This is a genomic window from Desulfomonile tiedjei DSM 6799 (assembly GCF_000266945.1).
In the GTDB taxonomy this organism is placed as follows: domain Bacteria; phylum Desulfobacterota; class Desulfomonilia; order Desulfomonilales; family Desulfomonilaceae; genus Desulfomonile; species Desulfomonile tiedjei.
Window position 1 is genome coordinate 57,672 of sequence record NC_018025.1, and the last position, 230,686, is coordinate 288,357.

173 protein-coding genes and 1 riboswitch (1 of these 174 running past the window's edge) are annotated in these 230,686 nt (G+C 49.9%); of the genes, 83 read left to right on the forward strand and 90 right to left on the reverse strand.

The features are described from left to right. Positions 1 to 235: 235 nt before the first annotated feature. From DESTI_RS28170 to DESTI_RS00265, 5 genes are all read right to left on the reverse strand, one after another. Positions 236 to 1,681, reverse strand: a complete 1,446-nt coding sequence (locus DESTI_RS28170) for a sensor histidine kinase (RefSeq protein WP_014807957.1) — start codon at positions 1,679 to 1,681, stop codon at positions 236 to 238. Between the two features lie 129 nt (positions 1,682 to 1,810). Beyond that, on the reverse strand, positions 1,811 to 2,476 hold the full coding sequence (locus tag DESTI_RS00250; RefSeq protein ID WP_014807958.1) for a phosphatidylserine decarboxylase family protein: 666 nt from the start codon (positions 2,474 to 2,476) through the stop codon (positions 1,811 to 1,813). Further along, positions 2,473 to 2,988: an acetolactate synthase small subunit gene (gene ilvN / locus DESTI_RS00255; protein WP_014807959.1), complete on the reverse strand. Its 516-nt coding sequence runs from the start codon at positions 2,986 to 2,988 to the stop codon at positions 2,473 to 2,475. The genes DESTI_RS00250 and ilvN overlap by 4 nt, the downstream gene beginning before the upstream one ends. Next, on the reverse strand, positions 2,985 to 4,691 hold the full coding sequence (ilvB, locus tag DESTI_RS00260; protein WP_014807960.1) for a biosynthetic-type acetolactate synthase large subunit: 1,707 nt from the start codon (positions 4,689 to 4,691) through the stop codon (positions 2,985 to 2,987). Before ilvB ends, ilvN begins: the two co-directional genes overlap by 4 nt. 116 nt (positions 4,692 to 4,807) lie before the next feature. Then, on the reverse strand, positions 4,808 to 5,032 hold the full coding sequence (locus DESTI_RS00265; RefSeq protein ID WP_014807961.1) for a DUF465 domain-containing protein: 225 nt from the start codon (positions 5,030 to 5,032) through the stop codon (positions 4,808 to 4,810). Between the two features lie 133 nt (positions 5,033 to 5,165). On the opposite strand from DESTI_RS00265, the gene DESTI_RS00270 reads away from it, so the two are divergent. Next, on the forward strand, positions 5,166 to 5,417 hold the full coding sequence (locus DESTI_RS00270; protein WP_014807962.1) for a hypothetical protein: 252 nt from the start codon (positions 5,166 to 5,168) through the stop codon (positions 5,415 to 5,417). Positions 5,418 to 6,119: 702 nt separating this feature from the next. Here DESTI_RS00270 and secG read toward each other — a convergent pair. From secG to gap, 4 genes are all read right to left on the reverse strand, one after another. Further along, positions 6,120 to 6,569: a preprotein translocase subunit SecG gene (gene secG, locus DESTI_RS00275; protein WP_014807963.1), complete on the reverse strand. Its 450-nt coding sequence runs from the start codon at positions 6,567 to 6,569 to the stop codon at positions 6,120 to 6,122. Between the two features lie 21 nt (positions 6,570 to 6,590). After that, positions 6,591 to 7,355: a triose-phosphate isomerase gene (gene tpiA / locus DESTI_RS00280; RefSeq protein WP_014807964.1), complete on the reverse strand. Its 765-nt coding sequence runs from the start codon at positions 7,353 to 7,355 to the stop codon at positions 6,591 to 6,593. A gap of 82 nt (positions 7,356 to 7,437) precedes the next feature. Continuing rightward, a complete protein-coding gene (locus DESTI_RS00285; protein WP_014807965.1) occupies positions 7,438 to 8,610 on the reverse strand; it encodes a phosphoglycerate kinase in 1,173 nt (390 codons plus the stop codon). A 75-nt stretch (positions 8,611 to 8,685) separates the two neighbouring features. Further along, positions 8,686 to 9,696 (reverse strand): type I glyceraldehyde-3-phosphate dehydrogenase, encoded by a 1,011-nt coding sequence (gap, locus tag DESTI_RS00290; protein WP_014807966.1) that lies wholly within the window; start codon positions 9,694 to 9,696, stop codon positions 8,686 to 8,688. 258 nt (positions 9,697 to 9,954) lie between these two features. Here gap and DESTI_RS00295 point away from each other — a divergent pair, with 258 nt between their 5' ends. Continuing rightward, positions 9,955 to 10,371 (forward strand): hypothetical protein, encoded by a 417-nt coding sequence (locus DESTI_RS00295; protein WP_014807967.1) that lies wholly within the window; start codon positions 9,955 to 9,957, stop codon positions 10,369 to 10,371. A 380-nt stretch (positions 10,372 to 10,751) separates the two neighbouring features. On the opposite strand, the gene DESTI_RS00300 is transcribed toward DESTI_RS00295, so the two are convergent. Further along, positions 10,752 to 11,660, reverse strand: coding sequence for a PLP-dependent cysteine synthase family protein (locus tag DESTI_RS00300; RefSeq protein ID WP_014807968.1), 909 nt, complete (start codon positions 11,658 to 11,660; stop codon positions 10,752 to 10,754). A gap of 724 nt (positions 11,661 to 12,384) precedes the next feature. On the opposite strand from DESTI_RS00300, the gene DESTI_RS00310 reads away from it, so the two are divergent. Together DESTI_RS00310 and carB are read left to right on the forward strand one after the other, a co-directional pair. After that, positions 12,385 to 13,971 carry a class I adenylate-forming enzyme family protein gene (locus DESTI_RS00310; protein ID WP_014807969.1) on the forward strand — a complete coding sequence of 529 codons (1,587 nt, stop codon included), beginning with the start codon at positions 12,385 to 12,387 and terminating at the stop codon, positions 13,969 to 13,971. 766 nt (positions 13,972 to 14,737) lie between these two features. Then, positions 14,738 to 17,938, forward strand: a complete 3,201-nt coding sequence (gene carB, locus DESTI_RS00315) for a carbamoyl-phosphate synthase large subunit (RefSeq protein WP_014807970.1) — start codon at positions 14,738 to 14,740, stop codon at positions 17,936 to 17,938. Between the two features lie 188 nt (positions 17,939 to 18,126). On the opposite strand, the gene DESTI_RS00320 is transcribed toward carB, so the two are convergent. Further along, positions 18,127 to 18,570: a YgaP family membrane protein gene (locus DESTI_RS00320; protein WP_014807971.1), complete on the reverse strand. Its 444-nt coding sequence runs from the start codon at positions 18,568 to 18,570 to the stop codon at positions 18,127 to 18,129. Positions 18,571 to 18,718: 148 nt separating this feature from the next. After that, a complete protein-coding gene (locus tag DESTI_RS00325; protein WP_157212067.1) occupies positions 18,719 to 19,522 on the reverse strand; it encodes an amidohydrolase family protein in 804 nt (267 codons plus the stop codon). 411 nt (positions 19,523 to 19,933) lie between these two features. On the opposite strand from DESTI_RS00325, the gene DESTI_RS00330 reads away from it, so the two are divergent. From DESTI_RS00330 to DESTI_RS28175, 6 genes are all read left to right on the forward strand, one after another. Then, the gene (locus DESTI_RS00330; RefSeq protein ID WP_014807973.1) at positions 19,934 to 20,335 is read left to right on the forward strand and encodes an amphi-Trp domain-containing protein; all 402 of its coding nucleotides are present in this window, start codon (positions 19,934 to 19,936) and stop codon (positions 20,333 to 20,335) included. A gap of 378 nt (positions 20,336 to 20,713) precedes the next feature. Further along, positions 20,714 to 21,667: a substrate-binding domain-containing protein gene (locus DESTI_RS00335; RefSeq protein ID WP_014807974.1), complete on the forward strand. Its 954-nt coding sequence runs from the start codon at positions 20,714 to 20,716 to the stop codon at positions 21,665 to 21,667. After that, on the forward strand, positions 21,664 to 22,518 hold the full coding sequence (locus DESTI_RS00340) for an ABC transporter substrate-binding protein (protein ID WP_014807975.1): 855 nt from the start codon (positions 21,664 to 21,666) through the stop codon (positions 22,516 to 22,518). Before DESTI_RS00335 ends, DESTI_RS00340 begins: the two co-directional genes overlap by 4 nt. A 21-nt stretch (positions 22,519 to 22,539) precedes the next feature. After that, positions 22,540 to 23,349, forward strand: coding sequence for an ABC transporter substrate-binding protein (locus DESTI_RS00345; protein ID WP_014807976.1), 810 nt, complete (start codon positions 22,540 to 22,542; stop codon positions 23,347 to 23,349). 501 nt (positions 23,350 to 23,850) lie between these two features. Further along, complete coding sequence (locus tag DESTI_RS00350; protein WP_014807977.1) at positions 23,851 to 24,543, forward strand: ABC transporter permease; 693 nt, start codon at positions 23,851 to 23,853, stop codon at positions 24,541 to 24,543. Continuing rightward, positions 24,540 to 25,535 (forward strand): ABC transporter ATP-binding protein, encoded by a 996-nt coding sequence (locus DESTI_RS28175; protein ID WP_014807978.1) that lies wholly within the window; start codon positions 24,540 to 24,542, stop codon positions 25,533 to 25,535. Before DESTI_RS00350 ends, DESTI_RS28175 begins: the two co-directional genes overlap by 4 nt. A gap of 343 nt (positions 25,536 to 25,878) precedes the next feature. On the opposite strand, the gene DESTI_RS00365 is transcribed toward DESTI_RS28175, so the two are convergent. The 4 genes from DESTI_RS00365 to DESTI_RS00380 form a co-directional block, all read right to left on the reverse strand. Then, positions 25,879 to 26,208, reverse strand: coding sequence for a hypothetical protein (locus DESTI_RS00365; RefSeq protein ID WP_014807979.1), 330 nt, complete (start codon positions 26,206 to 26,208; stop codon positions 25,879 to 25,881). A 274-nt stretch (positions 26,209 to 26,482) separates the two neighbouring features. Next, positions 26,483 to 27,235 (reverse strand): enoyl-CoA hydratase/isomerase family protein, encoded by a 753-nt coding sequence (locus tag DESTI_RS00370; protein ID WP_014807981.1) that lies wholly within the window; start codon positions 27,233 to 27,235, stop codon positions 26,483 to 26,485. A gap of 64 nt (positions 27,236 to 27,299) precedes the next feature. Beyond that, positions 27,300 to 28,073 (reverse strand): MBL fold metallo-hydrolase, encoded by a 774-nt coding sequence (locus DESTI_RS00375; protein ID WP_014807982.1) that lies wholly within the window; start codon positions 28,071 to 28,073, stop codon positions 27,300 to 27,302. A gap of 175 nt (positions 28,074 to 28,248) precedes the next feature. Then, positions 28,249 to 28,764, reverse strand: coding sequence for a PH domain-containing protein (locus tag DESTI_RS00380; RefSeq protein WP_014807983.1), 516 nt, complete (start codon positions 28,762 to 28,764; stop codon positions 28,249 to 28,251). Between the two features lie 125 nt (positions 28,765 to 28,889). Between DESTI_RS00380 and DESTI_RS00385 the strand changes: the two genes are divergently transcribed. Continuing rightward, on the forward strand, positions 28,890 to 30,197 hold the full coding sequence (locus DESTI_RS00385) for a S41 family peptidase (RefSeq protein ID WP_014807984.1): 1,308 nt from the start codon (positions 28,890 to 28,892) through the stop codon (positions 30,195 to 30,197). Positions 30,198 to 30,573: 376 nt separating this feature from the next. Here DESTI_RS00385 and DESTI_RS00395 read toward each other — a convergent pair whose 3' ends face one another. Then, entirely contained in the window at positions 30,574 to 31,725 is a 1,152-nt protein-coding gene (locus DESTI_RS00395) for a radical SAM protein (protein ID WP_014807985.1), read from the reverse strand. Between the two features lie 124 nt (positions 31,726 to 31,849). Here DESTI_RS00395 and DESTI_RS00400 point away from each other — a divergent pair, with 124 nt between their 5' ends. From DESTI_RS00400 to DESTI_RS00415, 3 genes are all read left to right on the forward strand, one after another. Further along, positions 31,850 to 35,206 (forward strand): protein kinase domain-containing protein, encoded by a 3,357-nt coding sequence (locus tag DESTI_RS00400; protein ID WP_014807986.1) that lies wholly within the window; start codon positions 31,850 to 31,852, stop codon positions 35,204 to 35,206. Between the two features lie 555 nt (positions 35,207 to 35,761). Next, on the forward strand, positions 35,762 to 37,186 hold the full coding sequence (locus DESTI_RS28180; RefSeq protein WP_014807988.1) for a M23 family metallopeptidase: 1,425 nt from the start codon (positions 35,762 to 35,764) through the stop codon (positions 37,184 to 37,186). Positions 37,187 to 37,308: 122 nt separating this feature from the next. Beyond that, positions 37,309 to 37,788 carry a hypothetical protein gene (locus DESTI_RS00415; protein ID WP_014807989.1) on the forward strand — a complete coding sequence of 160 codons (480 nt, stop codon included), beginning with the start codon at positions 37,309 to 37,311 and terminating at the stop codon, positions 37,786 to 37,788. A gap of 344 nt (positions 37,789 to 38,132) precedes the next feature. On the opposite strand, the gene ybgF is transcribed toward DESTI_RS00415, so the two are convergent. From ybgF to tolQ, 6 genes are read right to left on the reverse strand one after another with little or no spacing between them, the layout of a single operon-like run. Continuing rightward, a complete protein-coding gene (gene ybgF, locus DESTI_RS28185) occupies positions 38,133 to 39,068 on the reverse strand; it encodes a tol-pal system protein YbgF (RefSeq protein WP_014807990.1) in 936 nt (311 codons plus the stop codon). Then, positions 39,065 to 39,562, reverse strand: a complete 498-nt coding sequence (locus DESTI_RS00425) for an OmpA family protein (protein ID WP_014807991.1) — start codon at positions 39,560 to 39,562, stop codon at positions 39,065 to 39,067. Before DESTI_RS00425 ends, ybgF begins: the two co-directional genes overlap by 4 nt. Before the next feature lie 37 nt (positions 39,563 to 39,599). After that, entirely contained in the window at positions 39,600 to 40,883 is a 1,284-nt protein-coding gene (gene tolB / locus DESTI_RS00430) for a Tol-Pal system beta propeller repeat protein TolB (RefSeq protein WP_014807992.1), read from the reverse strand. A 6-nt stretch (positions 40,884 to 40,889) separates the two neighbouring features. Beyond that, on the reverse strand, positions 40,890 to 41,744 hold the full coding sequence (gene tolA, locus DESTI_RS00435) for a cell envelope integrity protein TolA (RefSeq protein ID WP_014807993.1): 855 nt from the start codon (positions 41,742 to 41,744) through the stop codon (positions 40,890 to 40,892). After that, on the reverse strand, positions 41,741 to 42,175 hold the full coding sequence (locus DESTI_RS00440; RefSeq protein ID WP_014807994.1) for an ExbD/TolR family protein: 435 nt from the start codon (positions 42,173 to 42,175) through the stop codon (positions 41,741 to 41,743). The genes tolA and DESTI_RS00440 overlap by 4 nt, the downstream gene beginning before the upstream one ends. A 19-nt stretch (positions 42,176 to 42,194) precedes the next feature. Next, complete coding sequence (tolQ, locus tag DESTI_RS00445) at positions 42,195 to 42,938, reverse strand: protein TolQ (protein ID WP_014807995.1); 744 nt, start codon at positions 42,936 to 42,938, stop codon at positions 42,195 to 42,197. A gap of 403 nt (positions 42,939 to 43,341) precedes the next feature. Between tolQ and DESTI_RS28190 the strand changes: the two genes are divergently transcribed. Continuing rightward, entirely contained in the window at positions 43,342 to 47,349 is a 4,008-nt protein-coding gene (locus DESTI_RS28190; RefSeq protein WP_014807996.1) for a response regulator, read from the forward strand. A 443-nt stretch (positions 47,350 to 47,792) separates the two neighbouring features. On the opposite strand, the gene DESTI_RS00455 is transcribed toward DESTI_RS28190, so the two are convergent. Beyond that, positions 47,793 to 49,874 carry a DEAD/DEAH box helicase gene (locus tag DESTI_RS00455; protein ID WP_169316360.1) on the reverse strand — a complete coding sequence of 694 codons (2,082 nt, stop codon included), beginning with the start codon at positions 49,872 to 49,874 and terminating at the stop codon, positions 47,793 to 47,795. 771 nt (positions 49,875 to 50,645) lie between these two features. Here DESTI_RS00455 and DESTI_RS00465 point away from each other — a divergent pair. Next, positions 50,646 to 50,915: a hypothetical protein gene (locus tag DESTI_RS00465; RefSeq protein ID WP_014807998.1), complete on the forward strand. Its 270-nt coding sequence runs from the start codon at positions 50,646 to 50,648 to the stop codon at positions 50,913 to 50,915. Positions 50,916 to 50,948: 33 nt separating this feature from the next. Here DESTI_RS00465 and acpS read toward each other — a convergent pair whose 3' ends face one another. The 3 genes from acpS to ftsH all read right to left on the reverse strand — a co-directional run bounded on the left by acpS (position 50,949) and on the right by ftsH (position 54,297). Further along, positions 50,949 to 51,332 carry a holo-ACP synthase gene (gene acpS, locus DESTI_RS00470; RefSeq protein WP_014807999.1) on the reverse strand — a complete coding sequence of 128 codons (384 nt, stop codon included), beginning with the start codon at positions 51,330 to 51,332 and terminating at the stop codon, positions 50,949 to 50,951. Continuing rightward, the gene (gene folP / locus DESTI_RS00475; RefSeq protein ID WP_014808000.1) at positions 51,329 to 52,189 is read right to left on the reverse strand and encodes a dihydropteroate synthase; all 861 of its coding nucleotides are present in this window, start codon (positions 52,187 to 52,189) and stop codon (positions 51,329 to 51,331) included. The genes acpS and folP overlap by 4 nt, the downstream gene beginning before the upstream one ends. A gap of 188 nt (positions 52,190 to 52,377) precedes the next feature. Then, positions 52,378 to 54,297, reverse strand: a complete 1,920-nt coding sequence (gene ftsH, locus DESTI_RS00480) for an ATP-dependent zinc metalloprotease FtsH (RefSeq protein WP_014808001.1) — start codon at positions 54,295 to 54,297, stop codon at positions 52,378 to 52,380. A gap of 222 nt (positions 54,298 to 54,519) precedes the next feature. On the opposite strand from ftsH, the gene DESTI_RS00485 reads away from it, so the two are divergent. From DESTI_RS00485 to DESTI_RS00495, 3 genes are all read left to right on the forward strand, one after another. Then, positions 54,520 to 55,740, forward strand: a complete 1,221-nt coding sequence (locus tag DESTI_RS00485; protein WP_014808002.1) for a zinc-dependent alcohol dehydrogenase — start codon at positions 54,520 to 54,522, stop codon at positions 55,738 to 55,740. Between the two features lie 60 nt (positions 55,741 to 55,800). Next, positions 55,801 to 56,601 (forward strand): pseudouridine synthase, encoded by an 801-nt coding sequence (locus DESTI_RS00490; RefSeq protein ID WP_014808003.1) that lies wholly within the window; start codon positions 55,801 to 55,803, stop codon positions 56,599 to 56,601. Positions 56,602 to 56,663: 62 nt separating this feature from the next. Beyond that, positions 56,664 to 56,873: a dodecin family protein gene (locus tag DESTI_RS00495; RefSeq protein WP_014808004.1), complete on the forward strand. Its 210-nt coding sequence runs from the start codon at positions 56,664 to 56,666 to the stop codon at positions 56,871 to 56,873. A 54-nt stretch (positions 56,874 to 56,927) separates the two neighbouring features. On the opposite strand, the gene mnmL is transcribed toward DESTI_RS00495, so the two are convergent. Further along, positions 56,928 to 57,914, reverse strand: a complete 987-nt coding sequence (gene mnmL / locus DESTI_RS00500) for a tRNA modification radical SAM protein MnmL/YtqA (RefSeq protein ID WP_014808005.1) — start codon at positions 57,912 to 57,914, stop codon at positions 56,928 to 56,930. A 541-nt stretch (positions 57,915 to 58,455) separates the two neighbouring features. On the opposite strand from mnmL, the gene radA reads away from it, so the two are divergent. Further along, positions 58,456 to 59,823: a DNA repair protein RadA gene (radA, locus tag DESTI_RS00505; protein WP_014808006.1), complete on the forward strand. Its 1,368-nt coding sequence runs from the start codon at positions 58,456 to 58,458 to the stop codon at positions 59,821 to 59,823. Positions 59,824 to 60,372: 549 nt separating this feature from the next. On the opposite strand, the gene DESTI_RS00510 is transcribed toward radA, so the two are convergent. Further along, entirely contained in the window at positions 60,373 to 61,476 is a 1,104-nt protein-coding gene (locus DESTI_RS00510) for a DUF3141 domain-containing protein (RefSeq protein ID WP_014808008.1), read from the reverse strand. A gap of 620 nt (positions 61,477 to 62,096) precedes the next feature. Between DESTI_RS00510 and rnhB the strand changes: the two genes are divergently transcribed. Further along, on the forward strand, positions 62,097 to 62,762 hold the full coding sequence (rnhB, locus tag DESTI_RS00515; RefSeq protein WP_014808009.1) for a ribonuclease HII: 666 nt from the start codon (positions 62,097 to 62,099) through the stop codon (positions 62,760 to 62,762). Positions 62,763 to 62,830: 68 nt separating this feature from the next. On the opposite strand, the gene DESTI_RS00520 is transcribed toward rnhB, so the two are convergent. The 3 genes from DESTI_RS00520 to DESTI_RS00530 all read right to left on the reverse strand — a co-directional run bounded on the left by DESTI_RS00520 (position 62,831) and on the right by DESTI_RS00530 (position 67,961). Further along, a complete protein-coding gene (locus tag DESTI_RS00520) occupies positions 62,831 to 63,655 on the reverse strand; it encodes a hypothetical protein (RefSeq protein WP_014808010.1) in 825 nt (274 codons plus the stop codon). A gap of 330 nt (positions 63,656 to 63,985) precedes the next feature. Next, on the reverse strand, positions 63,986 to 64,594 hold the full coding sequence (locus tag DESTI_RS00525; RefSeq protein WP_014808011.1) for a hypothetical protein: 609 nt from the start codon (positions 64,592 to 64,594) through the stop codon (positions 63,986 to 63,988). Positions 64,595 to 64,826: 232 nt separating this feature from the next. Then, positions 64,827 to 67,961 carry an efflux RND transporter permease subunit gene (locus DESTI_RS00530; protein ID WP_014808012.1) on the reverse strand — a complete coding sequence of 1,045 codons (3,135 nt, stop codon included), beginning with the start codon at positions 67,959 to 67,961 and terminating at the stop codon, positions 64,827 to 64,829. A gap of 246 nt (positions 67,962 to 68,207) precedes the next feature. Between DESTI_RS00530 and DESTI_RS00535 the strand changes: the two genes are divergently transcribed. The 3 genes from DESTI_RS00535 (at position 68,208) to DESTI_RS28195 (ending at position 71,909) form a co-directional block, all read left to right on the forward strand. After that, a complete protein-coding gene (locus DESTI_RS00535) occupies positions 68,208 to 68,810 on the forward strand; it encodes a D-sedoheptulose-7-phosphate isomerase (RefSeq protein WP_211213731.1) in 603 nt (200 codons plus the stop codon). 334 nt (positions 68,811 to 69,144) lie between these two features. Further along, positions 69,145 to 70,641, forward strand: coding sequence for a hypothetical protein (locus DESTI_RS00540; protein ID WP_014808014.1), 1,497 nt, complete (start codon positions 69,145 to 69,147; stop codon positions 70,639 to 70,641). 761 nt (positions 70,642 to 71,402) lie between these two features. Then, positions 71,403 to 71,909, forward strand: coding sequence for a tetratricopeptide repeat protein (locus DESTI_RS28195; RefSeq protein ID WP_014808015.1), 507 nt, complete (start codon positions 71,403 to 71,405; stop codon positions 71,907 to 71,909). Between the two features lie 237 nt (positions 71,910 to 72,146). On the opposite strand, the gene DESTI_RS00550 is transcribed toward DESTI_RS28195, so the two are convergent. The 6 genes from DESTI_RS00550 to DESTI_RS29625 form a co-directional block, all read right to left on the reverse strand. After that, the gene (locus DESTI_RS00550) at positions 72,147 to 72,899 is read right to left on the reverse strand and encodes an ankyrin repeat domain-containing protein (RefSeq protein ID WP_014808016.1); all 753 of its coding nucleotides are present in this window, start codon (positions 72,897 to 72,899) and stop codon (positions 72,147 to 72,149) included. A gap of 23 nt (positions 72,900 to 72,922) precedes the next feature. Continuing rightward, positions 72,923 to 74,347 carry an ankyrin repeat domain-containing protein gene (locus DESTI_RS00555; RefSeq protein ID WP_014808017.1) on the reverse strand — a complete coding sequence of 475 codons (1,425 nt, stop codon included), beginning with the start codon at positions 74,345 to 74,347 and terminating at the stop codon, positions 72,923 to 72,925. A 483-nt stretch (positions 74,348 to 74,830) separates the two neighbouring features. Next, positions 74,831 to 75,508 carry an ankyrin repeat domain-containing protein gene (locus tag DESTI_RS00560; protein ID WP_014808018.1) on the reverse strand — a complete coding sequence of 226 codons (678 nt, stop codon included), beginning with the start codon at positions 75,506 to 75,508 and terminating at the stop codon, positions 74,831 to 74,833. Positions 75,509 to 75,849: 341 nt separating this feature from the next. Beyond that, the gene (locus DESTI_RS00565) at positions 75,850 to 77,100 is read right to left on the reverse strand and encodes an FAD-binding oxidoreductase (protein ID WP_041285849.1); all 1,251 of its coding nucleotides are present in this window, start codon (positions 77,098 to 77,100) and stop codon (positions 75,850 to 75,852) included. Between the two features lie 196 nt (positions 77,101 to 77,296). Beyond that, positions 77,297 to 78,736, reverse strand: coding sequence for an IS1182 family transposase (locus tag DESTI_RS00570; protein WP_014808019.1), 1,440 nt, complete (start codon positions 78,734 to 78,736; stop codon positions 77,297 to 77,299). After that, a complete protein-coding gene (locus DESTI_RS29625; RefSeq protein WP_083846572.1) occupies positions 78,663 to 79,139 on the reverse strand; it encodes an FAD-binding oxidoreductase in 477 nt (158 codons plus the stop codon). The genes DESTI_RS00570 and DESTI_RS29625 overlap by 74 nt, the downstream gene beginning before the upstream one ends. Positions 79,140 to 79,407: 268 nt before the next feature. Here DESTI_RS29625 and DESTI_RS00575 point away from each other — a divergent pair, with 268 nt between their 5' ends. Beyond that, the gene (locus tag DESTI_RS00575; RefSeq protein ID WP_014808020.1) at positions 79,408 to 80,349 is read left to right on the forward strand and encodes a sulfite exporter TauE/SafE family protein; all 942 of its coding nucleotides are present in this window, start codon (positions 79,408 to 79,410) and stop codon (positions 80,347 to 80,349) included. Between the two features lie 373 nt (positions 80,350 to 80,722). Here the strand turns inward: DESTI_RS00575 and DESTI_RS28200 are convergent, their stop codons facing one another. Beyond that, the gene (locus tag DESTI_RS28200; RefSeq protein ID WP_014808021.1) at positions 80,723 to 81,160 is read right to left on the reverse strand and encodes a response regulator; all 438 of its coding nucleotides are present in this window, start codon (positions 81,158 to 81,160) and stop codon (positions 80,723 to 80,725) included. A gap of 509 nt (positions 81,161 to 81,669) precedes the next feature. Between DESTI_RS28200 and DESTI_RS00590 the strand changes: the two genes are divergently transcribed. Then, positions 81,670 to 82,362 (forward strand): PilZ domain-containing protein, encoded by a 693-nt coding sequence (locus DESTI_RS00590; RefSeq protein ID WP_014808022.1) that lies wholly within the window; start codon positions 81,670 to 81,672, stop codon positions 82,360 to 82,362. A gap of 183 nt (positions 82,363 to 82,545) precedes the next feature. After that, positions 82,546 to 83,043, forward strand: a complete 498-nt coding sequence (locus DESTI_RS00595) for a hypothetical protein (protein WP_014808023.1) — start codon at positions 82,546 to 82,548, stop codon at positions 83,041 to 83,043. A 2-nt stretch (positions 83,044 to 83,045) separates the two neighbouring features. Here DESTI_RS00595 and DESTI_RS00600 read toward each other — a convergent pair whose 3' ends face one another. After that, on the reverse strand, positions 83,046 to 85,028 hold the full coding sequence (locus DESTI_RS00600; protein WP_014808024.1) for a methyl-accepting chemotaxis protein: 1,983 nt from the start codon (positions 85,026 to 85,028) through the stop codon (positions 83,046 to 83,048). A 793-nt stretch (positions 85,029 to 85,821) separates the two neighbouring features. Between DESTI_RS00600 and DESTI_RS00605 the strand changes: the two genes are divergently transcribed. From DESTI_RS00605 to DESTI_RS00625, 4 genes are all read left to right on the forward strand, one after another. Further along, positions 85,822 to 88,341, forward strand: a complete 2,520-nt coding sequence (locus tag DESTI_RS00605; RefSeq protein ID WP_169316361.1) for a sigma 54-interacting transcriptional regulator — start codon at positions 85,822 to 85,824, stop codon at positions 88,339 to 88,341. A gap of 337 nt (positions 88,342 to 88,678) precedes the next feature. Then, positions 88,679 to 88,900, forward strand: a complete 222-nt coding sequence (locus DESTI_RS00610) for a hypothetical protein (protein WP_041285851.1) — start codon at positions 88,679 to 88,681, stop codon at positions 88,898 to 88,900. A gap of 152 nt (positions 88,901 to 89,052) precedes the next feature. After that, positions 89,053 to 94,395 (forward strand): alpha-2-macroglobulin family protein, encoded by a 5,343-nt coding sequence (locus DESTI_RS00615; protein WP_014808028.1) that lies wholly within the window; start codon positions 89,053 to 89,055, stop codon positions 94,393 to 94,395. Positions 94,396 to 95,003: 608 nt separating this feature from the next. After that, positions 95,004 to 95,780, forward strand: a complete 777-nt coding sequence (locus tag DESTI_RS00625; RefSeq protein WP_014808030.1) for an ankyrin repeat domain-containing protein — start codon at positions 95,004 to 95,006, stop codon at positions 95,778 to 95,780. Between the two features lie 192 nt (positions 95,781 to 95,972). On the opposite strand, the gene DESTI_RS00630 is transcribed toward DESTI_RS00625, so the two are convergent. Together DESTI_RS00630 and DESTI_RS00635 are read right to left on the reverse strand one after the other, a co-directional pair. Continuing rightward, positions 95,973 to 96,545, reverse strand: coding sequence for a Panacea domain-containing protein (locus DESTI_RS00630; protein WP_014808031.1), 573 nt, complete (start codon positions 96,543 to 96,545; stop codon positions 95,973 to 95,975). A 2-nt stretch (positions 96,546 to 96,547) separates the two neighbouring features. Further along, positions 96,548 to 97,849: an HD domain-containing protein gene (locus DESTI_RS00635; RefSeq protein ID WP_014808032.1), complete on the reverse strand. Its 1,302-nt coding sequence runs from the start codon at positions 97,847 to 97,849 to the stop codon at positions 96,548 to 96,550. Positions 97,850 to 98,260: 411 nt separating this feature from the next. Here DESTI_RS00635 and prxU point away from each other — a divergent pair, with 411 nt between their 5' ends. Next, positions 98,261 to 98,911, forward strand: coding sequence for a thioredoxin-dependent peroxiredoxin (gene prxU / locus DESTI_RS29630; RefSeq protein ID WP_237671512.1), 651 nt, complete (start codon positions 98,261 to 98,263; stop codon positions 98,909 to 98,911). A gap of 132 nt (positions 98,912 to 99,043) precedes the next feature. Here prxU and DESTI_RS00650 read toward each other — a convergent pair whose 3' ends face one another. The 4 genes from DESTI_RS00650 to DESTI_RS00670 all read right to left on the reverse strand — a co-directional run bounded on the left by DESTI_RS00650 (position 99,044) and on the right by DESTI_RS00670 (position 103,875). Then, entirely contained in the window at positions 99,044 to 100,111 is a 1,068-nt protein-coding gene (locus tag DESTI_RS00650) for a GNAT family N-acetyltransferase (protein WP_014808034.1), read from the reverse strand. 2 nt (positions 100,112 to 100,113) lie between these two features. Next, positions 100,114 to 101,232: a transglutaminase-like domain-containing protein gene (locus DESTI_RS00655; RefSeq protein ID WP_157212068.1), complete on the reverse strand. Its 1,119-nt coding sequence runs from the start codon at positions 101,230 to 101,232 to the stop codon at positions 100,114 to 100,116. 545 nt (positions 101,233 to 101,777) lie between these two features. Continuing rightward, positions 101,778 to 103,028 carry a lytic transglycosylase domain-containing protein gene (locus DESTI_RS00665; protein WP_014808037.1) on the reverse strand — a complete coding sequence of 417 codons (1,251 nt, stop codon included), beginning with the start codon at positions 103,026 to 103,028 and terminating at the stop codon, positions 101,778 to 101,780. A gap of 127 nt (positions 103,029 to 103,155) precedes the next feature. Further along, on the reverse strand, positions 103,156 to 103,875 hold the full coding sequence (locus DESTI_RS00670) for a histidine kinase dimerization/phospho-acceptor domain-containing protein (RefSeq protein WP_041285854.1): 720 nt from the start codon (positions 103,873 to 103,875) through the stop codon (positions 103,156 to 103,158). Positions 103,876 to 104,185: 310 nt separating this feature from the next. Between DESTI_RS00670 and ligD (DESTI_RS00675) the strand changes: the two genes are divergently transcribed. Both ligD (DESTI_RS00675) and ligD (DESTI_RS00680) read left to right on the forward strand, forming a co-directional pair. Further along, entirely contained in the window at positions 104,186 to 105,796 is a 1,611-nt protein-coding gene (gene ligD / locus DESTI_RS00675) for a non-homologous end-joining DNA ligase (protein ID WP_014808038.1), read from the forward strand. After that, the gene (ligD, locus tag DESTI_RS00680) at positions 105,793 to 106,722 is read left to right on the forward strand and encodes a non-homologous end-joining DNA ligase (protein WP_014808039.1); all 930 of its coding nucleotides are present in this window, start codon (positions 105,793 to 105,795) and stop codon (positions 106,720 to 106,722) included. The genes ligD (DESTI_RS00675) and ligD (DESTI_RS00680) overlap by 4 nt, the downstream gene beginning before the upstream one ends. 101 nt (positions 106,723 to 106,823) lie before the next feature. Here the strand turns inward: ligD (DESTI_RS00680) and DESTI_RS00685 are convergent, their stop codons facing one another. Continuing rightward, entirely contained in the window at positions 106,824 to 107,174 is a 351-nt protein-coding gene (locus DESTI_RS00685) for a hypothetical protein (protein WP_014808040.1), read from the reverse strand. Between the two features lie 1,443 nt (positions 107,175 to 108,617). Here DESTI_RS00685 and priA point away from each other — a divergent pair. From priA to DESTI_RS00715, 5 genes are all read left to right on the forward strand, one after another. Continuing rightward, positions 108,618 to 110,831, forward strand: coding sequence for a replication restart helicase PriA (gene priA, locus DESTI_RS00690; protein WP_041286612.1), 2,214 nt, complete (start codon positions 108,618 to 108,620; stop codon positions 110,829 to 110,831). Between the two features lie 338 nt (positions 110,832 to 111,169). Continuing rightward, positions 111,170 to 111,610 (forward strand): thioredoxin family protein, encoded by a 441-nt coding sequence (locus tag DESTI_RS29640; RefSeq protein WP_014808044.1) that lies wholly within the window; start codon positions 111,170 to 111,172, stop codon positions 111,608 to 111,610. Between the two features lie 423 nt (positions 111,611 to 112,033). Further along, a complete protein-coding gene (gene glnD / locus DESTI_RS00705) occupies positions 112,034 to 114,703 on the forward strand; it encodes a [protein-PII] uridylyltransferase (protein WP_014808045.1) in 2,670 nt (889 codons plus the stop codon). Positions 114,704 to 115,215: 512 nt separating this feature from the next. Continuing rightward, the gene (locus DESTI_RS00710) at positions 115,216 to 115,698 is read left to right on the forward strand and encodes a Mut7-C RNAse domain-containing protein (protein ID WP_157212069.1); all 483 of its coding nucleotides are present in this window, start codon (positions 115,216 to 115,218) and stop codon (positions 115,696 to 115,698) included. Between the two features lie 15 nt (positions 115,699 to 115,713). Beyond that, a complete protein-coding gene (locus tag DESTI_RS00715) occupies positions 115,714 to 116,586 on the forward strand; it encodes a DMT family transporter (RefSeq protein WP_014808047.1) in 873 nt (290 codons plus the stop codon). 7 nt (positions 116,587 to 116,593) lie between these two features. Here DESTI_RS00715 and DESTI_RS28205 read toward each other — a convergent pair whose 3' ends face one another. From DESTI_RS28205 to DESTI_RS00750, 7 genes are all read right to left on the reverse strand, one after another. Then, positions 116,594 to 119,485 carry a PAS domain S-box protein gene (locus tag DESTI_RS28205; RefSeq protein WP_014808048.1) on the reverse strand — a complete coding sequence of 964 codons (2,892 nt, stop codon included), beginning with the start codon at positions 119,483 to 119,485 and terminating at the stop codon, positions 116,594 to 116,596. Between the two features lie 203 nt (positions 119,486 to 119,688). Beyond that, positions 119,689 to 120,714: an NAD-dependent epimerase/dehydratase family protein gene (locus tag DESTI_RS00725; RefSeq protein ID WP_014808049.1), complete on the reverse strand. Its 1,026-nt coding sequence runs from the start codon at positions 120,712 to 120,714 to the stop codon at positions 119,689 to 119,691. A gap of 328 nt (positions 120,715 to 121,042) precedes the next feature. Beyond that, the gene (locus tag DESTI_RS00730; protein WP_014808050.1) at positions 121,043 to 121,963 is read right to left on the reverse strand and encodes a sulfotransferase; all 921 of its coding nucleotides are present in this window, start codon (positions 121,961 to 121,963) and stop codon (positions 121,043 to 121,045) included. Further along, positions 121,963 to 123,156: a DUF4915 domain-containing protein gene (locus tag DESTI_RS28210; RefSeq protein WP_014808051.1), complete on the reverse strand. Its 1,194-nt coding sequence runs from the start codon at positions 123,154 to 123,156 to the stop codon at positions 121,963 to 121,965. Before DESTI_RS28210 ends, DESTI_RS00730 begins: the two co-directional genes overlap by 1 nt. Then, positions 123,153 to 123,869: a glycosyltransferase family 2 protein gene (locus DESTI_RS00740; RefSeq protein ID WP_014808052.1), complete on the reverse strand. Its 717-nt coding sequence runs from the start codon at positions 123,867 to 123,869 to the stop codon at positions 123,153 to 123,155. The genes DESTI_RS28210 and DESTI_RS00740 overlap by 4 nt, the downstream gene beginning before the upstream one ends. Beyond that, positions 123,862 to 124,791: a transketolase family protein gene (locus tag DESTI_RS00745; RefSeq protein WP_014808053.1), complete on the reverse strand. Its 930-nt coding sequence runs from the start codon at positions 124,789 to 124,791 to the stop codon at positions 123,862 to 123,864. Before DESTI_RS00745 ends, DESTI_RS00740 begins: the two co-directional genes overlap by 8 nt. Next, positions 124,788 to 125,627, reverse strand: a complete 840-nt coding sequence (locus DESTI_RS00750) for a transketolase (RefSeq protein ID WP_014808054.1) — start codon at positions 125,625 to 125,627, stop codon at positions 124,788 to 124,790. Before DESTI_RS00750 ends, DESTI_RS00745 begins: the two co-directional genes overlap by 4 nt. Positions 125,628 to 125,934: 307 nt before the next feature. On the opposite strand from DESTI_RS00750, the gene DESTI_RS00755 reads away from it, so the two are divergent. Further along, complete coding sequence (locus tag DESTI_RS00755) at positions 125,935 to 126,159, forward strand: hypothetical protein (protein WP_014808055.1); 225 nt, start codon at positions 125,935 to 125,937, stop codon at positions 126,157 to 126,159. A gap of 25 nt (positions 126,160 to 126,184) precedes the next feature. Here DESTI_RS00755 and cysC read toward each other — a convergent pair whose 3' ends face one another. Beyond that, positions 126,185 to 128,281: an adenylyl-sulfate kinase gene (gene cysC / locus DESTI_RS00760; RefSeq protein ID WP_272913389.1), complete on the reverse strand. Its 2,097-nt coding sequence runs from the start codon at positions 128,279 to 128,281 to the stop codon at positions 126,185 to 126,187. Between the two features lie 104 nt (positions 128,282 to 128,385). Between cysC and DESTI_RS00765 the strand changes: the two genes are divergently transcribed. The 3 genes from DESTI_RS00765 to DESTI_RS00775 all read left to right on the forward strand — a co-directional run bounded on the left by DESTI_RS00765 (position 128,386) and on the right by DESTI_RS00775 (position 132,822). Continuing rightward, complete coding sequence (locus tag DESTI_RS00765) at positions 128,386 to 129,141, forward strand: HAD family hydrolase (protein ID WP_014808057.1); 756 nt, start codon at positions 128,386 to 128,388, stop codon at positions 129,139 to 129,141. Between the two features lie 66 nt (positions 129,142 to 129,207). After that, the gene (locus DESTI_RS00770; protein ID WP_014808058.1) at positions 129,208 to 129,648 is read left to right on the forward strand and encodes a hypothetical protein; all 441 of its coding nucleotides are present in this window, start codon (positions 129,208 to 129,210) and stop codon (positions 129,646 to 129,648) included. Between the two features lie 588 nt (positions 129,649 to 130,236). Continuing rightward, on the forward strand, positions 130,237 to 132,822 hold the full coding sequence (locus tag DESTI_RS00775; RefSeq protein WP_014808060.1) for a DNA translocase FtsK: 2,586 nt from the start codon (positions 130,237 to 130,239) through the stop codon (positions 132,820 to 132,822). A gap of 237 nt (positions 132,823 to 133,059) precedes the next feature. On the opposite strand, the gene DESTI_RS00780 is transcribed toward DESTI_RS00775, so the two are convergent. From DESTI_RS00780 to DESTI_RS00800, 5 genes are all read right to left on the reverse strand, one after another. Beyond that, positions 133,060 to 134,070 (reverse strand): GHMP family kinase ATP-binding protein, encoded by a 1,011-nt coding sequence (locus tag DESTI_RS00780; RefSeq protein WP_014808061.1) that lies wholly within the window; start codon positions 134,068 to 134,070, stop codon positions 133,060 to 133,062. Beyond that, on the reverse strand, positions 134,071 to 134,712 hold the full coding sequence (locus DESTI_RS00785; RefSeq protein WP_014808062.1) for a lactate utilization protein: 642 nt from the start codon (positions 134,710 to 134,712) through the stop codon (positions 134,071 to 134,073). It abuts the gene before it with no gap. A gap of 81 nt (positions 134,713 to 134,793) precedes the next feature. Beyond that, a complete protein-coding gene (locus tag DESTI_RS00790; protein ID WP_014808063.1) occupies positions 134,794 to 136,923 on the reverse strand; it encodes a transglycosylase domain-containing protein in 2,130 nt (709 codons plus the stop codon). A gap of 131 nt (positions 136,924 to 137,054) precedes the next feature. Beyond that, positions 137,055 to 138,248: a vWA domain-containing protein gene (locus tag DESTI_RS00795; RefSeq protein ID WP_014808064.1), complete on the reverse strand. Its 1,194-nt coding sequence runs from the start codon at positions 138,246 to 138,248 to the stop codon at positions 137,055 to 137,057. A gap of 15 nt (positions 138,249 to 138,263) precedes the next feature. Beyond that, positions 138,264 to 139,115, reverse strand: a complete 852-nt coding sequence (locus DESTI_RS00800; RefSeq protein ID WP_014808065.1) for an AAA family ATPase — start codon at positions 139,113 to 139,115, stop codon at positions 138,264 to 138,266. 500 nt (positions 139,116 to 139,615) lie between these two features. On the opposite strand from DESTI_RS00800, the gene DESTI_RS00805 reads away from it, so the two are divergent. Both DESTI_RS00805 and DESTI_RS00810 read left to right on the forward strand, forming a co-directional pair. After that, positions 139,616 to 140,095, forward strand: a complete 480-nt coding sequence (locus DESTI_RS00805; protein ID WP_014808066.1) for a hypothetical protein — start codon at positions 139,616 to 139,618, stop codon at positions 140,093 to 140,095. 228 nt (positions 140,096 to 140,323) lie between these two features. Then, positions 140,324 to 140,719, forward strand: a complete 396-nt coding sequence (locus DESTI_RS00810; RefSeq protein ID WP_014808067.1) for a hypothetical protein — start codon at positions 140,324 to 140,326, stop codon at positions 140,717 to 140,719. A gap of 1,538 nt (positions 140,720 to 142,257) precedes the next feature. Here DESTI_RS00810 and DESTI_RS28215 read toward each other — a convergent pair. Next, on the reverse strand, positions 142,258 to 143,421 hold the full coding sequence (locus tag DESTI_RS28215) for a pentapeptide repeat-containing protein (protein WP_014808068.1): 1,164 nt from the start codon (positions 143,419 to 143,421) through the stop codon (positions 142,258 to 142,260). A gap of 195 nt (positions 143,422 to 143,616) precedes the next feature. On the opposite strand from DESTI_RS28215, the gene DESTI_RS00820 reads away from it, so the two are divergent. Beyond that, complete coding sequence (locus DESTI_RS00820) at positions 143,617 to 145,896, forward strand: ATP-binding protein (RefSeq protein ID WP_014808069.1); 2,280 nt, start codon at positions 143,617 to 143,619, stop codon at positions 145,894 to 145,896. Here the strand turns inward: DESTI_RS00820 and DESTI_RS00825 are convergent. From DESTI_RS00825 to DESTI_RS00840, 3 genes are all read right to left on the reverse strand, one after another. After that, positions 145,886 to 146,665 carry a histone deacetylase family protein gene (locus DESTI_RS00825; protein ID WP_014808070.1) on the reverse strand — a complete coding sequence of 260 codons (780 nt, stop codon included), beginning with the start codon at positions 146,663 to 146,665 and terminating at the stop codon, positions 145,886 to 145,888. The genes DESTI_RS00820 and DESTI_RS00825 overlap by 11 nt on opposite strands. A gap of 27 nt (positions 146,666 to 146,692) precedes the next feature. Continuing rightward, positions 146,693 to 147,931, reverse strand: coding sequence for a glycosyltransferase family protein (locus DESTI_RS00830; protein ID WP_014808071.1), 1,239 nt, complete (start codon positions 147,929 to 147,931; stop codon positions 146,693 to 146,695). 701 nt (positions 147,932 to 148,632) lie between these two features. Then, the gene (locus DESTI_RS00840; RefSeq protein ID WP_014808072.1) at positions 148,633 to 150,369 is read right to left on the reverse strand and encodes an aldehyde ferredoxin oxidoreductase family protein; all 1,737 of its coding nucleotides are present in this window, start codon (positions 150,367 to 150,369) and stop codon (positions 148,633 to 148,635) included. Positions 150,370 to 150,667: 298 nt separating this feature from the next. Here DESTI_RS00840 and DESTI_RS00845 point away from each other — a divergent pair, with 298 nt between their 5' ends. From DESTI_RS00845 to gcvH, 6 genes are all read left to right on the forward strand, one after another. Continuing rightward, complete coding sequence (locus DESTI_RS00845; RefSeq protein ID WP_014808073.1) at positions 150,668 to 151,345, forward strand: methylenetetrahydrofolate reductase C-terminal domain-containing protein; 678 nt, start codon at positions 150,668 to 150,670, stop codon at positions 151,343 to 151,345. A 114-nt stretch (positions 151,346 to 151,459) separates the two neighbouring features. Continuing rightward, the gene (locus DESTI_RS00850) at positions 151,460 to 152,503 is read left to right on the forward strand and encodes an FAD-dependent oxidoreductase (protein ID WP_014808074.1); all 1,044 of its coding nucleotides are present in this window, start codon (positions 151,460 to 151,462) and stop codon (positions 152,501 to 152,503) included. Next, entirely contained in the window at positions 152,500 to 154,062 is a 1,563-nt protein-coding gene (locus DESTI_RS00855; RefSeq protein WP_014808075.1) for a hydrogenase iron-sulfur subunit, read from the forward strand. Before DESTI_RS00850 ends, DESTI_RS00855 begins: the two co-directional genes overlap by 4 nt. Before the next feature lie 46 nt (positions 154,063 to 154,108). Then, positions 154,109 to 154,573, forward strand: coding sequence for a 4Fe-4S dicluster domain-containing protein (locus tag DESTI_RS00860; protein ID WP_014808076.1), 465 nt, complete (start codon positions 154,109 to 154,111; stop codon positions 154,571 to 154,573). A 53-nt stretch (positions 154,574 to 154,626) separates the two neighbouring features. Then, entirely contained in the window at positions 154,627 to 155,502 is an 876-nt protein-coding gene (locus tag DESTI_RS00865; RefSeq protein WP_014808077.1) for a CoB--CoM heterodisulfide reductase iron-sulfur subunit B family protein, read from the forward strand. Positions 155,503 to 155,534: 32 nt separating this feature from the next. Continuing rightward, a complete protein-coding gene (gene gcvH, locus DESTI_RS00870) occupies positions 155,535 to 155,966 on the forward strand; it encodes a glycine cleavage system protein GcvH (protein WP_014808078.1) in 432 nt (143 codons plus the stop codon). Between the two features lie 135 nt (positions 155,967 to 156,101). Here the strand turns inward: gcvH and cbpB are convergent, their stop codons facing one another. Together cbpB and cbpA are read right to left on the reverse strand one after the other, a co-directional pair. Continuing rightward, complete coding sequence (gene cbpB / locus DESTI_RS00875; RefSeq protein ID WP_014808079.1) at positions 156,102 to 157,517, reverse strand: peptide-modifying radical SAM enzyme CbpB; 1,416 nt, start codon at positions 157,515 to 157,517, stop codon at positions 156,102 to 156,104. 85 nt (positions 157,518 to 157,602) lie between these two features. After that, positions 157,603 to 157,692, reverse strand: coding sequence for a modified peptide precursor CbpA (gene cbpA, locus DESTI_RS29650; protein ID WP_211213732.1), 90 nt, complete (start codon positions 157,690 to 157,692; stop codon positions 157,603 to 157,605). Positions 157,693 to 157,775: 83 nt separating this feature from the next. Then, positions 157,776 to 157,980, reverse strand: a riboswitch (cobalamin riboswitch). Positions 157,981 to 158,093: 113 nt separating this feature from the next. Here cbpA and DESTI_RS00880 point away from each other — a divergent pair. The 10 genes from DESTI_RS00880 to DESTI_RS28220 all read left to right on the forward strand — a co-directional run bounded on the left by DESTI_RS00880 (position 158,094) and on the right by DESTI_RS28220 (position 165,244). Then, complete coding sequence (locus tag DESTI_RS00880; protein WP_014808080.1) at positions 158,094 to 158,561, forward strand: hypothetical protein; 468 nt, start codon at positions 158,094 to 158,096, stop codon at positions 158,559 to 158,561. Positions 158,562 to 158,688: 127 nt separating this feature from the next. Beyond that, positions 158,689 to 159,570 (forward strand): pyridoxal 5'-phosphate synthase lyase subunit PdxS, encoded by an 882-nt coding sequence (pdxS, locus tag DESTI_RS00885; protein ID WP_014808081.1) that lies wholly within the window; start codon positions 158,689 to 158,691, stop codon positions 159,568 to 159,570. A gap of 7 nt (positions 159,571 to 159,577) precedes the next feature. Continuing rightward, a complete protein-coding gene (gene pdxT / locus DESTI_RS00890; RefSeq protein WP_014808082.1) occupies positions 159,578 to 160,153 on the forward strand; it encodes a pyridoxal 5'-phosphate synthase glutaminase subunit PdxT in 576 nt (191 codons plus the stop codon). Positions 160,154 to 160,242: 89 nt separating this feature from the next. Beyond that, positions 160,243 to 160,983, forward strand: coding sequence for a tRNA pseudouridine(38-40) synthase TruA (gene truA / locus DESTI_RS00895; RefSeq protein WP_014808083.1), 741 nt, complete (start codon positions 160,243 to 160,245; stop codon positions 160,981 to 160,983). 188 nt (positions 160,984 to 161,171) lie between these two features. Then, positions 161,172 to 162,101 carry a radical SAM protein gene (locus DESTI_RS00900; RefSeq protein WP_014808084.1) on the forward strand — a complete coding sequence of 310 codons (930 nt, stop codon included), beginning with the start codon at positions 161,172 to 161,174 and terminating at the stop codon, positions 162,099 to 162,101. Positions 162,102 to 162,377: 276 nt separating this feature from the next. Further along, on the forward strand, positions 162,378 to 162,848 hold the full coding sequence (locus DESTI_RS00905; RefSeq protein ID WP_014808085.1) for a PaaI family thioesterase: 471 nt from the start codon (positions 162,378 to 162,380) through the stop codon (positions 162,846 to 162,848). A 158-nt stretch (positions 162,849 to 163,006) separates the two neighbouring features. After that, positions 163,007 to 163,774 (forward strand): amidohydrolase family protein, encoded by a 768-nt coding sequence (locus DESTI_RS00910; RefSeq protein WP_014808086.1) that lies wholly within the window; start codon positions 163,007 to 163,009, stop codon positions 163,772 to 163,774. Positions 163,775 to 163,823: 49 nt separating this feature from the next. After that, positions 163,824 to 163,949 (forward strand): hypothetical protein, encoded by a 126-nt coding sequence (locus DESTI_RS31535; protein WP_014808087.1) that lies wholly within the window; start codon positions 163,824 to 163,826, stop codon positions 163,947 to 163,949. Between the two features lie 18 nt (positions 163,950 to 163,967). Next, complete coding sequence (locus DESTI_RS00915) at positions 163,968 to 164,405, forward strand: ATP-binding protein (protein ID WP_014808088.1); 438 nt, start codon at positions 163,968 to 163,970, stop codon at positions 164,403 to 164,405. A 134-nt stretch (positions 164,406 to 164,539) separates the two neighbouring features. Beyond that, a complete protein-coding gene (locus DESTI_RS28220; protein ID WP_014808089.1) occupies positions 164,540 to 165,244 on the forward strand; it encodes a DUF1573 domain-containing protein in 705 nt (234 codons plus the stop codon). Between the two features lie 203 nt (positions 165,245 to 165,447). Here the strand turns inward: DESTI_RS28220 and DESTI_RS00925 are convergent, their stop codons facing one another. Continuing rightward, on the reverse strand, positions 165,448 to 166,431 hold the full coding sequence (locus tag DESTI_RS00925) for a hypothetical protein (protein ID WP_014808090.1): 984 nt from the start codon (positions 166,429 to 166,431) through the stop codon (positions 165,448 to 165,450). A gap of 619 nt (positions 166,432 to 167,050) precedes the next feature. On the opposite strand from DESTI_RS00925, the gene DESTI_RS00930 reads away from it, so the two are divergent. Then, entirely contained in the window at positions 167,051 to 168,118 is a 1,068-nt protein-coding gene (locus DESTI_RS00930) for a DUF362 domain-containing protein (RefSeq protein ID WP_014808091.1), read from the forward strand. 279 nt (positions 168,119 to 168,397) lie between these two features. On the opposite strand, the gene bfr is transcribed toward DESTI_RS00930, so the two are convergent. Further along, positions 168,398 to 168,865, reverse strand: coding sequence for a bacterioferritin (gene bfr, locus DESTI_RS00935; RefSeq protein ID WP_014808092.1), 468 nt, complete (start codon positions 168,863 to 168,865; stop codon positions 168,398 to 168,400). A gap of 437 nt (positions 168,866 to 169,302) precedes the next feature. Then, positions 169,303 to 170,010, reverse strand: coding sequence for a PilZ domain-containing protein (locus tag DESTI_RS00940; RefSeq protein ID WP_014808093.1), 708 nt, complete (start codon positions 170,008 to 170,010; stop codon positions 169,303 to 169,305). A gap of 1,457 nt (positions 170,011 to 171,467) precedes the next feature. On the opposite strand from DESTI_RS00940, the gene DESTI_RS00950 reads away from it, so the two are divergent. Next, positions 171,468 to 172,649 (forward strand): thiolase family protein, encoded by a 1,182-nt coding sequence (locus DESTI_RS00950; protein ID WP_014808095.1) that lies wholly within the window; start codon positions 171,468 to 171,470, stop codon positions 172,647 to 172,649. Between the two features lie 139 nt (positions 172,650 to 172,788). Here DESTI_RS00950 and chrA read toward each other — a convergent pair whose 3' ends face one another. Beyond that, complete coding sequence (gene chrA, locus DESTI_RS00955) at positions 172,789 to 174,150, reverse strand: chromate efflux transporter (protein ID WP_083846948.1); 1,362 nt, start codon at positions 174,148 to 174,150, stop codon at positions 172,789 to 172,791. A 178-nt stretch (positions 174,151 to 174,328) separates the two neighbouring features. Then, positions 174,329 to 174,649 (reverse strand): rhodanese-like domain-containing protein, encoded by a 321-nt coding sequence (locus DESTI_RS00960; protein ID WP_014808098.1) that lies wholly within the window; start codon positions 174,647 to 174,649, stop codon positions 174,329 to 174,331. Between the two features lie 111 nt (positions 174,650 to 174,760). Here DESTI_RS00960 and DESTI_RS00965 point away from each other — a divergent pair, with 111 nt between their 5' ends. Both DESTI_RS00965 and DESTI_RS00970 read left to right on the forward strand, forming a co-directional pair. After that, positions 174,761 to 175,744 (forward strand): chromate resistance protein ChrB domain-containing protein, encoded by a 984-nt coding sequence (locus DESTI_RS00965; RefSeq protein ID WP_014808099.1) that lies wholly within the window; start codon positions 174,761 to 174,763, stop codon positions 175,742 to 175,744. Beyond that, the gene (locus tag DESTI_RS00970) at positions 175,741 to 177,099 is read left to right on the forward strand and encodes an MFS transporter (protein ID WP_014808100.1); all 1,359 of its coding nucleotides are present in this window, start codon (positions 175,741 to 175,743) and stop codon (positions 177,097 to 177,099) included. Before DESTI_RS00965 ends, DESTI_RS00970 begins: the two co-directional genes overlap by 4 nt. 22 nt (positions 177,100 to 177,121) lie before the next feature. Here DESTI_RS00970 and DESTI_RS00975 read toward each other — a convergent pair whose 3' ends face one another. The 4 genes from DESTI_RS00975 to cynS form a co-directional block, all read right to left on the reverse strand. Next, a complete protein-coding gene (locus DESTI_RS00975) occupies positions 177,122 to 177,952 on the reverse strand; it encodes an ABC transporter ATP-binding protein (protein WP_014808101.1) in 831 nt (276 codons plus the stop codon). A 9-nt stretch (positions 177,953 to 177,961) separates the two neighbouring features. Further along, complete coding sequence (locus tag DESTI_RS00980) at positions 177,962 to 178,735, reverse strand: ABC transporter permease (RefSeq protein ID WP_014808102.1); 774 nt, start codon at positions 178,733 to 178,735, stop codon at positions 177,962 to 177,964. Positions 178,736 to 178,983: 248 nt separating this feature from the next. Next, positions 178,984 to 180,378 carry a CmpA/NrtA family ABC transporter substrate-binding protein gene (locus DESTI_RS00985; protein WP_014808103.1) on the reverse strand — a complete coding sequence of 465 codons (1,395 nt, stop codon included), beginning with the start codon at positions 180,376 to 180,378 and terminating at the stop codon, positions 178,984 to 178,986. Between the two features lie 55 nt (positions 180,379 to 180,433). Continuing rightward, a complete protein-coding gene (gene cynS, locus DESTI_RS00990; RefSeq protein ID WP_014808104.1) occupies positions 180,434 to 180,877 on the reverse strand; it encodes a cyanase in 444 nt (147 codons plus the stop codon). Between the two features lie 422 nt (positions 180,878 to 181,299). Here cynS and DESTI_RS00995 point away from each other — a divergent pair, with 422 nt between their 5' ends. Then, complete coding sequence (locus tag DESTI_RS00995) at positions 181,300 to 183,135, forward strand: PAS domain-containing sensor histidine kinase (RefSeq protein WP_014808105.1); 1,836 nt, start codon at positions 181,300 to 181,302, stop codon at positions 183,133 to 183,135. Positions 183,136 to 183,401: 266 nt separating this feature from the next. Then, positions 183,402 to 183,665, forward strand: coding sequence for a DUF5132 domain-containing protein (locus DESTI_RS01000; protein WP_014808106.1), 264 nt, complete (start codon positions 183,402 to 183,404; stop codon positions 183,663 to 183,665). Positions 183,666 to 183,934: 269 nt separating this feature from the next. On the opposite strand, the gene DESTI_RS01005 is transcribed toward DESTI_RS01000, so the two are convergent. Then, a complete protein-coding gene (locus DESTI_RS01005) occupies positions 183,935 to 184,306 on the reverse strand; it encodes an HMA2 domain-containing protein (protein WP_014808107.1) in 372 nt (123 codons plus the stop codon). A gap of 513 nt (positions 184,307 to 184,819) precedes the next feature. Here DESTI_RS01005 and DESTI_RS28225 point away from each other — a divergent pair. From DESTI_RS28225 to DESTI_RS01045, 7 genes are all read left to right on the forward strand, one after another. After that, positions 184,820 to 185,338 (forward strand): HMA2 domain-containing protein, encoded by a 519-nt coding sequence (locus DESTI_RS28225; protein WP_014808108.1) that lies wholly within the window; start codon positions 184,820 to 184,822, stop codon positions 185,336 to 185,338. A 56-nt stretch (positions 185,339 to 185,394) separates the two neighbouring features. Beyond that, positions 185,395 to 188,349 (forward strand): cation-translocating P-type ATPase, encoded by a 2,955-nt coding sequence (locus tag DESTI_RS01015; RefSeq protein ID WP_014808109.1) that lies wholly within the window; start codon positions 185,395 to 185,397, stop codon positions 188,347 to 188,349. 6 nt (positions 188,350 to 188,355) lie between these two features. Continuing rightward, complete coding sequence (metK, locus tag DESTI_RS01020; protein ID WP_014808110.1) at positions 188,356 to 189,540, forward strand: methionine adenosyltransferase; 1,185 nt, start codon at positions 188,356 to 188,358, stop codon at positions 189,538 to 189,540. Between the two features lie 565 nt (positions 189,541 to 190,105). Continuing rightward, entirely contained in the window at positions 190,106 to 193,426 is a 3,321-nt protein-coding gene (locus DESTI_RS28230; protein WP_014808111.1) for a PAS domain S-box protein, read from the forward strand. Continuing rightward, positions 193,423 to 193,863, forward strand: a complete 441-nt coding sequence (locus DESTI_RS01035) for a response regulator (protein WP_014808112.1) — start codon at positions 193,423 to 193,425, stop codon at positions 193,861 to 193,863. Before DESTI_RS28230 ends, DESTI_RS01035 begins: the two co-directional genes overlap by 4 nt. A 538-nt stretch (positions 193,864 to 194,401) precedes the next feature. Further along, positions 194,402 to 195,586, forward strand: coding sequence for an MFS transporter (locus DESTI_RS01040; RefSeq protein ID WP_014808113.1), 1,185 nt, complete (start codon positions 194,402 to 194,404; stop codon positions 195,584 to 195,586). Positions 195,587 to 195,631: 45 nt separating this feature from the next. After that, on the forward strand, positions 195,632 to 197,290 hold the full coding sequence (locus tag DESTI_RS01045; protein WP_014808114.1) for a spermidine synthase: 1,659 nt from the start codon (positions 195,632 to 195,634) through the stop codon (positions 197,288 to 197,290). Between the two features lie 690 nt (positions 197,291 to 197,980). On the opposite strand, the gene DESTI_RS01050 is transcribed toward DESTI_RS01045, so the two are convergent. Both DESTI_RS01050 and DESTI_RS28235 read right to left on the reverse strand, forming a co-directional pair. Further along, complete coding sequence (locus DESTI_RS01050) at positions 197,981 to 198,814, reverse strand: alpha/beta fold hydrolase (protein ID WP_014808115.1); 834 nt, start codon at positions 198,812 to 198,814, stop codon at positions 197,981 to 197,983. A 384-nt stretch (positions 198,815 to 199,198) separates the two neighbouring features. Continuing rightward, positions 199,199 to 202,528, reverse strand: coding sequence for a sigma 54-interacting transcriptional regulator (locus tag DESTI_RS28235; protein WP_052315975.1), 3,330 nt, complete (start codon positions 202,526 to 202,528; stop codon positions 199,199 to 199,201). Positions 202,529 to 203,700: 1,172 nt separating this feature from the next. On the opposite strand from DESTI_RS28235, the gene DESTI_RS01065 reads away from it, so the two are divergent. Continuing rightward, entirely contained in the window at positions 203,701 to 203,886 is a 186-nt protein-coding gene (locus DESTI_RS01065; protein ID WP_014808118.1) for a hypothetical protein, read from the forward strand. Between the two features lie 377 nt (positions 203,887 to 204,263). Next, positions 204,264 to 205,085 (forward strand): hypothetical protein, encoded by an 822-nt coding sequence (locus DESTI_RS01075; RefSeq protein ID WP_014808119.1) that lies wholly within the window; start codon positions 204,264 to 204,266, stop codon positions 205,083 to 205,085. Here DESTI_RS01075 and DESTI_RS01080 read toward each other — a convergent pair. After that, complete coding sequence (locus tag DESTI_RS01080) at positions 205,047 to 205,784, reverse strand: hypothetical protein (protein WP_041285861.1); 738 nt, start codon at positions 205,782 to 205,784, stop codon at positions 205,047 to 205,049. The two genes, DESTI_RS01075 and DESTI_RS01080, sit on opposite strands and share 39 nt — an antisense overlap. Before the next feature lie 823 nt (positions 205,785 to 206,607). Here DESTI_RS01080 and DESTI_RS01085 point away from each other — a divergent pair. Both DESTI_RS01085 and DESTI_RS01090 read left to right on the forward strand, forming a co-directional pair. Continuing rightward, complete coding sequence (locus DESTI_RS01085) at positions 206,608 to 206,883, forward strand: metal-sensitive transcriptional regulator (RefSeq protein WP_014808121.1); 276 nt, start codon at positions 206,608 to 206,610, stop codon at positions 206,881 to 206,883. A gap of 14 nt (positions 206,884 to 206,897) precedes the next feature. Continuing rightward, positions 206,898 to 208,790: a heavy metal translocating P-type ATPase gene (locus tag DESTI_RS01090; protein WP_014808122.1), complete on the forward strand. Its 1,893-nt coding sequence runs from the start codon at positions 206,898 to 206,900 to the stop codon at positions 208,788 to 208,790. A 91-nt stretch (positions 208,791 to 208,881) separates the two neighbouring features. Here DESTI_RS01090 and DESTI_RS01095 read toward each other — a convergent pair whose 3' ends face one another. The 6 genes from DESTI_RS01095 to tig form a co-directional block, all read right to left on the reverse strand. Further along, positions 208,882 to 209,880 carry a zinc-dependent alcohol dehydrogenase family protein gene (locus DESTI_RS01095; RefSeq protein ID WP_014808123.1) on the reverse strand — a complete coding sequence of 333 codons (999 nt, stop codon included), beginning with the start codon at positions 209,878 to 209,880 and terminating at the stop codon, positions 208,882 to 208,884. A 25-nt stretch (positions 209,881 to 209,905) separates the two neighbouring features. Continuing rightward, positions 209,906 to 211,546 (reverse strand): acyl-CoA synthetase, encoded by a 1,641-nt coding sequence (locus DESTI_RS01100; protein ID WP_014808124.1) that lies wholly within the window; start codon positions 211,544 to 211,546, stop codon positions 209,906 to 209,908. Between the two features lie 894 nt (positions 211,547 to 212,440). Beyond that, on the reverse strand, positions 212,441 to 214,849 hold the full coding sequence (gene lon, locus DESTI_RS01105; RefSeq protein WP_014808125.1) for an endopeptidase La: 2,409 nt from the start codon (positions 214,847 to 214,849) through the stop codon (positions 212,441 to 212,443). Between the two features lie 130 nt (positions 214,850 to 214,979). Continuing rightward, positions 214,980 to 216,233 (reverse strand): ATP-dependent Clp protease ATP-binding subunit ClpX, encoded by a 1,254-nt coding sequence (gene clpX, locus DESTI_RS01110; protein WP_014808126.1) that lies wholly within the window; start codon positions 216,231 to 216,233, stop codon positions 214,980 to 214,982. Between the two features lie 94 nt (positions 216,234 to 216,327). Further along, the gene (gene clpP, locus DESTI_RS01115) at positions 216,328 to 216,921 is read right to left on the reverse strand and encodes an ATP-dependent Clp endopeptidase proteolytic subunit ClpP (RefSeq protein ID WP_014808127.1); all 594 of its coding nucleotides are present in this window, start codon (positions 216,919 to 216,921) and stop codon (positions 216,328 to 216,330) included. A gap of 3 nt (positions 216,922 to 216,924) precedes the next feature. Then, positions 216,925 to 218,253: a trigger factor gene (tig, locus tag DESTI_RS01120; RefSeq protein WP_014808128.1), complete on the reverse strand. Its 1,329-nt coding sequence runs from the start codon at positions 218,251 to 218,253 to the stop codon at positions 216,925 to 216,927. Positions 218,254 to 218,599: 346 nt separating this feature from the next. Here tig and DESTI_RS01125 point away from each other — a divergent pair, with 346 nt between their 5' ends. From DESTI_RS01125 to lptG, 3 genes are all read left to right on the forward strand, one after another. Next, positions 218,600 to 219,610 (forward strand): glycosyltransferase family 2 protein, encoded by a 1,011-nt coding sequence (locus DESTI_RS01125; RefSeq protein WP_014808129.1) that lies wholly within the window; start codon positions 218,600 to 218,602, stop codon positions 219,608 to 219,610. Positions 219,611 to 219,682: 72 nt separating this feature from the next. Next, positions 219,683 to 220,645, forward strand: coding sequence for an NAD-dependent epimerase/dehydratase family protein (locus tag DESTI_RS01130; RefSeq protein ID WP_014808130.1), 963 nt, complete (start codon positions 219,683 to 219,685; stop codon positions 220,643 to 220,645). Positions 220,646 to 221,016: 371 nt separating this feature from the next. Then, positions 221,017 to 222,099: an LPS export ABC transporter permease LptG gene (lptG, locus tag DESTI_RS01135; protein ID WP_014808131.1), complete on the forward strand. Its 1,083-nt coding sequence runs from the start codon at positions 221,017 to 221,019 to the stop codon at positions 222,097 to 222,099. A 541-nt stretch (positions 222,100 to 222,640) separates the two neighbouring features. Here the strand turns inward: lptG and DESTI_RS01140 are convergent. After that, positions 222,641 to 223,114 (reverse strand): hypothetical protein, encoded by a 474-nt coding sequence (locus tag DESTI_RS01140; protein ID WP_014808132.1) that lies wholly within the window; start codon positions 223,112 to 223,114, stop codon positions 222,641 to 222,643. A 168-nt stretch (positions 223,115 to 223,282) separates the two neighbouring features. Here DESTI_RS01140 and DESTI_RS01145 point away from each other — a divergent pair, with 168 nt between their 5' ends. Beyond that, positions 223,283 to 224,725, forward strand: a complete 1,443-nt coding sequence (locus DESTI_RS01145) for a hypothetical protein (RefSeq protein ID WP_014808133.1) — start codon at positions 223,283 to 223,285, stop codon at positions 224,723 to 224,725. A gap of 481 nt (positions 224,726 to 225,206) precedes the next feature. On the opposite strand, the gene DESTI_RS01150 is transcribed toward DESTI_RS01145, so the two are convergent. From DESTI_RS01150 to cooS, 4 genes are all read right to left on the reverse strand, one after another. Then, the gene (locus DESTI_RS01150) at positions 225,207 to 226,097 is read right to left on the reverse strand and encodes a dihydropteroate synthase (protein ID WP_014808134.1); all 891 of its coding nucleotides are present in this window, start codon (positions 226,095 to 226,097) and stop codon (positions 225,207 to 225,209) included. A gap of 168 nt (positions 226,098 to 226,265) precedes the next feature. Continuing rightward, the gene (acsC, locus tag DESTI_RS01155) at positions 226,266 to 227,606 is read right to left on the reverse strand and encodes an acetyl-CoA decarbonylase/synthase complex subunit gamma (RefSeq protein WP_014808135.1); all 1,341 of its coding nucleotides are present in this window, start codon (positions 227,604 to 227,606) and stop codon (positions 226,266 to 226,268) included. A 119-nt stretch (positions 227,607 to 227,725) separates the two neighbouring features. Further along, positions 227,726 to 229,933, reverse strand: a complete 2,208-nt coding sequence (acsB, locus tag DESTI_RS01160) for an acetyl-CoA decarbonylase/synthase complex subunit alpha/beta (protein WP_014808136.1) — start codon at positions 229,931 to 229,933, stop codon at positions 227,726 to 227,728. A gap of 70 nt (positions 229,934 to 230,003) precedes the next feature. Further along, on the reverse strand, positions 230,004 to 230,686 hold the 3' portion of the coding sequence (gene cooS, locus DESTI_RS31540; protein WP_014808137.1) for an anaerobic carbon-monoxide dehydrogenase catalytic subunit. Its footprint extends 2,617 nt past the window's final position; only the last 683 of its 3,300 coding nucleotides appear in the window; its start codon lies off the right edge, out of view — the gene reads right to left on this strand; its stop codon occupies positions 230,004 to 230,006.

Sequence of the window (230,686 nt, forward strand, 5' to 3'; positions counted from 1 at the left end):
AGAGCGGACCTCAATTTTTTTTCGAAGTCCGATCTTAAGAGCTTCATATAAACAGTTGCGAAAATCAATGACTGATTGAGGATAGGAGTGTTGGTGGGTGCCGGCCTCCGTGCCGGCACATCTTCAATATGATCAATGATGTCGACAAAATGGTCCGGCAGGGAGGCCGATCCCCACCAATATCTTGTATTGGAGCGTGGGATAAAAGAAGTTTTAGCAATCGCTCTAATGCCCATCAAATGACTGATGGTTCTCGAATCGGTAACGAGACGAGCACTGTAGTTCCTGTGCCCACAACGGAGCTGATCTGAATCGACCCGTCAAGCGATTCCACAAGGGCCAAACAGACGGCAAGGCCGAGTCCGGTTCCTTTTCCAGGCTCTTTGGTCGTGAAGAAGGGATCGAATATCTTGCTGAGATCCGATTCCGGTATTCCACAGCCAGAATCCTCCACCTCGATGAGGACCCGATCCGGAGTCGCACTGGTGCGTAGAGAAATTGTGCCGCCAGAGTCCCCAATGGCATCGGCTGCATTGAAGAGGAGATTCACAAGCGTCTGTCGTAATTTTTCCGGTTCAGTCTCGAGCAAGGGAAGTTCTTCAGCCAGATCGATCTGGAACGTGATATTTCGAAAACCTTTTCGCCCCAGGATCAGCGCACTGCAGCTTTTGACCAGTTCATTGATATTACAGATTTCGATCTGTTTCCGTATCGGCCGTGCGAATTCCAGAAGGTGCCGGAGTATTTCATTGATTCGTTTGAGTTCCGCGCTCATGCGCGTAAGTATTTCGGCGCGAGACTCCACATGTGCATTTCTTTCAAGGAGCTCCGTGTATCCCATGAGAATCTGGAGCGGGTTGCCGATTTCGTGCGCCAGACCTGCCGCCAATCGACCTACGCCTGCGAGCTTTTCGGAACGAACCAGTCCCTGTTGGGCCTTTTCAAGGTCTTTGTTGGCGGTGCTCAATTGAACTATGAGAGCTTCCATTTTTTGCCGATCGTCGAGTATTTTCGCTATGATCACTCTGAGCCGAGATGCGATTTTCTGAATGTCGTCTCCGCGGCCTGCGGGATAGGAATCAGAAGGTAGATCGATGAAGCCGGCAGCTTTCCTGGCCAAGTCCGCTGCATCGGCAAGCGGCCCGATGACGGTACGATGAAAGAGAAGGTACCCGAGGAAAAAGAGGGCTCCTTGCGTCAGAACGAGATAAGCTCCAAAAAATTTCCAGGCAGGGGCAAAAACGGATGCGGGAATATGCATGATTCCACGAGCGGTCCTGATTCCTTCAGGGAAATCTCCGGTTGAATCTACAGTCACCACCATTCCATGAAACAGACCTGTCGGCCATTTCTCTGCTCTTACCGTTTTTCCTGTTTTTGTCTGATCCGGTTTGTCAGTGTTTGTGTCGAGACCGCAGCCGCCGATCAGTGTGCCGTGAGCATCGTACAACAAAAGACCGAAACCCATCTGTTCGCGACACAGATCTCTCACACGTTCCCACATGCGGTCTTTCCCGCGATCTGAAAGAATCTGCTTCTGAAGAGCTTCAAAGAGGACAGCGGCCTGATAGACTCGGGAATCTACTGCTGCTCGTTCCAATGAGGCGCAAAACGCGATGAAGAGCAGTACGCCGCTGACGAACAGTATGATCGCGAGATTGACGAGAATTCCCCAGCGCATTGACCTCCTCGGAATCTGAACGCAATAGTACATCGAGTGCATTGAATACAACAGAATATCAAACAAATAGCAATCGGAGAATTTGCTGATGATTGCCTTTGCGGCTTACCGTGAGGCTCTTGTACGAGATTATCGGTTGGATTTGTTCCTTCTGGCGATAATGCTTTCTCCTGCTCTGACGCGGTCGCCAGGGTAAACCTGGAAATCGAATTCCTGGGGAAGGTAAATATCCAGGCGAGAGCCGAACCGTATGAGTCCAAATCTGTCTCCTCGGCAGACCATGTCTCCTTCTTTCACCCAGCAGGCGATACGTCTTGCCAAGATGCCGGCAATTTGAACTACTGCGATCGTAACTCCTTCACCGGTCAGGACTATTGCATTGTGCTCGTTAACGTCAGATGCAGCGGGTTCTCGTGCATCGAGAAACCGGCCCGGAACATGACGGATCGACTGAACAATCCCGGAAATCGGCCATCGGTTCACATGTACATTCAGCACAGACATGAATACACTTATGCGCTTCAGAGGCACTCCGGGAAGATTTTCCGACTGCGCGTGTTCGACTACTTCTGCGACGGTTCCATCCGCGGGGGATAAGACCAGCCCAGCGCCTAAAGGAGGAACGCGATCGGGATTTCTGAAGAAGGCAGCAACAACAACGGATACCAGCAGGAACACAAATGATGTGAATGGATAATCGAGGAGCCAGCATAAGAATGAAATCACGAGAAAGGGAACAAAGAATACGAATCCTTCCCGTGCGATGGGTTCATAATGTCCGGCCTTGTTGATCATTCGGCAGCACTCGCGGCCTTGAGCGTCTTCTTGGCCCTTGGAATAGCGACCGTTCCCGTACGAATCAGCTCGGTGATGCCGGCGGGAGCGAGCAATTCCAGGAATGCATCGATCTTGCTTTGAGTACCGGAAGCCTCAACAGTCAACGTCTCATGGCTGACATCCACGACTTTGCCTCTGAAGATATCGGCTATTCTGAGAATGTCTCCACGGCTTGAGGCAGTTGCCTTTACGCGCACAAGAATCAACTCCCTGTCCACGTAATCTCCGGCAGTCAAATCCTGCACTTTGACCACATTGATCAGTTTTCGGAGTTGCTTGACGATTTGCTCGATTATCTGTTCGCTACCGTGTGTGACGATAGTCATGCGGGAATAGTTGCTATCGAAGGTTGGAGCAACCGTCAGAGAATGAATGTTGAAAGCTCGACCTGAAAACATACCCGCAACGCGAGCGAGCACGCCGGGCTTGTTTTCCACCAGGACCGAAATAACGTGTCTGTCGTCGTTCATATGAGTATCATGTTGGTCAGAGACGCTCCGGCGGGTACCATGGGGTACACGCCTTCTTCGCGTTCCACCACGAAATCGATTATTACAGGCCCATCGATCTCGAGGGCCTTTCTAATGGTTGGTTCAACTTCCGAGGTCGTCGTCGCCCGAAGACCTACCGCACCGTATGCTTCAGCAAGTTTCACGAAATCAGGGGCTACCATAATATCGGTATGTGCATAGACATTGTCGTAGAAGCGTTCCTGCCACTGACGAACCATTCCCAGATAGCCGTTGTTGAGTATGGCAATCTTCACGGGCAAATGGTACTGAGCCACAGTTGCAAGCTCTTGGATGTTCATCTGGATCGAGCCGTCACCGGCTATATCGATGACGATTTTGTCCGGAAATGCCACCTGAGCGCCGATTGCCGCGGGGAAGCCATAGCCCATGGTGCCGAGGCCTCCTGAGGTGAGGAACGTCCGGGGTCGATCGAAAAGATAATACTGAGCCGCCCACATCTGATTCTGTCCAACTTCAGTGGTGATTATGGCCCGGTCCGCAGTGAGTTCGTAAAGCTTTTCCACTACGTACTGCGGCTTAATGGTCTCGGTGGTACGATCGAAGCGCAATCTCTGCTCGTTTCTCCAGGCAGTGAGCTGAACGTGCCATTCCTTCAATGTGTCGCGCCTATCGTTTTTGGAATAACCTTTCTTTTTGAGCACTTCGATCAGTTTGGCAAGCGCATTCTTTGCATCCGCTACAATGGGAACATCGACTGCGAGATTCTTCTGGATCGAGGTCGGATCTATGTCGATATGGATAATTTTTGCTTGTGGTGCAAACTCTTCTATTTTGCCCGTGACTCGATCGTCAAATCTGGCTCCAACTGCGAGCAGCAAGTCAGAATTGCTGACAGCCATGTTTGCACGATACGTTCCGTGCATCCCAAGCATGCCGAGGGATAGAGGATGAGTTCCGGGAAAGCAACCCAATCCCATGAGCGTCATAGTAACGGGAAATCCCATCATCTCTGCCAATTCTGTAAGTTCCCGGTGTGCTTCCGCTGTTATGACGCCGCCACCCGCGTAGATGACAGGTTTCTTGGCCTCTGCCAGCATGGCCGCGGCACGTTTTATCGAAGGAATGTAAGGCTTAATTGTCGGTTTGTACGTCGGCAGGGAGACAGTTTTGGGATATTCAAACTCTGTCTTTGCCTGGACGATATCTTTTGGGAGGTCGACCAGAACGGGGCCGGGGCGGCCGGTACTTGCAATGACAAAGGCTTCTTTTATGGTCTGGGCGAGATCTTCCAACCTGCTAACGAGGTAGTTGTGCTTCGTACAGGGCCTGGTTATGCCCACAATATCGGCTTCCTGAAACGCGTCATTACCGATAAGGGGAGTGGGAACCTGTCCGGTAAAAACGATAACCGGAATGGAGTCCATGCACGCGGTTGCAAGTCCCGTCACAGTGTTAGTGCCCCCGGGTCCCGATGTGACGATACATATACCGGGTTTTCCCGTTGCCCTGGCATAGCCGTCGGCAGCGTGAACCGCAGCCTGTTCGTGACGAGTGAGTATGAATTTGAAATCCTCGGAGAATTCTCGGGCCATCGCATCGAAGATGTCGATAACGGCTCCTCCGGGATATCCGAAGATAGTGTCGACTCCTTCCTCTACCAACGAGCGAAGGAGAATCTGTGCGCCATTTAATTCGGACATAAGTTCACTTACCAAGGCCGGACGAATTACTGGGGGACTGTGACCAAAAAGTGTTTTGAGGGCCGGATGAGGCAGTCACAGTTACCTGACAATACTGTCGTCGTGTTCCGGTTTCCTTACTGTTGTCTGATCCTGCTCAGAATCCGTTCGATTTCGTCTCTGCCTTTGAGCTTCTTCTTCTGCAAGGTCTTCCGTTCCAATTCCTCACCGGCCGTGAGATAAACCCTTTTGTTGAACGCTTCCAGTTGTTCCTCGAATTCGAGATGCTCCTGCCACAACTTCTTCAATTCGGGATCTCTTTCCTTCCACTCCTGAATCAGTTCAAGGTCTCTTTTTTCCATAGGAAGCCCTTTTTGTTTTGCTTGCATATTTACAACTTGTTTTTAGCGGTCCGGAAACAATTTGTCAACTGACTGAAACACCTTAATAACACCAGCCTTTGCCGTGTAATTGCCTTTATCTGAGGGGTCTGCTATGACCGGTAATATTGATGAAGTGCGGAGTTCAAATGTGAATGAGGCAAGGGTCAGATTTTTGGGAGAGAATGGAACGAGTCTCGAATGCGTCTTCGGACCGGCATCGAAGAACGATGCACTGACACTCGCAGTATTAGCAAGGGATTACAACCCTGTGGTTCTGATGCCGGATGTAGCGTTTGCTAAAAGCCATGTTGGGACGTATCTTCATCCTCTTTGGGTGTCAGGCCTGGTCGAACGAGGAAACTGATTCCGAAGGGCGCAATTGTTGAGCTGACACTCAACTATTATCAACGATACGTCGGGAGCAAACCTTACGCCTCAAGGCACAGGCAACACAAAACGGTACTCTGGTAACAATTGCTATCTTCAATTGCCACGGGGGAAAAATCGCTGAAGCGCAGGCAAAATGCACAGGATTCGACAACCTTTCAGTAATGAGCGGGCACGTCCTGGAAGAGGCAGCCCGATAGTAGCTACGGGTATCAAGCTGTGGACAACGGCGAATCGTCAAAATTAATGTCCGATTGAGGATTAAGAATATTGGTGGGTGCCGGCCTCCGTGCCGGCATATGTTCAAAATGCTACATGATATCAATAGAATGGACCGGCAGAGACGCCGGTCCCACTAATACCGATTCGCTTTTCTTCTCATAATATGGGAGGCTGGAGGTATCCCTCGCTCCGGACGACGCCGAGCCGTCTAATCACTCCGCTCAGGACACCCCAGCCTTCGCTATCTTATGTGCACAACTGCGAAATGGTACAATATCTTTATATTCGAGCGCGAGATAAACGTCAGAATTTTGAGCAATTATGGGTGCAGGATTCTGAAGAAATTCCATGGAAAGACAAATGAAAACACCATCTCCCTGCGCTTGATACAGGGACGGCCCCAATGTTTCACGTGGAACATTGGGGCCGTATCTTCTCGTAATAAAAGAGAAAACATCTATTTTGCAGGTGGCGTTTCGCCGGACGGCTGAGGTGATGCAGGTGCAGGAGAGCCTCCGGAAGGAGCTTGCGGCATGGCAGGAGGTGCCGACTGCGGTGCTTCCGATTGTGTCGGGGGGGCTCCACTGCCAGGAGTCTCAGGAGTGCCCGTAGGCGGTACGGCAGAAGGTGCACCGGATTCTTCGCTAACAATCGATCGTTCCTGGATCAAGGTAGCTTTACCGGAAAAATAGGTGAGGAAAATCGATGTCACCATAAACACAACTGCTGCACCGATAGTAATTTTGCTCAGAAACGTCCCTGCGCCGGAGCTGCCGAAAACCGTCTGACTCGAACCGCCGCCGAATGTAGCTCCGATATCTGCACCCTTACCCGATTGCAGAAGTATGATCATGATGAGCGCTATGCACACAACCACGTGCACGATGAGAATGAACATAGTCAACATTACGCATGTACCTTTCCGGATCTAAATTGCTTCCTTGATAATACCCAAAAAATCCTGAACTGTCAGGGATGCTCCACCCACCAGCCCGCCGTCTATGTCTGGCTGGTTCAGGAGACTACGGGTATTATCAGGTTTTACGCTGCCACCATACAGAATCCTGGTCCGATCGCTGAAATCCTGTCCCAATATCTTGGCCGATTCAGTCCTGAGAAACTCATGGACCTCTTGCGCCTGCTGGGGAGTCGCGGTCTTTCCGGTACCGATGGCCCAAACGGGTTCATATGCTATCACAAAACGGTCGGGATCTGGGGATTCTATTTTTCCGATTCCTTCAATAAGTTGGCGTTTTACTACGTCAAAGGTTTTTCCAGCCTCCCTTTCCTCGAGGGTTTCTCCCAGACAAAAAATGGGAACGAGACCGCTACGCATTGCAGCCTGTATCTTTCGATTCACGGACTCGTCCGTTTCTCCGAAGTACTGACGACGCTCGGAATGCCCGATTATAACATGAGAACAACCGATCTCCTTCACCATCGGTCCGCTGACTTCACCGGTAAATGCACCTCTATCTTCCCAGTGAAGATTCTGCGCAGCTACCCGGATGCGCGTTCCATCTGTTTCCGCTACTGCAGTTGCAATCGAGGTGAATGGAGGGGCGACTACGATCTCACAATTCGGTTCAAAATCTGCGATAGCTGATTTCAATGCCTCAAGGAAGCTGCGAGTTTCGGAAGAAGTCTTATGCATCTTCCAATTTCCCGCAATAATCGATGTGCGATTGGCCATGTCAGAATATCCTTCCTCGTCCGCCATTTCTCATTATAAGAACGCTCCCGGGCTCCATCGAGAGCAGCGGGACAAAACTTTTTCACTGCTCCAGAGCAGCCACTCCAGGCAAGATCTTGCCCTCCATGAATTCCATGAATGCACCGCCGCCCGTAGAGATATACGAGATTTTATCGGCCACTCCCGCCTGTTGAATGGCCCGAATGGTATCACCACCACCTATTAGAGAAAACGCCGAGGCAGATGCAACTGCTTCTGCGATCTTCATGGTGCCGTTCTTGAACGCGTCTATCTCGAACACCCCCATGGGCCCGTTCCACACGATGGTTCCTGCGCGGCTGATTTCATCACTGAAGTCCTGAACGGTTTTGGGTCCTATATCGAGCGCCATCTGACCGGAAGGGATGAAATCCGATGTCACGGTCCTGGTGCTTGCTCCATCTTCCATTCGGTCCGCAACAACCACATCCACCGGCAGCAGAATCGTACATTTCTTATCCCGGAGAATCTCCGCGGCAGTATTCACCATCTCCTCTTCCGTTTTTGACGCGCCCACATCCGAGCCCTGCGCCTTCAGAAAAGTGTTCGCCATCCCACCGCCAATCAAAATAGTATCCATACGGTTTACAAGATTTTTCAACAGCTCTGTCTTGTCGGAGACCTTTGCGCCGCCGAATAACGCCACCACCGGCTTTTGAGGATTCTTCAGCGCTTTTTCGAGATTTTCCAATTCCTCTTTCATGAGGAATCCGGCAGCCTTTTCTTTGAGCAGATCCGGCACACCTACCGTGGAAGCATGGGCCCTGTGAGCGGTCCCGAAGGCATCGTTCACGTACACGTCCGCGAGGGACGCCAACTGTGAAGCAAAATCCGGGTCATTCTTTGTCTCACCGGGATGGAAACGCAGGTTTTCCAGGAGAACCGCATCGCCGTCCTTAAGGTTAGCCACGGCTGTCTCTGCCTGAGCACCGATGCAATCATCAGCAAAGCCGACGGCAGTCCCGAGCAATTCTTGGAGCCGGCCGGCAACGGGTGCAAGGCTCATTTCTGCTTTTCTCTCCCCCTTCGGACGGCCCAGATGAGAAGTGAAAATGCATTTTGCCCCGTGCTCCATGGCGTACTCGATCGTCGGCAGAGCTCTTCGTATCCGCGTATCGTCCTTGATAGCTCCCGATTGGTCCAGGGGGACATTAAAGTCGAATCGAAAGAACACTCGCTTCCCTTTTAGATCCAAATCTTTGATACTTTTAATCACGTTGTACCCCCTATCATCAGGATATGATTATCCACTTGCTCGCGACATCTCGAGATTACGTTCATTCACAATTTCTTAGGACAGCTTTTCGCCCATCAGTACTGCAAGATCCACCATTCTGGCTGAATAACCGGATTCATTGTCATACCATGAGAGTACTTTCACCATGTTGTCACCAACAACGAAAGTGGAGAGAGAATCGAACATGGACGAATGTGTATTGTTGATGAAATCGACACTCACAAGCGGTTTGTCGACATACTCCAGGATGCCTTTCATACGACCTTCAGAAGCACGTTTCATAGCCGCGTTCACTTCATCGGGGGTGGTCCCCTTCTTGACCAAGGCAGTAAAATCAACCAAAGACACATTCGGAGTGGTTACGCGGATCGCGAGCCCGTCCAGTTTTCCTGCCAACTCAGGGATTACCTGTCCTATGGCGGAGGCCGCTCCGGTTGTGGTGGGAATCATGTTGATGGCAGCAGCACGCGCTCTTCGATAATCCTTGTGAACGGTGTCCAGTAAACTTTGATCCATAGTGTACGAATGGACCGTCGTCATTACACCTTTCTCAATACCGAATTCGTCAAACAGGACTTTCGCAATGGGCGCAAGACAATTCGTTGTGCACGATGCATTCGACACCACATGATGTTTTGTCGGATCATATGTCTCTTCGTTCACTCCAATTACGAAAGTTGCATCGACTTTCTTACCGGGAGCGGAAACGATGACTTTCTTTGCGCCTGCTTCTATATGCTTACCGGCTTTTTCACGGTCCCTGAAAATGCCAGTACATTCCATCACAACATCGACCTTGAGGTCACGCCAGGGCAAATTCAGCAAATCGTCGGTTATGCGAAGTGCCCGGACTTCTTTTCCGCTCACATTGATCACGTCCGCGGAGGGTGTGACCTCCCCCGGAAATTGGCCGTGAACCGAATCATATTTCAGCAGGAAAGCCATGAGATCCGGGTCCATTCTGTCATTAACGGCCACGACCTCTATTTCGGGGTGTACCAGTGCGCTTCTCATAACAGTTCGCCCGATGCGTCCAAACCCATTGATTGCTATTCTGATTGCCATATTGTTTCTCCGTACGTGAAATACTCATCTACTTTCTTTTTAGTTGATGACCACCACTGCGTCAATCTTGAAATCGAGTAACCATAATACCTTACATAACTTAAATCGTGTTTGAATCCGGCAAGAACATTCTTTCCTTGTGTTCTTTAACAATTTTAGGTATATAGTACGTGTTTTTTGACCGCTTTCGGGCGGCGCGACGATAACCCACCCGAAAGTCGGTTCCAGGCCGGATGCAACTCCGGAAGGGTTTTCATTATGTTACGATCTACATTTCTATTAACTGCCCTCCTTGTTTGCATTGCAATAGTGAATAATCTCTCTCCGTCCGAAGCCCAAACTACCGGTACAGGGCAATGGAAAATCACGAGCATAAAGGTCTGTCGCAGTGTCGGCGGCACAATCAACCCTACTCTGCAGGTTATGGGACAATTCCCGGTCTACACATTTTTCATTCCCCGTCCGGTTTGGACAGTCAACGGTACCGTTGTCGATGCTCAACCCGTATACGAACGGGGCCGTCTGGTTGCATTCCAACTGTTGGGCAGCGCCTCCAGTCTGAACTCCGGAACGAGGAACAATGTGAAATTCTCCCTCCCGGATCAAAACAACTCCAAAGTTTTCTACTACGATCAAAACAAAGTCCCTGTCGGCGACTGCTACGAATTTTTCTAAACATCAGTTTATTCATTTAAGATGAGACTTGCCACTTATGCAAATGATCCGGAGCATTCGCTTTCTGATTCCCTCGTTCGATTCTCCTGTCGTTACTAATACCGGTTCGCTTTTCTTTTCATAATCTGGGAGACTGGGGACATCCTTCGATCCGAACGACGCAAAGCCGTCTAATCACTCCGATCAGGACACACCAGCTTTGCCTATCTTATGTGTAATGACTGCGAAATGGTAAAATTCGACGACAGCCGGAGAAACCCTTTTGGCAGGATGTGTTTCGCCGAGCTATTTCAAAGAAATGCTAATTTGACGAGCGTTAGGAGTTTTTTGGATTGGAGAACCTTTTTTGCAGAAAGGTTCCCCAAATTTCATTCTTCGATTTAGGGTGGGCATTTGGCACAGATAGATTTAAACAGAGTGGTGCTCAGGTAACGATCCCCCCGATCCGGAAGCAAGCACACCACCGTGCCGCTGGAGTATTCCTTTGAAATTTGCATTGCACCGTAGACGGCAGCACCTGAACTCATTCCCACGAAGATTCCCTGATTCAACGCAAGCCATCGCGCAGTATCATACGCTTGCTGATCGTTCACACGAAGGATACGGTCCAGTCTCTTGGGATCGTAAATTTTCGGTACGATTGCTTCAGACATGTTCTTCAAGCCCTGAATCGTATGTCCTTCTTCAGGCTCCACTCCTACAATCTGAATGCGAGGATTGTGCTCTTTCAGCCTTCTCGATATCCCCATGAGCGTGCCGGTGGTGCCCATACCGGCAACAAAAGCATCCACCTCGCCACCGGTCTGTCGAATGATTTCCAAACCGGTAGTCATATAGTGAGCTTCCGCGTTAAATTCATTCTCAAATTGGTTGGGGAAGAAATATTTTTCGGGATCTTCTTCGTAAATCCTATGTGCCCGTCTGATCGCTCCGTCGGTTGCTTCACTGGGAGGCGTAATTTCAAGTTCAGCTCCATATGCCCGCAGTGTGTTTCTTCTCTCGAGGCTGACACATTCCGGGAGAGTGAGCAGACAGCGATATCCTTTACACGCTGCTACCATGGACAGGCCGATTCCGGTATTTCCGGATGTGGGCTCGAGAATGATTTTGTCCTTGGTTAAAGAGCCGTTTTCCTCGGCCTTCGCGATCATATAATATGCGATACGGTCCTTTACGGAACCGCCGGGATTGTTACCTTCAAGTTTTCCGAGAATGCGGACCCCGCCCGAACCATTAGGATTTCCAATCCTAACCAGCGGCGTGTTTCCAATGAGATCGAGAATTGACATGTTCGTTTGCCTCTGATCGTTAAAACAATCTTATTTTTTACCATGTTGGTCGAAAAACCACAAGAAGTTTTCTGCACTGAAGGCCTGTTCGACAAGCCGAGATCGATGTTTCCAGACTCCCATGATCCGACGCAGCCGAATCGACCGATAGGTACTTCCCCTCTTATCTTATCGAGCTCCTTTTGGTTCATCTCTGTCAAAATCTGCGCTGCAACAGATCCGGGGCGACACACACAGCGAATTTTATCAGAAACTCCGCGATGGAAGAATTACGCGGTTATTACTTTCGGCATGATAGAAACTGTTGCCTTAAAAGCAGAATAATTGATTTGGCCCTCGGTTCCAAGAGATCCGATTGAAATCTAATACCGATTCGCTTTTCTTTTTATAATTTGGCAGGCTGGAGGTATCCTTCGCTCCGGACGACGCAAAGCCGTCTAATCACTCCGCTCAGGACCCCCCAGCCTTCGCTATCTTATTCCAAATCTTTCATAGTAAGGAATATTGAGAAACCTGTTATTTGCCGGTCCCGGATTTGCTAGACGTTACTTCTTTGAACGCACATTTGTATTATGTGCATAACCGAGAAAAGGTATAACGATCTACTCGGTCCTGAAGAATTGTTCTGTACGTCATGCTCCCCGTGCTACAATCCTCCGATTCGAACCGCGCGGTACAGCGCACTTGAGCTTAAAAGAATTTTTGTGAGGAAGTTAAAAGTCATATGTTGATTATGGAAATGCTGGCCCGAAACTCTCGGATGTATGGATCGGAAACAGCGCTTATCGAGCGTGAACCAGCCAAGAACAGGCGAACCGAAATCACCTGGACCGATTTCGACGCTCAGGCAAACAGAACCGCACATGTTCTCTTGAAAAAGGGCATAGAAAAAGGGGACCGAGTAGTCCAACTGATGATGAACTGCATCGATTGGCTGCCTGTGTATTTCGGGATCCTGCGGACCGGTGCTTGGGCGGTTCCTCTGAATTTCAGGTTCGATCACGCTACGATAAAACGCTGTACACAACTCGCAGAAGCGAAGGTTTTCGTTTTCGGCGAAGAGTTCATCGATCGCGTCAACGCCATAAAAGATGAACTGAAAACAGTCAAAACCTTTATTTTCGTCGGACCGGAAGAAGTACGGCCACCGTATGCGGAACCCTACTCTTCCTTGCTGTCGAGCGAAAGTGCCAACGATCCGAATATTCCCATATCGATCTTGGATTGTGCCGCTTTATACTTTACATCAGGAACAACAGGCACTCCAAAAGCAACACTTCTCACACACAGGAATCTCGAGTCTTCGTGTTATGTCGAGAATTGTCATCATCACCAGATTCATGCAGACAATTTTCTTTGTATCCCTCCTCTTTATCACACCGGTGCAAAAATGCACTGGTTCGGCAACTTTGTTGTAGGAGCGAAAGCAGTCATTCTCAAGGGCGTTAAGCCTCGATGGATTCTCGAGGCAATTTCGGAAGAAGACGTGACCATAGTCTGGCTGCTGGTCCCCTGGGCACTGGACATTCTCACAGCCCTGGAAAATGGAGAAATACGTCTTTCAGACTACAATTTGGAGCGATGGCGGCTCATGCACATAGGTGCACAGCCCGTGCCTCCAAGTCTCATACGTGACTGGAAACGGGTTTTTCCGCATCACCAGTACGATACCAATTACGGTCTGACCGAATGCACGGGACCGGGATGTGTTCACCTCGGAATGGAAAACCTTCACAAGGTGGGAGCTATTGGCATACCAGGACTGGACTACGAGACGCGGATTCTTGACGACCAGCAAAAGCTCGTTGCTCCCGGTCAAATTGGCGAGCTGGCTATCAAAGGACCCGGAGTAATGAAAGAATACTACCGGAATCCCGAGGCAAGCGAAAGTGTCCTGAAGGATGGCTGGCTCTTGACAGGCGACATGGCAAGGCAAGATGAAGATGGGTTTATTTGGCTCGTTGATCGCAAGAAAGACATCATCATTACCGGTGGAGAGAACATCTACCCGGTCGAAATAGAAGATTTTCTCCAGGCTCACCCCAAAATCCAGGATGTTGCGGTAATCGGAATGCCGGATACACGCCTGGGCGAAGTCACAGCAGCGGTGATACAGGTTAAGAGCGGCCACGAACTGACGAAAGAAGAAGTCTTAGCCTATTGCCAGGGCTTGCCGCGATTCAAGAGACCCAGAGAGATTATCTTTGGGATTATCCCCCGTAATCCTACCGGCAAAATAGAAAAGCCAAGGTTGAGAAAGCAATATTCAGGCGTTGAATCCAGCTTCAAAGCGGATCCGCTGTCCAAGTAAAAGAGATTTTATCGTTCCCAACTCAGGACTCTCAACCTCAGTACACGGGCTGATTTCCTGTTCTTCGGGAAGGCCAATCCATTCCGGGCTCGGCGGTCACGCCGGGCCCTCTGCGATTACGCGAGCGTGCCTCGCGTGCCGCCTGTGCACCAACTCATACCATTTCGCAATTATGCATATGTAGTCAGTGCCAAAAATTCTGTCGTTTATCCCTCGTTTGAATTACAGGATATTGGTAGGGACCGGCGTCCCTGCCGGTCCATTCTATCGATATCATTGATCATATTTATACCGATTCTCGAAAGTAATCACGGATTGTGAAGAGCAGTTCCCAGCAATTGGTAGCGCCGGCCTCCGTGCCGGCGAACAATTCACCAAACAAATCAATAAGTTCTCGCCGGCAGGGACGCCGGCGCTACTGATTCTTCTCATTGCAGGCATTGGATTCCGTCAAGACTTTCGATAACCGCTATAAGATGTGCCGGCACGGAGGCACGGCACCTACCAATCTTCCTAATCTTCACTCGGTCACTAATTTTGGCAACTGATATAAGATGGCGCAGGCTGAGGTGTTCTGAGCGGAGTGATTAGACGGCCTTGCGTCGCCCGGAGCGAAGGATACCTCCAGCCTGCCAGATTATAAAAAGAAAAGCGAATCGGTATCAGGGTGGCTGATCATTCCGATTTTAGGCTTGCGAGTCCTCCGTGTGTTTAGTATTAATTAACGGCTAAACCTGTTTTTCACTTGTACTATAAGGACACGCCCATGCCAAAACGCAGCGACATCAAGAAAGTTATGATTATAGGCTCAGGGCCGATCGTAATCGGCCAAGCATGCGAGTTCGATTACTCGGGAACCCAGGCATGCAAAGCGCTTCGCTCATTGGGATACGAGATAATACTCGTGAATTCGAATCCGGCTACGATTATGACTGATCCGGGAATGGCAGACATTACGTATATCGAACCGCTAAACCTCCAGACCATGACCAAGATTATCGAACTGGAAAGACCTGACGCGCTGCTTCCCAACTTAGGAGGACAATCGGGCTTGAATCTCTCTTCGGAATTATATCGCACAGGCGTTTTGGAGAAATACGGAGTAAAGATCATTGGAGTTCAGGCTGATGCCATAGAACGCGGAGAGGACCGAATCGCTTTCAAAGAGACTATGAATCGCCTCGGAATTGAGATGCCCCGGAGCGACCCGGCATTCAGCGTGGAGGAAGCAGAAAGAATAGCTGATGAGCTGGGTTACCCTGTGGTAATCAGGCCGGCATACACCATGGGCGGAACAGGAGGCGGCCTGGTTTACAATGTAGACGAGTTGCGCATTGTGGCGAGCCGCGGCATCGCTGCCAGCCTCGTTGGGCAAATTTTGGTAGAAGAATCGGTGTTGGGGTGGGAAGAATTGGAGCTGGAAGTCGTCCGTGATGCCAAAAACCAGATGATTACCGTCTGCTTTATCGAGAATGTGGATGCCATGGGTGTGCACACTGGAGATTCCTTCTGTACCGCTCCCATGCTCACCATCGATTCTAGCTTACAAGAGCGGCTCCAGAAGCACTCGTACGACATTGTTGAAGCAATCCAGGTAATCGGTGGAACGAATATTCAGTTCGCTCACGATCCCAAAACGGGCCGGGTCGTTGTCATCGAAATCAACCCACGAACATCGCGTTCTTCCGCACTGGCTTCGAAAGCGACCGGTTTTCCAATAGCTCTGATTTCCGCAATGCTCGCGGGTGGCCTGACCCTGGATGAAATCCCGTACTGGAGAGACGGCACTTTAGACAAGTACACCCCTTCAGGTGATTATGTCGTGGTGAAGTTCGCACGATGGGCCTTTGAAAAATTCTCCGGTGCTGTAGACAAGCTGGGAACGCAAATGCGTGCTGTAGGGGAGGTAATGAGCATTGGCAAAACCTACAAAGAAGCTTTCCATAAAGCTATTCGGTCTCTTGAGACCGGTCGATATGGATTCGGATTTGTCAAAGATTTTCATGAAAAATCGCTTGGTGAGCTTATGGCCCTGTTAAACGAACCTTCGAGTGAACGACAGTTCATCATGTACGAAGCTTTGCGAAAAGGAGCGGATGTAGAGATCCTGCACAAGAAAACCCATATCAAGTCCTGGTTCATACAACAAATGAAAGACCTGGTGGACCTTGAAGAACAGATTCTTCGGTTCAAAGGAAAGGACATTCCTGATGCACTTCTGGAACGGGCCAAGAAGGACGGCTTCTCCGACCGTTATCTGGCTAAACTCCTTGAAACCTCGGAAAAAGAGGTGAGGACCAAACGTGAAGCTCTCGGTATCGTAGAAGGATGGGAGCCTGTGCCGGTGAGTGGCGTTGAAAACGCTGCGTACTACTACTCTACGTACAATGCGCCGGACAGAGTTGAATCGAGTTCAAGACCTAAAATCATGGTTTTGGGAGGAGGTCCCAACCGAATAGGACAAGGAATAGAATTCGACTATTGTTGTGTTCATGCGGCATTCGCCATCAGGGATGCAGGTTACGAGTCCATTATGGTCAACTGCAATCCCGAGACCGTGTCCACAGATTACGATACGTCCGATAAGCTCTATTTCGAACCGCTGACTGTGGAAGACGTCCTCAGCATTTACAGAAAAGAAAAACCCGAGGGAGTCATTGTGCAATTCGGCGGACAGACTCCCTTGAATATCGCGAGTGAATTGGCTGAAGCCGGAGTCCGAATCATCGGGACATCCCCGGACATCATCGATCTTGCTGAAGACAGAGACCGTTTTCGAAATATGATGCGGAAACTGAGTATACCGCAGCCGGAATCAGGCATGGCAGGAAGTCTCGATGAAGCTCTGGCAGTAGCAAAAAGCATTGGCTATCCCTTGATGGTGAGACCGTCGTACGTCCTGGGCGGCCGCGCAATGCAGGTCATTCATGACGAGACAACCCTGACCCGATACATGGATGCCGCTGAGGAGGTTTCACGAGAAAGGCCCATTCTCATAGACAAATTCCTCGAAAAAGCTATTGAGGCAGAAGCGGACGCTGTGGCCGACGGAGTAGACGCATTCGTCCCGGCAGTAATGGAACACATAGAGCTGGCTGGTATCCATTCGGGTGATTCCGCGTGCGTGATTCCGCCGATCAGTATCCCACCCAAACACCTTGAGACGATTTACGAGTACACGCGGAAGATTGCAATGGAATTGGGTGTGGTGGGTTTGATGAACATTCAGTACGCGATAGCAAACGATACCGTGTATATCCTGGAAGCGAATCCAAGAGCCTCTCGTACTGTGCCGCTCGTTTCTAAAGTGTGCAATATTCCCATGGCACGGATTGCTACACAACTCATGCTTGGCAAGAAACTCGGGCAATTTTCCACGACTCGCAAGTTGATCAGCCATTACGGTGTGAAAGAAGCCGTTTTTCCGTTCAACATGTTTCCTGAAGTCGACCCGGTGCTAGGGCCTGAAATGCGATCGACAGGAGAGGTGCTCGGTCTTGCCGATTCCTTCGGACTTGCTTTCTACAAGGCGCAAGAAGCTACCCAAGTTCCCCTTCCTTCCCGGGGTGTGGTTCTCGTGTCCGTAACGGAGAATGAGCGACCGGCTCTTCTCGAAGTGGTACGACAATTCACGGAATTAGGATTTAAGATTAAGGCTACCGCCGGTACTCACCAGTATCTTCAGGAACACGGCGCCCAATCTGAATGCGCCCTCAAGCTGCATGAAGGCCGTCCCCATATCGTAGATCACATTACCAATAAAGAGATTCATCTCGTGATCAACACACCGGACGGTAAAATCAGCAAAGATGACGATTCATATATCCGCAAAGCAGCTATCAGAAACAAGATACCTCATATTACGACGATAGCTGCGGCATTCGCGGCTGCTCGAGGAATACGAGCGATAAACCGGACAAAAGCTGACGTAAAATCCATTCAGCGCTATCATGAAGAAATCAAATAAAAATGCCGGTCCCAACGGTTGGAATACGATGATCCAACAATTATGAGGTGCTCTCTCAATGAGAACACCTCTATAAGCACACAGTACCATGCCAATGTAAACTTATGTCACATTCAGATTAAGAGATTATCGGAGAACCTCCGCAAGAAGATCTTCGTCAATTTCCTCGCTTTTATCTGCATGTTGTACTATACCAAATTCTTAACAGTTTCCGGATCGGTACAATAAGCGGCATAATCCCCTCGAATGAATTTCAGGGCCGTTCTTTCTTTGTTGATTTCATCTGCGGTCCTGTATCCAAATCTTCTGATTAGCGGCAGTGGTGGACACCATCCCTGGAGAGCATGCTGGAGGAGAAAGAATCCGATCATTCCCGTGAGAGTCAACCAGTACATACTGTGCGACGCAGCCAATATGGTGCTTATCAGAACAATCGTTGAAGCATTTGCCTCGAGGAATCGTTCCGTATCCCATTCGTGATCGAGCTCCTCGAGTCGAGCATCGATACCTTCCGTGTGAAGCTTGTACTTGTCGATATCCTGGAGTGTCTTCAGTCTGATCTGCTCGTTTACCTCATCATTCGTGTGCAGGGGAACTCGTTCGTTGGTGGCAGGTATCAATTCTCGCAACATGAACAATTCTCCTTTCGTCTTTTCAATTGCAGCAATTGGGAAAAATTCTAGGCAATTATTATGTATTACAGACAAGCCGCGAGATCGTACTGTTCCAATCCCGAATCAACTCCATCTCAATAGTGGACGTAATAACAGCAGCATGCATCTATAATTCAAAACCGAACAGTCTCAGAGCGTTTCCCCCAAGTACCGAATCTTGTTCATCTTGCGAGTAGTCTGCTTTCCGCATGAGCCCACCGATTCTTACCCGTTCCGAAGTAGCATCGAACCAGGGCCAATCCGTTCCGAAGAGCACATGATGGGCTCCGAAAGATCTCAATAATTCGGTGAACTGATCCTCAGTCAATGTATGCGCAGCATTGGATGTATCGAGAAACAAGTTCGAAGCCGGAGCCAGGTCACGACGCATTCGATCGAAATCATGCATGAGACCGCCCATATGTGCAGCCAAGAAACGGAGTCCCGGATGGGACTGTACCAGAATGGACAGCTTTTTCGGTGAAGTAATATGTTCCGGGTCAGCTCCGAAAAATTCGACTCCTTTATCGAACGTGTCAAACACCAGGACAGGCGACGTTTTGCAGATGTTGCCGATCCGTTCCACTTTTTCCAACAGGAATGCAAATTCCGGAGAACAAATATCGAATTTCTGAGAAAAACTGGAAAATTTGAAACCGGGTACACCCGAATCCAAAACAAAACGGATCTCCTCCTCAGCGTTCGACATCAGGGGATGCAATGTCGCAAGGGTGCGCAAACGGGAATACTTTCGAGTGAAACCTATAAATCGTCTGTTTTCCTCTATCACCTTGTCAGACCTGGCAGTGGGGAGTAGCAGGCACAAGTCAATATCATGCTCTTCTGCATACTCATGAAGAACTCGGGGTTCCAATCTGTCGAACGCCCGATCGACATTCAACTTCAACTCATGGACGAGCTTCGGCCTCATTTTCATATCCCGGACAATGCGCTGGGTGAAAATATGGCAATGCGAATCTACATGTATCGGCATGTCAAACCTGCGTACAATTTTTGAAAAGAATTCGAGTTGTGCACAAAGACCCGACGGAAGAAGCATTATAGTCTGCGAACGGAGAATTGTGGATACTCCGCCCATTTTCCTTATCTCCACTTGCAATCAAGAGAAACGAGAATAAATGTACGAGCAGTTGTCTACCATTTCGCAGTTGTGCACATAAGATAGCGAAGGCTGGAGTGTCCCGAGCGGAGTGATTAGACAGCCTTGCGTCGTCCGGAGCAAAGGATACCTCCAGTCTCCCAGATTATGAAAAGAAAAGCGAATCGGTATCAGATAATTTGAGTGAACCTGCAGAATTACTGAGCGGAAAAGGAGATCTTCATGAAGAACAAAATCGAGGCAAAGGGGACCGTCGAATTCGAGCGTGCTCTCGAGTACTTTGAACGTGCCCTGGAACATTTGAAATCCGGAGATTTGGTGCTCGCTCAGGGGAGCAAATCGCTTACGTTCCGACCCGAAAAGGTTGTGGAAATAGAAATCGAGCTGGAAGAGGAAAACGGTGAACAGGAGTTTTCCTTTGAGATGAAATGGAAACCGAATATGAAGACGAAAGAGATGCCCGAGTTCACCTTGTCCTCCTCTTCCAAGCGGACCGAATCCGGGGAACACAGTCGGTACCCGGAAGCTGGACACGGTGTCTACGATACCTCAATTGCTAATCTTCACCTATGCCAACGTACCGAAGGGAGCACGGAATCACCGGAACCCTGCTCTGAAGCATGACGCGAGATTTGGGGGAGAGCCTTAGAGACTGTCTCTAAAGTCGAAATTTGTCCCGGATCGTGGCACGAATTTCTCGTCGTCTGCTAGCCTGATTGTAGGGGCGGGCCTAGTGTCCGCCCAAATAAGGGTAGGCACGAGGTCTACCCCCACAAAGATAGCGAATCGTGGCACGATTTGTAGTTCTGGATAATTTTGAGACAGTCTCTGACTTTTCCCCCAAGTGAGCCCTGCATCAACGCTCTTGCTGCGAAGTCTTTCTTGGTTTGTAATGGTATCTTTCAGTTAGTATGAGTACTCAAATCTGCCCTTCCTTGACAAATTATCACTATCCGTGCTACATAACAACGCTTCAATAATCAAGACATCTCAGGCATCCATATGGCTGAAAACCTGCTTTCCACCAAGGAAGTCGCCAAGCTTCTAAAAATTAACGAAAAAATGGTGTACGCCCTGATCTCCGAAAAGGGGTTACCAGCAACCAAAGTCACGGGCAAATGGTTGTTCCCGCAAGACCTTGTAGAGAACTGGATTCACAAGGAGACGGTAAATTTTCCTCATGAACCGGTTCCGCTTCCTGATTATCACGGCTTGCTTATTATTGCCGGAAGCAATGACATCCTGTTGGACCGCAGTCTATCTTTGTTCAACAAGAAGTATCCCGAACACGTGGCTATTTTCGGAAATCTCGGCAGCATGGGAGGTATTCGAGCACTCAGAAAACGACTGTGCCACGTCGCCACGAGTCATTTATTGGAAGAAGAAGGCCAAGAATACAATTTTGGCGCAGTGAGAGAAGCGCTGAACGAGATTCCAGCCATCGTGAATTTTTGCCGACGTGAACAAGGTATCCTCGTTGCCAAGGGAAATCCGAAACAGATCGCATCCGTGGCGGATTTTGCACGTCCCGATGTTTGTATCGTCAACCGCGCGCCGGGAACGGGAACCAGGCTGCTCGTTAATATGGAGTTGAAGCAGGCCGGCATCGATCCGGAAAATGTAAACGGCTATGGCAATGAGGTACATAGGCATCTCGATGTCGGGATCGAGGTTCTCTCGGGGAGAGCCGATGCAGGACCGGCCATTTCAGCCGTCGCCGGATTGCTCGACCTGGATTTTATACCCATCCGATGGGAACGTTTTGACCTGCTCATATCAAAGGATCGTTTTTTTGATGAAGGCATACAGCTTTTTCTTTCGCTGCTTCATGAACGCTCCTTTCGAGAGCTCGGAGAAGCATTGAGAGGCTACGAAATGAGTCTCAGTGGAAAAATGGTTTTTGCCCGGGCTGAAAAGGAACGCCAAGGGCAACTTTCAGAGAGGGAGACAGGATGATCAGACGTGCATGTGCAATAGGTTTTCTCGTGATGGCATTATTCATCGGGACCGTTTGGGCTGAAGAGAAATGCGACGGTCTCTATGGTGAAGGAGATCACACGTTTTCTTTGGCAACGGGCAGCCCGGGGGAATTAGGCATTCTCAAGGAATTGGCTGAAGCCTTCTCCAAAGAGACCAAGACAAAGCTGTGCTGGACCAAGGCAGGTTCGGGCCAATCGTTAAAACTGCTCCAGGACAAAAAAGTCGACATGATAATGGTTCACGCTCCGGCAGCCGAAAAGAAAGCCATTGCCGACGGCTGGGCCGCGAATAGAAAACTCATCGGTTCCAATGAATTCTATATCGTTGGACCCGCGAACGATCCTGCAAAGATCGGTGAAGCAAAGACTGCCGCAGACGCATATTCAAAGATCGCAGGAAGCCAGGCCAAATTCTTCTCCCGTGGAGATAGCAGCGGCACACACAAGAAAGAAATGGACATATGGAAAAAAGCCGCTATCGATCCTCAAGGCCCTTGGTATGTGGTCACAAAGGACTTCATGACAGCTACTCTCAAGCGGGCAAATCAGGAAAACGGGTACTTCATGACGGACAGCAGCACGTGGGCTGCGGAAAAACAGAATCTTCCAAACCTGAAGATTCTGTTCAGAGGCGATCCGTACCTCGTGAACACCTATCACACGCTGTCCCAGCCTGAAGGAGCGACTCCGGGACAAAAATGGGCTGTCCGGTTCATCGAGTTTGTCGCTTCCGATAAGGGTCAGAAGATTTTAAGCGATTTCGGAAAAGATAAGCACGGCGAAGGCTTGTACAACGATGCGAACTACGCAAAACAATACGACAAGTAAACCACATGTGGAGGTACTGAGATGAAAAAATGTTTTAGTCTGATCCTTGTGCTTAGTTTGGCGTTGCTTTACTCCGGTGCAGTATCCGCTGAAACCAGGCTTCGGATGAGCACAACCACGAGCACGGAAAATTCGGGGTTGCTTAAAGTGTTGCTGCCTCCGTTTGAAAAAGCCAATAACGTGAAAGTAGACGTTATATCAGTGGGCACGGGAAAGGCACTCAAACTTGGCGAAAACGGTGATGTAGATGTGGTGCTGGTTCATTCTCGACCTGCTGAGGACAAATTTGTTGCGGACGGCTTTGGAGTCGATCGCAAAGACGTCATGTACAACGATTATGTGATTGTCGGTCCCAAAGACGACCCGGCAAAGATCAAAGGAACAAAGAGCGCAGCGGATGCTTTCAAGCGTATTGCAGAAGCCAAAGCGCCTTTCATATCAAGGGCTGACGATTCGGGAACTGACAAGAAAGAGAAACAGATTTGGAAGCTAGTGGGGATCAAACCTGAAGGCGCCTGGTATGTAGAAGCGGGCCAGGGGATGGGCGCAGTCCTTCAGATGGCTTTTGACAAGAAAGGCTATACGCTGGCTGACCGTGGAACCTATGTTGCGTACCAGGGGAAGACAGATCTGGAAATAATGACAGAAGGTGACAAATCTCTGTTCAATCCGTACGGAGTAATCGCAGTAAACCCCAAGAAGCATCCGACCGTCAACTATGAACTTACAAAAAAGTTCATCGACTTTATGACCGGTCCTGAAGGTCAGAAGATCATCGCGGATTTCAAAGTGAACGATAAACAACTCTTCTTCCCGAGTGCAGGAAAGTAAGAGGAGATAATCTCAAGCAGGGGGAAATATCTTTCGCAATAACCCGCGCGAATCATGCAATAAGAATCTTTGCAAAACTTCTGGTGTTGGTCGGAATCCGGACTTTTCTGTCGGAAAACCCGAATTTGGACCAATATAAAGAGTTCTTTTGGAGCGTTCGGGAAATCTTATTTTCAAATGGATTATGTTCTTGGTAGCTGAGAATCAATGAGAAACCACGGTAAGGACTGTTCCTGGGCTGGCGGCTCGGGGCAAATGCAGATCTCGTAGGGGCATCCCTTGTGGGTGCCCGGTAGCGACCGGCCTCCGTGCCGGTCATCCGGGAAGGGCAGGCACGAGACCTGCCCCTACAGCAATTGAGCCGGCAATGCCAATGCCTTGTAATTACAGTTGATAAAATCGGTGCTTTCAACTCGGACCTCAGCTAACGGCATAGTCCATTTCCAAAAAGGTTCCCGGAATCCTTGCTGCTTCAAAGCGCATAGGCATCTCGGTACCAACATGGAATTTATTCTTGAAGGCTTTCTGAGCGCATTGCGCATGATATTCTCGTTGGATCGCGAGGTCTATTTCGTCGTATGGACCTCGCTTCAGGTTTCCATGATTGCGGTTTTTTTCTCAACCCTCGTGGGCGTTCCGCTGGGTTTGATTGCCGCCACCAGAACATTCCCGGGTAAACAGGCGCTCATACTTGCACTGAACACCAGTATGGCGCTTCCCACCGTTGTGGTGGGACTTCTTCTCTATGCTTTCATAAGTCGAAGAGGACCGCTGGGAGAACTGGGGCTTCTTTTTACTCCTGCAGGGGTGAGTCTGGGATTATTTATGCTTTCACTGCCGCTGGTCACGAATTTAACCCTGTCGGGGATACAGAGTTCAGACCCTCGTCTCTTCGTCACCTGCAAGCTCCTGGGTGCGACTCCTTTTCAGCAAGGAATTATGATTCTTAAAGAGGCACGCTTTGCAGTCATGGCAGGAATAGTCGTAGCCTTCGGTCGAGTCATATCCGAAGTTGGGATTGCCATGATGCTCGGTGGCAATATCAGGGGATATACACGGACCATGACGACTGCGATCGCCCTGGAAACGAGCAAAGGGGAATTTGAGTTGGGCATGGCTCTGGGAATCTTTCTTCTAGCGGTCGCGTTTCTCATCAACGGGCTGCTATTCATGCTCCAGCGGAGAAAAGCATGACCCCGGCGTACGAAATAGAAGGGCTCACTTTCACGTACGGGACCGTCCCGGTGATTTCATTGGATCGCCTGGAGATTCCCGCAGGGGAAATAGTCGGCCTGGTAGGTCCGAACGGATCGGGCAAGACAACTCTGCTGCACATGCTCGCCTTTATCGAGGAACCCGGCCAGGGTGATATTCGGTTCTTCGGTCAATCGTGCACTGAATCGAATCGCCTTGCATTGAGACGAAAGGTCGGGTTGCTGCTGCAAAACCCCTATCTGTTTCACAGCACGGTTCTGAGCAACCTCACCTGGGGACTTAAAATACGCGACGTTCCCCGGCACGTTGCAGCGGAGGCTGCCCTGAAGGCGCTCGCGTTGGTGGGCCTTGGCGGATTCGAGGGCCGGTATGCCAGGGCACTTTCCGGTGGAGAAACGCAGCGGGTCGCTCTGGCACGGGCATTGGTGCTCGATCCCGAGGTGCTCCTGCTGGATGAACCAGCGAACCACATGGATAAGGAAAGCATCGAACGCACAGAGAGTATCGTTTCCACCTTGAACCGGGAACATGGCAAAACCGTGATCCTCACGAGCCACAATGCATCCACCGTGCAGAATCTTGCACATCGGATCCTCTATGTCGAGCAAGGGAGAGTCGTGCCCGCGTCTCTGGACAATCTTTTTTCGGGCAATCTCGTCCAGGATGGGTCGGTTTTCCGGACCGAACGCATATCCGTAGACTTGCCGGATCGCATGAATTCGGGCTCGCGATTGGTGATCGATGCGCAACAGATACGGCTGTTGCTCGATACTCCCGAACCGGATCTCAAGAATGTGTTTTCTGGCCTACTGAGTGCGATGACTTTGGAGAACGGCAAGATCAAGGTCAAAGTCGATGCCGAAGAATCGTTCCAGATTGTTTTGGAGAAGTCCGACCCTCTTGTTTCCAATATCAGATTGGGACAGAGATGCTGGTTCCATCTCACCCCCTCTTCCATAAAGGTTTTCTAAGTTCGGAAAGTATCTGGCAGTCTGCGCAGGATGCCGGTGAGCGAAGCAAACCGCATCAATCGAGTCCTCACGGGATGCGTGAACGTGCGGTTCATCTCATCTACCGAACCCTGCGTGCTTGGCCTTTGTTGAATTCAGAAGAGGGCCGTTTTTGCAGCATTTATACCGATTCTCGAAAGTAATCACGGATTGTGAAGAGCAGTTCCCAGCAATTGGTAGCGCCGGCCTCCGTGCCGGCGAACAATTCACCAAACAAAGCAATAAGTTATCGCCGGCAGGGACGCCGGCGCTACTGATTCTTCCCATTGCAGGCATTGGATTCCGTCAAGACTTTCGATAACAGCTATAACAGAAGAGCAGCTCCTACAATCAAACTCGCCCATTTTGTCCATCTTGAAAAATGTGGCAAAGATCCGCCGTAAAGTGCGGAGATGCCAATCCACATTCCCACAATGCCGACCAATGCTTCTCTGGAGATACCAATCCATTTGGGAGCCATAAGTTCCATGTAATTGGACAAACCAAGCACCACATATGCAGCACCGAACAATAGCCACACAATTATGGTCAGAGTGTTCCTGCGTTCCCATTGAAACTGTGCTGCGGCCAAGATGCAGCATACTCCAAAAAGCAAATCGACCAAAACATCTGAATATTTTACCAATTCGTCCATTCCGGTCGCTCCTTATAGCCCGTTCCATAAAACTAATTGAGTGTAGATCGAAAGGCTGCATTAGAGCGATTGCAAAAAAATCTGACGTTTATCCCACGCTCTAATACAAGATATTAGTGGGGGCCGGCGTCCCTGCCGGTCCATTCTATAGATATCATTGATCATATTGAATATGTGCCGGCACGGAGGCCGACACCCACCAATACTTCTATCCTCAATCGGGCATTAATTCTTGATGCTATAAATACGATCATTGAGTTTTCGTTCGTCACTGTCATCCGTGAATCTTTATATTCTGCAATTGTTTCCATGTGCTTTCCGAGTACCAGATATCTACCATCTCATCACGGTACAGCTCATCCTTGCGCTTCATCTCTGCTGTGGTATCGGTGCGGAGAAGCTTCTTTATGCTTTCGAAAGCAGGCCCGTATCGATGAGCATATTCTTTGGCAATTTTGAGTGAGGTTGCCTCGAGTTCTTCCGGTGAGACCACCAAATCCACCAGTCCGAGCCCCTTGCCTTCTTCCGGGGAGAACATGGCTCCGGTGAATGCTACTGTTTCGGCGTTTCTCTGCCCTGTGCAGTACTTGAGCATTTCAGCGCTTCCTGGAAACAGAGACGAACCGAAGTTGATTTCGTTCAGGCTGATTTTGCCTTTACCCGAGGCCATAATGCGATAATCGCATGCTGTTGCGAGCATGCATCCACCCGCAACCGTGTGCCCATTGAGAGAGGCTATTACCGGTTTCGGATAGAGAAACACGTATGTGTACAGGTCCGCAAATTTCGTAACAAATCGAATGAAGTCTTGTCGCGAGTACCCGAGGAACTCGGGTATGTCGAGCCCAAAGGAAAAGAAGGAGCCCCTGCCTGTTATAATTACGGCCTTCACCTCAGGATTTGTCGCGAGCTCTTGAAAACAGGATTTTAGCTCCTCTGCAAAAGCCTCGTTTATGGGATTGACTTTACCGCGATTAAGGGTGATCGACGCTATGTTGTCCTGAACGGACTGGATGATGAATTCCATATGGACTCCTCTGATTTCTTATACCGGAATAATACTGATCAATTCTCAATGTGACCCGTGTAGGTCACCATTCAATGGTCGGCCCGACCTCGTTCTGGGTAGCGCAACATAAGGTGCCTCTATTTCGGAGAAAAGCCTTCAAAGAAGATGACGCACATTCCAGGGCCAGCTCCGGAGTATTGTTCGTTTCAGACATGTGCGCCAACACAACGGCTTGCAGCTCGTCAGACACGATACGCTGCAGCACTTTGGAGCTCTCGGTATTGGAAAGATGTCCCAATCTGCCCCGGACCCGTTGCTTGAGCTCCCAGGGATACGGGCCGTCTCTCAACATGTCCGGATCGTGATTACTCTCCAGAACGATTACGTGGAGATCTGTCATGAGATTCAGGACGAGTCCCGTGGTGGTACCCAGGTCAGTTGCGATACCCATGCGGGCCGATCCACATGAAATCCTGAATCCCACAGGGTCTACGCAGTCGTGGGGAACGGAAAACGGATGGATCCGGAAACACTGGTATTCGAATACCTTCCCGGTCTCAAAAAGCTGCACATCATGCACTTTGCCAAGAACCTGGTGAATCGCCTGCCATGTCCGGCGATTAGCCAGGACAGGAATGTGATACTTGCGAGAGAGCACCCCCGCGCCTTTCACATGATCCGAGTGGCCGTGTGAAATGAGTATGCCTTTGAGCGATCCGGGATCGACACCTGCACTGGCTAAGCGGGCCGTCAATTGTTTGGCGGATAACCCGGCGTCCACCAAAATGGCCGAACCGTTTCCTTCAACAAGAAATGAATTTCCGGAACTGCCGCTGGCCAGTGGGGTTAATCTCATTCGTACGACCTGCAGAGGATATGCTCTTATCGGGCCGGAAAATTATCTTTCTGTCAGCTAAGTGTCAAGCGTTTTCGCCGGTATGTCTCAATATGAATGCGCCTTCGCAGCAGTAAGACTGCGGAAGTTCTTGGAAAGGGTTTCTCCGGTCTTATTGCTCCGATCGGGTATCTGTTCAAGAACCGTATCCCGCGAGTCTACCTGCGAGAACTCCCGCAAGCACAACGCAGACAATCCAGGCCTGGACTACCGGCCCAAGTTTGGAAGGCGTCTGTTCAAGAATTTCTTTCGCCCCTCCGGAAACAATAGTCCCCGGCACATGTCTGAGGATTGCATCGGCAAGTTCTCTGAAACCATAAATGGTGTTAGTAATGATGATCGGACGGCTGGAAGATGTGGCGAGAATGAGGAACAGCTTATTCCCGGATCTGATCGCATCCAAAGATTCTATATGGAGCCATTCAACGCGTACGGTCCGCAAAAACTTCCGTATCGTCAAGCCCTCAGGGCCGACAGTAATATGTCTTGATAAGATTTCAGCTCCAAGATAGAAGAAAGGGATGAGAATTATGATGAGCAGGAAACCTCTTTGGGTCGGTCCTTCGAAAATTAACAGAGAAAAACCCGAAATCATCGCAAGTACAACAGGTGGTATCATCCTTGAATCCACTCGATAGTCCCTGTTTTCCATTTTTTTTTAGATCCTTCCTACAGGCTTCTTCACTTGTTACGTCTGACAGGCTATGATAACATGCAAAACTTACCGCATGGAGCTTTTTTGAAAAACTCAGCGAGACCCCTCAGGAGAAATCTCCCATGAAGATTACCACATCTTTCCGATCCGCCGTTTTGATACTCGTGACAGTCAGCTTTTTCGTGCTGCCTGTCCACGCGTTTAGCGCGGATGAGTCACCGGATTATAAAGAATTACGTCTTTTTCGTATGGTTATGCAGTTGGTTCAGAAGAATTATGTGAAGGATGTATCTGATAAGGATCTGATTCAGGGCGCTATTACGGGTATGCTTCAGTCGCTGGATCCCCATTCATCGTACATGACCGAAGAAATGTTCAAAGAGCTTCAGGTCGAGACCAAAGGCGAATTTGAAGGACTCGGAATAGAAATTACGCTGGAAAATGGCGTGCTTACGATTATCTCGCCTATCGAAGACACACCTGCATTCAAAGCAGGGCTGAAACCCGGTGACAAGATTATCAAAATAGACGGCGAGCCCACGAAGAATATCACGCTTGTCAAAGCAGTAAAGAAAATGCGCGGCCCGAAAGATAGCAAGGTAACTCTCACCATCATGCGCGAAGGTTTCAAGAAATTCAAAGATTTTGAGATCTCCCGAGCCAAAATTCATGTAAAGTCCGTCAAAAAGGAACTCATCGAACCGGGTTACCCGTATGTGCGGATTGCGAATTTCCAGGAGACTACAGAGACGGATCTCGCGGATGCAATCAAAGACTACGGTGAGGATGACAAGATCAAGGGTTTGGTTCTGGACCTCCGAAACAATCCGGGAGGATTGCTGGATCAGGCTTGGAAAGTCTCAAACCTCTTTGTGGATCGCAATGCTCTCATAGTATATACCGATGGTAGAGCCAAAGATCAGCGGATGGATTTTCGTGCAACCAAATCCGGGAAACATTACAAGTTCAAGATTGCGGTTCTTATTAACAAAGGAAGCGCAAGTGCTTCGGAAATTGTGGCCGGAGCACTCCAGGATTACGATCGTGCAGTCGTTTTCGGAACCAAGTCTTTCGGAAAAGCATCAGTGCAGACGATTATTCCTTTGGGGAACGGGTCAGGTTTGAGATTGACCACGGCATATTATTACACGCCAAAGGGACGTCACATCCAGAAAACCGGTATTCACCCGGATGTAGATCTCGAGCAGGAAGTGACGAAGCAAGAGGAAGCAGATCTGGAAGAAGAATCGAAACCTATCGATCAGAAGAAGAGAAAAGATCGTTACCTCAGAAGCAAGGCCGATCCCGAGCATGATCCGGTTTTGAAGAAGGCTCTGGAATGGCTCAAGTCGGATATTGCGGTAAAGCAGTATAAGCTGGACAACCAGAAACCGCCTATTCCCGAAACTGCAGCATTAAACGAAAAATAGTCTGTTCCCGGGAGGCGTCTTCTTCGAGGACGCCTCTCTTCGTTCTGACTTGCCTGTACAGTCCTTCGATAATATAGCAGATGACATAATTCCCGACCTTTTGAACACATTGTGCTTCAAAGGAACGGTAGAGGCCGGCGTCGCTGCCGGCCTGAACGGTTGATTTGTATTTGAAAAATGTGCCGGCACGGAGGCACGGCACCTACCAATTGCCGAGAAGTGCTTTTCGCAATTGGACACTGTTTTATACACTTACTATAGAATCATAGCTGCCAAAAAGATTTGCGGTAACCGATAGAAGATGCAACATTGGTGAGAAGCTCCCAAGTGCATTCCTTATTTGGGAATGAAGGGTCGCCCCATATTTTCGCGCGTCCTAGACAAATCTTCGCTTCACCGCCTCCATGTATTCGGGAATCCCCCCGGGTACTTCTCTTTCGATTTGTTTTCTTGCCTCTATCAAACTGCTCATGACCTCACGGTCTGCAAAATCGTCCAGACTCCGCAATGCCCCACCGCGTCGACCCAACTGGAATAACAGCCGGTCTTCGTCAGACATGCTCAAGTATCTGTCTATCGTGGCCAGCATACGGGGTTTGTCCTGGGGGAGAGTACCTTCTATCTCCTCGAGCAGGTTCAATATGTGATCGCTCACTATGGTCGTAGTAACCCCATCGAGAAGCTCGATGATAGTCCGAATTTCTCGGACCATCACATCTTCGGAAGGAGGAACGAATTGACCCTTCTGCACCATTTCAGCCAGAGCCGTACCCCGTCTGACATAAAGAGTTCTGAATCTCATGTGAGCGGGATTGATTGCGTTCACGACACGCGCTGTCTCCACAACGTGTTCGTGGGACAGGTCAACTCCCCCAATTCCGGGAATGACGTAGAGACACAGGGAAATACCTGCAGCAACGACTCGTCTTCCGCCTTCTATGAGATGCTCCGATCGAACGCCCTTTTGGATGAATTCAAGCACCTTATCCGAGCCTGATTCCATACCCACATGCAGACGCGTCAAACCTGCCTCTTTGAGACGGATGAGTTCGTCAACCGATTTGCCCTTCAGCGTGAGGCCCCTCGCGTACGAAGTGATCCTCTCCACTTGAGGGAATCGTTGTCTTACATAATGGAGAATCTCTGACAACATGTCGGTGGAAAGCATCAGCGAATTGGCGTCCTGAAGAAAAACCGTACGGCCGCCGGAAGCCATCCAGTACGCAACAGATCGAAAGGAATCGGGAAGTGAGGGATCGCGTAATATTTCCGATAACACTTGCCGCGTCAGTGCGCCCCCGCTGCCGGATGCGCGCGACATTTCAATGATGGAATCCCATACGTTTCGAGCTGCATCGACATCGCTCTTGATTTCCTCAAGACTTCTTCTGGAAAATTTTCTTCCACGATATGTGGAACAAAAGGCACATCTGTTCCACGGACAGTTTCTCGTGACGCGCAAGAGAAGGCTTCCAGCCTCACTTGGGGGCCGGATGGGCCCTTGCTCGAAATCCAACGATAAGTCCATAGTTTCTCCCATTAATTTCCGACAGCGATAGCGCTTTCGCTTTGCTGAATGACACTATTCGTGATAAGCTGAGTCAAGTTTCCGGTCAATAGTATAAACACTTCCGAATTATGAGGGAATCTCCTTGAAACTCGCATGCGCCAGAGGAACTCTCGTACAAGCGGCTGTTTGCCTCACATTGGTATTCCTTACCGTACAATTCGCCAGCGCAAAAGAAAACCTTCCTGAAGCGGTGCAGATTTCCGCGCCGGACGGACTGTCTACGAACATTTACAGCCACCCTGAGAAAAAATCCGATCTCCTCGGGATCGCACTTCAGGGAGACATTCTCGAGGTCCGCGGAGTTCAAGGCGAGTTTTACGAAATCCGACTGTCCGTGGACAAGAAGGTATCCGGTTTTGTGCTTCGCGATCACACAAGCCCCTATGAGGACACTGATAAGAAATCCGTTCTGACTCCCACTGTTATAGCTATAGGTGCCGTGATTGCCTTGATAGCCTTGGCAGCAGGATTTCTGGTGTTCAGAGCTCGAAAGACCCATGAAACCGCTCAGCAAGTAGCGTCAATCCCCGCTTCCATAAAAAGAGGCGAAGAGTTGTTCAGAGCCGGAGAATACGGCGAAGCTATCCGCGAATTCAGGAGCTATATTTCCCTTCAGGGTGGTGAGGTCCGGAATCCCGACGTGTACAGGCGCTTGACGGTATGCTATCAGAATACGAATGAAATCCGGGAGGCCGCTCTTGCATGGGAGAAAATGAGAAGTCTGGGAGGGCTGAAGAACCTGGACGACTACAGCCTTGGCGTGGAACTCATGAGCGCCCTGGGTCGCGAGGCTGAGGCAGCGAATATTTACGAGCAATTGCTACAGCACGAAAATGATGAAGACAAACGTTGTGAAATCCATAAGAAGCTTCTCGATATCTATCGACGCTTAAAAGACGGAAAAAAAGTCGTACAGCATGCAATGAAGCTGAGAACACTGGGGACCACGGATCCCAATATACTCCCGGATACAATCCATTATCTGATTGCTGAAGGTCAAACGGATGTTGCCATCGAGAGCAACAGTCGCGAGCTTGTTGTAGAGATTTGCACGGAATTCCTGGAGGATAAGGCCCAAACGCCCGAAGCCGGAAGGATATACCTTAAAGCTCTCGAATACGACAGGACGGATCAGCGCCTCCACCGCATGCTCGCCAACATATACAACGAGAGCGGTGATGTGAAAAGGGCCGTGAGTGAATTGACCATTCTGCATCAACTGGATAAGGATCAATCGGAGGTATACCTCGAAGAGGCTGCCAGAATTTATCTGGAGAAGAATAGAATCTCCACAGCCATTGCAGAAGGTAATCCCCTCATCATAAAGAAAATTGCTCAGCTCTATCTCGCTCGATCGGAAGTGAATCCCGAAGCCGTTGCAATTTACGAAAAAGTGCTGGAATTTCAGCCCAAGGCTGTAGGCATTAACAGAATGCTTAGTACTGTTTACCTCACCCGGGGAGAACTCGACAAATACATGAGCAAGCTACGGTTGCTGTATGAAATCGATGGTTCCAACCATGATTACCTGAGCGATCTGGCAAAATGCATTATCGATAACGATATGATTGACGAAACCCTGAAAGAAGGGAATCGCGATCTCAATGCCAAGATAGTCAAGCAATTGATTAAACAGGGCAAGGCGACAGATACGGCGGTGAGTCTTCTTGAGAAATTGATAAGAGTCGAACCTGACAACGTTACTGTTCGGGCGGCCTTAGCAAAAGCATACGAACGAAGATCGGAAAAGGAAAAGTGCTTCGATCATGTGCTTCACATACTTCGAATTCGACCCGATGATGAAGAATTTTCCGGAATGGCCGCTTCATTGGCCGCGGAGCTGAATCGATTGCACGATTTGCCGAAAAAAGGACACCCACGAGTTCTGGTTTCTGCAGCAGAAGAGATTATCACAAGAAATATGACCGATTCTTTTGCTCGGCAAATCCTGGAACTCGCATGCGAGCATGATCCCTCCGAATTTCGTTTCTCCAGCTATCTTGGAAATCTGAAATCCGCAACCGCTGTTCCTCTCCCTCAACTGGAAGCAGCCTCCGAACCAAAGAACGAAGACAAACCGGAAATCAGACCCGAAGTCAAGCCGGCAATCAAACCGGAACCAAGGAAAAAAGCCAGTCCGGAAATTTCATCCAAGAAGGTCGCTGACCGGAAAATCGAGCCTACTCCTCCGCCAAGACCGCCTGCAGCACGGCCGAAGCCCAAGCAGCCCCCTCAGAAGGTGAAATCTCCACAAAAAACTGAAGAAATCAGGATCGAGAAGATTCACGATGCAAAGGATGTCACTGCAAAGGTCAGGTCTGCAAAAACACCGGATAGGAAAGAACAGATCGGCCCTCCTGATGAAAAGCCTGTAATAAGAACAGAAACGCCTCGGAGCGCCCCCACAGTCGTCCCTGACCCATTGCAGAAGAAAGAAGAGAAACCTGCAGGACCTCCGCAACAGGCGATCCGCTTTACGGATGAAGTCCTGACGGAAGAGCGCGCTGTTACCACCTTTGTTTCAGGTCATGCCAGCGGGCGAACCGGAAATGAATTCGCGAGAGAGGAGCTGCTTCTTCCCACAGCCGGAGGGTTGGCGTACAAGGAGATGGAGGCGCTAGTACAGGACGGGTGGGGCAGCATTCATGTGGGTATGGAGGTGAATACCGGCCGTCCGGTGCTCATCCGTTTATTTCGGAAAGGTATCATGGAACCTCTCGCTATGAAGGAGTTCGTGGCACAGGTTTCCGAAACGTCCTACAATGCAGTGCATGACAACATCCTTCCCCTGGAGGAAGTCGTTCGTGGTCTCGGAGGGGCCCATGCCCTCGTGCACCCATTCTTCTCCCGCACCCTTGAGGGAGTGATGCGGGATAAGCGGCGTCCTGATCTCCCTATCAGGTTGGATATGATCCAAAAGGTGTTGAATGCGCTGGTATTCGCGCACAACTACACTGGTATGGACGGAACACCTAGAAAAACATATCACCTGCAACTCCAATCCAATCTCGTATTTGTCAGCAATGACTACAAGAGGCTGCAAATAGCAGGTTTTGGGCATTCCCAGATTTACAGGAATATTTTACGGCCAAAGCAACCCAGATGGCAGGATCCTGGAATGAATCCCCAGTTTATGCCGCCTGAGTTTTTCAGGTCAAAGGCGAACATCAAAGAAAAAGCAGCTGATATTTATTCATTAGGCATTCTAATCTACTACATGGCAACCGGTGAATATCCATTCGAAGGACCCGCATTCGATGATTACAAATTTCAACATATACGAATTTTCGCGGCTCCGCCGAGACTTATAGATCCCACCATCCCCGACTGGCTGGAACCGATTATCCTGGGCTGTCTCGAAAAAGATGCTGACAAACGTTGGGACAGCGTCAAGGAAATCGCAAATGCATTCGCCAAAGGATTGAGTCATCAAACCTAATCCAGGGCGATTCCAGCCTGTCGTCACCTGACCCCAGGGCAATGCTCTCAGACTGCCCACACCTCATACGTGTTTTCGTTCGTATTGTTGGTGTAATGATTCTCTTGTTCGTGTAACATAGTAATGTAGTTGGTAAGGATTTTACAACGTTCACATGGATTATAAGCGGATTCGTGCCGAGTGACTTTTCCCTTGGAGCGGGAGGACATTTGAATTTTCAAGTCCTTAATGTCGTTATACATACGCAAACAATGCCGGATGCTCCATTTCCCCTTAAAAACTCTGCACGTAACTGCATACTCCTTAAGCCAACTTTTTTCGTCGGTCTTCATCAGGAAGTTCCTCTCTATCGGGCGGACGACTGCTCCCGAAGCTGTGCTGCTTGATGAATGTCCGATTCACCCTTAACCCATGGGATGCTGTACCCGACACCGCGTTTGGAGAAATGTTCCTCATCAAAAAGACAAGTTCTGAAACATTTTTCTTTTCACTTGTACATGAGCCGAAATTTCGTTGACTTAGTGCCCTAGTACTGTTAGATTTTTGGCGGAGAGTATGGAACAAAGGGCTGTGAGAAGGCATCTTTATCATATTGTCGACGTAAAGCGGGAATTCCGCTTTGAAAATCGGAAACGCGGTCTCTCGGGAAGAGTGGGCGCAACCCTCGTGGTGATTTTGCTAACCTGCTCCGCTATCTGCCTCTTCTATCTCCCTGGTAATTCAAACCATTTTCCATCTTCCTGTAGTCTTCCCGCTGCTACGATGAACAAATTCGAGGAGAGCGCGTGCAAGGAATTGACGGATGCCGCAGCCGATTCTGAGAAGCCGTACTGCGAAGACCTTCAGGAAATTACCGAAGTCACCGGACAGGGAGAAACACTGCTTTCTCTCATGGGAGACAATATTCCGGATGAAGCCTCGGCCCAACGCGTCGCGACCATAATCGCCAATGAAATTCAGAGACACTCCGACCCCAAGCTGAACGCTCGAACCGCCCTCAAGCCAGGAACTCGATACACCATCAGTCTCAATAAAGATGACCAGTTTCTCAAAGCAACTATCGAGCTGGACCCGTCAAATGTCTACCATATAGTCTCTGAACCTACAGGACTGCGAACATGGAAAGAAGAAGTAGTCCTGGATTTCAAGACTGAGGTGCTTTGTTTTAAAATGCGCGGATCTCTCGCTGAATCGGTCTTGAGTGCTGGAGAAGGCGCAAAACTGGCATCGGAATTGGCAGCGGTATTCCGCTATGACATAGATTTTCAGTCTGAATCGATGAGGGGCGACACCTGTCGGGTCCTTTTCGAGAGAAGATACGCTGACGATAAGCCTTCAGGATACGGCCAGGTTTTGGCAGCCGTTTATGAGGGCAAGAAAACCGGTATCAAAACAGCCGTCTGGTTTAAGGATCAGTATTATGATGAAAAAGGAGTGGAACTCAAAAAGAGTTTTCTCCGATCGCCGCTGAGCGTCATTCGAATTACTTCACATTACGGAAACCGATTTCACCCTATCCTGAGAGTTTGGCGAAAACACAATGGTGTGGACTACGGAGCTGCTGCGGGAACTCCGGTAAAGAGCATTGCCAATGGCGTTGTCACTTTCGCAGGATGGCAGAACGGCTACGGAAAATACGTGATTATCCGGCATAACAATGGCTATGAGAGCCGGTACGGGCATCTTCAAAAATACTTCGTCCAAGCGGGTCAATCTATAAGACAAGGCGACAGGATAGGTTTGGTAGGCATGACCGGTCTCGCTACCGGACCGCACCTGGATTTTCAACTGCTCTCTCATAACAGGCACGTGAATCCTCTTAGCGTCATAAGAATAGAGACCCCCAAGACAGTTGTCGCTCCACTGAAACCTCGATTCCTTTTCGTGAAACAGGAATGCCTGGAACCCTTGCTGAATGCAAATCGTCAGGCTTTCACGAAAACGGACACCGGCAATCGGTTGGCGTTGAATAATCGCTGAATCGCTTCATCTGACTCAAATCCCAAAAAGAACTTACAATTTAATTTATTGACTGGTAATGATAGAAGCGTTATCATTGTTGCGACTAATCTGTTCAAATTATATCGAGGAAAGGCTATCTTATGAAAAAATTGACATATCTTGGGATTCTTGTGTGCTGCATGATGGCGGTGACTCCGGCGCACGCTTTTCTCGATTATTTTTTCTCAGGATCTGCCAGCAGGGACGCAATCGATAATTCGGCCGTCGGGGATCTAAGGGCATGGTGGACCGGTAATCCGGCGTACCAGTTCAATCCCTACTATTCGGGTAATGCGAACCCTCAGCAACAACAACAGCAGCAACAGCAACAAGTACCTCAATATCCTCAGCCTTCAATGCAGTTCTATCCGCCTCAGCAGGCTCCTCAGGCCGCAGGATATCCACAGCAGTTCCAGAATCCTCAGGGTGTTCCGCCGCAATACGTGCAGCAGCAGATGCCTCAGCAGCAGTATATGCCCCAGCCGCAGGGATACGGTCAGCAAATGTATCCTCCCCAGGGATATCAGCAGGTACCGCAACAATATCAGCAAATGGCGCCCCAAGGATATCAGGGGCAGTAGTGGGGACCGGAGTCCCGAGACTGTCTCTCTCACAAGTCGGATATGTGAAAAAGTCGTGGCACGAATTCCTCGTCATTTTCCCGGCGGCGTGATTGTAGGAGCGGGCCTTGTGTCCGCCCAAATAAGGGTAGGCACTAGGCCTACCCCTACGAAGATGCCGAATAGTGGCACGATTTACATGCATTCGAGAATTTTGAGACAGCTTCTTCCTGCTCCCTGCCGGTCCATTCTATCGATATCATCGATCATATTGAAGATGTGCCGGCACGGAGGCACGGCACCCACCAATATTCCTAAATCTTCAACTGGACACCAATTTTGGCAATTGCATAGACAGGGGAAGACTATTCGTCCTTCGGGAGCTGTTTTAGTCTGGTTCCGGCGAGGCGGCCTTGTGCCGTGTGGGGGTTGTCTGTAGTGAGCTGTTTGTAAATTACCCGTGCCGAACGAGGATCGCCCAGTTTCTCGAAAGCTTCTCCCTGCTTGAGAAGTGCATCAAGCTCCTTCAGAGATCCGGGATACTCCTTGACTACTCGATGGAAATTGAGCACTGCCTCGTCATAACGTCCCATTTTGAACTTGGCCTCTCCAATCGAGTAGACCGCGTCCGCGGCAAACTGACTCTTGGGATTTCTTTTCACGAGTTCTTCAAATTGCATCACGGCCTGATCGTAGTTTCCAGATCGCAAGAGCTGAAAAGCGTCTCTATAAGCCTTCTCGTCCGGCGCTATTGGCGTATTCCGGATGTCTACTTGAGGCTGCTGCACTTCAGGGTTTGTAGAGGTCTGCGGTCGAGTAAGCTGCACTCCCGGACCAGTCCCCGGCTGTTGCTGCGGGGCTCGAGAAGTTGGCGGTGCCTCCGGTCTCATCTGTTGAGGAGCCTGACGAGGTTCAGGATATGTCGGCTGAGAGGGGGATGCGGCTGGTGCACTTGCCTCACGGGGAGCTTCAAGCCCGAGATGCTTTTCAATAGAAGCAACTCGATCCTGCAATGTTTTCACCAATCGATCGTTTCCACCGGCCTGAGCACGTTCTATCATGTCCCTCAGGCGCCGTATCTCGTTCTCCATTTCTTCTACCCGGGCAGCGAGATGCACAGTCCCTGGATCGGTATGAGGCACTGATTGGGCCGGCTTCACATAGGGAAGCGTGGGGCCTGAGGTCCTGGTGAGGCACCCGGACAATGCGAGCGTCACCAGGATCAGTACCCATGACAGCCGGAAAACCGGCAGTCGGCCTTCTCGTTTCAGGACTGATGTTCCGTTGCCCGAGGTGTTCATCGAGACACTCGCAGGTAGACTCTTCGATTTTTGGACCAGGCCTCTTCATTGTGCGCTGTATCAACCGGTAATTCGGAACCGTACGAAACGGTGGAGAACTTGTTCGGTGGAATCCCCAGAGTTACCATGTACTCCACAACAGCTCTGGCACGTCGATCCCCGAGCGCCAAATTGTACTCGGCAGTACCACGTTCGTCACAATGACCTTCTGACACTGTTCCGAATTGCGGAGCGCGTTTCAGGATTTCCGCATTATACTGAGCCGCGGATTGGGCTTCGGGCGACAAGGTGAAGCTATCGTAGGCAAAGTATATCGGCTTCAAAGTAGTCTGAACTACTTGAAGATCTTGCTCAACGGGACCGCCTACCGTGGGAGCTCCCGGACCGCCGGGAATTGGACCGGGCTGTCTCACAATGGGCCTGGAACAACCAGACGCGAGAAAGAGGACAGCAAGCAGCAAAAATATTCCACGCTTCACATGACGAGAGGGCATGGATCTCAACTCCTTTCACCCCCAGGACCCTTGCTTGTCACCACGAATTCCTCGACCATGCCGGCGATTTTCCCGTTATTGGAGAAACGGGCGCCTGAATCCGGCCTCGGGAATCCATTATGTAGATAAGCCTCCGCCCATCCCGGTTCGATACAAATGCTATGAATCTGCCATCCGGCGACCATGCGGGATCCTGATTCGAACCTGCGCTCGTCAGTACTCGCAAATCGGTTCCATCCGGTTTCATAGTGCATATCTGAAATCGTCCCTCGACCCTGGCCGTGAAGGCAATCAGATCTCCTCGGGGGGACCAATCAGGATCGGTATTGTAATTGCTGTTAAAAGTTAGACGTTTCGGCTGGCCACCCTGGGAAGACATGACGTAAATCTGAGGAGTTCCCGCTTGATCTGACACATACGCCATGGCAGCGCCGTCCGGGGACCATGCGGGAGAGATATCATTTCCTCTGCCGTTCGTCAACACTTTTAGCATGTTTCCTTGCGCATTTATCACAATAATCTTAGGCAAGTTATTAACGTTTGCCGATAGCGCTACGTAATTACCATCAGGAGAATGTCGCGGCGATGCGTTCAGGCCCGGACGCGACGACAACGGCCGAAGCCCGAGCCCTGGAAAATCTACAGCCCACACGTCCGGGTTTCCCCTTATGTATGACGTAAAAATGATGCTTCTGCCGTCCGGAGACCAATCGGGAGACAGATTGATGCTATTCGTGCGAGTGAGAGGAGTGAGATTATGGCCGTCGAAGTCCATGACAAACAGTTCGCGTGACTGTGAGTCCCCCACGAATGCAATTTTGGTGGAAAAGCAGCCGGGCACGCCCGTGAGCTTCTCCATGACTCTGTCTGCGAACCGATGCATGATTCGTCGATAGTCTTTTATGTTCCCTGTGTATCGTTTGCCGACTTCCAACTTTTTGAGTGCGATGTTATAGAGCCGGACTTCTACGGTGAGTTCTTCACCTTTTGTGCTGAAATTCCCCAGAATAAGCGCTCCGACACGTGCCTCCATCCATTTCTCGAAATCAGGCTCTCCTGAGGCTGTAGGGGGTATGTTGAGCGTTACGTCGGGTGTTTTAAATAGTCCGGTGAAATACAAATCATCTTTGATTACATCTGCGAGTGCTTTTCCGCCGATGGGGGAGGGTTCGGCAGACACGAGGTCCGGAACCGCTACGAGGGTCAAGGTTGGATCGACATCAATAATCAGGGGCTCACTGTATCCCGGCACGCAGTACATAAGCGTCAAGAGCGCCATTACCACTGTAAAGAAGAAATGCTTCTTGAGCTGAAGAAACATGGGTGCCTACTGAATCCCTCTGGATGTAAACCTGAGCGCAAGCCCGCCGGCCTGCTTTATTCTCTCTTTGACTTCAGGCGAGGGGGGAGGATAGGGGGAGGCCTGTCGAACTGCCTGCATGGCCGATTGATCGAATTGCCGGTCTCCCGAGCTTGTGTGAATGGAAGCGTCTATGAGTGCTCCAGAATCGGAAATTTTGATTCCAATGACTGTCACTTGATTGAGATCGGGACGTTCTCCGATCACGGAAAAATAAGCCTGCGAGCGTTGTTTCACCAGAGCCAGCCAGCGGCTCAATTCCTCTTCACCGCGGCCTGCCTCAGCACTGTTCCCTTGATTTCCGGAAGCTTGTCGACTGCCCTGAGTGCCAAGATCGTTCTTTCTCTTTTCTACTTCTTTGCGGAGAGCAGCCATTCGTTTTTCCAGAAAAGCGGCCGGGTCCTCTTCTTTTTTCTTTGCTTCCGCTTTAGGAGGTTCCTTTGGCGGCTCTACTTTCAAAGGTTGCTTTTTTCTCTTCGCAAGAGTAATCGCCTCTTTTGGTGCTTTTCTGACTTCCGTATGGTCGATGGTCTCCCTCACCGATTCTATGGCCTTGAATCCGCTTTCCGGTTCAAGACTGTGTTCCAGAGGAGGAGGCTCGTCCAGTGCTTCAGGAGCGGAGCCGATTTTTTCTGTATCAGGCAGACCCGGCTCCTGGACAATTCGAACGGGCATGGATATTTCAACAGGTTTGTCAGGGGGAGCAAACGTCCGGTAAGACACCACGACAGCGAGGCTGATGAACAGCGCATGGAGCAGAAGCGATGCCGCTATCGTCCAGAATGATGCGGCATCCCTGGATGAGTCACGCAATGGCGTCATTTGCCCGAAGAGGACTCCTCTTGAGGTGTTGTGATAATGCCGAGATTGGACACGCCCGCTGATTTGAGCGCCCCCATGATCCGAACGAAGAATCCGTACGAGACACTTTTGTCAGCGCGAAGGTAAACGTCGCGACCCGCTTGATTCTTGGTTATTTCGAGAATGTACTCGGCAAGTTTGTCCTCACCGACAGCTTTTCCGTTCACTTCGATGCTTTCGGGTCCTTTGACCGAAATAACAACATCTTCAGCTTTTTGATCTTTTGTAATGGGCTCCCCCTTGGCCTGAGGGAGATCGAGCGATACTCCTTCTTGCATCATAGGGGCAGTTACCATGAATATGATGAGCAAAACCAACATCACGTCCACGAGTGGGGTGACGTTGATTTCCGACATAGCAGCCCTGCCTCGGGAACCGTTACTGAATGCCATGGTCTTCTCCTTCCCGAAGCTACTTTCGTTTCCAGTAGATCCGCTCGATAATATTGACTAATTCTGAAGAAAAATTGTCCATTTCATTTGAAATGACATTTATCCTGCTCAAGAAATAGTTGTAGAAGATAACTGCCGGGATTGCTGCAGCCAAACCGGCAGCGGTAGCAATAAGCGCTTCCGCAATACCTGGAGCGACAACAGCGAGGGAGGCGCTTTTCATCACGCCGATTCGCCGGAACGATTCCATAATTCCCCAGACAGTGCCGAAAAGTCCTATGAATGGAGCAGCAGACCCTGTGGTGGCAAGAAAATTTACTCCTCGTTCCAAACGGGTCCTCTCGGCGGTAACCGCTTGCTGAAGAGATCGTATGACGTTTTCCATTCCTGTCCGCTCGTACTCAGGTTCCTGTGCTGCTTCGGTAGAGGTCTGGTTTGCTTGCTGAATTCTGGAAATTCGATTCAATTCCGCGTATCCCGCTTTAAATACATGGGCCAGAGGACTATGAGTAAATTGTTTTGCCTCCGCGTAGAGCAAAGAAAATTTTCGGGATTCTCTAAAAGCGTCGAAAAAGAGTTGTGTGTGCTTTCTCGCACGTGAAAGCATAATGCTCTTGGTCAGAATAATGCCCCAACAAATAACCGAAAACAGGAGAAGGGTCAGCATGACAGACTTTACGACCCACCCGGCTCCCATGATGATGATCCAAAGGCTCTGATCGTGAACGTTTCCTTGTAATGCCGAGGCGACAGCTTCGGGCATGGATGGATTCTCCTTTCTTCAGATCGGGTTGTATCCTTAGTCCAATATCGGGACAAAGTCAAGTTTTAAGCTAGTTACAGAGACTTATCTACTTATCCTAAAGTGCTCCGCTTTTCAAGTCAAGGGACTGAGGGGACCTAAATGACCGGATTATCGAGACATGCTATGGTGGGCAATGGCAATTCCGGTAAATGCCGGTTGAAGTCTCGTACTGAAATAGGATATAATATATATACAGATTTTCGTTCTGTCTGGAAAGTAAGCTGACATTAAAGACATTTTTTTAGAGATATAGTTCCTCACTTGAATTCTCGGTGTTAAAAGTCTGCTGCGCAGGCTTGAAAATAGTTGACATTTGCGTTGATTTTGTTGTATTTTTTACCAAAAAATTTGCGAGGTCTCCATGCCTTATCGGATCGTCGTTGCCGACCAAGATCCTCGAAGCCTTGAGGCGGTAACTCGCTTTCTTGAGCAAGACAATGAATTCGTGAGTGTTTCCAGTTCCTCCGAACTCAAGCGAGCCATAAAGGAAGAAAAGCCTCATCTTATCATACTTTCTACAGTCCTCTCAGACTCACCCAATTGGAGCGCGGTCCAACGTGTTGTAAAGGGTATCAAGTCGTCCCGGGACTATTCGGATGTTCCTGTGATCTTGATGAGCGGCAGCGTCGGTGCTCCATCTCAGGATGAGGTCCAGGGATCGGGCGCAGACGGTTATCTGACGAAACCGATCGACAGAAACGTGTTGCGACAAACCGTCGAATCCCTACTGGGGATGGACGCGGGAAGCGGCAGCGAAGAAATCATGATTGATTTCGCTGACGACGATTCCGGAGACATGACGGAAGAATTGCTTGCAATGTCCAATATAGCAATGGACATGGACGAACCGTCGAGCGACGTTGGCGATACCGTCGAGATCGATACCGGTACGCTGGTTGCAGAACTCGATCATTCGGGTGAGATGGGTGGCGAGGACGCATACGAGGATACTGTTCGCCTCAATCTTGAAGATATGGGCCTCGAAGACGATTTAGAAGATGGTACTGCATTCGAGCCGACTATAGAATTGGTCTCTGATGTGCCGGGAGATTTCGGAGAACCGGAATCCACGGATGTGGAGAGTATAGACCTGGAAATGGGCGGCGGCGAGGCAATACCGGATTTTTCTTCCCTGTCCAAAGAGATGAAAGCTTCTGAGCCCCAGGGACGAGACTCCATCACCGTCGAAATGGATGTCGATGATATGGGCCTGGATCTCGAGGTGGACGACGACGGGACGGACGAGTTCAGCACATCCAAGGTGGAGGGAATAGACCTCGACGATACTGAAATCGGGGAAATCCTCGATGTTCAAGAACCCTCGAAAGTGCTGACTTCCGACGATCTGCTTATTGATGACGATTCCTTGATCAGGGAGGCCTCCCAGGACGTCGATATTATAGATCTCGAAGAAGACACTGAAATAAGGGATATAGATGAGGAAGAATTGGAGGCAGTTCAGGTCACGTCTGCCGAGTCTATCGGTCTGGATCTCGACGAAACAGTCCCTATAGAAAGTCTTGATTTCGTCGATCACAGTATGCCGGAAGATGCCGGGGAGATCGATCTCGACTCGGAAGAACCTATTGTCGGTGCGGAACTCGAACTGGAATCACCCCTTGAAGTGGCGGGGGAATTTGATTCTGACGAACTGACCCTCGAAGAAATGAGCGAAGAGGAGATTTCGACTCAGGAGTTTTTCGGAGAGGAACTCCCGACCGAAGAGTTTCCGACGGAAAAGTATCCGGAAGACAGGACCAGCGATCAAGCCGGTGAAATTACTCTTGATGAGTTCGGTATCGAGACTGCTGTAGTCGATCAGCCTTCGTCGGCGGAAGAGATTTCCCTGGAAGACGTGAGCATTGAAACCGCTCTGGGTGACGATATGGTATTCGAGCCGGCGCTTGAAGAAGAGCCCATGCTCGAAGTCACAGAAGATATTTCTTTTGACGAAATCACCTTGGAGGAGGAACCGGGTCTTCCTTTCGAGGAAGCTCCCGCAGGTGGAGAAATTCCTGCTCTCGAGACAGCAGCGGTATTGGCGGCTGGAGCAGTTGTAGGGGCTGCTGCTGCAAGTGCTGCCAAATCGTTTACTTCTCCGCCTGCGATGGTGCAGTCGGAGACCTCACCTCCCGTAGCCGATGTTGTTCCTCCGCAACCCGCTCCTGCAAAGCCGGAACCAGCCGTTCCGACTCCAGCTCCAGTTGCGGCTCAGACTCCGGCGTCTCCTCCTGTTGCTGCGCCTCCTTCTGACAGTCAGGTTCTTCAACAGCTAGATGCGGATGATATCAAGAAAATGTTCTCGGCATTTCTTGACGACAGGGTGCCGCTGAAATCGGATGTAGCCGCTTCCATGGATTCTGCGGTCAAAGGCGCGCTGCCTGCAAGCAGTGAGTTTGTAACGGTCTTCCGGGAAGCTATGCAGTCAATTCTGCCTACCAAGGATGAAGTGCTGCAGGGGCTCATTCAAAACCTTTCTGCCTCATTGCCGACTCGCGAAGAAATCAACACCCGTGTTGATGAGTTGATCGCTCAATCGTTGCCGACCAAAGAAGTGTTAACCTTGAAGGTCGAAGAATCACTTCAGAGTGTGTTGCCTGCTTCGGAAGCGATCACAGAGCGAGTGGACAGTGCATTCAAGTCCATTCCTGCTCCTGAAGAAATTACGAAACGGCTGGACGAACTCTTCGAGAAGCTTCCCGACTTCAGCGCATTTAGCGGGAAGTTTGAAGAGGCGCTCAAGGCCATTCCGTCTGAAGAGGATATTTCCAAACGATTGGACGAGAAGCTGCAAGGAATTCCTTCGCCGGAATCCATAGACGCTCGGATCGAAGCAGCATTCAAAGGAATTCCGTCCGGAGAAGAGATTCTGGAGAGAGTCGATGGAAAACTGAGCGCTCTCCCGTCGGACAAGGAAGTGTTCGAGCGTATTGATTCAGTGTTTGCCTGGCTTTCAAGAGAAGAGCTGGAAAAACGCATCAATGAGAAGCTTGCAATCATTCCTGAGCCGGAAATGATTCTGCGGCGCATTGATGATGCGCTTACGGTGCTTCCATCGCAGGAGGAAGTGCTGACACGTATAGACAATGCTCTTGGGGCCATTCCCACACGGGAACACATTGAACAGCGCATCGATAATGCGCTCCTGTCCATTCCTCCTCAAGAACAAATTATGGATCGAATCGATAGAGCGCTCTCGGCCATTCCCCCTCAAGAGCAGATACTTGGTCGAATTGACGAAGCCCTTCTTTCGATTCCTCCTCAAGAGAAGATTCTTGGTCGGATCGACAATGCCCTTTCGGCCATTCCTCCACAGGAGCAGATCATCGGTCGACTTGATGAGGCTCTATCGTCTATTCCTCCACAGGAAGAGATTATCGGCCGAATCGACGAGGCACTCTCTTCTATTCCTGCCAGAGCGCAGATCCTGGAAAAGATCGATGACGCACTTCGCGCCATTCCTTCAAATAACGAGATAACGACGAAATTCGATCAGGCTTTGACTGCTCTTCCTTCTCCGGAACATATAAATTCCATACTGAATTCGGTGTTGGAAGCCGTTCCCTCCAGAAACTTTGTAAAAGAGCAGATTGACACGCTTCTGTCCAGAGCCATTTCTCCGGAATTAGTTGCCGAACGGCTGGATCAAGCCCTCCGAGGTATGCCTTCGCAAGAATATATTCGGATACGACTTGATAATGCGTTCGCCGCTCTACCTTCCGCGGATATAGTACATGAGAGAATCAACAATTCCCTCCGTGTGATTCCCACGAAAGAAGCCATGGAAGCGAAACTCGATCAGGCACTATCCGGTATGCCGACTCCCGATATGGTAATGGGCCGCATCGATGCTGCCATGAGTGTGATTCCCAGCCAGGAAATACTTATGAGCAGACTGGAAGAAGCTCTCCAGCAATTGCCGACCACCGAAGCCGTTATGCAACAGGTAGCACAGAAGATCGATTCGTTGCTCCCTGCTCGGTACGAAGCAACCACATCGTTCCAGAACATTTTGAAAGACAGAATCAGCACCGTATTGCCTGAACCTGAAATAAAGAAGGCGTTTTCTCAACTCCTCCCCACTACCGATCAAATGCTGAAATCCGTAGTCACTGCTCTTCCGCAGAAGGAACGCCTCCAGGAGACCCTGACGCTCGGCATCACGGAAGCAATCCACAATGCTCTGCCGGAACGTATCTGGTTAGAGAGTGTGTCAAGAGGGCTGTTTGACGAGCATGCCAAAGGCCTGCTGCCCAAACGTGATGAAGTGGTTTCGATTATCCGTGAGGAAATACGGTCCAAACTGCTCACCATAGTGGAAAGAGTGATTCAAGAGCAGATTATGAAGATAACTTCAGAACTCTCCTGATAAGAGCGAATCCTCCGAACTTGCAGGGAAGGATTTTACAGAAAGTCCTCCCTGCTACCTCCCAAAAAGACTCTCCCAAGTGATAGCGTGATTCTCGAAAGTGACAGTGGTGGCATCCAGGCCTGCCTCTTAGGCCCGTTTCGTAAAGAGGGCTGGGGGTATTTGAATCAGACAAGACTTTTGGCAAGGATTATGGTAGGGGCCGGCGTCCCTGCCGGTCCATTCTATCGATATCATTGATCATATTGATGATGTGCCGGCACGGAAGCCGGCACCCACCAATAATCTTATCCTCAATCCGTCACTAATTATGAGAGTTGCTGTAGATGAACCCATCTATTGTGCCCGACAGCCACGCCGGGCAATACCAACAGTCTCTTTACAGGCATCGAATTACTTCAGAGCTTTTTGAGAAACACCATACAATTGCAGAAAAGACCCGGTCAGACGAGAGGAGCTCTCATCAGGGAACTCAAAGCCTTTGCTGCCGTCGCAGCCAATTTCGGCTCCTCTTTCTCCAGAGACAGGAGTTGTCTGAGATGGTCCGCGGTCCTCAAAATGAGCATTGCCAGATCGCCTTCATCTGCATCCACGTTTTCGATCAACTCGCCCCATTCTACTTCCTCCGCCCACAGGAACACTGCTGCAGCGGGCCAGAACATGATATTGGGCACATCGAATCCACGGTTTATCAATAACTCGGCGAGTGGTTTGAGCTTCTGAAGCATGCTGCGGAAACGTTTCCACAGGGGGTTCGTTCGTTGCCAAAGTTCCCGGCTGATAACGATTTCCTTATCTTTATCCATAACAAACGGCGCCATCAGTGCCGCTAACTGCTTGGAATTAAGGTCGCTGAATTCTCGTTCCCGAATCAACTGCGCGATCAAAAGGGGATGATCGAGCCTGAGTCTTGCAGCCCATCGACCGTCATGTGTGGGGACACCTTTTTCATCTATATAATTGAGCTCTTGTAGCAAGCTTAAGTGTTTCCTGAAATTCGTCTGAAGGAATCGTTTCACCTTTTCAGCTCTTTTGGGATTAACGTGAAAAGCGGAAAATGAGTATCCCAATAATTCCTGCACCCCGGCCGGATCATGAGAAAGCAACAGATTTAAAACCATAGAAAAGTTAACGCCGATTCTCGATTGCAGCGGCTCGGGTTCTGAAAGCAACAATTCTCTGACCAACGGGAGATCCATGTACCTACCGGGAATAATGAGTGTAAACCCGGCATTGTCCATGCCCCTTCGTCCCGCTCGGCCGGTCATCTGGTGAAGATCCGTTGAGGTCATGTCCACAAAAGTTCTGCCATTGAACCGATCGCTCTGCAACAGGACGACCGTTCGAGCCGGAAAATTCACTCCTGCGGCAACAGTGGATGTAGAAAATATGACTTCCAGGTGCCCCGCCACCATCATACGCTCGATGAGTAATCGCCAACCCGGCAGTTGGCCTGCGTGGTGGGACCCCGCTCTTCGTGTCAGGAGTTGGTCGAATTGTCTTTGAGCACTCAATTCAGGAAAATTCTTGGATTCGGACATTACTGCTTCACTGAATCCTCCTTCTTCCGGATCCAGAGGAGAAGGATTGAGCGATTCCAATGCCTTGTCACAATCGGCCCTTGATTTGAGAAAGATAATCGCGGGCAGCAGTTGAAATTCCCGTAAAACCGACATGATACGATTCATATCCGGAAATGGGCTTGCCCCGAAACGCCTGTGCCCCTTTTCGGTCTTAAGATAGCTCTGAACCTTTGGAAAAAGTCTGCTGCCCCTGAAAAAAGGCGTGAGAAGATTCTGCGGAGTCAAAAACATGACATGCAAGGGAACAGGTCTTTCGGTAGCTTGCACCACGGAACACGTGGTTTTGCGCACGTGCATGAGCCATCGGGACACATCTTCGGCGTTGGAGATGGTCGCCGAAAGGAGTAGTACGCGTACGCGCTCCGGCAGGTAAATCAGGACTTCTTCCCAGACAACACCTCGATCGATGTCGCCGAGATAATGCGCTTCATCAAGGATCACAATGTCTACAGCAAGGTCGCGGCCTGACTCCATTGCATCGTAGAGCTGGTTTCTCAGGATTTCCGTTGTACCCACTATAATGGGCGCATCAGGATTTTCCTTGCGGTCACCCGTGAGAATGCCTATTCGTTCTCTTCCGAATATTTCGCCGAATTCTTCATACTTCGCATTGGATAAGGCTTTGAGTGGAGTGGCGTACCAGATGCCGCAACCCCGTACAAGGTATTCTTTTGCAGCTTGAACTGCAATCCATGTCTTGCCGGATCCGGTCGGAGCACTGACAACCACGTCTTCCCTGAGAATTCTCTCCAGAGCTTCTATTTGAAAAGGATCGGGCACGAAGGGTGTCGGTTCGGGTTTTCCGATATGGGCCAGGAGCGGTAACACCGCATTATGAGCTCTTGGAATTGACTCTTCCTGAACAACAGGCTTCCATTTCTTTCGTTGATGCCATGTTTGTTTTTTCCGCTTCTCTGCGGAATCTATTATCTTTTTTCTCAATGCTTTCATTTCTTTACGCTATTCAGATCTCGACTCAAGATGAGCGAGAGACAGTGGCTGCATAAGGGTTGATAACCAGGCAATCGATCATGTCGACTGCCGGGCTGGATGGGTCTTGTTCAGCGGTAGCGATTACCTGGGCATGAGAATAATACTCGTGTTCAGCCGTATTTTCCACCATAGACAAGCGGACGTCAGGAGATTAAGATTTCATCGAAAGGCCTTACTTTCGTTCGAAATCAGCTATTTTTCTGAAAAAACAATCACTTATAAGACAATCACATTCGCTAATGGTTCCAGGTGCCGGATCGTTAAATCGAGTTTCATTTCAACCAAGTAAGAATTATGCAAAAAAAACCTGGAAAGACAAGAATTTCTCTTGCCGGTCGGCACGTCTCAGCCATATTAGCGCTCATAGCTGAGTTATAGTGTTGCCGAAAGTTTTGTCCGATTCAAATCCTCCCAGCCCCTTTTATAAAGGGGGGAGGGGGGATTTTCCCCACGTATAACTGAATGGATACCAGGCTGGAGGTATCCTTCGCTCCGGACGACGCAAAGCCGTCTAATCACTCCGCTCAGAACACCTCAGCCTGCGCTATCTTATATGCATAATTGCGAAATGGTATAACATCTGCACTTAGTCTCCGGTCATCTATTTTGGCAAAGACTATAAAGGCACAATCCAACTCCTTGAGTTCTACCACACTTCTCCAATTCCATGGCGACTCACCTCCTTCCACTGCTATAATGGGTACAAAAGGAGGCACTGACATGAACAAGAAGATTCTCTATGGAGTTGCCGCAGTAGTACTTTTGCTTGCTCAGACCTTTGTCATGACCGCATATGGCGAATCGGACAGCCCAGCATCCGAACGTGAACTGTGTTTACAGAATTGCCGTCAGTGGATCGGAGAAGATCGAAGCGGCGGAGGGCGCGGCCGAGGAATCTATGATTCTCAAATGAGATTGTATGCCCGGTGTGTTGAACGGTGCGAGCGGAAGTTCTGGAAAGAATTTGATAAACAGATTGAATCCGACTGAGAAAATGTTTCTTTCAACGAGCAGCGAAGATGCTCATACTGTCTCTACAACCACGAAAGCGGCTGCAGTTTCCTGTGTATGCGATAAAGAGACGTGAATCGACCTGATCTGCATGTCCTTTGCCAGCTCGCTTACACGGCCTGTAAGAATGATCTCAGGACGGGATGCCTCACTTCCCGCGACAAGAATATTCCCCGGACCTACTCCTCGGGTGAAGCCCGTTCCGAGCGCTTTTGCCATTGCCTCTTTGGCCGCGAATCGTGCTGCATAACTCTGAGCCGGATCAGGGGCACTCTTACAATGAACTATTTCTTCCGGCAGGAACACTCGTGATACAAATCGGTCGGCCCACCTGCTCCTGAGTACACGTTTCATACGTGCCACAGGAACCAGGTCGACACCGATGCCGAGAATCATGCGCTTATCCGTTCCCTTTTCACTGCATCGGCTACCTTGCACGCCTGAACTGCAGGCTTTACATCGTGAACCCGTACTATCGCCGCTCCCCTGAGTATGGCTGCGACAATTGCAGCGAGTGTTCCGGTATCGCGATTTCCGGGAACAGGCTCGTCAAGAATTTTCCCAAGGAACGCCTTTCTCGAGGGCCCCATAAGAATCGCTTTGCCCAGGGGCATGAAATAATCCACTCGGTTCAGCAGTAAAAGATTTTGATCGAAGGTTTTGCCGAACCCGACTCCAGGGTCCAGGATAATTTTCTCAGGAGATATTCCTGCTCCCTCGAGCACAGCAATGCGTTCCTCGAAAAACCCGTAAAGATCTCCAGGAAACGATTCATAGCGGATTTCCTGCTGCATGGTCTTGGGAGTACCCAGCATGTGCATGACAATGAGAGCTGCACCACTGTCTCGAGCAAATGGCACGAGATCGGGGTCATCTCTGAAGCCCGTAATATCGTTGATTATCTGTGCCCCGGCATTAAAGGCAGTCTCAGCTACGTTTTTTCGACGAGTATCGATCGAGATCACTGCATCGGGTCGTGAGCGGATGATTTCCTCGATCACCGGTATAGTTCTTCGCAGTTCTTCGGTCTCATCGACGTACGAAGATCCCGGCCGGGTACTTTCACCACCTATGTCCAGGATGTCTGCTCCGTCGTCGAGCATCTTGAGAGCGGATGCAACAGCGTCGCGCCTTTCATAGTGGACTCCGCCATCAGAGAAGGAATCCGGGGTGGTGTTGATCACACCCATAACGAGGGTACGATTTCGTGCATCAAGAATGGTTCGCGGCAAAGGAATGAAGAGAGGATCCATACGTCCACCCGGCATATTGGATATGAAAATCCCCGATGCGCCTGCATCGAGGATCTATTTTCGTGCCAATTTGCTTTCAAAGTCAGACGAAAATCCCCTCTAACCTCCCTTCATTAAAGGTGGAATGGGGGGATTTTGAACGCCAATTGGCATCAATCATCAGATCGTTTCAAAAGAAAGAAGCCGATCTATGCTTTTTCCGGCCCAGCGGCAGGGGTACCGCTGACTATGACTTTTCCGTCATCGAGAGATACCTGGACACGGCCCCTTTCCTCATCTTGCTTGGTTTCTTGAAGAGGCGGGGTCACATCGGGCAATTTCTTGCCTTGAATAAGGCTCTCGATCTCATTGGCATCGAGGGTCTCGCGTTCGAGCAGTGCCTCTGCTATTCGCTCCAGCACCTCTTTGTTCTCTTCAAGGATTTTTCGAGCAATTTTGTAATTTTCAGTGACGATGCGTCTAACTTCATCATCCACCTGAACAGCAGTATGCTCGGAATAGTCTCTGTGCCGGGCAAATTCTTTGCCGAGAAAGATCTGTTCTTCCTTTTGACCGAAGGTGAGGGGCCCCAATGCGTCGCTCATGCCCCATTCGCAGACCATTTTTCGTGCCAACTCCGTTGCACGTTGAATATCGTTTCCCGCGCCCGTGGTCATGTGTTCCAGGAAGATCTCCTCTGCAGCCCTACCCCCCATGAGAACCGCTATCTGGCTCAGGAGATAGTCTCTGTCATAGGTGTGCCGGTCATCCAACGGCAACTGCTGGGTAACGCCCAGTGCTCGGCCTCGAGGAATAATGGTTACCTTGTGAATCGGGTCGGTCCCCGGCATCATACGAGCCACATAGGCGTGACCCGCTTCATGGAATGCCGTATTCCGTCGCTCTTCCAGGCTTATCACGAGGCTCCTGCGTTCGCCGCCCATGAGCACTTTATCTTTTGCGAATTCAAAATCCGCCATTTCAATCTGGTTCTTGTTTCTGCGAGCAGCATTCAGAGCAGCCTCATTGACCAGATTGGCAAGATCTGCACCGGAAAATCCCGGAGTGCCTCTGCTGATGGTCTCCAATTCTACATCCGTTGCTATCGGAGTCTTTTTCGTATGCACTTTCAGGATAGCAGTGCGCCCACGCACGTCGGGCGGAGGAACCACAACCTGTCGGTCGAATCGTCCCGGTCTGAGCAGTGCCGGGTCCAGTACGTCGGGCCGGTTGGTCGCGCTGATTAGGATTACCCCTTCATTGGTTTCAAATCCGTCCATTTCCACCAGGAGCTGGTTGAGGGTTTGCTCACGTTCGTCGTGGCCGCCTCCGAGTCCTGCTCCACGATGACGTCCCACAGCGTCGATTTCATCTACGAAAATAATGCAGGGCGCGTGCTTCTTACCTTGTATGAAAAGGTCTCGCACCCGGGATGCACCCACACCGACAAACATTTCCACGAAATCCGATCCTGAAATGGAGAAAAACGGCACACTCGCCTCGCCGGCAACAGCTTTAGCCAGCAAGGTCTTTCCGGTGCCCGGTCCTCCCATGAGCAGCACGCCCTTGGGAATTTTTCCACCCAGTCTCGTGAACTTCTTGGGATCTCTCAGAAAATCGATAATTTCTTTGAGTTCCTCTTTTGCCTCTTCCACACCGGCTACATCCTGAAACGTTATCTTGTTTTGTGACTCCGAAATCAGGCGGGCTCTGCTTTTGCCGAAACTCATGGCTTTTCCGCCACCCGCTTGCATCTGGCGCATGAAGAAGACAAAAATCGCTATGAGAAATATCATAGGCAGCCATGAAATTATGGCTGTCAAATACCAGGGATTGTCATCCTCGGGCATAACCTGAACGTCAACCTTATGCTTCATCAAAGTAGGGATCAGATCGGGATCCGAAGGAGCAAGTGTTTTGAAATTGCCGCTCCCGTCAACATACATCCCTTTTATCCGGTTCCCCTGAAGAGTCACCGATTTGATAGCACCCTGATCGACATCCTGTCGAAACTGGCTGTACGTTATATCTTTGTGAGTAGACTTGGTCTGGTTAAACAGATGGAACAAAAAGATCATTACCAAAAATATAACCAGCCATAGGCCCAAGTTCTTGTATATGCCGTTCAAGAATATGCTCCGTTCACTTGTCTGAGATTACTAACCCAATATAACACGAAAATTTAGGTCGGGCAATCTGCCGGCCTCATTAATTAAGAATGTGCGAGGACACTTGTATTGTCAAGTTTCGCCGCCGCTTTAAAGCTCTATTTTCCCATTGCTCGTTCTTGACAAAACCTTCCCGGCACATTATCAACCAGAGCGGTTGGAATCATGGGGAGAGAGGCTATCATGAAAGCACTGGTCGCCAACGTAGGGGTCAAGAATGAAGCATGGTACAGAGTTAAGACCAAATTCTTGCGCAATATCGAGTCCCCCGCCGCAATTAGCCTTGAGTTGATTCAAACCGCCGAACCTGCCAATCCTGCGCCCCACTGGATCAAAATAAGATCCATTTATTCCGCTATATCGGATTTCGATGAAGCGCTTTTTATCCGCAATGACTGGCTGGCTCTGTCCGGTTTTCTCTCGTTTCCCTTTGTACCCGGGTGCGAGAATATAGGAATTATAACGGAAATCGGCCAACAGGTCCAGGGAGTCGAGTTGGGCGAACGGGTTGTGGTGAATCCGGTTATCGCATGCCAGGCACGAGGAATTACCCCACTGTGCGATCCGTGCAGCTCAGGCAACTATTCCATGTGCCGCAATTTCTGGGGTCCGTTTCCAGGACCGGGGATGATGATTGGAGCCTGCAAGAACACTTCCGGTGGATGGGCAGATTCATTCCTCGCACACGAATCTCAGGTCCGGACAATTTCTCGATCTGTGGAAACCGACCAAATGATCATGGTTCCGGAGTTTGCCCGTGCTCTGAGAGCGGTTTTGCAGCACCCACCTGCTCCGAATGATACAATTATCATGATAGGAGCCGGTTCTCTTGGACTTCTGACACTGATGGCTCTGAATGTGTTAGGATATCATAATCGTATTCTCGTCTTAGCCGAGCATTCTTTTGAAGAAGATCGCGCTCGAACAGCGCATCCGAATGTGCAGGTCGGTTTTACCCATGGGCGCGGCACTGCCTTCGAGTTTGCCGGTGACTTTCTGAAGAAGAAAGTTCATTATGTCAGCCCTCATCGTCCGACGATTGCAGGCGGCGCGGATCTGGTGTACGAAACCACGGGAATCAGGGATAATGTGGAAGACGCGCTGTATCTTGCCGGAGAAGAGAAGAAAGTTGTTGTCATGGGGATGAAAGGTTTTTCGAATATCAACATGACTGCAATTATGTTGAGAGGAATTCGCGTTTTCGGACCCTCTTTTTCCGGAACCGAGTCTCAGGGCAAAGAGACCTTTGATATTGCATTGGAAATGGCGTTGGGAAAAAGTCTTCCCATTACGGAACTTGTCACTCACCGTTTCATGATCGATCAGTACAGAGAGGCACTCACTGCATTGGAAAATCGGGCGGCGTCGAAGGCGATAAAGGCCGTTTTTCAGCATATTGTATGAAAGTCTCTTTTTTCACGAACGACATCGGATCGTAAACTTATATCTCGGAATTGTGTCCCCATGGCTGAGAAAAAAATACAGATGATTATTCGGGATTCGGGATTGGCATCTCGCAGGGGCGCAGAAGAGATGATCCTGGAAGGTCGAGTCACGCTCAACGGTCAGGTGATTGTGGATCCGACGGTAAAAGCGGACCCGGAAAAAGACCACATTAAGATTGATGGAAAGCTTCTCCAGCCCCCGGAGAAAGTGGAGTCCTACTATCTGTTCAATAAGCCCAGGCATGTGGTTTCCACCATGGACGACCCTGAGGGACGCCCATGTGTCGGTGACTTCGTGAAGAAGATGAAAAAACATCTTTTTCCGGTCGGGCGATTGGACTTCGATGCAGAAGGCCTCATGGTTTTGACCAATGACGGTCAACTGGCACAGAAACTGAGCCATCCCCGGAACAAGATTCCACGGACCTACCTTGTGAAGGTACGGGGAAATCCCGACGACCGCGCCCTGAGCGCAATAAAAAAAGGAATGAGCATTGGTGAAGGGGACCGCGTGGGAGTAGTCGATTACAGTGTAATTAAACGGCAAAAGACTACTACCTGGATCAGAATGACTCTCCATGAGGGAAAGAAAAACGAAATTAAACGTATTTTCTTTATAATCCGTTATCCGGTGAGAAAACTCAGACGCATAGCATTCGGCCCCTTCAAACTGGGCGATCTCGCCACCGGAGCAATGCGGCCCTTGAGTGAATCGGAAATTATGAAGCTGAAATCGCTTATGCAGGAGGAACTCGGGCCGGAAAAGAAGAGCTCGAGAACCAGAACAAAAAATAAAGCGGACAAAACCGAGAAAAGTTGACAACGGATGCGTGTTTTATCTACTCTGAACCTGTGAGGCAGCCGGGCAAGGGAGGGAAGACAATGGCAGAAGGAAGAGTAGCCCGAATTACCCAGGTTGTAGCCGGATCCCCCAATAGCTTCGATGATGCTGTTATGCTTGCATTCGAGCGAGCGAACAAGACACTTCGTAACATTACCGGCATGAAAATCACGGAATTCAGAGTAATGTGCGAAGGTGGTTCCATCCAAGAGTATCGTGTAACCGCGGAAGTAATTTTTGTTTTAGAGTAGTTGTTATCCTTTGATGTGATTCAATTCGAATCCGCGTTGCCTCACTTCTACACACTACCATTTGCGACTTTGATCGGCGGCATCGATAGTATGCAGTTGAAGCGGTGCAGTTTGTTCTTCGTCAACTAATGAAGCCCGCCCCCATGTTGTTCCCTGCCGAATATCCCGGGAACGCAGTGCCTGTTCCAATCTGGATCTCACACCCCGTTTGTCGAGCATCCACAGCGGAGCGACGAGCTCATCCCGATGCGGGTCCGAAGTCAGTCTATGCACCACAATTTCAGGAGACAGTGCCTGAATGACTGACAATGTCATATCTATGGCGTCCTCTTCAGTTAGAGGAGCATAGGTACCCTTTTGCAGCATGTTTTCCAGTTCCGTTCCCTTGATTATGTAGAGTGGATGCAATTTTACGCCATTTACTCCGGCAGCGGAAACCGCCCGTGCGGTGGTCACCATATCCTGAACGGATTCGCCCGGTAATCCGAGAATCAGGTGCGCGACTACCGGAATGTCCCGGCTGCGTGTCCGACGCACGGCATCGAAGAATGCTTCAGGATCGTGCCCGCGATTGATACGTGCAAGAGTCCATGCATGTGCAGATTGAAGGCCGTATTCTATCCAGACGAGTTTCTCTTTCCGAATCTCGACTATCATGTCCAGAACCGCATCGGGTACGCAATCCGGCCGAGTTCCTATGGAGAGTCCCACTATTCGCTGGTCGGCCAAAGCCTCCCTGTACAAGGACTCCAGCAGTTCCGGAGGGCCATAGGTATTCGTATATGATTGAAAGTACGCTATAAACTTCTGACATCCGTAGCGATGAGAAAGAAACTCTATTCCCCGGGCAACCTGTTCGGATACTGTCAACCCGTTCGCATGGGCACCAGTTCCGGACCCGCGAGGGTTGCAGTAGATGCAGCCAGGGGACGAAACACGGTTGGGACATCCTAATCCAACATCGATGCTGATTTTTCGGACCGGCTCTCCGAAGATTTGCTTTAGCCAGGAAGAAAGAGTGCGGTAATGCGCTTGAGTCATGGAAGAATTCTACCACGATTCGCTTTTACGCGCACACCCGTGTTCGAGGAATCCGGCAATTACCCAAATTAGTGTCTGATTGAAGATAGGATATTGGTGGGTGCCGTGCCTCCGTGCCGGCATATATCAATATGATCGATGATATCGCTAGAATGGACCGGCAGGGAGAGGGTGTCTCGAAATTCTCGAATACACAAAAATCGTGCCACGATTCATCATCTTTGTAAGGGCAGGTCTCGTGCCTGCCCTCCTGCAATGACCGGCACGGAGGCCGGTCACTACCGGGCACCCACGAGAGGCGCCCCTACAATCAGGCCGTGAAGACCATGAGAACTTCGTGCCACGATCTGGAACAAATTTTGATTTTTGAGACAGTTTCGGGACGCCGGGACGCCTGTCCCGACTAGTATCTTGTATTGGAGCATGGGATAAACGTCAGAGTTTTTGGCAATCACTATTAAAAGTCTGGTCAGGCATCTTGGTAGGGCACACCTGCGTGTGTGTCATTGACGGCTCAGACTTGAACCAACACAGGAGCAACGTGAAGAACGAAACTGTTTTCATATGTGCAGAGTGCGGCAAGCAACTCCTGAAATGGATGGGAAGATGCCCCGGATGCGGACAATGGAATACCATCGGGGAAAAGCAGGTCTCCGTCTCAAAGGGAGGTGGACCTGCTCGCGTGGTCTCCCCGGACGAACAGAACGATCTGATGTGCCTTTCAGAGGTCCAAAGCCTTCATGAACCCCGCCTAAACACAGGGATTCATGAGCTGGACAGAGTCCTCGGCGGTGGAGTGGTCCGGCGAAGCGTCATACTGGTGGGTGGCGATCCGGGTATCGGGAAGACAACGTTGCTCATGCAGGCGCTCGGGCTTTTGTCACGAAAAGGCGAAAAGGTTCTCTATGTTTCCGGAGAAGAATCCTTCGAACAGCTCAAATTGAGGGCCGACAGGTTGGGACTTGCCGGAAACGGTTTCCTGGTGCTGGTTGAAAACGAGCTGGAGACGATTCTGGATAAAGTGAGCCAGGCAGCTCCGTCAGTGATGGTTTTGGATTCCGTGCAATCCGTCTTTTCGAGAGCTTCCGATTCCCACCCGGGCAGTCCGATGCAGATTCGCGAGGTGGCAGGTCGATTGCTCCAGACGACAAAGCGCGGGTCAGCAGGGTGTTTCATCGTGGGCCACGTGACCAAAGACGGGGATCTTGCAGGTCCCAAACTGCTGGAACACATGGTTGATGCAGTGCTCTATTTCGAGGGAGAGAGAGGCCACCCCTATCGGATTCTTCGTGCTGTCAAGAATCGTTTCGGATCGGTAAGTGAAATCGGTGTATTCGAAATGACGGATGCAGGTCTGTCTGAAGTTGCCAATCCGTCAGAATTGTTTTTGTCGGAAAGACCGCGTGATGCATCCGGATCGGCTGTAACGGCTCTCGTGGAGGGAACCCGTCCTATTCTTGCCGAAGTGCAGGCGCTTGTCACCGGACCCGTACCGGGCCAGGGACGCCGCACATGCATTGGTATCGATGCTCAACGACTCGCACTCATTATTGCGGTGATGGAGAAAAAACTCGGGCTTGTTCTTGGAGATCAGAACATCTTTCTCAATGCGGTGGGTGGCATTCGAGCCATCGAACCGGCCACGGATCTTGCAATCGCAGCGGCAATGCTCTCATCGTTCCTCGACAAGAGCATACCTTCCGGAACTCTGGTGTTTGGAGAGATAGGTCTCGCCGGAGAGATTCGCAGTGTTTCCAGGGCATCAGCTCGGTTACACGAAGCCAGTCGACTTGGATACACTCGCATTGTGGGGCCTGTGTCTAATCTGGATCAATTCCCCAAAAGCAGAGAAGTAGTTGGAATTGGAATATCCCGGATCCGTGAACTGGGCGCGGCTCTTTTCGAGTAATGGATTATGCCCTTAGCGCGGCTCATTTCCTAGCTTTGCGTTCGGCCGAGCCACTGGGCTCAGCGCTCTCTGACAATTGCCAAAATGAATGTCCGATTGAAGAATAGAAATACTGGTGGGTGCCGTGCCTCCGTGCCGGCACATCTTCAATATGATCAATGATATCAGTAGAATGTGCTGCCAGGGAGAAACTGTCTCAAAATTTTCGAATGCGCAAAGATCGTGCCACGATTCATCATCCTCGTAGGGGCAGGTCTCGTGCCTGCCCTTCCCGGAATGACCGGCACTGAGGCCGGTCACTACCGGGCACCCACGAGGGGCGCCCCTACAATCAGGCCGTGAGGATGATGAGAACTTCGTGCCACGGTCTGGGATAAATTTCGATTTTTGAGACAGTCTCGGGACGCTGGGACGCCGGTCCCCCAATAGGATCTTGTATTGGAGCATGGGATAAACGTTAGAATTTTTGGCATTCGCCATAAAATCTCGAAGCACCTCTGCCCCAATGTGTCCTCCTTTTGACTGCGAACTCGTAGAAACCGAGATTCGCTACATTGCGACTGCAGTCTGTTCCTCCTGTTTTCCCAACACGTAATCCAGAGCGTGGGTCCAATAATTCTCCAGAGCGTCTTTTTTCATGAAAAGACCGATATGTCCGCATTTGCGAATCATAATCTTCCACACCGAACCTGAAACATGCTTTTCCATGTTGAACAGTTGTGGTTCGAGAGTAATGTCATCGTTCTCTCCTGCAATGAGGACCACTGGACAGGTAATTTCCTCAAGGCGAACATGTCTTCCCATGACCTTGAGTTTGCCTCTCACCAATCTGTTTCTTTTGAACAGTTCATACACTGCTTGCAGGTACCATGCTCCCGCCAGGTCCTGGGTGTACTCATACCAGGTTCGGAATTTTCGTGAGCGCTGAACTGCGACAGGATTATCGAGATTCGAGTAGAGTCTCACATAATCCCCGATATACCGATCATACGCGTTCATATTCTTGAACCCGTCCACGATGAACCTGCCCTTCATGACGCCGTTTCCCATTTGAACGAGCGAAGCATAAAAGGCAAGGGGAAGACTCTGGACCATTTCCTGGATTTTTCCTCCGCCCGCGGTGAAATCGATGGGAGCGCCCCCAAGTATGAGGGACAAAATGTCATCCGGGAAGAGAGCGGCGTAGATGCTCGCAAGCCATCCTGCTTGGCACAAGCCGATAACGTGAACATTGCATCCGATGAAACGGATGCAATGGCGGACCTGGTTCACCAGATCGTCTATGGTTTCGTGGCATCGGGAAATATCGGCACTCTTCCATTCAACAGCGTATATCGTGCTATCCGTGTGCCTCCCGCATAACGCGACCAGCGACTGGTCCGGCAAAGCATAATCCGCTATGCAGGAATGGTGACCTGCTTGTGGTGGCAGAATCAGCAAAGGAGGACCGGACCTCAGAGGCGTGAATTGTCTCAATTTGAAGGCATTCGTTTCGTACACAACGACATTCTCGGATTGCCATTCGGGCTTATCCGATAAAAGCAGCTCCCTGGTGAATCTGCAAAACCTCTCGGCGAAAAGATAATTCAAGTTCAATTTCCGGAAATCCATTTCGGAAACCGAATGCATGTAATGGTCAAAGCTTATTGTCATGATTCCCTTCCATTCAAAAACTTCTCCCTTTTACCGGAGTTAGTTCACCGCTTCTCCAAGACAAACTTCGAGACTGGTCGCAACTCACGGAGCAACGGGCAAAGCTGTAGCCATCAGCTTTGATATTCGATTGTGATCTTCAGTTTGCGGCGGGAGGTTTCAGAAGGCAGACGGGAGGAGAAACGGAAATCCGTCACGCCATGCAAAATCATGGTCGAGGCTTATCACGACAGCCCGCCCCAGAATAATTCAAATGCCTCGAAAAGAAGCTCATTTGAACTAAGAGTTCTGAGTGGTCGAACTTATAAGAGATTGTCCGGAATTCGTCAACCATTAATTGCAGAAGAACGGGTTTTTTTTCGCAATATCATCTACTAACCTCTCATGGGAAAAACCCCGGGTAAATGCCAGCCTCATACGCGCGAGCGTCAAGTTCTCTGAAAACAACCGTATCCAGGTAGCCTATTTTCCAGGAATTCACCACTGATATGATGTCGAATCGTCAAATCCTGCGCAAACCTGCCAACCAGATCGTTTAAATTGTAGTTTACAGATTCCTGCCATAAGCGTATTTTTGAGACTTCTTTTGGTTTGTCGAATGTTTTGCGGAGGGTAGATGGTTGCCTGGAGTCAAACTTACCGGGGAGTTTGTCGTGTCGTTCCGTTTCGAGGAAGAAGCGCTCTCACATGGAGCCCGCAGAATAGCCGGTGTCGACGAAGCCGGCAGAGGTCCGCTGGCCGGACCTGTGGTTGCCGCAGCAGTAATCATGCATGCGTCGGCTCCTATAACGGAAGTCAATGATTCCAAACTGCTGACTGCGCCCGTTCGGGAAGCTCTTTACACGCAAATCATGGAACGAGCCGCATCTGTCGGTATCGGCATCGTATCGTCCCGAATTATTGATGAAATCAACATTTATCAGGCGACGAAGCTCGCTATGAAACAGGCGATCGATGCAATCGAGCCGCCGCCGGACTATCTCCTCATAGACGGTAATATGAAATTGCCGGTCGAATTACCCCAAATGACCATCGTGAAGGGTGACAGGCTTTCATTCTCGGTTGCTGCTGCGGGAATCGTCGCAAAGGTCACAAGAGATCGGCTTATGATGCAATTTCACGACGAGTACCCCCAGTACGGTTTCGACAAGCACAAGGGATATGCTACCAAATCTCACCGGGAAGCCATTCTCCGGCATGGACCTTGCCCCATCCACAGGGCAGGATTCAAGGGAGTGAAACAACCTGAACTTCCTCTCTTTTCGTCATGTGATGAGGAAGAATAGCAATTACTGCCTGCCATGGCGTCGCAACAATTCACATTGGCATTCCTGCGACGGAAGCACAATTCCATTTACTGTCTGCTCTCTTCCGGAGGACAGTCATAATACGTGTGTACGCCGACCTGTAATTTGCCGAAAAGATTGCCTTCCTGTGCAAGCGACGACAGGTACAACGTGTACACTCCCGCGGATCTTCCCGGACAGGGCCACCACATAAAAAGATCCAATTTATCGTCCGAATCGATGTCTCCTGCCCAAAGCAGTGTCGGAAGTTCCATGTGTTTCGTTAAATCGTACTTAATGCCATGCTCCGTCAGATCAAGCACCGCTCTGGGAGCAGGATCCTGGATATCCGGTCGATTCCGGGTTTTGTAGTAGTCCAATACTTGAGTTTTCTCACCGTCAGTGAACTCTGCCTTATAGTTGCATACAAATGTTTTTGGGCCGGCCTTGATGACATTGCCAAAAACCCGAACGAATGGATGTGATTCCCGAGCATTGTCCGTGGATTCCCACGGGGTCATGAACAGAACGGATTCGCCGGGATAGATGAACCTGTCACCGAGAAATGCTGTCCTCACAGGGCCGGTTTTCAAATCCGGCAATCCTTTGATCAGGAAGAGCGGCTGTTCGGGAAAGCCAACCTCGGCACGTACGATCTTGTTGCGCTGATGATCGATGCCATAGGTTACGGTAATCTTCGCGGGTAAAATCAGAGGGCCGACGTTTGACGGAAAAAGGCCGAGCAGGATTTCATCGGATTTGATCTCTGAATTAGGAAACATGTTGATTTGTGGCACTATCAAGATTGGCTTGTCACGGGGGGTGTCTTGTGCTCCGGATACAGATGCACACAACAGGATGATTGCCGTGATTAAGAAGATCAATTGTCTCATTTTAAGCCCCCTCAGCAATTTTTACTCATGGAACGATAATAATGTTCCTTAAGCGATCGGCAATTGGCTAACTAACATACTTTAGCATACAATAAGGAACCTCTCAAGAACTTCAGATGAATCGCAGGCTTATGCGAGTGGCCGCTGACGCAAACGAAAGAATTGCCACGTAATTTCGGCTGAAGAAAAGGCTGTTATTGACAGGAAAATAGTGAACGATCCGGCTAAGGACTGATATGGAAAGTGATAGATTTTTTAGTGGGCCCGGGAACCTATCTTACAAGACAGGTTCCCTGTATTACTGCTTTGAAAACATATTGGTCTTAATAATTATTGACGACCCCACTGAAATTTCGATTTTTGATCGGATTGCTGCTCGGGAGCGGGCTGATCGGCTTTCTTCTGTGTGTCCACCTGGCCCCATCTCATCTTCTTACCTGACGGTTTATCGGCTTCTCCACCTGTGGCTTGAACAGGAGTGCCTCTCTTCTTTTCATCCTGGATCTGAGTCTTCGACTCTGCACTCGGTAGCAACGACTCGACTCCCGGGCTGGTTTCTGCCGGTTTCGGAGCAGTCCGGGCGGCCGGAGGTTGTGCCGGAGCAGCCGGACGTCGATCTGCCGGACGCTGTATAGTCAATGACCGCGGAGTTGTTTCCTGGCGAACTGCGGGACGGGGGGCAGGCTGAATCGGAGCTGCAGCCTGGGGTACATTTCCCTCTTCCGGCGAAGCCTCTATCTCCGGCGGGATGAAACTGTCGTAAATCTCTTGCTCTCCAAAAGATTTAGTTGAAGGAACCCGAAAATCCAGACTGTAATCATCTTCGGTGATCACCGGGTCTGCGGGAGGAAATCGGTCCCAGTAGATTTCTTCTTCCTCTGCATAAGCAGCGCTGCACGCGCATAAAAGAATAAGGCCGAGGCATAGGATCTTTCTCATTTCACACTCCTTGACTAATAATCCAGTCAATCCTCCCCAAAAAATTCAAAAACTTATGACCTAAATTTAGCATAAAGGATGATAATTAGTCAATAATTTAATCGAGCCGAAGGAACATTCGGTCATGCACAACTATATATTGGTGGGTGCCGTGCCTCCGTGCCGGCACATCTTTAAGATGATCTATATTAACGGATAGAATTGTGAACTCTCAATCCAGTACAGACAATTATCAAATTCGCGTGCTTCCGGGACCATCCGAAAGTGCGCTGTCGAAATCTATCGGTTTAACCCTCCAAATACGATTCTTGAGATCGTCCAAAACCGTATACACGATGGGTATAAAGATCAAAGTGAAGAGGGTCGCGACGGAGAGTCCCCCCACAACCGCCATAGCCAAACCGTTGTAGATTTCCGCTCCCGCACCGTGTTTCAATGCAAGCGGAAGCATTCCGAGCACCATGGAAATGGCTGTCATGAAGATAGGTCGCATTCTTCTCTGACTGGCTAGAATCAGGGCTTCATCACGTGCTATCCCGTGTTCTTCGATGAGTTGCACAGCATACGTGATGAGGAGAATCGCGTTTTTCACGACGAGTCCCACCATCATGATGTAACCCAGAATAGTAAACGAGTCGAAGGGAATATTCGTAGCTTTTACCAGCGCATTTGCGCCTATTATGGAAAGTGGAACGCTCAGGAGAATCGATAACGGCCGCACAAACGATTGGAACTGCATGACGAGCAAGAGATACACTACCACCACTGAAAGCGGAAATACAAACTTGACTGCGTCCGTAAGCTTCTTCAGTTCATTGACTGCACCAAAAGGAATGATCGAATAGCCAACCGGAAAAGCCACGGTGGAGTAAATTTTTGAGACGACTTCATTGAAGACGTCGCCGAGAGGACGATCTTGAATAGTAAATTGAACTCGCGCATTTCGCTTGGAGTTATAATGAGTTATCTGGAGTGGACCGAACGTGGTTTCCACGGAGGCTACACTGGTGAGCGGAATCTGCACTCCGGGTTTCTGAGGTGACGTAAGAATTATCCTCCCTACGTCGGAAACAGTTGAAAAATCTTCTTCCTGACCCTTGACCCGGATATAAAAATAACGTCCGTCAACATCGTACTGAGACGTTGCTTTTTGTCCACCCACCGCAGCTTCCACCGCATCGGCGACATCCCGTACTTCGAGCCCGAAATGAGCGGCACGCTGATGATCCACTCTGATTTCGATCTGGGGCTTTTTGAGTGCCAAATCCGTGTATCGGAAAATAATCCCTTTCGTGGTGTTGCCGATTTCCATGATCTGCTGCACGAGTTGTTCGATAACGAGATAGCTTTTGCCCATGATCCGTACGTCAACCACATTGGAGCGTGAATAGATGTTACCGAATAAGGGAAACTGAATCGGATTGATGTCTTTGACCGGAAGGTCTTTTGCCGCTCTTACCGCATCCTGTGCCACCTGAGTAATTGGTACGCCACTTTCTTCTTCGCGATCGCACACGAGATACACCATGTTCCGAAAGGAATTCCTATTGGGAATAGCGACAATATGCCGAACGCCCTTAATATTTTTCCACCGGTCTTCCATTATGGACATGACGCGGCTGTTTTCTTCCAGACTGGTGCCTTCATACGAGTCAACTTTCATCCGGACCAGATTTGTTCCCCCCGTGGGCAGATATCCCATACCAGGAAGAAGCCAATGGGAGATTCCGAACAGAATGATTATCCCCAGTATTAATGCCGTTTTTCGACCATAGCCATGCATGAAGAATTTCAACGACCACATGAAACCGTTTGCCACGAGGGTTCCCACGCGATCCAGATAGTTGAGAGGCATCAGAATTATCTTGAGCGCTCCCCTCGGCTCTTCTTCATTGCGCATCCAGCGGGAAGCGAGCATCGGCACAACGGTAAATGCATCGAACAGGGACATGAACACAGCGCAGGAGATAATAAATGCGACTGGAGCAAAAAGTGTCCCAACCTCGCCCTTGAGGAGGAGAATCGGCATAAACACCGCTGCTGTCGTAAGTGTAGCCATGAAAGCAGCCATGCCCACTTCTCTCGTACCATCCACGCACGCTCGGATGATGTTCTTCCCTTCCTCATAACGATGACGGTGAATATTTTCCAGCACCACAATGGCATCGTCCACCACGAGTCCGATGGACAAGGCAAGTCCCGCTAGAGACAGTACGTTGATCGAGTACCCGAATGCATACATCCCGATGAACGTTCCGATAATGGAAACAGGTATGGACGTTGCCACTATGAAGATGCTTCTCCATTTCTTGAGGAACAGGAAAAGCACCAATAAAACAAGAATGACAGCTTCAATGAGGCTATATGTGACTATTCGGACCGCGTCTCGAATATAGGTGCTCTGATCGTACAATTTTTCGAATTTGACTCCGAGAGGCCCATATTCCTTGTTCATCAGGGCTATTTCACGATTAACCAGATCGATGGTATTGACGATATTTGCGCCCACTTGATTAAAAACGCTGAAGCTGATTCCGGTTACTCCATTGATGCGGCAATAGGAATCCGGCCGCTCATAGAGATCTTCGATGATCGCAACATCCTGGAGATGAATGATAGGCTCGCCCGGTTTTGAAATGATGACTTTACGGAATTGCTCTGCCGTAAGCAGTTCGCCGACGGTACGAACCGTCCATTCACGTGTTCCTTCAATGAAGTAGCCGCCGCTCCTGTTCAGGTTGGTGCGATCGATAAAGTTCTTTATGTCCGATACAGTGAGTTGTCGGGCTTTCAACCGTTCGGCATCAAACGTGATGCGCATTTCGCGATTGCGGTTTCCGTCGAACTGACAGTCCCCTACGCCTTCAATTCGCTTGATACGCGGGGCAATCTCGCGGTCAGCCCACGTAGACATGGTTACGATGTCTACGTTCCCGGTGAGCGAAAACTGATAGACCGGCAGACTCACGCGTTCGGAAGCTTTGAAAATCTGAGGCTTCTGAACAGCAGACGGAAGGTCGGTTACCCGATCGAGATTCCGTTGCAACTCTGCTGCTGCAAGATCCAGATTTGTTCCCGGCTTGAAATTGAGAATAATGAATGATTGACCGTACGGAGAAAAGCTATGTGAATAAAGCAGATTGGAGACGCCACTTAGATTGTCCTCGAAACGAGTCGTTATTTCGCCTTCGATTTCTTCGGGAGCCGCTCCCGGGAATTTGGTCGCAACCACCAGAACCGGCTGTTCGGTATCGGGTTTTAGCTCGACAACCAAGAAGGTCAAGCATACGTACCCGAAAACCAAAACGAGCAGCACTCGAACGATAACGGTTATGGGAAACCTTACGGACGCTTCGGCAATATTCATGGGGAACCTCTCACGGGAACAATGATACCGCATTGACAGCTCTTGCAAAAGAGATTCAGCGGCTTGCCCGTTCGTGCTTTTGGCTGCTTTCCTGATGCTGAGTATTCATGATTTCTCGAATGCTTCTTGCCAGACCGGGAGCAAGATGATAATGAACCTTGAAACAGCAAGAACATGAGGGATTCCGGGCCACACATTGTGTAGTGCCCTATCGTGAAGAAGTGTAGGCAGATAATGGAAAAGAGTGTGTGTAAATCGAAAGAATGGGCCGCTCATGTACAAGCAGGTTCGGACCATGCCGAAAGATACATTGACCGGCTGATTTCGGTCTTGCAGAGCATCGACCGGGAAGCAATCGGACGCATCATAGAGTTATTTCTTCAGGCACGAGCTCGAGGTAGCACGATCTTCTTTCTCGGAAATGGCGGGAGCGCTGCCACAGCCGCACATTTTGCGAACGATCTTGGATTCGGCGCTTCTCCGGAAGGCAAGACTCCATTCCGTGCCCTTTGTCTTGCCTCCAATCCAGCGTTTCTTACCTGCCTCGCGAACGATATCGGATACGAAAATATCTTTTCATGGCAACTCCGTAATCTCATGCGGCCGGGAGATATCGTGGTCGGCATTTCCGCAAGCGGAAATTCACCCAACGTAGTGAATGCCCTCCTCTATGCTGCAGAAAACAATGGAATTCCTGTGGCTTTTACCGGATTCGACGGTGGTCGCATAAAGCATATTGCACATTATTGTGTTCATTTTGTAACGAACAAGGGTGAGTACGGCCCTGTAGAAGATGCTCACATGGTCCTGGATCACCTTATTGCAAGTTATCTGGCCCATGTGGACTAGCAGGAAAAGAATATCGGGGAGGAACTTCTTGTAATCCCGCCTTTGGCGGGACTCTCCGAACCTCCGGCGCTAACTTTGTTCCAATCTCTTACGTCCCTATGGGACGAAAGGAAATAGCCCGGTAATTCATTGCCGGGACTCCTGTGAATCAGCCGTCCCTCTGGGACTCACGAATCCTTATAATTGCTCAGGTAACCGGCGATGAATCGCCGGCCTATTATCAGATGTTCCTCCGGAACAAAAGATAAATGAGCTTAAGTTAACGCTTGTGCCCTGAACCCCTCCTCAAAAACTTTGGGCACTCGCCGGAACCCGAATCTCCTTCTGGTCAGAAATGTCATTCTCTGGAAATAGCATCACCAACTCTCTCCAAAATAGCCGTACAACTTTTCTGATCGTTTTCGGCTGCTGTATAGCCGTAATTATCCCTTTTGCGATTGTGGATTTCCCACCCATAACCGATCTGCCTCAACAATCTGCTCAGATTCGACTATTTCTCGAGACAATCCACGATGACGGTGGGGGACCGTATCGCATTCAGTGGTTCACTCCGTACAGCCTCTCATATTTGCTCCTTGGTGGAAGTTGGATGGTTTTCGGCCCACATGACGCAGGACGAGTGGGAATGGCCCTGATCGGCGTTCTCTGGATTCTTGCATTTTGGTGGGTTGCAAGGAAGAGAAACAGGCCGGAATCCTCGGCAATTTTAGCTGGGGTGTTCTTTTTCAATCATATTGTGTACTGGGGTTTTTATAGCTTTGCAGTTGGCTGGCCCATTTTTTTGCTCTGGTTTCAAGCTGTATCGGATTCGGACGATGAAAGACTTTCGTGGAAGTCGTTCGCAACGTTTTCCACGTTGGGATTGCTCCTTTACCTGAGCCATGTGCTCTGGCTCCTGGCTGGAGTCGCATGGTTTGTGCTCCATGGAGTATGCATCCGTCGTTCGATTCGAACACTGATACACGGAATCGCATACTTGGGCCCGCTCGTAATTGCGGTAATTCTCTGGTATCCACTCCTTGCAGGTTCCACAATGGCTACGCCTCCCTTGTGGGCCACAGATCCCTTATCCAGAATCAGTTTTTCATGGTTGGCAGATGCTGCGCTCGGGGGGTTGGAGGGAAATGCTGAGGCCATTATCCTCGTTTTCTGTCTCGTGTGGCTCGTTCTATCGGCCCGGCGCACCTGGTCCGAATTTGCTGCGGAAACAGACGCTGAAATGCTCCTATGTGCCGGAATGTTCCTGGTGTTCGCATTGATACTCCCAGACAAATTCATGAACACCATACGTTTCGGTCAACGGTGGGTTCCGCCTGCAACAATCCTGCTCCTGGGAGCCATGCCGGGCCCCCGATATAAGCCTGGTTACCTCAGAGCTGCAGCTCTCGCAGTGCTTGCAGGATTTGCCATATACGTCGCTTCAGCGTGGTTTGCATTCGAACGCACCGAATTGACGGGACTCAGAGCTGCACTGGAGAATCTTCCCCAGTCACCGAAAACCCTCGGCCTGAGCTTTCCCCAGAAGAGTGAAATCGTACGAGGATATCCTTTCATCCAGATGTTTGCTTATTCCCAGGTGCTGAAGGGAGGGTTGCTGAACTTTTCCTTTGCCGAGTTTTCGCCCTGCCTCGTTGTATACAAGACGCAATTTCAACGATCCTGGACAGGCGGACTGGAATGGTTTCCCGGCCGGTTGCGTGAATCAGATTTGGAATGGTTCGATCATATAATCGTGAATGGGCCCGATCGGGTACATTCTCTCCTGATGAGCAAGCTTCCGGTCCAGCCCGTAACGAAAGAAGGTACCTGGAGACTCTACCGGATCAATTGAGTTCCATTAGCAAGTGTCCGCAAACGTGCAATACCGTTTCGCAGTTGTGCACATAAAATAGCGAAGGCTGGAGTGTCCGGAGCGGAGTGATTATACCGATTCTCGAAAGTAATCACGGATTGTGAAGAGCAGTTCCCAGCAATTGGTAGCGCCGGCCTCCGTGCCGGCGAACAATTCACCAAACAAATCAATAAGTTCTCGCCGGCAGGGACGCCGGCGCTACTGATTCTTCTCATTGCAGGCATTGGATTTCGTCAAGACTTTCGATAACCGCTATAGACGGCTCTGCGTCGTCCGGAGCGAGGAAACTCCAGCCTCCCAGATTTTGGAAGAAAAGTGAATCGGTATAAGTGATGAAAATTCAGGGAACCTTCTCTTTGCGGTAAGGTTCCCTTATTTACAGCTATATATGAATCTTTTCTAAGGGGTGTATGGGCGATGTCCCTTAATTTGCCGGGTTACTTACAGGAGGAACAATCTTCTACCATCTGTCCGCCGGATATGGGACATTCCGATTCATCAGTCATTCGGTAACAAATACCGTTGATGCAACAGCATTTTTTGGACTTTTTCATGATGACCTCCGTCAGATAGTACACGTACATAAAATATGGTGAGCATCGAATCACGAGTCAAATCGAGGATAGCGGTTGACACTGAGGCGCACATGATCGATTTTTATTCCAACCTGATTCAGGCAACTATCTTTTCTATAAATTGTCCCAACCTGTGGACTCGAATATACATGTGTGAGGTAGACTATGAAAAAGAACGCTGGACAGCTCTACTCCTTATCGATACTTCGCTTGTTGTGTTCGGTCCTGTGCGCCCTAGGACTGCTGATTGCAATACCGAACTTGGGGTATTCCCAGACAAAACCAGCCGACAAACCGGAATCGGCCATCGATCAACTGAAAGATCTTGCAGAAAAAGGCAACGCAGAGGCCCAAACCAAACTCGCCGATCTCTACAGAGAAGGTGAGAAAGTCGCCAAGGATCTTCAGAAATCGGCAGAATATTACAAGAAGGCTGCGGACCAGGGATTTGCCGAGGCCCAGTACAAACTCGGCAAGCTGTACATGGAGGCAAAAGAGTTGGCGCAAAAACCCGATGAGGCTTTCGAGTGGATGAAGAAAGCCGCTGATCAGGGATTCACTGCTGCAAAACAGAAGATCGATGAACTCGCGGCGAAAACACGGGAATCTATGGAAGGAGTGGTTAAACCCACCAAACCGCCTGAACCGCCGGCCGATAAAAAAGGACAATAACAGATCTTCTCGATCCTCCAGGGCGAAAGGGGAGCATCGAGCTGTCAATACGGCTGCACATGGCGCGGCTAACGTATGGCATTTCGTATACACCAATTGTGAAAATTAGTGTCTGATTGAAGATTAGGGATATTGGTGGGTGCCGTGCCTCTGTGCCGGCACATATTTAATATAATCGATGATATCAATAGAATGGACCGGCAGGGAGACCGCCGGTCCCCTCTAGTATCTTGCCGGTTATTCGGCTCCATATGTTTTGAGGATCTTGACCACTTCCACATTTCCTGCCGACGAAGCCCACATGAGTGCAGTCCATCCGTTTCGATCTTTTGCGTGAATATCCGCTTTAGCGTTCAGAAGCTGCTTAACCACATCGGCATGTCCTTCTGCCGAGGCTACAATGAGAGCCGTAGCACCGTACTGGTCCTTTGCTTCCAGATCTGCGCCCGCATCGACAACACTTTTCACGACTGCAACGTATCCTCTTCGGGCCGCACGCATGAGAGCCGTCCATCCATAGTCATCTTTGGCGTTTACGTCAGCCCCTTTTTGCAGGAGGAACCGCACTACCGATTCAAAACCACGTCGACACGCCTTCATCAGGGCAGTGGCTCCGTACTGATCGCGGTCTTCCAGCCCGTCTTCTTTATCCAACAGAATTTTGACAATCGCTTCCTGCCCTGTTGCCGCAGCCCACATCAGAGGCGTCCATCCGTTCTTGTCCTTGATGCGAACATCCGCATTGCTTTGGATGAGCAAATTCGCCACCCCTACCTGACCTTCTCTGCACGCCACAATCAGAGCAGTCCATCCCTCGGAATCCCTTTCGTTCACATCTGTTCCGGCTTCTATCAGTTCACGCACTCTCTCTGTGTTACCTGTCATGGAAGCGTAGATTATTTTATTCTTCATGGGTGCGCCGCAATGGGGGCACGCCTCGGCGAGACTGGATACACCGTCTCCACACTCGTAACATGCTGTTAAAGCCATGATATTTTCCTCCGTCAAGAGAATTACTTAGCAGTATATTTTTCCAGGAGACTTATGATGTCCCTATTGCGAATGGAAGAAGCCCACATCATTGCGGTCCATCCATTTTTATCCCGAGCCTTAATGTCAGGATTTTTTTCCAGAATCAGTCGGACAGCTTCTCTGTGTCCCTCGCTTGCCGCCAATATAAGAGCGGTATTTCCGTCCTTGTCCGAAAGATTGGGATTAGCCCCCCGAGCCAAAAGCAATTTGACTACTCTCGAATGGCCGCCTCTAGCCGCGCGCATTAGAGCCGTTCCCCCATCTGCATCCACAGCATTCACATCTGCTCCCTTGTCCAGAAGAAAACCGGCGACTTCAGTAAATCCGCGCCTACTCGCTTTCATGATGGCGGTAGCCCCGAATCTGTCCTGATAATTAATGTCGGCACCGTATTTGAGAAGAAGTGCGGCTACATTGTCGTATCCGAGAGATGCAGCCCAGATCAGAGGCGTCCACCCTGTTGCATCGGGGAAGTCCGGATCTGCTCCTGCTTCCAACAATAGCTGAACCACTCCGACATGACCTTCTCGTGCTGCCAAAACGAGCGAGCACAGCCCTTCTGCATCTTTGGCATTGACGTCCGCTCCGTGTTCCAAGAGCGTTTTCACAGTCCCGACATGGCCCATGAGAGCGGCCCTCATGAGAGCGGTAACACCGTCAGCATTTGCTGAATCGGTATCCATGCCATGTCTCAGAAGGATTTCTACAATTTCGCGATGTCCTCCAGCCGCCGCCCATCGCAATGCTCTCGGATCGATCTCAGCGCCTTTCTCCAGCAAAAGTCTTACTATCCCTGCATTTCCGGCTTTTGCAGCTTTGAAGATCGCTGACTCATTCTTATTGTCTTTGGCATTGACATCCGCTCCATGCCTCAGAAGAATTTCTGCGAAATCGATATGATTCCTCGAACAGGCTTCTATCAGCGGAGTTCTTCCGGTTTCGTTTGCGGTGTTGACATTCGCTCCGTACTTGATCAGCAATTCGGCGATATCCGAGTGTCCCTGAGCTGCCGCCCATATGAGCGCTTGATCGCTATCTTCTTTCGCAGTCACGCTTGCGCCTGCATCGAGGAGAATCCTTATAACCTCCGGATTGCCGGTTGAGACTGCCCACATGAGCGCAGAAGCACCGGATTCGTCTGCAATCTGAAATTCTGCTCCAGACTTGAGCAGCACTTCGAGAATGGAGACGTTTCCGAGTTCGGCAGCTTTCATGAGCGGAGTGCAGCCTGCTCTGTCTTTTGTATTAACGTTAGCTCCTCTCTTGATCAGGTCCTGAAGAGCTTCGATATCTCCGCATTCCACAATCTTGATCAGCTTATTTTCCATGGGTGCGCCGCAATGGGGGCAAGCTTTCGCAAGACTGGACACTTTGCCGTCGCATTCATAGCAAATCATGAGAGCCATCGGTAATCACCTCTCCTGGGATCTGAACAAGAGATGCGCATGAGTTCACGGTTCGAATCGGCCGATTCCGGGGAGTAGCGGAGTAGCTCGGCAAGATCGCTCTTACCTGCTATTCAGTCTTCCCGAGAGATCCGCAAGTAAGTCGGCCTGCTGCAGGATACCGCTCGGCGCTCTCTGTCTAAAGTCGTAAGAAGCAATAGGCGTGCCAATGACAGGAAACGATTAAGTCCCAGAAAAGGAAGGATTGGAGATTCATGAGAGTAATGAGTCGTGAATTTGCTGTCGCACGACTGTAATAATTCCTGACAGAATGTAAAAGCCGGATTAAGCGATAAATGAGTGTGGGCCCTATCCCGATCTCCAGAAGTTATTCCCGGAGTGCTTTTTAAGCCGTGCAGACATTCGATCCGCATGAGTCCGGTCAGGTCGAATAAGCGGGCGGAAAGAACACTCCAGTGCCGGGATGATGTGAGCCCACTACGATCAGTACTGAGCTCCATGAGCTTTCAGCAACTTGACTACATTTGCGTGACCGGCGGAGAAGGCCCAGAGCCAAGCAGTCCAGCCGTTCTTATCCTTTGCGTGCATCTCGGCGCCCTTTTCGAGGAGCACGCGTACGACCTCTTCATGACCTTCCGATGCAGCTATAATGAGAGAAGTAGCGCCATATTCGTCCCGTGCTTCCGTGTCTGCTCCTGATTCGAGGAGAAGAGCGGCCAGATCGAAAAATCCTCTTCTCGCGGTCCGCATGAGCGCTGTGCGACCGAGATTGTCCACAGCGTTGATCTGTGCTCCACGCTGAATGAGAATCCTGGCGACTTCCGGGAAATGGCGACGCGCTGCTTTCATGAGCGCGGTGGCTCCGTATTGATCGGTAGCCTCAATGTGAGCCCCACGTGCGAGAAGCCGCTCTACAAGTTCGGCTTGACCTACGGCAGCCGCCCACAACAGGGGGGTCCAGCCGTAAGGGTCTTTCGCCTCAACATCGGCTCCTTGATCCAAGAGGAATTCAGCGATCTCCACATTGCCCTTCATAGTTGCCTTCATCAATGGTGTCAGGCCGTCTTGCCCCACAGAATCCACAAGTACCCCCTCGCGAATCATTCTTACGACTTCATCCAAATTGCCCGATTCGGCTGCAATAGAAAGCTGTGTTTCCATTGATTCGTCCCCTCTCATTCGATACCGCAATCGTGGGAGCATTCTTTTACAAAGAAGATTTCCCCAATGTTACATTTCTGCATCAAAATGGCACAAGAACCACTATGCATCAATCGATTTCACGTGAACATCCTAAGGCCAATTCGCTTTTATGAACCCAATTTTGGCCGGCACGGAGGCCGACCACTACCGGCTGATAGGAGGGTCCGGCGTCTCTGCCGGACTTCCCGATTTTATTAAGTTTTCGGCGAAATGGTATAAGACAATTCATCGTGGTCTGGACACGTTTGGCTATGGGAAAAGCCGCCGGAGAGGTACTATATACAACTCGGCTCACTATATCAGGATTCAACTTTCTCAGAAATAATATTTCCAGGATTTAAGATGAATCCGGGGTCGAGAATGCTTTTGATGTTCCGGATACTCTCCAGACCCTGCCGGCCGATCATCATTTCAAGCATCTCACGCTTCAACTTGCCGATGCCGTGCTCTCCGGAAACGCTTCCGCCCAGAGAGCAGATCTTCTTGGCCATGAGCCTGTACTCTGCTCGGAAATGCTCCATTTCTTCCGGCGAATCCGGAATCATGTTCGCATGAATATGCGCATTTCCTATGTGACCGAACCAGTATGTCTTTCCCTGTGGAAGCTCATCATGAAGTGCCAGAAAGGTGTCGAGACTCTTCATGGGCACCGAGAAATCCGTGGCGACTTTGACCAGGCCCGGTCTGATCAGCTCATTGAGCTGTTCCGGAACTGACTGGCGCTCTTTTCTCATTCTGCGTATTTGCCCGGAGTCAAAAGCGACTTCCGTCACAATCCCGGTCCCGGCAAGCCTTCCATTCAATGACTCTATAAATTCAGCCCATATGGAGGCCAGTTCCATGGGATCTTCCGTTGGATCATATTCTTGCTCTATGTACAAGGCACCGTAAGCAGTGTGAAGTTTGTGACCGATTTCAGCGCTCAAGAAGGGAGCGACGGACCGGTGAAGCCATTCCATACAGGATGGCTGCAATTTCGCGATTAGCCGGGAATTCTTACTCATCCCCCAGAATGCCAGCTCGCGACAGAGTTCTCTTTCAATCTCTGTTTCACCGGACAAGCACCTTCGAAAATGGTCCAGCAGAGTCACCAGACGGACTGTGGTTTGCCGGTCCGGAAGATATGCCATAAGAGCGAAATGCGGCAATCGCGCAGGCAACAATCGAGTTTTGATATTGACGATGACTCCAAGAATTCCCTCGGACCCGATGAACAGATCTATGAGATCCAAAGGATCGGATGAGAAAAGACCGGCGGAATTCTTGCACTCTCTCCAGGGACGCTGTTCCACCCCGGGTACAGGCAAGACCAGATCCAGATCTGCTCGCGGGGAGAACATTTCCGCGGGAATTCTGAATACCCCGTTCCTGCTTTCAATCAGGCCTCGATGCAATTTCAGGACTGAGCCTGAAGCCAGAACTACCTCGATTGCCTCAACATAATCCCGCGTAGGACCGTACCGATAACTCAGTGCGCCGGAAGCATTTGTGGCCACGGTTCCACCCAAGGTGCAGGACTCTTCAGATGTAGGATCCGGCGGATAGAACATTCCGTTCAGTTCAACGAGGCTCCTGTATAGCTTGAGGTTTATGAAAGCGTCTCAAAACCTGCGCACTGCGGCGAATCACGCAAGCCGGACGGGAGGACCTGCTTCTGGGAAAAAAGCAGTCCCGTCAAGTGAAGATCAGGCGAGGTTCGATCCGAGTGTACTGTCCGTTATAAGGTCATGGTCTCCCTCCGGCTGCTTACGTGAATGCCACCTCGCCGGATACCCAATGGTGGTAGAGCTTCCTGAGATTTATGGTCGTGCAAATAAGGTCCCACTGGGCCTTTACGTTGTCGATTCCGGCCACGGTCCATCGCCGAAAGCTTAATGCGCTCTTGATCCAGGCAAACGGTGGCTCGATAATCTTCTTTCGAGTCTTCAGGCGCTCTTTGTTCTCTGGTTTTTCCCTCTTGCTGCGGTGTCGTTCTAGGGCCGCCTCGTAAACGCTGAGGTCTATGAGGCGTCCGTTCTTGCTCTTGGAGCATTTCCAGCGATTGGGACACGTTAGAAAATCCTTGCAGTGATACCTGCGAACCTCATTGTGGTTCTTGCCGTTAATTTTCCGCTGATGAAAAGGCAACAAGCGCCCTTCAGGGCATATGAAGCAATCACGCTCCTGATCAAAGACGAACCGGGATCGGTGATAGAGATCCTCATCCGCACCTCTCTCGGAAACAATTTCCCCTGACGATTTCCCGATAAGAATGCCGTATTCTCGCTCATGGGCCAGACCTATCTGCCCTGAGGAAAAATATCCCCCGTCCGCCACATTTTCCTCTGCCACAGCGCCCAGATTCTCTTTCACCTTGTCGAGCATGGGGACCAATTGCCCGTTGTCGGCCCCATCCGTGACCACATCTGCGGCCACGATAAGGCCGCTCTTTTGGTCGGCAACCGCCTGAGCGTTGTACGACAAGTCTTTGGTCCGGCGATTCTTCATAAAGCGAGCTTCCGGTTCCGAAGGGTGAACTGACTTCTTGTCCGATTCATCCAACTCCTTCAGAGCCTCTTGTATCCGCTGTTTCCGTTTCAATCCGTCTTGCATGGACTGCGGAAGGCGATACTCACCGGTCTCTTCCCGCTCGGCTCTCTCTATCTCAGTCATCGCATCGGCAATCGTGCGGTCCAATCTCTCCGAAACACTTTCCAGAAACCTCTCCAGGTGCTCACGACCCCGAGCCTTGTCGTTGGATGAGACGGCTTGGATCTTGGTCCCGTCCACGGCATGAAGAGCTAGACCGATCAGATCGGCCTTCAGAGCAACACGAATCGACTGTCTGAACAGATGCCTCAATGATTTCTTGTTCGCCTTGAAGAATCGCCATAAGGAATTATGATCCGGAGCATTCATCCCCGTCAGCCAAATCAGCCCCATATTCTCAAGGCAACCCTTTTCAAGCTTACGGGTACTCCTGATCCGATTGAAGTATCCGAAAAGCCACACCTTCAACAGAAGATCTGGCGCATACGGAGGACGTCCTGTATCGCTGTCGGGAACCTCGATTCCCAACTCGGACAGATCCAAGGAATCCACGAAATCTCGGATAAAGCGCGCCGGGTGATCCTTAGCCACCCAGTCTTCCACTGACGGCGGAAACATCAAGATCTGTTCGTAATCGGCCCGGATCTGTTTGCCCATGACAGCCTCGTGGTTGTTGAATTCCTCTCCTTTCTAGTACATCTCTTGGCAAATCGCGAGCCCAAAATGGAGTTTTGAGACAGTTTCTTATTCCCGGCTCCGTTTCGGATGGATCGGCAGGGTTCACAGCGTTCAATCTGCTCAAATCCATGACAATACCATCGATCGGAACAGAGGCCCCTGTGAGAGAAGTCCTGCCTGATGCGACAGTGATCGGAACCGAATGTCGGTTGGCAGCGGTAATCGCCTGAATGACTTCATGTTTATTGGATGGCCGAATCATTCCTTCAGCGTGCCCTCGGAATCTTGACTCGTCTTTCATGAAATCGGTCAAATCCGTTCGAGTTACGGAAATCCCGTGTGCTTTCAACTCTGAAATGAAGTTGTCCAAAGATGACGCCATACATACATCCGTTCAGTCGTGACCTGTAACAGACTCCAATCTCAGCGGAAATAGTAGCAGAAGCGCTGTTCGAATCAAACAGGGGATGTGAAAAAAGCTTGACAATGTGAGTCGGGAATTCGTACGATATTGACACGAAATAAAGAAAAACCGTGTCATAAGATGAACCGACACATAACCAGTACTGACATACTGTTTGAGAGTCACACGTTAAGGCGAGTGCTCGGCCGATTCAAAAGCGCGGTGCCTTACCCTGGAGGAGGTCCACATGACTTTTCCCGTATCAGGTGTTGAGACTGCAATCTGGATTCCACCGCTTGTAGGTTTCGTTATATCGTTTTTCACATCCATGGGAGGAATTTCAGGAGCTTTTCTCATATTGCCGTTTCAGGTCAGTATCCTGGGGTTTACGAGTCCTGCAGTTTCCCCTACGAATCTCGTCTTTAACATCGTCGGTATTCCCAGCGCGGTGTACCGTTATTTTCGTGAAGGCAGAATGAACTGGCCGCTGGCCTGGAACATCATTTTCGGTACGCTTCCAGGATTGGTAGGAGGCATGTTCATCCGCATCTGGTATCTTCCGGACCCGAGAGCATTCAAACTATTTGCTGGAGCAGTTCTCTGTTACATTGGCGGGCGGTTGCTGATCCAGGTACTCACCGATCGAGGCGTTCAGACCGCTGCGAAATCAGCGGAATCGAAAATGAGGCAGCAGGTCTCTGCACGTGCTTCCCATCCAGGTTCCGGGCAGGCTATTCGGACCTTGAGTTGGTCTCTTGCTAAAACGGAATATGAATTCTTCGGCGAGAAATTTTCGTTCCACACAACCGGCCTTTTCATGCTGGCTCTCGTTGTCGGCCTTATCGGCGGAGTTTACGGAATTGGCGGAGGAGCGATTATTGCGCCGTTTATTGTAGCGTTTTTTGGATTGCCGATACACACGATTGCCGGAGCAACGCTCATGGGGACGTGTGTCACTTCCATCGGAGGTGTGCTCCTGTATCAATTCCTCGGGCCTGCTGTTGCTGTACCGGGAATGGCTGTCGCTCCGGATTGGCTCCTGGGGTTCCTCTTCGGCATCGGTGGGTTTGTGGGCATGTATTTTGGAGCTTCTGCTCAAAAGTATGTGCCGGCCTCAATCATCCGACCGGTTCTGGCTATTCTGATAACCGGATTGGGAATCCGCTATGTGATAGGCTATTGCTACTAGAAGGAAAAATCTCGCACGTATATTCCGTGAGGGAGTGCATTATTGTGACGATTGCCGAAAATTCTGACGTCTATCCCATGCTCCAATACATGATGTTAGTGGGGACCGGCATCCCTGCCGGTCCATTCTATCGATATCATTGATTATATGAATATGTGCCGGCACGGAGGCACAGCACCCACCAATATCCCTAATCTTTGATCGGACACTGATTTTGGCAATTGCTAAATACGTTCAACAAAACACGTGTCGGTGTTCTTTTGGGATGGAATCTTTGAGAGAAGGTCTCCGGGTGAATTCCAAGCTTCTCGGGGCAAAGAACGCTTTCATTGGTGCCTGAGAATTCCTTACGCAAATTCCTGCACACCAGGAGTCAACCAGCGCTTTTTTGGTCTTCATTTGTATTGGAAATCTCGGGATCTGCGTCGAAACGGTGAGGGTAAGATTTTCTGAGCACGGATACCACAACTTCTTTGAGGTTATCTATATTATTCCCACGTTTTTCAAGAAATGCCGCGGCTCTCCGAACCGATTCATGGTCCGCGTTATCAGTCATCAAGGTGTGTATCACTACGGGCAGCAGCGGCTTCAAATCCAGGAGCTGTTGGAGCACTTCCGGTCCGCCTGCATAAGGCATCTCGAGATCGAGAATCAACAGATCGGGGTTTGCCTCGGCTTCAATCATCAAAAGCAATTCTCGGTCATCTTTTGCAAGATGGACTACGTACCCCTCTGACATAAATTCTCGGCGGAGAAACTCCCTTACATGCCGATTGCGGTCTGCGATTAAAAGGGTAAACGGGTTTTCCATTGCACTAGTCCTTCCAGATTATGATTGACAAGCAATGGTTGTGCCAACAGAATAGTCCTCTGTTAATCTCGTACAACTGCGTAACCAATCGGTTTTTTTCGGATCGATGCGAACGCGGCCGTCGGGCCACTGTCAATTTTTCTGACAGGTCGTAAAACTTGGATCCGGCGCTTTTGAAATTTCGATATTCATTCTCCATCATTATGAATGGAATTCGCCTACCGAAGCTGCTGATGACTTTTGTGAAAATTGTTTGAACAAACCGGGGATAGAGAAGATTGCTCTTTTGCATGATTTCCGGAAATTTTCGAACCACTGCGCCGAGAAATGTTAGGAGAAAATAACTTGTGAATCTCTATTAATCAGGGTACAAGTACATCAGAAGTACAGGTTTTTCGAGTTGAGGCTTATAAAAGATAATTGAGATAACAAGCCGTGGAATGGGGGACGCTTCACCTTGTCTTAGCGGCTTTTTTTCTGTTTAGATTTTGATACGGAAATGTTTGCCGATGACCCGTGACGTATCTCAAGAAATAATGCTCTACATTGAGGCCGGCTTGACTGACGTGGCATTGAGCGACAAATTCAAGCAGTCTTATGAAGAATTACAGAGTACTCTGTCCGAATTAGTGGATGGAGGAATTCTCGAACCGGCTCCAACTCTCCCCGTGGCTCCCAGGAAGCGGACGATTAAAGCGCAAAATCTTGTAGCAGATATCAAATCCGGTGTATCGTCCGGAGAATTGATGACAATGCATGGATTGTCGCAGAATATGTTAAGAAATGCTCTCAAGAAACTCATTCAAGCGAACAAATTGTATCCTTCCGAGCTTTCAAACGAACTTTGCGGGTATCTCAGGTCTTCTCCACCCGAAAGAACGAGAGAACAAACACGATTCTGTCTGGATTTCGAGCTTCATCTCAGTTTGAAGGGGTCCACCGAGAGTTGTGGAACAATACTAGACATCTCTGAAAAAGGGCTTGGTGTCAAAGGATATACCACCAGGGTTTCAGACGTGGTGAGCTTTGAAATAAGCCACGAAGATTTCATCGAAATCGCACCCTTTTCGTTTGAAGCGGAATGCAGATGGACGAAAACGGAAGCAGATCCCCGTGATTCTCTTTCAGGGTTCAGAATTACCGCAATATCAGACAAAGATGCCGAGGAATTGCGAAAATTGATACAGTTGCTCACACTTTAGCATGTCTCCATTAAGGAGGGATTCATAGAAGCTTGTTGTCGGAAGAGTCGACTACATCTTTCGTTCCGGACTGAACCAAAAAGGGAACAATGGCACCAATTCAGATTCAGGCTGCAAGGCAGAATTTTGACTTATAATTTTCGCATAAGACGAATAATAATCGAGTTCGGAGGGAGGGTTTCAATGTACTGGTGGAATGTGTCCAAACTGGCGGAAGATCTTCGCGAGGGACGAGTGCAGGAAAAGGAGAGGTTCAAGTACTATATTGCAGCTATTCTTATGTACAGCATCGTTTTGGAATTAGCCCCTTTTTTCCCTGAGACGTTTAATATGGTGGAATTTATATCCAGTGCTGTAGGTGTCATTATCACTATCGCAGGAACGATTCTCTGCTATAGAGTCAACAGAAATGGTGACAACACTGATTTCATCGGACGCATGATCTGCCTGAGTTGGCCAGTCAGTATAAAGATTGGGGTGCTGTTCTCGGCTATTTTTATAGTAACAAAAACTTTGTTTCATGCGACGTTTGGCATTGATGCTAATTTCCGTCCTGTTGTGGCTGCATTTGATATGCCTCTAGAGGTCTTTTTCTATTGGCTGCTTTACAAATACGTGAAGCTTGTTGCTCGGCCGAAAGAGGCCGCGAATCCCGATTTGCCTGGTCCAGTGTTCGAGTAAAGTTATTTATCGATTTTGAACCGACTTACCAGAAACGTCAGTTCATTGCCAAGGCCATGCAATTCCCGGGCAGCATCTTCCAGGTCTTGAGCGCTCTCGACATTTTGTAACACTGTCTGTTGAACTCCTGTAATTGACGACGAGATCTCCTCAAGGCCTTTGACCTGCTGATTACTTGAGGATTCAATGGCACTTATGGTGTCCGCAGATCCCGTGAGACTTCCGGCGAGAGACCGAATAGACTGTCCGGCAAGCATGGATTGCTCTGCACCTGCAGAAACTGCATTTTCGGCTGCTTCAGTGGCTTGAATTACACCTAGAACAGAATCGTCGATTTCCTTGAGAAATTTCTGGACACTATCGGTTGACTGCTTGGATTGGCTTGCAAGATTCTTGATTTCCCATGCAACAATGGAAAAACCACGACCGTGATCGCCTGCATGAGCAGCCTCGATTGAAGCATTGACAGCCAACAACTGCGATTGATCGGCAATATCACGCACCGAATCGACAATTTTCTCAATTTCCTGACTTCGGACTTGAAGCTTATCGACTCTTCCTCTGATTCGCAGCATCTGTTCTTTAATAATACCCATATTAAGAGCTGTTTGTTCTGCCGCTGCCACACCGGAATTCGTTACTGCCCCCGCCTGGTCCGAAACGCCTCTTACCTTTTCTGACGAGAGCTGTACCTCCCTTTGAACCTCATGCACAATGTCAGTAGCCTTTTGAACAGCGCCGGAGCTTTCCGAGACCGTTTGGGTGAGGCGGGACACTGCTTTGGAAATGTTATCGCTCGCGTTTGTCAGAACATTAACACCTCTAAGAATTTGCCTGGTCTGGTTTCTTAAATTCTCCATCATCGAACCAAAAGCGGTGACAAGCGTTCCCATTTCGTCATTTCTTGTCGCTGCCGGAAGTTCGACTGTCAAGTCGCCTTCACCTATCTTGATTATCTCGTTTGCCACCCTTGTGATTGGCAATGCCAAGTCTCGAGCCAGGTAAAATGAGAATGCTGCAATCGCAAGTGCGGCAAGCAAACTGACAATGACGATATTCCGGAAAATTGTGGGGACAAAACCAATGACTTCACTCATATCGGCTCCCGCGCCAAACTGCCATCCGAGGCCGGGAAAGTTGCCGAAACCTTTGGGATAGGCGAGCCCCACAATCTTGCTGTCCAACTGATTCGTCTGACGATTCTGAAATGAGTATTCATAATACGCGGCTTCCCGTTTTAATGCTTCCGCCAAATCAGGCAATCCTATTTTGGGACCGGCTACTGCTTCGAGATAATAATCACGGGAAGGGTGAGCAACGACACGCTGGTCACTGTTGATTACGTATACATATCCGGTTTTCCCGACTTTAGTTTCATTGAGAATCGTTTCGACAACAGACCATTTGAGCAGTGCACCCAAGATGCCGACCACTTCGTCGCCAATTTTCACGGGCGTGGCAATTCCTACAGTCCATCCTGAAGACGCAGGGTTGATCTCAGTCACACGAGCATCACGGAACAAATCTCTGAGATACAGTGAGCTTTTGAGACCGTTGACGAACAGAGGGTCAGAAGAAAAATTGAGCCCGAGAAAATTCGGTGAGCTTGCCGCTACGCATATTCCGCGACGGTCCAATAAAAATACAGCTTCATAGGTTTGTGCAAGATGAACGAAATCCCTGAACATATCATTCGCATGTTCGCGGGCTTCAGCAATCTCCAGGGACTCCAGGACCGTGTTCGATTTGGCCCATACCAACTGATCGCCGACTCGATCGTTCATGTACACGTTGACTGCATTCGCTGCCGAATGCGCTAAAGCAGACATCTCTCGGATGGCGGTCTCCTGCGCGCCGACAACGATAGTGCGATAAGCCACCAGAGATGCTACAACCAGCGGAATCAGCGACATGGTAAGGAAATAAACGAGCAGGCGATTTCGCAAACTGCTGAACAGGACTCCGAAACGAAAATTCCATTTCATAAGAAGCCTCATCTATGAAATCGATCGGTAGGGAACATTTCGGTCACGCGGTCCAATAGTGTTACACATGAATACAGAAAGCGAAGTTAAATCTACGTTTTTATAAAGCACCTTTCGATTTCATATTCTCAGTGATAAGTTGCGGTAGGCCTTAATTAAACCGGGCGCTGCTCCTCTAATATGAGCACAATGTAAGCACACCCCTCTTTCAACTATCACTCAAATAGCTTTTCGTAGTCAAAGAAATTCTGTGAAATATGTACATCTTCAGTTTCGATCATAACAAAAAGCAGTGTTTGAAACCGCATTTGTACAGATAACGGTCTCGTGGAGCGCATTATCACGAGCGCGCTAACGAGCGGTGAAAAATGGATAACGTTCTCGCAATCCTAGTCAAATACGTGACATTTTTGTCACTCGATTTTGCCCTATAGATACACAATGCTTTGCCCGAATAGCTGAAGTTGAAAAGGAGCCTTGATAAATAAAACGATGCGATTGTTTTGTTCTCGTTATCGTTGTGTGAAATATTCATCGGAAAGAAGCACGGATGTCGAATGATCATCCCATCTCCAGAAGAGAAGACTGACACTGACACTTGATCACCACGTGTAAGATTTTGCGGTATGATGGTATAATAAAAATTTGGCGTTTTTGTGCATCGAGCACGCATACATGAGAATACTAGTTTTTAGGTCCCTGGATGTCACATAGCACTTCTTCACCAGAATCCGGAACGGAGCTCGAGAAAAATATTCCGATCCTCTTCAAGCCTCTTTTGACAGAGGGCGTGGTGGTTCGTACGGTCGATTCCGGAGATCCCATTACCCGATCGGGAGCCAACGACCGCATTCTATGCATTTTGTCGGGCCGCGCCCAGGTTGTGCTGGGTTACCGCGCAGCCCAGGAAGTCATTGTAGAGAGCCTTGAACCAGGAGATGTCTTCGGAGACCTCGGATTTCTTACAGGACGTCGCTGGCCGGTCGATGCGGGTCTTGTGGCCACAGAGCCCACAGAAGTGCTGGAAATATCGGTGAACACATTTCAGCGGCTGTTGCGTGAAAACCCTGAATTCACCGTGGCTTTGCTGAAATCTTTGGGAAAGAAGACTATCCGGGTCGATCGGCTTGAATTCTCATCAGCCGAGACAACTGAGACCGGTCCTGCGTCGGTCTGTGCGTATCCCTCCCACCCGGGCATTCCCCATGATGTGCAATTACGATTTCAGGCTCTGGCTATCTCAAACGAATCCGTATTGATCATCGGCGAGACCGGTGTCGGAAAGGATGTCCTGGCGTACGCCATATTTGACGCAGCAGCCAGGAATAACGAGGTCCTGGTTCCGGTTAACGTGAAACAGATCGGCACCGAGTCGTTTTTTCTTCACACAAAAGCCGGCCCCTCTTCAAAGGAACGCGGCCTCGCGATGGATCAAATATGGGCACTGTTTGGTAGAGAAATCGTCCTCCGTGCCGACGGTACGACGAGAATTTTACCGGGATATTTGGATCTGGCCCGGGAAGGCACGCTCTTTGTGCGGGGGGCTCATCTCTTAAGCGCAGTGGCCCAGCAGAAGCTGCTCGATGCGTTAAAAACACAGTTTTACTGTCCAATGGGTGGCAATGAGAGGATTAGGGCGGATTTTCGTCTGATATGCACGACAGAACTGAATCCTTCACAATTTAGTCCGGACCGTCATCCACTTCTCTATGAGCTTCAGCGGACCGCTCTCATCATTCCGCCACTCAGAGAGCGACGCACGGTTATCCCTGCACTTGCAGCACACTATCTGACCCATTACGCACGGGAAGTTAACAAGCGACCACCTGAATTAGAGGACATTACTCTGAAGGCCATGGTCGATTATTCCTGGCCCGGAAACGACCTGGAACTCGCCAATGCGATGCGAAGATCCGTTCTGATCACTCCCGGCAGCACGGTGCGTCGGCAAGACTTGACCTTCGACAAACAGAGAACCGAACGTGGAACGCGGTACAATCTGCTGAAACTCAAACCGATTCGACAAGCGCTGGTGAGTCCTTTGTTTCCCGCTATCCTGCAGAGTGCATTCTTGCCTGTTTTTTTGGGCATAGTATTGCTTCTGTTCCTGGGGCCTGCCGATGCTTCGAAAAATTTGGCAGCCGTTATCATGTGGTCTCTTGCTTGGCCGTCAGTTATTCTGGGCGCATTTTTCGGGGCAAGAGTCTCCTGCAGCATTTGCGCAATTGGAGCCTTGAGCACGCTCGCGAAACGGATTGTTTCCCTGGAATTGGAATTCCCTGAAAGCCTCAGGATGCGCAGCGATTTCCTTATCGCGGGCGGAATTCTTTTCATTATATGGCTGGAATCAGTCCTGAATATGAGGAGTTCCCCGTCCAGTCTGGGGATGCTCCTGGTAACCATGTTCCTGGTGGCATTCGTGCTGAATACGCTCTTTGCACGTCAAACGTGGTGCCGGTATTTATGTCCGTTGGGTGGCATGACAGGTCTTTTCGCAAGGACTTCCATGATAGAGTTGAGAGCCGATAGTGCCATATGCCTATCGGAGTGCAGTTCCCACGAGTGCTATTATGGCAGCAGAAAAACGGAAGGCTGTCCGTTCGGACAGGTTGTCGCCACGCTCCATAGCAATCAGTTCTGCAAAATCTGTGGTAACTGCGTGAAGAGCTGTCCGTACAATGCGGTGAATCTGAATGTACGTATACCCGGTCATGAGCTGGGAGAAGTGCGCCACGTACGGACCGGAACAGGATTCCTGGTGCTCGCGCTGAATGGGGCGCTCCTGAGTGATATTATCACCCGAACATCCTTTTACGACAAACTCACGGATTGGCTTCCCGTATCGGGCACTCTGAAGTTCACTATTGTCTATATCGGCTTCATTGTGGCAGTGAATGCGATAGCATTGATTGCTTCCTTGCTGTCACACCGTGCTTTTAGAGAGAGATATTGGGAAAATTATTCGCGGTTCGCTCTGTCGCTTCTTCCCCTGACCTGCGCAGGGTTTCTCGCGTTCCATCTGTATTATTTCTTTGCTCTCTGGCCCGATCTCTTACAGTTGTTAGGCAAATACTCCGGAGTAGATGCACTTGCGGGACCGGTTTCCTCTATATCGGGATCGTTCATCACGCGTGTGCAGCAAATCGTCATTTTGGGCGGATGCCTCTGGTCGCTGGTAACCATGTCCAGGTTAGGCGCATCATCTCCGCGAGGACGCTTTCGCAGGCGCTGGGGAGTGCTGCCTCATATAGCGCTCGACATCATTCTCGCAGGGCTGTTGCTTATCGCCATGATGAATGCCTTTCCGGAATGACAAACATACCTCCTGCCCGATACAAGTTCTTCATTCGTATTGACGAAACGTGAGCTCACTGTAAAGACGTTGAAAAAACTTGACGTGAGCCGTCGAAATTGATCCACTTATATCGATTCGCAATCGAAGAGTAAAATCGGGGCAACCCTTCTTATAAGAAGTGTTTCCCCGAGCCCCTTCCCAAGAATTTCTAGCATTCGCCTAAATCTCGGTTTTCTCAAAAACCGAGATTTAGGCAAGTGTTAAAAGTTTTTGGAGGGGTCCGGGGAACCTTTTTACAAAAAGGTTCCCCGGATCTTGCTGCTACGATTGCGAATCGGTACCTATGGGAGGCGTTATGATGAGAATCATTCTTTTAATTATAGTTGCAGGTTGTCTCGTTTCTACGTCTGCATTTGCTCAGCAGTGGCTGCTGGTAAAAGACAAGTCCGGCAAATGCGAAATCATGCGTACAAAGCCTGACATCACGATCATCGAGGGACCTTTTCGCTCCAAAGCTGAAGCTGAAAAGGCTTTGAAGGAAGTCTGCGGACCGGAGAAGATGCATCCTCCGAAATAGCGCGGCCGGTCTATCCTGACGGAAAGCTCAGTTTCTACCGTGCACGGGCCTTATGCATCCGGTTTGCTTTCACGAGAAGATTATCCGAACGACCTTTTGTAAATCCACGCGGAGACAACTGGTCTCAAGGCATTTGAGGGGAGAAAGTTGCCATGAAAAAAGGATGTCTAGCAGGTTTATTGTTGAGTTTAGTATTTCTGATCCTGCTGGGGCAAGCGTTCGCCGAAGATCGGAACCTCACTGTTTACGCGTACAGGTATAATTTTGGCGATAACCGGTGGGCGGTTATGTTGAATTTCAACCATCCGGTTTTTCCCTCCAATTTAACCGGAGCAACTACTGTCACTGCCGAAAAATCCGGAGAACAATTCGACCTGGTGGATCCTGCCACCGATCGTCCCGCTTCTGCTCCGTCCAAACGATTTATCCTGGTAGGCAAAAAGAGTTTCACCAAGCCGGTTTCCATTACCATCGCCATAGAAAAGAGTCTTACCGATTCCTCAGGCCGCTTTTTGCTCGAGAAGCCATTCAGTTACCAGTTCTTGTCTGTTACCACTGTTTATGTAACGAATTTCAGCACCTTTTACAGATCGAAAACCGATAAAGGCGTAAAGTTTTCTACAACCGAATCAATCAGTGAAGACGAGTTCTCCAAAATCGCACTTGAAATTGTCCCGCAAGTTCCCAATATGAAAGTCTCTCGTCAGGGATTTCAAAATTATCAAATCACGGGAAATTTCGAGTTCGGCCGCAATTATAAGTTAAAAATTGCCCCGGTAGCCGTCAGTGGTGGAAAAGCTGTACTGGAAGCCAAAGAATTCAGTTTCACCGGTCCGGGAATAAAGCCGGATATAAGCATAAAGACCGACCGTTCCATCGTAGAATTGCGCGGCCGTCAGCTTATGTCTCTGACTCTTTCCAATGTGGACAAGGTCAGGTGCGAGTTGACCCGCGTCCCTGCTTTTCTGTTGCCTGAAGCGTCAGGGCAAAATTCAGGAGGAAAGCAAACAGCGAAATTTAACCTGGAATCACAAATCGCGGAATTGAAAAAACTGTCCGGCATCAGTCCGCTGTTCCTCTCGGAATCGTCGCAGGATTCGGAAGTCTTCTTTGCCAAAGAAGGAAAAGATCATGTGTATCCTTTTTCCATACCCCTTGCATTCAGGAAGAATCCTGATGACGGCGGTGCCTGGTTAGTATCGTTCAAAGACCCGGACAACAATTTCCACGGCGCAGCTTCACGGTTGGTCCAGATAACCGATCTGTCCATTACGTACAAGTCTTCTCCCAAGAATCTCCTGTTATGGGTAACCACATTGTATGCAGGACAGCCTGTACCGGGAGCCGAGGTGCTTCTTTCTACTGTTGACGGGGCCAAATTTTTCCCAGGTAAGACAGACGAGAACGGCTGCCTGATTATCAGCGAGGGTCAAGAAGTCCCCTCTGTGGATGCATCGGGAACTCTGACAAAAAGGCAGCTTCTGCTCGCCAGTGTAGGGTGGGCTGTAGCCGCGACGCCAACGGATTCCTGCGGTCTGCAGTTGAATGGCTTTGAACTCAAACCTTTTACCGTGACTCCTCAGAAGGCTGTTAAAGACTCGGTGGATTCGTACACGGGGTACGCCTTTACGGAACGGGGAGTGTACAAGCCGGGAGAAACCGTACATTTCAAATTTCTTGCCCGCGGGTACGAACAGAACAAGATTATCTCGCCTGTCGGCAAAAAGGTGCATATCGAGATAACGGACCCGCGTGATGAGGTGAGCTACAGCAAAAATTTGGAGCTGAACGAGTACGGCTCGTGCTGGGACACATTTGAAGTGAAAAGCTTCTTTCCCGTGGGAACTTACAACCTCAAAGCATCGATTGTCCGATCCGAGGGCAAAACCAACACCTTCTCCACTACCTTTATGGTCCAGGAATTCAAGAGAATCAAACATTATGCGTCGCTCTTTCTGAAACAGAAACGGGTGACCGGCGCATTCGTAGGGGTCAAACGAGACGAGGATTTCCTTGTTGCGGACATTTCAGGACAGTACTACACCGGCGGGCCCGTGAAGCACGGAAAAGTGCGGTGGAAAGCTACTCTGGTCCCGGCCGTGAACAAGGTGAAAGAATGGGACGCCTTCTTCTTCGGCAACGAGAGCGACACAACGCAGTTCATGGAATCCGGCGAATCCATGCTGGATTCCCAGGGCAAGCTGAGTGTTTCAATCCCGCTCGATGCGCGATTGCTGACAGGAATCTATGGAGTGGAAGTGTCCGCTACTGTGCTCGACGTGGATGGTGAGCCTGCAACGGAAGTCACAACATACAATCCCATTCCAAACGTGATGGTCGGTGTCTCGGATCATCCCAAACAGGTGCAGACAGGATATTCAGCTCCTCTCAGAATCGTGGTGGTGGACCGCGAGGGGAAAAGTGTCAAAAGCGGCACGCTTGAAGTCGGTATTTTGAAACAAGATTATTACTACACTGAGAAACGCGACGATGAGGGTAGTGTGAGCGAATCATGGGAAGAAGGATGGATGAAGACTCTTACTACCCAGGTTTCCCTCACCGATGGCCAGGCAGTGTTCCAGCCTGAATTCAACGAGGGTGGAAGCTATATGCTGTCCTTCACGTACGCTGACGATCTGGGAAAATACACGACTCAGATTGTATTCAAGGTGGGATGGCAAGAATATGACACCTGGGCGCGGGAAAACCTGAAAACAGGGCCGCGAACCGGTCGCGAAATCCTTCTTTCCCTCAACAAAAAGGAATACAAGGTCGGCGATCAACTCAGTGCGCAATTCAGTATTCCGCGACCGGTGAAGAAGTGTCTGGTCACCGTGGAAAAGAGCGGGATTCTCGAATACCGGGTTGTGGATGTGAACGGGACGAATGGAAGCTTTCAAATCACTACATCCAAAGAGTTCCAGCCGAATGCTTACATTTCCGTGTTTGCACCCGCAGGAAGAGCAGGATTTCCGGTTTACACCAGCCAGGTAGATTCCGATATCCCTATGATCTACTTCGGTTATGCGAATGTCGCGGTTCGGAGTGAAGCTCAGAGTCTTCGGGTCGAGATTCAACCGTCCACGGCCGATCTCAAAGGGAGACCGGGAGAAAAGAAGGTTCTCGATTTTCATGTGACCGATCAGGCGAACAAGGGCATTGTTTCGGAAATGGCGGTTTGCGTGGTGGACGAAGCAGTGCTGGCACTTACCCGTTTTCAGACCCCAACTCTGTCTTCTTTGGCTCAGTTCACTCTTCCGCTTGGGGTTTTCTCCGGAGACTTGCGCCTGGGCCTAGTGAGTCAGGACCTCTATCGCCTGCTCTCCACCAAACCGCTCACGGGTGGCGGCATGGGGCTGGGAGAAGTGAATCCCACGCTGCGCAAAGATTTCAGGCCGGTGGCTTATTTCAATCCGGCAGTGGTGACGGATGCGACGGGGAAAGCTACCGTAGAGTTCACTCTACCGGACACGACCACTTCTTATCGCGTGTATGCCGTGGTCTGCGACAAACAGGCAGGATTCGCTTCGGCACAGCGGAATATGGTTGTGACCAAGGAATTTTTCGTGGAACCTTCATTGCCGCGATTTCTGGTTCCCGGGGATAAGGTCACATTTCCTCTGGTGCTGCACAACAAAACCGCTGACAAGGGGCATGCAGAAATCCGTTCCGAGGCTTCCGGAGATCTCGAATTGCGCGTCCTGCAACCGGGTATTTCACTCGAACCCTGGTCAAGTGCTGTAATCAAGGCTTCAGCGCACGCTCTGGGCGGAACGGCCGCTAAAGGCGTCATGCGATTCTCCGGGAATTTCACCGCGGATAAGGCTAAATTTACCGATGCCATTGAACTGACACTACCCATTCATTCGCGATTTCTCCCCGTGAACAAAACTCAGATCGGGGATTTTACGCAAAAAACGCAGGTAAATGTGTCTTTTCCGGATGCAATCAGACATATGGACCCGGGTAGCATCAATCCGGCGGATTTCAAGGCAAACATCATCTTGAGCATGACAAACTGGAGCAAGTTAACTCCCGGATTGAGATATTTGCTGCATTTTCCGTACGGTTGCATCGAACAGACCAGCTCCGGCGTAATTCCGCTGGCGGCCCTGCGAGGACTCGTACAGTCGGGGACGATTCCCGGTATCCGCATTGCGGAAGTAGACAAATTCCTGACGTCCGGGGTGAACCGGCTTCTTTCCATGCAGTTGCCTACAGGTGGTTTCGTGTACTGGCCCGGCCAGACGGAAGTCTCATGGTGGGGCACGATGTATGCTACTTTTGCGTTAATGGTAGCAAAGGATGGCGGGTTTGCTGTGCCGGAAGACAGACTTGCGAAGGCATTGAATTTCCTCGAGGACAAGCTTTTCGATAAGAATGAAACAGACCGGTACCACGGCTCGGCATGGACGAAAGAACTTGCACTCTTCAATCTCTCTCAGGGAGGCAGGTTGACCGCTCAGGATCTCGATCGGTTCATGGCAACCTATGGTTCACTCTCGAACGAAGGAAAAGCCCTGCTGATTCTTGCAGCAAAGAAGATCAAGCTCCTGCCGGATGCGAAGCTCGTACAGATGGTCAAGCAACTGGAACCGAAGGTGGATGCTCACAGGAGCAACTACACGGATTCTTCGTACCGTGAGATTGCTTTGTGCCTTCTGGCTGCGGTGGAAACCAAGGCGGACCGGGAAAAAGCAAATACGTGGGCAGGTCTCTTGATTCGGGGACTTAAACCTGAAGGCCGGTGGTTTTCCACTGCAGACACTGGCTGGTGCTTGTTTGCATTGAGCAAGTATTATCGAACCGTGCACCAGGAAAAACTGCACGCTACAAAAATAGTTCTCGATTACGGTGATAAGCCCAAAGAATTCACGCTTTCCAATGCTTCCGAATCATTGGAACTCGACCCCAAAGCGCTCGTCAAATCAGGAAAGTTGAGTATTCAGAGCGACTCCAAATCACTGATCGGTTACACGTTGAATTTTCAGTATCCTGATGTGGTGACCGATCCTGCTCATTTGAGCAACGGATTCACACTCACCAAACGCATGGAAAACCTGAACGGCAAGGAAGAGATCCGTGTGGGCGACGTGATCAGGGTCACGCTTGAAATGGATCTCCGCGATCCTGCGAAAAGACGTGATTACGGCAAGCTCGAGTATCTTGCCCTGGAAGATCCTGTCCCGGCAGGTATAGTCCCCATCAATTCCGACCTGAAAACCGAAGGAGTGGACAGTTCCCAATCCAAGCCCGAGGGTTACGGACCGGATTGGATGGACAACTTTACTCCAAGCTACTTTGAGTTCCGCGACGACGGAGTCCGTGTTTTCAAAGACACGGCCTGGACCGGCCGCTACAAGTACTCATACCTTGCTCGTGCAACCGCGGAAGGCGAATTTTGGATGCGAGGCTCGAGAATTTCGCTCATGTATCATCCGGAACGGTTCGGCAAGACATTAGGAAAGAAAGTGATTATTTTGCCGGCTCAGTAAACGCAGTATGTGCTGAATGCGACTTGTATCCGGTCCGGCTATTCAGCAACTCGGTTCGCTTTCATGAACCTAATTGGGCCGGCTCATATGCGGGCCGCACCGACTCATGGTAGGGTACGGAGTCTCTGCCGGACCATTGATTTCATTAATTTATTCGCGAACGGTATATGATGTTGTCATTGCGAGGAGCGGAGCGACGTGGCAATCTCCTGACTACGAGCCTGCATTCGGGGGATTGCTTCAGGGTCTGGCATCGCAATGACGTGCTGACATAGCACCGAGCAGAAGCTGGAATGAGATGAGTCATTAGGAAGGATCTCTTGCTTTCCCCAAAATTTAAGAGGTAGTAATTGTGATGACAAAGTGGGCGTACGAGTTTCTCGGCCTTGTGCTGTGGATTATTTTCGTGCATTTGATAGCACCGGATATTTCGCATGTAAGAAGTTTGCTGGCTAGCTTAATTGGATACTTCGCAGTCTGTTCGATAGCACGTGCTTTCAGTGCGAGAGACTCGCGTGTTGGGGAAGAAGAGAAGCCACAAAGCGAATGATGTATCTCATCCCGAATCTAGTCTGTGCGGATCTAGACGTCAAATTGCGGGAGGCTTGATGCGTAGGCTAGTTATTATTTCATTCATAGGCTGCCTCATAATCTTAGTTACACTGGCGACCGCATTTTTTTATTCCGTACCGTCTCAAGGCCCGCATAATCCACTCACTGTAGCTGCCCGAGAAGGAGATCTGAAGAGAACGAAACAACTTCTCAGAGAGGGCGCCTCAATAAATGCAGGTGATCCTGATGGCATGACTGCCCTCATTTGGGCATTAAGTTGGAAGCAACTAGAAGTTGCCAAGTTCCTCATCGATAAGGGTGCTGACGTGAATCGTCCCGACATGTATGGACGAACTCCTCTCGCATTAGCTTTTGGTACTGATAATCTTGAAATTATTGAGTTCTTGGTGAAAAGTGGAGCCCACGTGAATGGTGACATAATGCATCGAGGAACCAGGTACAAAACAACACCCCTGCTCTTGGCAATACGGAAGAACCACTGGGATATTGTTAAACTTTTGGTTGAAAAAGATGCGGACGTCAATGCCCGAGATAGTCTCTCAGGAGAAACAGCTCTTATGGCGGCATCGCGGAAAGGCAATCTCGAATTGGTTAAGCTTCTTCTGCATAAGGGGGCCGATGTCAATGCGAAAGACCGTATAGGCGAGTCTGCATTGATGTTGGCATGCGGAAGATCATTGGAATTGACCAGAATTCTTCTGAGAAAAGGGGCTGACCCTAACGCCAGGGGAGGCAAAGAGGGAGAAACGACTTTGAGCCGAGCAAAAAACGATGAAATAGCCGATCTGTTGCGTGCAGCAGGTGGAAAGTAACCTGCTTCGAACTCGCCCCACTCATTGACTCATGCCGGGCCGTACAATATGCTGAGAAGAGGCTCTCAAATCTGAAAGGAAAATTACGAAAAGGAGGGAGATCGCACTGAGACAGAATTTAGAATTTGGGACGAACTGATTCTTCTGCTCCATAATTCTGTAAATTCTAAAACTTGCAGCAATAGAATCAAGTTAATCCGCTCGGAATTCAACAAATCCTTTTTCTTCAAGTTCTTTTAGGGCCACTGCAATCGTATCTTCGCTGAATCTGGGTTTGATTCTCTTCACCAACTGAATGAATCTGTCTCTACTGAGATCTTTCTTCGTTCGCCCGGCGTCTCGATCTAGATAGACAATGGTCGACCTCAATTCTAAATCTTTGGCGGAAAAAGCCCCGAACTCGTCTACCACTTTGTCAATCTTCTCCTTATTTTGATCAAGGAATTGCGCAGCCTTATTCCGAATCGATTCCGATTCACGGTCAGGAGAAATCTGATATCCTCCGTACCCTTCAGTGAAATACCTGACTTTAACCGCCCCAAAGCCCTCCACCAGATCAAGATCGCCTAAAATTTGGGCCGTAAAAGGACCATGCGTATAGAGTGAAAATTGGTAATTGGTTGGAACCTCTTCTAATTCCTGTAAGAGAAAAATTATCTTCTGAAGAGAAGTCTTGCCAAATTGACGAGACTTTCTTCCAAGGCGCTGAGCAAGTTCCGCTATCAAGGCATATCTATGCCATGGAGTGTCAATCGTGCAACCCATGATCAGGCTCCTTTACCGCGCCCTGGCAAGGCTTCGATTATTTTCTCAGCCTCTTTTCTGTTTTCTTCGGACACGTATATTCTTATCTGGTTCACGGACTTAAGGCCGTTTACCACACTCGACAATTTCGAAAGCGGAGTCAGAAACTGTCTCGTGTTCTTGGTTCCTTGTAGCACAGGAATGTCTTTATCCAGAAATTTGTACCACGATTGTTCTGCCCTATCAACAAACCCTACCTTATCTCCCAAATGTTGGCAAACTTCTTCGGCACGTTCCAGGTCGTCTTTATCAGGAACTTCTTTCGTTGCATAGACCTTTTTGAAATGTTTTCGCCGCCGAATAATCTCTCCATGATATCCACCTTTGCCCTGCTCCAAAAGGCCGAGGACTCGCCAATCGGTCCACTGAAAATAGGCTTTCAGACTGGCTATATTGTTTGGGGCTGGAAAGCGGCCTTTCATCTGACCTTTAAGATATGGCTCTTCATCTAGAAGGGACCTCATAGCTTCGGAAAAGTGAAAGTCATACGCTCGTCGGGTTTTGTGGAAATAGACCTGTGTGAACATCATGTAACGAGCTAGGATGAACCCTTCAGCTGCATGCAATCCGCCTTCTTCAATTGCTAGCACAGGGGCGTCCGTCTCGGGATCGATGGCAACTGTCAAAGTTGAGACAAGTCTGTCGAGATCATAGCGTCCGTATGCCACACCTATATGATGAGAGTCACGCAACAAATAGTCGACGCGATCAGCGTCAAGCTGGCTGGATAGAAGACGTCTCCATAATAGACTGCCCTCGTCAGGGACTTCTCCGTTCAGAAATTCCTTGATGTCCTGGGTGGTTATTCCATAGTTCCTTTCATTAGTCCGATGATTAATGATGTCTTCCATCAAGGTAACAGCTTCCGCCGAATAAGATTCATGATCGTATGGTTTACCTGTGTTCTCAGAGATAGGCATGAGTTCTTCCGCGGCATGAGAGAATGGCCCATGTCCAATATCGTGCAGGAGGCAGGAGATACGAATCAGCGCCAACACTCGATCTAAGCCGCCGTCAGTATAATTGAGGTCGTTCTTCAGAATGTCCTCACTCCCTAATCGGACATTCTTGAACATACGTGTTGCAACGTGCATGACTCCAAGGGAGTGCTCGAACCGAGTGTGTAATGCACCAGGATAGACCATATCTGTCCAAGCCAATTGTCGAATTCGCCGTAACCTTTGAAACAGGGGATGATTGATTATGTCCTGCTCCCATTCGTTGAGTTCTATAAATCCGTGGATTGGGTCACGAATAGGTTTCAAGACACATTCCTTAAACGTGCAATCATGTCAATTGGAAGGAAGCTCGGGGCCAAACTCCGCGCTGGCTGGAAAATCGCCGCTGGATCAGTGCAACACAATATTTGCCGAGACAATCACTAGCAGCTTTGTACGATTGAGAACCAATCTCCTGAAACTGCTTGTAGTAGAACTGTATACGGCTGTCAATGAGAATCGCTGAAGGCTTTCTCAAGTGATTCTGTTGAGAACCTATTCTCTTGAAAGCCCTAGAAATGGTATCGTGGCACTCATTGACTCGTAACAAACCATACAATATGCTGAAAAGAGGCTCTCAAGCCTGAAAGGAAAATTACGAAAAGGAGGGTGTCGGCAGTGACACAGAAAGTTGACGGCTGCGTCGTGCCTGCTAAGGGTCCAATTAGATCGAAAGAAATTACCGAAGCCACCGGACACGCTGAAAGGAAGGAGGAACCGATTATGACTATCGCTCGTGTGGGAAGACCTGCACCTGACTTTGAAGCAAGTGCTTACATAGAGAACGGATTCAGGAACATAAAACTTTCGGAGTTTATGGGGAAATGGGTGGTTATCTGCTTTTATCCGGGTGATTTCACCTTTGTTTGACCTACCGAACTAGCGACAGTTGCCGCAAAACATGATGAATTAGTCAAAATGGATGTTCAGGTTCTCTCCATAAGCACAGACAGCCGCTTCGTTCATAAGATCTGGGACGAAGAGGAACTGTCGAAAATGGTCCCCTCCGGAATTCCTTTCGCAATGCTCTCCGATCCAGGTGGAGAAATCGGAAAAGTCTACGGTGTATACGACGAAGCTGCCGGAGTCGATATTCGCGGCAGATTCCTTATCGATCCCGATGGTATCATCCAGGCCATGGAAGTCATGACTCCGCCGGTGGGACGCAATTTCTCCGAACTCGTACGTCAGGTAAAAGCATTCCAGCACGTCCGCCAGAGCGGAGGCTCCGAAGCCACTCCAGCAGGGTGGAAACCCGGTGATCCCACTTTGAAACCGAGCCCTGCGCTGGTCGGAAAGGTGTGGAAAGAGTGGAAGGTCTCCGAGTAGCCGAGAATTCCTCATGTAGCAATCAAAATTAAGTCCGATTTAAGATAAGAATATTGGTGGATGCCGGCCTCCGTGCCGGCACATCTTTTGTATGATTAATGATATCGATAGAAGGAACCTCCAGAGCCCCTGTCAGTGCCCGGTAGCTTGCCGGTAATTCGTCGAGGAATCGCCTCCACTTTTTGCGAGTTTCAGAATGTTTGCCGATTCAGGCTGTACGTTTCGGGCAGTCGATTTCGGCCGATGAATCCACTTATGAAAATGAAGACTGCTGGAAGTCACCTTGAATCCGCTGCGAGACAATATCTGAAGAGCAGGGTAGTTGCTGGCCAAAGTCCGAACGGCAGCAAATTCTGCACCGTTTTGTCCCAGATGACTCAGCGCTGCATGATTGAGCGCAACGCCCAGCCCTTTGTTGCGTCGTTCAGGACGCACTCCTATGAAGTCCAGGCTTGCAGCCCGAATTCCCACTGTCCGGGAGAAGTTTTCGCTTGTTTTGAAGGTTATGAACCCCTCTACTCCTTTTCGCGAGCGAGCAACCATTACGCCAAACTGGTCGGTTCGGAAGCAGTTTTCAACTAAACGGCAATACAATGATTTCGCTATGGCGGTGTGAATCATGGGATCGTAGGCAAAGCGATTATGCACGTGAGTCGCTTCTACAATATCCAGGACTTCCTGGCGCTCCGAAGGTCTGCAGAAATCCAACTCTATTCCGGCGGGTAAACTGGGAGCTACATCGTTTGCCAGGTGCCGTCCCATGAAGACTTCTGTTCCGACATAGCGGAAACCGCAAAGCTCCAGTGCGTGGGCAGAATAAATGTCATCTACGGCTACCCTGCAGTCCAGAAAATCGACTTCAGGAAGTTCTTCCATGACAAATCTCAAGAGTCTCGCATGCTCCAGCGGACCGTCCGACCTTGACAGAAGATGGCGTACGGCATACATCCTGAGCCCGAAGTGCTGACTCATCCAGGGCAAGGCCTGCAAAGCAATCAACCCCATCAAACGACCGTTGTCTCTGAGACAGATACTCTGTGTATTAGGGTCGGCAAGTGTCCCTGCCAAATAGTGTGCCATGCGATCCTTCTGAACTCCCATGGACAGCAACTGAAAATCCTTGTGAGGATAAAATGCAAAAAGCTCTTTTGCCTCTTCGTCGCGGCTTGGATCATATGGTGCGAACACCAGTTTTCTCATATTCACTGATTCTCCTCCAGTGGTTCAATTCTGATTCTTGCTTCCAGGATTGTTGTTCTGAGAGGTATGGCTGGTTCCCATTTTTGATAAGGAACATTGTCAGGTCCAGGAGAAATAAGAAGCGGGATACCCGTAGGAGTGACTGACGTGGAGAGCCATCCATTTCCGGGCACATACACCTCGGAAAAGAAATGCCCAAAACGACCGGCAGTGCGGCAAGGGATTCCTCGGGCTCTCAAAAAGGCACATTCAAGCAGGACTGTATCCGGACAGCAACCCGTGCCCTTTCTCAAAGTATCCCGGGCATTCTGATACATGTCATCCAAATTCGAATAAACCGACAGTCCCCCGAAGTAATCGGTCTTTTTTCGGTTGTCATACTTTATGGAGCCGGTGAGCAGTCCATATAGGTGTTTGAATTCATTGCGTGCATCTGGAGGAGCGTTTCCTCTTCCGGATGCCCATGCTATTGCCTCAGGAAGCTCGGGGTCTATCTTGTGTCCCTTTTTGAGATAAATCGCGATTTCGGATGGCACTTGGCCGGATGCAAGTGCCGATTTCAAGAGAAGATCGTGTTTCAGCACTAGTCCCACATCCACCAAGTACTTGAATGCAAAATAGATCTTAACTATTCCCCCCTGACGTACACGGGAATAGTTTACCGTTAACCAACGATTTCCGGCCAAGTCTTCGGCAGACCACGCGGCTGTTCCGGGTCGGACCGCGTGCTCGCTTTTCAAGAGCTTCTGGCCGGGTCCGTCCCGAGGCCCTGTTACCTGCAACGTCAAGGGACCATCGTAACCTTTTGCCTCCACCTTGAAGCCAAGACGATATATGCCGGTCATGGTAAAGCGTGACAGCAGTCTGCCTTTCAAGTGTTCAGGAAGTTGTGCTGCCATCCATTTCTGAAGCGTGCTCTTGAATACAGCTCGTTCGAGACCGACGATCAGGCCTGGATCGCGATCTGCCGGGATCAGTCCGAAATCTGCACAGGTGGCAAGATCTGCAAGAGTGAAAGGTTGTCTGGTCTCGATCAAGACCAGCACTTTCAAGTCCGGGTGCAGTTTGGCCGCTTTGATCCAGTCTATGGAAACGCTGTCTGCTTTACAGGGTAGTGACACCCACGACATTAGCGAGAAGACGGAGATCAGAAGTAAAAAGGTTTTTTTTCTCAGCCGGCAGCTTTGAATTCTGCTTTGAGAAAGCGATTTCACGAAAATTGACCTCTAGTGCAGTCTGGCGAGCAACATTTTACATGAGAAAATGCAGGGACACTCAGCTATCGCTAAGCTGGCTGCTCGAATGATGATCCGGGATTGGACTGCACAGATTCGGGAGTTGGAATATCCTCTCCAATTGCGGGCCGGCGACAGTGTGTATGGGGAAATTGTGCTTGAAGTCACCGGCAGGACAGCTTATATGCATCCGCGCCTCAATAACAGGGCTCTTCCTCTATCACATGATGATAAGAGCGTCAAGCCGATAAGAGCGAAGACTCCGTTGGCAGACTCACAAGAACCTCTCTAATACAGGTTTTCTGATAATACGATTCAACGGGGTGAATTGTCATTCCGAGTCAAAGCAAAGCAACTGGAGATGAAATCGCGGGCATGTCAGTCTATGAATTAAGAGGAATTTCCTATTGCTATAAACGTGCTTTCCGGAACTACGATCCGGACTTGCCGAGGGACGAGAAGCGCTTGGACTTGCGGGCAGCTTTCTGAGTTTCCACCTTGTGGACAGGTACAACCAACTTGTCACCGGGTTTCAGCCTTTTCCTCAGGTTAACATCAGGATTCAGACCGGCAAGGATGTTCTTCTGAATGTTGTACCGCTTAAGTATTCTGGGGAGACTGTCTCCGCGGTTGATGACGTGCACTATTTGCTGTTGCTTGGGTTCTTCTTTAAGCTGGTCCAATTTAGCGAGCAGCACTTCTCTCTTACCGGCCGGAACCCGAATACTGTATTCCATTCCCGGCGGAGTCATTCCTCGAACAAGAGAAGGATTCAACTCCACAAGACTGTCATGAGGGATACCCGTCACCTTCGCTATTTTTTCCAGTCTATAATTCCCCTCGACATTGACTAATTCGTGGTTCTCGTCATCCTTTTTTCCCCGCAGGGGTGCAAATCCGTACTTTTCAGGAGTCTTGGCGATTGCGGCTATTGCATGAAAACGGGGAAAAAACTCACGAGTCTCTCGTTTGAGACGAGGGCTCGAGCAGATTTCATCATACTCGTTCGCATCTTCCTGGCAGAGGACTTTATTAAGCTTGTTTTCACCGGAATTGTATGCGCTCAATGCGAGACGCCAGCAACCAAACATTCCATACAGGTCTTTGAGATAAAGCATAGCCGCTTTGGTCGACTTGCGCGGATCGAGCCGCTCGTCAACCCAACTGTCCACTCTCAAGCCGTAACTTCTTGCAGTTGCAGGCATGAACTGCCACATGCCTAAAGCGTTTGCAGGCGACCGAGCTTCAGGATTCGCACCAGATTCCAGCATGAACAAATATGCGAGATCTTCAGGTAGGCCGTTATCCCGCGCTGCCGTCTTAACCATAGGAAGGTATTCCTCGGCCCGGGAAAGATACCGTTTCATCGTTTCCCGCTGAGAATAGGCATATTCCTGGATAAACTGGCGTACCTTCGGAGCTGTATAATCCATCGGTACTTCGGGATAGCCGTTTTTCGCAGGAGCAGGTTTCTTTTTGTCTGAGGTAGAAGTAAAGGAGATTGCTCGGGAAAGGGCATTTGCAACAGCAGGTCGGTAATCCAGGTCAGATTTGATCAGCGCGCCTTTTGATCCACATCCTACGAGGAGGAGTTGGCTTGCCGCGAAAAGAACGCACCAAACCCATCTTCTCGCATGCCGCGGAACCTCGGATGCAACCCCGAGTTTGCCTCGGGGCGTCACCTGTCACGCTCCGCATCGACCCTTTTATGAAGAGAACTCCACATCATGGCAAAAATCATGATAACACATGGCGTATTACGGACAAAGCACTTTCGCTTCAGGAGCTTCTCATCAAGCCCAGGACTTATTATGTATCCGGAAAACGGATCACCAATCTTGGGGGAGCAATTTCAAGATGACCGCCGATTTGGGCTAGAATCGAACGTGCAGCAATCAATCCTATGCGATCGTTCGGATCGGGTATTCCGTCGATTGTCGCTCCATTATGGCCGTTCCATTCCATCTTCATTACCGTCGTATCGAGCTGACCGATTGTAACCTGGAGACATTTTGTGTAGGACCCGGCATTCTGTTTGTACCACAGTTCAAGCGCTGCAATCGTATCCCTGGCGAACGCGAGACAATGGACCATGACGTCCTCGACAATGGCAGGATTCCCTCCGAGATTAGGCAGTCCTTCTTCACTTTCTACGACAAGATCGATACCGCGGCCTGCGAATTGCTGTCCCATTAACGTTTGCACCCGGTTCAGAAGTTCCCGCGCATTGATAGGATAACCGTCATGCTGTTCGCCCCTTGCAAACCTGCGCATGCTCTCGATTATCTGTGTCGCCCGCTGGACCTGATTTACGACAATATCCAGGCGCTGCGTGAGAAAATCTCTCTCGTTTTCAACAAAATTCGTGCGCGAAATCTTTAACTGGAGCACCTGAGATGCAATCATAATTGTATGCAACGGTTGCGCAATTTCATGCGTGAAACCGTTGAAGATCTCTCGCAGAGAGGTCAGGTGTAGTATCTCTTCAGCACTCAATTCCTTTTGAACACCGACGCCAACCGGCTTCATTCGGGGGCCTCCCGATACGTGTTTGAAAGAAGCCATAGCACAGTATTCGAGAAGATACTATGTCAAAAGACATGAGCCAATAAAGCTTCAGTTTCGAACAGTGGTTTGAGAGGTATTTTGTCTGAGTACGCGGCGGAGAGCACTTCAGGAAACGGAGCAGATGATAAAGTTTGGATCCCAGCCCAAGACACCCCGGTCTTCGCTAACTTATGTGCATAACTGCGAAATGATATGAGACTTCTTCTCTTATCCGGTGGCCTCTGAACCGCCATCTTGTGAGTGCATATTTTATTTTCGAGGGAATGCAATCATGAAAAAACGTCTCACATCGTACCGCGACAAGCGGGATTTTGCGAAGACTCCTGAACCAGCCGGTGAAACGGAATCGAACCATAAGGTCCCGATATTCGTGGTGCAGAAACATGATGCCAAGAAGCTCCATTACGATTTTCGCCTCGAAGTGAACGGTGTGCTTAAATCCTGGGCGGTTCCGAAAGGTCCTTCTCTTGAGCCTTCGGTAAAGAGACTCGCTGTGGCTACGGAAGACCATCCTTTGGAATATGCGGATTTCGAAGGATACATTCCGGACGGGGAATATGGAGCAGGCCCTGTTATTGTCTGGGACAGAGGCTTCTATTCCAACATTACCCAAAAAAGAGGTCAGGCTCTCTCCATTGAACAAGCGATTGAGCACGGCCACCTGACGGTCCTTCTGGATGGAGAAAGACTGAAAGGCGCCTATTCGCTGAGTCGAATCCAATCCGGTGCTAAAGCGCAATGGCTCATGGTCAAAGTCAAAGATAAATTCGCAGCGGATCGGGACCTTGCGACCGAGTTTCAGGACTCGGCTTTGAGCGGCCGGACTCTCGAGGATATCTCGAACGAGTCCATGTCAGAGACACCCCGCGCTGCTTTGGCCTCCGTGAAGAAAACACGAAAATCACCTCATGCCACAGACCCGTTTCCGAGCAGGATTAAGCCCATGTTGGCGCTTCTGTCCAAGATGCCCGCGGATCAAGAGCAGTACGGATTTGAATTCAAGTGGGACGGTATACGGGCCATCTGCTACTGGGACGGAGAAAGCCTCCGTATAGAAAGCCGCAATCTGCTCGATATCACGTTCCGATGGCCGGAGTTGCAGCAGTTGGGAGAACTCCTCGGAGACAGCCCGGCTGTGCTTGACGGGGAAATCATAACCCTCGATGAGCAAGGAAAAGTGAGCTTCGGGTTGCTGAAAGAACGAATGCATCTTTCAAAAAAACCTTCTCTCAGACTGATGCAACGAGTTTCTCCGGTGTACATGATCTTCGATCTGCTCTATTACCGCGATCGATCGCTCATGGGTCTGGCGTACAGAGAAAGACGGAAACTCCTTGAAAAACTGGGATTAGTTTCCAATCATCTGCAGGTTCCACCTTCGTTTCCGGGTCGCGGTGAGGAGACACTAGCTGCAGCCATCGAGAATGACATTGAGGGAATTGTTGCGAAGCGGCTGGAAAGTGGATACGAAGCAGGAAAACGAAGCGGCGCATGGATTAAAATCAAAACCGGCAACCGGCAGGAATTGGTCATCGGCGGCTGGGTGCCTGAGAAGGGTATCAGAAGCCGAGGAGTAGGCGCATTGCTAGTAGGGTATTACGATAATGCCCGCAATCTGATATTTGCAGGAAAAGTAGGAACGGGCTTCACTGACGCGTGTCGAATCGAACTAATGAACATGTTAGATAAGCTGGAGCAGGAAAGCAGTCCGTTTACAACAAAACCTTCTAAAGAGGCCATATACGTGAAGCCGCAACTCGTTGCGGAAATAGAATTCAGAGAATGGACGTCCGATGGGGTTCTCAGGCATCCATCATTCAAAGGGCTTCGTGAAGACAAGGATCCAACGGAAGTTGTCCGGGAAGATGTCGCAGTGCAGTGAAACATACACGATCTGACAATACCAAATCATCGATAACCATCGAAGGTAAAAAGCTCCACCTGACGAATCTCGATAAAGTGCTTTATCCCGCAACCGGTTTTACCAAAGGCCAGGTGATCGAATACTACGCGAAAATTTCTGAGGTTCTTCTTCCGCACGTGAAGAATAGACCTCTCACCTTGAAACGATATCCGAACGGCGTTGACGGAGAATACTTCTACGAGAAGATGTGTCCGTCACATCATCCGGACTGGATACAGACCACCCGTGTTGCGAGTCAGCACCGAAAGTTCGTGGATTATTGCACCATCGACGGTCTTGCGTCTTTGATCTGGGTGGCCAATCTTGCCTCTCTTGAGCTGCATACCTCGCTTTCTCATTCGGATAATGTGCTTCGACCTTCCATGATAGTCTTCGATCTCGATCCGGGGGAGCCTGCAGGATTGCTTCAATGCGTTGAAGTGTCGCTCATCTTTCGAGACATGTTGCGGGATCTGGGGTTGGCCGGTTTCGCGAAGACCAGTGGAGGAAAAGGTCTTCACCTGTACGTTCCATTGAACACGGAAACTGATTACGATCGTACCAAAACATTTGCGCAAGCTCTTGCCAGGTCATTGGCCAAACGCATGCCGAAACTCGTCACTGCAAACATGAGAAAGGATCTGCGTAAAGGAAAAGTGTTCGTGGACTGGAGCCAAAACGACGATCACAAAACAACGGTGTGCGTGTATTCCTTGAGAGCACGCGAAAAGCCGACCGTATCTGCTCCAATAGCGTGGAGTACCCTTGAAACCTGCCATAAAAAGAAAAATGCTTCCGGCCTTGTCCTGGATACCGAACAGGTGCTCAAGCAAGTCGAAAAAGAAGGCGACCTCTTTGCGGAAGTGGTTTCATTGAGACAAAAGCTTCCGGAACTCGCGGTGTGAGAATAAGAGTTATGGCGTCCGACCAAAAGTCTTGAGAATGTCATAGGAATGACGGACCTGATGATCGGGTCCATGACACCCGAGTCTCCACATAGGGAAGATCACGGTGCTCGATCAAGACCTTTCCGAATTTTCTCTGTCATGCGTCTCTCTTGTTCAAGCTTTTCTCTAATTTCTTCTTCTGCTCGCTCTTTTTCCTTTTTCCTATCCTTCTCACGCTCTTCAGCGCTGCGACGAGACAAAGACTTGTTGAACCCGCATTCCTGAAGACAATGGCGGTAATTGTCCTGGTCCTTGATACCCGAGCACTGAGTCAGGCAGTCGGCAGTATCTCGCTCAGATTGACCAGGGTTGTTGAGAAGCATGTCCCATATCGTTCTTCCGCAACCCGACACATTCAGCAACAGCGAGATCGAGCACAAAAGAGCAAGCCTCTTGGAACCTTTTGACATGCGAACAGATCCTGGCTGATGAGGTGTTTAGAGAATGGGATTTCATGAGTACCGCAATCAGTTCTACTTAATGCCGGACTCTTTGCCAACAGTGTAACCATTCAGTTACAGGGGGTAGAGATTTCTACAGCCCCATAGGGGCTACCCAACAGTAGCCGTGGGTGCAAACCCACGGAAGCGATACGGGAAGTCTTTTGTTTTCAAGACCCTGAAGGGGTCGACCAACGACATTTGAAAATTATTGCCTATCGGTGGACCCTTTCAGGGTCATTCAACTATGCATAGGGGCGTGCGGCTGTCCACGGGTTGACACCCGTGGCTAGTGCGCCTGTGAGCGTACTTGATCAGAGAGGTGCAAGTCCTCTCCAGGTATACCTTCTCCGGCCTGTAACCGACTGTAACTGCGTCGTCGTGAGGCGGGGTGGAGAGCAACAGGAGGTGAACGACCAGTCCGTAGGATAACGAACCTGTTTCGGCCGGGTGGTTTCGGCGAGCCTGCTAGCCTATGGCGAAGCCTAGACCCGTGGTTGGGAAGGCATTGAGTTGCCGAAGTACCAGTGCGGGAAATCTGTCGAGCTGATGGGTAAGGTGTAAAAGCGATGACAGAGGGCCACCAGGTGGTTGGGGACGGAATGGTCTGGACGGTTGAGTACGTGAAGCAGGGAGATCTGTGTGCGGGAGAGACACACACAGAAGTCAGAGCCTCCATAGTAGCGTTGAGACGCCGTAATGGGCGAGGAGCAAAGGGAGGCAGGAAGGTGGGTGCGCAACAGTCAGAAACGCGGAATATACACCGGTATCGAGTGACCGTTTGGCCTAGACCGCCGGAGACATCCGCTGCTATCAGATGGACTAACCGTGTATTACGCTGACACCGCACGCTGGCTACCTCTGTAATGGAGGAGAAGGCTTCGAGTCTTTCGCCACATCTGGATGTTCTCTCGTCTGCATCCTCTGCGTGGTTAGTCAGTCCCCTCGGGGGTGAACCACCGACTGGAGAGCCGTATGCGGGAGATCCGCACGTACGGTTCGGAGGGGGGAGCGCCGGGTAACCGGTCGTTCCTACCCCTATCTATTGGGGCCGCCCTTCCAGGGCGTGCCCGGCTATGACTAAATGGTTACCCAACAGTTCATATACCAGTTGACACAATTTCTGACCCTTTGACCATGTTGTTCTTTGAAAGGACGGTAGGGGCCGGCGTCCCTGCCGGACCGAACTGGTTGATTTGTATCTGAAAAACGTGCCTGCACGGAGATACAGCACCCACCAATTTTCAAGCAGTGCTTTTCGCAATCGGAGGCTATTTTATATACTTTCCCATAATAGACTCCTCTCCAGATTCTCAATCCTTCCAAGGGGGTTGTTATTCTTCCATTGCTCTGGTACATGTCGTTAGCCTGAAAATCATTCCTGATACAATCGTAGTGGAAGTGAACCGCTGGATGGCGAATTCGGAATTGTACATAGATGTGTTGATCCCGTTACCGTTGGATGGACCTTTTACCTATCGTGTTCCGGAGGAACTAAAGGTCCGGGCGGATGTGGGCAGGAGAGTCCTGGTACCTTTCGGAAAAAAAATTCGAGCCGGGTTCATCGCCGCAGTTTCGGACAGCGCTCCACAGGATCATGAAATCAAGGATGTGTTGGATATTCCGGACGAGCCGCCATATGTGTCTCCTCCCCTGTGGTCTTTCCTATCGTGGATGGCCGAGTATTACATGCTTCCCTGGGGACTCGTGCTGAGGACCGCTTTGCCTCCGGGTTCGGATAGAAAATCCAAATCCTGGGCAATCATTACCCGCGAAGGTCTTACTTCTGAGGAATGCTCGTTTCCAGCCTCATTTGTGAAAGCACGCGTGATGCTTCGCAAGGATCTGGAAGGACTTATCGGACCGGCACAGGTGGAGCAGGCTGTCTCTCGAGGGTGGATTAATCTTGAAGAACGCATAGCTCGACCGCGTATCAGTCTCAAAAGGAAAGAAATCCCTGAACTCCTTTACGGGCGGAGCGAAAATCCGAAGGACCGGGAATCGATCCCTACTCTTACGGGAGATCAGGCCGTTGCCGTGGAGCAGATGAAGACGGCAATAGTTGCCGGGGGTTTTCATGCATTCCTGCTCTTCGGCGTGACAGGCTCGGGCAAGACGGAAGTCTATCTTCGCCTCATTCAAGAAGTGATAGACCGTAAGAAAAAGGCTCTGGTGCTTGTTCCCGAAATAGCCCTGACTCCTCAGCTCGCTCGCCGGTTCCTGAGAAGAGTGCAGGGAAAAGTGGGTATCTTCCACAGTGGATTGACTCCATCCCAGCGCCTGGATGAATGGAGGCGAGTCAAAGCAGGGAAAGTTGACGTCGCAATAGCCGCGAGATCGGGGATATTCCTGCCGATGGACGATCTGGGACTCATTATCGTTGATGAAGAGCACGATCCTTCGTACAAACAGGAAGATAGCTGCCCGTACAATGCCCGCGATATGGCTCTTGCCCGTGGAAAACTTGAATCGGCCTGCGTTGTTTTAGGAAGCGCCACGCCATCTTTCGAGTCGTTTCTGAACGCCCGGCACGGGAAGATTACCCGTATAGAACTCCCGGTCAGATATCATGGAGGCGCACTTCCGCAGGTGGAACTTGTGGACCTCAGAGAAAGCAAGAGCATTAAGAAGGCTTTTCTGACTCCAACGCTCCTGGAATCCATCCGGCAGACGCTGGAACAGGGCGAGCAGGTGGTGCTTTTCTTGAACCGTCGCGGGTTTGATACGTTTGCCCAGTGTAATTCCTGCGGTCACGTATTCAAATGTCCCAACTGCGACATAAGTCTGACACATCACAAACGAGCACGGGATCTCAGGTGCCACTTGTGCGGATTTTCACGGGCAGCCCCCCCGCTGTGCCCTCAATGCGCGGGTGAAAAGCTTTTTTTCGGGGGCGTTGGAACGCAAAAAGTGGAAGAAGAGCTGCAGACAGTTTTTCCTGAAGCACGCACAGGAAGACTCGATAGGGACAGTACCCGGAAAAGAGAAGAATTAGGGCGCATTCTCGATCGCTTTCGAAAGCGGGAAATAGACATTCTCGTCGGTACGCAAATGATCGTGAAGGGGCATGATTTTCCCGGAATAGGTCTTGTTGGAGTGCTGTGCGGAGACACATCGCTCCATTTTCCGGATTTCCGTGCTGCAGAACGCACATTTCAAATTCTCGCGCAAGTTGCAGGGCGCACAGGGAGGGGATCCGATTCAGGTCGAGTCCTGCTGCAGACGTACGATCCCGAACATGAAGTGATCCGTTTCGCGGCATCACACGAGTATACGGGATTCTTCGAGTATGATGCTCAGATGAGGCAAGAGCTGTATTATCCACCTTTTGGCCATCTTATCCTGATTCGGGTGGAAGGTAACAGTGAGAAGAGAGTGGAAAACAAAGCATTGGAGATAGGGCGTGCTGCTCGCATGGTCAAACAGGAATTTCCCGCAGTTTCCATACTTGGGCCTGCCCCATCGCCAAGAAAGAAAATGGTAGGACGTTTTCGATGGCAACTCCTGTTCAAGTCTGCCAACCGGTCAGACGTTCGCGGTCTTGTGAAACAGCTTAAATCAGGCGACCACCTGCAGAGTCGCGGTCTCAAGATAGTAATAGACGTGGATCCTGTAGACTTGATGTAGTCATACCAATGCGCGGCCAAAGAAGTGACATTGGATGAAGCCGGCCCTGGCAGGTCTCCGAAGCGAAGTCAGCCACGCAAGGCGTGGCGTTCGTAGCGGAGGAGATTTGCCAGGGCCGGCAATGAACAAGCTTCTCGATGTTACTCGCATGAAAGCGCATTGGTATCACATTCTTGAAAGAGAGATGTCGCAAAAGGTACCCCGTATGGATACTTCTCCTGATTTCACAAATTCCTAACCTACCTTTGCGTAAGTCATGGCCAAATTCTTGAGGGATCACATGGACAATGAACTGAAAAATGTATTATGATAGTCCGTGAACGGGCATCGGAGGCACCATGAAGAAAGCAACCACTATAATCATCACCATCGCAGTCTTTGTTCTTATCGGTTCAGTTATCATCGGATGGTCTGTTTACCAGAAGAAGAAAGATGTTGCCAGTCAACCGAGTTTATACGTAAAAAGCTTCAGTGATGACAATTTTGAAAAAGACGTTGTGGAAGCTTCCAAACGTCAACCCATCCTCGTAGATTTCTATGCCGAATGGTGTTTCCCCTGTCGCATGCTGGACCCCATCATCGAAGAAGTAGCAAAAGAGTTGAATGGTAAGGCAGTCATCGGAAAAGTCAACACCGACAAGAACCTTGTGGCACGTCGATTCGGCATCACGAAGATTCCCGCCATATTCATTATTCGAGATGGAGAAATAAAGAACGCCTTCTACGGAGTGGTTCCCAAAGAAACCATAATCAAAGCACTGGCGGAATTCGGCTCCTGACGAAAATTTTCTTCAGAATCGCAATAATTCGTACCATCAAGCCATACCATCCATAAAGTTTGAGCAGGCTTTTTCACGCTTGGACTGCGCATTGAGAATGCATCTTTATGCCGATTCGCTTTTTTTTTCATAACATGGGAGGCTGGAAGTATTCTTCGCCCCGGACGACGCAAAGCCGTCTAATCACTCCGCTCAGAACACCCCAACCTTCGCCATATTATGTGCACAACTGCGAAATGGAATCAGAGCCTTCGTCGTAAGATTCTCACGAACTCCTCTCCAAATTTGGACAGCTTCTCTCGATCTTCCTTTTTAGTGGGCCTATCATTCTCTTCCCGAAATCGTATGAACAGTTGACCCGGTGATCCGGTGGAATTACTATTCGTCGCGGATTGAAATCTTCCACGCCCGGGGCAATCATTTATGAGATACATTTTCGCTCAGCATGACCGATCATTCCACATTAAGACTATTCGAGAAGGAATAGCGGAATTTCGCGATACCGGTAAGGCCGATCCCGGTAATTTTCTCATGCATCCGCTGTACGATGCAGTACTCAGACAGCTTGCGGATCACTTTCTGGGCCATTGGAAGGACAGCATTGCGCTTCTTGGACTCGGAGGGTACGGCCGCAAAGAAATGAGCCCCTTTTCGGATATCGATCTGCTCTTTCTCAGGCCGGAGGATGCTTCCGAAGGCATTTATCGGGGAATCAGAAGCTTGCTGTATCTCCTTTGGGATGCTCGGGTGGAACTCGGCCACTCCGTGAGGACGATAGACGAGTGCAAACACGAGGCGGACAAAGATTTGGCGGTCCTGACCTCTCTTCTGGATATGCGATTCGTCTGGGGTGACGAAAAGATTTTCCGACAGTTGCTCATCGAACGGGGGGAATTGATCCGGGAGACGGATCCTCTCGAGCTGTACCTCAAGATTGAGGCAGAAATTCTGAAATCATCGAATAAATTCGGTCATACTATTTACGTCCTCGAACCCCACTTGAAAGAAGGTCCGGGTTCATTGCGTTACATGCAACTGATAAATTGGTTAAGCAAACTGATTTTCGGTTGTAACAGCATAGACGACCTGGGAATGGCCGGTATCTGCGGCGAAAAAACAGTCCTTGAGGCAAGGGCGGGTCTTACATTTCTGGCTGAAATCCGTACCCGCCTCCACTTTATTGCAGACAGACGAGACGACCGGCTGAAATTCGATTCGCAATCAGTGCTTGCCCGCGATATGGGATTTGTGGATACCCCTGAACGTCAGGCCGTGGAAAGTTTCATGCGGGAATACTATCGTCACGCCTCCAGCATGGACTTTTTCGGGCGGAGAGTCCTCGCCCGTGCTCGACTATTCCTGAGACCCAAAATTGCTATGGAGGAGAAGCGGCTCAAACTGGACGATTCGTTTCACATAGGAGCAGGGGGCATCAATCATGATTTTCCGGAAAACTTCGGAACCGACCCAAAGGATCTGATAAGGGTGTTCCAGAAGGTAGCTGCCACCGGATGCGAGCTGGACATTCGTTTGGTAGATCTCATTCGGCGTCGGCTCGATGCTGTAAACGAAGAATTGCGGCAAGATCCTGAAGCCAACCGGATGTTTCTCGAAATTTTCAGGTCCAGAGGAGCCATTGCCAAAGCCCTTAATGCCATGATGAAGATAGGCTTTCTGGAACGCTTCATTACTGAATTCGCGTGGATTCGCTTTTTGCCGCAGCACGATATTTACCATCAGTACACGGTCGATCTTCACACCATGTCGGTTCTCGAATACATTGATTCATTTGCGCGGAAGACCGGAGATCCTGATGACCATCTCCTGCGTGTCATCAGCTCAAGGCTCGATCATCCGGAAGTTCTCAGTCTTGCGGGGCTTTTCCATGACATCGCCAAGGGTCGGGGTCCGGGTCATGAACTCCGCGGAGAACAGATCGCAGCACCGGTGCTCAGGCGACTTGGATTGCCTGAGCCACACATAGATGAAGTATGCTTTTTGATCCGAAACCACTTGGCAATGACTCACTTGGCTTTCAAAAAAGACTTGCACGATTCCGCGCTCATCGGGCGTTTCGCCGAAAACGTCATGGAACAGCGAAGGTTGGACCTCCTCCTCCTGCTAACCCATGCGGATCTCAGAGCGGTCGGTCCCACTGCGTTCGGTTCCTGGCGCCGCATGTTGCTGGAAGAACTCTACTACAGGACCTTGGATGTTATTGAAGGAGAGGGACTGGAAGGGGAAGATCTGTCGGAATGGATCAGGCAGATAAAAGGAGCAATCCGGGAGATTGTCCCGGTAGACCTGCGTGATGAAAACTTGGAGAAGTTTCTCCAGGAATCGGGATCTCGCTATTTTCTGGATTTTTATCCCGGAGTTATTGCCGGACACTATGCTGCAATGCGAAGATACCTCGATGCCGAAGGAAAAACCGAACTGGATTTTGGAGATGCAATAGCCGAAAAAACCGACCATCGGAGACCGGGCTATAGTGCCATCACCTTACTCACACGAGACAGGCGGGGTTTGTTCTTCAGGATCGCGGGAACCATGTCTGCCAACAGAATCAACATCTTGAGTGCCTGGACGCATTCCATAGGCAGCGTTGCGGTGGCAACTTTTCACGTGAACGATATACCGGAAGGACCGCTGAACGATCCAGCCCGCTGGGAAGGGTTCAAGTCCGATTTCAGAAAGGTCCTGAAAGGCGAGGTGGACGTGGATGAACTCGTCCTCGCACGAAGACGATCGAGGCGACCGTTCGGGACAAGTTCCGTTCCCCGTTTTCCCCTGAAAGTGCAGGTGGACAACGCTGCATCCGACAGGTCCACGATCATTGAAGTGTACGCTCATGACAGGCCGGGCCTGCTGTACGATATCACTCGCAAGCTTACTTCGCTCGGGCTCAACATAAGCCTGACGAAGATCACCACGGAGATCGACCAGGCAGCAGACATCTTCTATGTGCAGGATGAATTCGGAAACAAAATTATGGATTTCGACCGCATGGAGGAGATTAGAAGCAGCCTGAAGAATCATCTCACCAGCATGGAAGAGGAACATTTTTCAGATAAGAAAGAAGCTTTCCGTTAGGAAAATTGAAATTCTACGAAAGATCTTTTCTTTTGCTGCAGCGGACAGACCGGCAATTATTCAGCGGATCTGTGAAGTGTTGGATGTGCTTGGTTGCTGAAGGAACATTCTGCAATTAATGTATGGATTGGCCTCTCTCCTCTCCGCCGAGTGGAGCTTCGATGTAGGGGCATCCCTTGTGGGTGCCCTGTATCTTTGTCCCGAAAGGGACAATGAGAATCGCCCGTAATTTATTGTCGCGGGTGGGAACCAACAGTCGACCCCTTGTATATTACCACCATGAGTATCGAGTTCTGTAAGGCGCTCATACTTCAGGGTCGGCGTTTTTCAAAGTGCCCTGGATTCATTACCACGGGTTCGCGCCCGTGGCTACGATAGTCCGTCCTTTCAGGACGTTAGAAGCTCGGAAGAACTTGACAAAAAGACCCATTGCCAAACTGCTGAGGCAAGGAAACAATCCATTAATATAGAAGATGATTCATTGATGGATTGCTGCGATGCAGGTGCCGTTGATGAGCCCAAAGCGAGAAACGGAACTTCCTGGAGAGAAGACACATGATCCTGACGAAGGATTCGACCTCGACGGAATGCTGGGAAGTCTTGCCAAGTGGTTGCGTATTTTGGGGTTCGATGCGAGATTCCCGTGTAAGAAAGTTGCTCAGGACCGCTATTTCGTGACCACGAACCGCAAGCTGAAGAATCCGCAAGTAATTAAAGTTCGGAATGCAAGCCCCATAGAGCAGTTGAAGCAGATACTCGATCAAACCGGAATAGTTCCAAACTCGAACCTTTTCTTGAGCAGATGTCTTTCCTGCAATGTGCCGGTCCGTGAGATTGCAAAGCATAGAATCAAAGGGAGGGTGCCAGATTCGGTTTTTTCCAGGAATTCGATATTCCATGAATGCCCGTCATGTGGCAAGCTCTACTGGGAAGGAACCCATGCAAGCAGAATAAAAAGAAGATTGGAGGAATCGGGTGTCCTCGCCAAGACGTGAGCATCGCGAATCATCATGAACTGGTTTTTTATTGCCCTGACGTGCGCCTTTTCCACTGCATGCTGCGACGCGCTTTCCAAATATATAATGCGGGACAACGATGAATGGATCACCGGGACAGCAATCCTGGGGATTTCGTTAGTCTTCATGCTGCCTGTCTTCCTGTCATGCGAGTGCAAACCATTCACTCCTGAGGTCGCAGCACTGTTTGCGGTCGTCTTGCCGCTGGAAATTGTAGCGTATTATCTTTTTCTCTCTTCCATACGCATGGCTGCATTATCGCTGACCGTCCCGCTGCTAGCTTTCACACCGGTATTGACCATCGCGAGTTCAGCTTTGATTCTCGGGGAAAAGGTGAGCACGGCAGGAGCTATAGGGATATCACTGGTGACCGTCGGAGCGTACATCCTGAACGGCAACCTGGCGAATCAGAGCTTTTGGGCTCCCATACGCGCGCTTTTCTCACATCCCGGTTCCAGACGGATGTTTCTCGTGGCAGTCATCTGGGCAGTGACATCGAGCTTGGGCAAAAAAGGAGTCCTGCTGTACGATCCAATTCCTTTCAGTTTTCTGTTGGTGGCAGGCGATCTCGTTATTTTTGCTCTAATAGCCGTGTTTCGCGTTCATCGAGGGACCGCGGTTAAACAGATGACAAAAAGCACTTTAGGGTTGCTTTTTACCGCGGGAGTATTTATGGCCGGAGCGGAACTCACGCATTTTGTCGCAGTAAGTATGGCTCCCGTCGCGTACATGATTTCCGTGAAGAGGCTCAGTCTGGTGTTCGGGGTCTTATTGGGGTGGATATTCTTCGGTGAACGAAATGTGGTTTATCGCCTTGCGGGCGCATCCACGATGGTATGTGGAGTGTTCTTCATGTACAGTTCGTGAGTCCCGGTTATAGCGATGGTCTAATGCCATCAGGGATAGTAAAGTAAAAGGTGGATCCCACGCCAGGTTCGGATTCCAACCAGATTCGTCCGCCATGGCGTTCGACGATCTTCTTGACGACTGCCAGTCCTACACCCGTTCCTGTAAACGAATCCGTCCTGTTCAGTTGTTGAAAGATCTCAAAGATTCGATCGAAGTATTCTCTTTCAATACCTATTCCATTGTCTCGGATTGAGAATACCCATTCGTGATCTCTCTTTTCCGCTGAAACATGTATATGCGGTGAATCTTCGCTGCCAAATTTTACAGCGTTTCCGATAAGATTTTGAAAGACTTGCAACAATTGGGTGGAGTCTCCCAAAATTGTGGGCAATTCATCCCACGTAACCTTCGTTCCCTTCTCTTCGATGAGCTTTTCCAGGTTGCGGACAGACTGATTTTGAACTTCTTGAAGATCCACCTTCTTGAAAGAGTCTCTTCTCGTTCCAATACGAGAATACTCCAAGAGGTCTCGTATGAGTGCCTGCATTTTTTTTGCCTGCTCCACCGCAAAGTAGATCAACAGATCGGAATGGTCGGTAGGTCTGCCCTCATACTCCTTCTCAAGCATCTGTAGAGCGTTCGCTACCGATCGCATAGGTTCCTGTAGATCATGTGAAGCTATGTAAGCGAATTGTTCGAGATCTTTGTTTGACCTGATCAAGTCTGACTCACTTGCCAACAAAGCTCTTTCGACCCGTTTTCGTTCTTCAATCTCCTGCATCAATTCAGCAGTACGTTCCTGCACCCTTCTTTCAAGTTCTCGATTCAGTTCTCGTATTTCGTCCTGTGCCTTTTTTCGCTCGGTGATATCTTCAACGGTCCCCACAGTCCTCATGGGACGACCTTGATCGTCCCATGAAGAATGACCATGTAATCTGAGCCACTTGATGCTTCCATCTTTTGTGATGACTCTACATTCGGCTTCCGCGGTATTGCGATCGTTATGATGAGCCAAAATTTTGCGCAATATGTCGCTTATGTCGTCAGGATGGATAAATTTCTCGATAACGAGTGAGAAGGTCGGCTCAAACTCATCAAGTTCATACCCGAGTTGGGCGAAAATACCTGGTGACCAAAACATTTTGCCGGTGGGAACATTCCAATCCACTATGCCGACTCGTGTTCCCTCAATTGCCAAAGAAAAGCGTTGCTCACTTTGACGAAGTGCTTCCTCGACTCGTTTACGTTCTGTAATGTCCTGAACTACTCCATAGGTCTTGATAGTCCGGCCCGCATTGTCCTTAACAATGAAGACTCTGACTGCGATATAACCGATCTCTCCGTTTGCATACAGCATGCGATGTTCATATTGGCGGCTGAACGAAGGATCGTAGGTCTGAATAGCCTCTTGAATTGCATCGGCCACCATGAACCTGTCATCAGCAAGGACGAACTGTTGTGCGTAATCGCCTGACGACATCGTGTAACCACCCACCTGTTCGGCCGTTGTACGAAAAATTTTGTAAAAGTGATCGTTGAAGGTAAAAAGATCCTTCATCACATCGTATTCCCAATGTCCAAGATGGGCCATCAGCACTGCGTTAGAAAGCTGTGCTTCACTCGTGCGAAGGGCTTGTTCCGCTCTCTTCCGCTCAGTAAGATCTATGACGACACTCGTCAAACCTGCTGTGATATTGTTGCTGATTGTTGCGCAGGAATGAATGAAAGCCGGAAATTCGGTCAAATCCTTTCTAATACACGTGTATTCCGTCCCTCCCAGGTTTTCCTGATTCAGGATTCTGGCTATGTTTTCACGTGCTTTGGCTCTGTCTCCCGGTGTAATGACATCAAGGACATTGATTCCACGGCTGAGGTCCTCTCTGGTGCAACCGAAGACCTCGAGTGCTCTGTGGCTCGCAAATGTTACCGTTCCGCCCACATCACATTGGACTACCGGTTCAGGCAATAATTCAGCAAGTTCCCTGAACCTTCTCTCACTTTCCCGGAGAGCCTTCTCTGCATTTTTACGTTCCGTGACATCAATACCCATATGAAACTTTGCAGCACGCCCGTCAGTCCACTTGATAATTCTGTCAGTTGCAAGATAATTCCGCTTTGTTGTCGGATTGTGATAATCCCACCGATAAGGCTTCCCCTCCAACATGCGCACGATGTGGGTGGTGCAGTGATCGCAAGGCTCGTTCAAACCGTGAAGCTCTTTGTAACAAACACCGCCAACGACTTCTTTTCCCCGCCGGTCCCTAACGAACCTGTTTGCATATAAAATTTCGTACGTTTGCAGATCTATAACCGATATCACTTCATCAATGCTGTCAAAAATGGCGAGAAGTTGCTCTCTTTCCAGTCTTAAGGATTCTTCGATCCTTGTGCGTTCGGCAATTTCCAGGCAGAGCTTTTCATTGACTTCACGCAGGGCAGTCGTACGTTCCTCGATACGCTTCTCAAGCTCATCATGTGCCTTCTGCAGGTTTTCTTCCAACTGCTTCTGTTCGGTGATATCCGCCAGGAGATTGAGTCCTGCCGGTCTTTCTTTCCAGGAGATTGTTGAAGTGTTGTTCTGAACCCACTTCACTATTCCGGCCTTGGTAAGAATTCTAAACTGACAGCTTTTCTTATCGAGTTCACCCTTCATTCTTTGCATGTGACAATGCTCTACTCGATCGCGATCGTCCGGGTGAATGATAAACCTGAAAGGCATGGAAAGGAGTTCTTGCTCCGAATAGCCGCTCATATGCGTGGCCTTGGAATTGGTCCATCTGATCGTCCCTTCCTGTGTGACCATAACGGCTTGGTCAGCGGCTTCAAACATCATACGGTATATTTTCTCGGATTCTTCCAATTCGGCGATCTTGCGGTGCAGTGCGTTCAGCTCTCTCTGTATTTCATATTCGTTCATGGTGTTTTCCTCGATAAGGCAGAACTCACTCGAGAGAACAAAGCGCTCATGCAAGGCGAGAAAATTGATATATTTAAATATCATGTTATCACGGAATATGAGAGTCAAAAAATTCGAAAGTAATATTTTAGCGGCTTCACACCTGAGTAGGAACAATTATGGAAATCATGTTAAAACAAGATAAATAGTAGTTCAAATCCTTGTTACTTGCGGTCTTGGCACGAAAGCACATGATTTGCATTCAGCATTTTCGGGTTTTCCTCGAACCATCGCACCATCAATCGAAAACCCTGCTCAAACGAGTATTTGGGGTGCCATCCGAGCTCATCGCGGATTTTTCTGTTATCCGCAACCCAAGTGCTTGTGTCCCAGATGCGGCTTTCCATTGAACCCCATTGCGGTTCACCGGGTATATCGAGAACATCGCGGGCAATCTTAACCACTTCGCTCAATTTCGTCTCTCTGCCCGTGCCGACGTTATAAATCGCACCGAACTCTCTGCCCGAAGTCTGTGCGACTAAAATGTATGCATGCACTACATCGTCAATGTACACGTAATCTCGAGCGGTTTCGGGATTCACCAGGGGAGGAAACTTTTTCTCCAGCCCGCAGCGTATCAGGGTGGGCATAAGGCGTTTCGGTTCTTCATAAGGTCCGTACGCGGAATAGAGCCGCAGTGTCGGGATGCGAACCTCTTTGCTCTCTGCGGTGTATCGGCAAAACATGGTGGCGGACACTTTGGATACGGCATAGTAGCTGTTCGGCTCAGGCAGGTCACCTTCCGAGGGAGCATGATCTTTGAAGCCGTATTCCGACGAAGAGCCCGTATTCACTAACACTTCGAATCCGGTTTCGAGACAGGCCTGAACGAGATTTGCCGTTCCCAGGAGGTTCGTTTCGAAGGTCTGCTGAATATTGGTCTGAAAAGAATAGGCTCCGTACGCGGCGAGATGAAATATCCATTCAGGTCTGATTTGCTTGACTGCCCGGAACAGTAAGTCGGCATCTCTCAGATCGGCACGTGTGACGCTCACGTGTTTTCGGATATCCTGCAATCGCCAATCCAAGTGGTGCTCACGGAGTAGCAGGTGTACTTCATGACCTGACGCGAGCAAAGTCCTGGCGAGATTGGCACCGACAAATCCGGAAGCTCCTGTGATGAGAATTCTTCTCATGGCTGCTGTTTCGCGTATCCAGGAAAGGTGTTGGGAGAAAACGGAAACGTCCATACAAAGCAGTAATATCCGGGAACCTTCTTCTGCAAATGATTATGTCGTTAGCTCAGGTCCGAATTGAAGCATCGGGTTTATGAACTGACATCGGGTTTTGGTATTGCGGGCACCGCGACGGTAGGGGCAGGCCTCGTGCCTGCCCGCCCGGAATGACCGGCACGGAGGCCGGTCGCTACCGGGGCACCCACAAGGGATGACCCTACCTGATCCGTCGGACCAGGAAGAAGCATCACTAGAATTTTTGACCAACTCTCAGCTCAACTAAGGACATAATCCATTTGCGAAAGATGTTCTCCGAAATCTTCCGCTTTGAAGCGCAAGGGCACTAGTCCAAGAATTTTGAATATTCCAATATTGCCGGATAGGGGCCTGCCCACGTTCGGATCCGATCGATTTCTTCCGCGCTCAGTTCTTCTGCCGTAGCCCTGTTCACCTGGGGAGAAGCTTTTCTGATGGTTCCCCACGGGTAGACTTCTTCCAGAGTATTTCCGTTCCACGTGGGCTGTTCCAGGCTGGTTGCGGCCTTTAATCCGATCTTGTTACAAATATTTCCAAGAATCTTCGCGGGATTTTCGATTACGTCTTCGTACCTGACGATAAAGAACCTGTCCGGAAACAGACTTTTGAACACAAGCGCATGGTACTGAGTAACCGTCCAAGCAGTAATATACTTGAACAGCGGCATAGGCACAGGGCGTTTCTTGGTGTCAGCGTACGCCGACCAGGGATTGCGGACCACGTGCACCACAATTCCCTCGGGCACGTCCCTCAGGATCTTTTCGGCATCTACCGCAATGATCGGGCTGTACCCCACGTACACCTGTTCCTCGCCGGAACGAGAATAGTCCTTCCATGCTTCAAACGTAGCCCGGAAGAATGCCGCCATATTTCCACCCGTCGACCGGGGGTGACCGCTCACATTCCTGACGAACAGCTCACATCGCTCATCATCGCTCATGGCAAACGCCATATGACGAAACTTGCTTACTTTTGGAGTCCGCGCCCGAACTTTGCATTCTTCATCAATAATTGAGCGATAATCCTGTACCGGCGAGGCTTCCAGGTCGAACACCGGCCACCGGTACTTTACCGGGAACATGGACGTGAGATGATCGTGTACCAGATGAGTTCCAACCTGGGATTCAAAGGGATACACGTACATTTGCGGATGGCCGTCCAGGAATCGGTGAACAGTGTTCCCTCCGTTTTCATACATGGCAGATAGCATAAGAAGCCGAAAATCCATTAATCCTCCTGAGTTCCGGATGTCCGAAAGGAATAAAACAATAATCTTTCTTCCTTTTCCGAAAGCGGCTTGAACGGCCGGAACGGAAATCCCGTTGTAAAATCGGAAGGAAGCCATTCTACTGCAAAAATTTGACTCCCAAAAGGCCAGACAATGCTTCCCACGGTCTCGCCCGTCTGGATGTTAACAGCGTGAACACCGCATAAAGCAACGGCAGGATCGAGGCCGGGAGCATAGTTCGTAAACCGTGACAATACCTTGGAAATTCCCACGAACGCGATCTCGTCGCAGAAACAAAGGCCGCGAGTCCATCCGGGCAGGCGGCTCACGGTTTGGAATCGGGACTCCTCAATGAACCCCAGCTCTCCGTAACCGCTGTTATCCACCCAGATTTTCCCGACATGCATGCGGGCCGAATGGGGCCGAGTCAATCCTCGTGCAATCGGCTCTCTGGTATCACCGGATATGATGACCCCCCGCCGGTCCACTGGAAAATCCGGATTTCCGGGTCTGCGTTCGGTTATTTCATCGGTCGATGCAGAGAAAAAAGAGTTCGGCACGGTATCCCCTGCTGCGATGGAATTCAACTGCAGATGATTTTGACCGAATACCGGCCCATGTGGTGTCTCAATACACTTCGGCCACCAGACGCGCCGCGAACCAGTCGGAGAAATTTCGATAATTGCATTTTCTCCCACCGCGTTCGCATGAAGCACTCCTCCAATGATTGCCAGATCGTGCACGTACAAGCATCCCGGAAGAAACCGTGACTGCACGGGTACAAGAAATCGGTTCTCCGTTAGATCCGTTTCCACGTCAAGTCGCGGAATCCTCCCCTGAACCGGCATGAGGTCGAAGATCTGATTCGGGTTGCGAGTTGCCGCCACATGCACAACGCCACTCTCGCGGTTCACTGCTATTCCGGATGGATGCGGCAACCTCATCATGGAGATATCCGGGCCGGTCTCGTCATCCATACGCAGCGCGAGCAGCAGGTGTTCGTACTCACGACTAACGAAAAGGGTAATCCCCAGCTCACCGAGGACTTCCCACCATCTTCCGTTTACTCGGAATTCCAGGAGTTCCGGCTTTACATCACGAGCGCTTTGCCAGCACGCAAGCACTTCGGCAGGATCACGAAATGCGCGATCGTGCATCGTCTCCAGTACTGCACTCTGGAGAGCTTCAGTCATCGTTCGTCGGTCTTTCGAAGTACACGCGCGTCAGTGTGCAGACGCATCTTCAATGCGCCCCAATACATCTTGAGCGCGGAAGAATAATTGGTGGTCGATTCGCCTCCATGACGGGTGGTCGATACTATGGGAAGCTCGAGAATCTGAATTCCGAGACTGCTGCATTTCGCCACAAGTTCCAGATCGATAAGATCGCCGTCTTCTCTCAGGTCTAATTGTTTGAGGAATTCTCGGGGAATCGCTTTAGGGGTGCCGTTTACGTCCCAGACAGGCAGATCGAACAGCATTCTGCATTCAAAGTTGTACAGAACCGAGCCGATCTTTCGCATCAGTGGATAGCGCAATTTTCTATTCGCTTTGATCACCATTCCCGGATTCGCCAGAGCAACCATCAGATGGAGCGCCAGCGTATACGGGCTCGTACGAGCGGAATTGGTATAGCACACAATATTACCGCTCGCTGCATGCAATCCTGTCCGGACCGCACGGCCCCAGCCGGGTTCCGTATCGTGCAGAACCTGCACCTCAGGATAAGTCTCCTGGAGTTCTCTGCAACGATCCAGCGAAGCATCGCGACTGGCATTGACTACCAGAATCAACTCCACCGGATGCTTGAGATTTCGTAAAACCTCTACATATCCCCGGACGATCTTCTCGATATGATCCGCCTGATTGTACACGGGGAGAACAACGGAAATCTCCGACTCAGGCATCGTGGACTCCAAGAGCTTTGAGAGCGGTTGCGCAGATTCCTTGTCCTGTCAATCCGTTCGCCTCGCGGAGATATCGTTCGCCACCGAAATACGATCCTGGTGACGTGCCGACTGCACATCGAAGCACTCTGCAGGATGCTCCAATACCGGCAGCTATCTCACAGACCATGGAACCCAGCCCACCTTCCGGATAATGCTCTTCTACGGTAAGTGCGACGGGGAATTTGCCGATGAGTGATTGAATGTCGTCCCATGGAGGGGGTTGAAGAGAAGATACCAGTGCGACCGTCGTTTCAATCCCCCGATTTCCAAGCAGTCGAGCAGCCAGGACGGCTTCTGAGGACAAAGCTCCGAGCGTAATAATGAGGAGGTCGTCGCCTTCCTGCAAGATCTCGGTTCGACCGAGACGGAATCGTCCGTCCAAACGCGGAAGCTCGTAATCGTCCCGTTTTCCGAAGCGATAGTAAATGGGCCCCGGAAGCTGGTATGTGTCTGCGAGTGCGGCAGCAGCCTGTCGGTGATCTCCCGGAGCAATGACCGTCAGTCCCGGTTGAACTCGAGCCAAAGCCAAATCCTCCAGCGCATGATGAGTGATTCCAGCGTGGCCGTATTCGAAACCCCCTCCCACTCCAACAATGCGAACAGGCAATTCATGGAGAACCGGGCCGTTTCTGATCTGCTCGTACCCCCTCATGGATGCGAACGTGGCAATGGAATAGATGAAGGGAATGAATCCCGATGCTGCGAGTCCTGTGGCAAGGCCCACCATATTCGCTTCCGCGACACCCACGTTAAAGAAACGATCGGGATGAGATTCCGAGAATTCTTCAAGCACCATGAATCCGAGATCGGCCGTCATAAGCACAATTCGGGGATCTTTGTGCGCCAACTCGGTCAGAGTATGTGCAAATGCGCGCCTCATGAGAAGGAAGCCTCTTCAATTTCACCTAGAGCTTGCAGGTACTGTTCGTCCGAAAGCGGCAGATAATGCCATGCCACCTTACCTTCCATAAAGGATACACCTTTACCGCACACTGTCTTGCAAATGACAACCTTGGGTTTGCCCAGTGCAGTATCCAGGCTGGCAAAAACCTCTCTGAGACAAGTCGTGTCATGGCCGTCTGTCACATGAACTTCCCAGCCGAAAGCATCCCATTTTTCAGCGAGCGGCTGCAGATCCAGCACATCTTTCGTCTTACCGAGCGCTTGCTGCCCGTTATCGTCAACAATCGCAACAAGGTTCGAGAGCTTCTGGTGTGCTGCAAACATGACCGTTTCCCACAGCGCTCCTTCATTGCATTCAGCGTCGCTCACAAGAACGAAGGTTCGATAATCGAAACGTTTCATGCGCGCGGCCAAAGCTGTTCCAGCTCCGATGCTCAATCCGTGTCCCAGCGATCCGGTGGAAAAATCGATACCTCGAAGACGATGTTCTGGATGAACGCCCAACATACTGCCGTCTTTGCAGTACGTTTGAATCTGGCCCTCAGTGAGAACACCTTCAAGATGAAGAGCGGCATACAAAGCGAGCGCGGCGTGACCTTTGGAAAGAATGAACCGGTCTCGTAACGGATCGTCCGTGCCGATAAGGCGCAGCTCGTTTCCGAAGAGCACAGCGATAATATCTGCTATGGAGAGGGCAGAGCCTATGTGCCCTACATTGGCTCTCTTGGATTCTTCAATAATTATCTTCCGTATCTGCTTCGCTGTTGATACGAGACCGCCTTCCGCCACAATATGAGCTGCCGGTTGATTCACTTTATCTCGATCTTTCGCAGGACTTTCCACTGAGAGGAACTTTCAAGGCATCTACTTGGGTTTGACTTGTTGGCACTCGGAAATCATTGCCGACGAAGATTATCTGACCGGAGCGCCTCAGTCAAGTTCGTTGCTCGATTCCTCAGAAGAAGACCTGGCAAACCATCAAGATCTGTTTTCTCTCAATTTTTCTTACTTAATCTTGTGAGACTCTGCATTGCCAAAAAAAATCATGCATCTACGTTATTGCGGTTGTGATGATTTCGTGGTAGAGACTCAGCAGAACCTCGAGAAAGGAGCGTACTCCATGCTGAAAAAAACCCTGGCAATTTTGGGAGTTCTCGCGTTTGTGCTGGTCTCTTCACTGGGATTTGCTGCCGAGAAAAAATGGTATGTTACGAAAGACAAGAATAATGTCTGTTATGTCAAGCAGGTAGCCAATCCGAAAAATCCTGTAGCAGGTCCTTTTGACAAAAAGGCCGACGCCCAGAAAGCCAAAACAGAGAAATGCCCTAAGAAATCCAAATCTTAGTTCATGCTGAGAATTCTGTACCGGTTTAAAGATAGCCAAGATCGATCAGGCGTTTCTTTACGATTTCTTCTTCTTCAGAAGTAAACCCCTCCTGCCGAAAATTCGTGTTCGCCATGGAGGGGATTTTCTTACTATGGCAGTTCGATGTGCCCGGATTCGGGAATGCTATCGGCTTGCCTCCGACACCGTCAGGGACCGGGAGCCCGAGTTCTCCCAGTATTGTGGGGGTAACATCCAGGCACGAGATGTCGTCCACAGTTTCATCCACTACCCTGCCATTTCTCAGATCACTCATGCGGGTCCGAATGAAGATTCCGTGAAAATCGTGATTAGCTGCATCCATACCGCTGATGTTGCGTTTGCGCAGCAGTGTGTTGCTTCCCACAGTTCCTATGGATCGTAGCCCCAAATCGTCAAAGTACACCATTAGATCAGGCGGAAAATTCCGGCAATCCCGGTAGATTTCCCCTGGTTTGAGCACCCGATTGCGTATGTTCATGCCATTCCCGTTGCAGCAGCACTGTAAGACGCTACAGAGTTCATTGCGTACCGCATTGTACTCATGGGGCTCAACAATTCCGTACGGTTCTCGATCCTTTACATTCATGAAAACCCGGGCGTAATAGCCTCCTTCACTCCATGCCCGCGTCTGCGACCAGTCTATTAAATCCGGAGTAAGAGGAACTTCCTCACTTGGGTATTCTTTGAGCTTCAGGAAGCCGTTTTGGATCAACCATTCATTCACGCAAAAGCCACCTACCGCGCTCCTGGCACCATGATCGGATACGACCAGGACTGTAGTTTCATCGTCAAACCTCAACAGGAGACGGGCTATCCATTGATCCAGGAATCGATAAAAATCGGGAATGACTGTTTCGTAAGGATTACCGGGTACATAATCCCCATGGTCCGGAGCACAATATCCCCAGAAAGCATGATGAAGCCTGTCCAGACCGATCTCAACCATCATGAAGAAATTCCACGGTTGTGTGGAGATGAGATGTTCGACGACTTTGAAACGGCGTTCGACCATGGTGTAGATATTCTTGAGCAAGGCGCTTTTTTCTAATACTCGGAAATTGTTCACATCGATCATGTACTCGCCTTGAGCCAATCTATCCAGTTCCTCGAAAAACTCATCAGGATACGTGATCCGAGATCCGTCAGGTGCGAGAAAGTCTGCGACCGTAATTCCGTTGTGCGGTTTGGGCGGATACGTCTGGGGAATTCCCACGAGAATTGAGGAATACCCCGCTTCTTCAAGATAATCCCACACCCTGGGCACTGTAACGTGAGAACCGTTCACCGTTACCAAGCTGTCGTAGCCGTACCCGATTCGATTTCTGAACCCGTACAGCCCCAGTTCCCCGGGGTCTTTTCCCGTAGTCATGGTAGTCCAGGCGGGAACCGTTATGGGCGGATCGGTAGAGCGCATTTTTCCCGAAATTCCATGCTTCACGAGAGATTGCAGAACCGGCAGATCGGGGCGTCCAAAGACCATAGACGGCGGGGCGCAGTCCAGACCTATGACAGCTACCTTGGGTTGCGATGGTCTCGACACCGGAATTCGGGGCGTATGCCGCTTCAAGTCGGGGAATCGAATCGGCAAATAGTTCAGAATCTGCCGTAAAGCGTCTTGCGGAGAGACCTGGCCGGTACGAACGACGAAATCCGGATTCTCAGGAACTTCGAATGGGGAAGAAATGCCCGTAAATTCTGGAATTTCCCCTTTTCTGGCCCGGCTGTAGAGATTCTTGCAGTCACGGCTCTCACAAACTGCCAGAGGACAATCGAGAAATATCTCAGCATATTCTTCATGACGAAAGAGGCCCCGCACTGCTGCACGGAGGCTCCGAAACGGAGTGATAAATGCCGCGAGAACAATGTAGTTGGTTTCACACAACATCTTCGCGACTTCTGCTGCTCGTCGAATGTTTTCAGCTCTATCCGCGGACGAAAACCCGAGATCTCTATTCAGACCTTTCCTCAGGGAATCTCCGTCCAAAATGGTAACCGATAAACACTCAGACTCAAGAGCTTCCTTTACCATTCTCGCCAATGTAGATTTTCCGGAACCGGAAAGTCCCGTAAACCAAATAACTTTTCCCATATGCGTTTGCACGTGCTTTTCGGCCTTTCTCAAATGAGTCGGACTACTATATCATACGACACAGTTCGGGGAACTTTCGACAATCACCCTGAACGAGACCGACACAGGAGGATTTTATGCCGCATTCTGACTACATAGCGGTGTTTTCGTCGGACTGGAGCGAATGTCTTTCGCCAAACGGCCCGTTTGATCCTATTGCGTTTAACTATCCTGAATACGAAGAGTCACTCAAGAGAATTTTCCGGGAGTACACAGGGAATCGCATCTCTCTGAAGCAAGCGGTGCAGGAAATAGAAGCGCTTTTGCCTGAAAAATTCACGAGCGATCGGATGGACGCATATCTTGACGCACATTTCGAGACGTACTATAGGGTTCCCGAGCTGATCGAATGGTGCTTGTCACGGGGAATTCTGTTCATGATCAATACTACGGGTACTCAGGGCTACTTTCAGCGCGCATTCGCCAAGAATCTGCTCCCGAGAGTTCCCGTTGTCGCTGCCAACCCGTTCATCAGTTTCCCGGGCAATGATGAGGGAATCGATTTCACACATCATGTCCAGGAGATTGATGACAAGGCCAAGAATACTCGACTGGTAATGGAATCGCTCGGTTTTCCGGCAAATAGGCTCATCATTATGGGGGATAGCGGCGGCGACGGCCCGCACTTCGAATGGGGAGCATCCGTAGGAGCGTACCTCATCGGCAGCATGACGAAATCATCGCTTTCGGAATATTGTCGCACCCGAGGGATAAGAATTAACAAGAAGTTCGGCTTGAGCTACGCGTCCGGTGAAAGCCGCAATGTGGACCTGGAACTCCAGGCCAATTTCATGGACTTGATGATTCTCATAGAAGATATTTTCGATATATGATTTTAGATCGGGGAGAGAACGGATTACAAAAAGGCTCCACATGTCCGAACCAGTCCAGGAGAAGGAATGAGAAGAGCGTTCGTTTTGTTGATTCTGGTTGTTGCATTTCCTGCGTACGCGGGAGAATTCGGGATACCCGAAAACATCCTGAACGATTACCGGGCCGTTCGCCATGAAAGCGTCTACACCAAGGTCCCCACAACGGGAAAGCTCGTCTCCATAAAAATCACCGACAGCGGACGAGTCTTCTATGTCTGCAGAGAAAAGACCGGATATGTGATTTACAGCCTGGAAATTCGTCCCATAGCCGGCTTTGAAGAAAAGGTGCGCGAGGAGTTGAAGAATTCCGGCCGAAACTGGAATGCGGATTATCCGAATGAACTGCTGTACACAAAGGATTTCGCGGACGCTCAAATTCGCCGGAAATTGTCGAAGTATACGGAAGCCGTATGGGTTAGAAACGAAATCGTCGTACCCGAAGCCCCGAGACAGAAGGATCGAGAATAGTAAAGGCCACTAGCGAGGTCACCTGACCACTTCTGCCAGGAGCCATTTCAGAAGACTGCCACTCACAGGCATAGAACATCAACAGATAATTGTCATTGCGAGGAGCGCAGCGATCCCGCGTCTCGCGGGACAATCGACTGGGAATCAGGCGCTTAATGTCAGGCGATTGCTTCGCTTCGCTCGCAATGACAGCCATTCAGACACTCTGGCAAAAAAGATGCGGTTCGCTTTGGTCATCACATCCGCCGGATTCCTGTTTTAGTGCCTATGTATAACGCCGCTCCATTGCAAGGGGTATTGCCGGTACTCCCTGACGGGGGCGTTATTGACTGTTCGCACGCGAGCCTGAGAAATATTGAACCGCACTGTCTTTGCCCTTCAATAATTATTTACCCGGACAGCAAAGGCACGCAGATGCATCCAGCCCGGACCGGCGCATTAGTGTGTGTGGTGTAACAATCAATTAATACGCTTTGATATTGAAAATTATTAAACCAGTATGGTATTATTTGTTGCAACACGCCACTCCTACTATATTTTTTTACTTAAGGCGCGTTCAAAAATTCCGAAGAGGCCCTTATACTCCACATGCCAAAAAAGAGACCGGAAAAAACCGACTTGCTCAGAACAGTTCCACAGGAAGGCGACAGTCCGGTAAAGTCTCACAAAAGCGGCTGTTTCGCAGTCTTGGTCCTGGTATTGGCAACGTTCCTGTTTCTATGTCTTATTTCTTACGATCCTCGCGATCCATCCTTCAATGTTGCCACTCCGAGGACGCAAGTGTCCAATCTTTGCGGGCTTCTGGGTTCGCATATCTCAGATGCCCTGGTTCAATTACTGGGCGTTGGCGCTTTTATCTTGCCCATAAGTTTAGGGCTCTATTCGATCACGCTGCTTTGGGCGGGTTCCGTAGCATTGTCATTGGCTGATATCGGATTTTCTCTCCTTCTTTTGGCGGGCATTTCCTGCCTTATGGATCGATTCAGTTTCGGAGCATTCCTCAGCTTCCCCTCGGATCATCCGGCAGGTGCGCTCGGAAGCTTCTTTCATACCGTGCTCGGAAAATTCCTCGGAAGTGGCGGTGAACTGCTGTTTAGCTGCACCTTCATGTTCTTCAGTCTTCTACACTTTGCGAAGGTGTCCCCCGGCAGAGCAGTACGGGTTTTCCGTTCACCTGCGGCCATGTTGTCCGATATGTTGAGGGATTCATGGAATCGATGCAAAGAACTCGTGGCAGAAGCACGGCAAATGAGGATCCCGCTTCCCGCTGTTCGATCCGGCGGCAACAGAGTAAATGGTTTACCCGATGAATCTGCACAAGTCGTTGGGTCTGAGAGTCCCAGTCCCAAACCCAAGGAACAATGGGCCAAGATTTCCCTTAAGATTGAAAATACTGAAGAATTGCTTATAGATGATGACATGGATGAGGAACCGTGTGCAGAAGCTCCCTGTGAGAAAAGCAACGGCAAATCGGCTACCTGGAAAGCTCTCAATCCTCTGGAATCCCGGGCTCCAGTCAGCCAAACGGATATGGAAGAAGCTATAGACGAGTACCTGTCTGAAATACAAAAGGCTCAACCGAAACCTCGCGTTGCGGAAAAGCGTCCCGAGCCGGAAGCAATCAAGGTTGTAGAAAGCGAACTCCCTCGTCCTATCAAAGTCATTCCACGTGCAGATGAGGCGCTTCCTCTGACAGCTACTCCGATTATCAATGAAACCGGAGATTATGTGTTGCCACATTCCGATCTCCTGGATACTCCTCCTTCTTCTGCACGAGCAGTGGATGAGAAGCTTCTCGAAGAGAATGCGAGCGTTCTGGAACAGAAATTGGCCAATCTCGGCGTTCGCGGACAAGTGGTGGAAATCCATCCCGGTCCGGTTATCACCATGTACGAGCTGTCGCTTGAACCGGGAATCCCGCTGCGTCGAGTGCTTAACATGGCGGATGACCTGGCTATGGCGCTGAAATCCGGATCGACCCGAATTGTTGCTCCCATACCCGGAAAAGATACTGTTGGTATAGAAGTCCCGAACCTGAATCGTGAGATCGTCTACTTCAGAGAAATCATCGAGTCTCCGGCATTCAGCCAGTCCGACGCACCATTGAAGCTCGCTCTCGGAAAACAGATCGATGGTGAGCCCTTTGCCACAAGCCTCGCACGCATGCCTCACCTCCTGATTGCAGGAGCGACCGGCACCGGAAAATCCGTCGGACTGAATTGCCTGATTTGTTCATGGCTCATGTCGTGTCACCCTGATGACGTGAAGTTCATCATGGTGGATCCCAAACGTCTCGAGCTTTCCTACTACAATGACATACCGCATCTTCTGCATCCGGTGGTGACCGAGGCTGAAAAAGTACCCAAGGTGCTGAGCTGGGCGATAAAGGAAATGGAACGTCGTTACGAGCTGCTCAGCCTGTCGGGCTCGAAGAACATCGAAAGCTTTAACGAAAAGGTCCGCCTTGGTGAATTGCCGCTTGACGATGAGGACAATCCGCAAAGAAAACTGCCGTACATCGTGATCATTGTTGACGAGCTGGCAGAACTCATGATGGTTGCGGCAAAGGATATCGAGATTTCCATAGCACGATTGGCCCAAATGGCACGTGCATCCGGGATACATCTTATCCTGGCGACACAACGACCGTCCGTTGACGTAATAACCGGCGTTATCAAGGCGAATTTTCCGGCACGTCTGTCTTTCCAGGTTTCCGCAAAACCCGATTCAAGGACCATCCTGGATACAGTAGGTGCCGAAAATCTGCTCGGAATGGGTGATATGCTTTTCCTTCCCCCCGGAACGGCCAAGATTACCCGACTTCATGGAGCTTTCCTGTCCGAAAAAGAGATCCGCAGAATCGTGGATTTCATCAAAGCACAGAGATCCCCAACATACCTCCAGGAAATCTGCAAACATGTGTCGGATGGAGACTCCAGTATGGCCCAAGCTGAACTCATCGACGACGAAAAGTACGATGAAGCCGTTCAACTCGTGACACGCCTCGGACATGCTTCAATCTCTCTCATCCAACGCCATATGAGAATAGGATATAACCGCGCCGCGCGCATTATCGAAGCCATGGAATCCGAAGGAATCATCGGACCCTCAGACGGAACGAGCCGACCGAGAGAAATACTCGCCCGCTCCCTCGAATCCGTCCCCGACCGATAACCTCTCTCACCGCTACACGTTGACCGGTCCAGCATTCAAAGAATGACAATCGGGGAGGAACTTCTTGTAAGAAGTTCCTCCCCGAACCCCACCTCAAGAACTTTCAACACTCGTCGGAACGCAATTTCCGAAGGAAATTCCGTTCCGACGAATGATAAAAGTTTCTTGGAGGGGGTTTGGGGGGACATTCTTTACAAAGAAGGTCCCCCCAATTTCTTTCTTCAAATGGTGATCGGGTCAACGTGTAGCGGTGAGAGAGGTTCCGATGGTATCGATACGGAAGGGCATTATTTTGCCACCTGCTGCGGCTATTGCATTTTCGACGGCAGTCTTTTTGTTAGGTGGGCAGAGAGTGACCATGCATCCGCCACCGCCTGCTCCGCAGATTTTGTTTGCTTGAGCGCCTGCGGACAGGCTTGCTTGCATCAGAGCTTCGATTTCGGGGGTGCTGATTCCTGGAGCCAGTGTGCGTCTGACGTTCCATTCTTTTTGCACCAGTGGAGCGACTGCATCCAGATTTTGTTCGGACAGGGCATTTCCAAGCTCAACAGCTATATCTCGAATAGCCAGGAGTTTTTCCCTGGTTTGTCCCACATTGTCGATATAGTTCTTAGTCACTTCCCAGTTATTCATACCCGAGAATCTGCCTAACCCGGTGTAGGACAGAACGATCATCTTTTCGAGTTTACGAGCAAGCTCTTGTTCGTTTCGCATCGGTTCTCGTTGAAAACCTCTGTGATCGAAACGAATGCAGGATATACCACCATACAGAGCTGCAATATGATCCTGACTCCCTGCCGGAACTCCGATAACCGCGGTTTCCGTGTTGACTGCCAGAGAAACGATACTCTCTGTAGATTCTTGCGATGAGTGCAGGTTCAGGAGACCGCTCACGAGCGCTACCAGCAGGGAGCTGGATGCCCCCAACCCCGAGCCTGCCGGAGCTTCGTTCCGGGTGAGGATCTCGAGAGAATAGGGTGGTGGGAATGTTCTTACGGCCTCACTGACGAGTGCCAGAGGTCCATTTGCAAAAAGCTCGCTCAAGCTGCCTGCATCCGTGCAAAACCCGAGGTCTTCCGAAACGATGCGGAAGCCTGGGATATCCCGTTTTTTCAGAATGACTCTGCTGGAGACACTGATAGCCGCATTCACAGTGTACCCGCCGCCCATGAAGATGTACAGCGGGTACAGATCCGTGGTGCCTCCTGCGAGGTCGATTCTGTTGGGAGCAGTGATTGTCAGCTCCATTTAATAACCCAGCTCCTCATCAAGCAGAATGACCGTAATTTTGGTCAACATGGGTTTCCGGTGAATTATACTCGTGACGTTGCAGATCCGTTCCGGAGAATCGCAGTCCATACAGTATCCGGTTGCCACGCACGGAGTTTTTCGGGAAAGACTCGCGGACCGAATCGGACCGGCAACTTCTTCTATACGGGCAAATGCGGAATCCAGATCGGGCACGATCTTGTTTCGGCCTACCACGATGACAACTTTCTTTGGGCCGAATGTGATCGAGTTGGTTCGATTACCGCAGCCATCACGATTCACAATTTCTCCGGTCATGGTAACCGCATTGGAAGAGGCAAGAAGGAGATCGGCTGTCATCTGGCGTTTTCGGCATTCGAGTTCTTCCGGAGTTCCCGGCTTCAGTTTCCAGTGATCGAATATGGTTTTTCCTGCCTCTTCCAATCTGGGCAGAATGTTCAGAGCTCGTACTGTAAGAGTGCCTCCAATTCCAACTGTAGCGCAATCCGCAGCCATTTCGAAGATGTGAGCTGCAGCTTCTTCCCGGGACGCGAAAAAGAGTGCTTCGAAACCATGTTTCTTCAAAGATTCCATGGTTGTGGTGATTGTTTTCATCTTGTGAGCCTGAACAAATTCATCCATGATTAGCTCCCTTTCTTATGATTCTTAAAACTGTTTTTCATCTGATGTGAACACTTGGGTGAATGCTTGGATTTTCGCGGTTCATTTTTGTACTGACGATTTTATTTTCGATTCGTGTCTCATGGGACACCATTCTCCGGGTTGGGTCCCTTTCAGGAAAGGTTCCCGCACTACTTTGGAGCAAATGGATGTAGCGCGCAAACCGGATTCCACGCATATGTTTCTGAAAACTATACCTTCCGGTGTAGCTTGAGGCACATTCCCGGAACTCGCACCGGCCAACAGCTTTTCAGTCATTTTTCTGATTTTCTTTTCGCTGTGTGTCCCGGGCATTCTCACCACAACAGCGGCCTGTCCGGAATAGGCGATTGACCATACCCCTTGATCGTCTCTCGAATAGAAGAGCGATGGATACTTTTCGCTTTTGTCTTGTCCGCGCTCTTTTATTTCCACAGTCTCCAAGCCTTTCATCATATGATTCACCATGAAGATGACTCCAGGATTGCTTGGAACACGTATTCTCAGCTCCTCTTTTTTAGAAGACGAATCACCAACGACCTTGATACCGGGACCTAAGACCGCAGAATTTCCGAGGGTGGCCATAAGAGAGTATATCTGAGCGATTTCAACAGGGGAGAGCGGATTGGTCACGGCTTTGTCTCCATTGGTTTGGACCTGAACTCCGAATTCTTTCAATACAGGAGTGATCTTCTCCGGTCCAATGCCGGTCCACACTTTTTGAAACAAAGCTTGCCGTTCTTTTCTGAATGCCTCTCGAAACGTCAATGGGCCCCCGGATTCCTGAGATACAAAAACCTGGGATGTAAGAGTATACTTGACTTGATCGAGTCGCTCCGGGAGAAGCGCGGGGATGAAGACAAGAGGCAGAAGATTGTCCAGACTTGTCGAAGTGCCGGCCCATTTCTGCGGTCCCGGGGAAATGTAGGCTTTCAGTGCTCCGGTTTCCGGATTTGTGACCACAACGTGGGCCGACAAACCTGCATCTCCGAAAGCTTTTAAAAGGTTTTCCGCTTCCTGCTGAAGTATGGGATCCAGGGAAGTCAGCACATCCTGACGTGCTCCCTCCGGGCCGGGCAGATCTCGAGGTAAGAGTTCTTTTGCGAGTTCCACGAACGCGGGAGCCTTAAGTGCGGGCGCGCTGGATTTTCGCATTTTGACTGAGCTGCTGCAGGATTCATCATATTGTTCTCTTGAGATTTTGCCCTCTTTCAGGAGTAATCCGAGGATCATGTTTCTCCTGGCTTTGGCTCTTTCCGGATGCTTGAAAGGATTAATAATGTTCGGGGCCCGTATGATCGCGGCCATGAGACCGCATTCTCCCGGATCGAGTTCCGAGAGGTCCTTTCCGAACAAAAATTGAGCAGCTTCGGCTACCCCCTTTACCGGATATGCCCCCCAGTGTCCGAAGTAGACTCGATTCAGATATGCTTCCAGAATTGTTTTCTTGCTGTAGATTGCGTCGGCGGAAACCGCAAAGACGATTTCGTTTATTTTCCGAAATAATGTTTTCTCGGGAGTCAGCAGAGTCATGCGAATGAGCTGCTGTGTTATCGTGCTTGCGCCCTGGGCGTATCTGCCCGCTTTAATATTGGCCAGCAGCGCGTTAACGATCGATATGGGATCTATACCCTGATGACGAAAGAAACGGGTATCTTCCGTGAGCACGATTGCATCTACGAGAAGCTGGGGAATATGCTCCAAGGGTAACGGGCGGCAGAATTCCTGGGGATAACCGTCTGCCGGCAAAATGGTCAATAGCTCGGGTTCGAGCGTCAGGGCTTCTGCGTCGTTCAAGGAACGCATCAGACGAATGGAGTTCACTCTGTTCCAATCCAGCCCTATGCTCACAGGACCGTTGGCCATGCCGTAGCTGCGGAAAGGCGAATAGGGCAGACATACGTTTATCGCCGAACCTACTTGATTCCATTGCCCTATTTCCGGGACTGCAGAATCGGTTTTCGTGCAACTGATTCGAGAAAGGTGTTCTGCAAGCTTTACATTCAGGATGTCATCGCCCACATTCAGAGTGAAAGGAGCAGAATAGAGAAACACCGGCCAGCGATTGAGCTTGACTTCAAACATCCAAACCACAATGCCGACCGTAAACAGCACGTAACCCGCAGTCAGTGCGAGCAGCACTTTGATTACACTGAGCAACACGGAGAGAATTTCTTTTGAATGACGCGCCAACAGTTTACCGCCTTGACGGTTTAGAGGCGGCTCTTCGATGCACTATGCCGCTGGTGGGTAACTATCCTAAAGCGCCCACGAGATCAAGATCCTATAGGGGCTGTTGCGACAGCTTCAGTTCGACGGCCGGTTCAGTTACGTCGCATCAAATGCGTAACCGACTTGTCGAGACCGTCCAAAGTCAACTCAAACATGGGGAAAATATTGGCAATAATACCGATGGTCCTGGTCATGGGCCAGAGGCGGATCGGGGTCGGGTTCAACCATACTGCATGAGAAAATAACTTGGTCAGTAAATGCAGTCGGTCAATACTTGGCAATCCGCTCCGTTCTTCTATGTGAATGGAACCGTCTGTTGCCATAAGCTCGTACGGAGCCATGCTGGCATCGCCGATCACAATGAGTCTCGTCTCAGGGTCCCACGAAGTAAATGCTTCTACTTTTTGGGGTTTATACCTTCTGGGAGCATCTTCCCAGACAAAATCATAAATGGTGTTATGAAAAAAGAATGTCTTCAGATCCTTAAACTGAGCTCGCGCGTAGTTGAACAACGTCTGGACCACCTCGATATACGGGTCCATAGACCAGCCGCCGTTATCGATCATGAGGATCACTTTCAATCGGTCCCGAAGGCTCCGATCAAAGATAATCTCGATTTCTCCCGCATTCCTGGTGGTGGCCCGAATAGTCTCGTCGACGTTCACCTCGTCTTTCGGACCCACAGGAATCATTCTTCGGAGTCTCTTAAGAGCCTCTCCCATCTGGGCTTCCGTGAGCGGTCCTTCCAGTGAATAATCCTTGTATCTTCTATCGAGTGCCACTTTAATGGCAGAGCGGCCCATGGATCTCCCGCCCACTCGCATTCCACCCGGGTGAAAACCCGAGTGCCCCACCGGGGAAGTTCCGCCGGTTCCTATCCAGCGGCTTCCACCATGATGAGCCTCGGTTTGTTCTTTTAGCCGGTCCAGGAAGTACTGAATGAGCTCTTCAGGAGACAGGGACTGCAACTGATCTTTGCTTAGTCCCAGCGCTTCGGCAAGGGCATCGGGATTCTTGAGCCATTCGTCAAGGAGTTCTCGGGCTGCCGCGTCGAGATCCACGCCGCGAAAATCGGGCAGTTCCGCACCATTGAAGTAATGAGCAAATACCTTGTCATAAATATCGAAATATCGCTCGCTCTTTACCAGAATCGTCCGGGCTGCCGTGTAGAAATCGTTCAGAGAGTTGACAAGCCCGCTCTTAAGGGCTTTTTGAAGCCGGAGAAACGATGTGGGAGATACCGGTATCCCTGAATCTTTCAGAAGAAAAAAGAAGTTTACAAACATACGTCACCAATGCCTTCAGACGCGCAAACGGCGGCTCTGTTGGAGAGCCTGCTGATAATCCGAGCTTTTCTTGAACAGTATACCCAGGAACGGAATCTTTCCCAACAAGAGATCTTTGGGGCGGAAATCCTGATCTTGTCTCAGGGCTCTTATCCAATTCAGAAGCTCTCTGGTCGCGGGCTTTTTCTCTATCCCTTGGAATTCCCTGACCTTATAGAAGGTCTTTACGCACGCATCCATTAATTCACGGTCCACATCCGGAAAATGGACTTTGATGATGTCCCGCATCATGTCCGGCTCAGGGAAGGCGATATGATGGAAATTGCATCTTCCGAGAAACGGGTCTGAAAGGTCCTTTTTCGCGTTTGAGGTGATGATGATGACAGGTCTATGCTTGGCACCGACGGTCTTATCGATTTCCATGATATCGAATTGCATCTGATCCAGCACATCGAGCATGTCATCCTGGAAATCAGTATCAGCCTTGTCGATCTCGTCTATGAGCAGAACGACTTTGACATCCGAAACGAAAGCCTGCCCTATTTTGCCCATACGAATGTACTCTTCTATGTTGCTGACGTTTCGAGTGCTGTCTCCAAAGCGGCTGTCATTCAATCTGGTGAGGGTGTCATACTGGTAGAGGGCATCGACCAGCTTGAGGCTGGATTTCACGTTCAGAATCAACAAGGGCATTCTGAGCGTTTCTGCGATGGCATGGGCAAGCATGGTCTTTCCTGTGCCGGGCTCACCTTTCAAAAGCAATGGCAATTCAAGCGCCATGGATATGTTGACAATTTTCGCGAGTTCATCATCCAGAACGTATTTGGACGCGCCGGTGAAGACGGTTTGGTTTGAATCATCGTGCATAAAGCGAATCTCCTTTTTCCTTTCAGGCAACTCACGTGGGAATAGTTTTCTAAACATACTCTGCAGGTCGAGGGCCAATGCTCTAGGGTTCTCCTGATTGAATTCCTCAGAACTTTTTAACCACCCGGTTTATCGGAGTCAATGCCTTATACGATATCACAGTCGTGCTGCTTTGGTTCTCAGGAGAGCAAGATACGCGCCCTTTATAGCCTATCAAGCTTACGAAACATTCAATTACTGCGATAAACCGATTTACCCGACTTCGGGGAAACTAAAATAGCTTGACAATATATTTTTAAGATTGCTAACCTGCCCTCATTCATCGAGAGTGAAACCTTGATGCAAGAGGGCCGGCATGGGCCCTACAAAAAAAGATTGACAGCAGGGTTGATTTCTGTAATAAACTTTAAGCACATCCTGAGGAAACTATTTTTTTGGAGGCATCCAAATCTGGTATTTAAGCTTCCTTTGAAAAGGATTAGTGAAAGGAGGATGAGGGTATGGTTAAGAGGACTCTGGTTGTTCTCGGTATTTTTTCAATGTTGTTAATGGCGGCTGGGACATCGTCGGCCTTTTTGGGCTATGGTTTCCCTGACAATGGTTGCGGTGTGGCTTCCTGCCCTCCGTTGTATCTTCCGGTTGATTGCCCCCCCTATCCGGTAGCCAAAACCATCGTGAAAACTTGGCAATGCAAGATCGTCGGTCCTTGCCCTGCACCCGCTCCCATGGCGGCTGGCTGCGGTGACAAAGGAAATGGTTTTGCGGCTCCTGGGCTGATCACCTCCGTTGCCAACTTGCTGGGCATGCCTTTCGACGTGCTGTTCAACCATTGCGACAGCGTCTATGGCTGCTTCAATACCAAGGGTCTGTTCCCGGGTGGTGGCCCCTGTGGTCCTTGCTACGGTCCCGTAACGGGCGCCATGGCAGCAGTGCCTATGGTTCTTGGCGCTCCCACAGTAATGTTTGGCGCTCTTTGGTAGGCCTGAAGAATCCCGGCGAAACGAATACAAAAGGGACCGGCTTCCTTCTGCTGTCCGGTCCTTTTCATAACCCCGGGACCGGCAATCGAGCGGAACGTCGATCTAAAAAAATCTTGACAACGAGCTGATTTTAAGCTAAAAAACAGCAATAGCTTATCGAAGATAGAAGAGAATATACGGTTTTCCGGTTAACGACTGGAAGCTCTTGAATGAAAGGAGGATGAGGGTATGGTAAAGAAATCCGCTGTAATTCTTGGAATCCTAGCGATTATGCTTGTGGGCGCAGGGATCTCCCAGGGTTACACCGTCAGCAAATGGCCCGTGCCTGGTATTCCAAATACAGTTTATTGTGGCGGAAGCCCCTGCCTGCCCGGCTTGGGTGCTGAAGACACTACGCTGAGAGGCCCGGTTGCCCCTGCTTGCGAACCCCCGCTTGTTCCTGGCGTAATACATGCTGCTCTTAGTGTTCCCTTCAGGGCATTAGGTCTCGTTGCATCACCTCTGTTAGCCGGACAATGCCCTGGCGAGCAGTGCTGCAAGGTGGAACTTGGTGAGGCCGCATATGTTACCGCAGCAGTTCCCTGCACGCCGGTTAACGCTTACGTTCCCCCCAGAGGCTGGTAAGCAGTCATCTGTATAAGATGAAGAGGCTGGGCTTGAGCCCGGCCTTTTTATTTTTCGAAACTGGTACCCGCTAGAGCGCGGCGCGGTTTCAACTTCCTCTGGGAGCCAGCCCCAGGTCACTCGTCCTTGGCAAAATTAAACCTATCACTGGTGCTTCCCTACTATGACGGCACATTATGCCTCCAAGTTGACTCATGATGCCTTTCCGGCTCTGCAATAGAGCTGCTCCCTGAACCGGTTCACTTCAGATCATCAAGGAGATCGTCAGCCCTCCCAAGAGCGACAATTCACAGTGTCGGTTTTCCTCAATTCGTACGGAGGCCTGCCGGTCTATAGTAAGTGCCAAAACTAATGTCTGATACCGATTCGCTTTTTCTTTTTATAATCTGGCAGGCTCGAGGTATCCTTCGCTCCGGACGACGCAAAGCCGTCTATAGCGGTTATCGAAAGTCTTGACGGAATCCAATGCCTGCAATGAGAAGAATCAGTAGCGCCGGCGTCCCTGCCGGCGAGAACTTATTGATTTGTTTGGTGAATTGTTCGCTGGCACGGAGGCCGGCGCTACCAATTGCTGGGAACTGCTCTTCACAATCCGTGATTACTTTCGAGAATCGGTATAATCACTCCGCTCAGAATACCTCAGCCTGCGCTATCTTATATGCACAATTGCGAAATGGTATGATTCAGAAAAAAGAGTATTGGTGGGTGCCGGCCTCCGTGCCGGCACATCTTCAATATTCATCAATGATATCGCTGTGATTGGACGGCAGAGAGAAAATGTCTCAAAATTCTCGTATGCACAAAAATCGTGCCACGATTCATCATCCTTGTAGGGGCAGGTCTCGTGCCTGCCCTCCCGTAGTGACCGGCACGGAGGCCGGTCACTACGGGGCACCCATGAGGAGCGCCCCTACAATCAGGCCGTGAAGATGATGAGAATTTCGTACCACGATCTGGGATAAATTTCGTGTTGAAACAATCTTGAGGCGGCGGTCCCTACCAATATTCCGTAATTCACACGTCGGGATAAACGACAGGATCTTTGTCACTGCCTATTAGTGGATTGCCAGGTTGAGGCGCTCCGGCTGGATCACCAAACAGGCATGTAGAAGAATCACCACCATCGGGCGAGGAATTTGTTCGATTCCTGCAGAGAAGCCCAAAAGCGCGGCGCGTGGTGCCGCGGTGCTGCTCATGTGCAGAGAATGACCGACTGTTCCGTTGTCGGCTCAGCCCTGAATCGAAGCTGCTTTCATTTTCTCATGGTAATGAGAGCGCCTGTAGCAGAGATGCCTTTATAGGAATTACCGAGAAATTCTGACGTCTATCCCATGCTCCAGTACAAGATACTAGTGGGGACCGGCGTCCCTGCTGGCCCATTCTATCGATATCATTGATCATATTGAAGATGTGCCGGCACGGAGGCACGGCACCCACCAATATTTCTATCTTCAATCGGACACTAATTTTGGCAATTGTCATGGTACGAAATGCTGGTGACCGGTGAAACAGTGAGGCAAGAGATCCAAATTATGCCCCTAAGCTTCGGAGTTAGGAGCAAATGACAGCCCCTTGGCGAGATTCAAATTGACCTCCTCAAGGTAAGCTCCTGTGAGATTCGTCCCTATGAGGATAGTTTCAAAGACGTGAGCTCCGGAGAGGTTGGCTCCGAATAGATTAGCGTACGACAGATTTGTCTCCGACAGATTTGCACCTTGCAGGAAAGACCAGGCAGCGTTAGCCATACTGAGATTCGCGTCTGAAAGATTTGTTCCGGCAAGGTTCGCCTTGAACAGGATCGCTGCGAACAAGTCTGCCGAAAGCAACTCTGCTCCGGATAGTTGTGCGCCGGTCAGATCGGCTCTTATAAGGATGGTCCTGCTGAGATCCGCCGCGGACAGCCGGGCTCCGGAGAATCTTCCTCTGGAGAGGTCCAAACCACGTAGGTCCGCCTCCGATAAATCCATTTCCTGGGAAATTGCTCGTTCCAACAGGTCGGCCATGGAACGGGCATGACCTTCGTGAATGACATTTCCGGAAAAACGATTCCTGATCTGAAAGGGTCTAAGCGGCCGAGAGAGTAATCGATCCAAATCTCTCCTAGTTACAAGGTTTTCTTCTATTATTTTGGCAAAGAGCTGATCCATCTCTTGGTTCGTCAGGCTGTATTTTTGTTTCAGAATGGCCCTGTCTGCTCCTAGTTCCAATTCTGCCACGATCTCGATCAAATCCAGAGTAATGGTCTCCGCTCCCGGCAGTTTGAAATTCTCGCGGGTGGCCATTGAATTCAACTCCGGCAAACGTCGATCCCATTCCTGTTGGGACACCAGGCCCAGGCCTAACAGCTTTGTGAAGAGGCTCTGTAGACCCTTTGGAGACAGTTGATACTTCCGCATGAGCTCAGTATTGGTCGCCCCCGATCGAACAAGATTCAAAACTTCAGCCCCATCGACAATTCTTTTCTTTGCTGTGCTGACTGGAGAAACTTGACGACCGATCTGGAAGGAGTCCCCCTGTTCTCCGCAGATTCTGTTTTCAACATCTGCAGCTTGAATGTGACCGAATGCAAGAAGCCGCCCTACCATGATACGTAACTCGGCTGCTGAAAGATTGTATTTGGACATAAGGTCGCTATCGGTCATTCCGGACCGAATGTCTGCAGCCGCTTGGAGCGGATTAATTCTTACAATTCTGGCGGGCACGGCTCACCTCTGATAAGTGTAACCGAACAAGTGTGTCACTATAGCATGATCGATTTTCTGTGTGAATCGTATTTGCACTTTTGCAGAAGCAGACCATTCTCAGCAAGACTTCTGTTGAATTGAGCCAATAATTTAGGTATCTTTTATTCCATCTTACGCACGCGGCTTCAACCTTTTCACACAGGTTCAACCCTCATGCCGGTACTCCGAGCCAAAAACGTCCAAAGAACAATCGTATACTCGTCCGCACTCGGTATTTTTGTTGTCGGCCTCATTGTAGCCCTGGTGAGTATCTATCCTCTATATCTCGATTTCAAAAGTGAAGAAGAGTTAAACCTGACGCTTGCGTTGAACACAAAGACGCTTGCCATCGAAGAATGTCTCGCCCGGGCGAAAGATGTTGCACTTCAGATATCCTCCAGATCGGTAGCGCGGCAGATGCTGGAAGCCTATTATGGAGGATCGATGACCTTAGAGGCCGTTTCCGATTTCACACGGGAGGTATTGTCTGATGCGATCTCGTTTTCTCACGAAGTGTGGGGAATCACACGTCTGGACAAGGATGGGAAAATAGTCGCGCAAATCGGCATTGAGCTTCCCAAAGAATTCTGGCCGCCTCTGAGCGCTACAACCCAGTCACCTACGCTTCACGGGCCCGCAGTACTCGGAATCAACTCCTATCTCGTAGTCTCAAGTCCGATTTTGGATCGGCAATCGCAACGCCTTGGAACTGATATCCTTGCTTTCAGATTATTCCATCTCGCACGTATCGTGGAAGATTACATAGGTCTTGGAAAAACCGGCGAGACAGTCATAGGAGTCGATCGACCCGATGGCGTGGAACTGGTGTTTCCGTTGCGAAGGGACAAAGGAGCAATCGGCGGAACCATCAGCAAAGATTCGGATATGGGCAGGGCCCTGTCCAATGCTATCCAGCGGCGTTCCGGTGTCATGATACCCAGAGACGGGAACGATGTGATCGCGTATGGACCTATTCGCGACATAAACTGGGGTGTCGTTGTCTCTATGGACCAGGACGAACTCTATGCTCCTGTAACACGGCGAATCTGGGCTACCTCCAAGATTATTGTGGCGCTCATACTTTTGGGCACACTTGCCATGGTCCTTCTCGTGCGACCTCTCACAGGAAAACTGATCATCCATACAGACGAATTAGCGCGTGAGATCCAGGAAAAAACGGAATCCCTGAAACGTGAGTTGGAAGGCCGAAAGCGAATGGAAAAGTGGCTTATCGATTCAGAGCGACGATACCGTGTGCTTCTTGAAGAGGTGCCGGATATCATCTTCATACTGGACCGGGAAGGTCGTTTTTCGTACGTGAATACTCAGGTAGAAAAATTCTTGGATTATCCGGTATTTCAGATCCTGGAAACTCCGCTTATCGACTATGTGGTTCCTCATGACCGCCCCTTAGTGGAGACTTTGTTGCAGACCGGAATGGACCAGATTTGGGATGAAGAAGTGGAAATGATGGCCGCAGGCATGGTACAGAAGTTTGCCAGAATCAGGTGCAAAGTGTCTCTCGTTGAAGATCACGGTCCGGTGAGATACGAGGGAGTTATGCGTGATATCACGCGGCGGAAAGGCCTGGAAGAGGAACTCCGGGCATCCAGAGAGGAACTGCTGGAGAAGATAAAAATTATCGATGACTTGTACGAGCATATTGTCCAGCAGGGGAAATCCAAAGCTATAGCCGATCACACGGCTGAAGTCGCACATGAACTCCGGCAACCACTGGCAATCATCGGAGGATTCGCGAGAAGACTCTCAAAGCACTTTGAATCGTGTCTGCCCCAGGATGGCGGACAACGAAGATCATGTGAGATGATAATTTCTGAAATTCAGAGGCTTGAGGGAATTCTTACCAGCCTCATCAACTTCACTCGCCATGAACGAATCCGACTCGAAAAGGTCGATCCCACAGAAATAATTGAAAGAGTTCTCAGAGTGTATGACGATAGAATGCGTGAGCGTCAGATCAAACTCATTACCAGCTTTGGAAAAGAACTGGCGGAAGTGATGCTCGACCCAAACCGTTTTGAACAGGTCGTCAGAAATCTCATTTCCAATGCGATAGAAGCCTCTGCTCCCGGAGAAGCGATATGCATCGAAACGGGAGCGTACGTTCTGAGCGGGAAAGCACAGGAAACAGGAGGGCTGGCAGTGGAGTCCTATTTCGAGATGAAAGTCAAGAACTGGGGAAAGGTCATCCCACCTGACGAGCTGAGCAAGATTTTCAGCCCTTTCTATACGACAAAGAATTACGGCACAGGAATCGGTCTGACACTCTGCAAAAAGATAATTGAAGACCACAACGGGTCCATCTCGGTGAGATCGGACAACGAGGGAACAGTGTTCACCATTTGGCTTCCGCTGGAGCACACTGCACGGTTACCGGCCAAGGCCACAGATCGCGAAATTGCGGTTCGACCCGAAGATCTCGTCAAGGAGTGACAGGATTATCCATTCCCTGACACAACGCCAGAGCATTCTCGCCAAGGACGTTGACGTTATAGCCTCCTTCCAGGACAGCGAAATAGCGGCCCTGGCATTTGGTTATAGCAAAATCTCTCACGGCACGCCCGATTGTAAAATAATCTTCAGTAGTCAGAGTCCCTCCCCAATCCTCGACGTGTCGGTCGAACCCGGCGCTTATTGCCACAAGATCGTATTGGTTTGAAGCCAGAGCTTCATCGACATGCCTGAGAAACGCCTCCCTGTAGTTGTCCTGAATATTTGCCACAGTAACTTCCCTTCGACCCGAAAAGAAATTATCCGTGCCGTCTCCGAAATGCAAATCCACGTCCAGGATGAGAGCCGACCCAATGACACGACGTTTCAACAGTGACTCGACCGCAATTGCCACATTGTTGAAGAAGCAGAAGCCCCAGTGGCTGTCAGGACTTGCATGGTGACCGGGAGGCCTGACGCAGGCAAATGAAGGTTGTTGCTCGCACGCAAGGTTGGCAGCCAAAATGGCACCACCTGCTGCAGCGACGGCTACACGAAATAGCTGTGGATCTGATTTAACTATGTTTACAAGGGATTGTGTATGAACCAGCAGCAAATCATTATCGGTAGCGGAAGAGGGCTTCACTACCGGATAATGCTCAGCCAGCACCCGCATAATGCTCTGCACCCTCTGCGGCATCTCACAGGAAACAGTCGGATAGTCGGTCAGGTACAGGTCATCATATATAACTTTGAGTGACTTCGGCTCCATTTCCCGCTCCTTGGAGAATTGGTCGGATCACCTGCAGGATCTCGAGTTCTTTTTCCAGTCTTCAAGGTCATCCAGAATTGCTTTTCCAATCGCGTACTTATCGAACTTGCAGGACGCTGCCTTCTTTTCGGTTTCCAGCAGTTCCAAGAGTTTTCGGTCCATGTCGGGTCCAAGCACTTCGTCCTCGTTCATGGCCACAATGTTTTGCTCCGTAATATTACGGATACGCAGTTCCTGTTCACCTCCCCCGTGACTCTCGGGTATAACGATGGCTTTCACGCCGGTGAGGAGAATTTCATTCGTCGTATTATAACCGGCCCTTGATATGACCAGCTCGGAATGGCTCATGAGATCCACCAGATCTGGGATGAACGGCATGAAACGAATTTTGGAGGCAAGAGGATGATCCCGCAATGACTCCACCGCTCCGGAATCCAAGTAAGGGTCCAGGATCATAATAACTTCATAGTTCAGGTTCACACCCAAAGTCTCAAAGACTTCCAGCAGCCTTACCGAAAGATCCAGGACTCTCTGATTCCTTCCCAAAGAGACAAGGATGATTTTCTTGTCAGGCAGCCCGTATCGTTTCACGACCTCTTCGCGAGGCGGCAATTCTTCCCATGCTTTATTGGTAATTTTTCCGAGATAACGAATCTTCTTTTCCAGCTCGGGATCGTTTCCAAGGAATTCTCGATTAATGTCGATTACTTTACGATCCTCCAAAACATACATGAAATCGTATAATTCCCCGATATTTATGGATTCAGATCGATGTCTGGGGTTTTGATACGGAATTTTCAGGAGAGGGACCCACTTCATGATTCCTCGGCAAATGTGAACCAGGGAAAAATCCACCGGGCCGCCCCTGCGCATCCATTTTTTCATAAGCAACGGTATCAGCTCACTCATCTGTCCGGTCATATTATGTTCGACCATGAGAACATCGGGCTGAAAGAAATCAAACGCCGCAAGGATTATGCGCTGTCTGAAATCGAAAATTGCTTCCAGATCGAACCCGCAAAGATAACGGGAAGACATGGGATTGTCTTTGGCATCGATATCGAGCTTGATAGAAGGCAGCTTTATAACTTCTATGCCTTCCTTGAAGAAGATGTGCGGAATTGAAGTTCCCGAAATCACTAAAAAATCTATATCGGGTCTCCAATACCTCATCCCCGTAATGACGGCCAGTGTTCGGAACGCATGTCCCAATCCGATGGAATTATGCGTATATACAAGCACTCGTTTTACGTTGTTATAGCTCATCCAATATACCGGCGTTTTTTTTACGACATTCGGAAATAATTCCGCCAAGACAGCTATTCTTCATTCAAGCAAATTCCGAAGCTCCTGTACCGTAAATCCCCGATCGGTTTCGCGTGCTCGAATGGCCAGAATGCATTCATCCTCATTTGTCCATTTTTACCATAACAAGAGCGGATTTCAATCGAATACAAACATTTCCATGGATCGCTCCGTTCCGGGCGAAGATTTTCCTGGAAATTTCTTCTTTACGGTAAGAAGAACAACAATCTTTATAGCATTTGACATAATTCCTGATCTTTTGACCACATTGTTCTTTGAAAGGACGGTAGGGGGCGGCGTCCCTGCCGGCCCGAACTGATTGATCTGTATTCTAATACCGATTCGCTTTTCTTCTCATCATCCGGCAGGCTGGAGGTATCTTTCGCTCCGGACGACGCAAGGCCGTCTAATCACTCCGCTCAGAACACCTCAGCCTTCACCATCTTATACGCATAATTGCGAAATGTTATAAAAACGTGCCGGCACGGAGGCACGGCACCCACCAATTGTCGAGCAGTGCTTTTCCCAATCGGACGCTATTTTAATGCACTGGATATAGTTGTCGATTCGTTTCACGAGAACAAGCTTGAGGGGGCACAAAGCAGGAAGAAAGCGGGAAGGCACCGGAAAATCATCCGGTGCCTCAAGGATATGACGGCCGATTACCAGTTGAATACGGTATCGAGGTCCTCATTCTTCACGGTAAAGGTTACGCCGTGGGGTGCAAGCACCTCTTTTTGGAAGAAGTCGGGAAGTCTATCCTGAGCCGAAGTGAATCCTGCTTTGACGTTGAATTCTCTTTCATTCTTGAGGACCGATTTTCCCAGAGCCGCAACATCGTCTGCGGTGAGTTTCAGTCCGTAAAACGCGTTGATCATATCAATCAGCGCCTGGAAAGTCTCGGGCTGGTCCAGGACCGCAAATGCCACAAAGAGACACATGCCCGTAGAGTCCACCGCGGCAGTGGCGATTTGCAGGTTTCTGGACAAATCTATCTGGCCTTCCGGGGAAAGAGGATCCACGAACCCGCCCACTTTGAGAATATTCGTCGCGACAGCATATCCCGCAGTGTGGTCCGCTCCCATCGGGCTGGTAGCATAGGTGACTCCTATTCCCATGACAGCTCTTGGATCGTACGCGGGAAGGGCCTGATTCTTCACGACCGGCACGCGTTCGACTCCGAAGGCCTTTCCGGTAAGGCCGGCTCCACTCCCTAGAATTCGTCCCAGGTGAGTGCCTTTTCCTACTTCCTTAACCAGATTGATCGCTGCCTCCGCGTCACCGAACGGGATCAGTCCTGCTTCCATTGCTACACCAACGGTCGCTCCCATTTCTATGGTGTCGAGGCCGTAATCGTCATCCAAGCGATCCAGCAGAGCGATGGAATCCAGATCGTCGATTCCACAGTTGCCGCCATGAGCCCAGACTGTCTCGTATTCGGGTTGTTTTGTGAGATACTGCCCATTCTTGTCGTTATACGTTCCGGAGCATTGAATGATGCATCCCCGATGGCACCCGTGAGTTGCGGTGCCTTTGCGCTCGATTTCCAGTGCAGCTTGAGTCTCTCCACTGATCTTTGTGCACGTGTCAAACCGGCCTACTTTAAAATTCCGCGTGGGATATCCCCCGGCTTCATTGAGCACATTTGTTAGAACGTTCGTGCCATATGCAGGCAGACCTTCTCCCGTTACGGGGTGCTTCTTGAGGCCATCTACCCAGACTTTGGATGCTGTTTTGAACGCTTCGGGATCCTTCGCAGAACGCATTTTCATGCCCGAGTCATCGAGCACGATTACTTTCACGCCTTTTGACCCCATGACGGCTCCGACTCCTCCACGACCCGCGTGACGAGTAGGACGGAGCTCCATATCCGTGCAAGCGATGGATGCTGCTCCCAGCTTCATTTCGCCGGCTTGACCGATGGAGATGCAGGTAATCTTGTCACCGAACTCGGCCTTCATTTTGTCCACAACATCGTAGTTACCCAACATCTTCAACGAGTTATCAGGCTTAATTGAGATGCCGTCTTTATTGATAATTATCTTGTAAAGGGTGTCGTCTTTGGGTTTTCCTTCCAGAACAATTGCCGCGTAGCCCAATCGAGCTAAAACCTGCGCAGCTTGGCCGCCGGCATTGGATTCTTTGATCCCTCCGGTAAGAGGGCTCTTGCATCCAACGGAAAGCCTGCCGGACATTGCTGCAGTGGTTCCACTGAGGAGTCCGGGTGCAAACACAAGTTTGTTGTCTGCCCCAAGTGGATGGCAAAGAGGAGGAACTTCCTTGGAAACGATCATTGATGTAAGTGCTCTGCCTCCAAGGCCCGCATACTCACCTGCGGGGACTTCCGTAACCTTGGGACCGCCTTCGGCGCCCACATCGATTCTCAAAATCTTATCCATTTTATTGCCTTTCTTTTGCTGGCCGGTTCCAGAGCTAATATTCCATCTAAAACGAATTACGATACATAGTTTCATAGTACTTGGGCTGGTCCGTACAGTCAAGCGCGAAAAATTCAAAAAGCTAATAAAATACGATAGTTATGTCGTTTTTGACATAAGAAAGGCATGAGGAACATAAATTTTTCCTTTAATTCAGCTATTAAAAGCTAATGTGATAAAGTCCTCATGCAGGCACGTTTATTGACAGAGCATGGTTATATCCGTTATCCTTTTACCACCCCTGATTCGGAGACAGCACGTGATAGTAGCCCAGCCCAAACCATTTTCAGAGATTGAATCTTTCGTACATCAATATTCCCGCATCCTGGTCGCCGGTTGCGGCACCTGCGTGGCAGTGTGTTTGGCGGGTGGAGAAAAAGAAGCTGCCATCCTTTCCGCACAACTCAGACTCTCGGCGCTGAAAAAGGGCAGGAACGTCGAAGTTGCAGCCGCTACCGTAGAACGTCAATGCGATCGCGAGTTTCTGTCTCTTTTGCACGATAGGGTTGCAAAGGTGGATGCCGTCATTTCTCTCGCTTGCGGAGCAGGCATACAATTCTTGGCGGAAATGTACCCCGAAACTCCTGTTTTTCCGGGAGTCGATACCAGCTTCATCGGCGTGGCCGAGGGAGCGGGAGCCTGGGCAGAACGGTGTAAATCCTGTAACCAGTGCTTCCTGGGCATCACCGGGGGCATCTGTCCGGTCACAATGTGTGCCAAAAGCCTTCTGAACGGGCCCTGCGGAGGACCTACAAACGGCAAGTGCGAGACAGATTCGCAACGAGATTGCGCGTGGGTACAGATCATTCAACGATTGCAGTTGCAGGGCCGTCTCGATATGCTTGAATCTGTTGTGCCTCCGAGGGATTTTGGCAGAAGCTCTCATCCGGGCAAAATAGTGCGTCCGGATTACCAGAAAAGATTCTCTACAGAGTAAATCCCGAGAGGACCGAATCCACCAGCACGTTCGTAAACCTCTTTTTCGTCATGTTTACGAATTCGGCTGTTCAGGCGGGAAGCTCACTTTCTATTTTGAGATCTCGGTGTTCAGATGACTGAAGATGCGATGACCTTCACAAACAAAGATGTAGTGATTATCGGCGGGGGCGTCGGAGGGATTTCAAGCGCTGTGGAGCTGGATAAACTGGGAATCGAATGCCTCATCCTGGAAAAAACAGATACTTTAGGTGGGCATGCAGCATCACTCTGCTGTAAGGCGACCGAAACTTGTCAGCGTTGTGGGGCATGCCTGGTTGAAGACCTGATCCACCGGGCGGGAAACGCGGCGCATATTTCCACTATGCTGAACACAGTTGTTTCCAATGCACAAAAAACCGCAAATGGATGGAGGCTGGACCTCGTAGCGAACGGGTCCGAAAAAGCTGTCCCTGTTGATGCATCCGCGGTAGTTCTTGCCACCGGGTTTTCACCGTTCGATCCCGCCCTGAAACCGCAATTCGGGTATGGCAGAGTTCCGGGAGTGTCCACGGCATTGGAACTTGAATACCGTATACGAGCGGACGATTGGGATACAGACGTTAAAAAGCTTGCCTTTATTCAATGTGTAGGCAGCCGGGATCATCGCGTCGGCAACAATTATTGTTCCCGCGTGTGCTGTGCGTATGCTCTGAGGCTCGGGCGATTATTGAAGAACAGATTTCCTGAACTTGACATTGCTCTCTTCTACATGGACGTGCAATCCTTCGATCGAAATTTCGACACTCGGTTGAAAGCGGCTCAGGAAGACATGCGAATGGTAAGAGCCATTCCCTCTCAAATAAGAGAAAGCCGGAACGGAAAACCTGAAATCATCTATCACGGTCCTTCGGACGAAAGAGTTGTAGAGGAATTCGATTCGGTCGCGCTGAGTGTCGGCATGACTCCCGGCCAGTCGCCCCGAGCGATGGGTGAACTGTTCGGAATAACAGCCGGCCGTGATGGTTTTGCAGCGCATGAATCGAGCAATCAGGGACTCTTTCTTGCAGGAACCGTCGGCGGCCCGTTATCCATTCCGGAGAGTATTTCGAGCGGAGTGTTTGCTGCATCCCAGGTTGCTTCGTATGTTCGGAAAACACGATCCGGAGAAATGGCGTGAACGAGCGAGGAACAAATTCTGTCTTTCTTACGGCGAATCCTCCGGGACCCCGGGAATTCAATCGCGTACTGGTGCTCGGCGGAGGACAGGAAGGTTCTCGGCTTGCACACAGGCTCGGAGAAGATCAGTTCAACGTAGTACTCATAGGTGGTGTGGACGAAAAACCTTTGCCGAACGTCTCCATTCTACGGGATGCAATTCTGGAGCGAGTGACCGGGTTTGCAGGAGATTTTCACGTTACCCTCAGGACACCATCCGGACGTCTCACGGAACGTGTTGGCGCCATAATCGCCGCTCAGCCTTCTCAGATAAAACCCAAATTCGATCTGTACGGGATTCGACCTGACGAACGCACTCTCTCGCTGTCCCAGGTTGAGGCCGCGCTGGCAAACAGCAGCCTTTCCGTTACACCTGAGGGGAACTGGTTCCATGCAGCGTTTCTTGTAGGGTTGAAAAACGAATCGGAACTACCTGTATTCGAGCGGGTTTTTGCCGCCATAGAAAAGCTGCAACAAAACGGGCAGGTCCAGTGTTACGTGTTTACAAGAAATCTGAAAGTGGCGGCACAGGGACTTGAACGGCGTTATCGTGAAACCAGAGAACGCGGAACGATCTTCTTCAAATTCGACGATGCCGGACCTTGCTTCGAATGCTCTCAAGACAGCACCCGCATCCTCTTCAAAGAGCCGCTTCTTGGTTCGGACATGGAGTTAACCCCGGATCTGCTTGTGGTGGATGAACTCTATTTGCCACCGGCAGACATGGAAGCTCTCTGGGCCGCAGTACCATCTTCTCCTTTGTTCAGACCCTACTTGCAGCCGGATTCGCCTCGGTTTTCGGCCGTAGAGACTCCGAAAACGGGAATTTTTGCCATCGGTGCAGCTCGTGGCGTGCACGATCCTCTGTTTGTTGAAGCGGACATTGAATCGGCGGTATTTGGCGTCAAAAAGCTGGCGAAAATCGATCCGACCGAGACGATTCCCGAAGTGGCATTCGTCGATCCGGATAAATGCGCTATCTGCTTAACGTGCGTAAGATTGTGTCCCCACGGAGCAATCGGATTCAGCGATCGCGCGTTTGTCGATACGATCTCCTGTGTGGGATGCGGCATCTGTGCTGCTGCATGCCCGATGTCTGCCATTACCCTTGGATCGTCGGCAGCCGAACAAACCAATACCCGGAATAACGGCAAAATAGTTGTATTTCTATGCTCCCATTCCGGGGCAGAGGCTTGGGAAGCTTCAGAAAACAGCCTGGGAAACTCGGTCCTACCGGTTCCGGTTCCCTGTGCCGGTACAGTGGATGAGAGCCGGATACTCATGGCATTTGAACAAGGAGCCCGAGGCATCATCGTGGCCGGCTGCTTCAAAGGCAATTGCGCGTCCGTGTACGGCAGCTCGCTCGCAGAACAAAAGGTCGCTCAGGTGAAATCGATTATCTCAAACGCAGGATTTAACCCCGAGATCGTCGCTTTCCTGCCCCTTGCGGCAAATACACCGAAAACCCTGCAGACGGCTGTCAAAGACATGGAAGTAATATTGGGGGGACCTTCTTTGTAAAGAATGTCCCTCCGATTTTCCTTCTTGAATGCGAACGGAGGACGGCATGAGTCCTACAAACTTGAATGATTTGGACCCGACTTTCAAGGATCGTGTTGCTGCGCAGCCTGGCGGCGAGGGGATTCGATCCTGTTTCGGGTGTAAGGCGTGCACTGCAGCGTGTCCTGTCGAAGTTGCTGATAAGCGTTACGATCCTCGCAAGATCATTCGCATGGTACTCTTGGGCATGGTCAAGGAGGTCCTCACGAGCGATACTATCTGGCTTTGCTCATCATGTTACGGATGTCACGAAGTCTGTCCGCAGAACGTGCGATTCACGGAAGTCATGTTCGCGTTAAAAAACCTGGCGGTATTGGAAGCATGTATTCCTCCGGGCTTGACTGCGCAACGTGCCCTGCTCAGGGATCACGGCAGATTGTACGAAATCACCGATTTTGAAAACGAGAAGCGGGAAAAGCTTGGATTGCCTCGGATTGTGGAGCATCCCGAGCACTATGCGGAACTGCTATGAGCCGCTCCGTACCGGATAAACTCGTCACGAATTTGCTTATAGAGAAATAGCCAATGGAAGCGCTCTTATATCTCGGCTGCACAGTCCCGGTCCGTAATCTCAATTACGAACTTTCCGCCCGACTCACCGCGGAAAAGCTGGGGATTACCTTTCGCGACCATGAAGCATTCGGCTGCTGCGGATTTCCTCTGAAATCCATCAATGTTTTCGATACGCTGGTCACTTCGGCTCGCAACCTGGCGCTTGCAGCACAGGAAGGTTTGGAAATCTGCGCATTGTGCAACGCCTGTGCGGGGACTCTGACAGAAACCGCTCATACCCTGGATTCGGATCCCGAACTCAAAGCAAAGGTCAACGAAAAGCTTGAAGTAATAGGACTACGGTATGAAAAGCCTGTGCGCGTCCGCAACTTCATGAGGCTGCTCTGGGAAGAGGTCGGCGTAGAAGGAATCAAGAACGCTGTTGTCAGGCCACTGAATGATGTGTTGTTGGCTCCGCATTATGGATGCCATTATCTGAAACCGTCTGAACTGACGGAAGGTTTCGATTCCCCCCATATGCCCAGGAGTATGAGCGGGCTCATTGAAGCAACCGGCGCTCGTGCATTGGACTACCCCTCTCTTAAAGAATGTTGCGGTGGGGGCATTCTCGGCATGTCCGAAGAGATTGCCAATGCTCTTGCAGCAGTTAAGCTTCAGGACGTGAATGCTGCCGGGGCGCATGCTTTAGTGCTCGTATGTCCCTTCTGCAATGTAATGTACGAAGGCCAGCAGAAAAAGATAGCAAAAAACTTTGGTTTTGATCTAAAAGTGCCTGTGGTCTATTATCCGCAAATTCTTGGTCTGGCTCTGGGGATGACTTCGGAGCAATTGGGATTCAAGCTCAACCGCGTGAAACCCTCAGGTCTCTTGAAGATTGTTGAAGGATAAGACCGAATCGATAGGGCCGTAAGGAGGCTGCAATGGAATACGAAGGCTATGTTTTTCCTGACGATCTCAAATATGAAAAGAATCACTTCTGGGCGAAAATGGAAGGAGACCTTGTCGTAACAGGCGCAACGGAATTTATCTCCAAACAGGCAGGAGAAATCACGTTTGTGGATCTCCCCGAAGAAGGGGACGACGCGAGCCAGGGCAAGCCGTACGGCTCCATCGAATCGGGCAAATGGGTCGGTAGAATTTACGCGGTAGTCAGCGGCGAAATCGTCGAGGTGAATTCATTGCTCGAAGACGAACCCGAGAAGATGAACGAGTCACCGTACGGTGAGGCATGGATCTGCAAGATCAGACCGTCAAACCTGGAAGAAGAGATGAAAGCTTTGATGGACCCGAATGACGCGTTCAAAGATTTCATCAAAGAAGAGATTCGAAAAATAGAAGAGCAGAAGAAATAGTAAGAGATCAGATTTATCACCTGTTTGCCTGTGTGAACCATACTGTGCCGGCATGGAGATCTGCCGCTATCGTCCCGCGGTAGAGTCCGGCATCCCCTGCCGGATCTCGCGGTCGAACCAATTTGTGCAAGTCATTCACAGCGAAGTGATTTCCAGCGTCGTGGAAGTGCCGGAATCCCACCCATCCCAGAGAAAAGTGTTTTCTTTCCCGTCGGCAATAAGCCTCATAGCATACCGAACCTGATCCTCATACAACTCACAGAAGGCTCCGGGTCTGTTCATCCCTCCGTTCATCTCATAGGCTTCCGCCGGACACGGAGAGCCGCAGAAATGCCGTATCGCGCAAACGGCACACGGGCCGATCTCCTCTACCTTCCTACCGGTGACAGACTTGAATGCTCTGGTTTCCAGTACATCCGAGATATTGTCTCGGAAGAGATTTCCTCCGTTAAACTCAGGGACCCCAACGAACTCACTGCAAGGGAACAGATCCCCCTTCGCTCCCACGGCAAAGAAACACCTTCCGCCGCCGCACGGAGAAATGTCACACATGAGCCGCCGAGCCAGAGGAGCAACTATGCCGATCAGAACATTTGCGAAATTGGCGATTACCAGTTTCCGTCCCGTCTTCTGATAGAGTTCATAGGTTCGGTCGAGGGCTTTGAGATAATGAGGGGACATTTCAGCGTCTCTCGGCTTGATGTCCCTGGCTCCTTGCCTGGTGCATCTCACCGGGTTAAGCATCCCTATGGGGACTTCCATTTCGTGAAGGAAGTTTACCATGTCGGTCAGGGATTCCGTGTTCCGGCTCGTGACCGTACAGATCACATTGTAATTCGGGTATCCCTTCAATCTCTCAAGCACCGTGACGGTCTTCTCAAAGAATCCTTCTCCAGCCCAATTCTTTCTTGTCAGGTTTGCTACAGCGGCTTCATGACCGTCAAGAGAAAGCCCTATCCCCACATTCCGAGAAGTAAGGAATTCGATGGACTCGTCATCCAGGAGCGTAGCATTCGTCTGAATCCCAAAGCTAAAATCATCCTTGTATTTCGTGATGCCTGCAAAGACAGCGTCGCGAGCAAGCATGGGCTCTGACCCGTGGAATACCACCTGGGGTAGCCTTCCCTCAGGTAGCGTGCTTCTGAAGTATTCCTTGAGAATGTCCAAAGCTCTGATGAGTTCCTCCCGGGTCATTTGGCTGCCGCTTTTGCGCAGTTCTTCCGGGATGTAGCAGTACGAGCAGTTCAGATTACATCGCTCAGTCGGATTGAAGTAAACCGCGGAAGGTTTGAGGCCAAACCGTAGCAATTCCATCTCCTGCGCAAAGGTCTCGCGCTTCTTCCGAAACTCCTGGATAAGGGAACCCGACTCGTCGAGAGCCTCACTGATCTTCTCTTTTCGCAAGAGCGACCAAAAAGCGGTGTCGGGATCGAGAAGGGCAACATAGTCGGGGTGTTCGATTTCGATGAACTGAATAGTGGGCCCGTTTCCTGTGTTGAAATATTGACCGCTGGACGATGCGGAATTGTTTGCCATATTGGTTGTGTGCATGAATACATCTCCTGAGAGAATATTGCTTTGCAGCAATGTGGCGGGGGTGACAAGTCGAACATACCCCCGCCTGGTTGTGGGTGGGCTACTTGGCTTTGGCTACCATCAGAATGTAATGGGACAATCCGGTACCGTCAGCCGCACAAGTCTTCCGATAGGCTATGACATCCTTCAATTCGTCATCACCTCCTTTCTTCAGCCAAGAAACAAAAAAACCCTGACACCAAAAAGGTGCAGGGTTCTGCTTTTGCCATCAGGGTTTACCCTGGTCTAAACGCCCGTCTTCTGGCTTTCGGGTCATCCTCCACCCGCCCTTCCCATCCGGTTTAGACCGAACAGTGGATATGCGGGCTTTGTCACCGATTACAGCGGCGGGACCGCCACGGATTTACACCGTGTTCCGATAGCGCCCAGACTCTATAATTCTACCTTAGCATCGGATACATCACGGCTGCAAGGAAAATCAACCAATGTGGATGCAATGGACTGCAATTCCATTGACGGTAATCGGGAATCTTGATAGGAGTGATGCGCCGGACAGGCAGGGCTTTGTCTTTCGGTAGGGAAGGGGCGATCATGGAATCTACGAACCTGCTCGATATCACCATAAAATACTTCAATGTGATTGTGTTCGTCATGTGTGTCTTCTTCGGGATGATCTCGCTGTTTGCCTCATGGATCGCGTGGAGAGAAGTCCATCGGAGGCGCAATCTCGTTCGAAGCGTACTGGCTGCGTACAACATAACCGAGGATGCTTTGGAGCAAGGTAGAACTCAGCACGGTGAACTCGACCTGGACCCGGCTGTAGTGCAAACGATTTTCAATAGTATCCAGGAGATTCTCAACGCCATTTACGGCGAAGTCACCGGAAAACCCATTCCCGCACGCGAAGACCGAATGCACGGCGGCAAACTGGCCCGCATCAAAGCGCTCGGTCGTATCTGGAAGAAGAACCGTGAACCTGAGAAAATAGACATTGCGCACGGCGTTCCCACACTGGTTGCAGAAGACAGAGAACACCATCACAGCATTTCTCATCCTTAGTTTCATTTTTTTGCCTGAAAACCTTCCACGAGCCTCTGGGATTCTCTAGAAATCGTGTTATAATTACGAGTTCGCGTTCGCATCTGGAACACGGTCAAATCCTCACAAGATAATTGGGAGAAAGTATATGCAAACAGGGACCGAAACCGTGAAACGAGGTCACGCCCAAATGCTCAAGGGCGGAGTAATTATGGATGTGGTAACTCCCGAGCATGCCCGCATCGCGGAAGAGGCCGGGGCCTGCGCTGTCATGGCACTGGAACGAGTTCCCGCGGATATCCGAGCCCACGGGGGAGTCGCTCGCATGAGCGATCCCGGTCTGATACTTGAAATTATGAGCGCTGTCAGCATCCCGGTCATGGCGAAGTGTCGTATCGGCCACTTTGTCGAGGCCCAGATACTGGAAGCGATCGGCGTCGATTATATTGACGAGAGCGAAGTACTTACCCCTGCCGACGAGCACAATCATATAAACAAGCACGATTTCAAAGTGCCATTCGTATGCGGCTGCAGAAATCTCGGCGAAGCCCTCAGACGAATCGGTGAGGGCGCTGCCATGATACGCACCAAAGGGGAAGCAGGAACCGGCGACGTTGTCGAAGCAGTCCGGCACGCGCGGTCGGTTATGGGCGAAATTCGACGGCTAACCACCATGCGAACAGATGAGATGATGGCCTATGCCAAGGAAATCGGTGCCCCTTATGAACTCGTTAGAGAAACCGCGGAGCTCGGCCGTCTCCCTGTGGTGAATTTTGCAGCGGGTGGCGTTGCTACTCCCGCGGATGCCGCTTTGATGATGCAGCTCGGCGTAGACGGAGTATTCGTCGGCTCCGGAATTTTCAAGAGCGGTAATCCACCTTTGCGGGCCAAGGCTATTGTTCAGTCGGTTACCCATTACAACGATCCGAAAATCCTTGCAGAAATAAGCAAGGGCCTCGGCGAGCCCATGGTGGGGATCGGAGTGACAACGCTTCCTGAAGAGGCTCGACTGGCCACACGCGGATGGTGACGGACCTATGAAAATAGGCGTTTTGGCCCTGCAGGGGGCTTTTCAGGAACATTGTGCGATTCTGAAGCGTCTTGGGGTCGAGGCAGTTCAAGTGAGGCTTCCGGAGCAGCTCGAAGATCTGGACGGCCTCATCATTCCCGGGGGCGAGAGCACTTCCATCGGCAAGCTCGCTGATTGGTACGGTCTCATGGAGCCTCTGGTTAAAGTGTCTCGATCCGTACCCGTCTGGGGAACCTGCGCAGGACTGGTATTCATGGCAAGGGACGTGGGCATGGATCAGCCTGTCCTAAAAGCCATGGACATGGTCATCGAGAGAAACGCTTTCGGTCGGCAAGTAGATAGTTTTGAGGAAGATCTGGAAATTTCCGGCCTGGAAGGCGGCCCCTTTCACGGGGTTTTCATCAGAGCGCCTGCAATTGTCAGGGTGGGGAAAGAGGTCGAAATTATCGGGAAACTGAAGGATGGGCGAATCGTGGCTGCGAGGCAAGGAAAATTGCTCGTAACCGCTTTTCATCCGGAATTGACGTCTGATGACCGCCTGCACAAATACTTTGTGGATATGTGCAAGGCCGCGTCACAGTAACTTTCATTTTTATTGCATATTTCCCTGTCGGTCCATGCTTGCTTTTTTCCTGTTACAATTTTTCAAGAACCGATTGGCTCGGCAGATTCATGGCGAAATTCAGGATAACAGTAGAATACGACGGCACCGCGTACCACGGATGGCAACTCCAGAAATCGCTTCCCACTGTACAGGGAGCGCTTGAGGGCGCTCTCTCTCGCATCCTTACGGTCCCGGTTCGGGTACATGGGGCCGGAAGGACCGATGCGGGTGTACATGCCACAGGACAGGTGGCGCATTTTTCAGCAGATTGGAACAAGTCTTTAGAAGCGCTCCAAAAAGCCTGCAATGCCCTGCTCCCGCCTGATGTGGTGGTGCGAAATCTTGTCTCCGCGCCTGAAGATTTTCACGCCAGACATTCAGCCCAGTCCAAAACCTATGTTTATACGATTCTGAATGGGCCGCTGAGGTGTGCTTTGAATCGTCATTATACGTGGCACATACCGTTTTCTCTCGATGTCGATGCCATGAAGCACGCGGCCAAGCTCCTGGAAGGCACTCATGACTTTGCCGCGTTCGGAAGTCCGACCGAAGGCACTCCGTCCACGGTACGACGCATTCTCAGTGCACACTGGAGCAACGGCAACAGCTCCGACACGCTGCAGTTCACTATTATCGGCACCGGATTCTTGCGGTACATGGTCCGTTCCCTGGTGGGAACCCTCGTACCCGTGGGAGCAGGAAAAATCGATCCAACCGCTTTCGGCAAAATACTGGAATCGTGCGACAGGTCTCAATCGGGACCGACAGCGCCACCTCACGGATTGTGCCTTGCGCTCGTGGAATACTAATACCATTTCGCAATTATGCAAATAAAATGGCGAAGGCTGAGGTGTTCTGAGCGGAGTGATTAGACGGCTTTGCGTCGTCCGAATCGAAGAATACCTTCAGCCTCCCAGATTGTGAGAAGAAAAGCGAATCGTACAAAATCTGAATCATCCGTTCCACCACCCCACCACTCAAATCAGAAGAGGATATTATGTTTGAAGCCGCATATTTGAGAACTCTCAGAGAAGGAAGATTTCCGGAAAAGATTGCAGCAGCGAAGAAGATGCTTTCTCCGTGCACGGTATGTCCACGCGAATGCGGCGTTGACAGGCTCGGACGCGAGAAAGGATTCTGCGGTCTTACCGATAAGGCAATGATAGCATCGGTTCATCCTCATTTCGGTGAAGAGAGTCCTCTGGTGGGTTCCGGTGGGTCCGGGACTATTTTCATCACCTCCTGCAATCTGAGATGCGTGTTTTGCCAGAATTATGAAATAAGCCATCTCATGGAAGGTCAAGAAGAGGATGCGAATCAGATGGGGCGGCATATGCTGGATCTCCAGCGAATGGGTTGTCATAACATCAATTTCGTTACGCCGACTCACGTTGTCCCCCAGCTTCTCGAGGCAATTCATTGGGCAGTGGAAAATGGGCTGAACGTTCCCATCGTTTATAATACTGGCGGATACGACAAAGTCGAGACTCTGCGCTTACTCGAAGGTGTCGTAGACATCTACATGCCTGATTTGAAATTCATGGATTCCAGAGTCTCAAAAGAGCTCATGGATGCTCACGATTACCCTGAGGCTGTGAAGGCGGCCATACGAGAAATGCACCGCCAGGTTGGCGATTTAGAAGTGAATGCTCAGGGTATTGCAACCCGCGGTCTATTGGTCAGGCATCTCGTGATGCCGGACGATCTGGCGAGTACACGTCAGGCCATGAGATTTCTTGCAGAGCTCTCATCGAACACGTATGTGAACATCATGAACCAATATAGACCATGTGGCAGCGCGGTCCGTATGCCGAAAGTCAACAGGTCCGTTACACGACAAGAATACGCTCAAGCTCTGGAAATCGCCCAAGAAGAAGGTATTAGCAGACTTGACGAACGGGCGCCCCTGAGATTACGATTTTTTTGAGAAGTCCAGCAGCCACACAGGCGTTGACTTATGGCGTTGTTGGTCGTTTGTTCCGGAGGAACAATTGACAATAGGCTGGCGATTTATCGCCAGATAAGGAAAAACCTAATAATTTAAGAGTCCCGGAGGGACGGCTGATACACAAAATCCCGGCAATGAATTACCGGGCTATTTTCTTCAGTCCCTGCGGGACAAAGAATTGCAGAAAAGTTAGCGCATATGCCTGGGCAGCCTTTGGACTTCTTCGCTTCACTTAAAACACCAAGGAGAGTCTTTATGAAGAAACTGAATCCGGAGTACGTCTCAATCGTGAGTGCAGGAGCAAATGCGTGCCCTTATTTCAACCTGCTCTCCATGAAACTGCTGGATTTCAGTGAAGGAAACTCCCTTCTGGAGATCACTCTGGAAGAAAAGCATTTGCAGCCTTTTGGTGTGGTTCACGGAGGCGTCTTTTCTTCGATCATAGATGCAGCAGCTTTCTGGGCTGTGTTCGGGGAAGTGGATGAAGACGCGGGCATGACGTCCGTGGATTTGAAACTCAATTATCTTGCGCCTGCCAGAAATGGAAAGCTCGTTGCCAGGGGCCGGAAAATCAAGCTCGGAAAGACCCTCGGCCTGGGGGAAGCGGAAGTAACCGACGGAAACGGCAAAGTGCTGGCTCACGGCACATCTACTCTTATTGTGCTGCCGGATATGCCATTCATGTCTCAAGACGTTTGGCCGCCAAAATTCATCCAGATCAACTGATCCGCGCAACGACGGTAATACCATTTCGCAGTGTTGCATATAAGATAGCGACGGTAGGAGTGTTCTGAGCGGAGTGATTAGACGGCTTTGCGCGTCCGGAGCGAAGGATACCCCAAGCCTCCCAGATTATGAAAAGAAAAGTCAATCGGCATAAAACAATGGCATTCCCGGAAGCCCCTCCTATCCGCCTTATTCTGGATGCCCATACTCACTGCGGGTACACGGTGCCATATGAAGATTTGGCAGCAGAATGGAAATTGGGCGGCATCGATGGCGGAGTAGTCTTTTCGCCTGTTGAAGAAATCTACGACCGGTACGATCCTTTCTTTACCGATTCTCAGGAATATGCCCTCAAACGGCGACGAGTCCATGAATACCTCTTGAAAAGCGCATCTGATACAATCTTCCCCTATTTTTTCGTATGGAACGATTTTCCTCGCATACCGGACGGATTTTTCGGGATCAAATGGCACCGGCACGCTGACGAGCCTGTTTACGCATACGGAACTCCGTCCTGCGATCGTACCATTGAAGAAATCTGTGAGAAACGGCTACCGATAGTCCTGGAAGAGGAGTTTCAGAACACTCTGTCTTTTATAAGGAAGATAGACGGCCGAACTATCGTAATCATTCCTCATCTCGGACACCTGAACGGGGGGTATTTCAAGCTGAAGAAAGCCGGAGTATTCGAAAATCAGCATGTCTGGGTGGATACCGCTCTGGCTGCGGAATGGGAAATCGGGGATTTCGTGTCCACGTACGGCAGCGAGCGCATCATGTTCGGTTCGGATTACCCTTTTGGAACGCCGTCTCGAGAGAGAAGGAAAATCGATTCTCTCTTTTCAGGAACAGACCTGAAAGCGATCCTGGGGGGCAACCTGTTACGCTTGCTTGGAAATAAGGCGGAGAATTTCTGCCGTGCGTGAAGATTTGCCGATAAGTCACTGAACCACCAGTATTTGACGGAGTTTCTGCATGGATTATCTCAAAATTTTGGCAGGAGTAATAATTGCGCTGTTCGTAATTATTCCCATTGGTTTTGCCTTGGTGGGCATGTTTGCACGCATTTGGCACTACATCAAGAATCGAAAATCAACGTAGATCGGCTCCTGGTTAACAATGCAGTTGATCCTGCTTATCGGTATTCAGGCATCGGGCAAATCCACGTTTTACAAGAAACGATTCGTCGATACGCATATCAGGATAAATCTGGATATGCTCAAGACACGGCATCGTGAATGGATTCTGTTTCAGGCGTGCCTCGAAGCAAAACAACCGGTGGTAATTGACAATACGAATCCCACGAAAAAGGACCGGAGCCGGTATATCCTTCCTGCGCGATCTGCCGGGTTTCGAATAATCGGCTATTATTTTCAAACCCTCGTGGATGATGCCCTCAGCAGAAATCGGAGGCGTGACCGCGGCAAAGTCATTCCCGATCGGGGAATTCAGGCCACTCAAGCCAAATTGGAGCCTCCGTCATATGAAGAAGGATTTGACGATCTCTTCACGGTAAGCATTGCCGGTCGAGGGAGCTTTTCGGTTTGCAGGATATAAAGACGAACATTCCGTGGTCTCGGATATCGATACACATTAAAAAAGTACGGGGCTGGACAAAATCACCGTCCTGTGTCAATTACAGGACATGAGCTACTGCAAGGATTGAATCAGTTTACGGAGATGGTGCTAAGATGCGAATTCACTTTTTGATCCTGTTATTCCTTTCCTTTTTTTGCACAAACATGGCCCACGCTGCGGCCAAGATCGGCTTTGATAAAGAAGTCTACAAGTTCGGCACAGCGCAGTATGGCGATAAAATCGGTCAGAAGTTTGTGGTAACTAATTTGGGTAGCGATCCTCTGATCATTGGGGATGTGCAGGCAGACTGCGGCTGCACGAAAACTCTTAAAGGTAGCTCGGAAATACCGGCAAACAGTTCGAGCGAAATTTCCGTGGAATACGACACTGAAGGCGAACGTTCCGGTAAGAAAGAAAAACATATATTCGTACATTCAAACGATCCGGAACGTCCTATTGTCAAATTGTCGCTTGTTGGAGAACTGATCAAAGAATTGGAAGTGGACCCTCCAACGTTCGCTCAAAAACTTGAAACATTTCAGGAAGACATCAGTATTCCGGTAAAAATCAAAAACACCTCTGATACAGCCCGGAAAATCACGGCAATAAAAACTGCGGAAAAAGTCATTTCAGTCGGCATGGAGCCCAAGTCGTTGGTTGTTGAACCAAACACGAGCGCTCCGTTGACCATCATGCTCCATCTGAAGAAGCAAGACGACCGCCCCTTTTACCTTGGCAGGATTGCGCTGCAAACCGATCATCCTGTAGAAAAAGAACTGAATTTCAGATTTCTGGTTCAGATCACAGGCAAGAAGTAATTTTCTAAATTCTCGGACGCTAGCAGTGATACCGATTCGCTTTTCTCTTCATAATCTGGGAGTCTGGAGGTATCCTTCGCTCCGGACGACGCAAAGCCGTCTAATCACTCCGCTCAGGACACCTCCAGACTTCGCTACATTATATGCATAACTGCGAAATAGTCTGAGTAGACGTGCGTACCTGCGGCTTTTCACAGGAACGTTCAAAACGCATACAAAAAAGAAAAGCCGCCAGCAACAACATTCGATGTGTAAGTTCCCACGGCCGATTGGGAATTCGTGATTAAGGTAAACGGAGCACCAACGGTTAAATCTGCTCGATAATCTTCATTCCCTCTGCCACGAATCCGGCACCAGGTACCTTTGAGCCAGACTCCGCAACTGGCATTCGCGTACGCTTGGACGCGGTAGTCGAAAGTTCCTTCCGCCAAAATCCCGCTATGTTTGAAAGTGTACTGTGCGTCTTCGTAGGCGCTGATTACTCCTACGAAAAGGTATCGGAACGGTATGCTCACATTGGCCCATGTGTACGGGCTGAATATGAGAGCAGCTTTTGCGTTGAGGCCTTCGAGACGTAATCCCAGGTACGGTGCCAGGAGTTTGGTGCGCAAATCCCCGGAATATCGGTCACCAAAGAGAGCCTGAAACTGTTGAATGGTACCAGTCGAATCCACTGCATCCGAAAGCCGCAGAGACAGATGTTCAGCCTTGAATCCTCCTACGAAGGCTGCATTGTTGATGAACTCGTACGATGCTCCTCCATTGATGTTCCACCATTCAAGGCGAGAGCCATTCCACTCTACTGGCTCCATACCTGCCCAAAACGGGTCAGATGGCGTGTACACCCGGACAGACCTGCCAGCGTTACCTTCCGCGTTGACAAACAGTGAAAACGGCCCCTGCCGCAAATCGACCCCTACGCCGCCCACCCAGACACCCGCGTTCTTCAAGCTGAAGTCGAGACCGCTTGCAGTGGCAAGTTCAACGCCGAAGTCATTGAAAGGAACAGGAAGATTCATGTTTACGGACATGAGCTGATATCCGGCTTTGACTGAAGACTCAAGTCTCCATTCCCCGAGACGGAAGTCAGAAATGGGACCAAGAAGTGGTAATCCTTGGGCAACAGCTTTGAATGGTAAACAGATTACCCATAAAAAGATGAACACTTTAATTCCGGATCTGTACATGAACCACCCTCCCTAACGGAAACAGCGGAAGCGTCCTGCAATGCTTCGGGCCCCTCGGAGTCGGTTATCCGGTCCTCCCGATGCATGCAGACCATTGAGTAAAAATGTAATCAGATTTTGATCGAGAATATTCTGCTCTCAGCACCAGGTCAAGTACAATGTTTATCCAAAGTGTAATTAACTGCTGCTAGTTTATTTTGCATATGGATTATTGAGTAACAACAGCCAACATCCGATAGCATTCACATTCATTGTTACGCTATCGAGCACTTTTCATGTTTCAATTTCATCACGAACAAAATGAGAAGCGCCACCCGTTCAGCCATAGTTTGCAGTACCATTTGGCAGTTGTGTACATTAAGATGGCGAAGGCTGAGGCGTTCTGAGCGGAGTGATCGGACGGCTCTGCGTCATCCGGAGCGAAGGATACCTCCAGCATCCCAGACTATGAAAAGAAAAGCGAATCGGTTCAAAACGGTTGTTGCCGACTCATTATGGTAAACATCGTGGCGATGCGCCGGTACGAGGTTGACCCCATTCTTGCCGCACGCTATCCTTGGACGAAATAAATCCTTTGTCTTTGTCTTTCGCATGTCGGAAGCACTTTAAGGAGGCCTTCATGTGGAAAGTGATGATTCATCCGGCTACGTACGAAAATATCAGGAATGCTGTGGATCGCGCATTCGAGCTATTTCCGCTTGAGCTTCGCGGGAAGAAAGTCTTAATCAAGCCAAACGTCCTCCGGGCATCAGAGGCTCGGGAAGCCATCGTAACGAACCCGGCACTCCTCCGGGCAGTTGTGCAAAAAGTGGAGGAAATGGCGCCGGAATCTCTCGTGGTAGGGGATAATCCCGGACTTTTCAACTACGGAGCCAATGAAACGTGTTTTCGAGAAACCGGCTTAATGGATGCTGCTGGAAAGTACTATCTGAACATCGGGAACGATTCTGTTATGGTTGATTTCAATGCTGCATTTACGCCGTCAATGAGTGTTTCGCGTATTGTGCTCGAATCGGATGTCATTATCAGTCTCCCAAAATTCAAGACCCACGGGCTTACCGTTATGACGGGGGCTATCAAGAACAGTTACGGGTTGTTACCTGGAGCGCAAAAGGCCAAGCTCCACCGGGCTGCCGGCAATCCCGAGCGATTCCATGAAGCCATTGTGGATGTATTTAAGTTGAGAATACCCGATTTGTTCATTGTCGATGCAGTTGTGGGCATGGAAGGAAACGGTCCTGCATCTGTCGAGTTGAGGGACATCGGCCTTGTCTTGGCCGGGAACAATGCAGTCGCGCTGGATGCAGTTATCGCAACTATGATGGGATGCGACCCTTCTCGATTGCGTTTCCTCCAAAAAGCACATGAAGAAGGACTCGGAGATTACGATCTAAGCAAGATTGAGATAGACGGAGAGTTGAAGCAACTGGAAAATTTCAAGCTTCCCCCCTTAGGTGGTGAGGCAATTTTCAACAACGATGCGGTTCAGCAGGTCATCCATTCAAGGACACTTATGCGACCCGTGGTCGACTCGGATGCATGTACAGGCTGCGGCACCTGTGTCGAACAGTGTCCTGTCTCCGCGCTGCACATTGAAGAGAGATTTCCCCAGGTCAATCCGGAACTATGTATCACGTGCTTCTGCTGCCAGGAGATGTGCCCTGAAAAGGCAATTGCGTTGCAGTAATTACATGCAAAGGCGGCTTCGGCGAGGAACTGACGCTTCGTAAGTTCTTATTTAGCCGCCTATGCTTCTATGGGCATTGAAATAAAGGAGTCAAACTCGACTTTTCTGGTGGAGGTCGGCGTCTCTGCCGACCTTTGCCGATGAAAAACGTGCACGGAAACCATAAGAATCCAGGTATGATCCTCGAGTTGCGGGCATAAGTACTCTTCTCGGGGAAGGCGGAAATACGTTTGCCACGTGAATCCAAGTATTGCCGGTTCCGGGGCTGCAACCTTGGTATCAGCTCACCTGCTGAGCCAAATAGTTTTCTATTCCAATTTGTTGGATCTGCTCAAGTTGGGCTTCCAACCAGTCTATATGCTTCTCTTCGGTCTCCAGAATACTCTCGAGCAAGTCTTTGGTGCCATTATCCATTGCTTCCATGGCTAATTTGATGCCTTCGTTATACAAATTCCAGCCGTGCATTTCCGCCTGCAAATCGTTGTTTAATTGGGATTGTACATTGTCCCCGATTCTTATTTCACTCAATTTACTTACGATTGGGCGGCCCTCGAGAAAAAGAATCCGTTCAATGAGTGATTCCGCATGCTTCATTTCTTGAATGGCACGTTCCCGGACCTTGGAATAAAGCCGTCCGTACTGCCAATTTTCACACATTTCCGCATGCACCATGTACTGATTGGATGCAGTCAATTCTTCAGCTAGAAGATCGTTCAGTTTGTTAATGATTTGCTCGTTTCCCTTCATAATTCCTCCTCTTGTGACAATTCTTTTGATCGATCGCATTAACAAAATTACAGGCAACTCATGGTCACTCAAATAAATCTCAAACGCCTAGTAAGTCTCTCCACCTTCCCCATGAACTACATACATTCTATTTTGGAGATATGTTTCTGTCAACAAACCTAGTCTGACGAACATTGGATATAATACCAATGCGCGATCGAAGAAGTGACTTCGGTTGAATCCGGTCCTGGCAGGTCTCCGAAGCGATGTCAGGCCCCCGTTCGCAGCGGAGGAGACTTGCCGGGACGAGCCAAGAATGCTCATCTCAATATTCCCTGTGTGAAACCGCATTGGTTAAGGGATTTCCTCTCAGGTCTATCGGGAGAATGAGAGCGATGAAACAAAAATGTATTCGCGAGAAAGCACAAAAGTACTTTCACAAGCATAATTATGGCTTTTTAATACCACACACTCGGCATTAACTCCTGGATAAATTTACCAAGTTCGCGACGGCTGTGATCGGAAAGCTTTTCTATTTGGAAACCTGCAACTAAACCGGAATCGTGTGGCTTCTTTATCCACCGGCATTCAGCCTCAAGGAAAAACGGTCGTGCATACGAGCCATCCATGGGGATGAACGAGAATATTTTAAATTCACCTTCCCGCGCTTGTATTCCCTGGACTCGAAACCCATATTCGGTAATGTCCAAAATCATGCCCCTGGCCTCAGGATCTCCCACAACATATACGGTAAATGGATATGGTAAGTAATTTCGAGGAAGCCGGGGAGTCTTACTCACTTCTGGCGGGTGCAACTTAGAATTGCCATTTGGGTCGATCTCTTCCGCTGTCAGAGAGCCGATCGTAACCAGTTTCTCGAAAATTTTCCTGAGATGTTTTGATGAGCACATATACTTGCTCATCAGATCGCGTTCGCTAACTCCCGCGCGTATATCATCCCTGATTTGTTCCGCTCTGATTTTACGTGTATCGCAAACTACTATTGTCTTGCCATTCTGCTCAAGAAACCCGGCATTCGTAAGCTGTTCGTACAGATGACCAAGGCCTTTCCGAGAAAGCCGGTACTTCGTCATCAATTCCTGATCTCCGGCGCCTGTCCGAATATCGTTCAGAACTTGCTGAACAGACAATTCGCGACATTTCATGAAATGCACCCCCAATCTCTATAGGCTCGGACGCTCCAAAACAGTCAGGCAATCGGAATGCACTCGTCGTTTCTTGAAAGAAATAATCCTCTTCTTGGCATCTGACGATCCTGGCAAAAGTATTCGGGCAATGACAACGCTTTTGTGCTTCGGTGGATCCTTCAGTATCCGTACATTCAACCCAGAACGATGAACCTGAATCAGGCTACTTTTCCATGAGATCGGTGAAGGTGGCGCAACAATATTCGCCTCATCAATTCATTTCACGCGAAAAAATTCTTTTTCCGAGATCGTCATGTAAGAGAATCGAGTTAATTCTACCATAAACTAATCCGCTTTCCGATACAATTTTGGTTCAATGGACCCTCTTTGTCTCATGACAGGTAATGCCGATTCGCTTTTCTTCTCATAATCCGGGGGGCTTGAGGTATCCTTCGCTCCGGACGACGCAGAGCCATCTAATCACCCCGCTCAGAACACCTCAGCCTTCCTATCTCATATGTATATCTGTGAAATGCTATGACGCAGTGATAACACGCAAAAGTTGAGCAATTCCTGCCTCTGGGATCTGTGTGCCTGAAAAAAACGACATAAAATTAACAAAAGATTAGCATGGCTAATACATGAAGTCTGTCAAGATTTGACATACGGCAGATCAATAAAAAGTTTTAGTTGACAATGGCTCTATCTCGGCATTAGTATAACTAATAATCGGCGTAGTTTTGCAGGAGTCTCATGAACTTCACAACGAAGAAAGCGAGAAAAACCATGAAGATCGAATGCCCCGAATGCTATGCCCAACTTTCAATCGATGAATTCCCCGATTTCCCTTCCGAGCACATTTGTACTGAGTGCGGAGCATGCTTCGAGCTTGAATCTCATCTCTGCTTTGAGGAGGCTTCATCGGAGGCCGACCAGGCAAGGATACCGCGTGGAGAGTAATCCGACTCACTTCTGAGACTGCGGTAAGTGGAACACTGTTGTCTTCGGCTAAATTTCGGGATGCGAACCGATGTGGCTACTCGGAAGATAAGCTCGTCCAATTTGTCTGCGGACGTCTAGAGCAAAAGGAGGGGGAGTTCGCTGAAGTTGACAGATCTCTGTTCGGACTCATCCGTTTTCAAGACTCGCAATATTAATATCAACCTGATGTCGGTCGGCGCAGAGGCCTGCCGCTACTGGCTCTTGGCACGGCCCGGCGTCAGTGCGGATCTCTCGATTTTACTCCCCTGACGAATGGTATAACCTGTTCGGAAAAAAGATCTTGACATTTTCACAGGGGTAAGTGATCTTCACTTACCGATCCGGATTTCCCCAAGCACTCCGCAGTAACAGGGAAGTGTGTGAAATTAATTGGTTAGCTCATTCAACCGTTCACCTGATAGCTAAATCACACGCAAAAACGCGACCTCAGCCAGATCTGACGGATCCAAAAATCTCTTTTGAGGATATTTGAAATGGAAGAAGCGTATATCGTAAGTGCAGTCAGAACGCCCATCGGCAAACGCAACGGCAGTTTGGCTCAATTTCGTGCAGACGAACTTCTGGGATTGGTGCTCAAAGAAGTGGTGGACCGGGTCGGAGTAGATCCTTCACATGTAGAAGACGTCATCGGTGGAGTGGTCACACAAGTCGGCGAGCAAGGGTTCACGTTGCCGCGTATGGCGGTGCTTGCAGCGGGCTTTCCGGACGATACACCGGGTGTCGCCATCAACCGGCAGTGTGGATCCGGGCTTACCTCGATCAATTTTGGAGCTGCTCAAGTGATCGCCGGATGGCGGGATTGCGTAATCGCGTGCGGTTGCGAAATAATGAGCAAGTACGCTATTGCAGCGGAATGGTTCAATCTTACTCTCGCAAACGGCCAACCTGCAGGAATGCCTATTGGGCCGGCGTACATGAAACGAACCGGCGGTAAATGGGTCGATCAGGGCCAAGCCGCAGAGTTGATCGCTCAAAAATGGGAGATCTCAAAAGAAGAGATGGATGCTTTTGCGCTCCGGAGTCATCAGAGAGCTCACCGCGCCTGGACGGAAGGACGTTTCCAAAGGGAAGTCATGCCGGTAAAAGTGCAAGACCCGGACGGCAAGGAAAAAGTGTTCGCTCAGGATGAGACCGTACGGCCTGAAACGTCTCTCGAAGCGCTGGCGGGCCTCAAAACCGTATTCGGTACGAAAATAATCACTGCAGGGAATTCCAGCCCCATAACCGATGGCGCTTCAGCAGTACTGATCATGTCTGGAAGCAAAGCAAAAGAACTGGGCGTGAAGCCGCGCGCGCGGATTGTGATGGCTGCTGTGGCGGGTGCAGATCCGATCATGATGTTGACCGGCCCCATTCCTGCGACAAAGAAAGTCTTGGAAAAATCCGGGTTGAAGTTCGACGATCTGGACGAGATCGAGATAAATGAGGCATTTTCTCCCATACCTCTTGCATGGGGGCGTGAGTACAAGCCGGATTGGGAAAAAGTAAACCCCAACGGCGGAGCCATCGCGCTGGGGCATCCCGTTGGTAACTCGGGATGTCGGCTTGCTGTCACGTGTCTGCACGAATTGGAGCGCATTCAGGGCAGGTATGGTCTGATCACGCTCTGCACCGGCGGTGGAATGGCTCCTGCCACCATTATCGAGAGGGTTTGATCATGATTCGCAAGAAGATCGGGGAGGAACTTCTTGTAATCCCGCCTATAGCGGGACTCCCCGAACCCCCCCTCAAGAACTTTCATAGCCGCCGGGCGTCAGTATGAGTCGGTAGTGGCCGGCCTCCGTGCCGGCCTATTTACGCTATGAAGTTCCTCCACGCGTGAAAGACTAATCCCAGGCCTCCGCAACCCGCAAGAGTGTACAACATTCCGACCTTAAATCTGAAGATCGACAGGAGAGCCACGATTGCTATTCCAAGGGACGGAAGCTTCACTGTCGCGAGGACAGGAATGTGCATGTGAGCGCCCAAGAATTGAAGGTCTCTCAACGACCCGAAAAGGATATGCAGCGTGAACCAGACTGCAAGATTGAGAATCACCCCCACAACCGCTGCGGTTATTGATGACATTGCTGCGTCGAGCGATTTGTTTCCCCGGAGCGCCTCTATGTAGGGCGCTCCAAGAAATATCCAGAGAAAACACGGCACAAAAGTAACCCAGACCGTGAGTGCAGATCCGAGCACTCCGGCGAGAACAGGATCGAGTTCGCCGGGATTACGATATGCTCCCAAGAACCCCACAAATTGAAGAACCAGGATGAGCGGTCCCGGAGTGGTCTCTGCCAGTCCCAGGCCGTCCAACATCTCACCGGGTTTCAGCCAACCATAGGACTCGACGGCTCGCTGCGCGACATATGCCAGCACGGTATACGCTCCTCCAAAGGTAACAACGGCGGTTTTGCTGAAAAAGAGTCCTTGCTGAAAGTACACACTTTCCGAGCCGAGGGTTAGAAAAACAAGGATCAACGGACAGAACCACAGTGCAGACCACACAAGGATTACTCCCACACTTCGCAAAAAAGAGGGACGCACATGGTCTGCAGCCTGGGAATCCAGGAGATTGTCGAGGACGGCCCCCTCGCAGGCATCTTGAACCGGTGATTTGCCTTTGGAATCCAGGAGAAGATCCGGCCTGAACCGATGGCCCACGAAACCTACGACCGCAGCCGACAGAACAATCAACGGAAACGGCACATTGTAAAAGAAGATAGCAACAAAGGCCGATGTGGCAATCATGATCATAAATCTGTTCTTGAGGGCACGTGTCCCTATTCGGAGGACCGCTTCAAGAACAATAGCCAATACGGCGGGTTTCAGACCGAAGAACAGCCATTGCACGATGCTGAGATTCTGATAACCGGCATACAGAATACTCAGCACGAGCATACAGAAAAATCCGGGAAGAACGAAAAGGGTTCCAGCAACTATCCCTCCCGGAGTCCTGTGCAAGAGCCATCCGATATAAGTTGCCAACTGCTGGGCTTCAGGACCCGGAAGAAGCATGCAATAATTGAGCGCATGAAGGAATCGACTCTCGCCGATCCATTTCTTCTCTTCCACGAGATATCGGTGCATGACTGCAATCTGACCGGCAGGACCACCGAAGCTGTTCAGTGCGATTTTAACCCAGACCCAAAATGCTTCTTTGAAGGTTACCATTCGGATCGGTATCTTTTCACAGACAGACTCGTCATGAGCGCTCGTCGTCTTGTCTCTCGCGTTCAAGCAATTTCTCCGAAAAACTTTAGCATCTAGCCTTTTTCGCAGTTCATGTATGCGGGAACGCCTCTTCCCGCTGATAAATCATTCTGTGTACCTGAACCAGACCCGTTGCTGGCTAATCCTCCGCCGGTCCGCCGAATTCCGCCCATGCCTTAATACCGCCCTGAAGAAACTTGGTATTAAGATTCTTTTGCTGCAATCGATCGGCTATTGACTGGCTGACCGCTCCACCCTTTACACAGTAAACGACAACTTGTTCATTTTCAGGGATTTCATCGATCCACTCATCTGCTTTTTCCGGATCGAACCAGACAGCCTCCCCGATTCTCTTGGGAGCCGCGTCGAAATCCGCTTTTCTGCGCACATCAAAGATGATTGGCTTTCGATCGCTATCCATCAAAGCTTTCAACTCTTTCGGTGTTATTGCATCCGCCATTTTCAATCTCCTCTGTCGAAGAAGGTGGATTTCTTTGCTGATACTTCTTACTTCTTGACAAAAGATACAACTGCATCATAATAGTGTCAAGTGTTTCAGAAAGGTGCGGCAATGAATGACTGCCCAGACGTAAAATGGCTGCTTCTTATCCATCAGATTCCCCCCAAACCAGGCTACCTCAGGGTGAAAATCTGGAGAAGACTACAGACTCTCGGCGCTGTAGCGATAAAGAACTCTGTGTACGTGATCCCCAGAAATGAACAGACCCTCGAGGATTTTCAATGGGTCCTAAGAGAAATCGTTCAAGCGGGTGCTGAGGCTTCGATTTGCACTGCCAGCTTTATAGAGGGATTGACCGACGACCAGGTGGAAGGTCTGTTTCGGGCCGCGCGAGACGTGGATTATGCACAGATTGCCGAGGAAGCGAAGGCGGTTCTCGATACGGCACCTCTCGGCCCGTCCATGACAGACGAAGATCGATCCGGCTTGGAAGTCGCCTTGATGCGCCTCAAAAAGAGATTCTCGGTAATCGTCAACCTGGACTTCTTCGAAGCGACCGGTCGCGAAGCTGCATCGACCCTGTTGGAAAGAATAGAGTTCCGGCTCGCAGAAGCACGGAGTAGCAGAGTGACGGAACCTGAAGAGCTGAATACGTCAGATCTCTCTCAGTTCCACCAACGTACATGGGTGACGCGCAAAGGGGTATATGTGGATCGCATCGCTTGCGCATGGCTTATCCGTCGGTTCATCGATCCTGAGGCTGCATTCAGGTTTGTTTCCGAGCGAGGGTATCGTCCGAAAACGGGAGAATTACGTTTCGACATGTTTGAAGGAGAGTTCACCCACGACGGAGATCTCTGCACCTTCGAAGTTCTCATTAAACGTTTCGCTGTTCACGACAAAGCGCTTGCAGAAATCGGCAAGATCGTCCACGACCTCGATTTGAAAGATGCAAAGTTCAAGCGACCCGAGAATGCCGGAGTCTTGGCTCTGCTCGACGGAATCGCGGCATCTCGTAAACCTGATGACGAACGGCTGGAGCGGGGCGCAACTTTGTTCGACGATCTTTACGAATACTTTCGGAGAAGATTTTGAGGAGCAACATACCAGGCGTTGAAAATCTGGAAATAGTCGCCAAAGGACAGACAAGGACTGTCGGAAATTACATGAACGGACCTGATTCAAAAACACTCGTTCCCAATGAGGATACCGACGGAATGTCTCAAGGATTTCTGGGTACCTTCAATGGCCTTTGTGCGGTGGGATTTCTCGCACGTGCGTCCTACGGCCTGGCACGAACACCGGTATTGGCTCTCTTCGCGGCTTCATTGGGAGCCGGACCTGAGGCCGTGGGTTTCGCTGTGTCCATCTCTACCGTGACAGGAATCTTCTTCAAAATGCCCGCGGGAGTCCTGTCGGATGTTATCGGCCGGACACGGACGCTCTTCATGGGGCTGGCGGTGTTCGCAATTGTTCCCTTCGCGTATCTACTCGTTTCGTCGTACGAGGCACTGGTTGTGGTCCGTTTCTTCCATGGATTCGCCACTGCCATATACGGTCCGGTAGTTATGGCGGTAGTAGTCAGTGTAGCGGGGGATAAACGAGGGGAAATGCTTTCCTGGTTTTCCTCCGTCACCATTCTCGGAACTCTAGTCGGGGCGCCTCTCGGCGGGTTCCTCTTATCATGGCTTCCCGGCGCTCAAGAACCCACGTTACGCGACTTTCACATCATTTATGGAGTGGTGGCTGCGATGGGTATGGGGTCTCTTCCGATCGCTTTATGGGTTATGCGGGGACGCTGGGACAACCCCGGCAATGGAAATGGTCGGACCCTCTCTGCCGTGTGGACGAAGTTCCGCGGCGGTGTGAAGGAAATCCTCATGGACAGAAGGGTCCTTCTGACCAGCAACATGGAAGGAATCCAAAACCTTTCTGTGGGCGCTTTGGAAGCATTCCTTCCAATCTATGCCGTCATGGTATGCGGATTCAGCGCTTTCCAGGCTGGGCTCCTCTGGGGTGTGCAGATGGCTGTAACCGTCTTAACCAAGCCTCTCATGGGAAGAATCTCTGACCGACATGGTCGCCAGAGTTTGCTCTTTTGGGGAATGTTTGTCTGCGCAATTCCTTTCGCTTTGATACCGTGGTTCAATAATTTTGTCGCACTTCTCCTTCTCGCGGCGATCTTCGGCTTGGGCGAAGCGGTTGTGACTTCCTCGGCTGCCGCTCTGGTGGCGGATTTCTGCAAAGAAGACCAACTGGGATGTGCCATGGGAACCTTTGGTACCATCTTCGATGTGGGACATGCCTCCGGCCCATTGCTGGCAGGATTCCTCATCGGCGTAGTCGGTTCCGGAACCGATTATCGCATCCCGTTTGCAGTGGTGGCCATGTTACTGGTTGTGACAGCTATCGTATTTCGAGCGGGCGTCAAGATTGAGGCATCACGGTAATTTGTGGTACTCTCCCTTACATTCACACGCGCCGGACAGTCGAAAGGCTCACGACTGAAGGAGCTGGCTCCTTTTCAAGGCTTCCTTCAGAAAGGAAACGGATAATTCTGTTTCGTATTTTGTAATAGCTGGGATGTTCGATGACTGTCGTTCGTCCCCTCGGCCTGGGTATGGGCACCTCGATCTGGTCCATGATACGTGCCGAAGGCCCTCTGCTCATGAGGACAATTCTATCGGAAAGCAGGATCGCTTCATCCACATCGTGAGTCACCATGAAGATGGTCGTTCCGGTCTCTTCCCACATTCTCACGAGCTCTTCCTGAATCACGCCTCTCGTCAGGGCGTCTATTTGGGCGAAGGGCTCATCTAACAACAAAATGCGCGGCTCCACACAGAATGCCCGTGCAAGCCCCACCCGTTGACGCATGCCGCCGGACAACTCCGCGGGTCGTTTGGATTCCGAACCGGTGAGCCCCACCATCGCGACGTATCGTTCCACCCAGGCATTCACCTGGTGTCTGGACCAGTCCGGGTGCGCAGCCTTCACCGCGAGCTTGATATTGCCCCACACCGTAAGCCACGGCATGAGCGCAAAATTCTGAAAAACCACCATGCGGTCCAGTCCGGGCCCGGTGATTTCTTTCCCGTCCAGGAAGACGTATCCCTTGGAAGCATAGTCTATGCCTGCGATGATGTTAAGGAGCGTCGATTTTCCGCAACCAGAGTGCCCCAGGACTGCCACGAATTCTCTGTCAAAGACTTCCATAGACAGGTCTGAAAATACGCAATACGGGTCTTTGCTTCCGGCAGTCGTAAAGTAACGGGAAATTCTATCCACATCGAGTAAAGCCATCATCTTCTCCTAATCGGCGTAGGCCAATTTCCGTGCCAAACGGTTAAAAAGAACGTCTATGAATACTCCCACCACGCCGATCACAAGGATGGCAAAGATCACACTGGTTAGAGAAAGATTGTTCCATTCATTCCACACGAAATAACCAAGCCCCAGGGAGCCCAGCAAAGCCTCCGCGGGAACTATAGCCACCCATGCGCTCCCCATGGAAATCTTCAAACCCGCCACGATAGTCGGTCCTGCGGCAGGCAGAATGACACGAAAGACTTTGCTTACCGGGTTCATCTGAAGAATGTTTGCGACATTCAGATAGTCCTTTTTTATATTGGATACCCCGAAAGCGGTATTGGCGAGGGTAGGCCAGACACTGGCCATGAAGACCACGAGCAGCGCGGTCCAATTGCTGTTTTGCACGGAATAGAGCAACAGTGGCATCCAGGCGATCGGCGATATAGCACGCAGCACCTGTATGAACGGGTTGACCGCTTTGAAAAGGACCTGGTTTAGTCCCAGAATAACACCGAAACCGATAGCCACGATCGATCCCGCTACGAACCCGGCCGTCAATCGAGAAACACTATACAATGTCAGCGTACCGATACCTTTGTCATTCGGGCCGTTGTCGTAAAAGGGGTCGGACAGGAATTCATATGCGGTCTTTGCTACCGGTATGGGACCCGGCAGATTCTTCAAGCTCATAGCGATAAGTTGCCAACTGCCGAGAAACAGGACGAAGAGAAGTAATGCGAGGATTATCCACGCCCGGCTATTTTTCGTGTTCATAAAGACTCCGATTCTCCATATCTCATATCAATGCGTTTTCATATGAGTAATATCGGAAGCCGATCAGTTGTTGGCTCCGGCGGATCTCCTCCGCTACGGACCGCGCAGTCTGACTTCGCTTCGGAGACCCACCGGAGCCGGCTTCAGCACTGTCACTTCTTTGATAGCGCATTGGTATCACGTCAAACTTTTGAAGAAGCAACTCCCTCTCATTACAAAGGAGCTGCAATCCTGTTCAGCACATTGTTTTATGTTCTTCGTATGGCAAAACTCTGAAGATATTCCTCCGGTTTGGAGGGGTCGAACGATTTGCCCATAATCGTGTGGGTCGTGTAGGTTTCTGAAGGTGCCGGGTAACCACCTTCTTTCATCAGATCCCTGCATTCCGATGCGAGAAACACTTGTTCGGCAATGGTCCGGTAATCGACATCTCCTTTGATGTACCCCCATCTCTTCATCTGAGTCAGAATCCAGACTGCCATTGACTGCCAGGGGAATGGGTTGAAATCAATTCTGTCGGGCTCGTTATGGTTGTTGCCCAGTCCGTCAGGATAGGCTCCGGTAAGAACCTGTTCCACAACTTCCACCGGTTGATTCAGATAGTTTCTGGGAGCAATGGCAACGGCTATATCCTTTCGATTCTCCGGTTTGTGCGCGAACATGGTTGCATCGATGATGGACCTGAACACCGCTTTGAACGTATTCGGCATCTGGGTCGCGAATTCCTTGGATGCCGCAAACGCACAGCACGGATGGCCGGGCCAGAGTTCCTTTGTGAGCTTAAAAATGAATCCCGCTCCTTCGAATACAGCCCTTTGGTTGAACGGATCCGGTGAAAGGTAACCGTCGACATTGCCTGCTTTCAGGTTGGCAACCATTTCCGGAGGGGGAACGACTCGTATCTTGACCTCTTTGTCCGGATCCACACCACCTTCAGCCAGATAGTAACGGAGCAGCATGTTGTGCATGGAATAATCAAACGGAACGCAGAACGTGAATCCCTTCATATCCTGCGGGCCCTTTACGTTCTTGTGCTTTATGTGCAGCGTGATTGCCTGACCGTTAACGTTTTCCACGGCAGGCATCAAGAATGGAGTAGCAGTGGAGCCGGCTCCCAGAGTGAGCGCCAGAGGCATAGGTGAAAGCATGTGGGCGCAATCCACCTCCTTGTTCATGGCCCAATCCCTGATCATTGCCCATCCGGCAGCTTTCACAACCTTTGTCCCTACCAATCCGTGTTTCTCGTAAAACTTCATGGGATCGCCCATAATGATGGGGGTTCCGCAAGTGATCGGGATAAAACCAATCTTCAGCTCTTTTTTCTCCAGAGAGCCGGGCGCATCCTTTGCCCACGCTTTCGCAGCATCCAGGGGAAACACACTCGAAATAATCGACAGCGCGGCGGACGAACCCACCAGGCCCATAAATCCTCTTCTGGAAAGATCGTCTCCCTGGAATATTGCTCGAACTACCGAGCTTTCCACAGTGCGGTCGATGATTTCCTCTTCGGCGACAGGAGTGTCGTTAGTCGCCGGTCCCCCTGAACCGAATCCGGAATGTACGAGGGATGTCTGCGAATCAAAAGGATCGGCCAACGCATGCGTGAAGCCTGCGTACTGTTCCTGTTTCTTGTTGTCACCCATATTAGCCTCCTCAACGCCAACGTCGACTTCTTTCAGCGATAACCATTCAACAACTCTACCATTTTCTATAGGGAAGAAACTTTCCATCGAAGGTGATAACGACTCGATCGCCCTTCGGGTCGGGTTTCTTACTGATGTCCATCTCAAAATCGATGGCGCTCATGATTCCATCGCCGAACATCTCGTGAATGATTTCCTTGATTGTCGTCCCATACACCTGAGTGATCTCATGAAATCGATAGATAAGCGGATCTACCGGGACGTCGGAATCGAGAGATCCTTTTAGCGGGCATTCCGTGAGCGCCTTGGCGACTTCAGGTCCAAGCCCGAGTAGCGCTGTGGCCTTTTCCGCGGCCTCCGAACTCATCGAATTTTGTCCCAGGAGTGCCGAGGTCACCCACACTTTGTGTGAACCAACTTCCTGAGCTATCTTGTCCCAGGTGAGTCCTTTTTCTTTTTTCGCTTTTATGATGAGTTCCGTTGCTTCTTGTCGGTCCATACGAGTCTCCTCATGATGTAATCGGATGAAATGTTGGAAGTGCATTGATCAAGAATTGTGCCATGCTATGTTGATGTTGCCGGAATGAGGCTTTGAAGCTATTTTGCGGTGATAGGGACGAACGCGGCAGGCACACTGGAACACATTTACCTACAAGACTGTATCATTGAAAGAAGTCACATACCAATATGTAGCTTTCTCGTATCCCGCCCTGTTCCGTGTGTCTGCTCTGAATCTGAAGATTCTTCTGTACAAGCTTCATCACCGTACATTAGTGAACGAACATTCGGCTGAGAATACGCCATGACTTATTCGGAAGCTCCTTTCTATCTTTTGACTTGTCTTCATCGCGGACTTATCCTTTGGAAAGGTCACGAGCATATACATTATGTAAGCGAGTGGCATTTTCGGAGTCCCCTAACATGGAAATCGAATCTGAGAGCGTCGAATATGAGAGCAAACGTGGATCGGTTCCCCATGCAGAGAAAATCCCTGTATCGGGAGCCGATTTGTGGTCGGGCGATCAGGCTGCAAAAGACGTGAGCACTATACGGGAAATCAACGAGAGGCTCCGCGTCATGGTGGAGACTGCCAACGATCCGATAATCGGAGCTGACAGTTCGGGACGAATCATGATGTGGAATTCGGCGGCAACCCGGGCATTCGGTTATTCCCCGGAAGAAGCCTTGAATCAGCCCATAACGATTCTCATGCCGCAAAAATTCGTAGCACTGCATGAAATCGCTCTGAAAAGGGCAGTGGCTTCCGGTCGCCTTTACTATTCCAAGAGTATCCGCGAGGTATCAGGGCGGAGAAAAGACGGCTCGGAGTTTCCCGTCGAGGTTTCTATATCAGCGGGGAAGACACACGAGGGTATGTTTTTCACCGCAACTATCCGAGATATCACCGAGCGAAAGCAAAAAGATGAGGAATTGAGAAGAGCGAATAGAGAACTGGAGTATCGGGTGACTGAACGGACCGCTCAACTTGTCCGTCTCAATGATGATCTGAAACAGGAGATTAGAGAGCGCAAGCGGATGGAAGCAATGCTCCGGGATTCGGAGCTGCTGTATCACACATTGGTGGAAGAAGTTCCCGACGTCATTTTTGTTCTCAACGAGGAAGGGCGGTTCACATACCTTAATGCACAGGCTGAAGAATTGTTGCGGACTCCGTTACGAGCTATCCTGGATACTCCCATCAGTGCGTACGTAGTGCCGGAAGAGAGATATAAGATCGACTCAATTCTGAAGCTCGCCCATCATGCGGTCTGGGATGAAGAGATAAGATTGCTGGATGCGGATGGCGAAACGAAGTTTACCCGCATCCGATGCAAAGCCCTTGATGACGGGTCCAGGGGCGCAATGCTATACGAAGGGGTTATGAGGGATATTACCCGGCGGAGAAGGTTGGAGGAACAACTGAAAGAGTCCCGGGAACAGCTCCTGGAAAAAGTGAAGATCATCGACGAACTGTATTCCCATATTATTCAGACGAGCAAATCGAAGGCCATTGCACAGCATACTGCCGAAGTAGCCCATGAATTGCGACAACCCCTCACCATTATCGGGGGTTTTGCACGGCGCATAGCACGCCAGTTCGATTCCTACAATATCGGCAGCGATTCAGGTCAGGCGGAAGCCGTCAGGATGATCGGCTCGGAAATTCAAAGGCTTGAAAAAATTTTGTCCACTCTCATCGAATTCACCAGGCAAGAAGGTCTGAATCGGCAGATGGCGAATCCGAACGCTATCATTGAAAAGGTCTTGCACTTGTACAAGGAAGCTTTTGAAGAGAAGAACCTGAAATTGAGCGTCAGTTTGCGTGGTGATGAAGAAGAAATGTCTCTGGATCCGGAACGATTCGAGCAGGTCGTCCGGAATCTCGTTTCCAACGCGATAGATGCTTCGCCATCCGGAGAAGTCATCCGCGTGGAAACCGGAATCTCCATTCCTGATAGCAAGTTGATTGAGACTATCGCAATGGATGCGGAACGATATTTCGAGATGAAGATCCGCAATCGCGGCGCCATAATAGATCAGGCAGAACTGCCGAGGATTTTCAGTCCCTTTTTTACTACAAAAAATTACGGTACCGGCATAGGGTTGACGGTTTCCAAAAAGATCGTCGAGGCTCACAAAGGGTCCATTTCAGTTCAATCCGACGGCGAGGGGACCACGTTCATTGTATGGCTTCCAATGAACATTCAGGAACATTGCACGGCAGACATGTGTATGGATGTTCAATGCGGCACGTAATACCAATGCGTGTCCAAAGAAGTGACATTGGATGAAGCCGGCTCCGGTGGGTCTCCTTCGCTACGGACAGCGCAGCCTGACTTCCCTTCGGAGACCTACGGGCGCCGGTTACTGATAGGCTTCCCGATATTACTCGTATGAAAGCGCATTGGCCTGCCTCCCATGATACTGTTCAGAAGAATATGAGAAAAAGTGTTCTTCATTGTAATTACGTGAACAATCGATTACAACAAAACTAATGAGAGAATTATTGAAAGGAGTACTGCATGGCTCTGACTGATTTGAAACCAAAATCCAGTGTCTGGACAGGTATTGCAATTGGAGTAGGATTACTACTGGCGCCTGTCGTTGTCCCTGTCGTTGCAGCCTCCATGAGGCCACTTATGAAAGCCGTGATCAGAAACGGCTATTTGGTGTATGAACGCGGGAGAGAAATGCTTGAAGAAGTCACTGAAATGACTGAGGATATTATAGCTGAGGTCAAATCTGAAATAGAAACTGAATTGTCTGCAAGAGACGTTGAGGAATAATTCGTTCGTTGATGCGGGGTGGATCGATTAGTGAAGAAATATCGCTGTTGTGTGCACTCGCTGCGAAGTGGATAAGTGCGTGCGGCTAATCCGTTTGCTCCGTATAGCCGTTATGAGAGAAATTCCGGTGTGCCTTGCCAAAGATGATTTTGTTCACCGAACACTGAGCTGACATTAGTTGATAATTGATGAATAGCGAGAGATGCTGAAGAACGAATAGAATGTCAGGGACATTCGCGGACATCGCGTTCAGTCCCGCGAGTCCGAGACTAAATAAAAGCACTAATAAACGCCAGAGGCGTCCCCTGGAATGCGCGACCGAGTGCAAAGCCCAGTAGAGCTTTCGAAGCTGCCTGTCCGATATGAGATGCCGGGGATTCTTCGCGTTTCTTTCCTGCAATGAGCTGGAAAATGTCGATATACCCTTCCTGAGCGAGAAGCAGGAGAATGCCGTCAGAACCGATGACTTTCTCGTCGAAAAGGATAGTTACACTGCCGGTCATACCGTTTGTCGAAGCATGCTCGACCCCGGAGAGGTTTCTCAACAACTCTTCCAATTTCTGAGCCTTGGTTGGATTCTTCTTAAGGATTGGTAGCTTAATTCTCAGTCTTCCTGCCACCGCATGAACGTAATAAGACATACATATTCCCCTTGTTCAAAGCCTTGAAGGCATAATGCGTGCCTTGTGTTAGCGGAGCGTTAGCAAAAAAATAAATGTTTGTAAAGAATTATTAGAAAGGGGTCTCGATAACTACCGTTTTTCATTATATATTTATCCTGCTGCCAGCGTGCCGGTCCATTGTACGACAGTGGACAATCAGTCAGACGCAATTAGGCGGTTTTATTAATAAACTCGGTTTCGTCCAGGGCGTGTCCACAGCTCTGTTCTCAGGCATAAGAAAGTACGAGGCTCCTCCCCCTCCCTGAAACAAAAGCATGCAATCTTGTTTAGTCTCGAATGGTATAAATGCAGTTATTAGCTTAAAGTTGAATACCGAGATGTAACCGTTCGACGGATCGGTACAATTCTTGTGATCCCGTTATTTGGTATTTTTAACAGGATTATTGCAGCAGTCGAACATATTAGTATTCGGCAGCTTGCCAAAAATAAAAGCTACCCGTATTATGAAGAAAAAAAGTGGAGAGTGGGACCATGCATCCCGTTGCTCATGTGTGTCATACAATTCCTCGGCGATTGAGGGTGAGGATTCCTTCCAAACGGGGAGATAGCGATTATTTCGCACACGTTTCCGAAAAATTGCGAGCTCTGCATGGGGTAGAGGAAGTTAAAGCCGCTCCTCATACGGGAAGTATTGTAATTATCTATGACGGAGAACTGGACGAGCTAAAGCGACAGGCATACAAACAGGGCCTTTTCACCCTGAAACGCCCGCCGGTTCAACGAAAGACCTTGTTCCAGAATGTAGCATCGGCATTTCGATCGTACAACAAGGAACTCTTGACTCTTACATCCGGACAAATTGATATACCGAGTCTCGTATTCGTCAGCCTGGTTACTTCAGGGATGTGGCAACTTGCACGGGGGAATGTGGTTCTTCCCGCGTGGTATGTCGCATTCTACTATGCACTGGGTGTTTTCATGCATTCCGGTGTCGATGAATTTGATGAAGGAGCTGAGATCGGTGTTGAAGACGTAGATATTGTGGATTAATAATTATCGGTTCACTGAACATTATTAAACATACAGTGAAAATGTCGGGTAGATAATTGATACAAAAGATACATAGTCTCAAAGGGAGAGTCAGGTTCAAAGTAACCGGCCTTTACCGGTGTTCAGCTCTCAAGACAATTCTCGAAGCAGTCTTGCCCGCAAGAAAAGAAATAAAGTCGGTTTCCGCGAGCATTCTCACGGGAAACGTACTCATTCTTTACGATCCTGCGTGTAACATCAAAGTAGTTGCTACTCTACTCGAGAATGTCGCAAAAGAGTACCTGCAGCATCCGGATTCCGCTCTTGCACGAACAGCGCGCGAACGCACATGGGGCCGTTCATGGACGTCCCGCTTCCTTGCGCCCTCGGAACTGCCTACCTGGCATGTGACTGACAAAGAGACCGTCCTTGAGAAACTCAACAGCACTGCTTCAGGACTGCCCGAGGATGCTAAGGATAAGAATCTCGAATTGTTCGGACCGAATACCATTCCTCAGGCGGAGCCTCGATCGCAATTCCGGCTTTTTCTCAGTCAATTCAACTCCCTGCCGGTTGCCCTTCTTGGCGCGGCGGCTGGAATCTCCGTAGTAACGGGGGGATTATTGGATGCGGTTGTAATCGGCGCGGTAATGACAATCAATGCAGTTGTAGGATACGCAACGGAAAGTGAGGCTGAAAGGGCTATCGAGACACTCAGGCAAGACATTCAGCCTGAGGCGATGATTCTGAAGTCAGGCAAGATGGTTGAGGTTTCTTCTCCCGAAATTCTGGTGGGAGACATCCTCGTTCTGCGACCGGGCACTTATGTTGCCGCGGACGCAAGGATACTCGAGGCGGTTCGGCTGTTTCTGGATGAATCGATCCTTACCGGGGAAAATATGCCGGTGGCAAAAAACGATGCGACCCTCCGGAAAGAGGACCTGCCGCTGGGTGACAGAGTCAACATGGTGTACAAAGGAACGCTCGTCACCGGAGGTCAGGGATTGGCAGTCGTGGTTGCGGTGGGGTCGTTTACCGAAATGGGCAGGGTTCAGTCGCTCATGGCCGAATCCGAATCTCCGGAAACACCGATAGAACGACAGTTGAGGCACATAGGCAATCAGTTGGTGGTTCTCTCAGGTGTTGTGTGCTTCCTGGTTTTTGTTATCGGAATCCTGCGGGGGAACGGGATCCTGAATATGTTCAAGACATCCATTTCCCTGGCAGTCGCCGCGGTTCCCGAAGGGCTTCCCGCTGTGGCCACAACTACTCTCGCTCTGGGAATCCGGCGAATGAAAGAGCGCAAAGTCCTCATACGAAATCTTGAAGCCGTATCCACTCTGGGGTCAATTCAGACGATCTGTTTCGATAAGACAGGAACGGTTACTGCAAATCGGATGTCCGTAACGAGGATCTATTCAGGGTTCCAGCGTATCGACATAATCGGAACGGAGCTCCGGTCGGAAAATGGCTCTTCGCCGGATGATTCCCGGATCGCGGTAAGCAAACTGATCGAAATCGGCATTCTGTGCAATGAGAGTCAGATCGCCGGCAATCACGATACGTTCGTCCTGGAAGGAACTCCGACGGAAAACGCGCTCATGTCCTTGGCAATTGTGTACGGGATCGACATAACGGACGTCAGGTCCAGATTTCCGCTGATTGCGACAAATTATCGATCCGACGACCGGCAATTTATGACCACGACCCATCAGCATAACAACGAGACCTTGGTCGCTGTGAAAGGCAGTCCGCTCGATGTGCTCGGTATGTGCAATTTCCACCTTCAAGACGGAACAAAGACTCCCTTGACGGATGAAGATCGGACGATCATCGAGTCGGAGAACGATTCCATGGCCGGTGATGCCTTACGAGTCCTCGGAATGGCCTATGCCAACGAACATAACTCGGATGGAGACGTAAATTTCACGTGGTTGGGACTCGTGGGAATGGAAGATCCTGTTCGACCCGGTGCGAGAGAATCTGTCGAAGCGTTTCATGCCGCGGGCCTGGACACAATCATGGTTACGGGAGACCAGAGTCCGACAGCATATGCAGTGGGCAAACAGCTTGGGCTTAATAGGGATCATCCCCTCGAGATTGTCGATTCCACCCATTTGTCCCAAATCGACCCGGAAGTGCTTAAGGCGCTGAGCAAAAAAGTCCATGTTTTTGCAAGGGTTAGTCCATCGAACAAACTCCAGATCGTCCAGGCTCTCCAGTCTGCAGGCAAGGTTGTGGCCATGACCGGCGACGGGATTAATGACGGCCCCGCACTGAAAGCGGCTGATGTGGGCGTGGCAATGGGACGTTCCGGTACGGACGTAGCTCGGGAAGTTGCGGACGTCATGCTGGAAGAAGACGATTTGGAAACCATGATTGTGGCAATTCGGGACGGGAGAGCAATCTACGACAATATCAGGAAAACGCTTCATTATCTGCTTTCCACAAATTTCAGCGAAATTGAAGTGATGTTTGTCGCAGGGGCGCTTGGAATGGGGTACCCTCTCAATACCATGCAACTGCTGTGGATCAACCTCGTATCCGATATTTTTCCGGGTCTTGCTCTTGCATTGGATCCTCCGGAGCCTGATGTGATGCAGAGATCTCCTCGGGATCCTCAACGGCCGATCGTAGAGAGGAGTGATTTCAAGCGCATCGGTTTTGAATCTGCCTTAATGACGATCTCCGGTCTTACGGCATACGGGTATGGCCTGTTACGACACGGGGCGGGTCCTTATGCCGGGACAATTGCTTTTCAAAGCCTTACGAATGCGCAGATTCTGCATGCTTTGAGCTGCCGTTCGGAGGTGAAAACCATTTTCGACGCCGAACCGTCGCCTCCGAATCCATACCTGAAGGCTGCCATTGCCACTTCTCTGGGTTTGCAAATTGTAATACAGTTTGTTCCGGGACTCCGCTCCTTGCTGGGATTGACGCCGTTGGCATTGTCTGATTGGCTCGTAGTAGGGGGGGCTTCGGTGATCCCTCTCTTGATGTCCGAGGCAAGCAAAAAGCTTGAACAGAGGTAACCACGCATGAGTAGTTACATCCACACATCTGAATCCGTTACGGAAGGGCATCCTGACAAGCTGTGCGATCAGATCAGTGACGCAATTGTCGATCGATTCCTCGAACACGACTCTTCGGCCCGAATCATCGCCGAATGTGCAGTATCTCTTTCCGTTGTATTCATTGCTGCACGATTTGCTTCTCACGTCAAAGTCGATTTTCCCAATGTTGCCAGAAAAGTAATCAGGCGAATAGGGTATGTGGACCAGGAGTTCAATTTTCGGACGTGCAGTATTTTGACCAGCCTGAAAGAGATGTCGGATTCCGATCGTAAGCATACGTATGCAGTTCAATGCGAAAGTGCTGAGAACGGGATTCCGGTTGACGATCAGGTAACCGTGTTCGGGTTTGCGTGTAATCAGACCCCTGTTTTGATGCCTCTTCCGATCTGGCTTGCGCACAGATTGGCACGAAGGCTTGCCGAGGTACGCAATACTCGTGTGCTCGACTATCTGGCTCCGGATGGGACTACTCAGGTTGCCGTGGAATACCGCGACTCTCGCCCGGTCAGAATTTACAGCATAGCAGTAAATACGAGCCAAACCGATCGAAACTATCCTTCAGTCGATCGTCTTCAAAGGGATGTTCGAGAGACAGTGATCGAGCCGTCTTTTGAGAATGAGCTCTTAAAACCCGATAACAATACCTTCATATTCATCAATCCTGGAGGACCCCTTAAATTGGGAGGTCCTTCGGTGCACTCTGGAATGACCGGCCGCAAGAATGCTATAGACACCTATGGGGGATTCTCGCGAAACGCGAGTTCTGCTCTCAGTGGGAAAGATCCCCTCAGAATAGACAGAATCGGAGCGTATGCAGCCCGATACGCAGCCAAGAACGTAGTAGCGGCAGGATTGGCCGAGCGTTGCGAAATTCAGGTCAGTTATACTATCGGTCTTGCCGAACCGGTCAGTATTCAAGTGGAAACCATGGGGACAGGTTTTCTGCCCGATGAGGCGATTGTCGCCCTGGTAAAGAAGCATTTTCAGTTTACGCTTTGCGGAATCATCCAACAATTCGATTTGCTGCAGCTTCCGGCCAAATCGAAACAAGGATTTTACCGGCAATTGGCTGCTTACGGACACTTCGGCCGTCCGGATCTCGATCTTCCGTGGGAGAAAACCGATAAGACGGATCTCCTGGTTTACTGACATCTCAGACCGATTCGTTTTTCTTTTTATCATCTGTGAGGCTGGAGGTATCCTTCGCTTCAGAGGACGCAAAGCCGTCTAATCACTCCGCTCAGGACACCCCAGCCTTTGCTATCTTATTCCCCTGCGAAAAGGTATTGGACCGAATATCAAAGATTCTGGCGTCTGTCCCTTGCTCAAATACAGCCGACACATAGGAAACTGTCTCGGAATATCGATCCAACATTACTTGTATTGAGAACGGACGTCCATCTGTCTTAAAAAAGAATTCGAATTTTCGCATTTTATGTGTTACATTGAGATTTATATAGCGAGCAATTATTTCGAAAAAACAGGATGCTTCCTCAGTCAAGTTTTAATTGAGGCTTTATTCTTCTCATGAGGAACACAGTCAGTCGCCTGGACGAATGCAACACCGGCCTTACTTAGGCCGTGTCGGAGCATTTTCCAAAGGTATTTCAGTAACACGTGTGTCTTCGACAAAGAAATCTTTGTTGGTTCAGTTGATTCGTCTTTTATTGATGACATCGACAATTAATGCGTTACTTGTTCAATTGGTGAAGTCATGACAATTCCGAAGTTTTCCGGGCTGCTGGTTTTGGCGGTCTTTGCCGTTGCCTTACTGGTTTTGGCTACTCTCGATATACGGACCGTTTTTGCATTACTCTTTCTGGCTCCTTTTCTGTCAATTATATTTGGCGGCATTCTTTCTATCTTCATCGCTTATATTGCCGGTAAAACATATGTGAACGGCGGCTCCTACGCAGTCCTCTTCATGGGGTGCGGCATGCTTTCGTTAGGGTTGGCCGTGTCGATAGGGAGCTATTTGGTAACCCGAGTTGGTGGAGCGAATGATGCCACTACCGTTCAGGCTGCCGGGTTTTTCTTCGGATCTGTTTTTCACGCCATAGGAGCGATTCTCAATGCTTCCGGTCGTCATCCGCATTACGGCAAAGGAAAACCTCTGACTGTTGCCGCTGCATATGCAGGTGTGACCGGGATCGTTGTGTGCGTCACATTGGCCGCCTTGAATGATGCTATCCTGCCGTTTTTCGATCCTTCGCATGGGCCGTCGATGCTAAGGCAAGCGGTTCTCGGCAGCTCGACAGTGCTTTACATTGTCTCATGCGCGTTCTTCTTCACGCATTATCTACGGTCCAGGTCAGATTTCTTCTACTGGTATGCAGTTTCTCTGGCGCTCTCTTCGATAGCAATGATCAGCTTCTTCTTCCTCAGGGCAATTGGATCTCCGATAGGATGGTTGGGGAAATGTGCGCTGTACATGAGCGGTCTCATGGCTTTGGCTGCGGTCTTCAGTTCGCTGAAAAATGCCAGATTACGAGGTGTGACCCTTGAAGAAGCCATTGCCGGACTTTTCGCGGATGCTGAAGCAGGGTACAAGATGCTGGTGGAGACTGCCACTGACGCGATAATCACTTTCGATCACTCAGGAAGGATCATCGACTGGAATTCAGCAGCCGAGAAGATGTTCGGCTATTCGAAGCAGGAGGCAATTGGAGCGTCTTTCTTCCAGCTCGTCAATGAGAACAGGAATGCGGAGCTTCAGGTTACGAAAGAAGGAGAATCTGCCTTTCATTCGTTTCGACCGGGGAACATAGAAGTGCTGTTGGAGAGGGACGACGGCCGACGGTTTCCGGCGGAAATGGCGGTATCCTGTAGAAAAGGCCCGGTCGGACTCCTTGGAACGTGCATTATTCGAGATCTTACCGAACGCAAACGGGCGGAAGCGGAGGTAAGAGATCTCAATCAGGCGCTCCAACGTACAGTGAAACAACGCACTGCAGCTCTTGAAACCGCGAGAAAGCAGAACGAATTACTTCAGGCAGTCGAGCGGGCACAAACACAATTCATAGCAGACACGGATTCAGAGACCGTCTTCGCCCATTTCTTGGAAGATTTTTGCTCACTCACCGCCAGTGAATTCGGCTTCATCGGTGAAATCGTCGAAAATGCGGACGGCCGATTACGCTTGTACCATAGAGCTGTCGTCAGCAACTCATGCAACGAACAATCCCAGCAGAACAATCATCAAGTCGATCGCACGAACGGAGAGACTCGTGAAATCAGCGGATTGTGGAGTTCGATCGACGAAGCGGCCGACCCGATAGTGTTCAATCATCCCGAAAACAACAGTCAGAGAATCGGACTGCCGGAAGATCATCCTCCTATTCGGGCGTTCCTGGGTCTTCCTTTCCTCCATAATGGCAGACTTATCGGTATGGCTGGTTTAGCCAACAGGGCCGATGGCTACGATAGCGAACTTGTCGATTTCCTTCAGCCTTATGTTATGACGTGTGCCAACATTATAAAAGCATATGATAACCAAAATCGGCGTAGAGAAGCTGAGCAACAATTGAAGAAAGCGCATGCCGAACTTGAACAAAAGGTCCGGGAACGCACAGCGAAATTAGCTCGGGAAATCGAAGAGCGAAAACAAACGGAACAGGCATTACTGGAAAGCAGGGCAAAGTACAAGGCCTTGTATGAAGATTCGGCAGACGGGATTCTTTTGTTCGATGATACTGGTACTGTCGTGGATGCCAACAAGGCAATCCTGCACATGTTCGGATACTCATTGGAAGAAATCAGGGGACAACATATAGAAGAGCTGATTCACCCCGAAGATCTGAAAGAAACGCCTCTAAAGCTGCAAGCAATCCTTGAAGGTGTATTGACCCGCCTGGATCGTCGCATGCGTATGAAAGACGGCACGTACGTGGCATGCGAGGTCTGCGGCAGACACATAGGAGATAACCTGAATCAGGCTTTGTACCGGGATATTACCGAGCGGCAACTGGCCCAGGAAGCACTCAGACAAAACGAGGAGCTTTATCGGCAAATGTTCCATGGATGTCACGCAGTGAAATTACTTATAGATCCTGACACTGCAGACATACTCGATGCAAATGCGGCAGCTTCAAAGTTTTACGGATACGAACTCGCGGATCTGAAGAAAATGAAAATAGTGCACGTCAATGTGCTATCCCCCTCAGAAATTTATGCCGAGATAGACAAAGCCCGTGCAGAACTCAAACACTTCTTCTTGTTTGAACACAAACTTGCGTCCGGAGAAATCCGGAATGTTGAAGTGTATACCAGTACACTGAACGTTCGTGGTCGAACCTTGCTTTCTTCCATCATTCACGACGTTACCAATCGCGTGAGAGCTGAAGCCGACTTAATCAGATCGAATAAAGATCTCGAGCAATTTGCGTACGTCGCTTCACACGATTTGCAGGAACCTCTGCGTAATGTAGTGAGTGCTCTGCAGATGATCGAAAAACTGTACAAAGGACGCCTCGACGAAGAATCGGACACGTTGATCCACTATGCAGTAGATTCCGCCAAGAAGATGAGGTCTCTCATCATCGATCTTCTGACGTATTCCAGGCTCAATCTAGGGCAACTGTTCGAAAGGGTAGACACCCAAAAAGTCCTGGAACAATCGCTTCACAATCTCGAGAACCTTATTTACGCGAAAGGCACGACTGTCACGTACGATGAAATGCCTGATGTACAGGGAGATGCAACGCAGTTGATGCAAGTATTTCAGAATCTCATAGCAAATGCCGTGAAATTCGGGCGTACAGATTCACCTCAAGTGCATATTTCCGCACAAAAAACCGGCAATGAATGGATTTTTTCCGTACAGGACAATGGCATCGGCGTACCGAAAGAGTATTTTGACCGCATTTTCGTCATTTTTCAGCAACTGAACAAACAGGAAACTTTTGACGGTACCGGTATGGGGCTGGCCATTGTAAAGAGAATCGTTGAACGCCACCGCGGGCGAATCTGGGTAGAATCGGAAGTTGAAGTAGGGTCGACATTTTTCTTCAGCATACCCGATGGAAGAACGTCATGACAGAGAAAATACGAGAAATAAACATCCTGTTGGTGGAAGACAATCCCATTGATGTTCTGATGACCAGAAAAGCATTGGAACGTTGGGAGATCGCGAATTGCGTAAACATCGTAAGGGATGGACAAGAGGCTCTGGATTTCCTGTTCAGACGCGGAAAATACGTAGATTCCGTAAAGCCTGATCTGGTCTTTTTGGATCTCAATCTTCCAAAGAAGAACGGGAAAGAGGTTCTATTCGAAATCAGCGGAGATCCGAACCTTTCCGGTACCGTAAAAGTTGTTGTAACCACATCCGATATTTTGATCGACGTGCAAGCATGGCGCGAACTCGGGGCGGACCTGTGCATCGTCAAGCCGGTTGATTTCGATGCGTATATAGAGATGATACTTTCCGTTCAAGATTACTGGGAAATGGTCGGGTTACAGTCCGATAACTGATTCCAATTTGCTTTCAAAGTTACACGAAAATCCCCTCTGGCCCCATAGACGCTAATTTGATCCAATTCTTTGTCCCAAAGGGACAAAAGAAAATAGCCCGGTAATTCATTGCCGGGAATTTGTGTATCAGCCGTCCCTCCGGGACTCGAAAATCATTAGATTTTTCCTTAACCGGCGATGAATCGCCGGCCTATTTTCAATTGTTCCTCCGGAACAACTAATCCAAAACTCTCTTAGTCAGCGCCTATGCCCTCTAATACCATTTCGCAATTATGTATATAAGATAGCGCAGGCTGAGGTGTTCTGAGCGGAGTGATTAGACGGCTTTGCGTCATCCGGAGCGAAGGATACCTCCAGCCTGCCAGATTATAAAAAGAAAAGCGAATCGGTATAACCCCCCTTTATTAAAGGGGGGAATGGGGGGATTTTGAATGCAAATTCGAATGAGCATCTCTTTCGCAATATTTGTTGCTGATCCGGAATTCACGTGCCACTTTCGAGGCACGGACCTGCAGCAATAAGTGGTATATAGTTAGGGATGAAAGAGAAGCAGAATGATATTTCGCTCGATTCCTGGTCCGGACTGCAACTCCTGGTTTTCTCTCTTGTTGCCGCTGCGTTTACGACCATTTACATTACCCAACCTGTGTTACCGATTTTCCGCTCCGAATTCGAGGTGGGCGAGACGTACGCGTCTCTGACCATATCAGCCGTTATCTTCGGAATAGCGCTCTCCAATTGCCCATTGGGCATCGCTGCAGATAGATTTCCCATCAAACCCATTATTTTGACCGGCGGAATAGTGATTACGCTTTGCAGTCTCGCCTGTTCCATAACCACGAGCATATCGCTACTGATAGGCACTCGTTTTGTGCAAGGCCTGTTCATTCCATGTCTCACTACGTGCGTGGCTGCATTCCTGTCCAAGACTCTGCCCAGAGAAAAACTCAATGTGGTCATGGGCTCCTATATTTCGGCAACCGTAGCAGGCGGACTCGGTGGCAGACTGCTTGGCGGTTTCATCCATCCGCCGCTGCACTGGAGATATGCCTTCGTAACCGCATCCGTAATGGTATTTCTGGCGACGCTTGCTGCATACCGGTTTCTGCCCCACGAGAAATCGAAGAACCCTGCAGATCCGGAAGATCAAGGATTTCTCGCGTTGATTGTTCGACCTGAGCTGCTCAGAACATTTCTTGTGGCCTTCAGTGCATTTTTTGTCTTTTCATCGGTATTCAATTATCTTCCTTTTTATCTTTCTTCACCTGCATTCGGGGCTTCCACCAATGCAATCACGTTCATGTACACGTCGTACGTGATTGGAATCGTTATGGGCCCCGTTGCAGGGAATCTCAGTAACCGCATGGGTAACGGTGTTATTATGGCTTTGGGTGCAGTTGTGTTTGCAGTATCCATAGGAACCACCCTTATAAAGTCAATGCCTGGAATAGCGCTCAGTTTGTGCGGAATATGCGCCGGATTCTTTGCAGTGCATGCGGCTGCTGCCGGATCGCTCAACAGAAGGCTTGTGTCCAGTAGAGGTCGAGCAAACTCGCTGTACGTGCTTTTCTATTATCTGGGCGGATTTGCTGGAATCAGTGTCAGCGGTTATATGTACGTGCTATCCGGTTGGCCCGGAATTGTCGTCACAGGATGGCTCGTCCTCATTATTCCATTCGCTACGGGTATGTGGGAACTGAAACATAGGAAGCCGACTCCCTGAACTGCATAAAATCGGAAAAGATTTCAAGTAGAAATGACTAAGCACATGATTTCACCAGAAAACAATAAACCTCATCCGCCGGGAACACGCTATCTTATTCTACTTACGTTCGTTTCCGGAATGACCATCATGGGACTGGAGATGTGCTCAGGGCGGCTCATGGCTCCCTTTTTCGGCACGTCCGTCATGATTTGGACGGTCATCATCGGATCCACCATGATAGCCTTAACAGCAGGGTACTATCTGGGAGGTCTTCTGGCCGAGAAAAAGCCAAAGGTGGAATTCCTGGCTGCGATTCTGTTTTTTGCGGCGAGTTTCGTCATATTTTTGCCCTATGTGGCTCAACCGGTCATGGAAATAGCATTGGGCAGATTTTCCGTCGCTGCGGACAGCTCGTCGAATGCGCTCGTAACTGCCCTGAGCATCTGTGCTTTGCTCATTTCCGCACCCGCAGTAATTCTGGGTATGACAAGCCCGTTCATTATTCACGTAGCAGCTTTGGATTCGTCCGGAGTGGGCCGTACTGCAGGAAAAGTCTTTGCGTTCTCAACGCTCGGTTCCATACTTGGGACCCTTATGCCTGCCTTGATTCTTCTCCCCTGGATTGGTATGCGTCTGTCTTTCCTCTTTTTCGGCGGACTGCTTCTCTGCACGGTTCTATGGCCTTTGAGAAGGTCCGGATTTTTCTATTTCGCGGCAGGTACGGGGATTGTCATTGTGGCTCTGCTCCTGGGCTTAAACGGATTGAAAGCACCATTGAAACCGCCGCTTGTCCATCAGCGCGAAACGCTGTATCAGCACGTCAGCATATTCCAAATACCCATCTCTTCACAGAAAGAAGATGCCCGGGCGACTGTGCTTCTCACGGATGCAGGAATCGGCATGCAGTCCATGTGGATCGAAGGCAGTCCCATAACGGATTCATGGCAGGACATGTTCGCACTCGTTCCACGGGTATATTATGCAGCGAATCGCAAGTTTCCGGACAAAATGCTCCTCATAGGTTTGGGAGGAGCCTGTGCCCCGTACCTCATCAGTCAACAATACCCCGATACAGTGATCGATGGAGTTGAAATCGACAGAGGGCTCCTTGAAGCTGCTGCTCCGTATTTCCCTTTCTCTTATTCCCCTCGGCTCGTTTCACACGTGAGTGACGGCAGACTCTTCATGCGTGCATCCCGCGGTCAATACGACATAGTGCTCGTGGATGCGTTTCGACCGCCTCACATTCCCTTTCACCTGGCGAGTCTGGAATTCTTTGCGGAAGTCAAACAGCGAATGACCGGGAACGGTCTCTTGGCAATGAATATAGGAACCACAGGCGACAAGCTTGTGTTCCGAGATATTGCCAACACGGTCGCTGCAGTCTTTCCTCACGTCTATTATGCTGAATACCGCCCGACTGAGGGTGGCAGCGTGTTCACCACTCGTCTTCTCATTGCTTCCGAAAACGACGCAAAAGTCAATCGACCTGAGGTGGAATCCGAAATTCTGGACTTTCCGGACCAGACCTGGAACAAGCTTTTTCAGGTCATGCGTGACTCGCAGCGATCTGCCGAGGGTTCTGAGACAAGCTTTTTCAAGAAGATTCCTTATGATTCCGCGGGAACGGTTTTCACCGACGATCTTTCAGCTTTAGAGATCGTCTCTGAGAAGGAATTTATGCCGCTTACGCTTGGGTACAAAAGTGGGGTCAAGAAGTGAGAAAGAAGTTGTTACAGTCATTGCCGAAATAGATGACCGAAACTCAGTGCAGATGTTATAGCTGTTATCGAAAGTCTTGACGGAATCCAATGCCTGCAATGGGAAGAATCAGTAGCGCCGGCGTCCCTGCCGGCGATAACTTATTGCTTTGTTTGGTGAATTGTTCGCCGGCACGGAGGCCGGCGCTACCAATTGCTGGGAACTGCTCTTCACAATCCGTGATTACTTTCGAGAATCGGTATAGTCGGAAAAAACCCCCTGACCCTCATATACCCTAAAACAGGGTCGTCGCTGGACCGCTCTATTTAGAAGATGCGGAATTCCTGTCAGTTCAAGATGTGACGAAAACCTCTATAAACAATATCGGACCTGATCATTCAGCAACACGGCTCATGATTGTCATTGCGAGGAGCGAACGCGACGTGGCAATCTCCTGACATGGGCCTGTACCTTCAGGAGATTGCTTCGCTTTGCTCGCAATGACAGCAATTCAGATACCCTGGCAAAAAAATGATGTGTTTCGCCTTGCTCACCACATCGATATTCATTGATTATGTTGAATGTGTGCCGGCACGGAGGCACGGCACCCACCAATTTCCCTAATCTTCAATCGGACACTAATTTTCGCAGTCGCTATAATCCGTTTATAAAAAGGTTCTTCGGTCTTGCCCTTTTGAAAGCGCATTTGTGTTATCGCTGCGGCGGAGACGGAGCCAGGCACGTCATGGAAAAGTCCATCAGGTTGGCATTTTCATAGGTGACCCGGTTGAGGAAGTCCAACACATGTCGAATGTATAATTCCGGTTGCTGGTCATAGGTATTGTGACCACACTTGGGGAGAACCGCCAATTCACCGTTCTTGAGCGAGCGGTAAAACGTCACGGCCTGCTCTACCTCGAAAAGGGCGCTTCGGTCCGGATACAAAACCAGCGCCGGACACTGAACGAGAGGCAATAACGGGCGAATATCGAATTTGTCCGATCCGTACGCTCCTCCTTTTGTTCGAGCCATTTCGTACAGAGATTCCGCGTGCTCTTCTCCAATCCATAACAGGAGTTTGTCACGGACCTGCGCGTCCAATTCGTGAAACGCCTTGGGAAATTTGGCGGCATTGAATTCAGCCATAGTTACATGGCTGTAACAGAGAGTGCTCGATGTGGTAATGGAGACTACCTGATCGGGAAAATCGGCTGCATAGTGAACTGCAATAACTCCTCCCTCGCACTGGCCGACCATGTGGAATCTACCAAGATTGAGCTCATGGCTGAGTTGCTTCAGATCTTGGCAATTTTCCTGACAAAAGGTACCGCTCAAGTAGAAGTCTTCAAAATCAGGCCCCCGTTCCGATCTCCCGTAGCCTCTTCTATCATACAGGACAACCCGATAACCAGCCTCCACAAGAGCGGGATATACGCCCTTCCACATGTTCAGACTGCTAAAACCGTGATGAAGAAGAACCACCGTCGGACCTTGCCCATGAATCTCGTAATAGATCTGTCTGCCTCGGATTTCCGCAAAGGGCATGTGAAACTCCTTATACTGATTTGCATTCCAAAGAGATAAAATCTGGGAAACACTTCTTGCCAAGAAGGGTTTCCCAGACCCTTCCCAAGAACTTTTAATATTCGTCCAAGACCATAGTTTTTCTCTCGAAAAAACTATGGTCTTGGGCGAGTGCTAAAAGTTTTTTGGAGGGTTCGGGAACCCTCTTTACAAAAAAGGTTCCCGTATGTTACTGCTTTGAAAGCACATCGGTATTACCGAGCATTTCAAAGAACTCATACTGCTGTTAGTTATGGAAAAAATCAAGGAAGACCGTCTTCAGAAGGACCAAATCAAGAAGAATGAACATTGGAGTTTGGCCTTCTGTATGAGGTCCGGCAGATTGAGGGAACCATACCCCAAGAATTAATCAGTTTCTTCGTCACGGAATCCCAGTGACTTCATGTAGTGCTTCAGTGAATATCGGGAAATCCCCAGCATCCTGGCTGCTCCCTGCCTGTTGCCTCCCGAGCGTTTGAGAGCCTCGGCGACAAAGAAACGTTTCAACTCCTGAGTGACTTCATTTATGGACTGCTCGCTGGGGAATGACGCTGTGAACGTTGCCCTCATACTTTCTTCCGGTTCTTCCCCGAAACCAAGGCCGCGGAGCTTGAGTTCCTGTCCGTGGGAAAGAATAAGAGATCGCTCGAGCACATTACGAAGTTCTCTCACATTTCCGGGCCAGTCATAGCGCTTTAACGCATGGATGACCTTGGGCTCGATTACCGGCATGTGAGGCAGTTGTAGTTCGCTCACAAGGTTGGAAAGCAGCTCCTTGACCAGACACGGAATATCGTCTTTCCTTTCACGAAGCGGAGGCACCCTTATGGTCAATACGCTCAGACGAAAGAACAGGTCCTGTCTGAATCTACGTTCCCGAATTTCGTTCTCCAAGTCCTTGTTGGTTGCGGCAATGAGGCGGGCATTCACGGTAACCTCTTTTTCGCCGCCGACCCTGGTGAACTTTCTCGTATCCAGGAAGGCAAGCAGTTTGGCCTGCAAAGGCAGGGAGAGTTCTCCAATTTCGTTGAGCAGCAGCGTACCCCCTTCGGCAAGCTCCAGGAGTCCTCGTTTCCGAACGATCGCACCGGTGAATGCTCCCTTTTCATGGCCGAAAAGTTCGGATTCAGCAAGCTCCGGGGCAATGGCAGCGCAGTTTACCGCAAAGTAAGAACCCCCTGCACGTCCGGAGCGATTGTGGATATAGCGAGCCAGGTAATCCTTTCCGGTTCCGCTTTCTCCCAGAAGCAAAATGGTGGCATCTCGTTTTGCAGCCATTTCTGCTTTATTCAACGTCAGTCTCATAGCCTGGGATACATAAGTTTCGGGAATAGTAATAAGGGTTTGAGATCTTCGTCGACCGGTTATATCCCGGGCTATACCCAAAATTCCTTTGACATTCCCGTCAGCGTCCTTGAGAGGCATCATGGAACACGTCAGCGTCACGCTAAATCCTTTGACACTGAAAGTAAGCTCTTTTTCGACAGATTCGCCCTGCAGCACACGAGATTCAGATTCCCGTCCCGAGCGTGCGAGTTCTTCCCCAAAAATGTCCTCAGTTCTTTTGCCGCGGATTTGCGAAGCCTTGAGTCCGGTAAAACTCTCGATTGCAGGATTCACGTCCATAAATCGACCATACACATCTTTGGTGTAAATGAAGTCGGTTGCTGCACTGAAAATGGTCTGAAAGCGCTGTTCACTCTCCTTCAATTTTGCTTCGGCTTTCTTTCTTTCAGTAACATCAGTCACAATGGAATAGATCAGTTTACGGTCGCCAATCTCAATAGGAGTGGAACTGATCTCCACGTCCCGGACTTCTCCGGAACGCAGTCTGTGCTGAAACACGAAACTCATCTTTTCTTCTGCATTGACCTTACGAATAGCATCGGCGATCTTTTCAGGGGGTGAATTGTTAATCTTCGCTATGTGCATACCGATCAACTCTTCTTGCGAGTATCCGTAGAATTCTGCTGCCGAAGGATTCGCATCCACGATGATGCCGTCGGAATTCATGAGCAGCTTGACGGATTTGTTTTTTGTAAATATCTGATCGTAACGTTCAGCGCTTTTTCGCAGGGATTCTTCAGTCTTACGATGCTCTCGGTGCGTCCGGTACGCCTGTATGATATTTGCGCAGGCCGAAATAAACGGCTGCAGATATTCTACAAGCTCAATCTGATAACCGTCTTGTCGATTTGCCAGAGCTGCTGCACCCACAAGTTTTCCCTCGAAGTGGAAAGGTAATCCCAGAAAACACTTTATTTCAGGATGGCCCTTGGGGATTCCTCCTCTTCTCGGGTCTGATGCAGGATCGTTCGACAACACAGGTGCTTCAGTCTCGATTACTTTGCCGAAAAGATTGCTTACCGTGCGAAATTCCACGGTCTGCTCCGAAATATGCTTTTGATACAATTCGCGGGTCTTCTTGTTCCAGCTAATGTCACTCATGGCATGGACCCTGAGGATGGATCCTTCTTCAGGCTCGGGCAGTATTTCACCAATGGAGCCGAATTCACTGCCCGTAAGAGCGAGGAGTTTTTCCAGGAGATTTCCGAAAAGCACCTTGGGCTTTGCGTCCGAGATGAACTGCATCTGAGCATCATGTATTGCTTCGAGCAGCGCATTTTTCCGCCGGAGAGCCTCTTCTGTCCGCTTCAGATCCGATATGTCGGTGAGAACAGCTATGCTTTGAACGATCTTGCCTCGAAAATCTCGTTCCGCAGCCGCTGAAAAGATGACATCAAGCAATTCCCCATTTTTCTTTCTAAACTGGTATTCGGTGTTTCTCAGGGATCCTGTTTCCAGAAAGACCGGCAAATCCTCACCGAGAGCTTTGGTCCTCGACTCTTCCGTCATAAATTCCGTGATATGGCGCCCCACCACCTCATCACGTGCATATCCCATGACCTCAAGCCAATAATCAGTGACATCCATGATATATCCGTTACGATTCACAGAATCCATGAGTGCCGGCGCTTTTTCAGTAATGAGCTTGACACGTGCCCGTGCTGAATTCAGTTCGGCTGTCTGATATTCGAGCTTCTGATCGAGAATGAGGTGTTTCTTCTGAATACGCTCTTCGCGTCGCTTCCAATCGACGATGGCTCCAAGGAGTTTTGCGGCGGTGGACAATCGCTTCTTGGCCATCTCGATAATGTATTCAGGGCGAGACGGATAGGAACTTAACTGCTGTTCCAGTTCTTTCGACGATATCTTGAATTTTCGCGCAATCCGACGGATAGAGTTCATATCAGCGGGAGGATCGCCAAAACCGAAGTTGATTGCGCCTACAATATCATTGCCAGCTCGTATAGGCGCTGCATAGAGACGAATACCTCCGTGGCATTCGGCTTCAGCCTCAAGTCCCGATTCAATAGCTCTTTTCGACGCTGCCCAGCAGGACTCGTGACACAGCCAATTTCCACTTTTTACTGCTTCCTCCTGGCTGATACTTCCGCACAAATCCCGCGATGCTCGACTGAGAAGTCTGCACCAACCAGAAGCAAAAATTCCGATGACTGGCTGTCCTGTGCTGGTATGAATAGAAGAGGCCGAATTGACAAGTTCGAGAAAATCTTGAGTTATTGCTTTAAGATTTTCTTCTCCGACTGCTTCCAACAGTTCGTCACACCCAACCGGAACCGAAGTAAGTTCCGGATGTCCTGGTTCAAAGCTGGGTTCAAAATTTTCTCGCATGTATAACTTCGTCCACAAACTCGAAAGCTTTGGGTTAGGAACAATCTTTTTGTACTTAACTTCTGTTAAAATAAGATTCTCAAAGTAACTAGTCAATCCACTCTGTAAATTATCGCAATACTGAATATTTTTTTGGAAGATACACGGATAACTCGACAGACTTACTCTCTTTCGGGGCGTTGTACGACTGATTGAACCTGCCGGCTCGGGTTTACGAATGAACTGGCGGCTTGGATTCATGCAAGGCTTCAGTCTCGGGCAGTGGTTTGAGAGGTATTTTGTCTGAGTGCGTGGGATGCCGGTGAGCGAAGCGAACCGCATCTTTTTTGCCAGAGTGTCTGAATGACTGTCATTGCGAGCGAAGCGAAGCAATCGCCTGAAATTAAGCGCCTGAGTGCCAGGCGATTGCCACGTCGCTACGCTCCTCGCAATGACAACGATTAAGTTAGTTGCTGAATGGTGGACTCCTAGCTGCTCGCGGGTGTTTTCCGTCAACATGGGTCGGCAGAGACGCCGACCCCCACCAGGAAAGTTGAAAGTGGATGCTCTTATTTTAACGCCTATGGGGGTCAGGGGGGAGTTGAATCCGACAAAACTTTTGGTAGACACTATAGTATCGCCTGGGGACAACATGTGACGCGGATCGGAATTTGAGGCGGACATTCTTGACAAAAAGAGTCTCTCAATACCCTCTTTTTGAGGGCAAAATGGTTTACTAAATAATTGCAGAACGGTTCATTTTTTCATTGACATGAATCAGTAAGCTGGTCTAATATTTTTTGTTTGTAGAGAATAGGATTTGGCGTAAGATGTGCCCCGACGAAAATTACGGTTATTGTCTGTACGCGCAAGGCAGGAATTCTTGCGCTTCGTCAGCGCAGACAACTCTGTCGTTAGTTCGCATCGATCGTGACCGCGTCGTGGAAATTCTTGGAAGGGGAAGCGGGAGCCATCCTTTCGCAACCGAAACATCTTCCAAAGGTTTTCAACCGGAACCTTCGTATGCGCACCGGGGTCCCGCAACCGAATGGTTGCAAAAAATTAACCGAAACCGAGATCTCTTCTGCGATACAGAGAAAATTGGAGCGGAAACCTCACCTTTTTTATTAAAAGAGGGAACCTTCGGCGGGGAAAGAGATCATACAAGGTTATCAGGTTGGAAGGAGTGACTTATGTTGAAGATGGAAGGCTCCAGAGTGCGAATGACTCCCGAGAACATTCACCAAATGCTTAAAGAAGGTCTTTCCTTCAAAGAGATAGCTGCTCGATGCGACGTTTTCGAGGATGCCATTGACGCTTCTCTGGTACGATGGCTGAATCAAGGGCGCTGGCCTATCGAGGACGATGTAGCGGCTTAGACAAGTTGCTCATCCGGCCGTTCCCCCATTCCATAACACACCATGGCCGAAAAAATTCACGAAGTGGCAAGCTTTAACATTCAATTGGGAGATCGCACCAAAAAATGCGATTTCCCACGAACCACCAGAAACACCTCCTTTTTTTTCTTCACCCTGCTCTGCAACCTAATCTGAAGTTTACAATTGATTATCTATGGTGGATTTTCGGAATCCCCGCGAAAGATACTTTTTTCCAGCTATACTCGAGCTATACGGGAAATTTCGGAAACATAATTCGGGAAGTCTGCGAAAATTACCGACATTCCTTATTGCCCCGGAGCTGCTAAAAGTATATAAACCGTGCTGCCTGAACATCCTCCCCCGAGAGGAGAATTCCTATGCGCTTGGCCGGATTTATCTACCGTGTGTTTTTGTGTCTTTTATGTATGTCCTCGTTTTTTGAGACGGCCTGGGCTCAGGAAACGTTTCGCCTGACTTCTTTCGCCAAATTCCGATTTGGTATGGATTCCGGTTACATCTGGCACACTGGGGATATGCTCATTCCCGCAGGTGGACGCATCGGGTCCGGGACGAAAGTCGACGTGAACACGGATCTGGGGGTGGATCAGTCAGAAGCCACTGCTGTCACATTGAACGCGGCCATTCAGGATTTGCACTATGTAAATTTCGAGTATCTCATGTACTCGCCTTCAGGTACGCGACGTCTTACCAGGCCTTTTCTGTTCCACAATCGAACGTACTCGCCGGAAACACTCCTGGAAACAAAGCTCGATTTCAACTGGCTGAGATTGGAGTACGGGTACAAGCTGTGGGATGAGACTTCCTGGTGGGTAGCGCCCAGAATTGGCGTACATCACATTCGGTACACTGCTAGTCTCAATGGAACTACGGAAGAAGAAGGATTGACTTCAAATACGCGCAGTCTGGATGGAACGTATCCCGTTGTCGGTTTGGAAGCGCGCTATCTGTTTCCTCTCGGCGCTGAATTGATTGGAGAACTGGAAGGTATTCATCTGATCACTCGCGGGTTTCTCACCCTCGGCCGCGTGGAGGTGCGTCTGGATGTGCATCCGGACGTCACGCTCAGTCTTGCGGGATTCAGCAGAATCGTTCAGTATCAGGAAGACTTTCAGCCGTTGAATAACGAATGGTACTTTTCTCTATTTGGTTGGACCGCGGGAGTATCTTTCGCGTTTTGAAGGATCGTCGGATGGTGTTGCAGCAGCTTTCCTCCATGCCGCGGGATTCCGAGCAAGCCTGGATTCGACGTGCTGAGTGTATAGAGCGGTAATCTTCTTTGTTAATTCAGGGTGATCGTTCAGGACATCAGGAAAACAGATCGCGTGATACGTGATATCCAACGATGTATACGTGCTCTTACCCAAATCTATGTACCGTTCACGATTGAGATAATTAGGATCGTAGATCTTTATTAAATTCTTCTCAGAAACCCATTCGTACGCCAGAACAGCGTGAAGCACAACGCCTCTCGGACCTTTGTTCATAAGGAGCACTATGCTGGGATTTCCGGAAACCAAATTTCCCAGGAACCTCCGGGTGCTCGCATTCTGATGCCCCTGATATCTATTGCAGTAATCCGCTTGAACGCCAACAAGGTTTTTGCTGTAGAATCCCTGGAGCTCTTTTGCCAAAATTTGCTGAGTTTTCTTATCCATGATCTGCCGTAAGCACGGCCCGCCATTGCGGTTCAGATAATACCACCGGGAAAAAGAGGCCATAGCGAAACAGTACCCAGGTGCGTTTGAGATGGCAAAGGCATCTTTGCACACGTCAAAGCCGGTCTGAGCACGGGAGTTTTCGTTAAAGACATGAAGGATTAGGACAACCAAACCGATGCATGCATATCTGCACACACCACGACCTAAAAACAATTTCATAATCATACCCCGTTTTTATGCAGCCGTGTGATCCCGATTATACTAAAAATGAATTGAAATGACAAGCTGTTCCGCAGAAATACTAGGCCAAGCCTCATGTAAGACTGTTTTTTGTTAAGCTCAGACCTCGTTCATTAAAAGGTTTTCATTCAACAAAGAAGAGAGCCGGCAAAGAGGCAATCCTTACAAGAGACTGTCTGACAGAATTCCATCACTCTAAATTTAAACAAGAAAAGCAGGATAGCGCTGCAGCGGACCCCTTGGCAACTATCCAGTCACGCATAGGAGAGGTTTCTTCGGCCCCGAAAGGGGCTACGCAACAATAGCCGTGGGTGCAAACCCACGGAAGCGATACGGCAAATCCTTTGTCTTCGCGACCCTGGAAGGGTCCACCAATGACATTTGAGAATCTTTGCCTGTTGGTCGACCCTTTCAGGGTCGTTGAACCATGCCTATGGGCATGGCGCTGTCCACGGGTTTACGAGACTGTCTCAAAATTCTCGAATGCACAACAAATCGTGCCACGATTCTCCATCTTCATAGGGGTAGGCCTAGTGCCTACCCTTATTTGGGCGGACACGAGGCCCGCCCCTACAATCAGCCCAGCAGGACGACCAGAACTTCGTGCCACGATATGGGTAAATTTCGACTTTTAAGACACTTTCTTACACCCGTGGCTACTATTGGGCCACCCTTCGAGGGCGCCGATTCCGTACTGCCCGCACGTAATTGAACGATTACAATCTTTGCACAAAACTTCTTGACAAGGGACTACCGTTGGTAGATACATATACAGAGTATATGTATTCAGAAAGGCTCCAGAATGGCACTTTGCGGAGACGATCACAAGAAACTCGCAGACAGAATCAACCGCGTTGAAGGGCAAATCAGAGGACTCAAAAAAATGGTCCAGGAGGATCGTGATTGCTTTGAAGTCCTCAAACAGGTTGCCGCAGCGTCGGGTGCATTACGGTCCATAGGTATGATGATTCTTGAAGACCATCTGAAAGGCTGTGTTTCAGATGCCATACGGAACCGAACCAATGAAGACGAGTTGATTCGGCAGGCCATCGATATCTTTCTGAAATTTACAAAATAAAACGAGGATTGGATATGATAGGACGCTTTGCTCATCTCGGAGTGTATCGTGAATTGGCACGATCGCGTGAGATGTACCGGGTTGCCGCAGGAGGAACTCTGGGTCTCGCCGGCTATCTGTGGAACGAGACGCGTGGTGCAGAAACGGACTTCGGACAAATACTCATCTTGGCTTCCCTTGCCGTAAATGGGTTTCCCATCGTATGGAACGCATTTAAGGGTTTGTTCGGCCGTAAGGTTAACGTGGACGAACTGGTAAGTCTTGCGATTATTGCCAGCCTCATGCAGGGTGAACTCTTAACGGCCGTGGTAGTGAGTTTCGTCATGATGCTTGGCTCTCTCATCGAGCAGGTGACGACGGGCGCTGCTCATAATGCCATCCGTTCCCTCATCAACATTCATCCGGAAACGGCAACTATTCTTGCGGACGGTGGGATGCGAACCGTATCTGTGGCAGACGTAAACGTTGGAGACATCCTTCTCGTAAAGCCGGGTGACCGAATACCTGTGGATGGAATAATCGAGAACGGCGCCACCACTGTGGACGAGTCTCCTATGACCGGGGAACCCCTTCCTCAAGAGAAAACCGTGAAGGACATGGTCTTTGCCGGTACGTTGAATCAGACAGGCGTCATTGAGATTCAGGCTAAATCGGTTGGTGAAGACAGCACCTTGGGAAAGGTTATCAAGCTTGTTTCAACAGCCGAAGACTATAAACCGCGGTCTGTAAAAGTGATCGATCGATACGCGACGTGGTTCACACCGACAATACTGATCTGCGCTGGATTGGCCTGGTGGATAACAGGAGATTCGGCCCGAGCCATCACGGTTTTGATCGTCGGGTGCCCCTGTGCACTTATCCTTGCCACTCCCACTGCCATTGTCGCAGCAATCGGCCGCGCGGCCAAATCAGGCGTCCTGGTGAAGGGCGGACGATTTCTGGAAGAAGCGGGACGTGCAAATGTAGTTCTTTTTGACAAAACGGGAACCCTGACCAGAGGTGAACCCCGGATCAACACGATTGTCTCCGTTGAAGGCATAGACATGAAGGATGTCTTGGCTTTTGCGGCTTCTGTCGAGCAAAACTGTACGCATCCTCTTGCACGGGCAGTGCTGAAGGCAGCTCACTACGCTAAAGTGACATTCGCCAAAGCCGAAGACATGGTAGCGGATATCGGATTGGGCGTAAGGGCCTGCGTAAACGGCAGAATCATCGAAGTGGGAAGCGCGTACCTTGGAGGCGGCAGCTTGAACCTGCCTCTTCTGCTGCGCCAACATGTGGAAGATTTTAGAGAAAACGGGGTGACTCCATTAGTCGTATACGAGAATCGGCGGGCACTCGGTGTTCTGGCGGTCTCTGATCCCGTCCGACCCGCTGCCCAGAATACCGTTTGCTCTTTAAAGAGGTTGCATATTGAATGTGTGGGCATGGTTTCGGGCGATCACGAGAAATCGGCCCGTCGCGTGGCGGATGAGGTGGGTTTGACCGAGGCATGGTCAAACCAGAAGCCCCAGGATAAGCTACAAGTTATCAGGGACTTCCAGGCTTCCGGAAAGACTGTGATTTTTGTGGGTGATGGCATCAATGACGCTCCTGCCCTAGCCACTGCAAATGTGGGTGTCGCCATGGGAGCTGCCGGTACGGACGTGGCTTTGGAAACCGCCGATGTCGCTCTCATGAATGACGATATTTCTAAGATTCCGTTCCTCATCACTCTGGGCAGAAGAACACTCTCAACGATCAAATGGAATATAGCTTTCGGATTACTGTTCAATGCCGTGGCGGTTCTGGCGAGTGGATGGGGGCTTCTGTCCCCGATCATGGGGGCAATCGTTCACAACGTCGGTTCAGTTCTCGTTGTACTGTCCTCTGCGCGGTTAGCGTTCGGCACCGAGAGAAAAGGTTAATCGTCCAATGCGCTTTCGGTGGAGAACATTTCGCGCTCTCGTGAGTTATCGCTGAGGCCTGTTTTCTTCGATTATCCCTCAAGTGGCGAATTCAAGCTGGAGTCAGGATCGCACCGGCTTTCAATTCGCTGTTCTTCATCATAAGAAGCACTTCGTTTGCCCTTTCCAAGGAGAATTCCTGGACCACCGTGCGGATAGGGATCTCCGCTGCAATCCGAAGGAGTTCTCGTGCGTCGCTTCGAGTGGTGTTCGCCACGCTTTTGACAGTACGTTCCCAATAGATGAGGCTGTAATCCATTTCGGGAATTGGAGTCATGGTGATTCCCGCAAGAACGAGGGTGCCACCCTTTTCCAATGTTCGTAGCGCAACGGGGACAAGAGGACCCGCGGGAGCAAAAATAATCGAGGCTTGCAGCAAGGTTGGAGACAACTCATCCGGAGCTCCGACCCATACTGCTCCCAATTCTCGAGCCAGTTGCCGATGTTTTTCTCCGCGAGTGAACACGTGCACGCGACAGCCCAACTTGACGGCCACCTGAATCACCACATGGGCGGAATTCCCGAACCCGTACAGGCCGAGATTGCCTCCGGGTTGGATCTCACTCAGTCTTAGTGCGCGATAACCGATCACTCCGCCGCACAGCAGTGGCGCGGCATCTGCATCTGAGAATACCGACGGAATGGGAAATGCAGATCCCTCCGGCACTGTCATGTACTCTGCGTACCCGCCGTTAGCATGGTATCCGGTAAATTGTGCCGAACTACAGAGGTTTTCCCGGCCCTCGAGACAGAAGGAGCATGCTCCGCAACCGGAGAAAAACCACGTTACGCCGACGCGGTCTCCGATCTGGTGTATTTCGGATTCCGGCCCGGTTTTGTCGACTGTGCCCACGATTTGATGTCCCGGGATCACAGGGAGTTTCCGGATTTCCAGGTCACCTTCTACTGTATGAAGATCCGTGTGACAGACACCGCACGCAGAGACTTTGATGCGTATCTCTCCCTGACCTGGTTCAGGAATTGGTATTTCAGACAATCTGAGAGGCGAGGCTTCTATGGGCCCCGTTTTTTCCAGAATCATTGCCTTCATGAAAACTCCTGGCTCCATACCACAGTTACTGCTGTTTGGATTTCCGTTCGATCTCCCGTCTCTTTAGCTCTTTTCGTATAATCTTGCCGGTTGCTGTCATGGGGAGTTCGTCTACGAATTCGATCTCTCTGGGGAACTCATGGGCAGCCAGCCGGGTTTTGACGAAGTTCTTGATATCGTTTTCCAAAGCAATATCCGGAGACGTCCCCTGCTTCAGAACAATGAAAGCCTTCACGATTTCGGTACGGACCGCATCCGGGCTCCCTACCACCGCTGCCATTCCTACTGATGGATGTTTTAGGAGACAATCCTCTATTTCCGCGGGTCCTATTCTGTACCCTGCGCTCGTGATGATGTCGTCCTTACGACCCACAAACCAGAAGTAGCCTCGCTCGTCTTTTCGAGCCAGATCGCCGGTAAGGCACCAATCACCTGCGTATTTGTCTTTGGTTGCAGCGGGATTATTCCAGTATTCCAAAAACATGACCGGGTCGGGTCTTTGCACCGCAATCTCACCCGATGTTCCCGCCGGAACCGGAGTCCCGGATTCGTCAACTACTTCAACGCGGTGACCCGGGATAGGACGGCCCATTGAACCCGGGACAATCTCCATTATTTCGCTGCAATTCCCGAGAGTGAGATTCACTTCCGTCTGACCGTAGAACTCATTGATCGTGAGGCCCATCACCTCTTTGCCCCAATCCAGCAATTCGGCACCGAGGGTCTCGCCTCCACTGCCGATTGAACGCATACGAAACTGTTTGCCACCCCAGGGATCTTTCACCTGTCGCATGAGCTTGAGTGCTGTAGGTGGCATGAATGCATTCCGAATACCGTGTTTGGCGATAAAATGGAATGCATGCTCGGGGTCGAATTTTCTTGCCCGATGCGCCACCACGGGAATTCCATGATGCCAACTGGGAAAGAGCACGTCTATGAGTCCGCCGATCCATGCCCAATCCGCAGGTGTCCAGAACAGGTCGCGTTCCTGGGGAAAGAAATTATGAGGAAACTCCACTCCCGGAAGATGTCCCAGAACGACCCTGTGTGCATGAAGAGCTCCTTTGGGAGGGCCGGTAGTACCGGAAGTGTATATGATAAGAGCAGGATCATTAGGCCCGGTCGGTTTGGCTTCGAACCGATCCGAACCTTGTTCCAGCAGATCCCAGAAATCGTGTGCGACTCCTCCCGTATCACCGGAAGTCACGACAATGAGCTTCAGATTCGGGAGCTTGTCCCGGATATCCAGGATTTTTGACAAATTGACTTCATCCGTGATCAAAGCTGAAGCAGCGCTGTTGGACAATCGATATTCGAGAGCGTCGGTTCCGAATAACGTGAACAGAGGAATGGCTATTCCTCCTAACTTGTAGACTGCAAGGTGACTCACGGCAGTCTCGGGGCACTGTCCCAGGAGTATACCTACACGATCTCCCCGTGAAATTCCTTTTGCTTTCAGAGCATTTGCCAGCTTGTCGGAGAATCCCTTCAGTTCGCGAAATGTGAACGCCCTTACCGATCCGGCTGTGTCTTCGTAAATGAGTGCCGTTCGATCCGGCCGATCGGCCCATTTGTCACAAATATCCACTGCAATATTGTAACGATCGGGAATACGCCATTGGAAGGATTCGTACGTTCTTTCGTAGTTCTCGGCACGGTTCAGCATATGGACATCCTTTGCAACAGAATCTTCGACCTGCACGAGTGCAGGTTCGGAGAAAAGAACAAATTTAGCGATTCAGGGGACAACGTATTGAGTGAGTAATGTCTATGCGACGACGTGAAAACGAGCATCCACTCGAGATATCTGGCAATCTCAAGCTCCAGACCGATATTCTTCCTTTCCCGATTGCGAGTCAAGCCAAATGCACATGAATCCGTATGCACTCAGTTATTCGCGGGAAAAATCCCCCCTCCCCCCCTTTACAGAAGAGGGGTGAAGAAGCGCCCGCAATTCCCCCTTAATAAAGGGGAGTTAGGGGCATAAGCCATCAAAGAAACAGATAACTGTCATTGCGAGGAGCGCACCGGCGTGGCAATCGCCTGGGGTTCAGCGCTTAATTTCAGGCGATTGCTTCGCTTCGCTCGCAATGACAGTCATTCAGCGACTCTCAAAAAGACGCGGTTCGCTTTGATCATCACATCTTACGCCGTATTCTTATTTTAACGTCCATGGGGGTTGGGGGGATTTTTCGACTAACATCTGCACTGAGTTTCGGTCATTTATTTTGGCAATGACTATAATCTGCGTCGAAGATGAGCCCCATGCCCTGGCCCATCCATGTGTTCAAAGTTGTGTCATGCTTGAAGTCGCGATCTTTCGCGACCGATGCGGTTCGCTTCGCTCACCGGCATCCTACGCACGAATCTCATTCTAGCACCTATGAGAATTGCCACGGATCTTTTTCTTTGATTGTGAACTCGTACGACCGGAGCGGCCACAGGAAGCGATTTGTGCGATTCTAAGGGTCTCTGGGGGGAGGGTTCGGCGAAAAACTTGCACTCGGAAGTCTTTCGCCGATGTGTCTTTTCTGGTTACCCGATCCCGTACCGGGAGAGTCTATTGCTTCAACTGAACGCTTTCTTCCACAGCAGCAGTCGGATTTTGGGTGAATACCGCCTGATCCAAATCAGCAAAAACAATCTGCAGAACCTCATCCATGTGGTCTACAGGTATGATTTTGAGGCCTTTCCGTATACCGTGTGCCACTTCTTTGAGGTCCTTTTCATTCTCCCGGGGAATTATTACACGCTCGATAAGGCCTCTTTTGGCTGCCAGGAGCTTTTCTTTCAATCCTCCGATAGGGAGCACCTGACCGCGAAGAGTGATCTCACCGGTCATCGCGAGATCGTTAGGAAACGGTTTCTTGGTGAGTGCGGAAATAATCGCCGAGGTCATGGTTATTCCTGCAGAAGGGCCGTCTTTCGGGGTGGCTCCTTCAGGAACGTGGATGTGGATATCGACTTTGTTGTAGAAGTCAGTCTTCAGGCCCAGTCCCCAGGCTCTCGATCGCACGTAGCTCATCGCAGCTTGTGCGGATTCCTGCATGACTTCGCCGAGTTTTCCAGTCACGGTGAGCTTCCCCGATCCGGGCATTGTGGCCACTTCAACAATCAGCAGTTCACCGCCAACTTCGGTCCAGGCCAATCCTGTTGCAATGCCGACCTTTTCGCTTTCTTCCCTTTTGCCGTATCGGAACTTGGGAACGCCGAGAAATCGGCCAACCTGGCGGGCCTCTATCTCAATGCGTCCGTTGAGTGTGCCGCCCACGACGTCTTTTGCCACTTTTCTGCAGATTTTCGAGAACTGGCGTTCCAGGTTTCGGACTCCGGCTTCTCTCGTATACCGACGAATCACTCTCAGGATCGCTTTCCTCGAAAACGCAATGTAATCGTCCGAAAGTCCGTTTGCCTCCATCTGTTTGGGAACAAGGAATCTTTCGGCTATTTTGAGCTTTTCCAGCTCGGTGTAACCGGGGAGGCGGATAATCTCCATTCTATCCTGAAGGGGAGCAGGGATGCCGTGCAGTGTGTTCGCCGTTGTAATGAACATTACCTGTGAAAGATCGTAATCTACATCAAGATAATGATCGTTGAACGTATGATTCTGTTCCGGGTCCAGGACTTCCAATAATGCAGCAGAGGGATCTCCTCGGAAATCCATGCTCATCTTGTCCACTTCATCCAAGAGCATCACCGGATTAACCGTTTGGACCTTCTTCATACTTTGTATGATTTTTCCGGGTAATGCGCCAATGTAAGTTCGCCTGTGGCCGCGTATCTCGGCTTCGTCGCGTACGCCTCCCAAAGAAATGCGTACGAATTCCCTCCCCGTTGCCCGTGCGACGGATCGAGCAAGGGATGTCTTGCCCACACCGGGAGGTCCAACAAGGCAGAGGATCGGTCCTCTCGACCTCGTCACGAGTTTCTGTACTGCGAGATATTCGATGATTCGCTGCTTGACTTCTTTGAGCCCGTAATGATCCTCATCCAGAATCTGCTGAGCCTGGTCGATATTGAGATCCGATTCGGATTTGGTCGTCCACGGGAGAACAAGAAACCAGTCGATATAGTTTCTCACAACCGTCGCTTCAGCAGACATGGGCGACATCAGTTTGAGCTTGCGAATCTCTTTTCGGACCTTGGTCTCCGCTTCAGGCGGCAGATTCTTCTTGGCCAATTGCTCTTCGAGATCGGCGATTTCATTCTTAAAGTCGTCCTTTTCGCCCATCTCTTTCTGAATAGCCCGCATTTGCTCGCTAAGGTAATATTCTTTCTGGCTCTTCTCCATCTGCTTCTTGACGCGATCTCGGATCTTCTTCTCGATTTCCGCGATTTCGATCTCACTCTGCATCAGCTCCAGCACTCGTTCAATACGCGCGGTCAACGATGAGAGTTCCAGTAATCGCTGCTTGTCCTCAATCTTGAGGTTTAATTGTCCGGCTATGGTATCGGCAAGGCGAGCCGGGTCCGTCATACCTCGAACGGATGACACAAATTCCTGGGGTATTTTCTTGTTATGGGTGAGATAGCTCTCGAACACTCCTTTTAATCCTCGAACCAGCGCCTGAAGCTCGATTTCTTTTTCAGGCATCTGATCCACGAGAATCTCGACTTCAACTTTAAAGAACAGGTCGTGATCTATAAATTTTCTGATTGCTCCTCTTCGCCGGCCTTCTACAAACACTTTAATGGTGTTGTCCGGGAGCTTGAGCATTTGAATAATTTGGCCGACGGTTCCAATAGTGAAGATATCCTCTTCCTGAGGATTGGTCTGCTGAGCATTCATTTGGGAAGCCAGGAAAATCAGCTTGTCTGATTTCATGGCGGATTCCAGAGCTTTTATCGATCGATCTCTTCCCACGAACAAGGGAACCACCATATGGGGGAACACGACTATATCCCTTAACGGGAGAAGAGGCAGGAAAACAGGACTGGAAGGATTATCCTCCTTTTTTGCAAAGAGCATGGGAGTTCCTCGTATAATGGGTCTGGGGAGACGAGTCCCGTCCCCAAAATAGACGGACCTCGCCTCATGTGGTTTAGATTAGGTGGAATTGCCCGGGCATTCCGGACGCGAAGAAGAGAACAATTCAGGATCAGGAAGCGGACCCAGCTTCTTTCTCGAATACCAGAATGCACTGTTCGTGATTATAAATAACTTCTTCGTTGACGATCACTTCCTGGAGGTTTTTATATTCTGGGAGTTCATACATAATATCAAGCATCGATTCTTCGAGAATCGAACGCAATCCTCGCGCTCCGGTCTTTCTCTGGAGTGCTTCACTTGCAACAGCTCTCAGTGCTTCATCCGTGAATCTCAGCTTCACGTGCTCGAATCCGAAAAGTTTCTTGTACTGTTTGACGAGAGCATTCTTGGGTTCGAGTAAGATCCGAATGAGCGCTTCCTCATCCAATTCATGAAGCGTCGCCACCACGGGCAATCTGCCGACGAATTCGGGAATCAATCCGTAATGGATCAGGTCCTCGGGCTGAGCCATTTCAAGAATATTCGACGATACGTCAGTGGTTGGACCTCCGATCTGAGCGTTAAATCCCATGGACTTCATGTTGATTCGATGATGAATCACTTTGTCGAGTCCCACGAAAGCTCCACCACAGATGAACAGGATGTTCGTAGTGTCCACCTGAAGGAATTCCTGTTGCGGATGTTTACGCCCACCTTTTGGCGGGACGTTCGCCATCGTGCCTTCAACGATTTTGAGCAAGGCCTGTTGCACGCCTTCCCCGGAAACATCGCGTGTTATGGACGGGTTTTCAGTTTTTCGGGAAATCTTGTCAATCTCATCAATGTACACAATACCGCGGCATGCTCGGGAGATGTCATAATCCGCGTTTTGCAGCAGTGTCAGGATAATGTTTTCAACATCCTCGCCGACGTATCCGGCCTCTGTCAGAGTGGTGGCGTCTGCAATTGCGAACGGTACGTTAAGAATGCGTGCCAGCGTCTGAGCCAGCAGAGTTTTTCCGGACCCGGTAGGTCCGACCAAGAGAATATTGCTTTTCTGCAGTTCGACACCATCAAGATCCGGCTTGGATTCGATTCTCTTGTAATGATTGTGGACCGCCACGGATAAAATCTTTTTTGCCAATTCTTGCCCGATCACGTACTCGTCAAGTGCCCGTTTGATCTCCGATGGAGTGGGTACTTTCGAGCGTGCACGGCCAAGTTCTTCTTTTTCGTATTCTTCGGCAATAATTTCATTACACAACTCAATACACTCATCACAAATGTACACTGTCGGCCCGGCAATGAGTTTGCGAACCTCATCCTGGCTCTTGCCGCAGAATGAACAATAAAGAGAAGAAAAATTACCTTTTCTGCCCGCCATGAATTCCTCCTTGGACCTCGGTCTTCGCAGGCAACCGCTGAATTTTCTTCATCCCCGAATGCAACAGTAAAACGCTGCCTCAGTTGGATGCTAACTAGACTCCCGACAACTCTCGTTGAGTTATTACATGATCTACAATTCCGTATGTCGCTGCCTCTTGTCCGCTCATGAAATAGTCTCTCTCCGTATCCGCTTCGATTCTCTCCCTAGGTTGTCCGGTGTGTTTAACCAGGATATCGTTGAGTTCGCTCCGCATCCGAAGAATCTCTCTGGCATGTATCTCGATATCCGTTGCCTGTCCCTGAAATCCGCCCATGGGCTGATGGATCAATATCCGTGCATGAGGCAGCGCATAACGCTTGCCATGGGTTCCAGCCGCAAGCAATAAGGCTCCCATGCTGGCCGCTTGACCGATGCAGATCGTCTGGATGTCAGGTTTAATGTACTGCATGGTATCGTATATGGCCAGTCCTGATGTCACGATTCCGCCCGGCGAGTTGATGTAAAAGTTGATGTCTTTGTCGGGCTCCTCGCTTTCCAGGAAGAGAAGCTGGGCTATAATCAAGTTGGCAACATAATCGTCTACTCCCGTCCCCAGAAATACTATCCTCTCTTTCAGCAGCCTGGAATAGATATCATACGACCTTTCACCACGACTCGTTTGTTCAACTACAATAGGTACTAACATGAGCTATTCTTCCTTATTTTCCGTTTGAGCAGCTTCCGTTTCCTGCAGTTTTTCCTCTGTTATTTCTGCATTCTCCCGGATGAACGAAAATACTTTCTCCTGAAGTAACGAGAACCGCATATCTTCCAGGGCCTTGCTTGCATCAAGCTGATCCCGCAAGTAGTCTACGGACATTCCCAGGTTCTCTGCCCTTTCTTTTATCCCTTCATCGAGTTCCTCGTCACTGACGGTCATCTGTTCCGTTTCAGCAATGGCTTTCAACAACAAGCCCGTACGCACATGGCGCTCTGCCGCCGGTCGGATCTGATTTCGTTGTGCCTCTGTAGGGGGAGGCATCTTCCTGGGATCCAATCCGTGGGCTGCCAGGTTGTACATCGTCTGATTCAGAAGATTGTCGATCTGGCTTTCGACCATAGTGTCCGGAACCTCAAAGGAGTTCGCCTGTACAAGAGCATCGACGATTTGCTCTTCCACTTCTTTCTTCGATTGGTTCTCGTTTGTTTTCTCTATGTCTTCTCGGACTTCTTTGAGCAAAACTTCAAGAGAATCGAGCCCGAGATCTTTTGCGAAATCATCGTCGAGTTCCGGGACTTTTCTCTCTTTTGCCTCTTTCACGGTAACCCTGAAAGAAACTTTCTTGCCTGCCAGACTCTTCCTTTGAAAGTCCTCCGGCAGATCCACCGTGAATTCTCGGGTCTCGTCAACCTTCATGCCTTCAAAATATTTGTCGAAATCCGGAAGGTAAAAGTTGCGACCCATCTCTGTGAGGTAATCCGTAACGGAAAGGGCAGGGATCGCCTCACCATCCGAAGTGGCATCCACATCTATGGTGACCTGGTCGCCCGTTTTTACTCCTGTATCTTCGGCAATGGGAGCCAATGTTGCATTTCGCTCCCTGAGATTCTCCAGTCGTTCGTTCACGTCCTTTTCTTTGAGTTCACGCACGATGTTCTTGAGCTTGAGTCCCTTATAGCCCACAGGTTCCAGAGGCGGTGGAACTTCGATTTCAGCCGTGTATTTGAAGGGTTTTCCCACTTCAATTGTCTCCGGGTCGATACTCAGGACAGATATGGGTACAATCTTCTGCTCATCCAGACCGGGCTGCAAAGTATCTTCTACAATCTTCCGAACTGTGTCAGCTTGTACTTGATCCCTGAAATAGCTCCGGATAATATTCAGAGGCACTTTGCCTTTCCGAAACCCTTTGATTTGCACCGTCTTCTTCAGATCACGGTACTGATTATCGAGCATAGTCTGGACTTCTTCTTCAGGAATCTCGACCGTCACCTTTTTCTTGATATCGCTGATGCTTTCAATCTGAATGTTCCTCATCTGCCCTCTTTCACTCACTGGGTAGAAGTCAATAAACCCCGAGTTTTTTATTCGGTAATATGCATTTAAGAGGCGGCTGAAAAAGCCGTCCCCATCAATCCAGTTGCCGCATTATACGGCAAACATCCCCAAAAGGGAAGCCAATGGAACATACTATAGCACCCTCGGTTCTGGTTGAACAGACACGCCATTATTTGCTATAGAAACAATCTCGTAATCTTCTTGTAGTATAATGCGCCGAACTCAGGGCGTCCAGATTTGGGAATCGTATGATTCCTTTTTTTGCAGCAACCGACGATTCAGAGCCATCCGAGTATCGGATGCGATCTACACAAAGCAGTGTGAGATGTCTGAAGTGCAATCATCCAAATTTCAACCGCAGTCTCCTGTTATAAGCATTGTGATTCCCCTTTACAGGGAAGAAAAGAATGTAGTGCCTCTCGTGGACAGAATAGGGCAAGTCATGGCTCCTCTGGGTTATCTGTGGGAAATTGTGTTTGCCCTGGACCCGAGCCCCGATCGGACTCGCGAAGTCATTATGGACCTTATTGCCCAGGGGAATCCGATTCGGCTTCTCACTTTTTCCCGGAGGATAGGAAAGCCTCTTTCTCTCATCGCAGGGCTGGATCACGCCGTAGGAGACGCTTGCGTGATCATTGATGCAGATCTCCAGGATCCACCCGAACTCATTGGCGAAATGATACAGAAATGGAAGCAGGGGTACCAGGTAGTATTGGCGCAACGCACTTCAAGAAAAGGCGAGAACTTTCTGTATTTGAAGGCGGCTCAAGCTTTCTACCGCATTCTGGAAAAGATCTCCGAGGTCCCGGTTCCGAGAGACACGGGCGATTACCGTTTACTGGATGCAAGAGTAGTCAAGGAACTCTCCACTTTCCGAGAACGGCATGGATTTCTGAGGGGCCTCACTGCGGCAGTCGGATTCAAAACTACGGTAATCCCTTATGAACGTGAGCCTCGATACTCGGGCAAAACGCAAATCAGCTTTGCAGGAGCGTTCGATATTGCATTAGACGGCATTGTACCTTTTTCGCGCGTACCTGTCCGTTTACTTCTCTTCACCGGCGCGAGCCTGGCGGTGATTGCGATGGTTCTTGCTCTTCTGTGGATAATTCTCGGGGTTCTGACAGGATTCTCAGACAAATGGCCCTTTGTTGCCCTCGGGCTGCTGATAACGGAACTGTCGGGGATAGTGCTTACAGGAATGGGTATCCTGGGAGAGTACCTCGTACGATCCTATGAAGAAACGCGTGACAGACCATTGTACATTATCGATACCCTTGAAGAATCAGCAGGCCTGCCGCGGAAAGGACCCGATAATACACAATCAAAACAGTAAGATCGCTGGAACCTTTTTGTAAAAAGGTTCCCAGCGATCTTACTGTTTTGATTGTGCATCGAGAGGAAAGGTATGAAGACCCTTGTTACGGGTGGTGCCGGATTTATCGGAAGCCACATTGTGGATGAGCTGGTCCTTCGGGGCCATGAAGTCGTTGTGTACGACAATTTGTCGTCGGGATTCCTGAGACATCTTGATAAAAGCAGGCAATCTGGATTGGTGGAATGTGTTCAGGCAGACATCCTGGAGGTTGAGCGACTATCTGCGGCAATGGAGGGCGTTGAAACCGTGTTTCACCTCGCGGCCAATGCAGACGTGCGAGGAGGAAAAGCCGATCGCTCTATCGATCTGGAACAGAATATCATTGGTACCCACCGGGTCTTGGAAGCAATGGTGAAGACCGGTGCGACAAGTATTGTTTTCACGAGTTCGGCTACGGTGTACGGCGAACCCGATGTTTTTCCGACTCCGGAAGATTACGCTCCGTTGCAGACTTCGCTGTACGGAGCATCCAAACTCGCGGCAGAGGGCATCATAGAAGCGTACTGCGAATATTTCGGAATCACGAGCCATATCTTCCGATTCGTTTCGTGGATCGGTGAACGATATTCACATGGCGTAGTATTCGATTTCATAAATAAACTCAGAGCAAATCCTCACGAGCTCGAAATTCTTGGTGACGGTAATCAGAAAAAGTCCTATCTCCATGTGCAAGACGGAGTGAAAGGGATCTTTCAGGCATTGGAAAGCTTCGGCGACTCCAAGAACGTCCTCAATCTAGGTCACACGGAATACATGAATGTTCTCAGACTTGCGGATATCGTGTGCGAGGAAATGGGCCTGAAAAACGTTGCATTCCGATGCACCGGCGGAATCAGAGGTTGGATCGGTGACAGCCCCTTCGTCCATCTTGACGTATCCAAGTTGGGCTCTGCAGGATTCCGACCTGAAATCTCGATAGAAGAAGGGATACGCCGGACTGCCCGATATCTTCTGGATAACCCGTGGATTCTCGACGCGAGACGTGCCAGGTGAGCAACAAGCTGCATGGAAAACGAAATGGCGTTATAATAATACGCTTGCACTTAAAACGTCTGGTGGGCGGCGTTGTCGCGTTAAGAAACCCTGGTTCTGTGAGACGTCCGTGACAGAATCAATGACTAAGACGGTCTCCCGACAGACCGTGCTTACATAGCGGTTGGTATAATTTCTGACCTTTTGAACACCCTTCCTTTAATGAGGAACGGTAGGGTCCGGTGTCTCTGCCAGACCGAACTGGTCGATTTACTATGAAAAATGTGTCGGCACGAAGGAAGGCACGGCACCCACCGATTTTCGAGAAGCGCTTTTCGCAATCGGACAAGAATTCTGACATTTGCTACAACTCAAGTTGAAAGAACATTGCTGTGCGCATCCTGGACAAATACATAACACGTGAATTCCTCAAAGTGTTCACACTTTGTGTCTTCGGGTTCATTCTCGTATTTCTGCTGGTAGAGCTTACTGATAAGATCAAGTATTACTTTGAACACAATCCTTCCGGGTGGCTCATGCTCAAGTATTTCCTCGTAAAGCTTCCCGGATATCTGTACTTTGCCATTCCTCTCGGGATTCTAATGGCAGGAATGCTTTCTTTGCTCATGATGGCACGGAATTCGGAAATAATTGCGATGCAGGCCAACGGAATCGATGCGCTCAGTATTTCGCGTCCGGTAGCAGTCATCGGTGTGATTGCCTCGATTCTCATGTTCTTCGCCAATGAGACCGTGATTCCGTGGTCCAATTCTTACAGCGAATACATCCAGAACGTTGAAATTGCGGGAAAATCAGATACCACTCTTTTCAAGAAAGATCAGATATGGATACGCTCCAAAGATTCCGTAACATTCGTGAAGAAATTCGATAAACCTGCCAGAACCCTGGAACACGTTTCCATTGTTCGCTGGGACCCGGAATACCATCTGACCGAGCGGATATTTGCTGACAAAGCCAAATGGTGGAACGATCACTGGATGCTCTACGGAGTCAACAAGATCAGTCGCACACCGGAAGGCAAGTTCGAAGTGGAAAGCCTCCCTTCAATGCGGAGTTCTCTGCAGAAGCCACCGGATAATTTTGACCGGGTGGAGAAGATAGCCAAAGAAATGACCCTCACCCAACTCGGTGAGTATATCGACAAGCTAATGGATGAGGGACAATCGCCTACCCGCTATCTGGTGGATTGGCATGATAAGCTCGCGTTTCCCCTGGTTTGTCTCATCATGGCTGCTCTTGGAGTGCCTTTTGCGGTGAAGGTAAACCCGCGGGGCGGCGGTGTTGCGCTTGGGCTTGGTTTGTCTCTTCTCACCGCGTTCAGCTATTGGGTTGTCCACACAATATTTATTGCTCTGGGCAATGGGGGGTACATTCCACCCGTAATGGCAGGATGGGGAGCAAACGTGATCTTCGGCCTGACTGCAACCATCCTGATTCTTCAGGCAGGAACGTAGATATAGCGATTCCTATAAAAATCCCCGTGGGGAGTGATATCGCCAGACGGTTAGGAAGATTCCTAGGGCGGGGTTGCACAGGATTTTTATGTTTCGTTGTAGCTTTATAGGTGTTGCCAAAAATTCTGACGTTTATCCCACGCTCCAGTACAAAATATTAGTAGGGACCGGCGTCCCTGCCGGTCCATTCTATTGATATCATTGATTATATTGAAGATGTGCCGGCACGGAGGCCGGCACCCACCAATACTCTTTTCTGAATCAGGCATTAGTTTCGGCACTTATTATAAGTCTATTTTGTCTTTTGTTCCGGAGGAACAGTCGACAATAGACCGGCGATTCATCGCCGGTTGCCTGAGCAATTATAAAGGATTTTTGAGTCCCAGAGGGACGGCTGATTCACGGGAGCCCCCGGCAATAAATTACCGGGCTGTTTCCATTCGCCCCGCAGGGACGAAGAGATTGGGACAAAGCTAGCGTCTATCGGAGGATGGGGAGTTCTGCTGAAATTTGATCGCAAGCAGTTCTCCCGGATTATCTCCTATTCCTGGCCTCTTCGGAATTGTGCGAACAGCCCGGGATCGCTGGTGGATTCGTAGACCTCTATGGAAGTGTATTGGTCCTTATTGTCGAACCGCACGTACATGACTTCTTCTTCACTGGCTCCTTTACGTAAATGCCGGAGCTCGTTGCCGCCGAATTTCCAGGTGCCGCCCTGGACGGCTTCATCCTGTCCGATTCTGGTGAGGCGCCGGAATGTTCCATCCTGGCGGTATTCCAAAATAAGAGTGAAAGCATTCGGTCCCTTGTGCACGAAAGGTCGTCCCTTGTATCCTCTTGTATAAGGCTGTCCCGGTTCCTTGGTCTGATAGATTTCCCATGTTCCCAGGAGTCGGGATGCTGTTGAATCAACTTGGGGGGTGACGTTTTTCTTTTCTTGTGCGTAAAGGGAAGGTAACGACAGGCTGAGTATCAGGCCGGTGCTCACGATTAAAAACAATCTGACAATAAGCACTGTTCGACTCCTTTCCGGGGGAGCGTAGAGAAGAACTGAAACATGGCACCATGATTGATGATCTTGCGCTAAAACAGGCGCCTACATACCACAAAGTGTTTCCGTTCGCAACATGAACCTTGTCCGAGAACAGAGGGAATGGTAGGCTGTTGAAAAGGTGAGATTCTTATGAGCCGATTCTTTGCAAAAGACAAAATTAAGATTGATGGCAAATTATTCGTGGGCCTTGTCTTTGTGTTAGCCGGGATCTCCATTGCGTGGATGGGATATTTCCAGGCGAAACTGTTATGGAGCAGACTGGCGCCGTTTTTTCCCCTATCTCTTCCGGCGGATGTTTCGGAACGGATCCTGGCATCGCTTTCCTTTATCGCCAGAGACCTGATTTCCGCGATCAGTTCGCTTTGTGCCATACTGATCGGTATCATGTGGTTCTTCTCCGGGTTAGGGGATGTTTTGCGCAGCGGGCAATTACCGCAGCAATCTCCTGATTTCGCTGATCCGGGTTTGGTCTCCGAGACTCTCCGTACAGGATTTCCACAATATTGGAGACAATCTTCCTGGTCTGCACGCATTATGGGTAGAGTGTGGAAATCCTCCAGGAGCATCAGCCCGATTTCGTACGAGTTGACCGGACGTATGCTCAAATCCTGCCTGAAGATTCTGCTATTGGCTTTGATCATCGCGTTCGTTTTTCAGGCCGTCTCTGCTATTCCCGGATTGCTCAGGCGCTACCTGCAGATTTCGGTCACGTATCTTGTCCCGGCAGCCCGACCTCTCTATGCTCTTATCGGCCTGACACTTTTGGCAAATTTAGTTCTCATAGTCACTTTTTTCCCTTTTCGGAAGAAAGAATTCTCAAGATCCGGCGAAGCCCTGTCAGTTAAAGGTCGCGTCAATCCTCCTATGTTTTTCGCTCTCCTTGAAGAAGGCTGTAAGTTGTTGAATGCATCCAATGGACTTTCCCGTCCTTCTATCCGTTTTACGGCCGAGACACTTGGAAGCACAAAAGGAACCCTGATAGAAAACCTTCCGGAAAACTGGGGCCTTGTCGCACGGCCTGGAGGCTTCCTGTGCTTACCACTGAGTTTTTTTCCTCTGGTTCTCGGTTTTTCACGGCTCGTCCATTTTCAACGGCCCGCTTTTGAAATGCCATATATGGAATTTCTCAAAGTGCACGCGTTTGATTACGTCTTTGAAGTGCTTTTCGCTATCGGTCTGATAATGGTCGGTCTATATTTCGCGGAATGGGCGCGAGTATTGTTCGGTATCCGAAGGTACCGCTCGGACCTGGTATTTTGCTATGCCGTCGAGAATTCCGAGTCCGGTACACTGACGGATCCGCAGCCTGAACCCGTTGATTGGAAGCTTGCGAACGGGGCAGACAGTGAGTTTGCGAACTGGGCAAAGAATCCTGAATCGAATGCATTTCGTGTCGAGGTATTTTGGGCCGAAGTGCTTTCGGAATCGGCAGGACCCGACAGTCCCAGGTATGTAGTGGGGATGCAGGAACAAGAGGGGCTTAACAGATCGATGTGGCGAATTCTTACGATTCCATTCGTCATTACCGTGGAAGCTGAAGACAGGCAAATACTCGCGGGAGGAAGTACTTGAGATTTCATGCAATTCGCTTTCAAAGAAGTAACACTTGAGGAACCTTTTTTACAAAAAAGGTTCCTCAAACTCCTCCAAAAAACTTTTAACACTGGTTTAAATCATGGTTTTTCTATGAAAAAACCATGATTTAAACCCAATGCTAAAAGTTCTTGGGAAGGGGTTTGGGGAAACACTTCTTATAGCTGTTATCGAAAGTCTTGACGGAATCCAATGCCTGCAATGGGAAGAATCAGTAGCGCCGGCGTCCCTGTCGGCGATAACTTATTGCTTTGTTTGGTGAATTGTTCGCCGGCACGGAGGCCGGCGCTACCAATTGCTGGGAACTGCTCTTCACAATCCGTGATTACTTTCGAGAATCGGTATACAAGAAGGGTTTCCCCAGTGTTACTGCTTGAAAGCGAATTCACGTAAAAAACGGGGAAGCTCCGGTCATAAGAGCTTCTCCGTCCTTTGTTTTTCAGAAATATGAAATGTTAGTCTAGAGATCGAGCCAGGAATGAGAATACAAGGATTTGCCGAACAGCAGTCTGGCTGTTTTCACGAAATCCACTTCCCGTTTGCTCATTCCAGCGGTGTCCACTTCTTCACCGTCGAAAATGCGACCCACGAGGTTTTCCAGTTCCATTTCTTCATCGTGAGCGATCTTGACGATCGCTTCGTCGAAGCCATCAAGAATCGCTGATGTTATGCCGCATTTCTTGAGGATACAGAGGTACACCTGATTGAGTATGTCTCTGAGTTCGTCGGGAGATCCATTGGAAACGTTGGACAGACCGCAGGTAGATTTTGAGCCCGGAGCAAGATCAGGCAACCACTGCATGAATGTCGTGCAGCCCTGCAGTTCCTGTTGCTGGGAAGAAACCGGCACCACGATGGGGTCGAACCAGATTCTTTCGAGCTCGATTCCGTGTTCGGCTGCTTGAGTCATCATGCTGTCCAAGAGGACCGCGCGTTCGTTTTCGTCTCTGGGGATGCCATCAGGACCCCACATAAGTCCAACCATGTCACAGTCGTACTTGGTGACCAGCGGCATTTGTAGGGCCATGCGCTCGGGAGTGGCCATAATGGAATTGATGACCGCTCTTCCCTGCTTCACCTTGTAGACCTGAAGCCCTGCCTCGACGGCATCGTTGTTGGTCGTATCCAGGAAGAGAGGAAGATCCGTGACTTCCTGAACGGTTTGCACCAGCCATTGCATCATTTCGGGACCGCCCTTGCGTGCCGGACCCAGGTTGAGATCCAGCAGATCAGCTCCTTTTTCGGTAAGCTTGATCGCCCATTCCTGGATCGGCTTGGGGTCCTTCTCCCTCATTGCATTGCCGGTGTACTTGGACATGATGTTAATGTTTTCAGCCACCACATTTATCATGGACAGTACCTCCTGATTAACTCCGATTCACTCAAAATCATTAAGATCGAATAACACATTTTGAGGGTAGTTTGAAACGTAAATCTTTGCCGGGTGTTCCTTGGAAGGACTACGGGGAAAAGAAAAAATCTCTTCCCCGTGACAATAGCTCAGGTCCGGACATCCGGATCAGGCATAGTTTTGACGCAGATAAGCAGGGATGTGTGCACCTTCTCTGGGACCGATGGCTACACCCCATCCCTGAAGCTCTTCTTCCAGATCACCGCTGATGATTGCAGCCGCGCCCGGAATAATGAGCTTTCTGGTCTTGGTCTTCTCTTCGATTCCGGACTTCTTCACGAATGGACCGATAAGATCGGCAACAAACTTCCCTGCCGCCCATGCAGTGAGAACCGAAAGACCATCCGTATTGAGCACCAGGAGCCACGAAGGCACTCTGCTGGCTTCCACTTCTCCGGATACGATAAAATAGGTCAGGGAGAAATTGCTGGTGATCAACACAGGAGAGTCTTCTCCCGGGTTGTTGATGGGATAAATGCCCTGCTCGGTCGTCATGGGGCGCTGAGGATCGGTGAAGATATTCAAGCGCTGGAGCAGCAAGGGGAACAGCAGTTCGCCTTTGAGATCGCTCAATATGGCAATGCCGCCGTACTTGGAAATGAACGTGCCAGCTATGATTGCTTCATCAACCGGATTGTCGGCCATTTCGCACGGGAAAACGATTGTGGGGAAGCCGAGCGGTCTGTACAGTTTCTCCAGAGCCAATCTGCGGATCATAATGTTGTCCCGAACCAATTCCGCCAAGTCTCTGGAGCCGGAATCGAGGACGATATCCTTATGACCTTTTTCCATCAACGAAGCACTCATGGTGGCCAGATCGCCCACCTTTGAGGCTTTGATTGCGACGGGAACATCGTACTCTTTGCAGAGTGCTGAAATGGCGTCAACATTGGCTGCAGTAGCCGCATAAACCAGAGGCTTATTCTTGCCGACTTCAGCCAGAGCAGCTTTGAGCGCATCCAGATTATCGGAAATCAGCACCAGAGCGGCGCCTGCATCCGAAGCTTTCTTCGCTATTGCTGCAAACTTGGTCGGATCGCCTGCGTCCTTGACTGCAATGAGATCGGGTTTCAGCGTAAGACCGACCCGCTCATATCTCAATTCCTTGAAAGCCTTAAGCTTGCCGTCCACTGATGCATCGCTTTCCGATGTTGCAATGAGGCATCCCAGGGCTGTGGGGTTGTTAAAGGTTTTCTCATGGCGGAAAAGAACCGTCTCTCCACCTGTTTTGACTGCACTATCACCGACACCGATCTGAACCGTTCTGATCGGAGGAGCAGAAGCTGATGCAAGCTTTTCTTTGGCTTCGTCGGAAACGTACGGGCACTGGGCCAGTTCAGCTTTTCCGGCTGCCAGGTTCATGGCAAAGGCGAGACACGTGGGAACTCCACATTCCCCGCAGTTTTTCTTGGGCATCATTTTGAAGATCTGAATTCCCGAAAGAGCCATAGACATTCACCTCCCTCTCGAGGCCATAAAAACCCCAAGGAAGAATCATTTCGTTATGTATAAGGGGGCTCTGGGGAGATAGAGCCCCCTGGTCATTTATATACCGGATATCCGTACGCTTATCCGACGATGGAATCCATAGAAACAGCCGGATGCTCTTTCTCCTGAAGGAACGGATAAATCTCGTCTTCAGTCACGCCCACTGTTTCATCTGCAATCCGGTCGGACAGATTGGAAACACCTCGTTCTGCTCCAAGTCTGTCGATTTTTTCCTTCAGCATCTCTTTGAGAGCCTTCGGCATCCACACAAGACGGAGGATTCCGCCTTCTGCGGCAACGAATTTCTTCGAGCCGATATAGAGCTTGCTGTGACCGACAAAACCAGGAGTAATGTTTCCACCACCCGCGCTACCCGCCAAGGTCGTGAACTTCATACCGCATGGCGTGGGGCCTTTGTAGTCGCGGTCAACAGTCATAACTCCATTGGCAACCGGGAGCACTGCTGCGATGCACTCGAAGCAACCGCAAGAGGTCATGGGATCTTCCATAATGGAGTATGCGTTGTACTTCACGACTTTTCCGCGGGATGCCTTCTGAACGAATTCATTAACGCCTTCCCATTGTCCTAGGCGCTCGTCGATGACTTTGCCCTTTTCAATCGGCTGGTTCGGTCCCGTGGGATTGATCTCGAATGATGCCTTGCAATCGAGCCAGTTGTATGCACCGCAAAGGCCGGTACGTTCCGGAGTGACAACGCAAACGTGCGACGGAGCGAAACTCTGGCACAGCGTGCAAGAGTAGAAAATGGGCTCGTCTTCGTCGGTCATGCCTTCAACTCGGGCATCTCTTTTTGCGTAGACTTCTCTGGCCTGTTTCAAGAGATCGTCAACTTTGTCTTTTTCCGTGAAGACCTTCACCTGAACCTTGTCCAGAACCGAACCGAAGTCCTGATGCAGCTTGGCATGGAGAATGGACCCGATGTGGCTCAGGCTGAAGCCTTTTTCCACTGCACCTTTTCCAATACGCACCCAGGCTATGTCTCTCTGTCCTATATGCATCAAACCCTGAGCATAGTTGATCAAATGGTGGATCTGGCGTTCAAGAATGGGCTCGAAGTCGGACTGCATCTTACGGCCTGCAACCTCCACAAGAATACCCAGAGGCACACGGGTGCCTGCCTCGATGTCCTTCAGGTCCGGACCGATAACTTCTATCTTGCCGTCTTCGACTTCGTTCATGTCCTTCATAACGGTGAGCTCGACTGCCTGAGTCTTGCCGCCGCCAGCTTCCATGTAAATGTCTTCGCCACGGATTCGCTCACCCTCGAAGGCAGGACCGTAAGCGGTGGGAACCGGAACTTCGGTAACCGTTACTTTGAGGCCGCGCACTTCAATCGCTTTGGCAACGATTTCCTGGTGAGGAATATTGGAAACGACGTGCTCGTATGTGCACACGCCTGTAGGAAGTATCTGAGGAATCGGGGTATCGGCTATTGTCGGGAAGCCGTAATTGATGCAACCCGCTGCAGCCGCATACCATTCGTCACTGACATCGCCCATCGCCAGGACGAACGCGAAAACACGATCTTTATTGTAGATCAGGACTTTGCGGAAATCGCCCGGCTCGATACCACCGAAGCTCAAAGCCGCACGAGTTGCAAAACCGACAGCAAAGATGGCTGAAGAAATGTCCGGACCAAAGGGTACGAGACGAGTGGGCCAACCGATTTGAACACCGGCTTCACGGAGCTGCTGAGAGAAGGTCGTGCCATTGTGCTGTGCGGCCATGAACACGTACAGGTTCTTCTTCTGCAGTTCCAGAGCCATTTCAGCGGCTATTTCTTTTGTGGGGGCAGAGCCGACGATTGCGGCAAATCCGGGAGCGGTCCCATCCACGAATTCCACGCCGCGTTTTCTCAAAATGACGTCATCAGCCGCGCCCAGCCACAGTTTGTCATCTGTGGGATCTTCCGCGGGGAGATAAAAATCAGGTTCTTCAAGATAACGAATGGCTTCGATGATTTCATAGTTAAAAAGAGAAGCCATACCGGCGTCCAGGATCGGTCCCAAGTACGGAAGGTGAGCCTTCTCACGGATCAGGGGAGGAATAAGCTGCTCGGAACGATCCAGGACCAAACCTGCATCACCGAGGTTTTTCACCGGAAAACCGAGGATCCCGTAGATGACCGGCAGGTAGTAACCGGTGTTCGGGAAAGATATTTCTTTCTTCTTGCCGTACTTTTGCACGGCCATTTCGTATTTCTTCCGGGCCTTCTCATAGACTTTGTGGGCTCCGGCTACGACATTCGCTGCAATAATCTTAGACACTGTTTAGTTCCTCCTGTCGAGAAATTCGCATAAAGAGGGGAAGGAATCTCCGTCCTCCCCCGGTTGGAGGCTATCCGGCTATTTCTCTGCGCATTGCCATATCCATGAGCACGCGCTCTCTCGCTTTGTCTATGCCGAGGGCCTTTCTCTTTGCATCGATCTGAGCGATGATCCTCTTGGCCATTTCGTACGGGTCTTTTTCCACGAAATCCCAACGACCGCCATACGTCTTCTCGATATCTTTGAAGAGATAATTGGTGCAGACGTCTTCGTTGATGGTCGGGAAACCGACACCGAACAACACGTATACGCCAGAGGCGACAAAGTATTGGCCGATAGAGACGGCTTTTTCACTCATCCATTCCGGGGCGCAGCCGACTGCGGGCAGATCGGAGATGTCGTCGCCCAGACCACCATCTCTTACCACTGCAGTTGCGGCCATGAGGATTCGGCTATTATCCACGCAGGATCCCATATGGAGGCACGGCGGGATTCCCACTGTCTCGCAGACTTCGGCAAGTCCCGCACCGCAGTATTTTGAAGCTTCCGGAGTGAGCAGACCGGCTTTTCCGAGGGCGATGGCGGAGCAACCGGTTGTGAGCACGAGCACGTCATTCTTGATAAGCTCTTTAGCAAGTTCCACGTGCAGATAATCGTTCTTTACCCGGGCATTGCCACAACCGACGATACCAGCGAGACCTCGAACACGACCGTTGATGATATTGTCGTTCAGAGGCCGATAGCTGGCTCGGA

Excerpts from the sequence above, each read along its gene's own strand:
- DESTI_RS28170 (WP_014807957.1), bottom strand. The coding sequence starts at position 1,681 with ATGCGCTGGGGAATTCTCGTCAATCTCGCGATCATACTGTTCGTCAGC.
- DESTI_RS00250 (WP_014807958.1), bottom strand. The coding sequence starts at position 2,476 with ATGATCAACAAGGCCGGACATTATGAACCCATCGCACGGGAAGGATTC.
- ilvN (WP_014807959.1), bottom strand. The coding sequence starts at position 2,988 with ATGAACGACGACAGACACGTTATTTCGGTCCTGGTGGAAAACAAGCCC.
- ilvB (WP_014807960.1), bottom strand. The coding sequence starts at position 4,691 with ATGTCCGAATTAAATGGCGCACAGATTCTCCTTCGCTCGTTGGTAGAG.
- DESTI_RS00265 (WP_014807961.1), bottom strand. The coding sequence starts at position 5,032 with ATGGAAAAAAGAGACCTTGAACTGATTCAGGAGTGGAAGGAAAGAGAT.
- DESTI_RS00270 (WP_014807962.1), top strand. The coding sequence starts at position 5,166 with ATGACCGGTAATATTGATGAAGTGCGGAGTTCAAATGTGAATGAGGCA.
- secG (WP_014807963.1), bottom strand. The coding sequence starts at position 6,569 with ATGTTGACTATGTTCATTCTCATCGTGCACGTGGTTGTGTGCATAGCG.
- tpiA (WP_014807964.1), bottom strand. The coding sequence starts at position 7,355 with ATGGCCAATCGCACATCGATTATTGCGGGAAATTGGAAGATGCATAAG.
- gap (WP_014807966.1), bottom strand. The coding sequence starts at position 9,696 with ATGGCAATCAGAATAGCAATCAATGGGTTTGGACGCATCGGGCGAACT.
- DESTI_RS00295 (WP_014807967.1), top strand. The coding sequence starts at position 9,955 with ATGTTACGATCTACATTTCTATTAACTGCCCTCCTTGTTTGCATTGCA.
- DESTI_RS00300 (WP_014807968.1), bottom strand. The coding sequence starts at position 11,660 with ATGTCAATTCTCGATCTCATTGGAAACACGCCGCTGGTTAGGATTGGA.
- DESTI_RS00310 (WP_014807969.1), top strand. The coding sequence starts at position 12,385 with ATGTTGATTATGGAAATGCTGGCCCGAAACTCTCGGATGTATGGATCG.
- carB (WP_014807970.1), top strand. The coding sequence starts at position 14,738 with ATGCCAAAACGCAGCGACATCAAGAAAGTTATGATTATAGGCTCAGGG.
- DESTI_RS00320 (WP_014807971.1), bottom strand. The coding sequence starts at position 18,570 with ATGTTGCGAGAATTGATACCTGCCACCAACGAACGAGTTCCCCTGCAC.
- DESTI_RS00325 (WP_157212067.1), bottom strand. The coding sequence starts at position 19,522 with ATGAGGCCGAAGCTCGTCCATGAGTTGAAGTTGAATGTCGATCGGGCG.
- DESTI_RS00330 (WP_014807973.1), top strand. The coding sequence starts at position 19,934 with ATGAAGAACAAAATCGAGGCAAAGGGGACCGTCGAATTCGAGCGTGCT.
- DESTI_RS00335 (WP_014807974.1), top strand. The coding sequence starts at position 20,714 with ATGGCTGAAAACCTGCTTTCCACCAAGGAAGTCGCCAAGCTTCTAAAA.
- DESTI_RS00340 (WP_014807975.1), top strand. The coding sequence starts at position 21,664 with ATGATCAGACGTGCATGTGCAATAGGTTTTCTCGTGATGGCATTATTC.
- DESTI_RS00345 (WP_014807976.1), top strand. The coding sequence starts at position 22,540 with ATGAAAAAATGTTTTAGTCTGATCCTTGTGCTTAGTTTGGCGTTGCTT.
- DESTI_RS00350 (WP_014807977.1), top strand. The coding sequence starts at position 23,851 with ATGGAATTTATTCTTGAAGGCTTTCTGAGCGCATTGCGCATGATATTC.
- DESTI_RS28175 (WP_014807978.1), top strand. The coding sequence starts at position 24,540 with ATGACCCCGGCGTACGAAATAGAAGGGCTCACTTTCACGTACGGGACC.
- DESTI_RS00365 (WP_014807979.1), bottom strand. The coding sequence starts at position 26,208 with ATGGACGAATTGGTAAAATATTCAGATGTTTTGGTCGATTTGCTTTTT.
- DESTI_RS00370 (WP_014807981.1), bottom strand. The coding sequence starts at position 27,235 with ATGGAATTCATCATCCAGTCCGTTCAGGACAACATAGCGTCGATCACC.
- DESTI_RS00375 (WP_014807982.1), bottom strand. The coding sequence starts at position 28,073 with ATGAGATTAACCCCACTGGCCAGCGGCAGTTCCGGAAATTCATTTCTT.
- DESTI_RS00380 (WP_014807983.1), bottom strand. The coding sequence starts at position 28,764 with ATGGAAAACAGGGACTATCGAGTGGATTCAAGGATGATACCACCTGTT.
- DESTI_RS00385 (WP_014807984.1), top strand. The coding sequence starts at position 28,890 with ATGAAGATTACCACATCTTTCCGATCCGCCGTTTTGATACTCGTGACA.
- DESTI_RS00395 (WP_014807985.1), bottom strand. The coding sequence starts at position 31,725 with ATGGACTTATCGTTGGATTTCGAGCAAGGGCCCATCCGGCCCCCAAGT.
- DESTI_RS28180 (WP_014807988.1), top strand. The coding sequence starts at position 35,762 with ATGGAACAAAGGGCTGTGAGAAGGCATCTTTATCATATTGTCGACGTA.
- DESTI_RS00415 (WP_014807989.1), top strand. The coding sequence starts at position 37,309 with ATGAAAAAATTGACATATCTTGGGATTCTTGTGTGCTGCATGATGGCG.
- ybgF (WP_014807990.1), bottom strand. The coding sequence starts at position 39,068 with ATGAACACCTCGGGCAACGGAACATCAGTCCTGAAACGAGAAGGCCGA.
- DESTI_RS00425 (WP_014807991.1), bottom strand. The coding sequence starts at position 39,562 with ATGCCCTCTCGTCATGTGAAGCGTGGAATATTTTTGCTGCTTGCTGTC.
- tolB (WP_014807992.1), bottom strand. The coding sequence starts at position 40,883 with ATGTTTCTTCAGCTCAAGAAGCATTTCTTCTTTACAGTGGTAATGGCG.
- tolA (WP_014807993.1), bottom strand. The coding sequence starts at position 41,744 with ATGACGCCATTGCGTGACTCATCCAGGGATGCCGCATCATTCTGGACG.
- DESTI_RS00440 (WP_014807994.1), bottom strand. The coding sequence starts at position 42,175 with ATGGCATTCAGTAACGGTTCCCGAGGCAGGGCTGCTATGTCGGAAATC.
- tolQ (WP_014807995.1), bottom strand. The coding sequence starts at position 42,938 with ATGCCCGAAGCTGTCGCCTCGGCATTACAAGGAAACGTTCACGATCAG.
- DESTI_RS28190 (WP_014807996.1), top strand. The coding sequence starts at position 43,342 with ATGCCTTATCGGATCGTCGTTGCCGACCAAGATCCTCGAAGCCTTGAG.
- DESTI_RS00465 (WP_014807998.1), top strand. The coding sequence starts at position 50,646 with ATGAACAAGAAGATTCTCTATGGAGTTGCCGCAGTAGTACTTTTGCTT.
- acpS (WP_014807999.1), bottom strand. The coding sequence starts at position 51,332 with ATGATTCTCGGCATCGGTGTCGACCTGGTTCCTGTGGCACGTATGAAA.
- folP (WP_014808000.1), bottom strand. The coding sequence starts at position 52,189 with ATGGATCCTCTCTTCATTCCTTTGCCGCGAACCATTCTTGATGCACGA.
- DESTI_RS00485 (WP_014808002.1), top strand. The coding sequence starts at position 54,520 with ATGAAAGCACTGGTCGCCAACGTAGGGGTCAAGAATGAAGCATGGTAC.
- DESTI_RS00490 (WP_014808003.1), top strand. The coding sequence starts at position 55,801 with ATGGCTGAGAAAAAAATACAGATGATTATTCGGGATTCGGGATTGGCA.
- DESTI_RS00495 (WP_014808004.1), top strand. The coding sequence starts at position 56,664 with ATGGCAGAAGGAAGAGTAGCCCGAATTACCCAGGTTGTAGCCGGATCC.
- mnmL (WP_014808005.1), bottom strand. The coding sequence starts at position 57,914 with ATGACTCAAGCGCATTACCGCACTCTTTCTTCCTGGCTAAAGCAAATC.
- DESTI_RS00510 (WP_014808008.1), bottom strand. The coding sequence starts at position 61,476 with ATGACAATAAGCTTTGACCATTACATGCATTCGGTTTCCGAAATGGAT.
- DESTI_RS00520 (WP_014808010.1), bottom strand. The coding sequence starts at position 63,655 with ATGAGACAATTGATCTTCTTAATCACGGCAATCATCCTGTTGTGTGCA.
- DESTI_RS00525 (WP_014808011.1), bottom strand. The coding sequence starts at position 64,594 with ATGAGAAAGATCCTATGCCTCGGCCTTATTCTTTTATGCGCGTGCAGC.
- DESTI_RS00530 (WP_014808012.1), bottom strand. The coding sequence starts at position 67,961 with ATGAATATTGCCGAAGCGTCCGTAAGGTTTCCCATAACCGTTATCGTT.
- DESTI_RS00540 (WP_014808014.1), top strand. The coding sequence starts at position 69,145 with ATGTCATTCTCTGGAAATAGCATCACCAACTCTCTCCAAAATAGCCGT.
- DESTI_RS28195 (WP_014808015.1), top strand. The coding sequence starts at position 71,403 with ATGAAAAAGAACGCTGGACAGCTCTACTCCTTATCGATACTTCGCTTG.
- DESTI_RS00550 (WP_014808016.1), bottom strand. The coding sequence starts at position 72,899 with ATGGCTTTAACAGCATGTTACGAGTGTGGAGACGGTGTATCCAGTCTC.
- DESTI_RS00555 (WP_014808017.1), bottom strand. The coding sequence starts at position 74,347 with ATGGCTCTCATGATTTGCTATGAATGCGACGGCAAAGTGTCCAGTCTT.
- DESTI_RS00560 (WP_014808018.1), bottom strand. The coding sequence starts at position 75,508 with ATGGAAACACAGCTTTCTATTGCAGCCGAATCGGGCAATTTGGATGAA.
- DESTI_RS00565 (WP_041285849.1), bottom strand. The coding sequence starts at position 77,100 with ATGTTCTATCCGCCGGATCCTACATCTGAAGAGTCCTGCACCTTGGGT.
- DESTI_RS00570 (WP_014808019.1), bottom strand. The coding sequence starts at position 78,736 with ATGGGCAAACAGATCCGGGCCGATTACGAACAGATCTTGATGTTTCCG.
- DESTI_RS29625 (WP_083846572.1), bottom strand. The coding sequence starts at position 79,139 with ATGGCGTCATCTTTGGACAACTTCATTTCAGAGTTGAAAGCACACGGG.
- DESTI_RS00575 (WP_014808020.1), top strand. The coding sequence starts at position 79,408 with ATGACTTTTCCCGTATCAGGTGTTGAGACTGCAATCTGGATTCCACCG.
- DESTI_RS28200 (WP_014808021.1), bottom strand. The coding sequence starts at position 81,160 with ATGGAAAACCCGTTTACCCTTTTAATCGCAGACCGCAATCGGCATGTA.
- DESTI_RS00590 (WP_014808022.1), top strand. The coding sequence starts at position 81,670 with ATGACCCGTGACGTATCTCAAGAAATAATGCTCTACATTGAGGCCGGC.
- DESTI_RS00595 (WP_014808023.1), top strand. The coding sequence starts at position 82,546 with ATGTACTGGTGGAATGTGTCCAAACTGGCGGAAGATCTTCGCGAGGGA.
- DESTI_RS00600 (WP_014808024.1), bottom strand. The coding sequence starts at position 85,028 with ATGAAATGGAATTTTCGTTTCGGAGTCCTGTTCAGCAGTTTGCGAAAT.
- DESTI_RS00610 (WP_041285851.1), top strand. The coding sequence starts at position 88,679 with ATGATGAGAATCATTCTTTTAATTATAGTTGCAGGTTGTCTCGTTTCT.
- DESTI_RS00615 (WP_014808028.1), top strand. The coding sequence starts at position 89,053 with ATGAAAAAAGGATGTCTAGCAGGTTTATTGTTGAGTTTAGTATTTCTG.
- DESTI_RS00625 (WP_014808030.1), top strand. The coding sequence starts at position 95,004 with ATGCGTAGGCTAGTTATTATTTCATTCATAGGCTGCCTCATAATCTTA.
- DESTI_RS00630 (WP_014808031.1), bottom strand. The coding sequence starts at position 96,545 with ATGGGTTGCACGATTGACACTCCATGGCATAGATATGCCTTGATAGCG.
- DESTI_RS00650 (WP_014808034.1), bottom strand. The coding sequence starts at position 100,111 with ATGAGAAAACTGGTGTTCGCACCATATGATCCAAGCCGCGACGAAGAG.
- DESTI_RS00670 (WP_041285854.1), bottom strand. The coding sequence starts at position 103,875 with ATGAAGCCGGTTGGCGTCGGTGTTCAAAAGGAATTGAGTGCTGAAGAG.
- ligD (WP_014808038.1), top strand. The coding sequence starts at position 104,186 with ATGAAAAAACGTCTCACATCGTACCGCGACAAGCGGGATTTTGCGAAG.
- DESTI_RS00685 (WP_014808040.1), bottom strand. The coding sequence starts at position 107,174 with ATGTCAAAAGGTTCCAAGAGGCTTGCTCTTTTGTGCTCGATCTCGCTG.
- priA (WP_041286612.1), top strand. The coding sequence starts at position 108,618 with ATGGCGAATTCGGAATTGTACATAGATGTGTTGATCCCGTTACCGTTG.
- DESTI_RS29640 (WP_014808044.1), top strand. The coding sequence starts at position 111,170 with ATGAAGAAAGCAACCACTATAATCATCACCATCGCAGTCTTTGTTCTT.
- glnD (WP_014808045.1), top strand. The coding sequence starts at position 112,034 with ATGAGATACATTTTCGCTCAGCATGACCGATCATTCCACATTAAGACT.
- DESTI_RS00710 (WP_157212069.1), top strand. The coding sequence starts at position 115,216 with ATGAGCCCAAAGCGAGAAACGGAACTTCCTGGAGAGAAGACACATGAT.
- DESTI_RS00715 (WP_014808047.1), top strand. The coding sequence starts at position 115,714 with ATGAACTGGTTTTTTATTGCCCTGACGTGCGCCTTTTCCACTGCATGC.
- DESTI_RS28205 (WP_014808048.1), bottom strand. The coding sequence starts at position 119,485 with ATGAACGAATATGAAATACAGAGAGAGCTGAACGCACTGCACCGCAAG.
- DESTI_RS00725 (WP_014808049.1), bottom strand. The coding sequence starts at position 120,714 with ATGGACGTTTCCGTTTTCTCCCAACACCTTTCCTGGATACGCGAAACA.
- DESTI_RS00730 (WP_014808050.1), bottom strand. The coding sequence starts at position 121,963 with ATGGATTTTCGGCTTCTTATGCTATCTGCCATGTATGAAAACGGAGGG.
- DESTI_RS28210 (WP_014808051.1), bottom strand. The coding sequence starts at position 123,156 with ATGACTGAAGCTCTCCAGAGTGCAGTACTGGAGACGATGCACGATCGC.
- DESTI_RS00740 (WP_014808052.1), bottom strand. The coding sequence starts at position 123,869 with ATGCCTGAGTCGGAGATTTCCGTTGTTCTCCCCGTGTACAATCAGGCG.
- DESTI_RS00745 (WP_014808053.1), bottom strand. The coding sequence starts at position 124,791 with ATGAGGCGCGCATTTGCACATACTCTGACCGAGTTGGCGCACAAAGAT.
- DESTI_RS00755 (WP_014808055.1), top strand. The coding sequence starts at position 125,935 with ATGCTGAAAAAAACCCTGGCAATTTTGGGAGTTCTCGCGTTTGTGCTG.
- DESTI_RS00765 (WP_014808057.1), top strand. The coding sequence starts at position 128,386 with ATGCCGCATTCTGACTACATAGCGGTGTTTTCGTCGGACTGGAGCGAA.
- DESTI_RS00770 (WP_014808058.1), top strand. The coding sequence starts at position 129,208 with ATGAGAAGAGCGTTCGTTTTGTTGATTCTGGTTGTTGCATTTCCTGCG.
- DESTI_RS00775 (WP_014808060.1), top strand. The coding sequence starts at position 130,237 with ATGCCAAAAAAGAGACCGGAAAAAACCGACTTGCTCAGAACAGTTCCA.
- DESTI_RS00780 (WP_014808061.1), bottom strand. The coding sequence starts at position 134,070 with ATGGAGCTGACAATCACTGCTCCCAACAGAATCGACCTCGCAGGAGGC.
- DESTI_RS00785 (WP_014808062.1), bottom strand. The coding sequence starts at position 134,712 with ATGGATGAATTTGTTCAGGCTCACAAGATGAAAACAATCACCACAACC.
- DESTI_RS00795 (WP_014808064.1), bottom strand. The coding sequence starts at position 138,248 with ATGTTTGTAAACTTCTTTTTTCTTCTGAAAGATTCAGGGATACCGGTA.
- DESTI_RS00800 (WP_014808065.1), bottom strand. The coding sequence starts at position 139,115 with ATGCACGATGATTCAAACCAAACCGTCTTCACCGGCGCGTCCAAATAC.
- DESTI_RS00805 (WP_014808066.1), top strand. The coding sequence starts at position 139,616 with ATGGTTAAGAGGACTCTGGTTGTTCTCGGTATTTTTTCAATGTTGTTA.
- DESTI_RS00810 (WP_014808067.1), top strand. The coding sequence starts at position 140,324 with ATGGTAAAGAAATCCGCTGTAATTCTTGGAATCCTAGCGATTATGCTT.
- DESTI_RS00820 (WP_014808069.1), top strand. The coding sequence starts at position 143,617 with ATGCCGGTACTCCGAGCCAAAAACGTCCAAAGAACAATCGTATACTCG.
- DESTI_RS00825 (WP_014808070.1), bottom strand. The coding sequence starts at position 146,665 with ATGGAGCCGAAGTCACTCAAAGTTATATATGATGACCTGTACCTGACC.
- DESTI_RS00830 (WP_014808071.1), bottom strand. The coding sequence starts at position 147,931 with ATGAGCTATAACAACGTAAAACGAGTGCTTGTATATACGCATAATTCC.
- DESTI_RS00840 (WP_014808072.1), bottom strand. The coding sequence starts at position 150,369 with ATGGATAAGATTTTGAGAATCGATGTGGGCGCCGAAGGCGGTCCCAAG.
- DESTI_RS00850 (WP_014808074.1), top strand. The coding sequence starts at position 151,460 with ATGACTGAAGATGCGATGACCTTCACAAACAAAGATGTAGTGATTATC.
- DESTI_RS00860 (WP_014808076.1), top strand. The coding sequence starts at position 154,109 with ATGAGTCCTACAAACTTGAATGATTTGGACCCGACTTTCAAGGATCGT.
- DESTI_RS00865 (WP_014808077.1), top strand. The coding sequence starts at position 154,627 with ATGGAAGCGCTCTTATATCTCGGCTGCACAGTCCCGGTCCGTAATCTC.
- gcvH (WP_014808078.1), top strand. The coding sequence starts at position 155,535 with ATGGAATACGAAGGCTATGTTTTTCCTGACGATCTCAAATATGAAAAG.
- cbpB (WP_014808079.1), bottom strand. The coding sequence starts at position 157,517 with ATGCACACAACCAATATGGCAAACAATTCCGCATCGTCCAGCGGTCAA.
- DESTI_RS00880 (WP_014808080.1), top strand. The coding sequence starts at position 158,094 with ATGGAATCTACGAACCTGCTCGATATCACCATAAAATACTTCAATGTG.
- pdxS (WP_014808081.1), top strand. The coding sequence starts at position 158,689 with ATGCAAACAGGGACCGAAACCGTGAAACGAGGTCACGCCCAAATGCTC.
- pdxT (WP_014808082.1), top strand. The coding sequence starts at position 159,578 with ATGAAAATAGGCGTTTTGGCCCTGCAGGGGGCTTTTCAGGAACATTGT.
- truA (WP_014808083.1), top strand. The coding sequence starts at position 160,243 with ATGGCGAAATTCAGGATAACAGTAGAATACGACGGCACCGCGTACCAC.
- DESTI_RS00900 (WP_014808084.1), top strand. The coding sequence starts at position 161,172 with ATGTTTGAAGCCGCATATTTGAGAACTCTCAGAGAAGGAAGATTTCCG.
- DESTI_RS00905 (WP_014808085.1), top strand. The coding sequence starts at position 162,378 with ATGAAGAAACTGAATCCGGAGTACGTCTCAATCGTGAGTGCAGGAGCA.
- DESTI_RS00910 (WP_014808086.1), top strand. The coding sequence starts at position 163,007 with ATGGCATTCCCGGAAGCCCCTCCTATCCGCCTTATTCTGGATGCCCAT.
- DESTI_RS31535 (WP_014808087.1), top strand. The coding sequence starts at position 163,824 with ATGGATTATCTCAAAATTTTGGCAGGAGTAATAATTGCGCTGTTCGTA.
- DESTI_RS00915 (WP_014808088.1), top strand. The coding sequence starts at position 163,968 with ATGCAGTTGATCCTGCTTATCGGTATTCAGGCATCGGGCAAATCCACG.
- DESTI_RS28220 (WP_014808089.1), top strand. The coding sequence starts at position 164,540 with ATGCGAATTCACTTTTTGATCCTGTTATTCCTTTCCTTTTTTTGCACA.
- DESTI_RS00925 (WP_014808090.1), bottom strand. The coding sequence starts at position 166,431 with ATGTACAGATCCGGAATTAAAGTGTTCATCTTTTTATGGGTAATCTGT.
- DESTI_RS00930 (WP_014808091.1), top strand. The coding sequence starts at position 167,051 with ATGTGGAAAGTGATGATTCATCCGGCTACGTACGAAAATATCAGGAAT.
- bfr (WP_014808092.1), bottom strand. The coding sequence starts at position 168,865 with ATGAAGGGAAACGAGCAAATCATTAACAAACTGAACGATCTTCTAGCT.
- DESTI_RS00940 (WP_014808093.1), bottom strand. The coding sequence starts at position 170,010 with ATGAAATGTCGCGAATTGTCTGTTCAGCAAGTTCTGAACGATATTCGG.
- DESTI_RS00950 (WP_014808095.1), top strand. The coding sequence starts at position 171,468 with ATGGAAGAAGCGTATATCGTAAGTGCAGTCAGAACGCCCATCGGCAAA.
- chrA (WP_083846948.1), bottom strand. The coding sequence starts at position 174,150 with ATGGTAACCTTCAAAGAAGCATTTTGGGTCTGGGTTAAAATCGCACTG.
- DESTI_RS00960 (WP_014808098.1), bottom strand. The coding sequence starts at position 174,649 with ATGGCGGATGCAATAACACCGAAAGAGTTGAAAGCTTTGATGGATAGC.
- DESTI_RS00965 (WP_014808099.1), top strand. The coding sequence starts at position 174,761 with ATGAATGACTGCCCAGACGTAAAATGGCTGCTTCTTATCCATCAGATT.
- DESTI_RS00975 (WP_014808101.1), bottom strand. The coding sequence starts at position 177,952 with ATGGCTTTACTCGATGTGGATAGAATTTCCCGTTACTTTACGACTGCC.
- DESTI_RS00980 (WP_014808102.1), bottom strand. The coding sequence starts at position 178,735 with ATGAACACGAAAAATAGCCGGGCGTGGATAATCCTCGCATTACTTCTC.
- DESTI_RS00985 (WP_014808103.1), bottom strand. The coding sequence starts at position 180,378 with ATGGGTGACAACAAGAAACAGGAACAGTACGCAGGCTTCACGCATGCG.
- cynS (WP_014808104.1), bottom strand. The coding sequence starts at position 180,877 with ATGGACCGACAAGAAGCAACGGAACTCATCATAAAAGCGAAAAAAGAA.
- DESTI_RS00995 (WP_014808105.1), top strand. The coding sequence starts at position 181,300 with ATGGAAATCGAATCTGAGAGCGTCGAATATGAGAGCAAACGTGGATCG.
- DESTI_RS01000 (WP_014808106.1), top strand. The coding sequence starts at position 183,402 with ATGGCTCTGACTGATTTGAAACCAAAATCCAGTGTCTGGACAGGTATT.
- DESTI_RS01005 (WP_014808107.1), bottom strand. The coding sequence starts at position 184,306 with ATGTCTTATTACGTTCATGCGGTGGCAGGAAGACTGAGAATTAAGCTA.
- DESTI_RS28225 (WP_014808108.1), top strand. The coding sequence starts at position 184,820 with ATGCATCCCGTTGCTCATGTGTGTCATACAATTCCTCGGCGATTGAGG.
- metK (WP_014808110.1), top strand. The coding sequence starts at position 188,356 with ATGAGTAGTTACATCCACACATCTGAATCCGTTACGGAAGGGCATCCT.
- DESTI_RS28230 (WP_014808111.1), top strand. The coding sequence starts at position 190,106 with ATGACAATTCCGAAGTTTTCCGGGCTGCTGGTTTTGGCGGTCTTTGCC.
- DESTI_RS01035 (WP_014808112.1), top strand. The coding sequence starts at position 193,423 with ATGACAGAGAAAATACGAGAAATAAACATCCTGTTGGTGGAAGACAAT.
- DESTI_RS01040 (WP_014808113.1), top strand. The coding sequence starts at position 194,402 with ATGAAAGAGAAGCAGAATGATATTTCGCTCGATTCCTGGTCCGGACTG.
- DESTI_RS01045 (WP_014808114.1), top strand. The coding sequence starts at position 195,632 with ATGATTTCACCAGAAAACAATAAACCTCATCCGCCGGGAACACGCTAT.
- DESTI_RS01050 (WP_014808115.1), bottom strand. The coding sequence starts at position 198,814 with ATGCCCTTTGCGGAAATCCGAGGCAGACAGATCTATTACGAGATTCAT.
- DESTI_RS28235 (WP_052315975.1), bottom strand. The coding sequence starts at position 202,528 with ATGCGAGAAAATTTTGAACCCAGCTTTGAACCAGGACATCCGGAACTT.
- DESTI_RS01065 (WP_014808118.1), top strand. The coding sequence starts at position 203,701 with ATGTTGAAGATGGAAGGCTCCAGAGTGCGAATGACTCCCGAGAACATT.
- DESTI_RS01075 (WP_014808119.1), top strand. The coding sequence starts at position 204,264 with ATGCGCTTGGCCGGATTTATCTACCGTGTGTTTTTGTGTCTTTTATGT.
- DESTI_RS01080 (WP_041285861.1), bottom strand. The coding sequence starts at position 205,784 with ATGAAATTGTTTTTAGGTCGTGGTGTGTGCAGATATGCATGCATCGGT.
- DESTI_RS01085 (WP_014808121.1), top strand. The coding sequence starts at position 206,608 with ATGGCACTTTGCGGAGACGATCACAAGAAACTCGCAGACAGAATCAAC.
- DESTI_RS01090 (WP_014808122.1), top strand. The coding sequence starts at position 206,898 with ATGATAGGACGCTTTGCTCATCTCGGAGTGTATCGTGAATTGGCACGA.
- DESTI_RS01095 (WP_014808123.1), bottom strand. The coding sequence starts at position 209,880 with ATGAAGGCAATGATTCTGGAAAAAACGGGGCCCATAGAAGCCTCGCCT.
- DESTI_RS01100 (WP_014808124.1), bottom strand. The coding sequence starts at position 211,546 with ATGCTGAACCGTGCCGAGAACTACGAAAGAACGTACGAATCCTTCCAA.
- lon (WP_014808125.1), bottom strand. The coding sequence starts at position 214,849 with ATGCTCTTTGCAAAAAAGGAGGATAATCCTTCCAGTCCTGTTTTCCTG.
- clpX (WP_014808126.1), bottom strand. The coding sequence starts at position 216,233 with ATGGCGGGCAGAAAAGGTAATTTTTCTTCTCTTTATTGTTCATTCTGC.
- clpP (WP_014808127.1), bottom strand. The coding sequence starts at position 216,921 with ATGTTAGTACCTATTGTAGTTGAACAAACGAGTCGTGGTGAAAGGTCG.
- tig (WP_014808128.1), bottom strand. The coding sequence starts at position 218,253 with ATGAGGAACATTCAGATTGAAAGCATCAGCGATATCAAGAAAAAGGTG.
- DESTI_RS01125 (WP_014808129.1), top strand. The coding sequence starts at position 218,600 with ATGTCTGAAGTGCAATCATCCAAATTTCAACCGCAGTCTCCTGTTATA.
- DESTI_RS01130 (WP_014808130.1), top strand. The coding sequence starts at position 219,683 with ATGAAGACCCTTGTTACGGGTGGTGCCGGATTTATCGGAAGCCACATT.
- DESTI_RS01145 (WP_014808133.1), top strand. The coding sequence starts at position 223,283 with ATGAGCCGATTCTTTGCAAAAGACAAAATTAAGATTGATGGCAAATTA.
- DESTI_RS01150 (WP_014808134.1), bottom strand. The coding sequence starts at position 226,097 with ATGATAAATGTGGTGGCTGAAAACATTAACATCATGTCCAAGTACACC.
- acsC (WP_014808135.1), bottom strand. The coding sequence starts at position 227,606 with ATGGCTCTTTCGGGAATTCAGATCTTCAAAATGATGCCCAAGAAAAAC.